The organism is Hymenobacter sp. 5317J-9, assembly GCF_022921075.1.
In the GTDB taxonomy this organism is placed as follows: domain Bacteria; phylum Bacteroidota; class Bacteroidia; order Cytophagales; family Hymenobacteraceae; genus Hymenobacter.
Map to the genome: position 1 here is coordinate 1,091,000 of NZ_CP095050.1, position 226,860 is coordinate 1,317,859.

The following is a 226,860-nucleotide window of genomic DNA, read 5'->3' on the forward strand; positions in this document are numbered from 1 at the left end:
CCACGCTACAGGTGCCCGGCACCTCTACCCATAATATCCACACAGCCAGAAGAATATGTTTAGTAAATTCATTCGCAGGCCCGTATTTGCCATTGTTATTTCGGTGTCCATTCTGCTCATGGGCGGGCTGGCCATCATGCAGCTGCCCACGTCGCAGTTTCCGGAGATTTCGCCGCCCCTTGTGATGGTGAGCGCCTCCTACCCTGGCGCTAGCGCTAAGGTGCTGACCGAGTCGGTGCTGATTCCGCTGGAGCAGGCGGTGAACGGGGTGCCGGGCATGAAGTATATGACTTCCGACGCCGTATCGGCCGGTGAGGCCAACATTCAGATTGTCTTCAACCTGGGTACCAACCCCGACCAGGCGGTGGTGAACGTGAACACCCGTATTGCGCAGGTGCTCAACCGCCTGCCGCTGATTGTGCAGCGCGAGGGCGTGATTGTGAACCGCGTGGTGCCTAACATGCTGATGTACGTGAACTTGTATTCGAAAGACAAGAACACGGACATGAAGTACCTGTTCAACTTCGCCGGCGTGAACATGATACCCGAGCTGCAGCGCCTCGGCGGCATTGGCCGGGCCAGCATCCTGGGTAGCCGGCAGTACGCCATGCGCGTGTGGCTGAAGCCCGACCGCATGCGGGCCTACAACATCTCGGTAGACGACGTGATGAAGGCGCTGGACGAGCAGAGCGTGATTGGCTCGCCGGGCCGTATCGGGCGCGCCGATGGCAAGAACGCGCAGTCGCTGGAATACGTGCTGAGCTACCAGGGCCGCTTCAACGACGTGGAGCAATATAAGAACGTGATTCTGCGGGCCAACGCCAACGGGGAAAGCCTGCACCTGAAGGACGTGGCCAACGTGGAGCTGGGCTCGGAATACTACGACATCTACTCCAACCTGAACCAGTACCCGTCGGCGGCCATCGTGCTGAAGCAGACCTACGGCTCGAACGCTTCGGACGTGATTAAAGAGGTGAAGGCTAAGCTGGAAGAGCTGAAGAAGACCAGCTTCCCGCCCGGCATGGACTACAAAATCACCTACGACGTGTCGAACTTCCTCGACGCCTCGATTGAGAACGTGATTCACACCCTGCGCGACGCCTTTATCCTGGTGGCGCTGGTGGTCTTCATCTTCCTCGGCGACTGGCGCTCGACGCTGATTCCGGCGCTGGCCGTGCCGGTGTCGCTGGTGGGCTCGTTCATTGCGATGCAGGCCTTTGGCCTCACCATCAACATGATTACGCTGTTTGCGCTAGTGCTTTCGATTGGTATTGTGGTCGATAACGCCATTGTGGTGATTGAGGCGGTGCACGCCAAGATGGACGAGCAGCATCTATCGCCCTATAATGCAGTCCGACAAGTCGTTGGCGAAATCAGCGGCGCCATTATCGGCATCACCATCATGATGACGGCCGTGTTCATTCCCGTGTCGTTCATGAGCGGCCCGGTGGGCATTTTCTACCGCCAGTTCTCCATTACCATGGCCACGGCCATCGTGATTTCGGGCCTCGTGGCTCTGACCCTGACGCCGGTGCTTTGCGCCATGATTCTGAAAAACCACCACGGCGAGCCCAAGAAGAAAACGCCCTTGCAGCGCTTCTTCGACTGGTTCAACCGCGGGTTTGAGAAGCTGACGAATGCTTACGTGGGCCTGCTGCAACGCATTGTAGCCAACCGTATTGTGACGTTCGTGATGCTGGTGGCCTTCGGGCTGGGCATCTGGGCCATCTCCGCAGGTCTGCCGGCTGGCTTCATTCCGAGCGAGGACCAGGGCCTGATTTACGCCATCGTGCAGACGCCGCCCGGCACCACGCTGGAACAAACCAACGCCGTATCGCACCGCCTGCGCGACCTGGCCAAGGACGTGCCCGGCATCGCCAACATCTCGACCCTGGCTGGCTACGAGGTACTGACTGAGGGCCGCGGCTCGAACGCCGGCACTTGCTTGATTGACTTGAAGCCGTGGTCGGAGCGTAAGGAATCCATTGCCGAGATTGTGGAGCAGCTGGAGAAAAAGGCCAAGGAAATTCCCGGCGCGACCATCGAATTCTTCGAGCCGCCGGCAGTACCGGGCTACGGCGCGGCAGGTGGTTTCCAACTGCAGCTGCTTGATAAGACCAACTCCGGCGACTACAAGGCGCTGGAAAAAGTGAACAACGAATTCATCGCCAAGCTGAAAAAGCGCAAGGAGCTGACCGGTGTGTTCACCTTCTTCTCGGCCAACTACCCGCAGTACGAGCTCAAGATTGACAACGAGCTGGCCATGCAAAAAGGCGTGAGCATCGGCAATGCCATGAACACGCTGAGCATCCTGGTGGGCTCGACCTATGAACTGGGCTTCATCAAGTACCAGCGCTTTTTCAAGGTGTTCGTGCAGGCCTCGCCGGAGTACCGCAAGCTGCCCGAGGACATCCTGAACATGTGGGCCAAGAACGACAAGGGCGAAATGGTACCCTTCTCGGCCTTCATGAAAATCGTGAAGACGCAGGGCGCCAACGAAATCAACCGCTACAACATGTACACCACCGGCTCCATCCGGGGTGGCGCCGCGCCGGGCTTCAGCTCGGGCGAGGCTATCAAGGCGGTGCAGGAAGTGGCCGAGAGCTTGCCCCACGGCTACGGCATCGACTGGGGCGGCCTGTCGAAAGACGAAGTGGGCCGCGGCAACGAGTCGACCGTGATTTTCCTCATCGTGCTCGTGTTCGTGTACCTGGTGCTGGCCGCGCAGTACGAAAGCTTCCTGTTGCCGCTGGCCGTTATCCTTTCGCTGGTGGCGGGTGTGTTTGGCTCGTTCCTCTTCATCAAGATGTTTGGCCTGGCCAACGACATTTACGCCCAGGTTGGTCTGGTAATGCTTGTCGGTCTGCTGGGTAAAAACGCGGTACTGATTGTCGAATTCGCGGCCCTGAAACACGAGGAAGGCATGAGCGTGCGCGACGCGGCCATCGAAGGTGCCAAGACCCGTTTCCGCCCGATTCTCATGACCTCGTTCGCCTTCATCGCCGGCCTGATTCCGCTGGTGGTGGCCACCGGCGCCGGCGCCATCGGCAACCGCACCATCGGTAGCTCGGCGCTGGGCGGCATGCTGTTCGGTACGGTGTTCGGGGTAATCATCATCCCCGGCCTGTACTACTTCTTCGGCACCCTGGCCGGCAACAGCAAACTAATTAAGGATGAGAATGAATCGCCCATCCTCGAAGGCGTAGAGCCCCGCGTTATACTTGAAGAAATGGAGCCTTATGCTTAAGAAACGAATTTATCAAGCCCTCGGCGCGGCCGGCCTGGCCCTCGCCGTGGGGGCCTGCAAGACCCCGGAGCTGGTGGTGAAGAACGAAACCCGCAACACGCCGGCCAGCTACCCCACGGCCTCGGCCGCTGCCACCGCCACCGCCGACAGCGCCAACCTGGCCCGCGTGCAGTGGAAACAGTTTTTCACCGACCCCAACCTGAAATCCCTGATTGAGACGGCCCTGCAAAACAACCAGGAGCTGAACATCACGCTGCAGGAAATCGAGATTGCCAAGAACGAAGTGCGTGCCCGCAGCGGCGAGTACCTGCCCTTCGTGGGCCTGGGGGCTCGCGCCGACGTGGAGAAAGTGGGCCGCTACACGTTGCAAGGCGCTACCGAGGAGCAGGTCGACATCAAGGAAGACCGCCGCACGCCTGACCCGCTCACTAACTTCCAGCTGGGCGCGTTTGCCACCTGGGAGGTCGACATCTGGCACAAACTGCGCAACGCCAAGAAGGCGGCCGCCCTGCGCTACCTGGCTTCGGTGGAAGGCAAAAACTTCATGGTGACCAACCTGATTTCGGAGATTGCCAACTCGTATTACGAGCTGCTGGCGCTGGACAATCAGCTGGCCATTGTGAAGCAGAACATCGGCATTCAGAGCAACGCGCTGGAGCTGGTGCGCCTGCAGAAGGAATCGGCCCGCACCACCGAGTTGGCCGTCAAGCGCTTCGAGGCCCAGGTGCAGCATACGCGCAGCCTGCAGTTCAAGCTGCAGCAAAGCATCACCGAAACCGAGAACAAGCTGAACTACCTGGCCGGCCGCTACCCGCAGCCGGTGACGCGCGACGACGCCACGTTCAACGACTTGCAGCCGTCCGTCATCACGGCTGGCCTGCCCACCCAGCTGCTCAGCAACCGCCCCGACATCCGGCAGGCCGAGCAGCAGCTGGCAGCCGCCAAGCTGGACGTGCAGGTGGCCCGGGCCAACTTCTATCCCTCGCTGAGCCTGGCCGGCGGCGTGGGCCTGGCGGCCTTCACGCCCGGCCTGCTGGTGAGCACGCCGCAGTCCATGCTCTATTCGCTGGGCGCCGATTTGGCCGGGCCGCTGTTCAACCGTAACGGCATCAAGGCCACCTACTACAGCGCCAACGCCACCCAAACCCAGGCCGTGTACCGCTACGAAAAGACGGTGCTGAATGCCTACGTGGAGGTAAGCAACCAGCTTTCCAACATCAGCAACCTGGAGAAAAGCTACGACGCTAAGGCCAAGGAAGTAGCGGCCCTGAACCAGTCGGTCGATATCTCGAACAGCCTCTTCCGCTACGCCCGCGCCGACTACACGGAAGTTCTCTTCACCCAGCGCGACGCGTTGGAGTCGAAGTTCGACCTCATCGAAACCAAGATGCAGCAGCTCAATGCGACGGTGAACGTGTACCGCGCGCTGGGTGGCGGCTGGCAATAGCTGGGCGCCGCAAAGCCCCGTAGCCGTTAGAGCAGCACAAGAAGCGCCCCGCACGAGTTCGTAGCGGGGCGTTTTGTGTTCAGCCCGGTGGTGTTGCCCGTACGCGGCAAGGGAGGGCTGGGCCGTTGGTAGGACCGGAGCGGCACGCGTATCTTGGACGAGCCTATTGACTTTTGTGCCCAGCTATGCCTTCCGGCAACTCCGACCCGATGCCCGCTGAACGTGCCACCGACCGCCGGCCCAGCCACTACCCCGAACCGACGGAAACGCCCGTCCCCCTTGCGGAGGCCAGCCACCGGCACCGTCTGAGCGACGCTGTGCTGCTCACCGCCACCCGGTGGCGGCCGCTGGTGGCCGTGCTCGAAGCCGTGCAGTCGCACACGGCCAGCGACTCCGTGTTTCACACCCGCCGCCTCCGGATTAATGCCCAGATTGCCCGGGTCTATGACGAGCTGAAAGCCGAAAAACCCAGCCGCAAAACGCTGCTGCACGCATTCCAGACCATGGGCGAGCTGGTGAAAGAAGAAGCGCGCGACATCAGCAAAGACGAGTTGAAGCAGGCCGCGAAGGAAGTGGTGCTGGCCACCCTCAAAAATGCCCCAGGCCTGATAAGCGCCGCTCACCAGGCCCGGCTGCTTTCCTGAGCGGGACAGCATACGAGGCCCTGGCAGCCGGGCAGGCGTTTTGCGTAGAGCAAGGACTTCTTGTTTGCTATGTGCTATGAAAACGCTGTACCTGCTGGCCGTGCTGCCGCCGGAGCCCGTCTTTTCCGAAACCTGGGCCCTGAAGCAGGAGGTGCATCGCCTCACGGGCAGTCGCAACGCCGTGCGGCTGCCACCCCACATCACGCTGCTGCCGCCCCTGCGCCAGCCCGATGCGTTTGAGGCCCGCTGCACGGCGGCGCTAACGGCTTTTGCGGCCACGCAGGGCCCGGCCAGCGTGGCCCTGCGTGGCTTTGCGTGGTTTGGTAACCGCACCCTGTTTGTGCGCGTAAGCGAGCCCGGCCCCATCCGGGCGCTGCACGCGGCCCTCATGGACTGGTGCGCCATTCACCTGCCCGAAGTGCCACCCGAGAGCCGGCCCTTCACGCCGCACCTCACGCTGGCCACCCGCGACCTGCCGCCCGTGCAGGTGCCCGCGCTGCAGGAACAGTTTGCGGCCCGTTCCTACGCCGCAGGGTTTGTGGTGAGCCACCTCACGCTGTTTCGTCACGACGGGCAACGCTGGGAGCCACGCGTCACCTTTGGCCTGGCCGATACCGGGACGGCCAAGCCGCTGACGGGCTGAAAGGGCGCTTAGGTGGTGCCTCAGGCGGCTCAGTCCCACTTCAGTAAGCTGTGCCGCAGGCCAGGCCAACACTTTTGCGTCGATTGCGTTAAAAGCTCTCGATTTCGCGTTTTGCGACGCGGGATATGGTTTCACTAACTTCTTAGCCGCTATGAAAAAGCAATTGTTTCTGCTCGCGCTGTTGGTTACATCGGCCGGCTATTCGGCCAGTGCCCAAACCAGCACCACCACCACTACTCGCCAAACCACGGTAACGCCGGCTACGCCCGCCTCGCCGTCGTACCCGACTGCCATACCGGCTCCCGCCCCGGCTATCAGCACCGAGTCGACTACCACCACGGTAGAAACGGCGCCTGCTAGTTCCACCACCACAGTTGTGACGCCCGCTCCGGCCATGCAAACCGATGCCAAGGTGAAGGACAAGCGCAATAAGACCAAGATTAAGCCCAAGAAATAGGCAACTGCCTGTTTTGTCCAGCTACCAGTGGCCGGCCGCAAGCAATTGCGGCCGGCCATTATTGCTTATGGCGCATTGATTTGCAGTGTGAGGTAGCTAAGTAGTTGCTAGGCGGTATGAAGTTTCCAACTTTGGCAATGGTACGGCTATTAAATGATAAATATCATTTTTCTACGTAGGTCACAGATTGTTTGTAATTTTAGTCAAATAAAATATTTTTTTTGTACATTTATTTCGGCTTGAGATGACGCAGTATGATTCCACCATTTCCCTTCTATTCCAACTTGCCGGGTAAAGTGGAGGCCACCATCTACCACACGCACCCGCGGTGCAAAGTGGCGTTGAAGATTGCCGAAACGGCGCGCGTGCTGGGAATGGGGGAGGAGAGGCATGAGTGCCCATTTTGCTACTTGTTGGGACAATTCGAAACCAGCCGCTTGGCTACGGGCAGCCCCGGCCGCGGGCTGGCACGCGAACCGGCCGGAGGCTACGCCAACAGCAGCGCCGCCCGCGAAAACGCCTGTGCAAACCCGCCGCGCTAAGGCTGGCTGCCGGGCCGAGCAGCCGCCAGCCCGTTTCTTTGCGGCAGTGCCGGCCCCAGGCAGCTAGGGAAGCTGCCGCGCCCGCGCACCGCCTTTGCCTATGCCGCTAATTGAAGTTGTTGACGACCGCCTGGCGCGATTGTTTATTGAATTGCCGGCCCGTCTGCACGCCGGCGTGCCCAACTACATCGGCCCGCTCGAAAACGAGGTGGAAGCCGTGTTTGACCCCGCCAAAAACCCTAAATTCAAAAACGGCGAGTGCGCCCGCTGGGTGCTCACCGACGCCAGCGGCCAGACCATGGGCCGGGTGGCCGCCTTCCTCAACCGCGACGCGGTGGACGTGCAAAACGCCGAGTTGCCCACCGGCGGCATGGGCTTCTTTGAGTGCATCGACGACCAAGCGGCCGCCAATCAGCTCTTCGAGGCGGCCCGGCTCTGGCTGGCGGCCCGCGGCATGCAGGCCATGGACGGCCCCATCAACTTCGGCGAGCGGGACCGGTTCTGGGGCCTGCTCATCGATGGCTACGACCTGGAGCCGAACTACGGTATGTTCTGGCACCCGGCTTATTACCGGCCGCTGTTTGAGCAGTATGGGTTCGAACTCTATTTCAAGCAGTACACCTGCTACCGCACCACGGCGGCCGAGCTGCACCCCAGTTTCGCGAAGCGGGCCGAGGAGCACGCCGGCACCTACCGCTTTGCCCACGCCCGCAAACAGGAGGCCGAAAAGCTGGCCCAGGACTTCCACCACGTGTACAACCTGGCCTGGGCCCGGCACTCGGGCGTGAAGCCCATGACCCTGGACGAAGCCCGCAAGATTGTGCAGCAGATGAAGCCCGTGCTGGACGAGCGCCTGCTCTGGTTTGCCTACCACGGCGAGGAGCCGGTGGCCTTTTTCATCAGCCTGCCCGAGCTGAATCAGATTTTCAAGCACGTGGGCCGGCGCCTCAACTTGCTGGGCAAGCTGCGCTTTTTGTGGGAGCAGCGCCGCTACATGCAGCGCCGCGACAAGAAGCTGTTCGGCATCATCTACGGCGTGGTGCCCGAGCACCAAGGCAAGGGCGTGGACGCGGCCATGCTGGTGTATGCCCGCCAGGCCTTCATCGACGCGGGCTACGCCGACATTGAGATGAACTGGATTGGCGACTTCAACCCGCGCATGCTGGTGACCACCCGCTCTATCGGCGCCAAGATTCTGAAAACCCACGCCACCTACCGCTACCTCTTCGACCGCGAAAGGCCGTTTGAGCGGATGCCGATAATTCGGTAAAATGGTGGATGAGTAAATGCGTAAAGTGGATGTTCTGGCGCTATTAATAGAGCTATCAGAACATCTACTTTACGCATTTACTCAATCTACCATTTTACCCCTTAGAAGGGATAACCAATGGCTAAGTTGAACCGGCCCGCGGGATTATCGGGCGTGCCGTAAGGGGCTTTAAACGGCAGGGCGTAGTCGAAGCGGATGACGAAAAACTGCACGTCGATGCGCAGGCCCGCGCCGTAGCCCACGGCCAGCTGGTTAAGGAAGCTATTGGCTTTGAACTCGCCGCCGGGCCGCTCGGGGTCGGCGTTGGCCAGCCAGATGTTGCCGGCATCTACGAACAGGGCGCCTTTGACGTAGGGCACCAGGTCCTGGCGGTATTCCACGTTGCCTTCGAGGCGGATGTCGCCCACCTGGTCGTAGAACTGGTTGAGGCTCTGCTCGGTGGTTTGGGGGCGGTAGGTGCCGGGCCCAATGCCGCGCGCTGCGAAGGCCCGCACGCTGTTGGGGCCGCCAATGCCGTACTGCTTGGGATAGGGCAGCACCACGGAGTTGCCGTAGGGCATGCCGATGCCGGCCTGCAGGCGCGCCACGATGCGGTTGCCGGAGGTGGGATTCTGGCTGATGCGGTAGTACTCGCGCAGCTCCAAATCAAACTTCAGGTACTGGCTGAACTGCTGGCCCAGCACGGTGTAGCCCTGGTCGGGCAGGTTGCGGCTCTGGCCCGTGGCCTGGGCAATGAGGCTGGCCACGTTGCCGCTGCCCTCTACCTGGCCGCTGAAATAAATCTGCTGGCGGCGCTGCTCCAGCACCTGCTGGTTGTAGGTGTAGCGGTAGGAACTGGCCAGAATGAACTGCTGCTCGAAAGCGCTGCGCAGGTAGCGCCGCGTGTCCAGCAGGGTGTTGAATGCCTCGGTGGTGTTGCTCAGGCGCACGTAGGTGACGTCGATGGGCCGGATTTCCTGCTCGTTGGTAATCTTCGTTTTGAAGGTGTAGCCGTAGTTCAGGTTGAAGAAGTCCTCGCGGAAATAGTCGGCCCGCGTCACGGTGCGGTAGCCGGCCCCGAGGGTGGTGCGCGGCTGGAAATCGGAATTGGGCAGGTGCATGTCGAGCAGCGGCAAGTCGGGCACCACCAGCCGCGGAAACACCAGCTGCGCGTTCAGCCCAAACTCGTAGCTGGTGAGGCCGAGGGCGCCGTTGCCGTTGCCGCTTTGGGTTTCGGTACTGGCCACGGCGTTCACCAGCAGCTGCTCGCCGCCGCGCAGGGCCGAGCGGTTGCGAAACGACAACGTGAGGCCGGGGCCGGTGAAGCCGTTGCTCTTGCTCACCAGCTGCAGGTCGGCCCGCAGGCTTTTGCGCTTGAGCTGGGTCATCAGCACGTCGGCGTCGAGGCGGGCGCGGCCAGCCGAATCGCCGGCCGCCGAAGGCCGCAGCCGGATTTCCACGAACTTGAACGTATTCAAACTCATCAGGCGGCTGATGGTCTGGTCGCGGCGGCGGCGGCGGTACAGGCTGTCCGGGTACAGGAAAGTGGCGTTGGTAATGGCTTTGGCCTTGAATATTTCCTCGTCGGGGTAGTATTCGTACTTCTTGTACATAATGGGCTGCCGGGTGGTCGTATCCGTCAGCACATAGTTGGTGTTCAGGCGAATGCGTTCGAGCCAGTAGGGCTTGGTGGCTTTGTCCGGCGCCTTGGCCTTCACCCGCAGGTACACGTTGATTTTGTTGTTCAGCGTGCTGTCGACCTGAAACAGGATGTAGTCGGGGTTGAAGTAGAAGTAGCCCGAGTTTTTCAGCGCGTTGTCGATGCGCACCCGCTCGGCCGTGAAGGTGTTCAGGTTGTAGGCATCGCCCACTTTGAGCAGGCTGCCCGCCTGCGTGGCCCGAATGTCCTTATCCACCAGCGTGTCGCGGTCGGGAAAATGAATTTCCTGAATGGTATATACCCGGCCGGTATTGGCCGTGTAGTTCACCTGCGCGGTTTTTTCCTGGGTTTTCACCTCGTTGGTCACCGTGCCTTTGAAGAAGCCGTTATTATAGAGCCGGTTGGTGATGAGGCCGCTGGTGGCGGCAATCTTCACATCCTTCAGCAGCACCGGTGCTTCCCCAAACTTGTCGGCCAGGAAATGGCCCAGGCCCTTGGTTTTGCCTTGGCCCAGGCCCCAGAAATACAGCTTCGGCCGCAGCCCCAGAAACGAGGCATTGGGCTTGGGCCGGATAACCGATTCCAGCTCCGTCTGCAACGCGGACTCATTGGTGATTTTCTCGGGCGAGTTGATGGTGACCTTGCTGCCGGTATACAGCTTTTGGCCCTCAGGCACGTATTTCAGCCCCGAGCAGGCCGACAGGCACAGCAGCGCCAGCGTCGTGATTGCCCAGGCCCCAAGCCGGCTGCCCGAGGTGCCCGCGTGGCCGCCCCGGGGAGCTGCGCCAGGCCCGGCATCAGAACGGCGGTAGTAAGTAAGCATACGCAAATTCGGTATTAGCGTCCGGTGGTGGACTTGTCACGCGTGGAGTCAGCCCGCGCCGCGGGCTGGTTTTGCTGCACGGAGTCTTTTTCGGCTTTTTTCTCGGCTTTCACTTCCTTGCGCTCGGCGCGGCGCTCAGCTTTCACGTCTTTGGGCACCTTCGAGAACAGCTCCTTCAGGTCGCGGTAGTCGCGCTGGAACACCAGGGCCGCGCCCGTCCGAATAATCTGCCCGTCGATGTCTTCATAGCCGTTTTGGCGGAACACGCGCACCCGCAGGCGGCCGTCGGCCAGCACCCGGTACTCAATGCTCACGTCGCCGGCCAGGTTGCTGGCGCTGTTCTGGCCTTGCGTGGCCTGCGTGCCCGAGCCGCCGCTCAGGTTGATGTCGGTGCCCACGCGCACGGTCAGGCGGTTGTTGAGCAGCTGGCGACGCACAGCCACGTTCAGGTCGGTGCGGCTTCGGGCTTCGCCGGTGCTGTAGTCGGCTTGGTTGGTCACGCCCAGGTCCAGGCCCAGGCCGGAGAGGTATTTATCGGTCAGGTTGTTGAGCTGGTCGGTGAGCACGGCGCTGGCGCTGCCCCGCAGCTGCGTGGCCACAATGCCCTCGCCGCTGCTGGTCTGGAAGGGGTTTTGGGCCACAAAGCGACCCAGAATCAGCAGCGAAAACACCTGCTTGCTGAGCTCCGACGTCTGGCTGGGCTGGCGCAGCTGGGCCAGCTTAGTATCCACCTGCCCGCCCAGGGCTCCGCGCTGATTTTCGGGCAGCGTGATGTCGAAGCCGATGGTGGGCTTGCTGAGCTGGTCGGTCACCTTCAGCAGCACGTTGAAGGGTAGGCGGTTGCGGGCAATGGTGTTGGCCGTCTGGTCGTCGAGGCCCTGGCCGGCCAGCAGCTCGGCCGGAGCGGCCTGCACTTTATAGATGGCCGTGAGGTCGAGGGTGGCGTTGTAGGGGTCGCCGTCCCAGGTGATGGACGAGCCGCGGGCCAGGATGAAATCGCGCTGGGCCAGGTCGTAGAGCGACATGTGATACTGGCCACGGGCCACGTCGAGCCGGCCGCTCAGCGTGATGGTGCCGTCGGGGGCAATGTTGGTGTTGAGCGTGCCGGCGGCTCGCACCTTCAGGTTGTCGCCACTAACCGGGTCGATGACGATGGTGAACGGCGTGCGGTTGGTGATGGTCACCACGGCCGTGATGTCGTAGCCCGTGGCGTTCACCTTGGTGGTATCGAGGGCCACCTTGCGGGCCAGCATGGTGTCGATGGGCGCACTCACGTCAATGAACTCCACAATGCCGGTGCGCTCCTGCGTGGTAGGCGTGGCCGCCGGCGACTCCACCGTCAGGTTCGAGCCTTCCACCACGGTCACGCGGGTGTCAATCTTGATAAGCTCCACGGGCCCCGTCAGGCGCGTTTCCGAGTCGAGCACCAGCCGGCCGTAGAACAGTTCGTTGTTTTCGCGGGTGCTGCGCACGGCCAGGAAATTGTTGGTCGTGGCCGTCATGTCGAAGGAATAGTTGATGAAGTCCTTCGTGAGCAGGTAGCCATTTGCCACGGCCTTGTTCGAGGCCGAATCGAGCACCGTGAAGTTGTTGAAGGCAATGCCGCGGCCATCGAACGTGAGCGACTGATTGGGCAGCCGGAACGGCGAGCCCAGCTGCGGCACAATGAAGCCGGCATCGGCCGAGGTGTTGAGCGTGCCGCGCACCACCGGCGCCGAGGGCGCGCCCGTCACCGTGAGCTGCCCGCTGATGTAGCCGTTGGCATTGCGCACCTGGCCCACCGAGAAAGGCTCCACCAGTTTCAGGTTGAGGCGGTTGGCGTCCACGGTTAGGTTCAGCGGAGCGGGGCTGTTGGCGAGGTAGGTGCCGCGCACCTGCACGTCGTTGCCGCTGCCGCCCACGCTGCCCACGGCGCCGCCGGTCAGGCGGGCATCCACGTCGTAGCGGCCCGCGCTGGGGTTGGTGGCGTTGAAGGCGATGTCGCCGATAAGCGCCTTCTGGAACACCAGGTTCTTGACGGTGGCATCGGCCGTGAAGGCCTGATTGGGCTTGCCTAGGTTGTCGATGCGGGCCGTGCCATTCAGCTGCCCGGCCACCAGCGAATCCTGCTGCTGCACAATCTTGGCCAGCTCGGCCAGCTCGAAATTGGTAAACGTGACGCCCAGCGGCGAGCTAGGCACCGCGGGGTTCTGGCTTTGCAGGGCCAGCGTGCTGCGGCCATTGGTCAGGTTGAGGCCGCTGGCCACCACGGCGCCGGTGGGGTAGTAGCGCACGTAGTTGTTGGCGCCCGCCGTCCAGTTTTCATAGTTGATAATCTGCTCGGGCGCGGCCTCGAACTGGTAGGCCACTTCGCCGCGCGGCTGGGCCAGCGCTTGCGCGGTGCCGGCCAGCGCCAGCCGCTCACGGTTGGCCGAGTCGCCCAGAATGGCGGCGCGGGCAAATACCTTGTTGTTGGCCACGTTGCCAATCACGCTGGGACGGCGCAGCTTCAGGGTTGTGTCCTGGGCGGCTTGGGCCAGACGCAGGCCATAATCCAGCTTGCCGGGGTCCGAGTCCACGTTCAGCCGCAGCGAATCGAGCCGGTAGTTGTTGTACTGAATGAGGGGAATGCTGGTGTTGGCCGTGAGGCGGGCCGCCTGCCGCGAGTATTCGCCGGCCAGCGTGAAGGGCGAAATCTTCTTCAGGCCCGGCACCAGCTTGGTGGCCAGCTTGGGGTCTTTCAGCTTGAGCGAGTAGGTGAAATGGCGGTCGGCGGCGCTGGGCACATACTTCACGCCAGGCACGTCGAAGTAGCGGTCAAGGTGCTGTTGCAGCTCGGTGGCAATGTCGCCGAGGTGCACGTTGCCGTCGAGGTTCACGTTAGCAATGTCGGAGGTGATGACGGCGGTGGTGCGCGTGGCCATCTGCACGATGCGGCCGTTGAGCGAATCGAGCGCGAAAGGCTGGTTGTCGCGCACTATCACAATCTTCTGGCCGCTGAAGGTGCCGTTCAGCGAGTTCAAATCCGAGCCGCGCAGGTTGGCTTTAAGGTTGCCCTGCACCCGCAGGTCGCCGCCGGTGTAGAAGCCCAGCGCTGTGAGGTTAGCGCCGCGCAGGTTCAGACTGGTTACTTCGTAAGTAGGATTGCGGGCATCTCGCAGATTTACCACGGCCTGCAGGTCTAGGTTCAGGTTGGGGTCGTTCTTGCTGTTGGCGTTGATGACGTAGCGGTTGCGGTCGAGGTCGACCGTCGCCACCACACCGCGGTAGGTGTAGCCATTGTAGCGGGCGCTCTGCACGGTGCTTTGCACCCGGCCCACCAGCGTGCCGGGGTCCTTCAAGTTACCCGTGGCATTGATGCGCCCTGTGGCCGTGACGCGCCCGATTTGCGGGTTTTTGAGCAGCTTGCCAAAGTCAAACCCACCCACCGCGAAGGTGCCCACCAGCGGCTGCCGCCCGTTGGCCTGCGGCGCGCCCACGTTGCCGCTGAAAGCCAGGTCGCCGTAGGTGCTGCGCAGCTTCAGGTTGGTGTCGAACGCCAGCGTGGTGGGCCGGCCGCGGAAGGTGCCGCTAAGTGCCAGCGAGGGCGGAATGCTGATGTTGCTGGGAATGCTGCCCTTCGGCGCCAAGCTGCGAATGTCGGCCTCGGTGGTATGAAAATCCTGAATGTCGAGGTCGGCATACAGCCGCGCATCGGTATTGGGCAGGCCCTGAATGCGGCCGCGGCGGGCCTTCAGCACTGTGTTGCGCAGGCCCACAAACTCCAGGTTGCGCACGGTGAAGTCGCCCACGCGCCCGGCAATCTGCCCATTCAGCAGCACCGACTGGTTGGGGCCCGTGTTGAAAGGCGGCGTGCCGGCTAAATCCGGCGCCAGGTACAGAATGTCGCGGAAGCCCAGCCGCACATCGCGCAGGTCGCCTTCAATCTTCAGGTTCGGCAGGTTCTTGGTGTCGCCCAGCGCGGCCAGGCTTTCGTAGCCAATGGCCAGCGTGCGCCGGATGCGGGTGTGCGGCGTCACCAAGTCGAGGCTGTCGAGGCGAATCTGCACCGAGTCGTACACCACGTTGGCCCGCCACTTATCAATCTGAAAGCCGCTTTGCTCTTTGCCGGCCAGGTTTTCCACGCGGCCGGTGGTGCTGTTTTCGGAGTAGCGCAGGTCGCGCGTGTTCAGCACCAGGTCCGTAAAGTGCAGGTGGTTGTAGTCCATGGCCGGCACGCGGGTGCGCTGCTTCGGCTCGTTGAAGTTGTCGAAATTGACGGCCAGGCCGCTGATGTCGGACTGGTCGAGGTTCACGCGCCAGCCGGGCGAGGCGGCGGCCTGGCCGGTAGCGGCTTTGGCTTTGTCGGTGGCTTCGTCGAGCTTGCGCACGGCTTCGGCGGGGTTCACCACTCGCTCTTCCACCGGCACCTGCTCATTTTGGGCGTAGGCGAAAGTGGTGTTTTTAAGCGTGAGCTTGCCCAGGTTAACGCGCTGCCGCTGCAGGTCGATGTCCTTGGCGGTGACGTCGGCCAGGCCGATGGTGGTGCTGATGTACTGCGCGGCCGGGTCGTTTTTATACACAAACCGCACGCTGTCGAGCGTGGCCCGGTTCAGGCCGAACTGCAGGGTGAGCGGCTCGGTGGGGCCGGGGCTTTCCACCTCCGGGGCCGTTTTGGTCTGCACAATGCTGATGGCCGAGCGGCGCAGGGCCGCATTATCCACCTTGTAGATGGAGTTGTCCACATCTACCTCGTCCATGTTGGCCGTGAATTCCCCGATGCGGGCCCGAATGTCGGAACCGGTCACCTGGTCATTCTGCGTGAAGTAGATGTTGGTGAGCCGGGCCTTGCCGATGTCGTACTTCAGGCCCGAAGCCGTGGTGTCCACCGGCGCCGTGGGGTCGGTGAAGGCCGCAATGATGAAGTCGTAGTTGTTCACCGAGTCGGGCTCGGTGCGGGTGAGGCGCACCCGGCCGTCGTTCAGCTCCACGTTCGACACGTTGACTTGGCTGTGCAGCAGGGCCCAGATGTCGACGTCGACACCCAGGTGGCCCACCGAAAGCAGCGTATCGCGCTTTTGGTCTTCCACGTACACCCCGTCGAGGTTGATGACGTGACGAAAGTCCGTGCGAAACTTACCAATGCGCACCTCCGTGCCCAGCTTGCCGCGCAGGTAGCTCTCGGCGCGCTTGGCTACAAAGTCTTGCCCCGCAGAGAATTGCAAAAACACCACCACCGCTATGACGAGCAGCAGCACCAAGGCAATTAACCCCAGCAATCCGTAAAGGGCACGACGCAGAAAAGTGGACAAGGCAGGAAGGAATTAGCGGCAACACGTAGCAAGGCAGCCCTTCCAAACGCAAAACCCCGGGCCGGGGTTGGAAACCGGGTCCGTATTGACCGAAGGTGAAATGACACGTAATAAATCGGGGCGCCGAAATCTTTCTATTTGAAGTCTACCAAAACGGCCGCCGGGCACTAGAATTCAGCAACTGAGTACAATCGATTGCACAAATGGTGTCTGGATATTCCTATTCCGTCTTGCACAACGGGTTGCACAAGGCCATTCCTCCGTCGCGGTTCCTCCTTCTTCACTCCGCAAGGCGTTATCTTTCGCCCCCAAATCCCACCAAGCTTCCCGCATGACAATACGTTTTTCCCTTCCCTACCGCACCGTGTTCGGCCAGCGTTTGGCCGTGTGTGGCTCGCGGCCCGAGCTGGGCGGCTGGCAGCTGGCCAGTGCCGCACCCCTGCACTACGACGAAGCCACGACCTGCTGGAGCCTCGACCTGGAAGTGCCCGATGCCGCCGGCAGCCTCTCCTATAAGTACGTACTGCTCGACGCCAACACCGGCGCTCAGCACTGGGAGCACGGCCCCAATCGCGCCGTGGCCTACGACCCCGCCCGCGCCCAGCGCCTGCGCCTGGCCGACTACTGGCGCGCCCCGGCCCAGCCCGAAAACGAGCTGCTGACCGCCGCCTTCACCAAAGCCCTGTTCCGCCGCCCCGGCGCCCCGGCGCCAACCGAAGCCCTGGCAGCCAAAACCAAAAAGGCTACTAAAGCACCCAAAGCCGCGAAGGCCACTGAAGCTGCCGAACCAGCCAGCACCTCTCAGCCGGCTGGTACCCCCCCAGCGGCCGGCGAAACCGTGTTTCAGCTGGTGGCGCCCCGTGTGGACCCGCACCTCAGCCTGTGCATCCTCGGCTCCGACCCCGCCCTCGGCGCCTGGGACAACACCAAAGCCCTCGTACTGACCGATGCTGCCTACCCCACCTGGAGCGGCCGCATCAAGCTGCAAAGCCCCGGCGAGGACTGCCACTATAAATACGCCATGTGGGACCCGGCCGCCGGCCACGCCCTCGACATGGAAGGCGGCGACAACCGCGTGGTGCCCGCCAATCAGGACCGCACCGCCGCCCGCGTCTTCAACGACGAGGGCTACCGCTACCCCGACGCTTGGCGCGGGGCCGGCGTGGCGCTGCCCGTGTTTGCCATGCGCTCCGGGCAGGGCCTTGGGGTAGGGGAGTTCTCCGATTTGAAGCTGCTCACCGATTGGGCCGTGAAAACGGGACTGCAGTTGATTCAGATTCTGCCCATCAACGACACCACGGCCACCCACACCTGGGTCGATTCTTACCCGTACGCGGCCATTTCGGTGTTTGCGCTGCACCCGCAGTTCATCCACCTCGAAGGCATTGCCGCGCTCAAGGACAAGAAGGCCGCCAAAGAGCTGGCCCAACTCAAGCAGGAGCTCAACGCCAAGGATTTCGTGGACTACGAGCCGGTAATGAACGCCAAGTGGAAGTTTCTCAAGCTGCTCTACAAGCAGGAGAAGCAGAACTTCCTGGCCGATGCCGGCTACCGCGCGTTCTACGCCAGCCAGGCCGAATGGCTGGTGCCCTACGCGGCTTTCTCAGCCCTGCGCGACCGGTTCGGCACCGCCGACTTCCAGCAGTGGCCTGAGGAGTTCCGCACCCCGCAAAACCTGGAAGCCCTGACCGCCGAAACCGCGCCCGACTACGACGAGTACGGCCTGTTTTTCTTTGTGCAGTATCACCTCGACAAGCAGCTGTTGGCCGCCGTCGACTACGCCCGCGCCCACGGCGTGGTGCTGAAGGGCGACCTGCCCATCGGCATCTACCGCCACTCGGTGGACGCCTGGACGCAGCCCGAGCTCTACCACATGGACCGCCAGGCCGGCGCCCCGCCCGACGATTTCTCCACCACCGGCCAGAACTGGCGCTTCCCCACCTACAACTGGGAGCGCATGGCCCAGGACGACTACAAGTGGTGGAAGCAGCGCATGGGCCATCTCGCCCGCTACTTCGACACGCTGCGCATCGACCATATTCTGGGCTTCTTCCGCATCTGGGAGATGCCCATTGAGTCGGTGGAGGGCCTGCTGGGACATTTTTCGCCCGCGCTGCCGTTGCACCGCCACGAGATTGAGCGCCGCCTGGGCTGGTTCGACTACTCGCGCCTGTGCGAGCCCTACATCCGCTGGCACATGCTGCAGGACATCTTCCAGGGCGAAGCCCAGAACGTGTTCGACGAGTACATGTACGACGCCAGCTACGGCCGCATTCACCTGAAGGAGAATGTGGACGACCAGCGCAAGATTGAAGCCTACATCGCCCAAAAAATAGCCGATTACCCCGAGCACACGGAATACTTCCAGTGGCTGCAAACCGGCTTGTTCAAGCTGGTGAACGAGGTGCTGTTTGTGCCGGCCGGCAACGACTTCTACCACCCGCGCATCACGCTCAACAAGAGCTACTCTTTCCGCGAGCTCGACAGCGACGAGGACCGCCGCCGCCTCTACGACGACATCTACATCGACTTCTTCTTCCGGCGCCACGAGGAGTTCTGGCGCCAGCAGGGCCTCGTGAAACTGCCGCCCGTGCGCTACGCCACCGACATGCTCATCTGCGGCGAAGACCTGGGTATGGTGCCCGCCTCGGTGCCCGGCGTGATGAAGGAACTCGGCATCTTGGGCCTCCACATCCAGCGCATGCCTTCGGACCCGGCCACCGAATTTGGGCATCCCGACGCGGCGCCTTACCTGAACGTGGTCACGACCAGCAGCCACGACATGAGCACCGTGCGCGGCTGGTGGGAAGAAGACCGGGTGCGTACCCAGCGCTTTTTCGAAACCATGCTCGGCCACTGGCGCGAGGTGGCGCCGTTCTACTGCGAGCCCTGGGTGGCGCGCGAAATCCTGGTGCAGCACCTGCACTCGCCGGCCATGTGGGCCATTTTCCCGCTGCAGGATTTGCTGGCCATCGACGGCCACCTGCGCCGGGCCAACCCGCACGACGAGCAAATCAACGTGCCCAGCAATCCGACCCATTTCTGGAAATACCGCCTCCACCTACCGCTCGAAGAGTTGGTGGATGCCGTTGGTTTCAACGAGCCGCTCCGGGCGCTGGTAGCCACCAGCGGCCGAAAAAAATAGTGCCTTTGCAAATCCGGAAGCCACTTCCGGTTCGTAAAAAAAAGCCCGCAATTGCGGGCTTTTTTTGTGTTCAGACAGTTGAAGCGGTAGGTGTTAAAATAGAATATTTTTTATAAAAAAATTTCATGAGAGATTTTAAGTAAGTATAATATATGGGTTTTGTGATAATGAATGGATGGCCGAAAGAGGGATTTATGGTCAGTAGAATAATGGTTAAAAGCTGAAGTTGGTCGGGTGTAAGCCGTTGTTCATCGAATATTAACTAGCGACAATAAAAAAAGAATGGTACTTTTGGGGGCTAGAAAAGGTTACGTTTTGGCAGAAATTTTAATTAAAGCAGTCGATTACCCGGCGTTGGCCCCTAGCCTGATGCCCTTCTGATTTTTCATTGGCAGCTTTTGGCCGCCCACATCATAAGCACAACTGAATTCACTACATTTTTACCCTTTCCCATTATGAGGATTTCCTTACCATCTAGGTTGGCTACTTCGGTGGCCGAGCCGTTGCGGCGCACCGTTAATCGAGCCGGTTCGTCGTTCCGGTGGGGCGCCGGTTTGTTAGGGCTATTGTTGGCAGGCAGTGCTTCGGACGCCTCCGCACAGACCTGCAACCAGGTAGTTACTTTCAACTACACCAACGCAACGCCGGACGGCAGCCGCACCACGGGGTCGGACAAGGTGAGCAGCGGCTCGCCGGGCACTTCCGTTACCTACAGCAACTACACCGGCAGTGCCGGCGCCGCCATCAACACGTTTGCCGTGGGCGCCAACGCCGTGCTCGGCACGGGCAAGTTCCTGGTGTGGCAGCGCAACGTGACCGGCGGCGGCCCCACCTCCGACGTGGCCACCGTGGTGTACACCTTCAGCCGGCCGGTGAATAACCTCACCATGACGTTTACGGACGTTGACAAAGACCTGGTAAACGGCAGCTTTATCGACCGGCTTACCCTGGATGCCTACCCCACGGCTACCGGCGGCACGCTGATTGACCTGGCGCCCAGCAATTTTTCGGGCCCGGGCATCAACAACAACATCCAGAAGTTTGTGGGCAACGGCAGCACGGCTACCGCGACCTCCGACCCCGTTTACAAGCGAAACGCCATCACGGGCATCGCCGTGAGCAATGGCATCACGACCGGCGACATCACGGTGAGCTTCCCCGGCACGGTGCAGCGCATCGAGTTCACCTACGAGAACATCGCGCCCTTCGCCACCAATACCACCGACCGCACCCACACCATCGGCTTCGAGTTCCTGACCTTCTGCGCCCAGGCCGATGTGTACGCCAACTTCACTGCTGGCCCCACCACGGGCCTGCCCAGCGGCACCAATACCTTCACGGTGAACTTTGGCAACAGCGGCCCCGAGTCGTCGACCACCACCACCCGTTCGGTGACCATCCCGGCCGGCGCCACGGTGACGAGCACCGGCGGCGGCACGCTGGTAGGCAACACGCTGAGCTTCCCCACCATCGCCTCTACTTCGGGCACGAACACCTCGTTCACGTACTCGTACACGCTGCCGGCTGTGCCGGGCATTTATTATGCCCCCAACACGGCCACCACCACCACCAGTGCCAGCCAGAACGGCACCACGGCCAACGATACCGACTCCCGCACGACGCTGGTGGCGCCGGTCACGGACGTGGCCACTACCATCAGCGGCCCGGCTTCCATCACGCAGGGCAACCTGATTACGCTGAACGTAACGACTTCCAACCTGGGCGCCCTGCCCACGGCCGAAGTCGTGCAAACCGTGGCACTACCCGCCAACCTGACCAATGTGTTCGTCTCGAACAACGGCACGTATGATGCAGCCAGCGGCACCGTGACGTTCCCCACCTTGGCTACGCTCGGCGCCGGCCAGACGGTGGCCAACACCATCAGCTTCAAGGCCACGGGCTCGGATTTTGGCCCCATTGCTCGGGTTAGCCTCGCTGCCGGCAACAGCAGCGACTCCAATACCGCCAACAATACGGCTTACTACAACGGCTCGGCAGGCATCACCAACGTGCAGTTCAACTACCCGCCCACGAACCCGCTGGTGGCCAACCTGAACACCACCATTTCGGCCTCGGCCCAGACGGTAAACGCCGGTAACCAGGTAACACTGACTGTTGTGGCCGCCAACGCCGGCCCTTCGCCCGCTACCAACGTGGTGGAACTCGTGCAACTGCTGCCCGGCCTCACGGGGCTGCAGCTAGACGGCGCCAGCGGCACCCCCAGCGGCAATACCGTGAACTTCGCCAGCGGTGCTCAGTACAACACCACCACGGGCCTGCTGACCCTGCCGGCCATTACGACCCTGGCCAGCGCCAGCTCGCAGAGCTATAGCATTAAGTTTAACGCACCGACCAACGTGGGCGACGGCGGCATGCTGCTGACGGCTTCGGTGGGCGCAACGACGACTTCCTCGGCGACCATAACCGTGGACCCGATAGTGGCCGACAACGCGGCTTCGACCAAAGTGAACGTGGTGCCGAACGCCGACGTGGCCGCTTCCATCGCCGGCCTGGGTTCGGTGCTGCTGGGCCAGGAAGTTCGTTACACGGCTTTCTTCACGAACAACGGCCCCTCGACTGCTGTCAACCTGATTCCGACGGTGCAACTGCCCGCCGGCCTGACGGGCGTGAGCACGGACGGCACTTACAACAGCGGCACGGGCGTGGTAACGTTCCCCGCCATTGAAACCAGCCCGGTTGGCATCACGCAGGTATACACGGTGAGCTTCACGCCCACCACGGTGGGCAGCTACCCGGCCACGGCCAGCGTAACGACCAGTTCGGTTGACGGTACCTACGCCAACAACTCGGCCAGCGCCACCACCACGGTAGCAGCTTCGGCCGACCTGACGGTGCGCCTGAATGGCCCCTCGACGGTGGCCGTGAACGGCCCGGTGACGTACGTGGCCGAAACCACCAACAACGGCCCCTCGACTTCCGGCACGGTGACCACCACCATTCAGCTGCCGGCAAACCTTGCCGCTGCGCCCACGCTGAGCCCCAACGGGGTGTACACCGCTTCGACGGGTATTGTGACCTTTACCAACGCTGCGTTGGTAAGCGGCGCCACGGTGGCAAACGCCGCCACCTTTGTGAACCCGCAGGCACTCAACAGCCAGTTGACCAGCACGGCGCAGGTTACCGGCGCTACCGTGACGGACCCGGTTTCTACCAACAATTCTGCCACCACCGCTTCGGTAAACGTGACGGCCTCGGCCAACACGGGCATTAGCATGTTTACCACGCTTACGCCCAACGTTACCACGGTGGCCCCGGGTGGGTCGGTGACTTACACCGTCGTGTTTGATAACAACAACGGCACCAACACCGCCAACAACGTGGTGCAGCGTCTGTACCTGCCCCCTGGCACGGTGGTAACCGGTACCAGCACCGGCGCTGGCACCTATAACCAGACCACGGGCGTCTACACGTTCAGCGGCACCAGCCTGAGCTCCAACGGCGGGAACGCCCGCGATACCTACACGGTGACGGTGACGGCCCCCACGGTGGGTACGCTGTACGCTGTGTCGGCAGTAGCTGGTCCTTACAACGAGGGCACAACGGCCGCCGCTGCGGCCGATAACTACGCTTACCGCACGGTGACCCTCACGCCTACGGTTGCTCCCACGGCTTACGACGTGACCACTTCCATCAGCGGCCCCGATGCAGCTCTGCCCAACACGACGCTGACCTATACGGTGCAAACGCTGAACAACGGCCCGGCTACCGCTCCTTCGGTGGTGCAGACCGTGACGCTGCTCAACGGCGTGACGGCCAGCAACATCACCGGCGGTGGTGTGCAGACCGGCAACACCATTACCTTCCCCGCCATCACGAACCAAGTGCCCGGCCCGGCCGGTGAGGTTATCAACACCTTCACCATTTCGATGAATGCCCCCGGCACGGGCGGTACCTTCGTCTCGGCCAACGTGACCGCCACCGGCGAAAGCAACACCGGTAACAACCAGGCCAGCGTGACCACCCAGCCGCTGAACCAGCCCCCGTACGCCGCCAATGTGGTGAACGCACTGCAGTCGCCCCAGGGCAACACGGCCGGCGCCCTGAACATCTCGCCGCTGGTGGGCACCGACGACAATACGGTTACCAGCTACGTGCTGACGAGCCTCCCGAACGCCACCACGCAGGGCACGCTTTACTACAACAATGGCGGCACCTACACGGCCATCACGAGCACCTCGGTGTCGCTGACCCCCACCCAAGCTGCCTCGCTGCGCTTCGACCCCGTGTCGACGTTCACCGGCAACGTGTTCTTCACCTACGCGGCCATCGACAACGGCAACTTGCAGAGCCTCGACGCCCTCTACACCATCCGCGTGGGCCAGGACAACGCCGCTCTTTACACCGTGCTGCCGGCCAAAGGCGGTTCGGCTGCCAACGGCTTCACCAAGTACCTGAACGGCGACGTGATTGCCTACGTGTACGACCTCAACGGGGCTCGGTACAACTCGTCGGGCCAGCTCTATAACACCACCACCGGCGTGCTGGCTACCGGCGCCGCCAATGGCCTGGCCACCACCGGCACCAACGCCACCACCACTCCCGCCGCCACCACGCAGCTGAGCAACATCGGCGTCTCCCTGAATGCCGCCACCGGCCTCTTCACCGTGACGGACCGCACCAAGCTGGTGGCCGGCACCTATACCATTCCGGTGACCACCACCGACCTGTTCGGCGGCGTGACCGTGAACAACGTGAGCTTCACCATCGGCGCGGCTCCGCTGCCCGTCGAGCTGAAAGAGTTTGCCGTGACGGCCGTGAAAAACATCGACGCCGCCCTGACCTGGACCACGGCTTCGGAGAAGAACAACGACCACTTCGACGTGGAGCGTAGCTTCAACGGTTCCGACTTCGTGAAAATCGCGCAGGTGAAAGGCCAGGGCACGACCTCGGCCGGCTCTACCTACGCCCTGACCGATGCCGGCGCCGGTGCCAAAGCCACGGGCCGGGTGTACTACCGCCTGCTGCAGGTAGACACCGACGGCACGAGCACCTACTCGCCGGTGCGCACGGTGGCCTTCACCAAGAGCGCCGTTGAGCTGGGCATCGCCCTCTCGCCGAACCCCGCCTCGGGCAACACGCAACTCGACCTGACCTCGCTGCCCGCCGGCACCTACCAGGTGAGCGTGCTCGACGCCATGGGCCGCACTGTGCTGGGCAAAGTGCTGCCCGCCGGCCTAGCGCACGCCCTCGACCTGAACACCATCGCCAGCGGCACCTACGTGGTGCTGGTGCGTGGCCAGAACGGCGGCCAGGTAGTGAACCTGACCAAGCGCCTCGTGAAAGAATAACGCACGAGCGACAGCCGGCTTGCTGGCAAATGAAAAAGCCCTCCCCATGTCGGGGAGGGCTTTTTTTATGGCTGCCAGGACCGCCAACGTAACCCCGGGGCCATCCGGCGGGTTAGACCAACCCGGACAGGGCTTGATTTTGACTTTGATGCAATACGACGTGTTGATAATTGGCGCGGGCAGCGCCGGGCTGGCGGCGGCCCTCACGCTGGGGCGCTGCCTGCGCCGGGTGCTGCTGGCCGACGGCGGCCGCCCGCGCAACGAATGCTCGCCCGGCGTGCACGGCTTCCTCACCCGCGACGGCGTGACGCCGGCCGAGCTGCTACGCCTGGGCCACGAGCAGCTGCGCCCCTACGAAACCGTGGAGGTGCAGTGCGTGCGCATCGAGCGCGTGGTGCCGGAGGCGGGCGGCTTCCGGGCCACCGGCTGCGGCACAGCCGACGACGCGCCGCTCAGCATCACGGCCCGGCGGGTGCTGCTGGCCACCGGCGTGGCCGACGTGTTGCCGCCGCTGCCGGGCTTTCGGGAGCTGTGGGGGCGGGGCGTGCTGCACTGCCCGTACTGCCACGGCTGGGAGGTGCGGGGCCAGCCCCTGGCCGTGTACGGGCAGGGCCGCACCGTGACGGGCCTGGCCCTGCTGGTGAGCCGCTGGAGCCCGGACGTGGTGGTGGTGACCGACGGCCCCGGGCACCTCACGCCCAACGCCCGGCGCCGCCTGCGTCGCCACCACATTCGCGTCAACGAGGAGCCCATTGCCCGGCTCATTGGTACCAAGGAGCGCGACTTGCACTGCATCGAGTTTGCGGATGGCAGCCGGCTGGAACGGGCTGCCGTGTTCCTGCACGCGCCGCAGCTGCAGCGCAGCGCCCTAGCCGAGGAAATGGGCGCCCGCATCACCAGCAAAGGTGCCGTGTGGGTCGACTCGGGCCTGCAAACATCGGTGCCCTACGTGTATGCCGCCGGCGACACCACGCCCGGCGCCCAGCAGGCCCTGATAGCCGCCGCCGAGGGCAACCGGGCCGCCATTCTCATCAACGAAAGCCTGACGCGCGAGGAGTGCCCGCGCTGAGCCGCGCTACCGCACGAGCTGCGACAGCACCTGCAAGGCGGCGCGGGCGCGCGTCTTGACGGTGGCCACCGGGATGCCGAGCTGCTCGGCGGCTTCGGCCTGGGTGCAGCCGCCGAAGTACAGCAGGTCGATGACTTCGCGCTGGCGGGGCTTGAGGCGCAGCACAAATTCGCGCAGGCCGATGTGCTCGGGGTTGAACGAGGCAGGCGCCTGGGCCCGTTGGGCCCCGCCCACTTCTAGGGAGCGGGTGCCGCTATGGAAACGGTGGCGCGGGCTGCGCAGGGCATCGATGGCCTGGTTGCAGCACACCCGCACCATCCAGGTGAAGAGGCGTCCGCGGTCGGCATCGTAGCGGTCAATGCTCAGCCACACCTTCAGCAGACCTTCCTGCAGCACGTCCTGGGCGAGGTTTTCATCGCGCACCAGGCGGAAAATAACAGCGAACAGATTGCGGGAATAACGGTCATGAAGGAGTTGGAGAGCTTGTTCGTCGCGGGCCAGGAGGCGCTGCACCAGCAATTCCTCCTCGGCCGCCGCCAGCAGCGCCAGGGTTGATTTCATACGGGACAACAGCCGAAGCCAGCCCAAGCCCGGGCGGCATCGGTGTTAGGGATAGAAAATGTGGACTTGAATAGTAGGAGTTTAGAACGGATAAAGGCGAGGTAAGGCGATGACCGCAGCTATATAATTTTGGCCTGACGCCAAAGCTGGATAAGAATAGTAAGAGGTGGTGCAGCAGACCTACGGCAGGATGCGGGCAAGTGGATTGGCACGAAGAAGAAAACCCAGGGGCGCGGGGGGCACGCAGGCAGCCCGGGGCATCACATTTTTGCCCTTTAGCAAACAAGTAGGGGCCGGTGCGGCTTACGCTGTGCCCCGCGCCAACTCAACCGTAGCGCGGGGCCAGCTATTCTGCTTATGACACCTACCATCGTTGCGCTGCATTGCTGGGCCAGCTCCGGCCGCGAGTACGACCTGCTCAAGGCGCTGCTGCCCGCCGGCGTGCGCCTGCTCGCGCCCAGTTTGCCAGGTTTTGGCGGCCAGCCCGTGCCCGCCGGTTTTGATTATTCGGTGCGGGCTTATGCCGATTGGATTGCCGACTTCCTGGCGCAGCATGAGGTGGCCGAGTTCACGCTGATTGGCCACAGCATGAGCGGAAAAATGGCGCTGGCGCTGGCGGCGCGGCGCCCGTCCGGCCTGCGCCGCCTGGTGCTGCTGTCGCCCTCGCCGCCCCCGGGCGAGCCCATGTCCGACGAAGACCGGGCCGCCTCCGTGGCTGCGCACGGCAAGCCCGAGGAAGCGGCCAAAACATTCGAAAAGATAACCCGGCGCCCCATTGCGCCCGAACTCCGGGCCCACGTCATTGCCGACAACCTGCGCACCTCGAAAGCCGCCTGGACCCGCTGGCTGCTGGAAGGCGCCCGCGAAGACATTTCGGCCCTGCTGCCGCGCATCAACGTGCCCTGCCAACTGCTGGTGGGCGAGGGCGACACCGCCATTACGCCCGACACGCAACGCCGCCTCACCCTGCCGTTGCTGCCGGCGGGCACGCAGTTTCAGGAAGTGCCGGGGGCTGGCCATCTGCTGCCGTTGGAGGCTCCGGCCGAGGTGCAGGCGGCGGTAGAAGGGTAGGGGCGTCCTGCCCCGTGGTTTACTCCAGCGCGCGGCTTCGGAAAAGCAGGAAGCCCAGGTGGCCGTAGATGCCGAAACGTTCGGCGGGGTCGTCGTAGAAGCGGGCGTGCAAGGCCAGCGGGCCCACCGGCGTCTGGAAAATCAGGCCCGTGCTGGCCGTCACGCGCGGGCGGTCGAAGCCGGAGCGGCGCACAGCCGTTTGCAACTCCCCTTGCTTCAGGGGCTGGGCGTTGACGTGCGCGTACACTTCGGTGCGCCACTCCAGCTTTTTCAAAAAAGGCTGGGTGTAGCGCAAGCCCACGGCGCCGTAGCGCGACGAGCGGTAAGCATCCAGAAACAGCGTGCGCGAGTCGGGCAGCGGCGCAAACACCGGCGCAATGGTCTGCGTCGAGCGAAATGTGGTGAACAGCGGCTGCGAGCTCACCATCAGCTCGCCGAAATAGCCCCAGGCGTGGCGTTCTTTTTTCAGGGAGAAATACCGCTCCACCGTGGCCCGGAACTGCAGCCACTCGCGGTGCTGGGTGTTGGCCAGCTGCTCGGCCGTGGAGCCGGGCGTGTAGGTCGACGAGCCCGTGACGCCGCGCAGCGTGTATACGTAGCGGTGGCCGCTGGAAGCGTACTGCTTGCGGTTGAGGGTATTGCGGGCCAGGCGCAGGGCGGCCGTGGCGCCCCTGAACACGGTGGCGTCCAGCACGTCGGCCGACTTGATTTCCGTGGAGTTGGTGTACTCGTCCTTGGTCACGAAGGTGGCCACGTCGAACAGCAGGCGGCTGCGGTAAGTGGGGCTGATGCCAAACTGCCCGCCCAGTTTGGTGTCCTGCTGCCGCACCTGCGTGTTGATTACATCGCGACCCAGCACGCCGCCCGTGTTCTGGTAATCCCACTGGTTGTAGGTCACTTCGGGCTCGAAGAAATAGGCAAACTTGGCCGGGATGTTGACACGGAACGAGCCGTGCGCGCCGTTGTAGAAGCGGCCCAGGCTCACGTCGGCCGAGGCCGTGTAGAGCAGCCGGCGCAGGTAGCGGTACTCCACCCCAAAATACAGGTTGTCGATGGGCCGGTTCGAGAGCACGAAGCCGACCTCGGTGCTCACGTTGTTGTTGCGCTGGGCGTCCACGCTGAACACGTAGCCCTGACGGGCCGCGTCGTAGCGAATGCGCGGGTAAATGTTCTTGAAATAGTCGTCCGACGCCAGCCGGTAGTAGCCCTCTTCAATGTCGTCGAGCGAGTATTCCCGGCCCGACTTGCGGAAAAACCGCGCCGCGTACTCGTTCTGGTCGGGCCGCAGGCCATTCACCTTCACCTGAATGAAGCGCGGCTTGGGCGCCAGCCCCTGGAAGGCCAGCCGCCGCCGCTGCAGGTCGGCCGCGTCAACGCGGCGCCCGATGCGGGCTTTTATCTTTTCCATGCTGCGCAGGGCGGCCGTGTCGCCTTCGGCAATGAAGTCCTTCACCCGGTCAAAATCGCCCACGCCCATGCCCTCGAGGTCGGGCTGGATGTAGATGCCGTTGCGGCCCACGCTGCCCGTGTCGGCCACGCTCGTGCCCAGAAAAGCCACGGTGCTGGCCAGCAGCGCGTCGTCGTTTTTGGGGTATTTCTTGAACGCCACGTCGCCCACGTTCACCCCGATGATGATGTCCGGGGCGAACGTCTTCTTCATGGCGGTGGTGGGGAAGTTGTCGTACACCGCGCCGTCGTAATAGTACTTCCCGTCGAGGTTGCGGATGGGCCGAAACGCCAGCGGAAACGACATAGAATTGCGAATGGCGTCCGAAAGCGAACCCTTGCTCTGCTCCACCACCTGCCGCGTAAACACCTCCGAGGCCATGCAGCGGAAGGGCACGAAGAGCTTGTTGAAGTCGTAGCCGCTGGCGGCCGAGGCCGGTGCCAGCTTCTCGGCCAGCGCCAGGTTCAGGTTCAGGTCGTTCACCAGGTTGGTGCTCACTCGGGCCTTGAACGTGGAATCGATGGCAATGCCAAGCCGCAGGGCCGACGGCGACGGCTCGGCCGTGAGAAAGTTGAAGGTCTTGCTCTCCAACGGCTTGCCCGAGGTCCAGTTTTGGAATTCGGGGTTGAGCACAATTTGCTCAATTTCCTCCGGAGAATAGCCGGCCGCGTACATGCCGCCCACCACCGCGCCCATGCTCGTCCCCACAATGTAGTCGATGGGTATGTGGTTCTTTTCCAGCTGTTTGAGCACCCCAATGTGCGCTAGGCCCTTGGCCCCGCCGCCGCTGAGCACCAGCCCCACTTTTTGGGCTTGGGCCGAAAGGAGAGAAAGAGCCGCCAGCACCAGGGCCGGCAGCAATCGGGAGGAGAAATAAGCCATAAAATGCAGAAAAAAACGTAGCTCAGGGGCTCGTTACTGCCGCTGGTACGCCGCGTCGGGCTCCCGGGTTTTTATCGACAGTAGGCTGCGCAATATTGCATGATTATCAACTGAATAATATCGGATGCAAGGGCTCCGGGTCTTCTGCTCGCACGCGCCACACCCGCCCTACCGCGTCAGATTGTCGGCCCTACCCCCAAAGCCTACCGTAACGCGCAGCCGCCCATGTGCTTCGGCCAGCGCCAGCTGCAACCCCAGCCCCTGCGCCAGCCGGCCGGCTATCCACAGGCCCAGGCCGGTGCCGGGGGCCAGCGGGTCGGCCTGGTACCAGGCGGTGGTGAGCTGGGCCAAGTGGTTGCCCAGCGGGGCCGCCAACTCATTTTCGATGCTGATAACGGGGCCGGCTTGCAGGCGCAGCACCACGCCGGTGCCGGGGCGGGCGTGCTTGCGGGCGTTGTCGAGCAGGTTCAGCAGGAGCGTGGTGAGCTGGTCGGCGTCGGTTTCCACTGTGGCCTGCACGGCAGAGTCCTCCTCGGGCAGCTCGATGGTGAGCGTGCGGCCCGCGGCCCGAAAGCGCGGCAGCTCCCGGTCGGCCAAGGCCAGTAGCAGTTCGGCCAGCGCCACGGGCCGCCGGCGCAGCGGCAGCGCGGCCCCGTTGCCCAGCCGGCCCACCAGCAGAAAGTCGTCCACGAGGCGGCTCAGGCGGGCCAGCTCGGCATCGTGGCCGGCCAGTGCGGCGCGGGTGGCGGGCGGCAGGGCGGGGTCGCGCCCGCTCACGTCGAGGCCGGTTTGCAGGGTGGCCAGCGGCGTGCGCAGCTCGTGGGCGGCCGCGGCCAGAAAGTTGGCCTGGGACGTAGCCTGTCCGCGCAGCCGGGTCAGCAGCTGGTTCAGCGTTTCGGCCAGTTCCTGCACCTCATCGCCGGTGTCGGGCACGGGCAGGGGCGCAATGTCCTGCGCCTGCTGAATGCGGCGGGCCTGCGCGGCCATGCGCCGCAGGGGCCGCAGCGCTACGCCGGCCACCAGCAGCGCCAGTGCCCCGGCCAGCCCGGCGCTGCCCAGCAGCCCCAGCCACAGCGTGCGCCGCACCCGGGCCAGGGCTTTTTCGAGGGGCGCGGCGGGATGGGCCAGCCAGAGCGTGAGGCGTCCGGTGGGCTCGGCGTAGTCGGCGCCCGGGCCGGGCGGGGCGGCTAGCCGGGCCACGGCCACCACGCGGCCGTGGCGCAGCTCGTGGCCGGGCGCGGCGGGTCGGGGCAGGCCGCCGGTGTCGCGGGCCGGCCAGCCGTCCGAGCGAAACAGCTCGCGGGCGGGCCGCCCGGCTTCCTCAAATACCAGGCGCATGGTTTCGCCGGTTTGGTCGGGTAAGGGCAGCGTGGGTTGTGGGTCGAGGCTGACGCGACTCAGTAGCTGCTCGGCGCGCAGGCGCAGGCGCTCATCGTCGGCGCGGGCCAGCTGGCGGCCCAGGCTGCGATATTGGTAGCTGCCCGCGGCCAGCGTGGCCAGCCCAAACACCATCCCAAACACCAGCAGCAGCTGCCCGCGCAGGCCCAGCCGGAAGCGTTTTTGGGTGGGTGGGGCGGGGGCGAAAGTCATTAGGTAAGGAGGAATGAAAAGAGAACGTCATGCAGAGCACAGCGAAGCATCTTTACCGCGCAACGAAATTCAATCGATTACAATTGAGGTAAAGATGCTTCGCTGTGCTCTGCATGACATCCTTTTCTGCATGACGTTCTTCTAAACAACGCTACCCCGCCGTCACCGGCTCGCGCAGCCGGTAGCCCTGCCCAATCACCGTTTCCAGCAACGCGGGCGCGGGGGCAAAGTCCCGGTCGAGCTTGCGGCGCAGCTGCGAGATGTGCACCTCAATCACGTTCGAACCCATGTCGTAGTCCACGTCCCACACTTTTTCGGCCAGCCGCGTTTTGCTCACCACGCGGCCGGCATTACGCAGCAGCAGCTCCAGCACCGCAAACTCACGGTTGGTGAGGCTGAGGGTTCGGCCGGCGCGCGTCACCACCCGGCCCAGCGGGTCGAGCACGAGGTCGGCCAGGCGCAGGGCCTCGGCGCCGGCCGGAGCGGCCGTTTTGCGGCCGATGATGTGCAGGCGGGCCAGCAGCTCATCAAAAGCGAAAGGCTTGCGCAGGTAATCCACGGCGCCGGCTTCGAGTCCTCTCACCACGTGCTGCGTGTCGGTGAGGGCGCTCAGGATGAGGACGGGCGTTTGAATGCCGAACTCGCGCAGGTTGCGCAGCACGTCGAGGCCGCTCTGGCCGGGCAGCATCAGGTCGAGCAGCACGGCGTCGTAGGGCGTGGTGGCGGCTTGCTCCAGGCCCTCGGGGCCGGTGGCGGCCACATCGGCCACGTGCCCGGCCTGCGTGAGGCCCTGCTGAATGAACCTCGCCAGCCGGGCCTCGTCTTCGACAATGAGAATGCGCATGAAGAAATAGTATGAAAAGAACAGCAAAAAAGAACGTCATGCTGAGCGTAGTCGAAGCATCTCTCCCGCAATAGTAATCCTGTCAATTGGATTGCGTTGAGCAGTAGAGATGCTTCGGCTTCGCTCAGCATGACGTGCTGGTTTAGGTCATGAAGTTCAGGCGTCAGCTCGGGTTACAGCTGGGCTACCGTACCAAGTACTTCACGCCGCCCACGGCCAGCGTCTGGGCGTGCACCACGCGCGGGGCGGTGGTGCCGGCCACGCGGGCCTCGCCGGGCTGGGCGGTGCGCAGGTCGCCGGTGGCTTCCAAAGCGGTACCCACCGTCAGCTTATTGCCCAGCTGCTCCAGCGCGTGAGGCGGCAGCTGCACCACCGTCTGGTCGCTGAGCACCACGCCGCGGATGCGGCCTTTGGGGTCGCGCCGCAGCTCCTTGATGTTGCCCTTGGCCGTAGCCGTTTCCGGCGTGGGCGGGGTGCTGGGGCGCGCGGGCGGCGCGTCGTTGATGGTCTGGCTGCCGCTGGTCAGGCTCACGAAGCGGAAGTGGCTGCGGCCATCGGGGCCGGTGTGACGCACGCCGCTCACCGTCACGGCGCTGCCGGCTTTGGCGGTGGCCTGCAGCTGCTTGCCCAAGTGGCGGGGGAAGCGCACGGTATCCACGGCGCCGGATTCAGGCTTCAGGATGAAGGCATCGTACACCTGGTCGTCGTTGTTGGCCAGGTAGCTGCTTAGCGTGCCGCGCACGTCGGTGATGGGTTGCAGGCCGCCCCGCTCGCCGCGCCGGCCGGGGCCGTCATGGGGACCGCCGCGCTCGCCGCGGGGGCCGCGGGGCGGGCGAGGTCCGCCGGGACCTTCGGGGCCTTCGCCATCGGCGGGCGGTGGGGGTGGGGTGGCCAGGTTGCCGGCAGTGGCTTTGGTGGCTTTCGAGGTTTTGGTTTTGACCTTGGTCACGGTTTGGGCCTCGGCCTGTGGGTGGCCGGCGAGCAGGGCGGCGGCCAGCAGGGCCACCGAGTAAAAGGGCTTATTCATTGGGAAGTGGGAAAAATGCGGTTGATGAAGAAGGAGTAGTAAGCGTCGGCGAACTCCGGTTGCTCTTCCGACGATACAAAATTTCTACCGCGCCCTGAGGCCCGCCTGAAGGCCAGATTAATTTTTCTTCAGGTCAATAAGTCGGGCGCCGGCTCCTGCTGTTCGGAGGGCATAGGGGCTGCGCTGGACGGTGGGTTTCTGTTTTTATATTGCTGTCGCTCTGCTGCCTGTGCCGAGCTGGTGCCGCTGTGAAACCCTCGGAGCTTATGAGAAACGCTTACCGATTATTCGTCCTGCTTTTTGCGCTCTCGGCTAAAGGGCAAAATTTCATGCCCTTTCACCCAGGCGCGCTGCTGCAATACAGTGCCGCTGCTGGCGACTCCGTGCGCCTGTTGCAACTGGAACGCCGCGGGGCGACCGGGCTTCCCGGCCAAGACTCCCTATACCTGTTTGCCGACCGGGCCGCAGTACCCCGGAATACCAACCCGACGGCCATGTTTTTTGGCTGCTGGGCCCGCTGGGGGCGCGGTGGCCCCTTCGGGCAGGCGCTGCTGGTTACCCGGGCCGGCACCATGCGGGCCGAGTATACCTTATTGGGCGGCTACGACGCCGCGCGGCTGGGCTACGCCCTGGCGCTGCTGCTCAAGCCGCGGGCGCCGCTCAACCAGACGTGGACCGCCGACGACTGGGGCACTACGGCCCGGGTAACGAACCGCACCGTGGCCCCCGTGCTCGGCGTGCCCGATTCGGTGGTGACCATTACGTTTTCCAACGGCCAGCAACTGCTGCTCAGCAAGCTGCACGGACTCGTAGAAGGCCCTGCGCTGGACTATTTTGCCACCGGAGGGGCGCCCCGGCGCCAGGTCCTGACCGCGGTGCCGAGTGCCCGACTGGGCCAGGCCAAACTGGGCGCGCTGGCCATTTATGACTTTCAGCCCGGCGACCGGTTCGTATATCGGTACGAGCAAAGCGCGGCGTTTGGCAATCCTACGTTGCCACCCGCCCTTAGCTACCTGTTCGCCGATAGCATCATCAGCCGAACTACCAGCCGCACCGGCGACACCCTGACGTACCGCGTGCTTACCTGTTCGCAGCAGGGAAGCCGCGCCAGCACCCTGGCCACGGTGCGCTACACGTCGGCCTCGGGCCCGGGCACTCGCAGCAGCCAGCAGTACCTGCGCCGAAGCCACACGATGCTGTACGACGCGGCTCAAGGAGCCTTTCCGACCAATCGGGCCGTGCAGCGCGTGTTCTACCTTGGCACCTGCCAAGACACCTCCGCCTACGCGGGGCCTAACATCGACCTGTACTCGGGCGCGAGCTACGCGACCGGCTTGGGCGTGGTAAACAACTTCGTGTACGACTTTTTCGGGAGTAGCACGAGCACCACCCTGGTCGGCTATCGGAAGGGCGCCGAAACCTGGGGCCAGCTGCCCCGCCTGCTGTGCAGCCCGCTGGTCACCGTCGGCGGCCGCCCGGCCGTCACCACGGCGGCCTTTCCCAATCCTTTCGGCGCCGAGCTATCCGTGGCCTTCAGCTCGGCGCACGCGCAGGCCGTGGCTCTCACGCTGCACGACGGCCTGGGCCGGGTGGTGCTGGCCCGGCCAGCTGCGCCGCGGCCCGGCGGCCCTCAGCAGCTGGTGCTGCCCACCGCCGGCCTGCCGGCGGGGATATATACCCTGCGCCTGCAGTTCGTTGGCGAGGGCCGGACAGAGGTGCTGCGGGTGTCAAAAACGCAGTAAGCGCGCTGGGCTCACCACTTCTTGAAAATCACATACACGGCCGCCACCAGCAGCCCGAAGCCCACAATGTGGTTCCAGCCCAGCTTGTCGGTTTTGAACACAAACACAGCGCAGAGGGTGAACACCGTGAGCGTGATGACTTCCTGAATGACCTTGAGCTGAAACAGGCTGAACGGCCCGCCGTTTTCCTCGAACCCCAGCCGGTTGGCCGGCACCTGGAAGATGTATTCGAACAAGGCCAGCCCCCAGCTCACCAGAATAACGCCAAACAGCCCCAGCTTGGCAAACCAGGCCATTTTTTTGAACAAGTGCAGGTGCCCGTACCAGGCAAACGTCATGAACAGGTTGGAAATGGTGAGCAGCAACAGGGAATAAACGCCTTTCATGGGTGAAAACAGGAGGTAAGATGGGGATGATACGCACACTACGTGTGGTTGAGCTTTCTGAACCATGCCCTTCTTTTGCTTTCTCAACTTGGCCTCTTCTGCATGCGCACCCTCGACCCCGGTATTGGTGAAAAGTTCTCGCGCCGCACCAAGCGCGCCATCAACCACGACGGCTCGTTCAACGTGCGCCGCCGCGGCGGCCCGCACCGCCACGACCCCTACCAGTGGCTTACGCGCATGGACTGGTGGCCGTTCATCGGCTTGCTGGTGCTGTTTTTCAGCGTCCTGAACGTGGTGTTTGCCCTCATCTACCTCGCCCTGGGCCTCGAAAGCCTGCCGGGCGTGATGGCTCCGCGCGGCTGGTGGCAGGATTTTTTGAGCGCACTGTTCTTCTCTATCCAGACGTTTACCTCGGTGGGCTACGGGCACGTGTACCCGGCCACCAACGGCTCAGGCTTCGTGTCGAGCATGGAGGCGTTGGTGGGCGTGCTCACGTTTGCGTTGGCCACGGGCTTGCTCTACGGGCGGTTTTCGCGGCCCACGGCCCGCATCTATTTCAGCCGCACGGCCATCATCAGCCGGCGGGCCGATGGCACGCCCTGCCTGCAGTTCCGCATCGCCAACCAGCGCTCCAACGTGCTGATTGACCTGCAGGCCCGCGTGCTGCTCAAAACCGTGCACGAAACCACCAACGACCAAACCTACGCCCTGCTGCCGCTGGAGCGCAACGCCGTCAGCTTCTTTCCCCTGAGCTGGACGCTGGTGCACGACATCACGCCCGAGAGCCCGCTCCACGGCCTCCAGCCCGCCGATTATGAGCGCCTCGGCGTCGAAATCATCATTCAGCTGAAAGGCTACGACGACACCTTTGCGCAGGACGTGCACGCCCGAAACTCCTACACCCACGACGAGATAGAGTGGCACCGCCGCTACATCCGCGCCTACGAAGTCAACGACGACGGCATTGCCGTGCTCGACCTCGACCTGCTGCACAGCACCCAGCCGCTCGGCAATGAGTAAATGAATAAAATGGCAAACGCGAAAGTGCCTCAATTCAGGCATTTTCGCGTTTGCCGGTTTACTCATCGTGCCCCGGCGCCGACACCACCGGCTTGGCCGCGGCTTCCTTGGCTTCGCGCTCCAGGCGCTGCTTCTCGGTTTCGGAAGGCGTGCGCGGCAGCTGGCTCAAATCGGGCGAGCCGCCGTCGACCCAGCAGGTAAACCAGAAGTCGCCAATCAGGGCCGCGGCGTAGCGCATCTGGCGCTCTACCTGGCCATTCAGGCGGGCGTGGTAAGCCTTGCTGAACTCCCGCGAATACGTTCGCACGGTGTTGTTGCCGCGCTGCTCGTAGCCGAACTTTTGGTCGCCGGCTGACTGGGCCGTCAGTTGCCGCTCAAACAGCAGCACCGAATCGACGGCCGCGTGCGAACGAATGACGGCCGCCCAGATGGCGTCCGTGGGATTGTCGAGGTATTCGGCCTTGCCCGAAAACAGGTCGTAGTCGGCGCTCAGCAGCTCGGGCAGCCGCGACTCCCACAGCCCGTGAATGCCGCGCTGGCCGGTGAGCTGGCCGTTGTAGTTGCGGGTGGTGTGCAGCGGCACGCAGGCGTCGGCCACGTAGTGCCCCATGTCGGCCGAGAGGCGCAGAATCCGGTCCGTGTCCTTGGCCTTGAAGGCGGCGGTGAGCTGGTTTTTCATGGCCACCACGTTCCAGGGCACAATGCCGTGGCGCTGCAGCGAGTCTTCGCCGTAGCGGGCCACGGCATCGGCGTATTTGCGCGGCAGCTTGTACTCGGCGCTGTCGCCGTAGCGGTCCACGTCCAGGAAGTGCTTGGGAGCCTCGTCGGGCACCACGGTGCGGCGCGAGTCGGGCCGGGTGGCGTTCACCGTGAGGTACTCAATATTGGCTTTGTAGAAGCCTATCATGCCGGGCGGCAGCGTGTACACCGCCAGCCGGTTCAGCAAGCGGTGACCGAAAAAGCCCCAAGCCTGCGCCCGGTAGGCCACGAGCAGCAGCGGCAAACAAATCAGCAGGAAATAACCGGATTTTTTCACGGCTAACAAGGTACGAAGCCGGGTGCTACAAATTCGTGAAATCAGTACAAAATAGTCATGCCGAGCGCAGCCGAGGCATCTCGCGGGCAACAGTAATCCAATGGTCAGGATTAACTACCGTCCACGAGATGCCTCGGCTGCGCTCGGCATGACGTTCAATTTTCGCCCCGCTTAGCGCCGCCGGCCGTCGCCGGCGAACTTCATGCGGTAGTCGTGCTTCACGTCGCCCTTGCTGATGCGCGCCAGCTTGCCCTTCAGCAGCTGCTTCTTGAAGCCCGACAGCTTATCGGTGAAGAGAATGCCCTCCAGGTGGTCGTACTCGTGCTGAATGACGCGCGCGGCCATGCCCGAAAAGGCCTCCTCGTGCACCTGGCGGTTTTCGTCCTCGTAGCGCAGCACGATGTCGGCGTGGCGCGTCACTAGTTCGCGCACGCCGGGAATGCTCAGGCAGCCTTCCTCGAAGCCCCATTCCTCGCCGGTTTCGCTCACCATCTGCGGGTTGAGGAAGGCGCGCTTGATGCCCTCTTCGGGCACTTCGCCTTCTTCCAGTTCGGCTAGGTCTTCCTCGTCCAGCTCCACCATGGGCGTGGTATCAATCACAAACAGGCGCACGGCTTTGCCTATTTGAGGCGCCGCCAGGCCCACGCCATTGGCCGAGTACATGGTTTCGTACATGTCGTCAACCAGCCGCTTGAGCTCGTCAGCGGGCAGGTCGGCGGGCAGGTTTTTGGCTTTGGTTTTCAGCACGGGGTCGCCGATGGCGACAATGGAGTAAATCATGGTATTAGGGACTATATGGCCGTCATGCAGGGCACAGCATCTTGCCCGCCGCCACTACTCTATTAGGATGCTTCGCTTCGCTCCGCATGACGTTTTTTCAAACAACTAAACAGGTTACACTTCCCGCATCAGCGGCGATTCGAGAAAGGACTGCAAAATTAAGGTGGCACTGATGCGGTCCACGGTGGCTTTGTCGCGGCGCGCCTTCTGGCCCAGGCCGCCGGCCAGCATGGTGGCGTGGGCCATGCGCGAGGTAAACCGCTCGTCGAGCTCGTGCACGGGCACATCGGGCAGCTCGCGGCGCAGCGTGCGCAGCAGGCCCACCACGGCACTGGTCACGTCGGTGGGTTCGTTGAGCAGCGTGCGCGGCATGCCCACCACCACGGCGCGCAACGGCTCGCGCTGGTGGTAGGCCTTCACGTACGTCACCAGGTCTTTGCTATGAATGGTATCGAGCGGCGAGGCAATCAGGCACAGCGGGTCGGTGGCGGCGAGGCCGACGCGCTTGTTTCCATAGTCGATAGCGAGAATACGGCCCATGTGCCCGGGGTGCTGATGCGGAAAGGAGACGGCCGCCGCGGCCGCGGTGCAAAGATACGGCAGGGGGGAGGGCTCAATCCGAAACCTGGCCGTGGTCGTACCTGCTGACCCGCCCGACGCTGGCCCCGGAAAACTTCATATTCAGCGTGATTTCACCCGGGCTCATCGAATGCTTTTCAATGACGACTATGTAAAGTACCAAATTGCATTGTCAAATAAGATGCACTTAAGCACGATTTATAATTGCAATATCCCGTAGATGTTAACCGTTTATTTGCTTTTTGAACTTAATTTACTGTATTTATTAAAGAAAATAGCTTTTCCCTATGCCTTTTGCATGGTGGCTAAGAAAGTTTCAATAGTTTTGATTTCAACTTACGATTTATTCTATACGCTAACTTCTATACTCTATTAATGTCTGCTACCTCTCCCGACGTTCCGGAACGTGCTCGGCTGGCTGCCCCTCGGCGGCTGCGCGGGTGGCTGCGGCAGGGCGCGTTGCTCACGCTGGCCATGGCCTGCGGCGTGCTGGTGGCCAACAACCCTTTCCGGCCCTCGTCGGAAAATCCCGACGCCACGGCCCGCGGCTACCTGCGCTTCAAGGAGATTCTGAGCTACGTGGACCGCGACTACGCCGACTCCGTCGACACCGAAGGGCTGGCCGATTACGCCGTGGTGCAGATGCTGGAAAAGCTCGACCCGCACTCGGTGTACATTCCGGCCCGGGAGCGCGACAAAACCGACGCCTTCCTGCAGAGCGACTACGACGGCGTGGGCCTCGAATTCAACCTCTTTCGCGATACCGTGACGGTGGTGGCCCCGCTCAGCGGCGGCCCGGCCGAGCAGGCCGGCGTGCAGCCCGGCGACCAGATTCTGAGCATCGCCGGCAAGCGCGTGTCGGGCGCACACCTGACCACGGCCCGCCTCACCGAGCTGCTGCGCGGCCCCCGCGGCAGCAGCGTGGCCGTGGAGCTGCGCCGCCGGCACCTGGGCCAGTCGCTGCGGCTGAGCATTGCCCGCAGCCGCATCACCAACTCCTCCATCGACGCGGCCTACTTGGTGGATGACCAGACCGGCTACATCAAGGTGAGCCGCTTTGCCTCGAATACTTACGACGAGTTCAAGGCCGCGCTGGTAGACCTGCGTCGGCAGGGCCTCACGCGCCTCGTGCTTGACCTGCGCGGCAACCCCGGCGGCTACCTCGACCGTGCCACTCGCCTGGCCGATGAGTTCATCGCCGGCTCGCGCAAAATCGTGTACACCGACGGCAAAGGCGAGCAATACGACTCGCAGACCTACGCCAAAGTGGCCGGCGAATTTGAGGAAGGCGCCTTGGTGGTGCTCGTGGACGAAGGCAGCGCCTCGGCCGCCGAAGTGGTGGCCGGCGCCCTGCAGGACCACGACCGCGCCATTCTGGTGGGCCGCCGCACCTTTGGCAAGGGCCTCGTGCAGCAGCCCATTGCCCTGAGCGACGGCGGCGAGCTGCGCCTCACCATTGCCCGCTACTACACGCCGGCGGGCCGTTCCATTCAGAAGCCCTACGGCGCCAATTACGCCGAATACAGCGCCGACGTGGCCAACCGCGCCGCCCGCGGCGAGCTGCAGTCGGCCGACAGCGTGAAGTTTGCCAAAGGCCTGCGCTTCCGCACCGACCACGGCCGCACGGTGTACGGCGGCGGCGGCATCATGCCCGACGTGTTTGTGGCCCGCGACTCGGTAGCCCACTCTGCCTACTTCACGCAGCTGATGAGCCACGGCGTGGCCCGCGCTTTTGCTCTGAACTTCTACCAGGCCCACAAAGCCGAGCTGGAAGGCCTGCGCTTCGAGCAGTTCAACGCCACCTTCCGCATCTCAGACACGCAGCTGGTGAGCTTGGCTGCCCAGGCCGCGCAGGACGGCGTGAAGGCCGATGCCGGCACCGTGCGCCGCTGCGCTGCGCTGCTTCGCAACCAGCTGAAAGCCTATATTGCCCGCAGCGCCTACGGCACGGTGGCCTACTACACGGTGCTGCGCGAGCAGGACCAGGAGCTGCAAAGTGCCCTGCACGCTGTGAGCGACAGCTCGGCACAACTGGCGCTACTAGGGAAGTAGCGTACCCCCAAGCTGTGCTTGGGTTGAAATCGTTGGCCCTCGCTCTGTCCGCGCCCAGGCTCGGCTGGGGGTACAATGCGCGGGTACGTGTTTTTCGTAACTTCACGGGCCCAACCGCAGGTCAGCGCAAGCTAATCCCACCCCTGAATTATGTCGTATTACCACCGCCTCGGCCAGATTCCGCGCAAGCGCCACACCCAGTTTCGCCAGCCCGACGGCTCCCTGTATTCGGAGCAGCTGGTGGGCACGCTGGGGTTTCACGGCGTGTCGTCGCTGCTCTACCACGTGCACCCGCCCACGCAGATTAAGCACGTGGGCGAGCCCAAGCCCTACTCGCCCAAGCTGCTGAAAGACCGGCCGCTGCAGCCCGAGCACCTGCGCACGCTGGCCCAAACCACCACCGGCGGCGACTACCTGGCCGCCCGCCAAACGCTGCTCGGCAACGCCGACGTGACCATGAGCATCTGCAACCCCACGGAAAAGCAGATGGGCTACTACTACAAAAATGCCCAGGCCGACGAAGTGATTTTCGTGCACGAAGGCCGCGGCGAGCTGTGGAGCCAGATGGGCAAAGTGGCCTTCGAGCCCGGCGACTATGTGGTGGTGCCGCGCACCATCATTCACCAGCTGCACTTTGAGGAAGGCCCCGTGCGACTGATGCTTGTGGAGTCGTTCAGCCCCGTCGAAACGGTGCGGCGCTACCGCAACCACTTCGGCCAGCTGCTGGAACACTCGCCCTACTGCGAGCGCGACATGCGCCCGCCCTCCGAGCTACTGCCCCACGACCAGCCCGAGGGCGACTACTTGGTGCAGGTGAAGAAAGAAGGCATGCTGCACCAGCTCACCTACGCCCACTCGCCCTTCGATGTGGTGGGCTGGGACGGCTATTTCTATCCCTACGCCTTCAGCATCCACGATTTTGAGCCCATCACCGGGCGCCTGCATCAGCCGCCGCCCGTGCACCAGACGTTTGAAGGGCACAACTTCGTCATCTGTTCCTTCGTGCCGCGCCTGTTCGACTACCACCCGCTCAGCATTCCGGCGCCCTACAACCACGCCAACGTGGATTCGGACGAGGTGCTGTACTACGTGGCCGGCAACTTCATGTCGCGCAAGGGCGTCGATTTGGCGTCGTTCACCTGGCACCCCACGGGGCTACCGCACGGCCCGCACCCCGGCACCGTGGAAGCCAGCCTCGGCAAAAAGGAAACCCACGAGCTGGCCGTGATGGTCGACACCTTCCGCCCGCTTTACCTCACCGAGGCGGCGCTGCCCTACGTAGACGCCCGATACCCCATGAGTTGGAACCCCGGCTTCGTGCCCGACCCGCCCCGCTCGGCCGACATGATGGACTAGGTCCGGTGGCTCGTCCGGAACTTCCGTCCTAACGTTTTTCGTATACCTTGTTCAATATTCACACATGACCATGAAAAGAGTCTTCCTCCTGGCGCCGCTGGTGCTGTTTCTGGCCCTGGTGGGCTGCAAGAAGATTGACCAACTGCTGACGTTCACCGTCGACACCTCGCAGAGCGTGGTTATTCCCGGACTGCCAGGCTCCACGCAGCTGCCCGCGCCCGTGACCGTGACCACCAACTCGGCGGCTTCTTTCCAAAACAACAAGACCACCAAAGACAAGGTGAAGGACGTGTACCTCGAACAGATGGTGCTCACCATCACCGACCCGTCGGGGGCCAACTTTGACTTTCTCGACAAGCTGGACGTGTACATCAACACGCCCAACGTGAATAACAAAATCCTGCTGGCCAGCATCAGCAGCGTGCCTCAGGGCACCAACATTATCAAGCTGACGCCCACCACCGCCCGCCTCGACGAATACCTGAAAGCCGAGACGTATGAATTGACCGTAGATTCGCGCTCAAACCGATTCAGTGCCAGTAACTTTACGGTGAAGGCTGATTCGCGCTTCAAGGTGACGGCCAACCCGCTCTAGCGCGTTTTGCCCCAAGCACGCCCAACAAAAAAGCCGGCCCCGCAGTGGGGTCGGCTTTTTTTGTTAGGCGTCAAGACATTCGGTTCTTATTTCACCACGGCAATGCGGTTGTAATGGTCCATCATCTTGGCGATGTCGGCCGGGCGGGTGTAATCGAGGTGCTGGGCCGTGGCGAAGGTGCGCATGGCATCGGCGCGGGCGCCAAAGAGGCGCATCACGGAGCCCTCGGAGGGCTCCAGAGGGCGCAGCGGTTCGGTGCCCACGGTGCCGGGACCGGCCAGCAGGGTGCCCACCAGCGGGTGCTTGCCGTTGGGCGTGGCGTCAGACGCCGGAGCGTAGAACCAGGCCAGCAGCTGCGGGCCGGCGTCGATGGCGGTGAGCACCTCCACAAATTCGCGGCGGGTGCCGGCGCTGCCTTCCTTCACGAGGCGCGAGCGGAAGCGGCGCAGGGGCTGGTCGGGGTTGCCGGCTTCGCCGAGGTCGAAGCCGCGCAGGCTATTGGCGGGCCAGAAGTGGGTCGAGTCCAGTTCCACGGAGTCTTGGGCTTCGAGCAGGTGCAGGCCGGCGTGGTAGCGCAGGCCCGGCACCAGCAGGTTGTGGCCGTCGAAGGTGCGCAGCGAGCCGGGCTGAAACGCATTGCCCCCCAGAAAGCCGGTGGGCTGCTGCCCAATGGCGGCGCGGTAGGTGTGCATTGCAGCGCCGGTGTTGGCCTGCTGGTAGGCCACCCGGGCTTCGGCGGCATCGCGCGAGGTTTGGGCCACCGCCGGCCGAACCAAGGCACTCAACAAAATTGCAAAAAAGTAAGGCGTAAAGTTCTTCACTAATGGATAGGGGTAAATGAATTCACGTAAAGGGAAACAAATTTACAACAACTCGCTCAGCCATAAACTAGGTGTTTAGGCCTATAGGCTCTTTGTTAATTAATTTTCCTCTAAAGGCGGTGCCGATGTGGCTATTTTCCCTGTAAATTGTAGTATTCCACCATTCGTAAGACCTGGCCCAGGTCGGTGTAGCTGAGATGCTCTTTGGCGGCGTAGGCTTCTACCTGGGCAGCGCGGGTGCCGAAGAGGCGCGGAATCTCGCGCTGGTTGAGCGACACGGCGCGTAGCGGCTCCTGCGGCTTTACGCCTGAGCCGGCCACCACCACCTGCCCGATTTCGGTGCGGGCCGGGCGGCTTACGGTGTTCAGCACGGGGTCGTACTGAGCGTCTTCGTGCACGTAGTGATGCAGCACGGCCAGTATCAGAAAGGCGTCGTCGTCGCGGGTCAGCACTTCCACAAAGTCGCGCTGCGTGTTGCCGTTGCGCACCACGAACGTGCGGAAATGCCGCACATCAGCCCCCTGGCCCAGGTAAAAGCCGTCGAGGCTGCCCGGCGGCCACACGTGGCTGCCGGTCGAGTCGCGGGCTTCGAGCAGGTGCAGGGCCACGTTGTAGCGCATGGCCGGCACCCGGATGCGGCGCTTGTTGGGCAGCACCAGCACGCCGGGCTGCTCCACGCTCACGAGGTAGGCTTCGGGGGCGTTGATGAGGTCTTTGCGCATGCGCTCCAGCGCGCCGGGCGAGTTGGCCCGTTGGTAAATCTGCAGGCCGATGTCGCCGAGGTCGGGCTGAGACTGGGCCCGTACGGGCGCCGTCACGGCCCCCGCCGCTAGTACCAGCCCGGCCAGCAGCGCGATTACCGAAAGTTTCATGAGGAACTGAAGGAAGAAGAAATTAGCGGTTGCGACCGTACTGTTCGTGGCTGCTCACCCAGTCGGAGCTGCTGATGGCGGCGCCCAAGCTGAGCTCACCGGCCAGCACCACACCAGCCACAATCTCGGCAAACTTGCGCACCGTGCCGCGGCCCACGCAGCTCAGCATCTGCAGGCACTCGTTCTGGGTAGCCAGGCCGGTGCCGCCGCCGTGCGTGGCCACGATGAGCGACGGGATGGTGATGCTGATGTATAAATCGCCCTCCGGCGTCACTTCCGAATACAGAATGCCGGCGCTCGACTCGCTCACGTTGGCCACGTCCTGCCCCGTGGCAATGAACATGGCCGTGATGCCGTTGGCCGAGTGCGCGCCGTTGTTGTTGGCCCCCGAGATGAAGGCGCCCACGTTGCTCACCTGGCCGTGGTAGGCCAGCTGCTCGGGCGTCACGCGCATGCGCTGCTGCAGCACCTCGCGCTTCACCACGGCCTCGGCCACTACGCGCTTGCCGCGGGTGCGCATCACGTTGATTTGCGAGGCCTTTTTGTCGGTGGCAAAGTTCGATTCGAGGTAGAAATGCTCGATTTTGACGTCTTTGTAATTCTCCAGAATCCAGGAGCAGGCCGCAAAGGTGGCGCGGCCCACCATGTTCTGGCCCGCCGCGTCGCCGGTGCTGAAATTGAAGCGCAGGTAGGCGAACTTGTTGCTCAAGTACGTGTCGATGTACTGCAGCTTGGCCACGCTGGACGTGCTTTCGGCCTGCGGCCGAATCAGGTCAATGTTGTCTTCCACCCACTTGCCGAAGTCGCGGGCGCCGCGGGCATCGGCAAACACAAATACGGGCGCCCGCTGCATGGCGTCGCCGATGACCGTGCACTTCACGCCGCCGCACAGGTTCAGCACCTGCATGCCGCGGTTGTAGCTGGCCACCAGCGTGCCCTCGGTGGTCGCCATCGGGATGAGGAAGTCGCCTTGGGCGTGCTCCCCGTTCACGGTGAGGGGCCCGGCCAGGCCCACCGGAATCTGGGCCACGCCCATGAAATGCTCGCAGTTGCCCTGCAACTGGTGGGCGTCGAAGGAGTAGTGCTTGAGGTGCTTGAACTCCTTGCCCGAAAACTGCTCGGCGAAGCGCTGGCGGGCGGCCACGGCGGCTTCGGAATAGTCGTCGTCGGCGGCGCGCGGAATGCGCGGCTTGTGGTTGGCGGCGCTCACGATGGCGTCTTCCACTTCCACGTGCAGGTCGCCGAAGGCATCGGTCGAAAACCAAGCCTGCACCGGGTGCATGCCCTCGGGCAGGGCCGGCGTGTCGAGCACTATCATCAGGGAGCGGCCCACGGGCAGGTCGATGGCTTGGCCGTCGGCATTTATCTGGCTGGCGGGGCGGCGCTCGCCGTCGCCCAGGTCCACCAGTATTTTTTCGGCCGGCACCACCATGTCCCCAATCTGCACCTGCCGGAAGCCGGTCACTTTCACGGTGTCGAGCCGGTTTTTGATGCTGAAGGCCACGCCCGCGTTTTCGGGCAGGTTGTGCAGGCTGCCGCGCGTGTAGAGCAGCTTCAGGAGCATAGGGCTGGGGGTGAAAACCATTGTAGCGAAAGACTGGGTGAAGGTGTGGGAATTGGGGCACCGCAAAGCGCCGCAGTGAAGGTGGGGAATTTTGGGCGAAATCGCCAATTAATTGACCTGACCCGTCCGTGGAAATTAATGCCGGCTGCGCCCGCACCAATGGCCCGGTTTCCGAAGGCCGCCGCCGTGAGCTGCGTGCGGTGGCGCGGCAGAAATATTTTTGGGCGTTTGGTGGAGCGCTTCATCAGATAAAAGCAAGAACCGCTCGCGGAGCTAAATCAACATCCGTAAAGTATTTAGGCCGGAAGACCGTCGGCAAGGGCCGGCAGTGGGCCCAAGTTCACCCGGAATTCACCCAACCGGCGCGAGCTTCAACCACTAAAACCCCCGCGCGGCAGACCGGTTGTTAGCCGCCGCGCGCCGCGCGAAGGGCCCGCCGCACGGCCGGGCGCTTCGCCGGGCGTATTACCTTTGTGCCCCGCCGGAAGCCCTCCAGTGGCTGCCCTTTTTCTGCTATGGCCTTATCTCCCGACTACCCCCGCTTCACCCTTGGCCATGCCCTCACGGCCGAGCAACGAGCCTTTTTTGCTAAATACGGATTCCTTCATTTTCGCCCGTTCGCTTCGCCCGAATACGTGCAGCAGCTCCTCCAAGCCACCCAGGAGGTGCAGGCCCGCTGGCTGGCCGAGGGCGTGGAAAAAGTGAACGGCGTCCCCATTAAATACGGCCACGACGTGGACGGCTCGCGCATTGTGCAGCGCTTTGCCTTTGCCTCGCAGCACCACCCCGTGCTGCATGAGCTGTTGCAGGACGAGCGTTTCAAAGCCCTGTTTCCCCTGCTGGAAGCCGAAGGCGGTCGCGTGGGCGAAAACGAGAAAGACGGCCTCGTGGTGAACCACTACGTGAACGTGGAGGGCTCCGAGTTCAGCCAGATGGGCTGGCACACCGACTCGCTGCGCGACGTGTTCTACGGCAAGCGCATCGGGCCCATGCTCAACGTGGGCCTGCACCTCGACGGCACCAAGGCCACCAACGGCGGGCTGCGCGTCATTCCCGGCACGCACCGCCAAGGCCTGCACAAGATGCTGTTTCGGAAAAAATACTACAAAGACGTGTTCTACGACCCCAACGAGGTGGCCGTGGAAACCGAGCCCGGCGACCTCACCGTGCACGACGGGCGCATGTGGCACCGGGTCGCGCAGTCGCCGCTGGTGGGCGACGCCAGCCGCCGCCGCGTGATGTACGTGCCCATCCTCGCGGGCAAGTACCAGCCCAAAAGCCAGGACAGCCCCACGCCCTTCTACCTGCGCTTTTTGCACTTGGTGAAGTAATTCAGTGAACAGTTAACAGTGAGCAGTGAACAGCGTTGTTCGGTGAACTCCTGGCAACTGTTCATTGCTCACTGCTAACTGTTCACTGATAAAATGTACGCTCTCGTTACCGGCGCTTCGCGCGGCATTGGCCGGGCCATTTCCCTCCTGCTGGCCCAGCGCGGCTACGACCTGTTGCTGGTGGCCCGTTCCGAAGACCAGCTTACCGCCTTGGCCCAGGAGGTAGCCCAAAAGCATAAGCGCCAAGCCCGTGTGCTGGTCCTCGACCTGGCCGCGCCCGGCGCCGCCGACACCGTGGCCAACTGGGCCACGCAGCAAACCGACCAGCTGGCCATTTTGGTGAATAACGCCGGCTATGGCCTCTGGGGGCGCTTCGAACAGCTCAGCCTGGCCGAGCAGCAGAACATGCTGCAGCTGAACATGAACCTGCCTGTGGCCCTCACGCACGCCCTGCTGCCCGCGTTGCACAAAGCGCCCAAAGCATACATTCTGAACGTGGCCAGCACCGCCGCCTACCAGGCGGTGCCGTCGCTGTCGCTCTACGCGGCCAGCAAGGCGTTTTTGCTCAGCTTCAGCCGCGGCCTGCGCTACGAGCTGAAGGCCAGCAATGTCTCCGTAACCTGCCTGTGCCCCGGCGCCACCACCACCAGCTTCGCCGACCGCGCCGGCATGGGCGCCGAGCTACAGGCCACCGCCAACAAAGTCTCGATGACGCCCGAAGCCGTAGCCGAAGCCGCCGTGGCAGGCCTGCTGGCCGGCGAGGCCGAAATCATTCCCGGCGTGCTCAACAAGGTATCGGCCGGCCTCACCAGCGTAGTACCCAAGGGCATCGTGGAGAAAATAGCGGCCGGCATTTACGAGAAGTATTTGTAAGGCTTGGCTGGTATTTCGAGCCCGCCCTCGGAAAGCAACAAGCCCTGAATGCACTCAGGGCTTGTTGCTTTCCGAGGGCGGGCATTTTTCGGAGGCCACCGAGTTCACGAAACTCATCTACTTGGCGCGGTTCGTAAACAGTGATTCGTAGACGAGTTTCGTAAACCCGCCAAGTGCCGCAGCCGCTTGCAGGCACTCGGTGGCATGCTACGATTAGTAGTTTGCCGAAAGGAGCGTTTGTGTTTAGTCGATTTTCGGCAAGTAGCGCGCAAACGACGCGTCCGACACTTTTAAAACCAGTTGCGGTCGGGCTTTATAGCCGTAAAACTTTCCCCACACCTTCCGATTAACACCAACCGTGGCGGCGGTGTCCAAGGCCCACCCCTGTGGAGTTATTTCGTAAAATAAAAGCGGGTTGTAAGTGCCTTTGTCTGGGTCCGCCAAGCCTTCCGCGTAGTCAAGAATGCCCCCATATTCCACCTGCCCATCCCCGTCCACGTCCCGTACCGTCGCTAACACGGGCAGCGCCTGCTTCCGAACGACGCGGCCATCGGCCACGGTCAGGAGCAGCAAGTCGTTCTTGGCAGGCCGGTTGTTGCGTTCAAGGAGCACTTGGTAACCGGCAAGTGCCGGGAGCACCAGCCGGCGGGGCCAGGGGCGTTTGCTGAACTCAAACTCCTGCCCGGCCGGCGCCCGGAAGAAGGCGCGGCCGTGGTCCGCGCACACCACGTGGGAGACGTACTCGGGCAGGCAATCGCTGCCGGCGTCGGCCACGCCGGTAATGACCAGGGTTGGGGCGAAGACCGTGCGAAAGGGCTGGGGCGAGCAAGGGGAATGAAACCCCAACAATGCACACAACACGAAGACAAGGCTACCCAAGCGCATTTTTGAATACATGGTGTGAGTATAAGAAAACGGTGGTTACCTTGAAAGATAAGAACGTTCAAACCTCTACCTAAAAAAAAGGCCCCGAAAACCTGCGTTTTCGGGGCTTTCGGGTGTGTCGCAAAAACGGTCAAAAAAGAATGGGTTCGTGAACGGAGGGCTTCCGCTTGGTAATCCGGCCCGCCAGCCAGTAGGCCAGCCAGGCAAAGAGCGGCGCCGCCAGCACATCGTAGGTGTAGTGCACGCGCTGAATGAGCACCAGCAGGCCCACGGCCACGGTCATCAGCACCAGGACCCGGCGCCAGGCGCGGCCGCGCACCGCCAGCACCAGCAGTACCATGGTGGCGGTGTGGCCCGAGAAAAACAGGTCGCGCACAATCGGCTGGGTGGTCACTTCAAAAATGCGGTCCATCACCGGGTCGTGTAGCACCACCAGCGCGGTGGGCGGCTCCAGGGGCAGCAGCCACAGCGTGGCCATGCGCAGCACCTGCAGGAAATAGTAGCCCCACAGCGCCCGCAGCAGCAGATTGGGCCGCGGCAGGAGGTAAGCAAAGGTGCCCGCAATGGCCCCGTAGATGATGGCAAACGTGGGCACCGACACGTCGTGCACCGGCAGCAGCGCCAGCAGCGGGTCGGCCAGCAGGTGGCCCGGCCGCGCCTGAATGAAATGGTAAAAGCCCGGCACCACCGGCAGCAGGCCCACCAGTAATGCAAGTACCAGTGCCAGCCGCAGCCGGAACGCCGGGCGGCTCCAGGCCGCGGCCCAACCCGTGCGGCGGGCTACCGCCGGGGCCGTTTCGAGGGGAGAGGCGGTAGTAGAAGAAAGAAGATTGGCCACAATCAGACAGGAGAAAGCACGTCAGCCAATTAGCTGCGGATAACTCAACGGGCAAAAATACGGCGGCGGCCCCACAGCCACGCCGATGTTTGGCAACCGGGGCGTAACATTACGCGCCGGGTCTGCGTGCCCGGAAACCTTGTTTTTCATCCCACTTTTTCGCTCATGATGCGCTGCTCCGCTATTCTTCTTCGTTCTCTTTTGGCTGGCGTAGCACTGGCGGCGCTGAGCCGCCCGGTGCAGGCGCAAAACGCGGCCCTCAACGCCCGCATTGCCCAGCTGGCTACTCAGGAAGAAGCAAAGGTGATTGCCTGGCGGCGCGACTTCCACGAGCATCCCGAACTGGGCAACGAGGAAACCCGCACGGCCGGCATCGTGGCCGCCCACCTCAAAAAGCTGGGCCTGGAAGTGCAAACCGGCGTGGGGCGCACCGGCGTGGTGGGCGTGCTGCGCGGGGGCAAGCCCGGCCCCGTGGTGGCCCTGCGCGCCGACATGGACGGCCTGCCCCTCACCGAAAGCAACGACCTGCCCTTCGCCTCCAAAGTGAAATCGACCTACCTGGGCCAGCCCGTGGGCGTGATGCACGCCTGCGGCCACGACACCCACGTGGCCATGCTCATGGGCGCGGCCGAGGTGCTGAGCCAGGTGAAAAAAGACGTGCCCGGCACCGTGAAGTTCATCTTTCAGCCCGCCGAAGAAGGCTCGCTGCCGGGCGTGGAAGGCGGCGCCAAGCTCATGGTGAAGGAGGGCGTGCTCGACAAGCCCAAGGTCGATGCCGTGTTTGGCGTGCACATTCAGGCCCAGACCGAGGTGGGCAACCTCACCTACCGCCCCGGCGGCGAGATGGCCAGCTCCGATAGATTCACCATCAAGGTGCGGGGCAAGGGTGCGCACGGCGCTTACCCCTGGAACAGCGTGGACCCCGTGGTGACCAGCGCCCAGATTATCATGGGCCTGCAAACCATCGTGAGCCGCGAAATCAAGCTGATTGACGACGCGGCCGTGGTGACGGTGGGCACCGTGCACGGCGGCGTGCGCTACAACGTCATTCCGGCCGACGTGGAGCTCAGCGGCACCATCCGGGCGCTCGACCCGGCGGTGCAGCAGCGCATCTGGGCCTCCATTCGCCGCATTGCCACCCACATTGCCGAAAGTGCCGGCGCCACCGCGGAAGTCAGCATCGAGCCCTACGTGCCAGTCACCAGCAACGACCCCGCCCTCACCGCCCGCATGCTGCCCACGCTGCAAGCCGCCGCCGGCCCCGGCCACGTGCGCGAAATCAAGGCCGTGACCGGCGCCGAAGATTTTTCCTTTTACCAGGAGAAGGTGCCGGGGCTGTTTTTGTTTGTGGGCGGCATGGCCAAGGGACAGGACCCCGCCACCGCGGCCGACCACCACACGGCTGGTTTCCGCATCGACGAGAGCGGCCTCACGCTGGGGGTGAAAACGCTCGCCACGCTGGCCGTGGACTACCTCGGTAGTGGCCCGCGCAAGCAAAAATAGGCCCATTTTGGTCAATTCGGGAGAAAGGAATAATTCTATTTGTTAGAGTACAAAAACGTCTTCATCAAACGTTCATGATTTGTACAAGATTTTGTCATACGTACTAGAATTTTTAATCGGCAACGATTGTGGAATGTAAAAATGATTAGGTTGCGGCCGATTCACTGCAAAAAATTCAAAATTTGTAGCGACTCACTTTTCCCACCATCAACCTATTTTACATGAGAAAACAATACTCGGCTGTAGCAGTAGCTCTGCTCGGCGCACTTGCCGTTCCCGCGGCACAAGCACAGGATGCGGCCCGCATTCAAACCAAAGTATTGGGCACCGACAACCAGCCCGTGCTGGTGCAGTTTAGCCCCGAAGGAAAAATGGCCTACCGCGGCCTGAGCGGCGACCAGGTGTTGCGCCAACAGCTCGGCCTCACCAACGCTGACCAAATGGTGCAGCGCACGGTCGAAACCGACCAAATTGGTTATACCCACCAGAAGTTTGCCCAGTTTTACCAAGGCATCCGCGTAGAGCACGCCGACTACACCGTGCACAGCAAAGGCGGCACCGTGGAAAGCATCAGCGGCGATTTTGAGAAGATTTCGGGCCTGAGCACCACGCCTTCGCTGGGCGAAAGCGCGGCCCTGACCAAGGCCCTGGCCCACGTGGGCGCCCGCAAGTACATGTGGCAAACCACCGAAGCCAACGCCGCCGAATTTGCCCCGCAGGGCGAGTTGGTGATAGTGCGCGACGGCCGCCAGAACGCCGAAACCGGCCCCCTGGTGCTGGCCTGGAAATTCAACGTGTATGCCGCCCAGCCCATCAGCCGCTCCTACGTGTACGTGGACGCGCGCAGCGGCCAGGTGGTGTTGCAAGACAACATCATCAAGCACGCGGCGGCCACGGGCACTTTTGCTACAGCTTACAGCGGCAGCCGCACCATTGCCGACGGCACCACCACGGGCGGCTACTTCCTGCGCGAAACCACCCGCGGCCTCGGCATCCAAACGTTCAACTGCAAGAAGAGCAACAGCTACACCTCGGCCACCGATTTCATCGACGCCGACAACAACTGGACTTCGGCCGAATACAACAACGCCAACTTCGATAACGTGGCCGGCGATGCCCACGTGGGCGCCCAGGCCACCTACGACTACTGGAAAAACGTGCACGGCCGCAACTCCTACGACAACGCCGGGGCCGTTATCAAAAGCTACGTGCACTTCGACGACGTGCCAGGCGGCGCTGGCTACGAAAATGCCTACTGGGACGGCGTGCGCATGACCTACGGCGACGGCGCTACCCGTTTCCGCCCGCTGACGGCGCTGGACGTGTGCGGCCACGAAATCGGCCACGCCGTGTGCGAAAAAACTGCCAACCTGACCTACGCCAACGAGTCGGGGGCCATGAACGAAGGCCTGTCCGACATCTGGGGCGCTTCGATTGAAGCCTACGCGGTGGCCAACCTCGGCTTCACCTCGGGCGGTGTGAAAGCGAAGTCGACCTGGCTGATTGGCGAGGAAATCGACAAGCAGCAGGCCGCTTTGCGCTCGATGAGCGACCCGAAGTCGCTGGGCCAGCCGGCTTACTACAAGGGGCAGTACTGGGTGGCCACCACCTCGTCGCCGTCGAACGCCAACGACCAGGGCGGCGTGCACACCAACTCGGGCGTGCTCAACCACTGGTACTACATCCTGGCCGTGGGCAAGTCGGGCACCAACGAAGGCGGCAACACCTACAGCGTGACCGGCGTGGGCATTGACGCCGCCGCCAAAATCACCTACCGCATGGAAAGCGTGTACATGACGGCCTCGTCGACCTACGCCCAGGCCCGTACCTACGCCATCCAAGCTGCCACCGACCTGTACGGCGCCGGTTCGGCCCAGGTCATTGCCGTGACCAACGCCTGGTACGCCGTGGGCGTGGGCGCATCGTACACCGGCGGGGGCACTACGCCTCCCCCCACCACCACGTATTGCACCATCAAGGGCACCAGCCAGTCCTACGAGTGGATTGACCTCGTGCAGCTGGGCAGCATCAACCGCACCTCGGGCAAAGACGCCGGCTACTACAACGGTACGGCCCTGAGCACCACCGTTACTGCCGGCTCGGCCCAGACCGTCTACTTCTCGGCCGGCTTCACCAGCACCGCCTACACCGAGTACTGGAAAATCTACATCGACTACAACAAGAACGGCGTGTTCACCGACGCCGGCGAACTGGTGGTGAGCGGCAGCAGCGCCAGCGCGGGCACCCTCAGCAGCACCTTCACCGTGCCCACCACCGCCCGCAACGGCACCACGGTGATGCGTGTGATTATGAGCGACAACTCGGCCACCACCAGCTGCGGCACCTTCAGCTACGGCGAGGCCGAGGACTACACCCTCAACATCACTGGTGGCGCCGCCCTCACGGCTCCGGCCACCCTGGCCGGCAATTCTACGCCGCTGGGCAATGAGGCCGCCAGCACCTTCGAGGTGTATCCCAACCCGGCCACCGACGCCCTGCGCCTGGCCCTGCCCGGAAACGCCGAAGCTCAGGACGTGACCGTGACCGACGTTCGCGGCGCCCGCGTGGCCGGCGCCACCCTGCACAACGGCACGCTGGACATCAGCGGCCTGGCTAAGGGCATGTACACCGTGAGCGCCAGCGACGGCCAGAAAGTGTTCCACCAGCGCTTCGTGAAAGAGTAGCCCGTTTGGTGCTCCTCTGAGTCATAAAAAAGCCCTTTCGCTACAGCGGAAGGGCTTTTTTATTCGCAAAATACCGGCTGGGCTATTTCAGCTCGTAGTCCAGCTTGAGCATCACGGTGGCAAAGCCGTCGTTGTTGCGCGAGGCGCCGTTCAGGCGCTTGCTGATGTCGTCAAGCTGGTCGCCGGCCGAGAAATAGTAGTTGCCTTCCAGCCCGCCGCGCAGGCGGTCGGTAAGGCGCACGGCAAAGCCGCCGCCCACCGGAAACACGCCCGTCAGGGCCGGGTAATCGTTGCGCTCGGGCGCCAGAAACGCCGTTTGGCCGTCGGCGCGCGTGGTGCCCAGGTAGGACTTGGGGTTGTAGAGCACCAGTCCGGCCCCGCCCTGCAGGTAGGCCTGGAACACCGGCGCCTCGGCCAGCGAAGCCGCAAAAATGGACTCGTCGGGCAGCAGGTCGAACCGCAGAAGCACGGCGCCCAGGCCGTTGGTGCTGGTGAAGGCCAGGCCGCGCTCCTTAGCCTTGTCGCGGGCGCCCATCTCGAAGTACGAGAACTCGCCGGCGATGTGCATGTGCGCCGTGAGGCGGTAGCGCACGCCCGCGCTCACGGCCGGGCCCAGGAAGTTGTCGCCAAGGGCGTTGCCCAGGTCGCCGTCGTAAAACGTGGTGCCGCCGGCCAGCGTCACGTGCAGCGGGCCGCGGTAGTAGGGGCGGCCCTGCCGGTTGTAGTGCCGCACCTCTCGGTGAAACTGGGCCTGCGCCGGCAGGGCGCCGGCCACGCCGACGCCCGCTACTAGGGCCTTAAATATCCAGGAATGAAACCGCATAGGTAGTCTAAGTAAAAATGGAGAAATCCGCCCGGGTGGCCCCTAACGACCACGCAGCGGAAATCGGTGTCTACGCGGCGGGCTTATTTAAAGGTGCCCTGCGGGTCGGGCAGCTTGGCCAGCAGGTCGGTCACGAGGTCGAGGTCGAGGCTGCTCACGCTGGCGTTCTGGCCTTTGTGCACGGCGGCCCAGGCCTCGGCGTATTTCTCCTGATAGTACAGGCCCCGAGCGAGCTGCTGCCAGGCAATGGCGTTGGTGGGGTCGGTGGTGGTGGCGCGCTGCAGCAGGTCGAGGCCGGTGGCGAGGTCCTTTTTCTTTTTGGTCTGGCTGTAGCGAATGAGGTAGCTCGTGCCCAGGTCGCTCATGATAAGCGAGCTGTTGGGTGCCAAGGCAAAGCCTTTATGGAGCAGGCCGATGGCGGCATCGGGGGTGGCGTCGGCGCTGGCCACAATGCCTAGGCCGCGGTAGGCGTCGGGGTTTTGGGGGTTGAGCAGCCAGGCCAGGTTGAAGCGGTAGGCGGCGGTGTCGGGGTTGTTTTCGCGCAGGTATTCGAAGCCTTTGTTGGCGAAGAAAGTGCTGGCTTCGGTGGTGGAGGCAAAGCTGGCCGCAATGGCCTTAAGCTGCGCCTCGCCGATAATCTGGGTGGCTTGGGCGGGGCTGAGGCCGCCAAACAGCGGCAGCAGGCGGGCGGGCTTGCCGGGGGCCGCCGTGGTGGCGGCCAGGCTGCCGTCGGGGTTGGTGGCCTGGCCTTTGCTTTTGCGTTGGGCGTGGGCCGGAGTGGCCAGCAGCAGGCCCAGCAGCCCAACGGCGGCCACCGCCTGCGAAACGGTTTTGAAAGAAGCGGAGAGAAACACGTGGATGAGGTAATGAATAAAAAGAAAGCGTAACCCCATCAAAATGGGCCCGCTACGGATGCTGACAAAGATAAAGCCAACCGCGGCAAGGCCGGGCCGCACCGCCGCCGTAGCCCGTGGGCAAACTGCGGCGGCCGCGGGGGCGTAGGTGAGCCACGCGGCGGGCAGCTGCCCGCGGCTTTCCCCTGCTTTTTCGCTCATGCGTCGTTTCCTTCTGCTGACTCCCGTGGCCTTGCTGCTAGCCGCCACGGTGGTCATCCTGGCCACCGAATACGTGGTGGCCCGCCCCAGCCGCCGGGCCAAAGACGTGGCCTACGTGCCCGCCAGTGCCCCCGATTTTGACAAAGAGCGCCACGTGCTCGACGTGTATTCGCCTAAAAAGGCGGCGCCCACTGCGGCAGGCTACCCGGTGGTATTATTCATTCACGGCGGCAGCTGGACCAGCGGCAACAAAAACCTCTACACCTTCATCGGCCGCCGCCTGGCCAAGCAGGGCGTGGTGGCCGTGGTCATCAACTACCGCTTGGCGCCGCCCGCGCACGTGCCCGAGCAGGCCGCCGACTGCGCCCGCGCCCTGGCCTGGACGGTGCAGAACATCAGCCAGTATGGCGGCGACCCCGCCCGCGTGTTCGTGATGGGCCACTCGGCCGGCGGCGGGCTGGCCGCCCTGCTCGCCACCGACGACGAGCTGCTGGCCGCCAATGGCCTACCCCAAAACCCCGTGCGCGGCGCCATCATGGACGACCCTGCGGGGCTCGACATGTACAGCTACCTCAAGGAAATGCGCTACGAGGGCGACGAGAAATACAAAGTGCCCTTCGGCAACGACCCCGCCGTGTGGAAGCAGATGTCGCCCATCTATAAAATCAGGCCGGGCCTGCCGCCGTTCATTTTCTACCTGGGCGGCGAGACGTACCCCAGCATCAGCGGCAGCTCGGGGCGCTTTCGCGACAAGCTGAAGGCCACCGGGCAGGCACCGCTTTACACCATCATTCCCGGCCGGCACCACATTCCCATGGTGCTTCAGCTGTACTGGCAGCACAACATCATCTACCAAGGAATATTGAAAATGGTGGGAGCGTAAGAGGGCTTTTTTTACCCAAACAGCCCGCCCTGCCGCACGGGTTGCTCAAATTCCAGCAGCCACTTTTTGCGGTGCATGCCGCCGGCGTAGCCCGTCAGGCTACCGTCGGCCCCGATGACGCGGTGGCAGGGCCACACAATGGCCAGCGGGTTCTGGCCATTGGCCGCGCCCACGGCCCGCACCGATTTGGGATTGTTCAGCAGCTTGGCCACGTCGAGGTAGGACGCCGTGCGGCCGTAGCCGATGCCCGCCAGCGTCTGCCACACCTGCCGCTGAAAGTCGGTGCCGAAACTGGGGGCGTAGGTCAGGTTGAAGTCGCGCAGCTCGCGGCCGAAATATGCCCGCAGCTGCTCGTGAGCTGGGCGCAGGCAGGTGGCCAGGGCAGCGGGCTCCGTAGCTTCGGCCGCTTCGTTGAGGAACGTAACGGCGCTCAGGCCCGCATCGGTGCCGGTGAGGGCAAGCGGGCCGAGGGGCGTGAGCAGCGTGGCGGTGGCGGCGTTCATGTGGGCAAAAATATAGACGCATACTTGCGTCTCGTCGTTTGACGTACTGGCATTGAACGACACCTGTGCGGCGCGGACGACGAGACGCAAGTATGCGTCTCTACAGCAGCTCGGGCAGGCGCACGCGGCTGCGGGGCGGGCGTGCGGCACTCACCACGGCCTGGGCCTGCAGCAAGGCCTCGGCGCTGGGCTGGTGCAGCACGCGGGCCGGGCCGGGCTGCGAGAGGTCGGCATCGAACAGGCCGGAGCGGTGCCACTGGTCGAGGTGGTCCCAATCGGGCCGGTCCACGAAGGGGTAGATGCACACGCCCTGCAGCGGCAGGCCCTTGCGCAGCACGTGGGCGCACTCTTCGGCTACCATGCGCCACCAAATGGGCCGGTCCACGCCGGGGTGGCTGGTTTCGGTGATGGCGAAGGGGCGGCCGTAGCGCTTGTAGGCATTTTGCAGCAGCTTGTGCAGCGGCACCCAGCGCGGGTCCATCACCACGTCGTTCCAGCCCATTTTCTGGTGCGGGTGGAGCTGCCACTGGTTGTCGTAGTAGTAATTAAAGCCCACGATGTCGAGCAGCTCGGGGCTGCCGCCCAGCTCGGGGCACAGGCGGCCGCACAGGATGTCGGTGGCCTGAAATTGGTTGTGGTGGGCATCGCGGGCTTCGCGGATTTCGCGGCTGTTGGCCCGCAGCGGTGGCACAATGCTGATAAGCGGCTCGGTGGTGAGCAAGCGGATGCCGGGGTCGGCTTCGCGCAGGGCGTAGCTGCCTTCGATGTAGGCCCGCATCAGGCCGTATTTCACGCGCCAGCCCTGGCCGTGGCAGTAGGGCGAAGTACCGTTGGCATCGCCGCCCAGCCACGAAATGAAACTCACCTCGTTGATGGGCGTGACGATGAGCGTGCCCTCCGGCCGCACGGAGCGATAGAAATCGACAAACGCGCGGCACAGCGCGGCAAAGCGCCGGGCAAACATGGGGTGCAGCGGCGTGAGGTCGTCGGGGTAGCCGAAGTGGCACAGGTCCCAGATTTGCTGAATGCCGTGGCGCTCGCCGGCCTCCAGCATGGTTTTCACGGTGCTGAAATCGTACTGGTAAGGCGTTTTCTCGATGTGCGCCCAGCGGATGCCCTCGCGCACGGTGCCCACGTTGAAGGGCTTCTGGGCGGCGTAGTCTTCGTCAATCAGCTGCAAGTGGCCGGTGAGGGGCAGGAAGTCGACCCGGTTGCCGAAGGCATTGAGCTGGTCGGTGCATTCGTAGCCGCCCCACCAAAAAGACTGAAACGGGCTGGATTCTGGAGTAAGTATTGCCATAGCTGGAAAAGGGGGAATATGCCAGCGCCCGCGCCAGCTGTCGAGCTGGCGCGGGCACCGCTTTGTAATACCGCAAAAGAGGGGTTGAGGTTAAGGCCGAGCTTAACAGCACGCCCTTACTTTCCAGCCACCGTCTGCACCAGATTCTTCGCCTCGATGAAAATGCGCTGCACTTCGGGGTGCTCTCTCCGAATGGCGTCCTGCAACTCTTCCACGGCCGCCGCCACCTGGGTCGAACTCATGTTGTCGGCAAAGTCTACGTCGAGGGCCATAATCACGTCGTTCGGGCCGAGGTACATGGTGAGGGGCGAGCGAATCTCGCGCACCTGCGGTTGGTCGCGGGCAATGCGCTCGAGGTTGGCGAGTGTGGGGGCGTCCACGCCGGTGCCCACCAGCAGGCCTTTGGTGCGGCCCACCAGAAACACGGCCACCAGCATTAGCAGCAGCCCGATGGCGATGGAGGCGCCGCCGTCGAAATACGGATTATTGAGCCAATGCCCCAGAAACACGCCGATGCCCGCCAGCGCCAGGCCAATGAGGGCCGCCAGGTTTTCCATCACCGACGCAAACACGGCCGGGTCGCGGCTGGTGCGCAGCATTTTCACAAAGCCCACGTTGGCGTCCGACTGCGCCAGCAGCGCCTTCACCGACAAGTAAAACGCGATGCCCTCGAACAGAAAGGACAAGCCCAGCACCACGTAGTTCCAGCCGGCGTCTTCGAGCGGCTCGGGGTGTTGAATGTGCTTGATGCCCTCGTAGAACGACATGCCGCCGCCGATGGCGAAAATCAGCACGGCCACAATCAGGCCCCAGAAATACAGCTCCTTGCTGTGCCCAAACGGGTGCTCGGCGTCGGGCGGGCGCTGGCTTTGGGCCGTGCCGTAGAGCAACAGCCCGCTGTTGCCGGTGTCGACGAGCGAGTGAATGCCCTCCGAGAGCATGGCCGAAGAGCCGGTGAAATACGCCGCCACAAACTTGCTGATGGCAATGGCGACGTTGGCGGCGATGCCGCCGTAGAGAGAAAGTTTGGAAGCGTTAGCGTCGGCCATGCGGCGGGGAGTCTGTTTGAATAGGGGGCAAAGAACGTCAGATGCGCATGACGAGCTGTTTGGGTTGAATGGAATTAGGCAGTCTGCTCGCGGCTCGACAGCGACTTGGCCTCCACAAAAATGCGTTTCATCTCCGGGTACTTCGCCCGAATGGCGTCCTGCAGCGCATCGATGGCGTGTTCGATTTCCTCGGCCGTGAGGTGGTGGGCAAACTCCACATCAAGAGCCAGAATGACATCGGCCGGGCCGAGGTAGGAGGTGAGGGGCGGGCCCACCTGGTCGACGTTGGGCTGGGCGCGCACCAGAGCCTCGATGGCATCCAAGGTTTCGTCGTCGACGCCGGTGCCCACCAGCAGGCGCTTGGTTTTGTAAATGAGGAACAAGGCCACGCACACCAGCAGCAGGCCAATGGCAATGGAAGCCGCGCCGTCGAGGTAAGGATTGTTGAGCGAATGCCCGAGGAAGACGCCCACCAGCGCAAACACCAGCCCCAGCAGGGCGGCCAGGTCTTCGAGCAAAATGGCAAACACCGACGGGTCTTTGCTGCGCCGCAGCGTGTCCCAGAAGCCAGCATCGCCGCGGTCGGCATTGAAGGCCTTGAACGCCAAGTAGCAGGAAATGCCCTCAAACACCAAGGACAAGCCCAGCACCCAGTAGTTCCAGGTGGGGTCGGAGAGGGGGGCGGGGTTCTTGAGGTGCTCAATGCCTTCGTAGAACGACATGCCGCCGCCCACCGAAAACACCAGAATGGCCACAATCAGGGCCCAGAAATACAGCTCCTTGCTGCGGCCGAAGGGATGCCGTTTGTCGGCGGGCTTCTCGGCCTGGCGCACGCCGTGCAGAATGAGTCCGCCGTTGCCACTGTCCACGAGCGAGTGAATGCCCTCCGAGAGCATGGCCGAAGAGCCGGTGAAATACGCCGCCACAAACTTGCTGATGGCAATGGCGACGTTGGCGGCGATGGCCCCGTAAATGGCCAGCTTGGAAGAAGAACCCGGTGAACTCATGCCCGGGCTTACGCGGGGGCTGCGGCCGGGGTTGGTGAAACGTAGCGCGGACTTTTAGCCCGCGAGTTGTTACGGTTCCTCTCGCGGACTAAAAGTCCGCGCTACTTTCGCCTCTATGTCGCAACCCTCTTTGCAGCGCCGCCTGGGCCTGGTGCAGGCCACCGCCCTCAATATGATTGACATGGTGGGCATCGGCCCATTCGTCACCCTGCCGCTCGTGATGGGCTTCATGGGGCCCAATTTTCTGCTGGCCTGGCTGGTGGGCGCGGCACTGGCCTCGGTCGACGGCCTCATTTGGAGCGAACTGGGCGCCGCTTACCCGGAAGCCGGCGGCAGCTACCGCTTCCTCAAGCTGGCCTACGGCGAGCAGAAGTGGGGGCGCTACATGTCGTTTCTCTACGTGTGGCAAACGCTCATTCAGTCGCCGCTGGTGCTGGCATCGGGCGCCATCGGCTTTGCCCAATACTTTGGCTACCTCGTGCCCATGCCGGAGTGGTGGCAGCCCAAGGCCGTGGCCGGTGGCGTGGTGCTGCTGCTCATCGTGCTGCTCTACCGCCGCATCGAAGACATCGGCAAGCTGGGCGTGGCGCTGTGGGTGGGCGTGCTCGGGCTGATGGGCTGGCTGATTTTCGGCGGTGTCACGCACCCCAACCACCACGTGGCCATCTTCCCCGCCGGCGGCTTTCCGGCCTTGCCGGGGCTGGTCATTTCGGTGGCCATGGGCCAGGCGGCCGTCAAAACCATCTACTCCTACCTCGGCTACTACAACGTGTGCCACCTCGGCGCCGAAATCAAAGGTCCGGAAAAGGTCATCCCACGCAGTATTTTCCTGAGCATTCTGGGCATTGCGGCGCTGTATCTGCTGCTGAACTGGAGTGTGGGTACCGTTATTCCGTGGCAGGAAGTGCAGGGCTGGCAGGCCAGCGCCGGCGACAAGTCGCAGTTCATCGTGAGCGTGTTTGTGGAGCGGCTCTACGGGCCGGCGGCCGCCACCTTTGCCACGGCGCTGGTGCTGCTGGTGGCATTTGCCTCGCTGTTTGCGGTGCTGCTGGGCTATTCGCGCATCCCCTACGCCGCGGCGGCCGATGGGGAGTTTCTGCCCGTATTCGGCAAGCTGCACCCCACCAAAAACTTCCCCTATGTCTCGCTGCTGCTGCTGGGCGGCGTGGGCTTTGTGTTCAGCCTGCTGTTCCGGCTGGGCGAGGTGATTTCGGCCATTCTGGCCATGCGCATTCTGGTGCAGTTTGTGGGGCAGGCCGTGGGGCTGGTGCTGTTGCGGCGCCGGCGCGGCACGGCCGCGCTGCCGTTCAAGATGCCGCTGTATCCGTTGCCGGTTATTCTGGCCATCATCGTGTGGCTGTTTGTGTTCGTCGGCATCGCGCCGGCCGAGGTGACGTGGGGCGGCATGCATTTCAAGCTCTATTTCCAGTTTGCCGCGCTAGGAATGATGGCGCTGGGCACGGTAGCGTTCCTATTGTGGAGCCGGAGTTTGAAACGGTGGCCGTTTGCGCAGGCATAAAAAAGTCTGTCATCCTGAGCGCAGCGAAGGACCTTCTCACGTTAGAACATTAGCTGTTCAACAGTGAAAAGGTCCTTCGCTGCGCTCAGGATGACAGACCGAAAATTTTAGAAACTACGCCGTCAGCTCGCGGAACAGCTGCAGGTAGTGCCCGCGCTCCGAAATCACCGAGTACTGGTCCACTACGGTCTGGCGGCCGGCGCGGCCCATTTCCAGGCGCAGGGCCTCGTTGTCGATGAGGCGGCTGATTTTGTCCACCCACTCGTCGGGCTGGTCGGCCAGGTAGCCGTTCACGCCGTCCTGAATGATGGTTGAGTTCACGCCCACCGGCGACATCAGCGTGGCAATTTCCAGGGCCATGTACTGCAGCCCTTTCAGGCCGCATTTGCCCTTGGCCCACTCCGTGTCGGGAAGCGGCATGATGCCCACGTCGATTTCGGACAGGTCCTCAATCTCGGTGTTTTTGCGCCAGGGCAGGCCCACAATGCCGAGCTCCTCGTTGCGGTAGCTGCCGTCGCCGATGACTTTGAAGTACACCTTGTCGCCGTACTTGGCCTTGAGCTTGCGCAGCGCCGGAATGGCCGTTTCGAAGTGCTCGATGGTGGTGAAGCTGCCGCTCCAGCCCACGCACACGCGGCCGGGGTGCGGCGGCAGCTTGGCGCGTTGGTACTCGTCGGTGTCGATGGTGGTGGGCACAATCACCACGTTCTTGTTGAACTGCCGCGAGTAGTTGGCCAGGTACTCGTTGCCCGCAAAAATCAGGTCCGACGCGGCAATGATATCCTTCGTCTTGTCCGGGTTTTTGAGGAACAGCAGCTTGGTATTCGCACCCACGGCCTCCCCCTGGTTGCGCCAGATGGAATCATCAAAGTCGAACACCACCTTGGCTTTCGACTTCGCAAACAGCTTCTCAAACAGCGTAGTGCCAATCATAAACGCCTCGCGCTGGATAAACACGATGTCGTATTTGCCCAGGTCCAGCACGTTGCCCAGGCGCTTGGCCGCGCTCTTGAGAAAGATTTTTAGCTTGCCGAAGTAGTTGCCGGGGCTGTAGAGCACCTTGTCGTCTTCGGCCGAAATCAGGTAGGAGTAGTCGCTGTCGAAGCCGTTTTCGCGCAGGTAGTCGATGTATTGCTCAAAGCGAAACCGCTGCGAGGGCGAGCGGTCGGGCCGGTGCATGGCCACCCAGAGGATGCGTTTCATTCGGATGCTAAAAAGGCAGGTAGTTAAAAATCTAAACGTCAGGCAAAAATAGAACGTCATGCTGAGCGCAGCCGAAGCATCTCTACCGCGTAACTAATCCGGTCGATTGGATTACTTCAGCACGCGAGATGCTTCGGCTGCGCTCAGCATGACGTTCTTTCAGAATAACGTTCTAAAAAACGTTGGCGAAGATTAGTCCTCCAGCCACACCGGGGGCAGCTTCTCCAGCACTTCGATGTTCTCGAACTTGCTGCTTTTCTTGATGCCGGTGCGCTTAGCCCAGTCCACCATCTGGTCGAGGCCTTCGCGCAGGGTGGTGGCGCGGCCCTGGCCGAAGAGGCGGTGGGCTTTGGAGTGGTCGGCCCAGGCAATCTGCACTTCGTTGCGGGCATCGACGTGGCGAATCATGCCTTCGAGGCCCATGCTTTCCATCACGGTGGTGGCCAGCTCGTTCACGGTGTACTCCTGGTCGGCGCCGATGTTAATCACCTCGCCGTAGCTCTCCGGGATGTTCACGCAGTTGGCAATGTGGGGGGCGATGTCGCCCACGTAGGAGAAGGCGCGCTTCTGCTCGCCGTCGCCGAAAATGGTGAGCGGCTTGCCCTGCATGAGCTGGTTCATGAAGATGCCCACCACGTTACGGTACCGGTCTCCCAGGTTCTGGTACTCGCCGTACACGTTGTGCGGGCGAAAAATCACGTAGTTCAGGCCGAACATTTCGTGGGCGCACTTCAGGTCGAGCTCCACGGCGTACTTGGCCACGCCGTAGGGGTCTTCGGGCTCGGGCGTCATGTCCTCGCGCATGGGCGGGGTGAGGGCGCCGTAGGTGGCAATGCTGGACGTGAACACAAAGCACTTGATTTTGTGCTTGATGCTCTCGTTAATCAGGTTCACACTGCCTACCAGGTTGTTCTGGTAGTTGAAGCGGCGGATAAAGTGGCTCAGGCCCTCGGCGGCGTAGGCCGCGAGGTGATACACGTAGTCGAACTTGTGCTCGTCAAACAGGCGGGCCAGCAGCTCGTGGTCGAGGATGGAGCCGTGCACGAACGTCGATTCCGCTGCGTGGGGCAGGTTTTCCTCAAAGCCGCCGCTCAAATCGTCCAGCACCACCACCTTGTGGCCCAGTTTGAGAAGTTCGCGGGCCACGTGGGCTCCTACGAAGCCGGCCCCGCCGGTAACGAGAGATGTAATCATATCAATGAAATGGCGCCCGGCCGCAACGCTGGCCCGGCACTAACGTGGTAAAGTGAGGTAATGCAGGGGGCAAAGTTCGGGGATTTTAGTTGCCCGGCCAACCGGGCCTCCGGCCGGCACTGGTCGGAGGCGTATACTGCCCGGGTGCCGCCGGGGTTAGGCCAGCCGTTTTTCGTAGCAAAAAAACCGCAGCCCCGGCCGGAATGCCAGCGAAATCTCGCCCGCAAAGCGGTAGCCCAGCTTCGGGAAAAGCCGCTGCGTGGCCGCGTTTTCGGAGTTGGTGTCCACGCGCAGCACCCTCAGGCCTTGCGCGGCCGCTTGCTTTTCGGCTTCTGCCATCAGGGCCAGGGCCACGCCTTTGCCCTGGGCGGCCGGGGCCACAGCCAGCCGGTGCGTCACCAGGGCCGGCTCGGTCACGTCCCAGTCGGCTTGGGCATATTCCGCGTCCTGGTCCTGCGTGAGGGCGGCCATGCCCATCACCACGCCATCCAGCTCGGCCACCCAGAGGTGGTTTTGCTGGATGTCTTTGGTAAAAACGGCTTCGTTCGGGTAGTCAGCCGACCACTGGAAGTTGCCGCTGGCATTCATCAAGGGCACCACCCGCCGCACCAGGGCGAGGATGGCGGGCACGTCGGCCAGAGTAGCGCGGCGGGTAGCAACCATTGCAAAAAAAGCTTTAGCTGCGGCGCAGCACAGCGGCGGCTTCCTTGGCGAAATAGGTCAGAATGGCGTCGGCGCCGGCGCGCTTGATGCTGGTGAGCACCTCCATCATGGTGCGCTCGCCGTCGAGCCAGCCGTTTTGGGCAGCGGCCTTCACCATGGCGTACTCGCCGCTCACGTTGTAGGCCGTCACGGGCAGGTGGGTGTGGGCCTTCACTTCGTGAATTACGTCCAGGTAGCTCAGCGCGGGCTTAATCATCACCATGTCGGCTCCTTCGGCTTCGTCGAGGGCCAGCTCGCGCAGGGCCTCGCGCTTGTTGGCGGGGTTCATCTGGTAGCTTTTCTTGTCGCCTTTTTTGGGGGCCGAAGCCAGGGCGTCGCGGAACGGGCCGTAGAAAGCCGAGGCATACTTGGCCGTGTAGCTCATGATGCTCACGTGCGAGAAAGCATTCTCGTCGAGCACGCGCCGAATCCAGGCCACGCGGCCGTCCATCATGTCGGAGGGCCCGATGATGTCTGCACCGGCGCGGGCCTGGGCCAGGGCCATCTGGCCCAGCACTTCGAGGCTGGCGTCGTTGAGAATTTCGCCCGAATCCGGGTCCACCACGCCGTCGTGGCCGTCGGAGCTGTAGGGGTCCATGGCCACGTCGGTCATCAGCACCACTTCCGGAAACTGGCGCTTGATGTCGGCAACCGTTTTCAGGTAGAGGCCTTCCATGTTGGTGCTTTCGCGGGCCATGGGGTCCTTCAGCACTTCGTTGATGTTGGGGAAGGGTGCGAAGGCTTTCACGCCCAATTCCACGCAGGCCCCGATTTCGTCAATCACCCGGTCGGCCGTGAAGCGGTGGATGCCGGGCATCGACTTGATTTCTTCGGCCTGGTTCTGGCCTTCGGTGATGAAAATGGGGTAGATGAAATCGTGGGCGGTGAGGCGGGTTTCCTGCACCATGTCGCGGATGACGGCGGATTTGCGGTTGCGGCGGGGGCGGTGAGTGGGGAGCATCAGGAATGAAGGTGTTTGCGTTTTTTTGAGTCGTTGATGGCTAAAATGATGAACCCTATTAGCAGGGTCACAACACCCAGCACCAGAAGAATGCTGACGAAGTAGCCTTTCACGATGCCTTCGGCGATTGGTGCGCCGGCTCGGCCACCTGCGATGGCCGACTGTCTCAGCAGAAAGGCTCCCAGGAGTTGCAGTCCACCAAGCACAAGCATCGTAATTCCGGTCGTCGTACCAGGGGGCGAGTACTCGCCGCGCACGGTCCTACGGCCCCGAAGCTTGGTAGAATCGACGGGCAGGGTGCGGCCGGCAGGGTGCGTTTCTTTTTCTGGCTCGTTGACCAGTGAAGCGGTGGTGTGTGAGAAGTGGGGAACCTGCTTCGGCCGCCGAGAAATCCGATGGGTATTGGGGAGGGCAACGGCTGGCTGCAACTGTATTTCTTGGACTTGCGCTGCCGCTGCCCTCGTTAGGGCCGGTAGCTCGTTGGAAGGAGCTTGTGCCACCTGCCGCTGCGCGACATCGTGGAACTGATAGCTAGTGCGTGCGCTCCGGCACGCACTGCCACACAACGTCCACGTCACGAGTACAAATAGCCAGCATCGCAATGTATACATGGAAAGACAAGGCGTGAATTGTGTGGGACACCAGGCAGTATGATAACCCCAGCCGCAAAGTTCGGCCGAATCCCCCAGACTATTGCCCGAACGGGTCGATGTACGCCACCAGCACGGCCAGCGCCGCTAGTCCGCCCACAATTATCCAGCCCAGCGCGCCACCGCTCAAAATCAACCCCAGGGCGGCAACGGGAAGCATTATCAGCCCCAGCACGCCCAACACGGTGGTGCCCAGGCCAGCCTCGGCCGTGGCATGCGGCCGCGCCAGCCAGACGTTCCGGCGCAGGCTGGCCGTACGGAGTTTTTCGACCGGAGCAACGGTTACTTTCGTGACTTTTGCCACGGCCGCTACTCGCGCTGGCCGCCGCGTCGGCCGCGGTGTCTCGGCGACGACACCCGCGTGCGCTGCACCGCCAGGCATGATGCCCACCGCTGGCTTTACCGCCGCAGCAGAGTCCGCCAATTGCATGGGCCTAGAGGGCGCCTGAACCTGTGACGCCGAGAGGTGCACCGGCTGAAACGAAAAGCTGGCCCGACTGCTTTGGCAGCTGCTCCCCCCGGCAGCCAGGGCTGCAACTGCCAGAAGGTGAAAGCGGAACGTGCGAAGTCGCGTAGCAAAAAGCATAAGGCAAAGCTGAAAGAAGGGGTTGCTGGGAGGCTGTACGAATTTCTGCGGCTTTCCGCTATTCGCCGGCCAGCAGTTGGGCCACTCGCCAGCCCGTGCCGGCGCCCATGGCCACGCCCATGCCGTTGCAGCGCACGGCCGCCAGCAGCCCCGGCCGCGCCCATTCCACAAGGGGCGCCAGCGCCGGCCCAAAACCCATCACCCCGCTCCACCGAAAGTCGATGCGCGGCCGCCGGCCCGGCACGATGACTTCGTGCAGCAGGTTTTCCAGATAGGCCTGTACCGGTTCGGTGAGTCCCGGCGCCGTGGTGGCTTCGGCCGCAAAATCAAGGTTGCGGCCCCCACCCAGTAGGATGCGGTGGTCGGGCAGCTGGCGGAAATAGGCGTAGCCGTGGTCGTAGTGAAACGTGCCCGGCAATGCGACCGTGGGCAGCGGCTCCGTCACCAGCACCTGGCCCCGGCCGGGTGCCACGGCCACGCCGGGCAGTAGTTCGCTGGCAAAAGCGTTGGTGGCCAGCAGTACCTTCCCGGCTACCACAGTCGCGCCGTTGCTCAGCTGCAACAGCTGCCCGGTTGTTGCAGCTTCAATAGACTCCACTGCGCAGTTGGTAAGCACCGGCACATCGGCGGCCCAAGCGCGAGCCAGCAGGGCGCGCATCATACGGCCGGCATCGAGGCTGCCTTCGTGCTCGTTTTTGAGGAGCGTGCCCACGCCCCCGAAACCGAAGCGGCCCGCTTCGGCACTGGCATCGCGAAAGGTGCGAGCGTGGCCCACCACCGGCGCCAGCAGTGCATTGAAGTAGTCGATTTTGTCGCGGCATTCCGCTGCCAGTTCAGCTTCTTCGTGCCGGAATAGCTCGTAGCCGCCTACCGGCTGGTAATCGAGTGCGGCATCGCTCAGCAGCTCGCGCAGCCGAGCCAGTCCTTCGCAGCGGGCGGCCACCGCGGCCTGCAAATCGCCGCGCTTTTCCTGCTCTATCAACTCCGAAATTGACCCGAAGCAGGCAAAGCCGGCATTTTTAGTCGAAGCGCCGCTGGGCAAAGCTCCGCGCTCTAGCACCACCACGTGCCAGTGGGGGCGCCGCTGCTTCAGATACAGGGCCGCCGTGAGCCCCACCAGTCCCGCGCCGATGATGGCCATGTCGGCCGGGCCGAAAAAGGATTGATGCTCCCAGTAGGAAAATCGGTGCTTGGTCGTTGGTGCTTGGTGCATGGCTCGATTATCTCACAAAAGACTTGCTGCAAGTCGACATTCCAGCAGAAGCCAAGCACCAAGCACCGCCAACCAAGCACTAAAAAGCCAATATCACTTCCTCAATCACGTCGCAGGCCTCGTGCAATTGCGCTTCGGTAATCACCAGCGGCGGAGCGAAGCGAATGATGTCGCCGTGCGTGGGCTTGGCCAGCACGCCGCGCTCCATCAGGGTCACGCACACGTCCCAGGCCGTGCGGCCGTCGTCGGTGGGGTTGATGACCACGGCATTGAGCAGGCCTTTGCCGCGCACCAGGTCCACCAGTTCCGGCCGCTGGGCCTGCACCCGGCGCATGCGCTCGCGGAAGATTTCGCCCAGTCGAGCCGCGTTGTCAATCAGCTTTTCGTCGAGCAACACGTCCAGCGCCGCGCGCATCACGGCGCATGCCAGCGGGTTGCCACCAAAGGTGGACCCGTGCTGCCCGGGCTGAATGGTAAGCATAATCTGGTCATCGGCCAGCACTGCCGATACCGGCAGCACACCGCCGCTCAGGGCCTTGCCCAGGATGAGGATGTCGGCGTGCACGTCCTCGTAGTCGCAGGCCAATAACCTGCCGGTGCGGCCCAGTCCGGTCTGAATTTCATCGGCAATGAACAGCACATGGTGGGCCTTGCAAATTGCTGCGGCCTTGGCTAGGTAGCCCGCCGAAGGCACCATCACGCCTGCTTCGCCCTGAATGGGCTCCACCATGAAGGCGCACACGTGCGGTTCCTTCACGGCTTCTTCCAGAGCCTCCAGGTCGTCGTAGGGCACTACCTGGTAGCCGGGCATGTAGGGCCCGAAGCCGCCCGTGCTGTCGCCGTCGGTGCTGAAGGAGATAATGCCCGTGGTGCGGCCATGGAAGTTGTGCTCGGCCACAATGATACGGGCCTGGTTGGGCGCAATGCCTTTTTCCTGGTAGCCCCATTTGCGGGCCAGCTTCAGGGCAGTTTCCACGGCTTCGGCGCCGGAGTTCATCAGCAGCGCCTTGTCGTAGCCAAACAGCTCGCAGAGCTGCTTTTCAGCCTCGCCTAACTGGTCGTTAAAAAAAGCCCGCGACGTGAGCGTGAGCTGCTGCGCCTGCTTGGTAAGGGCCCCGATGATGCGTGGGTGGCAGTGCCCTTGGTTCACAGCCGAGTAGGCCGAGAGAAAATCGTAGTAGTGCTTGCCGTCGACGTCCCACAAATGCACCCCTTCGCCCCGGGCCAGCACCACGGGCAGCGGGTGGTAGTTGTGGGCGCCGTACTGGTCTTCAAGCTGCATAAGCTGCTCGGCGCGGCTGGACGTGGCAGTGGGGGAGTCGGGGCTGTGCATACGGTGTGGGCGGGAATATTGGTGAACCCACGAAAGTACGTTTTTCTGCCCTGTCTGGCCGACTTTAGCGCAGCGGCAGGCTCTCCAGCTGCCGCGAGGTATCGATGTAGCGGCCCACGTAGTTGCCTTCCTCGCGGCCGCTGGCGCGCAACAGCGTCCAGTCCACCACGGCGGTTTCGGGGAAGCTGATGGGCACGGGCTCGGCCGGGCTGGCGGCGTCGGGCAGCAGCAGGGCCTGCACGGTGTTGCCATGCCATCCCAGCACCCGCGCCGACGCCTGCCGGAAGCTGGTGTCCGTCGCAATCACGCGCACCGAGAGCAGGAACTGGTCGCCGGTGGGCAGGCCAGCCAGAAACTTCTTCTTTGCCTGGGGCAGCGTGCGCAGGGCCTCCCGCATGGGGTCGGCCAGGGCGGTTTCGTCGCGGGTCAGGGCGGGGCGCACCCCGGCCGGGGCGGTGGCGGCCGTCAGCACTACCGGCGGGGTGGTTTGGGCCTGCAGCAGGCCGCTGTGGGCCATGCCGGCTGCCAAGATGAAGAGCAGCGTCCGGCAAAAAGGTGTTTTCATAGGAAATAATAGCAAGTTTACCACACCAAGATACCGCCTATTATTCTACCAACGCAGCCGGGCCTAACTTTGATTCACGCAATGCCCGCTCCGCAACCCCAGCCACTTCAGCCCGGCGATTTCTACTACACGCCTGAGGGCTACCTTGTGTTCACCGAGCAGTATCACCTACGCCGGGGCAGCTGTTGCGGCAGCGGCTGCCGCCATTGTCCCTGGAAATTTCGGCCCAAAGCAGGCACTCAGGGCGCATCCGAACAGAAATAAGGGCCGGGGGCTTGGTGAATGCCAGACTTTTGCCGATATTTGCGGCCCGTTTCCCTGCTTAGTAACTAATTAACCCTCCGATATCATGGCCCGTGTTTGTGATTTGACCGGCAAGCGTACCCGCGTTGGTAACAACGTTTCGCACGCTAACAACAAGACCAAGCGCAAGTTCTACCCGAACCTGCAGAAAAAGCGCTTCTACGTGCCCGAGCAAGACGCCTGGGTTACCCTGAAAGTAGCTACCTCCACCATCCGCACCATCAACAAGAACGGCATCATGGCCACCTTGAAGAAGGCCAAGGAGCAGGGCTTCATCGTTTACTAGATTGTAGTAAGCAGTAATTAGAGTTTGGGAAGAAGTAACGGTTGCCCCGGCGTCCGGCCCTTTTTCCTGGGACTCTTTACACATTACTCAACTAAAGCCAGCGCCGATACATTGCCTCTGAGGCAACGTATCGGCGCTGGCTTTGTCTGTTGGCGGCTACCTTGCACTACGGCTTGGTTTTCCTTTAACGGTTGATGAATATGTGGCCCTACCTCGACGCTACCTTCCTTTCGCCGCTGCGATTGCGGCGCGCTACTTCGCTGCTGGCCCTGGGTAGCCTGGGGCTGGCCAGCTTGCCGGCGGCGGCCCAGCAGCCCGCCTCGGTGCCCGAGCCCCTCACGGCCAGCGAGGCACCCGCCCGGCCCAGCGATTTTTTGTCGCCTGCGTTCCATAAGCAGCGCCGCGAGCTGCTGCGGGCGCAGCTGCCGGCCGGTAGCGTGGCCGTGGTGTTTGCCGCCCCCGTGCGCAACCGCGCCAACGACGTCGACTACGTTTATCATCAAAACCCCGATTTCCATTACCTCACCGGCTACGAAGAGCCCGACGCCGTGCTGCTGCTCTTCAAGGAGCCGCGCACCGTGGGTGGCCAGCCGGGTGTGACCGAAGCGCTGTTTACGCAGCCCCGCAACCCCGCCCGCGAGCAATGGACCGGCCGCCGCCTGGGTGCGGCCGGGGCCAAAGGCCAGCTCCAACTGCAATTCGCCGCCGACAACAAAGATTTCGGCGCTGCCGGCATCAAGTGGGGCGATTTCGACAGGGTTCTGTTTGATAACCTGCCCACCGACACCCGCGACGATGCCCGCAACCCGGCCGACCTGCACAACTTGGTGGCCACGTTTCGTCAGCAGGCCGGCCTGCCCGCCGACTACAACCCGGCCATCAGCGAATGGGAGACCACCGTGCGGCGCTACGGGCTGACGCGCTCTAAAGGCTTTGCCGAATTCCTGGCCGGCCAGGTAAAGGAAAACCCCGGACTGGCAAAATCGGCGCTGCTGCGCGATTACATCGCCGCCCCCACCGATGCTGCCCGCAAAACTGCCATTGAGGCCCACCCGCCCGGCCGCCTCGACGACGCCACGCTGGGCGAGAAGCTCGACGAACTGCGCGCCGTCAAAACCCCCGAAGAGCTGGCCTTGCTGCGCCGCGCCATCCGCATCAGTGCCCAGGGCCAGCGCGAGGTGATGAAATTACTGCGCCCCGAGATGGGTGAGATGGAAGTGCAGGGCCTGCACGAATACGTGTATCGCCGCTACGGCGCCGAGTTTCAGGGCTACCCCAGCATCGTGGGCGGCGGTGCCAACGGCTGCATCCTGCATTACGAAACCAACGACCGCCAGCGCCTCGACAACGACCTTGTGCTGATGGACTGCGGCGCCGAATACCACGGCTACTCTGCCGACGTGACGCGCACCGCGCCGCCTTCGGGCAAGTTCAGCCCCGCCCAGCGCCAGATTTACGAGCTGGTGCTGGCCGCTCAAGAAGCAGGGTTTGCCGCCTGCAAGCCAGGCGCTGCCTTCGACGCGCCCAACAAAGCCACGCAGGACGTGGTGGCCGCCGGCCTGCAAAAGCTTGGCATCATCAAGAAAAAGGAGGATTTCCGTCAGTACTACCCGCACGGCGCCAGCCACTACCTGGGCCTCGACGTGCACGACCGCGGCGGCTACGGCCCGCTTGCGCCCGGCAACGTCATCACCGTGGAGCCCGGCATCTACATCCCCGCTGGCTCGCCCTGCGACCCCAAGTGGTGGAACATCGGCGTGCGCATCGAAGACGACGCCCTGATTACGGCCACCGGCTACGAGAATCTGTCGGCCGAAGCGCCCCGTACCGTGGCCGACATCGAGAAATTGATGGCTGAGCCCAGCGCTCTGGAAGGGTTTAAGCTGCCGGACTTGCGGTAGGAACGCGGCACGGCGCGTGCTGTCCGAGCGACAACTGCCAGGAGCCGGTTGGATGCGGCCGCTAAGCGCCATGGCACGTTCCTACCAGTTTTATGCTTAACCCATTGCGTTTTCCAAAAAGACCCGTACCTTTGCAGTCCTAAAATTAAAAACATACACCCCCGTCGAGATGGCCAAGAAAGGAAACCGGGTGCAGGTTATCATGGAATGCACCGAGCATAAAAACTCGGGGATGCCGGGCACCTCGCGCTACATCACCACCAAGAACCGCAAGAACACCCCTGAGCGCATCGAGTTGAAGAAATTCAACCCCATCCTCAAGAAAATGACCGTTCACAAGGAAATTAAATAACCTGAACAATGGCTAAGAAAGTAGTAGCAACTCTGAAAACCACAGAGAACGCCAAGAACTGGGCTAAGGTGATTCGTGCCGTGAAATCGGAGAAAACCGGTGCTTACACCTTCAAGGAAGAAATGGTGCTCCTCGACAAAGTGCAGGAATACCTCGCCACCGGCAACAAGTAATTGTTTGCCAGCTTCGGCTTCGCAAGAATTTAAAAAGTCCCACCTTCGTGGGACTTTTTGCGTGTAGGGGTAGTATTCCCCACTTTCATTTCCCTATGGGTCTCTTCGATTTTTTCAAAAAGGACAAGGAAACGCCAGCTCAACAAGCGTCGTTGGACGCGGGCCTGGAGAAAACCAAAACCAATTTCTTCGAGCAGCTGAGCAAAGCCGTGGTGGGCAAAAGCAGCGTGGACGAGGCCGTGCTCGACGACCTGGAAAACCTGCTGGTGCACGCCGACGTGGGCATTGAAACCACGGTGAAAGTCATCGACCGCATCGAGGCCCGCGTGGCCCGCGACAAGTACGTGAGCACCGGCGAGCTCGACCGCATCCTGCGCGAAGAAATCGCGGCCCTGCTGGAAGACAATAAGTCCGGCTCGATGGCCGTGCTCGACAGCGCGGGCAGCACTGGTCAGCCCTACGTCATCATGGTAGTGGGCGTGAACGGCGTGGGCAAAACCACAACCATCGGCAAGCTGGCCCACCGCTTTCACTCGGCGGGCAAAAAGGTGGTGCTGGGCGCCGCCGATACCTTCCGGGCCGCGGCCGTAGACCAGCTCATCATCTGGGGCCAGCGCGTGGGCGTGCCCGTGGTGAGCCACGGCATGAACACCGACCCGGCCTCCGTGGCCTTCGACGCCGTGAAAAAAGGCGTGGAAATGAACGCCGACGTGGTCATCATCGACACGGCCGGCCGCCTGCACAACAAGGTGAACCTGATGAACGAGCTGAGCAAAATCAAGCGCGTGATGCAGAAGATGATTCCCGACGCGCCGCATGAGGTGCTACTGGTGCTGGACGGCAGCACCGGCCAGAATGCCTTCCTGCAAGCCAAGGAGTTCACCAAAGCCACCGAAGTCACGGCCCTGGCCATCACCAAGCTCGACGGGACGGCCCGCGGCGGCGTGGTCATCGGCATTTCGGACCAGTTCAGCATTCCGGTTCGTTACATCGGGGTGGGGGAGAAGATGACCGATTTGCAGCTGTTTGACCGGCACACGTTCGTGAATTCGCTGTTCAAGAAATAAGCACGGCCGTGATGCGTTGGGCAACCGGCGAACCAACAATGCCGGTGTTTGCATTAGGAGAACACCGGCAGCGCCGTGACGCTGTCGCCGTTGCGGGTTGTTCTCCGTCTTCATCAATGTTTTAACTGTTGTCTCACTATGCGCACTTTATTGCTTCCCTTGGCCCTTGGCTTCGGACTGTTGGTGGCCGCGTGCGGCAGCAAAAACGACGAGCAGCCGCTCATCCCCAATGCCCCGGTCAACCTCAGCCTGACGCTTACCAACCAGGAGTACGTGCGGCTGCGCTTCGATAATGGTGCCGTGATGCTGCCGGTGAAAGGCCCGGCCGGCGTCGGTGGCGTGAAGGGCGTGATTGTGGTGCGGCAAAGCGCCAGCAATTACCTGGCCTTCGAGCGCAACTGCCCTTACCGGCCCTACGACGCCTGCGCCACGGTGAGCCTCGACCGTAATTCGGGCTTGTTTATGCGGGATTCGTGCTGCAGTTCGCAATTTGATTTGCGCGGCCAGCCCACCGGCGGACCCAACACCCGACCACTTAAACAATACAGTGTCAGCCTGCAAGGCAATATTCTCAACGTGACCAACTAACATTGTCGCGCATTTTCTTGAATTTTTTTTGCGACAGACTTGCGCCAATTTAGAGAAAGTCGTAGGTTTGCAGTCCGAAACAACAACAACCGGGTTTCGGGCATGAAAATGCTTCCTTAGCTCAGCCGGTTAGAGCATCTGACTGTTAATCAGAGGGTCCCTGGTTCGAGCCCAGGAGGGAGCGCTACAAGGCCACTTACGATACCGTGAGTGGCCTTTTTCTTTTTGGTTCTTGGCGTGGTGGATTGCGGCCAAAGCCTTTACCAGGTTTGGGCTGATGGTGCGAACGGCAGGGTGCCTTCGAAAACAATTCGGTGGGTTGGCTTCTTAAATTAGAGTGCAGTTCGTGCACGGGCGGCCAATGTGCCTGCTGCGTGAAAAACCATGATAAGGGCCAGACCGGTGGGTTTCTGAGGAGAGTGCGCTTACGTCGGCGGCATGCTTCGATGAAGGTTTTGCCCATCACTTTCTTCGGGGGCTACGTATTCATGAAGGGGCCGGGCTCTTACATAGACCGTTTGAGCCGCGTACAAGCCGCCCGAACCCGGTGCCGGTGCGAGCCGGGGCATTGGGTTTCCCGCGGGCAGCGGCCCTGCCGATTTTTACTTTTTTACTCCTTCGGGACTTTCTGCGCGCGTGGCTTCGCAAGCCAATCTGCTTATGTCGAAAACGATTATTATCTCCAACCGCTTACCCACCAAAGTGCTCCGCACCGACGATGGCCTCAGCTTTCAGCCCAGCGAGGGCGGGCTGGCCACGGGGCTCGGCTCCATCTACCGCGAGGGCGACAACCTGTGGCTGGGCTGGCCCGGTCTGTTTGTGCATGACGAGGCCGAGGAGGCCCACATCAGCGGGCAGCTATGGGCCGATAACATGGCGCCGGTGTTTCTGACCGAAGACGAAATCCGGGATTTCTACGAGGGATTCAGCAATTCCACCCTCTGGCCCACGTTTCACTACTTCACTGAGTTTGCCACTTACCTCGACGAGCACTGGGCCGCTTACGTGGCCGTGAACGAGAAATTTTGCGCGGCCGTGCTGGAACACGCCGGTCCCGACGACATCATCTGGGTGCACGACTACCAGTTGCTGCTGCTGCCCGAACTGCTGCGCCGGGCGCGGCCCCGCGCCACCATCGGCTTTTTCCTGCACATCCCGTTTCCGAGCTACGAGCTGATTCGGGTGCTGCCTTGGCGCACCGAACTGCTGCGGGGCATGCTGGGGGCCGATTTGCTGGGCTTCCACACGTTTGGCTACATGCGGCACTTCCTCAGCGCGGTGTCGCAGCAATTGGGCCTGCCCAACCAGAACGGGCAGATTGAAACCTCTAGCCACACGGTGCGCGTCGACGCGTTTCCGATGGGCATCGACTACGAGCGTTACGCCACCACGGCCGCTTCGGAAGAGGCGAAGGGCCACGTAGCAGCTTATCGTGAAGCCCTGCAGGATACCCGTATCATCCTCAGCATCGACCGGCTCGACTACACCAAGGGCATTCCGCAGCGCCTGCGGGCCTTCAACCAGCTCCTGGAGCGCTACCCCGAGTGGCGCGGGCAGGTGAGTCTGATTATGGTGGTGGTTCCCTCGCGCGACCAGGTGGCGCAATACGCGTCGCTGAAGGAAGAAGTGGACGAGCTGGTGGGCCGCATCAACGCCCAGTACCGCACCATCAGCTGGAGCCCGGTGCATTACTTCTACCGCTCGTTTCCGCTGCCCGAACTGGCGGCGCTCTACTCGATGGCCGACGTGGGCCTGGTGACGCCCCTGCGCGACGGCATGAACTTGGTGGCGAAGGAATACGTGGCCTGCCGCCTCAACCACCGCGGCGTGCTCATTCTTAGCGAGCGGGCCGGCGCGGCGCGCGAGCTGTCCGACGCCCTCATTATCAATCCTACCGATACGCGCCAGCTCACCGAGGCCCTGCACGACGCCTTGGTGATGCCCGACGACGAGCAGGAGCGCCGCATGCGGGCCATGCAGGTGCTGGTACGGCGCTACAACGTGTTTTCGTGGACGCGCTTATTCATGAACCAGCTGGCCTATACCAAAATGAAACAGGAAACCCTGGCTACGGCCACCCTCGACGAGCCCGCCACGGCCACTCTGCTGGCCGACTACCAGGCGGCTGAGCAGCGCCTGCTGCTGCTCGACTACGACGGCACGCTCGTGCCCTTCCACTCCGACCCCACCCGCGCCGCCCCCGATGCCGAGCTGCTGCACCTGCTGCGGGCCCTCACCGGCAACCCCAAAAACCACGTGGTGGTGATTTCGGGCCGCGACCGCAACACGCTGCAGCAGTGGCTGGGCCACTTGCCGCTGCACTTCATTGCCGAGCACGGCGTGTGGCTGCGCGCCGCCGATACCGAAGACTGGCAGCTGTTCCAGCCGCTGCGCAACGACTGGAAGCGTGAGCTGCGCCCGGTGCTGGATGTGTACGTGGCTCGTACGGCCGGCTCCTTTATTGAGGAGAAGGACTACTCGCTGGTGTGGCACTTCCGCCGCGCCGACGCCGAGCTGGGCCCGGTGCGCGCCCGCGAACTGCTCAGCCACCTCAGCTTCATCACGGCCAACACCGATTTGCAGGTGCTGGAAGGCAACAAGGTGCTTGAAATCAAAAACGCCGGCATCAACAAGGGCACGGCGGCGGTGCGCTGGCTGAGCCAGTACACGCCCGGTTTCACGCTGGCCTTGGGCGACGACCGCACCGATGAGGACACCTTCCGGGCGCTGCCGCCCGAGGCCTACACCGTGCGCGTGGGCCCGGCCCAGCACTCGGCTGCCCGCTTCCACCTGCAGTCGCCCACCGAAGTGCGCCAACTGCTGCGCCAACTGCTGGAGTAGGCACCGCGGGGCGGCTCCCTACCGTCGGCGGGCGGGCCTGGAGCGCGCCGGCTGGGCGGCTGGCAAGGCCTGGGTTTCGACCACTAGGCGCACGGGCTGGCGGCTGCCGGCCCGCAGGCTTAGCCAGGCAGCCAGCCGCTGTTGCTCGGCGATGGGCAGCGGCCGGCGGGCGCGCACGGCCACCAGCACGGTGGTGTCGGCGGGTAGCGAGTCGGCGGCGGGGCGCACCAGACGGCTCAGGCCCAACTGACGCACGTCCGGGTGTTCCACCTGCACCTCGCGCAGGAGGGCAGTGGCCGTGGGCAGGCCGCCGCCGGCGGTGTTGTTGCGCTCCAGCACTTGCTGGAGCTGCACCAGCCGCGTTTCGTAGCCCACCAGCGTTTGCTCCTGGCGGCTGCGTACGTCTTCGAGCAAGCTGCTGCGCAAAGCTTGCGCGTCGGCCGAATCGAGGCGGGCCAGGCCCTGGCGCACGGTGAGCTGGGCGTTGGCCAGGTGGTAGCGCGGGAGTTGGACCTGGGCTTTTTTCAGCTGTGCAGGGCTGAGGCGCTGGCCGGCCAGCAGCACGTTGAGCGCCTGTTGGCGAGGCAGGATGCGGCTCGTGACGACGTAGGTACCCGGCAGGTTGAGCTGCTCGTCGACAAAGCGCTGGGCGTTATGGGTGAAGGTGCCGTCGCGCACGATGCCGATGGCCAGGTACACGCTGGGTGCGGCCGTGAGCAGCGCCACCGTCCAGATGCTAAACTGCACCCGCTGCGCCCGTTGCCGGCTCACAAACGTGTGGCTGGGCAGCGGCAGCACCCGGCACACCAGAAACGTGGCCAGGGCGATGAACACGCAGTTGATGGCAAACAGATACAGCGCCCCGAACAGAAACGACCAGTGCGCCGTGGCCAGGCCATAGCCGGCGGTGCACAGCGGCGGCATCAGGGCCGTGGCGATGGCCACGCCGGGAACGGCATTGCTGTGGCCCCGCCGGGTGAGGGCCACGGCCCCGGCGGCGCCGCCAAACAGGGCAATCAGCACGTCCCAGGTGGTGGGCGTGGTGCGGGCCAGCAACTCGGAGCCGGCGTCGGACAGGGGCGTGAGGCGGAAGTACAGCGCCGACACCAGCAGGCTGAGCACCGAAGCCGTGAGCAGGCTCTTAAGCCCCCGCCGAATGAGGTCGAGCGTCAGCGTGGCCGCGCCGTAGCCAACGCCCACAATGGGCCCCATGAGCGGCGAAATAAGCATGGCGCCGATGATGACGGCCGTCGAATTGACGTTCAGTCCCACCGATGCCACGAGGATGGCGAAAATCAGAACCCACAGATTGGTGCCCCGGAAAGCAATACCTGCTTCCACATCGGCCTGAATCTCGGCCGGGTCCGCCATGTCGTCGGTGAGCAGGAAGCGGGTGTGCAGAAAGCGGCGCAGGACATCAAACATGCGGCAAGCTACACGAGAATGCGTGGGAATGAACCGCCACAGTAGCGCCGGCTAGCTCGGGACCTCTTCTTCCCGCAGCCAGGCCGCGGCGGGGGGCACTTCTTCAAAGAAAGCCGTTTTCACCAGGCGGCGCAGCTGTTTGGCTACGTCGGGCGTGTGCAGGCGGTGTTCGGGCGAAAGGGTGGGCACCACGGCGTAGCGCTCAAAGTTTGTGTCTTCGATGACGGACGGCAGCCAGGTGTTGAGCAGCCAGTCACGGTCGGCGGGGTCGGGCGCGGCGGGCATGGCACTATGGTCGGCCAGAATGCCGCGCAGCTGAAAGCGCCGCAAGAGGTTGTGGGCGTGTACGTACAGGGCCCGGAACTCGGGGCTGGTCATGGGCGCGCCCGACCAATGCAGGTGCAGGTAGCCGTCTTCGGGCGAGAAATCAACCGAGCCGACGGCGTTGAAGAAATAGTTTTGGGTGGGAAGCATAAAGGGAAGTGGTGGCACTGCCAGGGCAGGCACTCGGTCGGATAGGGCGCGGAACAGTCCAGCTCAAAGCCTCTTTAACGTGAGGCCCCGCACGACGGATGAAAAAAGGACAACGGCAGCTGTCGTGGGTGCAAATATGGCCAACGGCCGCGGGAGGCTCACCAGCGTGGTGGCCGGCTAGGGCTGAGCAGCGGGCCGCGGTTCGGGTTCCTGGGCCAGTGTTTCGCGGATGAAGCTTTGGCGCAGGTGCTCGTAGAGCGAGTGGGGGTCGACGAGCGCCGCCACGGCCTGGGCCAGCATGGCCCCAATCAGCAGCTGGAAGATGGCCGAGTGCCGGTCCGTCATTTCCAGCACCAGAATGGCGGCCGTGAACGGCGAGCGCACCACCCCCGTGAGGAACCCCACCATGCTCACCAGAATGAGCAGGTTGCGGTCGGCCACGGCCACGTGGGCCAGCTGCGCAATGCCGTCGCCGAGCAGGGCGCCCGCGCTCAGGGAAGTGGCAAACACGCCACCGGCCCCGCCGCTGCTGTAGCTCAGGGCCATGCCCGCAAAGCGCACCGGAAACAGGTAGGCGGCCGTGTGCCCGTCGTTCTGAAACAGCAGCCGGTTGATGATGGGCTTGCCCGTGCCCACGCCGTCGGGGCCCACCAGGTAGGCCAGGCCGCCCAGCAGCAGGCCGCAGCCCAGCACCCAGCCGGCCTGCGCCAGCGGCGTGGCAAAGCGCTTGCGGTAGTCGTTGAGCCAGAGCAGCGTTTTGGCGAAATAGGCGCCCGCCAGCCCGCAGGCCACGGCCGCCAACATGACAAGGGCCTGGTACCAGCCGGCGGGCGAGGTGATTTTGGGAAAGCCCAGGTAGAGGTAGGAGCCCAGAAACTGCTGGGCCGTGAGCCCGGCAATGATGACGGCGCTGAACACGGCCAGCCGGAAGCGCGACAAGTGAATCTGGGTGAGCTCTTCCACCACGAACACGATGCCGCCCAGCGGCGTGTTGAACGCCGCCGCCAGGCCAGCCGCGCCGCCGGTCACCAGCGCAATCTGGCGCGAAAGCTGTGGCCAGCCCGTGGGCTGCAGCCGGTTGATGGCCCGGAAGATGGCCGCCGACACCTGAATGGTGGGCCCTTCGCGCCCAATCACGCCGCCGCCGAGCAGCAGCAGCACGCTGCTGAGCACCTTCACGCCGGCCACCCGCAGGCTGAGCAGGTAAGCCGTGTGCCGGTGCTGGGCCGGGTTCGACAGCTCGATGCCGGCCATGACCTGCGGAATGCCGCTGCCCCGCGCCGCCGGCGCAAAGCGCTTCACCAGCCCCCACGACACCAGAAACGCCAGCGGCGTGAGCCCGAAGGCCAGCAGCGGCTCGCGGCGCAGCCAGCTAAAGCTGATTTCCTCGGCCCAGGCAAATAGCTTTTCGTAGCCCACGGCCCCGAGTCCCGTGAGCAGGGAGGCAATCCAGAAGGGGACGCTCTGTAAAATGCGGCGCCGCACCCGCGCCGTGTACAATGGCTGCACCAAAACGCGGTCGAACCAGGCCAGCGTGCGGGCGTAGCGGGAAGAAGAATCAGGCATAAGAAAAGGCAAAGGTGCAACCAAGCCGGGCCACCGGGCCAGCGCGGGTTTGCCCTATTAACTGGTTTGGGCGCCGAATGGTGACACAACGCTCGTGCCTGTAGGTCCGTTGCACTCCTATAGGCCGCCTTTCCAGGGTTGGAAACAGGCTGGCCCGGTTCATTTATTTTTCTTGCCATGATGCAGCCCCAGGCCCCCGCACCCACTTCACCCCACAGCCACTACCCCAAGTTTCTGCTCACGCTGGCCGTTTCCTTCGTCGTGATGTACGTGGTGATGTACCTGAACACTTACGAGCTGGACCACGTGTATTTCAGTCTCACCCGCTTCTACATGACGGTGCTGATGGTGACGGCTATGGCGGTGGTGATGCTGCTGATGATGCCCATGATGTACCCCAACAAAACCCGCAACGGCCTCATCATGGGCGTGAGCCTCACGCTGTTTGTGGGCGCGCTGGTGCTGGTGCGCAGCCAGACCTTCGTGAACGACACGCGCTGGCTGAAGGCCATGATTCCGCACCACTCCATTGCCATTCTCACCAGCGAGCGGGCCACCATCACCGACCCCGAGGTGCGCAAGCTGGCCGACGACATCACGGCCACCCAAAAACGCGAGATTGCGGAAATGAAGGGCATGATTAAGCGGCTGGAGCAGCAGTAGCCGCTTGCGCCGCAATGCGGCAAGTGCCGGAATTTTGCTGCAACTTCAGGCCACCCAACTTCCAACCTGTTTTGCGTTATGGTCAACCGCTTGTTTGCTGGCGCCGCGGTGCTGGCGCTGTGGCTGCTGAGTGCCTTTGCGCCGGCGCCCGGCAAGATTACCGTCTACCTCATCGGCGATTCCACCATGTCGGTGAAGGAGGTGAAGAATTACCCCGAAACCGGCTGGGGCATGCCCTTCGCCACGTTTTTTGACGAAACCGTGACCGTGGACAACCGCGCCCAGAACGGCCGCAGCACCAAGAGCTTCCTAGCCGAAAACCGCTGGCAGCCGGTGGCGGGTGCGTTGAAGCAAGGCGACTACGTCTTCATTCAGTTTGGGCACAACGACGAGGTGCCCACCAAGAAATCATACACTACCGAAGCTGACTTCAAGACCAACCTGGTGCGTTTTGTGGCCGAAACGCGGGCCCGCAAAGCCCAGCCCGTGCTCATCACGCCGGTGGCGCGGCGCAAGTTCGACGCTGCGGGCAAGGTAGAGGGCACGCACACCGTATACTCCGAGATAGTGCGCGCCACGGCCCGCGAGCAGCAGGTGCCCCTCATCGACCTGGACCGCGAGAGCCAGGCGCTGCTGCAGCAGTTCGGAGTCGAAAATTCCCGTCTGCTCTTCAACCAGCTGCTGCCCGGCGAGCACCCCAACTACCCCGACGGCAAAGAAGACAACACCCACTTCAACGAACTGGGGGCCCGCAAAATGGCCCAGCTTGTGCTGGCCGACATCCGGGCCCTGCGGCTGGAGCTGGCCGGGCGCATTGTGCAGCGCACGGCGGCCAAAACCGTAGACCCGCAGGCCCGCTAGCCGTATAGCATCCGAGAATAGCCATTTGTATTGCAGACGCGGGGCCCGTCTTCCGGTGTTCGGGGGCGGCCTCTGCCCAACGCTCTCTGTGCCATGTTGCCTGCGCCCGATTACCTGCAGCACCAGTTCCGGCCCGATTTGCAGGTGCTGGTGGGGCGCTGGCTGCGCCAGCCCACCGAGGCCGAGCTGCACACCGGCTACTTCCGCCTGCTGGACGTGGCCGAAACCGTGGGGGCCCGCCTGTGGCTGGTAGATGCCCGCCGCCGCGACCACGCCAGCCAGCAGGGCACCCCCTGGATGATGGAGCATTTTCTGCCCTTGCTGCCGCCGCGCCTGGGCGGCCCCGTGTACTTGGCTTACCTGTTCATGCCCGCGCACCTGCACGAGCTCGAACACGACGCCGCGGTGCCGCCGCTCACGTACTTCGACGGCCGCACCTACCACGTAGAGCGGTTCACGGAAGAACAGGCAGCCATGCGGTGGCTGGCGGCGTGCCAGGCGCAACAGGCCATGCCGGAATAAACGCGGAGCTTACTTCAGGTTGGTGCTGCGGTGGTTCAGGCGCATTACCTGGCCCGTTTTTTTGCCGTGCTTGCGGAAGCGGGCGTCGGGGGCTGGGGCCAGCACCAGGCGCGGCAGGGTGCAGTCGTCGAGGGCCACGTGCTGCAGGGTGTAACCAGCCGCTTCCACGTCCAGTATCTGCCCTTCGTACACGGGGTCGGAGAGCTGAAAGCGGCCCAGCGCGTCGGTGACGTAGGTTTGGTGGGTGCCTTTCACGAGCAGAGTGGCGCCCACCAGGGGCTGGCCGTTGGGGTCGAACACCTGGCCGGTGATGGGCGCGCACATCAGGCGGGCCGGGCGGGCGGCGCTGCGGTCGGGCCGGTTCGAGAGCGCAATGCGCTCGGGGGTATTGCCAGTGGCCGAGGGCCGGGAATCGGCGCTTTGCGCGTGGGCCGAGTGCACGCCGCATACCGTAGCAGTTGCCAAAGCGAGGAGAAAAAGGCGCATAGAAAACGGAATGGGTGGAAGGAAAGGAATCAAAGCGCCGCGGCGGGTGGGGCAACGCATGGCTCTAACACGCAACACGCTACGCCGGGGTTGCCCCTTGCCGGGCCGAAACCGGCACCGGGCCCACGGGCGGGCGTATGAAGCCGCAACAGGTCGGGTTCACGGTGCGTTCACCGCGACGGTATTAAGTTGCTGATTCATCGGGAAGCCATGCTAAAGTTCGTCAACCTGTTTTTTGCTCGCTCGCGGTCGCGGCGGGCGGTAGTGTTAGTAAGCGGTGCCCTGCTGGCCGCCGGTCCCGGGCGGGCCCAGGGGCTGGTGGCTTTTCCGGGCGCCGAGGGGCGGGCCGCTTCACCACGGGCGGGCGGGGCACAGCCGCCGTGCCCACTACCGTACTGGAAGTTACGAATCTTTTGGACGACGGCCAACCCGGCAGCCTGCGTTACGCCTTGCAATTGAGCACGGCCAAGGCCCCGGCACGCACCATCGTGTTTCGGGTGTCGGGCACCATTCACCTGGTTTCGCCGCTCACCATCAGCAAACCCAACACCACCCTGGCGGGCCAGACGGCGCCCGGCGACGGCATTTGCTTGGCCGACTACCCCGTGTCGGTGAAAGCCAACAACGTCATCGTGCGGTTCCTGCGCTTTCGGATGGGCGATAAAAACCAGAACCAGGGCTTCAAAGACGGGGCCGGCGGCGACGATGCCTTCGGCGGCACCCGCAACAGCCGGCTGATAGTGGACCATTGCTCGATGAGCTGGAGCACCGACGAGGCCCTGAGCGTGTATGAAGGCGACAGCACCACCCTGCAGTGGAACCTCATTGCCGAGCCGCTGAATTACTCTTACCACTACGAGAAGGGCGACACCGATTTTGAGCGCCACGGCTTCGGCGGCATCTGGGGCGGGCAGCATTCGTCGTTTCACCACAACCTGTTTGCCCACTGCAAAAACCGCACGCCGCGCTTCAACGGCAGTCGCTACACCCATCCGGCGGGCTTCGAGAACTGCGATTTCAGCAACAACGTCATCTACAACTGGGGCGAAAACAACGTGTATGCCGGCGAGGGCGGCGACTACAACATCGTGGGCAACTACTACAAGCCCGGCCCCAACACCAGCCCCCGTACCAAAGCCCAGGTGCTGAACCCCTACAAAATCGACAAGGAACAGGGCCGTCTGCCCTACGGCAAATTTTACCTGACCGGCAACTACGTGGACGGTTCCCCTGCCGTGACGGCCCACAACTGGCGCGGCGTGGCCATGAACGGCGGCACTCCCGCCGACACCGTGCAGTCGAAAGTCACCACGCCCTTTCGCCTGGGCCCCACCACCCTGCAGCCCGCTCCCGTAGCCTATGAGGCCGTGCTGCGCGGCGCCGGCGCCATCCGGCCCACCCGCGACACCCTCGACCAGCGCATTGTGCGCGAGGTGCGCACCCGCACCGGCACCATCATCGACGTGCAGGGGCACTACCCGCACGGCACGCCCTACAGCGTGAGCCAGCGCGCCTGGCCCGTGCTGAAAGCCGCGCCCGCACCCGCCGACACCGACCACGACGGCATGCCCGATGCCTGGGAAAAAGCCCACGGCCTCAACCCCAGCAACCCCGCCGACCGTGCCCAGCGCGCATCCAACGGCTACCCGCAGCTCGAAAACTACCTCAACAGCCTTGCGCTGGCCGCACCCGCGCCCGCCGCAAAACCAGCGCTGCCCAAACCCGCTGCGCCCAAGCCGATAAAAATCGCCCCGAAGGCAAAGCTGCCGGTTAAGCGTAGTTAAATAGCGCGCAGACCGGGGGCTTCGCAGAACACTATGCGGTTGCCGAAAGGGTCGAGGACTTCCATTTCCATTACCCGCTCGCTCCAGGTGGCGGGATTGAGGGTGGGCGGGGTGTAGGCCTGGTTCCGGTCGAGCAGCTGGTTGTGGTAGGCCAGCAGGCCCCAGGTGAGGGCCCGCACCCGGGCGCCGGGGCAGCTGTCGTCGGGGTTGGTGCTGAGGTGAATGACCACGTCGCCGCGCGACACCTGCGCGTAGTCGTAGGGCTTCACGGGCTGTTGTTCCCAGTCGACGCGGAAGCCCAACCATCCGACATAAAATTCGAGGGCTGCGGCGTAGTCCAAAATCCGAAAAACGGGCGTGAGCATGCCGCAGGGTAAAGAAGGCGAAGGAAGCGGGTTGGGTATAAAAACGAAATATAACCTATTATAAGTTAAACCCTATTTTCGGGCTGGCTGTTTTGGGCCTGACGCTGGGCGGCGTTGCATGGCTGGCGGCCGGCTACATTTAGCGCATGATATCTCCTGCCGAATACGACCGCCTCGACGGCCTGGCCATGGCTGCCCTGGTGCGCAGCGGCCAGCTCACGGCCGCCGAGCTGTGCGCCGCCGCCATTGCCCGCGCCGAGGCCGTGAATCCGCGCCTCAACGCCGTGGTGCATCCGCTCTACGAAGCTGCCCGGCAGCGGGCCCAGGTCGGGCTGCCGGCCGGCCCGTTTGGCGGCGTGCCGTTTCTGCTGAAGGATTTTGGGGCGCAGTACGCTGGGGCGCCGCACACTTCGGGCAGCCGGGCCCTGCGCGATTTTACCCCGGCCGAAGACGCCGAGCTGGTGCGCCGCTGGCAAGCCGCCGGGCTCAACATACTGGGCAAAACCAACACGCCCGAGTTTGCCCTGATGGGCGTGACCGAACCTCTGCTGCACGGCCCCACCCGCAACCCCTGGCACCTGGGCCACACGCCCGGCGGCAGCAGCGGCGGGGCGGCCGCGGCGGTAGCGGCCGGCATCGTGCCCGTGGCCGGGGCCGGCGACGGGGGCGGGTCTATTCGGATTCCGGCGGCGTGCTGCGGGCTGTTTGGCCTGAAGCCCAGCCGGAGCCGCGTGCCCACCGGGCCCGAGCAGGGCGAAAAGTGGCAGGGCGCCGCCGTGGAGCACGTGCTCAGCCGCTCGGTGCGCGACAGCGCGGCCCTGCTCGATGCCACGCAGGGGCCCGATGCCGGCGCGCCCTACTTCCTTCCCGCGCCCGCCCGGCCGTATCTGGAGGAAGCTACCTGCGAGCCCGGCCGCCTGCGCATCGCCTTCAGCCTGGGCCACCCGCTGGGCCGCGCCCTACACCCAGAGTGCGCTACCGCCGTGCGCGATGCCGCCGCGCTGCTCGCAAGCCTGGGCCATGAGGTAGAAGAGGTACCGCTGCCCTTCGACGGCCGGGCCGTGGCTGCGGCATTTCTGATGCTGTATTTCGGCGAAACCGGGGCCAGCATTGCCGCCCTAAGTAAGCACCTGGGCCGCCCCGCCCGGCCCGCCGACGTGGAGCCGACCACCTGGCTGCTGGGCCTGCTGGGCCGCACCTACACCGCCGCCGACTTTGCCGCCGCCCGCCACACCTGGAACGACAGCGCCCGCCGCATGGGCCGCTTCCATCAGACCTACGACCTGCTGCTGACGCCCACGCTGGCCACGCCGCCCGTCCGCATCGGCGAGCTGCAGCCCAAGCCCGCGGAGCAGAAGCTCCTGAAGCTGGTGAACACCTTCGGGCTGGGCGGCCTCATCCGTCGCTCGGGCCTAGTGGAGAAGCTGGCCGAGCAAAGCCTCGAAAAGACGCCCTACACCCAGGTGGCCAACCTCACGGGCCAGCCTGCCATGTCGGTGCCCCTGCACTGGACGGCCGAGGGGCTGCCCTGCGGCGTGCAGTTCATTGCGAAGCTGGGCGCCGAGGACGTGCTGTTCCAGTTGGCTGGGCAGTTGGAACAGGCCCGGCCGTGGTTCGACAAGCGGCCTACGCTGGTAGGATGACCGGCGGTTTCGCTTTTCTATTTCCCAAACACCTCGTTCAGCATGCCCGCCAGCCGGATGCCGGCTTTTAGAATCTGGTCTTCGACGGTGGGGCCGAAGGTGGGGTAGAAGTGCCAGTCGAACTTGGGGTTGGTGATGGCGGCGGCGTACACCGGCGTGCACAGCTGGTACGACTCAAATAGCCAAGCCGTGGGGTCGTCCTGCTGCCACTGATTCACCTGGGCGGAGGTGGCGTGGTCGTAAGCCGCGGCCATTTCCGTGAACGTGAAGCCCGGGTATTCCACCAGGTCGCCGTCCCAGATGCTGTGCAGGTTGGTGTCGCGCCCGCGCCAGCTCACCGGAATGCCGTTGCCGCCCTTGTCTTCGAGGTGGCCCAGGTGCAGGGGCTGGTGCACGTCGCCCACCAGGTGAATGAGGAACTTGAGGGCGATGCGCTTTTCCTCGGTCGTCTTTTTGGGGTCTTTCAGGTCCTGGCGAACTTGTAGCAGAGCGGCGTAGGCGTTGGTGGGCAGGGCCGGGGCGGGCTGCACCGTGCCCTTGAGCTGGGCAGTGAAGGCGGTGTAGTCGAGGCCGGTGGGCACGTTTACGTAGTGCCACGGGGCCGTGTCCTTGAACTGCGGGTCGTTGCGCAGCTCATCGGCCCAGGTGCTCACCAAGGGCATGGTTTCGCGGCCCAGAATGCGGGCAATTTCGCGCTTGGCCGTGGATGATAAGTGGTTTTCGGCAATGCGCGCCACGGCCCGATGGCCCATTGCGCCCCAGGCCAGCAGGCTAAAAGGAGCACAGCACAAGGCCAGCAGCACAACACATTTTTTGAACATGAGAAGAGGGGAGGGAATAAGTGAAACAAGCCAGTAAAAAATGCCGACGGCAGCAAATAGCCTGCAAAGCTAGCGCCCCGCTGGCGCCGTGGACGCGTTTCCGCGGCGGCGCCCGCCAAGCCCGTGCCTTGCCGCAACCCAAATCCTGCGCGGCAGTAAATTTGATGCCCCAATTTGTCGTGCTTTCTCTCGCCCCATGCCACTGCAATCCATCGTCGACTTGCCGAAGCTCGCCATCGGCTACGATGCGGACAACGAATGGCTGTACGTGGACTGGAAGGGCGAGCACGACCCCGACACCTCGCAGGCCTGCTGCCTGCTCATGCTCGAAACCCTGCGGTCCTGGCCCTGCTCCAAAATTCTCAACGACAACTCCAACATCATCCGCACTACCATGCAGCTGCGCGAATGGAGCATGTGGTGGCTGGAGCAGATGCGGGAGGCGGGCCTGCAGCACCTGGCCTGGGTGCTGCCGCGCCACCTGGTTTCGCGCGAGGGAACCGAAGCCGCGGTGCGCGTCATTGCCCGCCCGCACGTGGCCACGTTCGACGACGTGGCCTCGGCCTACGTATGGCTGCAGCAGCGGCCTCCCGTGCAGCCCTGCCCCCTCGGCAGCTGAGCAAAGGGGGCGCGGCCCCGTATTCTCGCCGCCCGGCCTATGTACACCAACCCCATCCTCGACGACAACTTCCCCGACCCCACCATCATTCGCGCCACCGATGGCTGGTACTACGCCTACGGCACCCAAACCAAGCGGGCCGGCGTCATCATCAACCTGCAGGTGGCGCGCTCGTCGGACTTGGTGAACTGGGACTACCTCGGCGAAGGATTGCCCGAAAAACCCGTGTGGGCCCGCCACAGCCAGAAAATATGGGCGCCCCACGTGAGCGAGCACGGCGGCCGCTACTACCTCTACTACTCGGCCCGGCCCGACGGCGCCGACTCCCTCAGCCTGGCCGTGGCCGTGGCCGATGACCCGGCCGGCCCATTTCGTGACAGCGGCCAGCCTTTCTTGCCCGGCCCCGGCTTCACCTGCATCGACCCCATGGCCTTCGACGACCCCGCCACCGGGCAGCGGCTGCTGTACTGGGGCTCGGGGTTCGGCCCCATCTGGGTGCGCGAGCTGGCCGAAGACCGGCTCAGCTTCCTGCCCGGCAGCGAGGCCCGCGCCGTGGTGTACCCCAGCGCGAGCGACGACCCCGCCGACTACCACCGCCTGGTAGAGGCGGCCTGGGTGCACTACCGCGACGGCTGGTACTACCTCTTCTTCTCGGGCGACAACTGCTGCGGGGCCGATGCCCACTACGCCGTGCTGGTGGCCCGCGCCCGCCACGCCACCGGCCCCTTCGAAACCTACGCCGCGGCCAGCGCCAACCCCCTCACCGCCCTGCTGGCCGCCAATGCCCACTGGCACGCCCCCGGCCACAACTGCGTGGTGACCGACGCCGCCGGCCACGACTGGCTGGCCTACCACGCCATCGACCCGCGCCAGCCCACCTTCGACGCCATCGACGACTCGGAGGGCTACTCGCGCCGCGTGCTGCTGCTTGACCGCCTCACCTATGCCGATGGCTGGCCCGTGGTGGCCGGGGGCTCGCCCTCGTGGCAGCCGCAGCCGGCGCCCGTGGGGCAGTAGTTGGCATCGTTCCGGGAGGGGCCTAAGTCGCTGGCGGCCGCTTTCTCGTATCTTGGGCTGCCCGATAATTCTTCGCTTATGCTGGTTTCGTTACCGTTTTTTCGTGGAGCCAGCTTGTGCCTGGCCTTGTTGCTGAGTCTGGAGTGGATGGGAGTCGGTGCGGCCCGCGCCCAGGCGCCCACCCCGGACCTGCACTGCCTCATGCTGCCCCTGGCGCCGGAGCAGCGCGCCCGGCAGTCGGAGCTGGTGGTGGAGGCGCAGGTACTCGACGCCCAGGGCTTTTGGAATGCTGAGCACACGCGGCTGTTTACGCGCCACCGGCTGCGGGTGTTTTCGCTGCTCAAAGGCCAGGCGGCCGACACCGCCGGGCTGGTGCTCATCACCGAAGGCGGCCGCTTGGGGCTCGACCAGCAGGTGCTCACCAACACCCTGCGCCTGACGCCCGGCCAGCAGGGCATTCTGTTTTTGCAGCGCGCCCCGTGGGCCGGGCTGACAGTGGCCGGCCAAGCCTTCACGCCCTACGGCAGCGAACAGGGCTTTATTGCCTTCAATGCCGAGGAGCAAACCGCGGCCGAGCCCTTCCGCACCTATCCGGCGCTGGACGCGGCTTTCTTCGCCGAAATAACGCGCTACACCGGTCAGAAGCGCTTGGTGCTACAGGCCCGTCCTACGGCCGCGCCCGCACCGGCTCGGCGTACCACGGCGGCCACCATTGCCAGCTTCTCGCCCCTGAGCCTGCCGGCCGGTGCGGGCGCGGTACTCAGCATTGTGGGCGACGGTTTCGGCAACAGCCGCGGCACGGGCTTCGTGGAGTTTCGCAATGCCGACGACGGCGGCGCCACCCGCGTGAAAGCCCGCGACGCCGACTACGTGAGCTGGAGCAATACCCTTATTCAAGTAAAAGTGCCTTCGGCCGCCAATGGGGGCTCGCCCGTGAGCAACGGCCACCCGGCGGGTTCCGGCACCATCCGCGTCACCACTGCCGACCAGTCGAGCGTGGAAAGCACGCGCACGCTTACCGTCATCTACGCCCTTAGCAACGTGGAAAGCACCGACGGCACCCTGCTGCAGCGCCCCAACCATGTGGTTCTGAACGCCCGCGGCGGCATCAGCTTTCGTTTCGGGCCCAATTTTGTGGCCAATGCCGCCGCCTCGGCCGCCTGGCAGCGGGCGCTGGCCACCTGGCGCTGCCAGACCGGCATGAACTGGGACGTAGACGCGCCCGCCACCACCAACACCGTGGCCGAAGATGGCCAGAACGTAGTCTCCTTCGATGCTGGCGCCGAACTGCCCACTTCGGTGCTGGGCCGCACCTCCAGCTACTACCGCGGCTGCTACGCCCCCAACGGCGAGGTGGTGTTTTGGGTGAAGGAAATTGACATGCAGTTCGACGACGGCGCCAACTTCCAGTTTGGGCCGGCCCCGCCCATCGGCACCTTGCGCCAAATCGACTTTGAGTCGGTGGCCGTGCACGAGCTGGGCCACGCCCACCAGCTCAACCACCTCAACCTGCCCGGCGCCATCATGCACTACGCCGTGTCGTTCGGGCAATTGTCGCGCAGCCTTAACCCGGCGAGCGACGTGGCCGGCGGGCGCCAGGTGCTGCGCGTGCGCAGCTTCCGGCCCCTGGGCTGTGGCGGGCCGGCGCTGCTGCCTGCGCCCCTCACCAGTCTGGGGGCGCAATACGCGGTGGGTACAGGCGTCACCCTCAGCTGGGCCACCCGCGACGAATGCTTCCTCAGCGGCTTTGTGGTGGAGCGCAGCACTTCCGGCGATACCACCGCCTGGGAACGGCTGGGCACGGTGGCCAACCGCGCGCCCGGCGGCCCCTACCAGTTTGTGGACGCCAGCGTGCCCGGCGGCCTGCTCTACTACCGCCTGCGCCTGCAGCGGCCCGATGGCACGCTCGACAACGCGCCCCCCATCTTACTCAGCACCGATGGCGCCAACGCCACTTTTTCGGTTTTTCCCAACCCCGTGACCGGCGAGCAGCTGCGCGTGCAATACCCCGCTGCCGCCGATGGCATCGTGACGTTCCGCGTGTTCGACCGCGTGGGCCGGCGCGTGCGCACGTCGGTGCTCAATTTGTCGGCGGGCCTCAACGTGGTGCCCATCACCGTTTCGGGCCTGGCGCCGGGGCTCTACGTGCTGCTCTGGCAGGACGCACAGGGCAAATCCGGCACCAGCAAATTTGTGCGCTACTGAGCGGGGCCCGTAAGCTAGAAGCGGCGCCCGGTAGGCTGCGCGGCAGCCGCTGCGGCGGGCGCCACGGCGTAGCTGGCCAGTTGGCTTTCGTCGAGGTTGCCGTTGAACCAGTCCTGCTCGATGGTGGCGCCCAGCTTCTGGTAAAAGCCGATGGCGGGCTCGTTCCAGTTCAGCACTTGCCACTTTAGGCGCACGGCGCCGGTGGCGCGGGCCTCGGCCACCACGGCGTCGAACAGCAGCCGGCCCAGCCCGCCGCGCCGCGCCGATTCCGTCACCACCAGGTCTTCCAGGTACAGCATCCGGCCTTTCCAGGTCGAGTACGCGGTGTAGAACAAGGCCAGCCCGATGATTTCGGCCGCGTCGTTTTCGAGCACGAAAAACCCGAAGATGGGCGCCGGCCCGAAGCCATCGCGCTGCATGGCCGCCAGCGTGTTGGTCACGGCCTCCGGCGCGCGCTCGTACAGGGCCAATTCGTGAATCAGGCCCAGCACCTGGGGCAAATCGGCTTCGACGCCGCGACGGATGGTGTAGTTATCAGTGGCCAAAGCAGGAAGAGTGAAAGGGTAAGAAAAAGCCGCGAACAAAAAATGAGCAATGAAAAACGCCGCAGGCGGCATCATTCATTGCTCACTGTTTCAGCAGCAAAAAGCCGGATTACATCTGGGGCTGCATCTTTTTGATGTCTTCGGTGGCATTCACCGAGTTCAGCTCGCGGTACTGCTCGGGCTGCTTGGCACCTTTGGTGGTGTCGGGCGCGGCGGGCAGGGGCGGCAGCTCGGTGGTGGCAATGTCATCGTCGCCCTCGGTGGCCGAAGGACCGCAGGACGGCAGCGTGAACGACAGCAGGGCAGCGGCCAGCAGGCCGGGGAGGAGCGTTTTTTTCATGTGTGGGGAAACGAATGCGGGCGCAAGTTACGCACGGAGTGCGGCTTGCCATACGGAAATATCACGGGCAAAGCGGTGGCATTGGCTAACAAAAACGGCGGATATTTGCCTGCCCATGCCTGTCCCGCTCTCCGTCGTCATCATCACATTCAATGAAGAAGCCAACATTGCCCGCTGCCTGCAGGCGCTGGGCAACGTGGCCGACGACGTGCTGGTAGTCGATTCCTTCTCGACCGATGCCACCGTCGAAATCTGCCGGCAGCACGGCGCCCGCGTCATTCAGCACGCCTTCGCCGGCTACGTGGAGCAGAAAAACTACGCCACCAGCCAAGCGCGGTTCGACCACGTGCTGCAGCTCGACGCCGACGAAGTGTTGACAGAGGAGCTGCGCCAGTCCATTCGCGCCGCCAAGGCCGACTGGCAGCACGCGGCCTACTCGCTGGCCCGCCTCACCAACTACTGCGGCCACTGGGTGCGCCACGGCGGCTGGTACCCCGACCGCAAGCTGCGCCTCTACGACCGCCGCCTGGGCCGCTGGACCGGCCTGCTCCTGCACGAGCGGTACGAAGTGGACGCCGGCCAAACCACCGGCCACCTCGCCGGCGACGCCCTGCACTACAGCTACCACAGCGTCGCGCAGCACATCAGCCAGCTCAACAAGTTCACCAGCATCACGGCCCAGGAGCTGGCCCTGCGCGGCAAAACCAACGTGAACCTGTTCCACCTGCTGCTCAAGCCGCTCTGGAAATTCGTGCACGGCTACTTTTTCCGGCTGGGTCTGCTTGACGGGTTCGCAGGCCTGTGCATTGCCGGCATTTCGGCCTGGGGCGTGTTTTTGAAATTCGCCAAGCTGAAAACCCGTACCGAAAGCGCCGAAGCATGAGCCAGACCTTCCTCGTGTCTCGCACCGATGCCATTGGCGACGTAGTGCTGACCCTGCCGGTAGCCGGGCAGCTCAAGCAGCTGTTTCCGGGTTGCCGGGTGGTGCTCATCGGGCGCACCTACACGGCGCCCGTGGCGGCGGCCTGCCCCTGGGTCGATGATTTTCTCAACCTCGACGAGCTGGTGAAGCTGTCCGAGCCGGAGCAGGTAGTTGCATTGCAGCGCCAGGCCGCCGCGGCCATCATCCACGTTTTCCCCAACAAGCTGCTGGCTCGTCTGGCCCAAAAAGCTAATATCCCGGTCCGCATTGGTACGCGCAACCGCTGGCGCCACTGGCTCACCTGCAACCGGCTGGTGGCCCTCAGCCGCCGCCACTCACCCCTGCACGAAGCCCAACTCAACCTGCAGCTGCTCCAGCCCCTGGGCTTCATAGGCCCGTCGCCGCTGCCCGAAGTAGCCAAGCTGGTGCGCCTGCAGGCCACCGAGCCCCTGGCGCCCGCGTTGCAGCAGTTGCTGCAGCAGCGCCATCCCGGCCAGCTCAACGTCATCCTGCACCCGCGCAGCCGGGGCAGTGCCCGAGAGTGGGGCCTCGATAATTTTGGGCAGTTGGCCCAGCTCCTGCATCGGGCCGGCCACCGCGTTTTCATCACGGGCACGGCCGCCGAAGGGCAGGAGCTGGCCGACTGGCTTCAGCAAAACGCCGCCTTTCTTGCCGCCGACCTCACTGGTCAGCTTGGCCTGTCGCAGTTTCTGGCCTTCATTGCCGCCGCCGATGGGCTGGTGGCCGGCAGCACCGGGCCGCTGCACCTGGCCGCAGCGCTCGGCCGCCACGCGCTGGGGCTCTACCCGCCCATTAGGCCCATGCACCCCGGCCGCTGGGGGCCGTTGGGCCCGCACGCCGGATTTATGGTCTTCGACAAGCCCAATTGCCAGGACTGCCGCGCACAGCCGGCCGCCTGCACCTGCATCCGGGCCATCGAGCCGGCGGCCGTGGCCGCGCAGGTAGCCGCGTGGGCACTTCTGCCCGCGCCGTGACAGAAGAAATACTGCTCTTTGTCGATATTCTGAGGCTGATTCGTCCACTTAGTTTGGCAGTTCCGGGCCGGAGTGCAACCTAGCGCAAGCTGCTATCCGTACATCGGGCAGGCCTGGGCTGCCCGTTGGGCGTTTTCCCGCCGGTGCCAAGCAACCCGGCCGCCCACATTTTCCGAGTTGCTGATTCAGCCTCTTTTGTCCTAATCCCCTATTCTTTCGTAGGTTTCGGCCTACAATTTCCCCCGCCCACCTGTATGAGCGATTCTCCCGAACGGGTCAAACTGAGCAAAGAGGAAAAAGACCGGCGCTTTCAGGCCGAGTTGATGCCCGTGCTCGACCCGCTCTACAACTTTGCCTACCGGCTCACCCTCGACGAGGACGATGCCAACGACCTCGTGCAGGAAACCTACCTCAAGGCGTACCGCTTTTTCGAGTACTTCGAGCCCGGCACCAACGCCAAGGCCTGGCTTTTCCGCATTCTCAAGAATTCGTTCATCAACGACTTCCGCAAGAAGAGCAAGCAGCCCGCCAAAGTCGACTACAGCGAGATTGAGGGCTATTACAACCCCGACGACGTCGAGGCCGAAGGCGAAGTGGGCGCTTCGTCGTCCGACATGCGCCAGCAGTCGGCCCGCGACCTGATTGGCGACGAAGTGGCCAGCGCCCTAAATTCTTTGCCCGTCGATTTTCGCACCGTCATCATCCTCTGCGACCTCGAAGGCTTTACCTATGAGGAAATGGCCAAAGTGCTTGATATTCCGATTGGTACCGTGCGTTCGCGCCTGCACCGGGCCCGCAACTTTCTCAAGGATAAGCTGGAGAAATACGCCCAATCAATGGGATATGGCAATGACGCAATTGACGACGAAACGGAACTAACCGACTCCGAAAATAATTAACCCTCCCAGCAAGAGCACACACACAGTAGCTCGACTGCATTTCGTTGTCTTTCACCTCCTTTCGCGTATTCTCGTTATGAACCCATCTGCTACTACACAAACCAAAATGTCGGCCCCCGTTGCAGCTACTCCTGACAATGGCCCCGACTGCGAACGCGTGAATACTGTACTCGACCAACTCATCGAAGGCCAGCCCGTGACCGCGGAAGACGAGGACTACCTCTACGACCACGCCACCGATTGCTCGCCCTGCTTCGACGACATCGAGAAGCAACGCACCTTCATTTCCTTTCTGAAGCAGCGCGTGCCTTCTCCCGCCACTCCCTCCACCCTGCACGAGTCCATTTTGGCGCGCGTGGGGGCTGTGGTGGCCTAATACCGGCGCCAACGGCTTAGCTTTGCGTGATGCAAGGCAAAATCATTGTGTTTTCGGCGCCCTCGGGCGCGGGCAAAACCACCATTGTGCACCGGCTCATGGAGCGCGTGCCGGAGCTGAGTTTTTCCATTTCGGCCTGCACCCGCGACCGCCGCGGCCGAGCCGAGGAAAACGGCAAGGACTACTACTTCATCACTGCCGAAGAATTCCAGGACAAGATTCGTCACGACGAGTTTGTGGAATGGGAGGAAGTCTACGAGGGTGCCTTTTACGGCACCCTCAAGTCGGAAATCGAACGCATCTGGGAGAGCGGCAAGCACGCTATTCTGGACGTGGACGTGAAGGGCGGGCTCAGCATCAAGGACTTTTATAAGGACCGCGCGCTGGCCATTTTTGTCCGCCCGCCGTCCATCGAAGTGCTGGAGCAGCGCCTGCAGGCCCGCGCCACCGATTCGCAATCCAGCATTTCCTCGCGGGTATACAAGGCCAAGTTCGAGTTGGCGTTTGAAGACCGGTTCGACGTGACCGTGGTCAACGACGACCTCGACGCCGCCACCGACCACGCCGAAAAGCTCGTTCGCCAGTTCATCAGCGCCGAGCCGGCCGTCGTCTAACCGCGGGCAGGATGACGGATTCGCCTCGCATCGGCCTGCTGTTCGGCTCCTTCAACCCCGTGCACGTCGGCCACCTCATCTTGGCCGAGCACTTCGCCACGCGCACCGACCTGGCCGAAGTGTGGCTCGTCGTTACGCCCCACAACCCCTTCAAGGAAGCCAAAGACCTGCTGCCCGACACCGAGCGCCTGCGCTTGGTGGAACTGGCTTTGGCCGGCAATCCCCGCCTGCGGGCCGAATCCATCGAGTTCGGCCTGCCGCGCCCCAGCTACACCATCGCCACGCTCGATGCCCTGCGCCTGCGCCATCCGGGCCACGATTTTGTGCTCCTCATGGGTTCCGACAACGTGCCCGGCTTGCCGCGCTGGCAAGAGTCGGCCCGCCTGCTGGCCGAAGTCGATATCTACGTTTACCCGCGCCCCGGCTACGAATTACCTGAATCGGCCGCTTTCCCGCGCCTCCGGGTGCTGGCCGCGCCCCTGCTCGACATCTCGGCCACCTACATTCGCGAAAGCCTGCGCACCGGCCAATCCATTCGCTACCTGGTGCCCGCCGCGGTAGAAGCCGAACTCCTCAAGTAAAAGAATCTGCAGTCCTCCGCGGTTGATTCCCGCGCTGCCATAAAAAAAGCCCGACGATTTTCGCCGGGCTTTTTTGTCTAAAGCAAGCAATCAGATGGTCATAATCTCCGATTCCTTCTTGCTAAGGGCTTTTTCAACCTCGGCAATGTACGTATCGGTCGTTTTCTGCACTTTCTCTTCGGCCACTTTGATGGCGTCTTCCGAAGCGCCTTCTTTCAACAGCTTGCGCAGGGCTTCGTTCACGTCCTTGCGGATGCCGCGGACGCGGACCTTGCCGGCTTCCGATTCGTTTTTGGCTTGTTTCACGAGGTCGCGGCGCCGCTCCTCGGTCATGGCCGGGATGTTGAGGCGCACGCCTTCCGCGTCCGACACCGGGCTCAGGCCCAGGTCGCTGTTGCGAATGGCCTTGGTCACCTCGGCAATCATGTTTTTCTCCCAGGGCTTGATGAACAGCGAGCGGGCGTCGGGCGTCGAGATGTTCGCAATCTGGCCAATGGGCGTGGGGGTACCGTAGTAGTCTACCCGGATGCCGTCGAGCATAGCCGGCGAGGCTTTGCCAGCCCGAATACGGCTCATTTCCACGTTGACGTGGGCCAGGGCTTTGCCCATCGATTCAACCAGGTCGTCCAGGTAAAACTGAATTTCTTCGTCCATTTTGTTTAGTTGTCAGTTATTGGGTGTCAGTTGTCAGGCCGGCCACCAGTTTGTCAGTACAAACTAACAACCGACAGCAAGCAACTGACAACTAAAAATTAGGCTTGCTCCGGCTGGTTGCCCACCAGCGGCTGCAGCAGGCTATTGATGGGGTCCAGGGCGGCCTTGCGGCCGGCGTGGGTGTTGGCGTTGCCGTCGCTCACCAGCGTGCCCATGGCTTCGCCGTCCAGCAGGCGCTGCAGGTTGCCCTGCGTGTTCATGTCGAACACAATGATGGGCAGGTTATTCTCCTTGCACAGCGTGAAGGCAGTCATGTCCATCACGTTAAGCTTCTTGCTCAGTACCTCGTCGAAGGTAATTTCGGTGAAGCGCGTGGCCGAAGGGTCTTTTTCCGGGTCGGCCGTGTAGATGCCGTCTACGCGGGTGCCCTTCAGCACCACGTCGGCCTCAATCTCAATGGCCCGCAGCGAAGCCGCCGAGTCGGTGGTGAAATAAGGAGAACCGATGCCGGCCCCAAAAATCACCACGCGGCCCTTTTCCAGGTGCCGCACAGCGCGGCGGCGGATGTACGGCTCGCACACCCGCTGAATGGTGAGGCCCGACAGCAGGCGCGTGCTCACTTCCAGCTTCTCCAGGGCACTTTGCAGGGCCATGGAGTTGATAACCGTGGCCAGCATGCCCATGTAGTCGCCCTGCACGCGGTCGAGGCCGAAGGCCTCGGCTTCCACGCCGCGGTAAATGTTGCCGCCGCCAATCACGACGGCCACTTGCACGCCCGTGGCGGCCACGGCCTTAATTTCGGAAGCATATTGCATCAGCCGCTCGGCGTCGATGCCGTACTGCTGCTGGCCCATCAGCGCTTCGCCGCTGAGCTTGAGGAGGATGCGGTTGTATTTCAAGTCAGAATGAATGAGGATGTCGAAATAATAACGAAGGCTACGAAAACTGCACCAGCACCTGGCCTTTCTGCACGTTGTCGCGCAGGGTCACCTTGATGGTGCCCACGGTGCCATCGGCCGGGGCCTTGAGGATGTTTTCCATCTTCATGGCTTCCAGCACCAGCAGCGGGTCGCCCTTCTGCACGGCCTGGCCGGGCGCCACCCGAATGTCTACGATAAGCCCGGGCATGGGGGCTTTCAGTTCGTTGACTTTCGCGGCAGCAGCGTTGCTCATGCCCAGGCGCTCAAGCAGCAGGTCGAACCGGTCTTTGGCGTTGAGCTCCACGCGCTGGCCGTTGAGCTTCAGTACGATGTTTTTGGCGGCGAAGTCGACCGATACCACTTCCGCGTTGTAGGAACGACCTTCGTGCAGCACGTGAAAGCGGCCTTCGCCCAAATCCGCCAGGTCCCAGGCAAAAGGGTGGCCGTTGAGCGTGACGGTGTCGGCGGTGGGGTAGTCAACTTCCCAAAGTTGACCGGAGCCGGTGCTGATTTGAAGCATCTGAAGCGAATAGGGTGGGAGGAAAGCTGGGGTTAAAGGTAGCCCAAATCTCAAATTAATTCAGAAATTGAGGCGTTTTTCGCCCGTTCTTGTTGGCATGAAGTATCTGGTTCCGGGCCTTACCAGCCTGATGTTGTTCGTGCACCTGCTGGCCGCGGCCCAAGGGGCTAAGCCCGGCACGGGAAAGCCCGCGTCCAAGGCGCCGGTGCACAAAAAAGCGGCACCGAGCCCCGCGCCGGCCCCCGCGCCGGCCGGGCTGGTGGTGCCCTCGTGGCTGCCCGCTGAGGCGCCGTTGCAGCCCGCGGCTACCATCCTGACGGATGTACTCGACACCAAGCTCGACGTTCGGTTCGATTACAAGAAGCAGTACCTGCTCGGCACGGCTATCCTCACGCTGCGCTCGCATTTCTACCCGCAGTCGGAGCTGGTGCTGGACGCTAAGGGGTTCGACGTACAGAAAATCGAGCTGGTGGGGGAGAAGAAGAATAAAAGCCTCAACTACAATTACAACCGGCGCAAGCTCGTCATTGCCCTCGACCACCCGTACCCGCGCAGCACGCCCTACCAGGTGCGCATTGTGTACGTGGCCAAGCCAAACGAACTGCCGCAAGGCGGCTCCGCGGCCATTACCTCCGACAAAGGGCTCTATTTCATCAACCCGCTGGGCACCGACAAGAATAAGCCCCGTCAAATCTGGACGCAAGGCGAGACGGAAGCCAGTTCCTGCTGGTTTCCCACCATCGACAAGCCCAACCAGCGGATGACCCAGGAAATTAGTATGACCGTAGAGAAGCAGTTCAAAACGCTTTCCAACGGCAGCCTGATTTCCTCGCACGCCAACGCCGACGGCACCCGCACCGACACCTGGAAGCTGAGCCAGCCCCACGCGCCCTACCTCGCCACCATGGTGGTTGGCGATTTTGCGGTGGTAAACGATTCCTGGCACGGCAAGCCCGTCGATTATTACGTGGAGCCCCAGTACGCCGGCACCGCCCGCGCCATCTTTGGCCACACCCCCGAAATGCTGGATTTCTTCTCCAAAAAGCTGGGTGTGGAATACCCGTGGGAGAAATACGCCCAAGTGGCCGTGCGCGACTACGTGAGCGGCGCCATGGAAAACACCACCGCCACCACCCACGGCAGCAGTATGCAAGCCACCAAGCGCGAATTGCTCGACGCCAACTACCAGACCGGCGAAACCGTCATCGCCCACGAGCTATTCCATCACTGGTTCGGCGACTACGTCACCTGCGAAAGCTGGGCCAACCTGCCCCTGAACGAGTCTTTCGCCGACTATTCCGAATACCTCTGGGCCGAGTACAAGTACGGCGCCGATGAGGCCAGCCTCGTTCAGGAAATCAAGCTCAACAACTACCTCGAAGAAGCCACCGCCAAGCGCGAGCCCCTCATCCGCTACCGCTATGTAAACCGGGAGGACATGTTCGACCGCCATTCCTACGACAAGGGCGGCCGCGTGCTGCACATGCTGCGCAAGTACGTGGGCGACGAAGCCTTCTTCGCTTCGCTCAACCGCTACCTGACCCAGAACAAGCAAAGCGCCGTCGAAATCTCGAAGCTGCGAACTGCGTTCGAGGAAACCACCGGCGAGGACCTGACCTGGTTTTTCAACCAGTGGTTTATGCAACGCGGCCATCCAGAGTTGCGCATCACGCACAGCTACGCCAACGGCCAGGTGGCCCTGCGCGTGCAGCAGGTGCAGGACACGCTGTTCCAGCCCATCTACCGCCTGCCGGTATCGGTGGCTGTTTGGACCAATGGCAACCAGCCCACCGAGCACCGCATCACCGTCGCCAAGGCCGACCAGACCTTCACGCTGCCCAGCGGCCAGAAGCCTACGCTGGTCAAATTCGACAGCGAAAACCAACTCTTGGCCCAAATTGACGAGGAGCGCAGCCAGGACGAATTGGTCTTCCAGTTCTACCACGCCCGCACCTACCAGCAGAAAGCCGAAGTGCTGGAGTTGCTCCAGAACAAAACCTCGGAAATGTCGGTGAGCAGCCTGCTTCGCAACGCCCTCAACGACAAGTTCTGGAACGTACGCCGCTTGGCCCTCGACCACCTCCGCCGCTACCGCGGCCCCGAGCCCGAAGGCATGCGCAAAGACATCCAGCGCGTCGCCACCACCGACCTCAACTCCCGTGTCCGGGCCCAGGCCATCACCACCTTGGCCACTTTTCCCGATGGTAACTACGCCAACATCTACAACGCGGCCCTCAACGACAGCTCGGCTTTGGTGGCAGCCGCGGCCCTGCGGGTGCTGGCCAAAAAGCCCGAGCCCACCACCCGCCAGCAGGTTGCCGCCATCGAGTACAGCAGCGGAACGTCGCTCATTCCCGCCATTGCCGATTATTATGCCCTGAATGGTGGCCTCGACCAGTACCAGTGGTTTCTGCGCCGCCTGCCCGATGTGGGGGAAAGTGACCTCTACGCCTATTTCCAATCTTTCGGCACGCTCATGACACACATCCCGCCCGTAGAGCGCGACAAAGGCATCAAGATTCTGGAAGAATACGCTCGCAACGGCTCCCGTTACGACGTCCGGCTCGGCGCTTATAAAGGCCTTGCCTTGCTCATGCCCACCAACCCAAACCTGAAATCCGTGCTGCAAAACATCCGGGAGAAGGAAACTGACGACCGGCTCAAAGCATTCTATAACCTTATGTAGGAGCACGTAAGCGAATTTTTGCGAAAAAAGTGACGCCTTTTTTTTCGCAATCCCTTGCCCGGTGTCAGAAAAGCCTTAATTTTGCGACTCCTTACGAAACACTACTACTTCGGTGCTAGTCAAAACGGAAGGGTCACGCCTCTCAGCAATCGGCCGGGAAGCACCAAATTGGGGGTATCGCATAGCGGCAATTGCGGGTGACTGTAACTCACCTCCTTCGGGTTCATAGGTTCGAGTCCTGTTACCCCCACTTTATTAAACAATACCATCTGCGGGAGTAGCTCAGTTGGTAGAGCGGCAGCCTTCCAAGCTGCAGGTCGCGGGTTCGAACCTCGTCTCCCGCTCACGTTTTCAAAATAAGCCGTTTTAGCTCAGTGGTAGAGCACTTCCTTGGTAAGGAAGAGGTCATGGGTTCAAATCCCATAAATGGCTCAGATTATTACCCAAAGTCCAGCGGTCGGAATTATTCCGGCCGCCGGCACGGTTCTCTCAGGCAAGCGACGCACAGTTTTCTATTACAGTAGGGGCTGAGTCTCGCTTTCTTCGTGTAGGGTCCGTTTTTACCTCAAATTCACTTCACCACCTCTTTTTTTACTCTTTACAATGGCTAAAGAAAATTTCGACCGGTCCAAGCCGCACGTAAACATCGGTACCATCGGCCACGTCGACCACGGCAAGACCACCCTGACCGCTGCTATCACCATGGTGCTGGCTAACCAGGGCTTGGCCGAAAAGCGTGACTTCTCTTCGATTGACAATGCTCCCGAAGAAAAAGAGCGTGGTATCACCATCAACACCGCTCACGTAGAGTACTCCACCGCCAACCGTCACTACGCTCACGTTGACTGCCCCGGTCACGCTGACTATGTGAAGAACATGGTAACGGGTGCTGCCCAGATGGACGGCGCTATCCTCGTGGTAGCTGCTACCGACGGCCCGATGCCCCAGACCCGTGAGCACATCCTGCTCGCCCGTCAGGTAGGTGTTCCCCAGCTGGTGGTGTTCATGAACAAAGTGGACATGGTGGATGACCCCGAGCTCCTCGAGCTGGTGGAAATGGAAATCCGCGAACTCCTCTCGTTCTACGACTTCGACGGCGACAACATTCCGGTTATCCAGGGTTCGGCCCTCGGCGGCCTGAACGGCGATGCCAACTGGGTTCCCAAAATCAACGAGCTGATGGACGCGGTTGACTCGTTCATTCCGATTCCTGCTCGTCTGACCGACCTGCCCTTCCTGATGCCGGTAGAAGACGTGTTCTCGATTACCGGCCGCGGCACCGTGGCTACCGGTCGTATCGAGCGCGGCGTTATCAACTCGGGCGACCAAGTTGACATCCTCGGCATGGGCGCTGCTGCTGGCCTGAAGTCGACGGTTACGGGTGTGGAAATGTTCCGCAAAATCCTTGACCGTGGCGAAGCTGGTGACAACGTAGGTCTGCTGCTCCGTGGTATTGAAAAAGAAGCCATCCGTCGCGGCATGGTTATCTGCAAGCCCGGCTCGGTAACCCCCCACCAGAAGTTCAAGGCTGAGGTGTACGTTCTCTCGAAAGAGGAAGGTGGCCGTCACACGCCGTTCTTCAACAACTACCGTCCGCAGTTCTACCTGCGTACCACCGACGTTACTGGCATCATCACCCTCCCCGAGGGCGTTGAAATGGTAATGCCCGGCGATAACATCACCATCACCGTTGAGCTCATCAACAAGGTGGCAATGGAGAAAGGCCTCCGTTTCGCTATCCGTGAGGGTGGCCGTACGGTAGGTGCCGGTCAGGTAACCGAAGTTCTCGACTAAGCTCCGGCTTAATCAGTAAAAAAAAGCCGCTTCCGGAACATCGGGAGCGGCTTTTTTACGCTGAAACAGAAGGGCGTATTTGTTTTGTCCGCTGTTTCTCTTACCTTTGCACTCCCTTTGGCGAAATGCGCTAAGTGGGAATGTGAATAAACGAGTGTAGTTCAAGGGTAGAATAGAGGTCTCCAAAACCTTTGATGGGAGTTCGAATCTCTCCACTCGTGCAATCTGGGCCAGTTGGCCCGCTCCATGTCGTTATCAGCAGCAACGCTGTTTTTTCCTCAACCAATGGACAAACTGAGCAATTATTTCCGCGCCACCATCGAGGAAATGCGCTACAACGTAACGTGGCCTTCCACGACCGAGCTGCAGAAAAGCGCCGGCCTCGTGCTGATTGGTTCGCTTGTGTTTGCCATCGTGGTAGGCGTCATGGATGTCAGCTTTGAGTCGGTACTTAAAGCATTTTACAACTCGTTTCGCTAGTCAGCAGTCAAGATGGGCGAATTGAAATGGTACGTGGTGCGCTCCGTGAGCGGCCAGGAAAAGAAAGCCAAGAATTACCTCGAAACGGAGCTCGGTCGGCACAACCTGACCGAGCTTGTTCCGCAGGTACTGATTCCGGTAGAGAAGGTGTTTGAGATGCGCAACGGCAAGAAGCGCGTGCGCGAGCGGAACCTCTACCCCGGGTACATCATCATTCACGCCGACCTCGGTCACGGTGAGGTGGACCACATCATCACCAGCACGCCCGGCGTGATTGGTTTCCTCGGCGACAAAGACAAGAAGGACGCAACGAACAACAAACCCGTTCCGCTGCACATCTCCGAAGTCAACCGCATCCTCGGCATCGTGGATGAGGCCGAGCAGCAAGCCGACGCTACTCTCGACAAGCCCTACGTAGTGGGCGAACTCGTGAAAGTGGTGGACGGCCCCTTCAACGGCTTCTCCGGCAACGTGGACGAAGTATTTGAAGAGCGTAAGAAGCTGAACGTAGTGGTGAAAATCTTCGGCCGCTCGCAGCCGGTAGAACTCAGCTACACCCAAGTAGAAAAAGAGGTCTAACCTCATCGACTATACCACGCCGGCTAATTGCTCCGGGTCGGCGGGGCTTCCAAACAGGAGTTTACTATACTGAGGCAAGCGCGAGTTACGACGCAGGAGCCGCAGCCAAACCAATCAAATGGCCAAAGAAATCAGAGGTTATCTGCGTCTGCAGATAAAGGGAGGCGCCGCGAACCCTTCGCCGCCGGTAGGACCTGCACTTGGTAGCAAAGGCTTGAACATCATGGAGTTTTGCAAGCAGTTCAATGCTCGCACCCAAGATAAAGCCGGCCAAGTTTGTCCTGTACTCATCACCATGTACACCGACAAGTCGTTCGACTTCGTGGTGAAGACGGCACCGGCTCCGGTGCTGCTCATGGAAGCTGCCAAGTTGACGAGCGGTTCGAAAGAGCCGAACCGTAACAAAGTGGGCTCCGTGACGTGGGACCAGGTGCGTACCATTGCCGAAACCAAAATGCCTGACTTGAACGCTTTCCAGGTGGAAGCTGCCATGAAGCAGGTGGCCGGCACGGCTCGCAGCATGGGCATTACCATCAAGGGCGATTCTCCTTTTGCTGAATAATTAAACGGAGAAAAGACAGATGGCACAAGTAAGCAAAAAGCGCAAGGAAGCCCTTGCCAAACACGACCTGACGCAAGTGCGCAGCCTCGTGGAAGCCGCCAAAGTGGTGAAGGACATTACCTACACCAAGTTTGACGCATCCGTAGATATCGACGTTCGCCTCGGTGTGGACCCCCGCAAAGCGGACCAGATGGTTCGTGGCGTGGCCACCCTGCCCCACGGCACCGGCAAAACCGTTCGCGTTCTGGCCCTGGTTACTCCCGACAAGGAGGCCGAAGCCACTGCCGCTGGCGCCGACTTCGTGGGTCTGGACGACTATATCTCGAAAATCGAGAAAGGCTGGACCGACATCGACGTCATCATCACCATGCCGGCCGTAATGGCCAAAGTGGGTCGCCTGGGCCGTGTGCTCGGTCCCCGTGGTTTGATGCCGAACCCGAAGTCGGGCACCGTAACGACCGACGTAGCCAAGGCTGTGCAGGAAGTGAAAGCTGGTAAAATCGACTTCAAAGTTGACAAAACCGGTATCATTCACTGCTCGGTGGGTAAAGTATCGTTCGACCCGAAAATGCTGGCCGAAAACGCTTTGGAGGTAATCCAGACGTTGGGTCGCCTGAAGCCTTCGTCTTCGAAAGGTACCTACATCAAGAGCATCACGCTCTCGAGCACGATGTCGCCCGCCGTTCCGGTTGACAGCCAAGTAAATTCCGCTAGCTAATTAAACCAACCAAACATGACTCGGGAAGAAAAACAAGCCCTCGTGGATGAGTTGAGCGGAAAAATGCAATCGCACAACTCGTTCTACATCGTCGATGCTTCGGTGATGTCGGTAGCGAAAATCAACGACTTCCGTCGTCTGGCATTCAACCGCGGCCTGGAATACAAGGTGTACAAAAACACCTTCATCCGCAAGGCGCTGGATACGCTCGGCCACGACACGTCGGAAATGGATGCCGCGCTGAAAGGCCAGTCGGGCGTGTTGTTCTCCACGGAGAGCGGCTCGGCTCCTGCCAAGATGCTGCGTGACTTCTACAAAGCGCAAGCTTACCCCCGCGGTGTTGAGCCTAAGCCTGTGCTGAAAGGTGCCTACGTAGATGCCAGCATCTACATCGGTGCCAACCAGCTCGAAGGCCTGACCACCATCAAAGGCAAGCAGGAACTGCTCGGTGAACTCATCGGTCTGCTCCAGTCGCCTGCCAAAAATGTTATCTCTGCTCTGTCGAGCGGCGGCAACAAACTGGCCGGCATCCTCAAAACCCTCAGCGAAAAAGAGGCCGCTTAATCAGCAGCTTTTTCGCCCCTCTTTACATTTTCAACAACACATTTTTTTAACAATCTACAGAAATGGCAGATTTGAAAGCATTCGCTGAGCAGCTTGTAAACCTGACGGTGAAAGAAGTAAACGAATTGGCAGGCATCCTGAAGGACGAGTACGGCATCGAGCCTGCTGCTGCTGCAGTAGTTGCTGGTCCTGCTGGCCCCGCTGCAACTGAAGAAGCTCCTGAGGAGAAGACGTCGTTCGACGTTATCCTGAAGGCTGCCGGTGGCCAGAAACTGGCTGTGGTGAAACTGGTGAAAGACCTGACCGGTCTGGGCCTGAAAGAAGCCAAAGAACTGGTTGACGGTGCTCCTAAGCCCCTGAAAGAAGGCGTAACCAAAGACGAGGCTGAGTCGCTGAAGAAGCAGCTTGAGGAAGCCGGTGCTGAAGTAGAAGTTAAGTAGTTTCTGCTCCTGAAGCATCTCCGGACCCGCTTCAAATAAGGATTAGACCTGGCAACTTAGCCAGGTCTTTTCCTGTTTGTAGCGTGTCAACCGCGCGAGCTACCCGGTTCGCGCTTTTGCTATGTCAGCTAACCATCTTGTTGCACAGGTGGTTAGGGAGCGCATCGCGCCGCTGATGAGCCGCCACCCCGGCTTCCCAATTTACGCTTCTGTGTCCATCTTATAATCCCCATCGCATTGGCTACACCGAAAGCACAGACGGCCGCCCTCAAGAAAACGGCCGCCGAGCGAATCAATTTCGCCAAGATTAAGAAGGTTATTGAGTACCCGGACTTCCTGGACGTGCAGGTGCGCTCGTTCCAAGAATTCTTTCAGTTGGAAACCGCTGCTGAGCGTCGTTCTAACGAAGGATTGTTCAAAGTGTTCGCCGAAAACTTTCCGATTTCGGACTCGCGCGAAAACTTCGTGCTCAACTTTATCGATTACCACGTCGACCCGCCGAAATATTCGGTTGACGAGTGCATCGACCGTGGTTTGACTTATTCGGTTCCGCTGAAAGCCAAGCTGCGTCTGATTTGCAATGATAAGGACAACGAGGACTTCGAAACGATTGAGCAGGAGGTGTTCCTCGGGAACATCCCATACATGACCGTGAAGGGCTCGTTCGTTATTAACGGCGCCGAGCGCGTTATCGTATCGCAGCTGCACCGCTCGCCGGGTGTGTTCTTCGCCCAGAGCAAGCACACTAACGGCACCAAGCTGTATTCGGCCCGCATTATTCCGTTCAAAGGCTCGTGGATTGAGTTTGCCACGGACGTGAACAACGTGATGTACGCGTACATCGACCGGAAGAAGAAATTCCCGGTGACGACGCTGCTTCGCGCCATCGGCTACGGCACCGACAAAGACATTCTCGACTTGTTCGGGCTGTCGGAAGAGGTGAAAGCCGATAAGAAAAACCTCAAGAAAGTGGTGGGCCGCAAGCTGGCCGCCCGGGTGCTGCGCACCTGGACGGAAGACTTCGTGGACGAGGACACCGGCGAAGTGGTATCCATCGACCGCAACGAAGTGTTGCTGGAGCGCGATGCTACGATTGAGGACGCTGACATCGACGTGATTCTGGAGGCCGGCGCTAAGTCGGTTATTCTGCATCGCGAAAACGTGAACATCGCGGACTTCGCCATCATCTACAACACGCTGCAGAAGGACAACTCCAACTCGGAGAAAGAAGCTGTTGAGCAGATTTACCGCCAGCTCCGCAACACGGAGGCTCCGGACGAAGAAACCGCTCGCGACATCATCCAGAAGCTGTTTTTCTCGGACAAGCGCTACGACCTCGGGGAAGTAGGCCGCTACCGGATTAACAAGAAGCTGCAGATTGATATGGCGCAGGAGTCGCGGGTGCTGACCAATGAGGACATTGTGCTCATCGTGAAGTACCTGATTGGCTTGATTAACTCGAAGGCCATTGTCGATGACATTGACCACTTGAGCAACCGTCGCGTGCGCACCGTGGGCGAGCAGCTTTACGCTCAGTTCGGCGTGGGCCTAGCCCGTATGGCGCGTACCATCAAGGAGCGCATGAACGTGCGCGACAACGAAGACTTCAAGCCGGTTGACCTGATTAACGCCCGTACTCTGTCGAGCGTGATTAACTCGTTCTTCGGTACGAACCAGCTGTCGCAGTTCATGGACCAAACCAACCCGCTGGCCGAGGTGACGCACAAGCGTCGCGTATCGGCACTCGGGCCGGGAGGTCTGTCGCGTGAGCGCGCTGGTTTCGAAGTACGTGACGTGCACTACACGCACTACGGCCGTCTGTGTACCATCGAGACGCCGGAAGGCCCGAACATCGGTCTGATTTCGTCGCTGTGCGTGCATGCCCGCGTGAACTCGATGGGCTTCATCGAGACGCCTTACCGCGACGTGAAAGCCGGCAAGGTGGACATGAGCGAGAATGTGAAGTTCCTGACCGCTGAGGAAGAGGACACGCACCACATCGCCCAAGCCAACTCGCTGTTGGACGACAACGGCAAGCTGACCCAGGAGCTGGTGAAAGGTCGTTTCGAAGGTGACTTCCCCGTGGTAAGCCCCGAGGAGTACTCCTACATGGACGTGGCCCCGAACCAGATTGTATCGGTCGCTGCCTCGCTGATTCCGTTCCTGGAGCACGATGACGCCAACCGTGCGCTCATGGGCTCGAACATGCAACGTCAGGCTGTGCCGCTGCTCCGTCCCGAGGCTCCGATTGTGGGCACGGGTCTGGAAGGCCGTATTGCCACCGACTCGCGCACGCTGATTATGGCCGAAGGCGAGGGCGTAATTGACTTCGTAGACGCTAACAAGATTATCGTGAAGTACGACCTCTCGGAGGACGACATCATGGTGAGCTTCGACGCCGAGCGTATTACTTACGACCTCATCAAGTTCCGTCGCACCAACCAGGACACCTGCCTTAACCTGACGCCGCTCGTGAAGCGTGGCGAGCGGGTGAGCAAAGGCCAGCCCCTGTGCGAAGGCTACGGCACCAACCAGGGCGAACTCGCTCTGGGCCGCAACATGCAGGTGGCATTCATGCCGTGGCAGGGCTACAACTTCGAGGATGCCATCGTCATCTCGGAGCGTGTAGTGCGCGACGACATCTTTACCTCGATTCACATTGAGGAGTTTGAGCTGGAAGTGCGCGAAACCAAGCGCGGCGAAGAAGAGCTGACCTCGGAAATTCCGAACGTGAGCGAAGAAGCCGTGCGCAACCTCGACGACAACGGCATCATCCGCCTCGGTGCGGAGGTGAAGGAAGGCGACATCCTGATTGGCAAAATCACGCCGAAAGGCGAGACGGACCCGACTCCGGAAGAGAAGCTGCTCCGTGCCATCTTCGGCGATAAGGCCGGCGATGTGAAGGATGCTTCGCTTAAGGCGCCGCCCTCCTTAAACGGGGTAGTGATTGGCACCAAGCTCTTCTCGCGTCCGAAGAAAGACAAAAACCTGCGGGCCAAGTCGAAGAAGGAAGTAGAAGACCTGAAGTCGACTTACGCGCAGGAACTGCGGGGCGTAAAGGCGGTCATGATTGACAAGCTGGTGCAATTGCTGGAAGGCAAAACGTCGCAGGGCATCAAGCATCGCTTCGGCGAGGAAATGATTGCCAAGGGCGTGAAGTTCAACCGCAAGAACATCACCGAGGGTATGTTCCCGGAGAAGAACCCCTATAAGGACGAGAGCAACTACGCCGTTCCGGAAGAGGTGAACCTGTTTAAGGACCTGATTCTGGAAGGCTGGACGGCTGATGCCCGCGTGAATGGCTTGGTGCTGGAACTGGTGCGTAACTACGCCAAGCGCCGCAACACCATCACCGCGAAATTCAAGCGTCAGCGCTTCACCCTGGAAGTGGGCGACGAACTGCCTGCCGGCATCGTGCAGCTGGCCAAAGTATACATCGCTAAGAAGCGCAAGCTGAAGGTGGGTGATAAAATGGCCGGCCGCCACGGTAACAAGGGTGTGGTAGCCCGCATCGTGCGCGATGAGGACATGCCTTTCCTGCCCGACGGCACGCCGATGGACATCGTGCTGAACCCGCTGGGTGTACCAAGCCGCATGAACATCGGTCAGATTTACGAGACGGTGCTTGGCTGGGCTGGTCTGAAAATGGGTCGTACCTACTCGACTCCGATTTTCGACGGCGCTACCGAGGATGAAGTAGCTCGTGAACTGACCGAAGCTGGCCTGCCCGACTGGGGTCGTGCTTACCTGCACGATGGTTTAACGGGCGACCGTTTCGACCAGCCGGTAACCGTGGGCGTGATTTACATGCTCAAGCTGGGTCACTTGGTGGACGACAAGATGCACGCTCGTTCCATCGGGCCGTACTCGCTCATCACGCAGCAGCCGCTGGGTGGTAAGGCGCAGTTCGGTGGCCAGCGCTTCGGCGAGATGGAAGTGTGGGCACTGGAGGCCTTCGGTGCTTCCAACGTGCTCCAGGAAATCCTGACCGTGAAATCGGATGACGTGGTGGGCCGCGCGAAGGCGTACGAAGCCATTGTAAAAGGCGACGTCCTGCCCAAGCCGAATATCCCCGAGTCGTTCAACGTGTTGCTCCACGAACTGCGTGGTCTGGCACTCGAAATCACGATGGAATAGGTTTCTAATGGTTAGTGGTTAGTTTTTGATTGAGCACTAACCGTTAATCACTAACCATTAACCACTGATTGGCAGGCAACAGGAGGCGCTGATTGAGCGACTCTGGTAACGAAAGGTGAGAAAACGCTTCGGTGAAAGAGGAGCGGGGGCTGTTCCGAGATATGGTCAGTGCAGCATCAAAGACCCCAGTGAATCTTAATCGAAGGCCTTCTCATCATTCTGCCCTGCCGTCAGTTTTAATTTTTCGACCTTTTCAGAGTGCCTTTGCCCGACATACCTATCTGTTAAGCAAAGGCACTTTTTGAAGCGTCAAACTGTTTGAAATCCTTGCGCCCTTCTGGCGAACGGCGCAGACTCAAGCAGCTCAAAGCCAAACAGCTACTAGCTTAACCCCAATCAAATGGCTTTCGCAAAAAACAAGAAAGTAGTTCAGGACTTCTCCAAAGTCACTATCTCGCTGGCCTCGCCCGAAGCAATTCTGGAGCGCAGCACCGGCGAAGTAGTGAAGCCTGAAACCATCAACTACCGCACGTACAAGCCCGAAATGGGTGGCCTGTTCTGCGAGCGGATTTTCGGTCCGGTGAAGGACTGGGAATGCCACTGCGGTAAGTACAAGCGCATTCGCTACAAAGGCATTATCTGCGACCGTTGCGGCGTGGAGGTGACCGAGAAGAAGGTGCGTCGTGAGCGCATGGGCCACATCGAACTGGTGGTACCCGTTGCCCACATCTGGTACTTCAAATCGCTCCCCAACAAAATCGGCTACCTGCTGGGCCTGCCCACCAAGAAGCTCGACCAGATTATTTATTACGAGCGGTATGTCGTTGTTCAGCCCGGTTCGCTGGCTGAAGAAGGCGTGCAAGTACTCGACTTCCTCACCGAGGATGAATACCTGGACATCATCGACAAGCTCCCCCGGGAGAACCAGATGCTGCCCAACGAGGACCCCAACAAGTTCATCGCCCGCATGGGTGCCGATGCCCTGCACATGCTGCTGGAGCGCATCAACCTGGACGAGTTGAGCTACTCGCTGCGTGACTCGGCTGCCCACGAAACCTCGCAGCAGCGTAAGGCTGAGGCATTGAAGCGCCTGCGCGTGGTGGAAGCTTTCCGCGACGCTGCTACCCGCATCGAGAACAAGCCCGAGTGGATGGTTATCCGCATGGTGCCGGTGATTCCGCCGGAACTGCGCCCCCTCGTGCCGTTGGACGGTGGCCGTTTCGCCACTTCCGACTTGAACGACCTGTACCGTCGCGTTATCATCCGCAACAACCGCCTCAAGCGCCTAATTGAAATCAAAGCGCCCGAGGTGATTCTGCGGAACGAGAAGCGCATGCTGCAAGAGGCTGTTGACTCCTTGTTCGACAACTCGCGTAAGGTGAACGCCGTGCGCGCCGAGGGCAACCGCGCTCTGAAGTCGCTGTCCGATATGCTGAAAGGCAAGCAGGGCCGCTTCCGTCAGAACCTGCTCGGTAAGCGTGTCGATTACTCGGGTCGTTCGGTAATCGTGGTAGGTCCTGAACTGAAGCTCCACGAGTGCGGCCTGCCCAAGAACATGGCAGCCGAGCTGTTCAAGCCGTTCATCATCCGTAAGCTCATCGAGCGCGGCATTGTGAAGACGGTGAAGTCGGCCAAGAAAATTGTGGACCGCAAGGACGCCGTGGTGTGGGACATCCTGGAGAACGTGCTGAAAGGCCACCCGGTGCTCCTCAACCGTGCTCCTACGCTGCACCGTCTGGGTATCCAAGCGTTCCAACCGCGCCTCATCGAGGGCAAGGCTATCCAGCTGCACCCGCTCGTGTGTACGGCCTTCAACGCTGACTTTGACGGTGACCAGATGGCTGTGCACGTGCCCCTCGGCCCGGCCGCTATTCTGGAAGCCTCCATGCTCATGCTGGCCTCGCACAACATCCTGAACCCCGCCAACGGCGCGCCCATCGCAGTACCGTCGCAGGACATGGTTCTGGGCCTGTACTACGTAACCAAGGGTAAGCGCTCGACCGAGAACGAAATCATCAAAGGTGAAGACCGGATGTTCTACTCGGACGAAGAAGTTGTTATCGCCATCAACGAAGGCCAGCTCTCGAAGCACGCCTTCATTAAGGTGCGTACGAAAGTGCGCGACGAAAACGACGACCTCGTGACCAAGGTGGTTGACACCGTGGCTGGCCGCGTGCTGTTCAACCAGCTCGTGCCCGAGGAAGTAGGTTTCGTAGATGAGCTGCTGACCAAGAAGAAGCTCCAGCAAATCATTTCGCTGGTGTTCAAGCGCACGGGCATGGCCCGCACCGCGCAGTTCCTCGATGACATCAAGACCCTCGGTTTCCAGTCGGCCTACAAAGGCGGTCTGAGCATGGGGCTGGGCGACATCAACATCCCGAAAGAGAAAGATGAGCTGGTGAAGCAGGCGCAAGCCGACGTAGCGGCCGTAACCCAGAACTACCAGATGGGTCTGATTACGGACAACGAGCGTTACAACCAGGTTATCGACATCTGGACGCGCATCAACAACCAGATTACGGAAACATTGATGGGCCGTCTGGAGAAGGAAAACCAGGGCTTCAACTCCATCTACATGATGATGCACTCGGGGGCCCGCGGCTCGCGCGAGCAGATTCGTCAGCTGGGCGGGATGCGTGGTCTGATGGCCAAGCCCCAGAAGTCGCTGCAAGGCTCGATTGGCGAGATTATCGAAAACCCGATTCTGTCGAACTTCAAAGAAGGCCTCGACGTAATCGAGTACTTCATCTCGACGCACGGTGCCCGTAAAGGTCTGGCTGACACGGCTCTGAAGACGGCTGACGCCGGCTACCTGACCCGTCGTCTGGTAGACGTGTCGCAGGACGTGATTGTGAACGAGCAGGACTGCGGTACCCTCCGTGGCATCGAGACCTTCGCGTTGAAAGACAACGAAGACATCGTGGAGCCGCTGTCGGAGCGCATCCTCGGCCGTGTGACCGTTCACGACATCGTGGACCCGAACACCAACGAGGTTATCCTGGCTTCCGGCTCGGAAATCAAGGAAGACACGACGCGCCGTATCGACATCGCCGGTATTGAGTCGGTGGAAATCCGTTCGGTGCTGACCTGCGAAAGCAAGCGCGGCATCTGCGCCAAGTGCTACGGCCGCAACCTGGCCTCGGGTCGCATGGTGCAGCGTGGCGAGGCAGTAGGTGTTATCGCCGCCCAGTCGATTGGTGAGCCGGGCACGCAGCTGACCCTGCGTACTTTCCACGTAGGTGGTACGGCTTCCAACATCGCCGTTGAATCGAGCATCAAAGCCAAGTTCGCCGGTGTGGTAGAATTCGAGGACGTGCGCACCGTGACGACGACCGACGGCGAAGGCCGCAAGGCCGACGTGGTGATGGGTCGCTCGGGTGAAATCCGCATCGTGGAGAAAGGCACCGGCCGCGTCTTCACCACTAACCACGTGCCGTACGGCTCGTTCATGCTGGTGAAGGAAGGCCAGGAGGTGGAGAAAGGCGCCGAGCTGAACACCTGGGACCCCTACAACGCCGTTATTCTGGCCGAGTTCGATGGTACCGTGGTGTTCGACGCCATCACCGAAGGCATTACTTACCGCGAAGAATCGGACGAACAGACCGGCCACCGCGAGAAGGTAATCATCGAATCGAAGGCGAAGGACCAGAACCCGTCTATCATTGTGCGCCCCGGTAAAAAAGGCGATGTGGAAGGCCAGAAAGGCTACAGCATCCCCGTGGGCTCGCACTTGAACGTGGAAAACGGTGACAAAATCACCGCCGGCCACATTCTGGCTAAGATTCCGCGCTCGGTGGGCAAAACCCGCGACATCACCGGTGGTCTGCCGCGTGTGACCGAACTCTTCGAAGCCCGCAACCCGTCGAACCCGGCCGTGGTGTCGGAAATCGATGGTGTGGTAACCTATGGCTCGGTGAAGCGTGGCAACCGCGAAATCTTCGTGGAGTCGAAAGACGGCGTGAAGAAGAAGTACATGGTGCCGCTGTCGAAGCACATTCTGGTGCAGGACAACGACTTCGTACGCGCTGGTGCGCCGCTGTCGGATGGTGCCATCACGCCGACCGATATCCTGAACATTCAGGGCCCCGGCGCCGTGCAGGAATACCTCGTGAACGAGATTCAGGAAGTGTACCGCTTGCAGGGTGTGAAAATCAACGATAAGCACATCGAAGTGGTAGTCCGCCAGATGATGCAGAAAGTCGTGATTCTAGATGCCGGTGACACGTCGTTCCTCGAAAACCAAGTGATTGACAAAATCATCTTCATGGCCGAGAACGACATGATTATCGACATGAAAGTCGTGACCGAAGCCGGTGACTCGACCAACCTGAAGCCCGGTCAGATTGTGACGGCCCGTCGCCTCCGCGACGAGAATAGCAGCCTGAAGCGCCGCGACCTTGCCCTGGTGCAAGTGCGCGATGCCCAGCCCGCCGTGTCGCGCCCCACGCTGCAAGGCATCACGCAGGCGTCGTTGGGTACGGCCTCGTTCATCTCGGCCGCTTCCTTCCAGGAGACGACCAAGGTGTTGAGCGAAGCCGCCATCCGCGGCAAGGCCGACCAGCTGTTGGGCTTGAAAGAGAACGTAATCGTCGGTCACCTCATCCCGGCCGGTACTGGCTTGCGCGAGTACACGCGTCAGGTAGTAGGCTCGAAAGAGGAGATGGAAGCTGCCCAAGCCGCCCAGGCGGCCGAAGCGGCCGTTCCCGCCAAGCGCCCCAGCCGTGCTGGCAAGCGCGAAGTGTCGGCTGAGTAATCTGCCGTAGGTTTGTAATGGAAAAGCCGACTGGGGTGACCCGGTCGGCTTTTTCTGTTTACTTTTCGCTTATGGCAGCACTTTTTGAAATCATAGTAGACTTCTGGTTCATATCAACATGTATAGCAGTTGCTATGTGCGTTGGGCTATTATACTTAGTCTTAAACCGTGAATCATTATTAGTTCGCTCGGCGGGTACACTATTAAGCTTTGTCGTAGCTACGCTTATTAAATGCAAGTTTGGTAAAATATTAAGTGAACTAGGGATAAGCCCTATGGGCAGAATAGTCTTGTTCATCCCTTTCATGGTAGGACTATGCACTGTGTTGTTCTTTCCAAAAGAGCACAGAAGGACATCACAACTGTAATCAAACGTTTTAATCACACCTGCAAAACATGCAACCCACCGACCAAAACCCGGACCCTAACGCCATCAACATCGAGCTTTCCGAAGCCATGGCCGAGGGCGAATACGCCAACCTCGCCATGATTGCGCATAGCAACAGCGAGTTTGTGATTGACTTCATCCGCATGATGCCCGGCCTGCCCAAGGCCAAGGTGAAGGCGCGCATCGTCGTCACGCCCGAGCACGCCAAGCGCCTGCTGCAAGCCCTCACCGAGAATATCGAGCGGTTTGAAGCCGCATTCGGCACCATCAAGATGCAGAGCGAAGCCCCTAGCTATCCGATGAACTTCGGCGGCGCAGTAGGGGAGGCGTAAGCGGAACCAGATGCTTTGGCTGCGAAAGCGCCTCCATTTTCCAGTGGAGGCGCTTTACTTTTTGGGCCAAACCCGATACTCCTAAAATTAACATCCTCACTCTGTTTGCTATTGCGGCGGAATACTCTTACCTTTGCAAGCCAAATTTTAGGGGCAAACGGCTCCAAACCAACCATTCTCTAAATGCCAACCATTAACCAACTCGTACGGAAAGGCCGTGAGGCTTTGACTACCAAGTCGAAGTCGCCCGCCCTTGATTCGTGCCCGCAGCGTCGGGGCGTGTGCACCCGTGTGTACACCACCACGCCTAAGAAGCCGAACTCGGCTATGCGCAAAGTGGCCCGTGTGCGCCTTACCAACGGTAAGGAAGTAAACGCATACATTCCCGGTGAAGGCCACAACCTCCAGGAACACAGCATCGTGCTGATTCGTGGCGGCCGGGTTAAAGACTTGCCAGGCGTGCGTTACCACATCATCCGTGGCGCCCTGGACACCGCCGGTGTAAACGGCCGCACGCAGCGCCGCTCGAAGTACGGTGCCAAGCGTCCGAAGCCCGGTCAGCCCGCGGCAACTGGCAAAGGTGGCAAACCAGCACCCGGTAAAAAGAAATAAATAGAATTAGTAGCGAGTAATAAGTATTGAGTAGCAGGCTAGTCCTGCTGCTCGCTACTCAATACTTACTACTACATACTTACTACTATCATGAGAAAGTCAAAACCGAAGAAGCGCATCTTGCTGCCGGACCCTAAGTACAAGGAGACGCTGGTAACCCGTTTCGTGAACTACATGATGTACGACGGCAAGAAAAACCTGGCGTACACCATCTTCTATGACGCCTGCGACCTCGTGGAGCAGCGCACCAAGGAGAGCGGCCTCGAAATGTGGCGCAAAGCGTTGAACAACGTGATGCCCACTGTGGAAGTGAAAAGCCGCCGCGTAGGTGGTGCCACCTTCCAGGTTCCGATTGAAGTGCGCGCCGACCGCCGCATTTCGGTGGGTGCCAAGTGGATGATTCAGTACGCCCGTCGCCGTGGTGAGAAGACCATGAAGGACAAGCTAGCTGGCGAAATCATCGCCGCTGCCAAAGGCGAAGGTGCTGCCGTTAAGAAAAAAGACGACACCCACCGCATGGCCGAGGCCAACAAGGCCTTCTCGCACTTCCGTTTCTAATACAAGTGCGAATGACTGAATGGGTGAATGAGTGAATGATTCTAAGCGGAACCATTTACCTCATTCACCCATTCAGCCATTCACTCATTCACTTATTGTAACAATGGCCGTTAACAAAGACCTTTATTACCTCCGCAACATCGGGATTATGGCGCACATCGACGCCGGTAAGACCACGACGTCGGAGCGTATTCTGTACTACACGGGTAAAACCCACAAAATCGGGGAAGTGCACGATGGTGCCGCCACGATGGACTGGATGGAGCAGGAGCAGGAGCGCGGCATCACGATTACCTCGGCTGCCACCACTACCTTCTGGAACTACCCCACCGATATCAAGGGTGACCCGACTGCTGACACCAAGCAGTACAAAATCAACCTGATTGACACCCCCGGCCACGTTGACTTCACGGTAGAAGTAGAACGTTCGCTGCGCGTGCTCGACGGTGCCGTGGCCCTGTTCTGCGCCGTTTCGGGTGTGGAGCCGCAGTCGGAAACCGTATGGCGTCAGGCTGACAAATACAAAGTGCCCCGCATTTGCTTCGTCAACAAGATGGACCGTGCCGGCGCTGACTTCTTCAAAGCCGTGAACGAAATCAAGGAGAAACTGGGCGCAAACCCCATTCCCCTCCAGATTCCGATTGGTGCCGAAGAAACCTTCAAAGGAGTAGTTGACCTGCTGACTGGCAAAGCCATCGTGTGGGACGACAAAACCGAAGGCAAATCGTACGACGAAATCCCCGTTCCCGAGGACCTCGTTGACACGGTGCGCGAGTGGCGCGAGAAGCTCGTGGAAAGCGTTGCTGAATACGATGATACGTTGATGGAGAAATTCTTCGACGACCCGGACTCCATTACCCGCGAGGAAATGATGGTGGTAATCCGCAAAGCGGTTATCGACATGAAGTTCTCGCCCGTGCTTTGCGGTTCGGCCTTCAAAAACAAGGGTGTGCAGACCATGCTGGATGCCGTAATGGCGTACCTGCCGTCGCCCCTCGACATGCCCGCCATTATCGGTACCAACCCCGAGAGCGGCGAGGAAATGGAGCGTCACCCCGACAACTCGGAGCCCTTCACCGCCCTGGCGTTCAAAATTGCGACCGACCCGTTCGTAGGCCGTCTGTGCTTCTTCCGCTGCTACAGCGGCGTGCTGGACTCGGGCTCATACGTGCTCAACAACCGCACCGGCAAAAAGGAGCGTATCTCGCGTCTCATGCAGATGCACTCCAACAAGCAGAACCCCATCGACAAGATTCAGGCCGGTGACATTGCTGCAGGTGTTGGTTTCAAAGACATCAAAACCGGTGACACGCTGACCGACGAGAAGAACCCGATGGTTCTGGAGTCGATGAGCTTCCCCGAGCCGGTAATCGGTTACGCCATCGAGCCGAAAACGCAGGCTGACGTCGACAAAATGGGCATGGCCATTGCCAAGCTCATCGAGGAAGACCCCACGCTGCGCGTGAACACGGACGAGGAAACCGGCCAGACCATCCTCCGCGGCATGGGCGAATTGCACCTTGAAATCATTATCGACCGCATGCGTCGTGAATTCAAAGTGGAAATCAACCAGGGTGCCCCGCAGGTGGCCTACAAGGAGATTCTCACCAAGGTGGTTGACCACCGCGAAACCTACAAGAAGCAGACCGGTGGCCGCGGTAAATTCGGCGACATCGTGTTTGAGCTGGGCCCGAAAGAAACCGAGCCGGAGAAACCCGGTCTGGAGTTCGACAACGCCATCGTAGGCGGTGTTATTCCCCGCGAATTCATCCAGCCCATCCAGAAAGGTTTCGAAGAAGCCATGAAGCGTGGTCCGCTGGCCGGCTTCCCGCTCGAAGCCATGAAGGTGCGTCTGTACCACGGTTCGTTCCACGACGTTGACTCGGACGCCCTGTCGTTCGAACTCGCCGCCCGTGACGGTTTCCGTGAAGCCGCTCGCAAGGCTGGTCCGAAGCTGCTCGAGCCCATCATGGCCGTTGAAGTAGTATGCCCCGACGAGTACACGGGGCCCGTAACCGGTGACTTGAACCGTCGTCGTGGTCTGATGAAAGGCATGGACACCAAAGCTGGTGCTCAAGTTATCAAGGCTGACGTTCCGCTGTCGGAACTGTTCGGTTACGTAACTGCCCTGCGTACGATTTCGTCGGGTCGTGCTTCGGCATCGCTCACGTTCTCGCACTACGAGCAAGTGCCCACCAACCTGGCCGAAGGCATCATCGCCAAAACTAAAGGAGGTAAATAAGCTTTTCTAACTGGGGCAATCGGCCCCTATCCAACACAATGAACCAGAAAATTCGCATCAAGCTGAAAAGCTACGACCACAACTTGGTCGACAAATCCTCCGAGAAAATCGTGAAGGCCGTGAAGGCCACCGGTGCCATCGTGAGCGGCCCCATTCCGTTGCCCACGCAAAAGGAGAAGTTCACCGTGCTGCGCTCGCCCCACGTGAACAAGAAGAGCCGGGAGCAATTCCAGCTCTGCACCTACAAGCGCCTCGTGGACATCTTCTCGACTTCGTCGAAAACTGTTGACGCACTGATGAAGCTGGAGTTGCCCAGCGGCGTTGACGTGGAAATCAAAGTCTGAGGATTCGATTTCAGCGTGAATTGAAAGAAAGCCCCACCGTACTTTGTTGCGGTGGGGCTTTTTCTTTGGAACTTGCGGCGTACACTCTTGCCTACATGCAATCTGTTTTCACACTTGCTCGCTTGCATCTGGCCGCATTGTTCTTTTGTGGCTGTGTCATTGTCGGCATTTTCGTTGCCGACTGGTTTCGGGTGTTGCCAAGCATTGGGATAGCAGGGGTGGCGGCCACAGGCTTGATGTATGCGGTTTCCCACCGTCGAATAGCTCACAAACAGCTTTGGCCGGTGTTTGGCAGCTTGTTCCTGCTTTTTCTGGTACACGCATCTGCGGGCTTCCATACCACTGCAACAAACATCACGGCCTACTGCCAAGACTTGGTGCTGCAATTGCCTATTCTGGGGTTGGGATTGGGGTTCTGGTTGTTGCCGGCGCTCCCAAGCCGCTATTTGCGCTGGCTCTGGTTGCTCTTGATAGGTGTGACTGCACTTGCAGCCATGGGGGCTACTGTCAACTACCTGCTCCACGCCACCGAAATCAACGAAAGTTATTACCACTCCAAGGTGATGCCCACCGAGCCTGACCACATCCGGTTCAGCCTCATCATCACCTTGGCCATTGCCGCCGGCGTGCTACTACTGGAGCACCGGGCAGTGAAACATTCCTGGCGCATCTGGCTAGGCAGCGCCGTAGTTGCGCTTGCGCTCTTCCTCCACATGTTGGCGGTGCGCAGTGGAGAAATGACGTTTTATGCGTTGGGGGGGCTAGCCATTCTGTGGCTGGTGCTGTGCAGGCAGCAATGGAAACGGGCAGCTGCACTTGCAGGGTGTTTACTGCTGTTGCCGGTGATAAGCTATATTGCTTTCCCCACGTTTCGAAATAAGATTACCAATACGAAGGAAGACGTTAGCAAAGCCAAGCAGAAGAGCAGCTCTGAAGGCAAGAAGTTTTCGATTTCCGGGCGCCTGTATTCATACAAAGCGGCGTTGGAGGTATGGCGTGATAACCCTCTGTTAGGCGTGGGCAAGCCCGACCTGGAAGATGAGATGGCTATTCGGTATGCGGAGGAATACCCAGAGATGACCAGTGAGTATTACATTTTGCCACACAACCAGTTTCTGTACAATCTGGCTGCTTTCGGCGCTTTAGGTTTGGTTGTAGGCATAGTCGGCCTATTCTACCCCGCGTGGTGGGCCCGTCGGAAGAAGGCCCCACTGCTTGTTGCCCAGTATGTGAGCATTGCCCTTTCATTTTTGGTAGAGTACACGCTGGAAACGCAGATAGGGCTGGCGTTTGTGGTGTTTTTTCTGTTGCTGGCCCTGCAGGGTCTATTGCCCTGCGACGACCAGGACCCCAACTGGCGTCCGGCCTAAAAAAAACTCCTTCCGGAAGCTAACAGCCTCACCTAGAAAATATTTCTAGGTGTCATTGTGATACCCGGGCCTTTTTTCCTATCTTTGCACTCCCTTAGCGAAAACGGCACTCGGTCGTTTTCTTTTTGTGTCATTTAATCATTAACAGAATGCCTGGCATCATCGGTAAAAAAATCGGTATGACAAGCCTCTTCACTCCGGATGGGAAAAACATTCCCTGCACGCTCATTGAAGCGGGTCCGTGCGTAGTGACGCAGGTTAAGACTATCGCGAATGACGGTTACACCGCCATTCAAATTGGGTACGGCGAGAAAAAAGAGAAGAACACCACCAAAGCCTTGGTTGGTCACTTCAAAAAAGCCGGTACGACCCCCAAGAAAAAATTGGTTGAATTCCGCCTCGACGCCGAATCGACCTACGCCGCTGGCGCCACCATCGACGCTACTCTTTTCGAAGAGGGCGAGTTCGTGGACGTAGTAGGCACTTCTAAAGGCAAGGGTTTCCAGGGTGTTGTAAAGCGTTACAACTTCCAGGGTGTTGGTGGCCAGACCCACGGTCAGCATAACCGCCTGCGTCACCCCGGTTCTATCGGTGCTTGCTCCTGGCCTTCGCGCGTATTCAAAGGAATGCGCATGGGTGGCCGCATGGGCAACGACCGCGTGAAAGTACAGAACCTGAAGGTGATGCGCGTAGTAGGCGACAAGAACCTGATTCTGGTGAGCGGCTCGATTCCCGGCGCGAAGAATTCTTACGTGGTAATCGAGAAATAGACTAGTACGATGGAACTCGCAGTATATAACCTCAAAGGCGAAGACACCGGCCGCAAAGTGACCCTGTCTGACGCCATCTTCGGTCTCGAAGTAAACGAGCACGTGATGTACCTGGACGTGAAGCAGTACTTGGCCAACCAGCGCCAGGGCACGCACAAGTCCAAGCAGCGGAACGAGGTGCACGGCACCACGAAGAAGCTGAAGAAACAAAAAGGTACGGGCGGTGCCCGCGCCGGCAGCATGAAGTCGGGTGTGTTCGTAGGTGGTGGCCGGATGTTCGGTCCGCAGCCCCGCGACTACAGCTTCAAGCTGAACAAGAAGACCAAGCGCGTAGCTCGTTTGTCGGCTCTGTCGAGCCTAGCGAAGGATGGCAAAATCTCCGTTGTGGAGAACATTGCCATGTCGGCTCCCCGCACCAAGGACTTCGTTGCCATCCTGGACGGCCTCAAGCTGACCAACGGCAAAAAGACCATGCTTGTAACCGGCGAGGTGAACAAGAACGTCATCCTCAGCGCCCGCAACCTGCAGAAAGTGAAAGTGTCAACGCCCATCGGCCTCAACACCCACGACCTGCTGAACACGGACACGCTCCTGATTTCGGAAGACGGCATGGCTTCATTGGTTGAACTCTATAGCACCGCCGAATAATGAGCACGCTGAAACGCCCCATCGTTACCGAAAAGGCCACCGGCCTCAACGAGAAAGGTCGCTACACTTTCGAAGTGGAGCGCACCGCCAACAAAGTGCAAATCAAGAAGGACATCGAAACGCTGTACGGCGTGACGATTACCGACATCAACACGATGCGCACCATTGGCAAAATGAAGTCGAAAGGCACCAAAGGCGGCCAGGTTTCCGGTCGTCGCGCCCACGGCAAGAAAGCCATTGTGACCGTGAAAGAAGGCGATGTAATCGACTTCTACGGCAACCTCTAGGCCGCAAGCTTCGCCTCAAATTTTTCGCCGCAAAAGCACAACTAGCTAGTAATGGCACTTAAAAAACTCAGACCAACAACCCCAGGGCAGCGCTTCCGCGTTGCGCCGGCGTTCGACGAGATTACGACGTCGACCCCGGAGAAGTCGCTGATGACTTCCCTCTCCAAATCGGGTGGCCGGAACTCTTCCGGTAAAATGTCCAACCGCTACATCGGCGGTGGTCATAAAACCCAGTACCGCATCGTGGACTTCAAGCGCGACAAAGCCGGTGTTCCGGCCGTCGTGAAGTCCATCGAGTACGACCCCAACCGCACTGCGCGTATCGCCTTGGTAAACTATGCCGATGGTGAGAAGCGTTACATCATCGCTCCCGCCGGCATGACGGTAGGCGCGAAGATTGTGTCGGGCCCCGGCGTCGCTCCCGAAGTAGGCAATACCTTGCCGCTGCGCGAGATTCCCCTCGGTACCATCCTCCACAACATCGAATTGCAGCCCGGCCAGGGCGCGGCCATGGCCCGCTCGGCCGGTACCTACGCCCAAATCGTAGCCCGCGAAGAGAAGTACGCCACGCTGAAATTGCCTTCGGGCGAGATGCGCATGGTGCTCGTTACCTGCATGGCCACCGTTGGTACCGTATCGAACGGTGACCACATGAACACCGTGATGGGCAAAGCTGGCCGGAACCGGTGGGCTGGTCGTCGTCCCCGCGTTCGTGGTGTGGTAATGAACCCTGTCGACCACCCCATGGGTGGTGGCGAAGGCAAATCGTCGGGTGGTCACCCGCGGAGCCGCAACGGCATTTTGGCTAAGGGCCAGAAGACCCGTAACAAGAACAAGTATTCGGAGAACCTGATTGTGAGCCGCAAAGGCAAGAAGTAATATATGGCACGTTCACTCAAAAAAGGGCCGTACATTGACTTCCGGCTGGAAAAGAAAGTCACGGCACTCGAAACGGCTGGTAAGAAATCGGTGGTGAAGACTTGGTCGCGCCGCTCGATGATTTCCCCGGATTTCGTTGGCCACACGTTCGCTGTTCACAACGGCAATAAGTTCATCCCGGTGTATGTGACCGAGAACATGGTAGGACACAAGTTGGGCGAATTTGCCCCGACGCGTAACTTCCGTGGTCACGTCGCCAAAAAAGATAAAGGCAAGCGCTAAGATGGAAGCAGTAGCAAAACTCCGCAATGTGCCGACCTCGCCTCGTAAGATGCGACTGGTGGCCGACCTCGTGCGCGGCAAGAAAGTAACGCAGGCCCTCGGCCTGTTGCGCTTCGAAGCCAACATCGGCGCCGAGAAGATTGAGAAACTGCTCCTTTCGGCCTTGGCCAACTGGCAGCAGCACAACGAAGAAGAGCGGATTGAGGACGCAAACCTCTACATCAGCGAAATCTTCGTGGACGAAGGACGCCAGCTGAAGCGCCTGCGCCCCGCCCCTCAGGGTCGTGGTCACCGCATCCGCAAGCGCAGCAACCACGTGACGCTGAAAATCGACACGAAGGTTGAAAAGCTTGGTTCCAAGCACGCCAAGCAAGTTGGCACTACCGAAAACCCTAAGGCCGACGCCAAATCCTAATTTAGTATGGGACAGAAAGTAAATCCGGTTGGCTTCCGCTTGGGAGTTATCAAAGGCTGGGACTCCAACTGGTACGGCGGCAAGGACTTCGCCGAGAAACTGGTGGAGGACGAGAAAATCCGCAAGTACATCAACGCGCGCATTCAGAAAGGTGGCATCAGCCGCATTGTGATTGAGCGCACCCTGAAGCGCATCACCATCACCATCAACACGGCTCGTCCGGGTGTGGTAATCGGTAAGGGCGGCCAGGAAGTTGACAAGATTAAGGACGAGCTGAAGCAAATCACCAGCAAAGACGTTCAAATCAACATCTTCGAAATTAAGCGTCCGGAGTTGGATGCCAAGCTGGTTGGCGAGAGCATCGCCCAGCAGCTGGCCGCTCGTATCTCCTTCCGTCGCGCCATGAAGATGTCGATTCAGGCTGCGATGCGTGTTGGTGCTGAAGGCATCAAGATTCAGTGCGGTGGCCGTCTCGGCGGTGCAGAAATTGCCCGTTCGGAGCAGTACAAAGAAGGTCGTACGCCGCTGCACACGCTGCGCGCCGACATCGATTACGCTCTGTCGGAAGCTCAGACCGTGTATGGCAAAATCGGCATCAAGGTGTGGGTAATGCGTGGTGAGGTGTTCGGCAAGCCCGACCTCTCGCCGAACCAGCAGCTCACCAACCCCGGTGGCGGCGAAGGTGGCGGTGGTCGTCGTGACGACCGTGGCCCCCGCGGCGAGCGTCGCGAAGGCGACCGTGGCCCGCGTCGTGACGGTGGTGCCGGTCGTGGCAACGCTGGCGGTGGCGACCGCGCCCCCCGTGGCGCCGGCGACAACGCTGGTCCCCGTCGCAATGGCCCCGCCCAAGGCGGTGGTGCTGCTGGCGGTGCCGCTCGCGGCCCGCGTCGCTAGAACAAAGTCAAGTCATTTCGCTTCGTTTGCCGCTTTCAGGTGAACGAAGCGAAATGTTCGGCTGTTCGCCCCTCTCTCTTACAGAACACTCTCTTTTATTAAAATCAAATGTTACAACCGAAAAGGACCAAGTATCGCAAGATGCAAAAGGGTCGCGTAACAGGCTTGGCCTACCGCGGCAGCTCCATAGACTTCGGTTCGTTCGCTATCAAGTCGCTGGAAGTGTCTTGGATTACGGCTCGCCAAATTGAGGCTGCCCGTATCGCCATGACCCGCGCCATGAAACGCGAAGGGCAAGTATGGATTCGCATTTTCCCCGACAAGCCGATTACCAAGAAGCCCGCTGAGGTGCGCATGGGTAAAGGCAAAGGCTCGCCTGAGTATTGGGTGGCCTGCGTGAAGCCCGGCCAAATCATGTTCGAGTCGGACGGTGTGTCGCTGGAAGTAGCTAAAGAATCGCTGCGTCTGGCGGCTCAGAAGCTCCCCGTAAAAACTTCATTCGTGGTTCGCCGCGACTATACGGACGCTGCTTAAGTCATGAAGAACAAGACCGACCTCAAAGGCCTTTCCGCTGAAGCGCTGAAAGAGCAAATCAAAACCGAGCAGGCTCAGGGCCAGCAGCTGCGTTTCGCCCACGCGATTTCGCCCCTGGAAAACCCCGCCCGCCTCAAGGCCAACCGTAAAAACGTCGCCCGCTTGCTCACCGAGCAGACTCGTCGGAACAACGAGCAGGCCTCTAACCCCGCTTAATTCCGATGGCAACCGACGTAACAACCCAAGACCAAGCCGTAGCTGAAGACTCGCGCAACATGCGCAAGGAAATCACCGGCACGGTAACGAGCTCGAAGATGGACAAGTCCATCACCGTGGCTGTGGTGCAGAAACAAAAGCACCCCAAGTACGGCAAGTTCGTGACCAAAACCACGAAATTCCACGCCCACGACGAGAAAAACGAGTGCGGCGAAGGCGACACGGTGCGCATCATGAGCACCCGTCCGCTGAGCAAGACCAAGCGGTGGCGCCTGGTTGAAATTGTTGAACGCGCTAAATAATCTGAACCGATGATACAGCAAGAATCCCGCCTGACGGTGGCCGACAACAGCGGCGCCAAGGAAGTCCTCTGCATCCGCGTTTTGGGTGGCACGGGCAAGAAATACGCCAGCGTTGGCGACAAGATTGTGGTGGCCATCAAGTCGGCTATCCCTTCGGGCAACGCCAAGAAAGGCACCGTGAGCAAGGCCGTGGTGGTACGTGTGAAGAAGGAAGTGCGCCGCAAAGACGGTTCGTACATCCGCTTCGACGACAACGCCGCCGTGTTGCTCAACAACAACGACGAGCCCCGCGGCACGCGCATCTTCGGCCCAGTGGCCCGCGAGCTGCGTGAGCGTCAGTTCATGAAAATCGTATCCCTAGCCCCCGAAGTACTCTAAGCCATGGCTATCAGAAAAGCAGACCCCGTGCAGCTGCACGTAAAGTCGGGCGATACCGTGAAGGTGATTGCTGGCGACGAAAAGGGCAAAACCGGCGTTATCAAGTCGGTGAACCGGGTGACTCAGCGCGTAACCGTTGAGGGCCTGAACCTGGTGACGAAACACAACAAGCCGAGCGCCAAATCGCCCCAGGGCGGCATCACCAAGATGGAGGCGCCCATGCACGTGAGCAACGTGCAGGCTATCAACCCCACCACCGGTGAGCGGGTACGTAAAGGTGCCGCCGCGGCCGCAGCTCCGGCTGCTGCTCCGGCCAAAGCCAAGCGTGCCTCTGCCAAAACGGCTTAAGCAGCCCCCACCATCATGGCCCGTCTCAAAGACATTTATAAAAAAGACGTCGTACCCGCGCTCCAGGAGAAATTCCAGTTCAAGAGCATCATGCAGGTACCCCGTATCACCAAAATCTGCATCAACCGCGGCATTGGCGCGGCGGTAGCCGACAAGAAATTGGTCGACAACGGCGTGGAAGAGCTGACGGTTATCACCGGCCAGAAAGCCATTGCCACCATCGCCAAGAAATCGGTGTCGAACTTTAAGCTCCGCGAAGGCATGCCCATCGGCGCGAAAGTGACGCTGCGCGGCGAGAAAATGTACGAGTTCATGGACCGTCTGCTGACGGTAGCCCTGCCCCGCGTACGTGACTTCAAAGGCATCAACGACAAAGGGTTCGATGGTCGTGGCAACTACACGCTCGGCGTGAAGGAGCAAATCATCTTCCCCGAAATCTCGATTGACAAAATCAAAGGCATCTCGGGCATGGACATCACGTTCGTGACCACGGCTGAGAACGATGAGCAGAGCTACGAGCTGCTGAAAGCGTTCGGGATGCCTTTCGCCAACGCTAAAAAAGACGCTTAATCTTCCGAACTCATGGCTAAAGAATCCATCAAAGCACGGGAGCGCAAGCGCATTGCCACCGTGGCCCGCTACGCTGAGAAGCGCAAGGCTCTGAAAGCTGCCGGCGACTACGAAGGTCTCGACAAGCTGCCCAAAAACGCTTCGCCCGTGCGCCTGCACAACCGCGACATGATTGACGGCCGCCCCCGCGGCTACATGCGCAAGTTTGGCATTAGCCGCGTGCGTTTCCGCGAAATGGCACTGGCCGGGAAAATCCCCGGTGTGACCAAGTCGAGCTGGTAGTATCCGGTTTAGGCTTTTCGCTAAGCAATTCGATAGACGCTTCAGCTTCGGCTGGGGCGTCTATTTTTGTTTATGGGACCATCACCAAAAAATGCTTTCAAAACGGTTGCTTTCGTCTTTATAAGCCTCCTTTATGCTTGTCAGACCAAACTCGATTTGAAACATACTCTGGTTTCAAAAAAATCAAGATTCTGGGATATATACGATACGAAGCACAAAATCATAAGAAGTGGTTACCGCTTTTATGACGATGGAAGATGCTTTCTGTATATCTACGACAAAAGAGACAGGTCAATGGGTTTGTATAGCAGCGATAATATGTTGTCAAACACATGGTCTATAAGGGACAGTGTTTTGACAATTAATGACAGACATGCGTCGGTACTGAAGTTTTCATCTGATTCAATTTATCTGCAGTTCATGCCGAGTCTGTATAATGTGATTTTAGTTAAATCCCATGCAAGACCCATTCATAAATAGAGCCACAGAATCTTATTTCTGACCCGTCCCAGCCAATCCTGCTTCCTCGGCTGCTGGGCCGGCGGGTAGTGTGGAACGGTTATAAATCTCCAGAGTCCTGCGCCCCTCTAAGTTTCTTCAGATGCGCGCCGGGCGGATGGGGGAGGAGTAGCAATATAGTCAAGCCGTACTATTTGGTCTGCTAGTGCGTTAAAGCAACCCCTGTTGCTACGGCGCTGCCGTGGCTATTTTCTCATCCTCTCTTCAGCCGGAACCCATGCGGATACCTTTCTTCCAGACCAAACGCGCCACCCCCAACACCGCACCCAAGCCGCCCAAAACCAAAACCCGGGAGTGGGCCGACTCGCTCATTTTTGCGATTGTAGCTGCTACGCTGCTCCGTTGGTCGGCGGTGGAAGCCTACACTATTCCTTCCGAAAGCATGGAGGGCACGCTGCTGGTTGGCGATTACCTCATGGTGAGCAAGCTGCACTACGGCCCTATCACGCCCCAAACACCCCTGCAGGTACCCCTCACGCACCAAACCCTGTGGGAGCACGGCCCGCAGAGCTATTCTGACCTCATTCAGATGCCCACCTACCGCTTCCCGGGTTTCAGCTCGGTGAAGCGCAACGACGTGGTGGTATTTCACGTGCCGCATGAGCAGCGCCCCGCTGATGTGCGCACCAACCTCATCAAGCGCTGCATCGCGGTGGCGGGCGACACGCTGAGCATCCGTAGTGGCCAGGTGTTCCTCAACGGCCAGCCTGGCCCGGTGGCCGGTCGTCCGCAAACCACCTACTTCCTGGAAGTGCCTGCGCCTAACGATGAAATTGTGGCGGCGCTGCGCGCTCAGGGCGTGGTCGACTACCGCGAGCCCGATGGCGTGCCCCGCGCCATCATCAACCCTGAAACGAGCAAGCCCGGCTTCGTAATCAGCTGCCCGGCCGAGGTGGCCGCCTACTTCCGCCGGCAGCCCTACACGAAGTCGCTGGAGGTGGTGCAGTATCCCGTGCAACTGTTCCCCGACGTGGCCGACTTCGATGTATCGCAAGCCGCCAGTGCCACTCCCCGCCGCTGGCAGCTCGACGACTATGGCCCGCTGCCCGTGCCAAAGAAAGGCCAGACCATCACACTCACGCCCGCCAACGCGGCGGTCTACTACAAAATCTTGTCGCAGTACGAGCACAACTCCGGCATCACCTGGCAGGATGGCATGATACAGCAAAACGGCCAGCCCCTCACCCGCTACACCATCAAGCAGAACTACTACTTCATGATGGGCGACAACCGCCACAACTCCGAAGACTCCCGCTTCTGGGGCTTCGTGCCGGAGGACCATATCGTGGGCAAAGCTGTGTTCACGTGGCTGTCGCTCGACCCTAATGCGGATGTGCTGCACAAGGTCCGGTGGAGCCGGCTGTTCCGACCCATTGAGTAACCACGCCTCGCCTCGCAGGCCACCAGAAAATTGGGATAATTGAAACAAATGGGGTTGTTCCGGTATTCGGAGCAACCCCATTTGCCGTTATAGCCTACGCCAGCCTCCGCGCCGGTTCACGTTATTTACTCCTCACCACCTATCATGGAATTACCCATCACCACCGGCTGGATTGGCCTGGGCAACATGGGCACGCCCATGGCCCGCCGCCTGCTCGCCGCCGGCCTCCCCGTTATCGCCTACAACCGCAGCCCCGCCAAAGCCGACGCCCTGCGCGCCGAGAGCGCCACCGTCGCGCCCACGCCGGGCGCCGTACTCGATGCCGCGCAAGTCGTCTTCCTCATGGTGTCCGACGACCAAGCCACCCGGGAGCTATTCACCGGGGAGGACGGCCTGCTGCAGTCGTCTACAACCGGCAAGCTCATCATCAACATGAGTACCGTGTCGCCCGGTGTTAGCCAAGAGATGGCCGAGCTGAGCCGCGTCCACGGCCATGAGTACCTCGATGCCCCCGTATCCGGCAGCGTGAAGCAGGCTGAAACCGGCCTGCTCGCCATCATGGTCGGCGGCGATGAAGCCGTGTTCAAGCAAGCGCAGCCCTTATTCGCGCATCTCGGCAAGCTGGCCCTGCGCGTGGGCCCCACCGGCGCGGGCAACAATGCCAAACTGGCCATGAACACCCTGCTCGGCTTCCAGGCTCAAGGTTTGGCCGAAGCCGTCCTGTTTGCCCAGCAGCACGGGCTGCAAACGGCCGACTTGCTCGAACTCATCAAGAGCAGCGCCCTCGCCAGCGTCTTCATCAACCTCAAGGGCGACGCCATTCTCAACGAGAACTACCAGGCCGCCTTCGCCCTCAAGCTGCTCGCCAAAGACCTGCGCCTGGCCAAAGCCGAAGGCTCGGACACCCCGCTAGCCAAGGTGGTTCACCAAACCTTTCAGGAGGCGGAAGCTACGCATGGCGACGAGGACGTGATTGCCATTCTCAAGCACCTGAAGCAGCAATAGTGCTTCCCCCGATTCGGTATTTTTGGGGTCGCGGCTGTCCATTAGTCAAGAATATTTCTGTCAGGCACTTGCAAAAGCTCCTGAAAGCCTGCTACCTTTGCACTCCCAAAACCTGAGGCTTGCCTCGAAACCATTTGGCAGGTTGCCAAAAGAAACCATTGGCCGGACCGTCGCCGGGCGTGCCAAGTAGTCTTAACCCGAAATTTCGTTGGTCCCGTTGGGCACCCGGCGAAATTTTCTTATCTTTGCGCTCCGAAAAAAGCGGACGTATTTAACACATAATGAACACTGACCCTATTGCCGACTACCTGACCCGGGTACGCAACGCCATCAAGGCGAACCACCGGGTGGTAGAAATCCCGGCCAGCAACATCAAAAAGGAAATCACGAAAGTGCTGTACCACAAAGGGTACATCCAGTCGTACCGTTTTGATGATTCGTCGGTTCAGGGCACCATCAAAATCGCCCTGAAGTACAACCCCACCACGAAGGCCCCTGCCATCACCAAGCTGCAGCGCGTTTCGACGCCCGGCTTGCGTCAGTACGTGGCCGCCGACAACCTGCCCCGCGTCCTCAGCGGCCTGGGTGTGGCCATCATCTCGACCTCGAAAGGCGTGATGACGGAGAAAGAGTGCAAAACCGAGAACGTGGGCGGCGAGGTGCTGTGCTACGTGTACTAGTCCGGAACCGCTTTAGCAAATTCAATTATGTCACGTATTGGTAAACTGCCGATTTCCGTCCCCGCCGGGGTCGCTATTTCGGTCGACAAAGACAACGCGGTGACGGTGAAAGGCCCCAAAGGCTCGCTCACTACGCAAGTAGACCGCGACATCACCGTAGCCATCGAAGACGGTACCCTCACCGTAACCCGTCCTACCGAGCAGAAGCGCCACAAGGCCATGCACGGCCTCTACCGCTCGCTCATCAACAACATGGTGACCGGTGTTAGCGCTGGTTTCGAGAAGAAACTGGAGCTCGTAGGCGTAGGTTACAAAGCCTCGCTCGTGGGCAGCACGCTGGAACTGGCCCTCGGATACTCGCACAACGTGTACATCGCCCTCCCCGGCGAAGTATCCGCTACCGCAGTAACCGAAAAGGGTAAGAACCCGATTGTGACGCTCAACAGCATCGACAATCAGCTGCTGGGCCAGGTGGCCGCCAAAATTCGTTCGCTGCGCAAAGTGGAGCCCTACAAAGGCAAAGGTGTGCGCTTCGTGGGCGAGATTATCCGTCGCAAAGCTGGTAAAACGGCCTCTAAATAAATTCGCATCATGGCATTTGATAAAGCAACTCGCCGCAAGCGGATTCAGCGCATCATCCGCACGAAAGTGTCCGGCACCTCGGAGCGTCCGCGCCTGTCGGTGTTCCGCAGCAACACGGGCATTTATGCTCAGATTATCGACGACACGACCGGCCGCACCCTGGCTGCCGCTACGTCGAAAAAAGTAACCGCCGAAGGTGGCAATGGCGTGGCCCTGGCCGCTGCCGTAGGCCGTCAGGTAGCCGCGGTTGCCCTGGAGAAAGGCATCACGAAAGTGGTGTTCGACCGCTCGGGTTACCTCTACCACGGTCGCGTAAAATCATTGGCTGAAGGTGCTCGCGAAGGCGGCCTCAATTTCTAAACTATCATGGCGCAAGAACGCGACAACAATCGTCCTGGCGGAGACCGTCAGCGCAGCAACGACCGCGACCGGAACAAGGACAACTCCCGCATGGGTGCTGACTCCGACTTCAAAGAAAAAGTAGTAGCCATCAACCGCGTAGCGAAGGTGGTGAAAGGCGGTCGCCGCTTTAGCTTCTCTGCCATCGTGGTAGTAGGCGACGGCAACGGCAACGTAGGCTACGGCCTCGGCAAAGCCAACGAAGTAACCGACGCCATTGCCAAAGGCATTGACGACGCCAAGAAGAACGTGGTGAAAGTGCCGATGTACAAGCACACCGTTCCTCACCTCATGGAAGGCCGCTACGGCGGTGGTTTCGTGCTCATCCAGCCCGCAGCGGCTGGTACGGGTGTAATCGCCGGCGGTGCTATGCGCGCCGTGTTCGAGAGCGCCGGTATCAAGGATGTGCTGGCGAAGTCGAAAGGCTCGTCGAACCCTCACAACGTGGTGAAAGCGACGTTTGCAGCCCTCGCCAAAATGCGTGACCCGTTGCAAATCGCTCAAGCCCGTGGTATTTCTTTGGCCCGCGTTTTTAACGGTTAATTGACATGGCACAAATTCAAGTAAAGCTCGTGCGCAGCGCCATTGACCGCCCCGAGCGTCAGAAGCGCACCGTTCAGTCCCTCGGCCTGAACAAACTCAACAGCACCGCTACCCACGAATCGAACCCGTCCATCCTGGGCATGGTGAAGAGCGTGCAGCACCTGCTCCAAGTAACCGAACTGTAAGACTATTATCGTCATGCTTAATCTCAGCAATCTATCGCCCGCCTACGGCTCGACTAAAAACGAGAAGCGGATTGGCCGGGGCGAAGGCTCCACGCGCGGTGGCACGTCGACCCGTGGTCACAAAGGCGCCAAGTCGCGTTCGGGCTACAAGCGCAAGTCCGGCTTCGAAGGTGGCCAAATGCCCCTCCAGCGCCGTGTGCCCAAGTTCGGCTTCACGAACATCAACCGCGTCGAGTACAAAGCCATCAACCTCGATGTGCTCGCTGGCCTCCTCGAGAAGAACAGCGCCACCACCCTGGATGCCGCTTACTTCGTGGCCGCCGGTCTGGTTTCGAAAAACGCCAAAATCAAAGTTCTCGGCCGTGGCGAAATCGCCACTGCTGTAGAAGTTCATGCTCACGCCTTCTCGAAATCGGCTGTTGAAGCCATCGAGAAAGCTGGCGGCAAAGCGGTAACGCTCTAATAGCTACCTTCGGCAATGAATAAGTTTATCGAGTCGATAAAAAACATTTTTGCGATTGAGGATTTGCGTACGCGAATCCTCAACACGCTTTTCTTCATTGCCATCTATCGCCTAGGCGTTTACGTGGTGTTGCCGGGCGTTGACCCCACGCAACTCAAGACCGGCGCCCAAGGCTTGTTTGGCATTCTGGATACGCTGCTTGGCGGCGCGTTCAGCCACGCGTCCATCTTCGCGCTGGGCATCATGCCGTACATCTCGGCGTCGATTGTGTTGCAGCTGCTCACCATCGCCGTGCCCTACTTCCAGAAGCTCCAGAAGGAAGGCGAGTCGGGACGTAAGAAAATCAACCAGTACACCCGGATTCTCACGATTCCGATTGTATTGGCCCAATCGGTTGGCTTCATCGCCACGATTAACGCCGAAGCCATCATCAATCCCGGCACGTTCTTCACCGTCTCGACCATGATTATCATCACGGCCGGCACGTTGTTCTGCATGTGGCTGGGCGAGAAAATCACGGACAAAGGCATCGGCAACGGTATCTCCATGATTATCATGATTGGTATCGTGTCGCGTCTCCCCGGTGCCATCATCGGTGAGGCCGCTGCCAAAGGCGTAAACAAATCCCTCATCTTCCTGCTGGAAATGGTAGTGCTGTTCCTCGTCGTAATGGCGGTTATCGTGCTCACGCAAGCGGTTCGCCGCATCGCGGTGCAGTACGCTAAGCAAGTTGGCGGCACCACGCAGTTGGATGCGCAGCGTCAGTTCATTCCCCTCAAGGTGAATGCGGCCGGCGTAATGCCCATCATCTTCGCCCAGTCGTTGATGTTCGTGCCCGCCATCGTGGCTTCGGTATGGCAGAACCAGAGCGATACCGCCAGCTACATCGGCGTGAAGTTTTCGGACTACACCTCGTGGCAGTACAACCTGACCTTCGGCCTGCTGATTATCATCTTCACCTACTTCTACACGGCCATCAGCGTTAACCCTAACCAGATTGCCGATGACCTGAAGCGGAGCGGTGGTTTCGTACCCGGCGTGAAGCCTGGCCGCGATACCTCGGAATTTATTGATGAAATCCTGACCCGTGTAACGCTGCCTGGTGCAGTTGCCCTTGCGCTGATTGCCATTTTCCCGGCCATTGCTCTGCTCTTAGGCGTGACTCGTCCGTTTTCGGCTTTCTATGGCGGTACATCGCTCATCATTATGGTGGGTGTGGTGCTCGACACGGTGAACCAAGTACAGAGCTACCTGCTTATGCAACACTACGATGGCATGATGAAGTCGGGCAAGCTGCGCGGTCGCACGGCACAACCGATTTCCATAGCTTCGTAAACAGCTATGAGCGGCAGCATTCAATATAAAACCGAAGAAGAAATTGACCTTATTCGTGCCAGTGCTCAACTGCTGGCCAAGGCCCACGGCGAAGTCGCGGGCATGGTAAAAGAAGGAGTGACAACGCGGCAGCTCGATAAGCGCGCGGAGGAATTCATCCGGGACCATGGTGGGTTGCCGTCCTTCAAAGGATACAATAAGTTTCCCTTCAGCCTGTGCCTCTCACCGAATTCGGTAGTAGTGCACGGGTTTGCCACCGATGAGCCGCTGAAGAGCGGCGATATTTTGACGGTGGACTGCGGGGTTTTTCTGAATGGCTTTCATTCAGATAGTGCTTACACTTACCCAATCGGGGAGGTGGCGCCGGAAGTATTGGCTTTGCTACGAGAAACCAAAGCAGCCCTGTACAAAGGCATTGAGCAAGCCGTGAGCGGCAACCGAGTCGGCGACATCAGCTACGCCATCCAGAACCATGTGGCCCCGATGGGTTACGGGGTGGTGCGCGAGTTGGTTGGCCACGGAGTTGGCGCTAAGCTGCACGAGAAGCCTGAGGTGCCGAACTACGGCAAGCGGGGTTCTGGGCCGCTCTTGCAAACGGGTTTGGTGTTGGCCATTGAGCCGATGGTGAACTTGGGCAAGAAGGATGTGGTGCAGGAAGCGGATGGTTGGACCATTCGCACCAAGGACCGCAAACCCTCGGCGCACTTTGAGCACACCGTTGTTGTTAGAAAAGAGAAGGCAGAAATTCTGACCTCCTTTGAATTCATAGAAAAAGCATTGCAGTAGCCCTTATGGCAAAACAAGCCTCGATTGAGCAGGACGGTACCATCCTCGAAGCCCTCTCTAACGCCATGTTCCGCGTGGAGTTGGAGAACGGCCACCAGCTGATTGCCCACATTTCGGGTAAGATGCGGATGCACTACATCAAGATTCTGCCCGGCGACAAGGTGAAACTGGAAATGTCTCCCTACGACTTGTCGAAGGGCCGCATCAAGTATCGTTATAAATAAACTCGTTTCTCTTCACAGGTCATGAAAGTAAAAACCTCGGTGAAAAAGCGTAGCGTGGACTGCAAACTGGTCCGCCGTAATGGCAAGCTCTACGTCATCAACAAAAAAAACCCCCGCTTCAAGCAGCGTCAGGGCTAATCCAATTTTAGAATCCCGGAGCCTTGGGTACTGGTAAGGTTACTTACCGCCTTCCAAGCCGCTGCCGGGGTTCTGTCCGCAAACACATAACCACACACAATGGCTCGTATCGCAGGGGTTGATATCCCGGACAACAAGCGCGGCGAAATCGCCCTGACTTACATTTTCGGCATTGGCCGGAGCAACTCCAGCAAAATCCTCACGCAGGCTGGTGTTGATTTGAACAAGAAGGTGAAGGACTGGACCGATGAGGAGTCGGGTGCCGTCCGCGCCATCATTGCCGCCGAGCACAAGACTGAGGGCGTGCTGCGCTCGGAAGTAACGACGAACATCAAGCGTTTGATGGACATCGGCTGCTACCGCGGTCTGCGTCACCGCAAAGGCCTGCCGGTTCGTGGTCAGCGTACCAAGAATAACTCGCGTACCCGCAAGGGCAAGCGCAAAACGGTGGCCGGCAAGAAGAAGGCAACGAAATAAACTTAACCGGGAATCGGCGCTGGCTCTGGCGGGTAGCATACTCGCGCAGCCAGCGCCAACACCTCCCGCATTTTTTGCGATAACCAAATGGCACAAAAAAGAAAAGACAAAGCCAAGAAGCGCGTTGTCGTGGTGGAGCAGGTGGGCCAGGTACACATCCGTGCCTCGTTCAACAACATCATCATCTCCATCACCAACAACAACGGTCAAGTTATTTCGTGGGCTTCGGCCGGCAAGATGGGCTTCCGTGGTTCGAAGAAAAACACGCCCTACGCCGCTCAAATGGCGATGAGCGACTGCGGCAAAGTGGCCCACGACCTGGGCATGCGCAAAGCCGAAGTATTCGTGAAAGGCCCGGGTTCGGGCCGTGAGTCGGCCATCCGCGCCCTCGGCAACGTGGGCATTGAGGTGACCACCATCCGCGACGTAACGCCGCTGCCCCACAACGGCTGCCGCCCCCCCAAGCGTCGTCGCGTTTAGTTTTTCACTTCAGTTAGGATAATAAGATGGCACGTTATACCGGCCCTACCTCAAAAATTGCCCGTCGCTTCAACGAGCCGATTTTCGGCCCCGACAAAGCGCTCAACAAGAAAGCCTATCCTCCGGGTCAGCACGGCCGCGGCCGCCGCAAGAAGCAGTCGGAATACGCCGTGCAGCTGATGGAGAAGCAGAAGGTGAAGTACATGTACGGCATGTTGGAGAAGCAATTCGAAAACCTGTTCCACAAGGCTGCCACCATGCCCGGCATCACCGGCGACAACCTGCTCGCTTTGCTGGAAGCCCGTCTCGACAACACAGTGTACCGTTTGGGTATTGCCTCGACGCGTCGCGCTGCTCGTCAGCTGGTGGGCCACAAGCACATCACCGTGAACGGTGAAGTGGTGAACATTCCTTCGTACCACCTGCGTCCCGGCGACATTGTGGCCGTGCGTGAGAAGTCGAAGTCGCTCGAAGCCATCACCACGAGCCTGTCGGTTCGCAACTCGCGCCAGTTCTCCTGGTTGGAGTGGGACGGCAAGGAGCTGGCTGGCAAATTCACTACTGCCCCCGCCCGTGAACTGATTCCAGAGAAAATCACGGAACAGCTCATCGTCGAATTGTATTCGAAGTAATTAGCGCTACTGGTAGCGGCCCGGCAATTTGCCGGGCCGCACTTGTGCTTACTCGTCTATATAGCGCATGCGTTGAGCTTGCGCTTACTGCGTTTAAGCTGTCAGCGTGCAAGATTTTAATTAACTGGCGCAAGCACCCGCGTGCGCTACAACTTTTTTAACGCCCCACATATGTCAATCTTAGCTTTTCAGATGCCGGAGAAAGTGGTGATGGAGAAATCCGACGACTTCACCGGGACGTTTGAATTTAAGCCGCTCGAGAAGGGCTACGGCGTCACCATCGGCAATGCGCTGCGTCGCATTCTGTTGTCGTCGCTGGAGGGTTTCGCTATCACGTCGGTGCGCACCAGCAGCGTGCTGCACGAGTTTTCGACCATCGAAGGCGTGATTGAGGACATGTCCGAAATCATCCTGAACCTGAAGATGGTCCGCTTTAAGAAAGTGAGCGATGCCATCTCGGATAAAATTACGGTGCGCGTGAAAGGCCAGGATACCTTCTCGGGTGCCGACATTGCCAAGTTCGCCAGCGGTTTCGAGGTGCTGAACCCCGACCACGTGATTGCCCACCTCGACCCCAGCGTGGAGCTGGAGCTGGAGCTGACGATTGCCCGTGGCCGCGGCTATGTGCCCGCCGACGAGAACAAGCCGGCTGACCAAGTATTCGGCCAAATTGCCATCGATGCCATCTACACGCCCATCAAAAACGTGAAGTACAGCATCGAGAACACCCGTGTGGAGCAGAAGACCGACTACGAGAAGCTCATCATTGAGATTCAGACCGACGGTTCGATTCACCCGGAGGAGGCGCTGAAGGGCGCCGCCAACATCCTCATCCAGCACTTCATGCTGTTCTCGGACAACACGATGACCCTCGAGGGCCCGCGCGTGACCGAAGACGAGCCGATTGATGAGGAAACCATGCAGATGCGCAAGATGCTCAAGACTCCCCTGGAGGACATGGAGCTCAGCGTACGCGCCAAGAACTGCCTCAAGGCCGCCGACATCAAGACGATGGGCGAACTGGTGCAGCTCGAAATTGCCGACATGATGAAGTTCCGCAACTTCGGCAAGAAGAGCCTGACCGAACTCGAAAACCTCGTGGAAGAGCGTGGCCTGGAGTTCGGCATGGACCTGAGCAAGTATCGTCTCGACGAAGAATAGCAGCGATGGCTGAACCGTTGGAGAGTTGACTGCGTTGCAGTCGGCCGACAAAGGTTCAGCCATTCGTTTTTCCCCTTTTTTATTTTTAACCAGTGTGCCCAAGGGGCAGCGGTTCTAATGAGGCCTTGGAGGCCCGCCGTGGTCGCCGCCCGCAAGCACACACATTTTTTAACGTCCAATGCGACACGGAAGAAAAGTTAACCAACTGGGCCGTACCACCGCCCACCGCCACGCGATGCTGTCGAACATGGCTTCGTCGCTCATCCTGCACAAGCGTCTGACGACGACGGTGGCCAAAGCCAAAGCCCTGCGTAAGTACGTGGAGCCGATGCTGACCAAGTCGAAGGAAGACACGACGCACTCGCGTCGTATGGTGTTTGCTGCGCTGCAGGACAAAGAGTCCATCAAGGAGCTGTTTGGCAACATTTCGGGCAAGATTGCCAACCGTCCCGGTGGCTATACCCGCATCCTGAAGCTGAGCGATACCCGTCTGGGCGACAACGCCGAGATGTGCATCATCGAGCTGGTGGACTTCAATGAAACCCTGATTGAGTCGAAGCAGGCTGCCGCTGACAAGGCTGCTGCTGGCACTACCCGTCGTTCGCGTCGTGGTGGCAAGAAAGCTGCGGGCGATGCCGCTACTTCGGCTACCGAAGTAAAAGGCGAAGCTGTGGCTCCCGCTGCCGTAGTTGAGCAGTCGGCTCCGGCTGACACGGCTACCGAAACCGTGAAAGACGGCGAGAGCCGCGAAGAAGCTAAGGCTGACGAAGCCGGTGCTTAATTCGTAGCAATTGCTGCAAAGTTGAAAGGGGCGCTCCGCAAGGGGCGTCCCTTTTTTGTTGGAGCAGGCCGCTCTATTGCTTCTATCTAGCCCGTTTGAAAACATGGGCTGTGGCGGTTTTACCCGGCCAGAGGTGCATATGCCGGCCGATTCCCGTACGTTTGCAGCATATTTAACTGTTTACCAAACGCCCTGCTATGAGCTTCATTTCGCAAATTCATGCCCGCCAAATTTTTGATTCCCGTGGTAATCCGACGGTAGAAGTGGACGTCACGCTCGATTCGGGCGTGGTGGGCCGCGCCGCGGTGCCCTCGGGCGCCAGCACCGGCAAACACGAAGCCGTAGAGCTGCGCGACGACGACAAGTCGATGTACATGGGCAAAGGCGTGCTCAAGGCCGTGGACAACGTCAATTCCCGCATTGCCGAGGAATTGGTAGGCTTCTCGGTGTATGAGCAGGCCCTGCTCGACAAGATTATGCTGGAGATGGACGGCACGCCCAACAAGGCCAATTTGGGCGCCAACGCCATTCTGGGCGTGAGCCTGGCGGCGGCCCGCGCGGCCGCGCAGGACGCCGGCATGCCGCTGTACCGCTACGTGGGCGGTGTAGGTGCTACCACGCTGCCCGTGCCGATGATGAACATCCTGAACGGCGGCTCGCACGCCGACAACTCCATCGACTTCCAGGAGTTCATGATTATGCCCACGGGCGCGTCGTCGTTCTCGGAGGCTCTGCGTTGGGGCACCGAGATATTTCATCACCTGAAAAACGTGCTCAAGAAGCAAGGCTTCAGCACCAACGTGGGCGATGAGGGCGGTTTTGCGCCGAACATCAAGTCGAACGAGGACGCCATCAAAATTGTGTTGCAGGCCATCGAAACGGCCGGCTACCGCCCGGGTGAGGACGTGTTCATTGCCATGGACGCGGCCGTGTCGGAGTTTTACGAGGACGGCGTGTACCACTTCAAAAAGAGCACCGGCGACAAGCTGACTTCCTCGCAAATGGTGGACTACTGGGCCGACTGGATGAAGAAGTATCCCATCATCAGCCTCGAAGACGGCATGGACGAGGACGACTGGACCGGCTGGAAAGCCTTGACTGAGCGCGTGGGCAAGCAAACCCAGCTGGTGGGCGACGACCTGTTCGTGACCAACGTGAACCGCCTGCAGCGCGGCATCGACGAAGGCATTGCCAACGCCATTCTCATCAAGGTGAACCAGATTGGCACGCTCACCGAAACGATTGACGCCATCAACCTGGGCCGCCGCAACGGCTACAAGAGCATCATGAGCCACCGCTCGGGCGAGACGGAGGACAACACCATCGCCGACCTGGCCGTGGCCCTGAACACCGGCCAGATTAAGACCGGCTCGGCCTCGCGCTCCGACCGCATGGCCAAGTACAACCAACTGCTCCGCATCGAGGAGGAACTAGGCGAAGTGGCCTACTTCCCCGGCAAGAAAATGTAGGGAATCCTCTTGGGCACCAACAGAACGGCCGGTTTTGCGTGAGCGAAGCCGGCCGTTCTGTTATCTTTACCCTGATGCAACTACCCTCGGTTATCGGTCCGGTGCTGCGCGTGTTCCGCAGCTTTTATTTCCTCACTGGGATGGGCTTTCTGGTGTGGATGTTGGTGTTTGACGCCAACGACCTGGGCAAGCAGTTCGACATCTACCGCAAGTGGCAGGAGCTGCGCAACGAGAAGCAATACTATCTCGACAACATTGAAGTGGTGAAGAAGGAGCGGGCCGAGCTGATGAGCTCGCCGGCGCTGCTGGAGAAGTTTGCACGGGAGAAATACCTCATGAAGCGGCCGGGCGAGGACGTGTTTGTGCTGGTGCCCGCCACCGAGGAGTAGGCGGCGGGCTGGCGCGCTACGGGTCGCCTGCGCCGAAACGGCCGTACTTTGGGCCATGCAAGCACACAAAAAGGCGCTGCTGATAGCTGGGCTGCTGATGGCGTCCTGCGGCTGGGTGAGCGCCCAGGGCAGCCCAACACCAGCGCCGCGACTGAGCCAGGCTCAGGCGGCCCACCAATTTCTGCGGGCGGTGCTGCGGGCCGACTATGCGGCGGCTTACCGGCGCATGGCGCCGGAAGTGCGGCACACCATCAGCCTGGTCCAATTTGAGACGTCGGCCAGGCCGCTGTGGCGCAGCGGGCAAAAGCACCGGCAAGCCATTGAACTCTACAAGCTGGGGGTGCGGCTGGGCGATGGCGGCGCCTCGCGGCTGTTCTACGCGTTTTCCTTCGCCGCTGATTCTGCGCGCAAGCCGCCGCCGGTGCTGCTGGAGGTCACGTTCCGAGACACCGCGGCGCGGGCAGTGCTGGGGTTTGGGCTGCGCGCTAACACCCCACCATTGCCCGCCAAGCCGTCAGTAGCACCGCGAAAGCGCTAAATACGGAACGTTGGCACCTGTTCAAGGATGGGCCTTATAGAACTACAGCGCTGGCACAAAACTTTTTTTGTGCTCGTTTATGCCGAATCCGTAAGCTAAACGGATGGAGTGTGAGATGGTACCGGTGCGGTTGCGGGTTTCGTACTGGCCAGCATGGCCGCCCGGCCATAATAGCGCTGCAGGCCCACCGCCAGCCAGAACAGCACAATCACGCGGGGCTCCTGCCAAAAATCCTGCGTGAAGGAATGCAGCAGAAAAAACACGGTGTACACCGTGAAGCCCACTTGGGCCGGCGTTTGCTGCCAGCGAAACACCCACCGCAGCTGTCGCAGTATGAGGTAGCCCAGCAGCAGCACGCCGCTGAGAAAGCCCAGCGCGCCCGACTCGGCCAGCCAGTCGAGGTAGAGGTTGTGCGCGTTCATGCGGCGCAGGGTGGGGGTGTAGTTGGGGTGGGCGGGGTCGTGGCGCACGAAGTCGAGGTAGCGGTCGGGAAACGTGCCTGGGCCAACGCCCACCACGGGCTCCTGCTGAAACAGCGTGAGGCTGTAAACCCAGCGGCTCATGCGCTCGGCGTTCGACTCGTTGGTCGAGGAGAAGTCGCTTACTGAACCCAACTCGTGCAGCAAATCGGTTTTGGTGCGCGTGGGCGGGTGCGGGTGCACAATGTTGATAACCTGCCACGCGCCAAGCACCAGCCCGCCCGCCACGGCCCAGGGCAGCAACAGCCGGATGCCCGCCTCGCGCCCCGAAAAGGCCAGCAGCAGCAGCGCCTGCGCCAGCAGGGAGATGTAAGAAGCCCGCGAATACGAAAACGCCACCACCATGAGCACGCAGGCCAGTGCGGCGGTGAGGGAAAAGCGCCCCCGCTGGCTTTGGGCCCGCGGGTGAAACAGCAGCACCATGTTCAGGAGCAGCACCAGGGGCTCGAGCAGCACTGTGAGGTTGGTGTGGCCGTGCTCTAGGAACGGCTGGGCGATGAAATACGACACCGTGTAGGAAATGCCGATGGTGGCGTGGTGCGCCAACGTGTAGGCGGCCAACGCGGCCGTGCCCAGCGCCAGCGCCCCCAGCGCCCGAAACCACTCCGTGCGTTCCAGCCGCAGCACGCGCTGTACGCCATAGCCAAACATGGCGTAGAGCAGCACGGCCGCAAAATACTTGGCCGACACCAGCGGCGAACTGGAAAAGACGCTGGACAAAAACAGCGCGCCGAAGTGCAGGCCGATAAGCTTATCGAGGCGGCGCGTCGTGCGCGGCCACGCCACCCAGCCCGCCAGCAGCCCCAGCCCCAGCACGCCCACCGTGAGGGCCATGAGGGGTTCCGAAGCCACCATCAGCCCGAAGTGCCAGCGCGCCGAAAACCAGTCGACCGAAAGCGGCAGGCTGGCCAGCGAAACGTAGAACAGCCCCAGCAGCAGCGAGCGAAAACGCGAAGAATCCATGCGGAAAAAGGTAGTGCACCACCGGGGCGCAACGAGGCGCCGGGGCTAGCCGATTTTCTTGCCCGCCATGGCCTGCTGAATGGAAATGTTCATCACGCGCTCGGCGTAAGGGCGCGTCAGCTCGTCGAGCTCGTCCATGGCCTTCAGGATGGGGTCGCGCTCAGTGCCGGCCAGGGCCGTGCGCACGGTGGCTACCTGCGCGGCGGTGGCCGTCAGTTCTTCTTCGGTGAGGTGCTGGCGGTTTTTGCGGGTGAAGTTGTCGACCTGGTACAGCAGCTGCTCGGCGGCCGTGCGGGCTTCAATGAGCAGGCGGGTGGCCACGTCCTCCTTGGCGTTCATCAGCGAGTCCATCAGCATTTGTTCCACCTGCTCGTCGGTGAGGCCGTATTGGGGCTTGATTTCAACCTGCTGGCGCGTGTTCGAGCGCAGCTCGATGGCTTCTACTTTCAGGATGCCGTCGGCGTTGAGCAGAAAGTTCACGTCGACTTTGGGCAGGCCCGCCGGCATGGCCGGAATACCCGTCAGCACGAACTCGCCCAGCTTGCGGTTCTGGCTCACGAGGTCGCGCTCGCCTTGGTACACGGCAATTTTCAGATTCACCTGGCCGTCGACGCTGGTGGTGTATTGGCGACCGGCTTTGGTCGGAATCTTGGAGTTGCGCGGGATGATGGGGTCGAGCAGGCCGCCCAGCGTTTCGATGCCCAGCGTGAGCGGGGTCACGTCAAGCAGCAGCACGTCGCGCCGGTTGCCCGCCAGAATGTCGGCCTGAATGGCGGCGCCGAGGGCCACCACTTCATCGGGGTTCAGCGAGTTGTTGGCGGGCTGGCCGAAGAACTCCGACACCGCCTCGTACACCAGCGGCACGCGGGTGGAGCCGCCCACCAGCAGCACGGCGTCGAGCTTGGTTTCGAGCTTGGCATCGGCCAGAGCTTGGCGGCAGGCCGCAATGGTGCGGTCCACCAGCGGACGAATGAGGTCGTTGAACTGCGCGCGGGTGAGCGTGACGGTGGTATTCTGGCCGGCCTCGTCGGTGAGGTGGGTGGTGAAGTCATCGTGCTGGCTGAGGTATTTCTTGGCCATTTCGGCCGCCAGGCGCAATTGCTGCTGCAGGTGCGGATTGGTGTGGAAAGACGTGGGCAGGCCGAAGGTGCGGGTCCAGTGGTCCACCACGGCGCGGTCGAGGTCGTCGCCGCCCAGGTAGGTGTCGCCGTTGGTGCTCAGCACCTCAAAAATGCCCTGCTGAATGCGCAGGATGCTGATGTCGAAAGTGCCACCGCCGAGGTCGTACACGGCCACCGTCTTCTCTTCGTCGGGGTCGAGGCCGATGCCGTAGGCCAAGGCGGCGGCCGTGGGCTCGTTCACGATGCGCAGCACTTCGAGGCCCGCCAGGCGGCCGGCGTCGCGCGTGGCCTGGCGCTGCGAGTCGTTGAAGTAGGCCGGCACGGTGATGACGGCCCGGTTCACGGGCGTTTTGAGGGCGTGCTCGGCGCGGGCGCGCAGCTCGCGCAGGATGTCGGCTGACAACTCGATGGGCGAGTAGAACCGGTCGTCGACCCGAATTTTCACCAAGCCCTCGGAATTGTCGTCGATGACCTTGTAGCCCAGCTGCTGGGCGTGCTCGCCGAGGTCGCGGTAGCTTTTGCCCAGCAGGCGCTTCACCGAGTAAATGGTGCGCTGCGGGTCGGTGAGCAGGAACTCGCGAGCTTCGGTGCCCACCACGGGCTCGGCGCCGTCGGTGGGGAAGTGCACCACCGAGGGCACGATGCTGCCGCGGCCGAGGTCGTTGATGGCCACGGGCTGGCGGGTTTCGGGGTGCACGTAGGCCACCAGGCTGTTGGTGGTGCCCAGGTCGATGCCCACGATGATTTCTTCTTGCTGGAGGCTGCCGGTGGCAAGGTTGATAGCGACTGTAGCCATATAAAGGAGGGGCCCGCGGTGGCGCGGGCCCGGAGGAAATAAAAAAATAACGCCGGCTGGCGCCAATACAAAAGTAGCCCCTAAACAGGCCCGGGCTGGAAATGATGCAACCGGGAGCGGCCGGCTATTTACAATGCCTGAATTTTATTCGAAGATTTTGATATTATTTCAAACCAAAACCATTGTAGGGCTCGTAAGGAAAGGACAAATGCTGTAAACATTTGGGAATCCGAAATATCCGGCCGTTACGGTGGCAGGTGTTCAGGCTCCGCATTGCCTATTTTTTCACCTTTTCCTTTCAAGCTTTTTACATGAAAAACCTGCTTACTCGTCCCCTGTTCCACGTTGCTCTGCTCGCAACTTCGGTGGGAGGGATGTTGGCCTGGAGTGGCCAACACAACACGCTGGAGGCCTCGAGCCACCGCGAAGCCCCGCTCATCGCCGACGACCCGCTGGCCGATAACACCGACCTCTACGCCTTCCGTAGCCCCGAATTTCCGGGCAACGATGCGAATGCCGCTGTTACCATCATCGCCAACTATATTCCGCTGGAACTGCCCCAGGGCGGTCCCAACTACAACACGTTTGGCGAAAACGTGCGCTACGAAATCCACATCAAGAACGGCACGGCCGGCAATGCCGGCGACGACATTACGTACCGTTTCACCTTCACCCGCACCAACCAGGACCCGACCACGTTCTTTAACATCCGGTTGGGACAGCAGAACCTGAAAACCACCTACATCTGCGAAAAAAGCACGGGTGGTGGGGCATTCAGCACCATCGTAAGCAATGGCATTGTGCCGCCGCCCAATGTAGGGCCGCGTTCCATTACCAGCGCGGCCGGTTTGAACACCACCTACGCCACGCTGATGACTAACGCCATCCAGACGCTCGCCGATGGTACCAAAATATTCTGCGGTCCCACCGATGACCCGTTCTTCGCCGACTTGGGCGGCATTTTCGACCTGGGCGGTATCCGTGCTCCCGGCTCAGCCCGCGACGGCCTGGCCCGCAAAAACACCCACGCCATCGCCATGCAGATTCCGGTGTCGTTGCTGAAGAAGGCCAGCGCCCCGGCTCTGACCGGCACCACCAACATTCTCGATTCTAACTACATCATTGGCGTGTGGGCCTCGGCCAGCCGTCCTTCCACTCGCGTGCTGTCGGCCACGGGGGCCGCGCCCACTACTTCGGGCAATTACGTGCAGGTGTCGCGCATCGGCATGCCGCTGCTGAACGAAGTTATTAACCCCATTGGGGCCAAAGATGCCTGGAACGCGGGCTCGCCCTACGCCGAGGTGGCCGCCACCGACGATTACCTGTCGAACCCCGAACTGGGTTTGTACATGGCCGACAACGTGCCCGTGGCTCCGGCCGCTCCTAAGCCCGCTGGCCAGACCTATTACGGCGAAGCCGTGCCCGGCCTGGGCCCGCTGCGCATCCAATCGAAGTCGCTGGCTGGCCAGGCCCTGCTGGGCGGTTCGTCTTTCGCTGGTTTTGACTTCCGCAACGGCGCGGCCGGTGTGAGCGCCCTGGCCGGCACGCCTCTGGTGGCCGGCACGGCCCTGGCCCCATTGGCCAGCGGCGGCTACGGCGAGTACCTGCTGCGCCCTGGCAAGCCCCGCTCGGTTGATATCCTGCCCATCTTCCACACTGGTGTGCCGAACGCCATTCCCTACCAATTGGCAACTGGCAAAGCCGGCAACCCGCTGGCTGCTGGCAAGCCTTTCATCAACAACTTCCTGCTGGTGGGGGCCTCGGCCAACAACCCCGGCGGCGACATGTTGCGCTTGAACATGGCCGTGCAGCCTACCGCTCGTAACTCGGCTGATTTCAGTTCCGACGGCCTGTTGGCCGCCGCTGTACTTGGGCTCACCGATAGCCGGTACAATGCCAGCAATGCGCTGCAAGCCATCCCGAACATGGACGGCTTCCCCAATGGCCGCCGTCTGGAGGATGACGTGACCCGTATTGAGTTGAAAGCCGTTGGTGGCGTGGTACTGGCCGCCATTGGCCTGTGGTACGACGACTACACGCCTTCGTCGACGAACCCCGTGACCGCCCAGCTGGGCCGCGTGCTTGGCTTCAACGCCGGCGTCAGCGCCAACGACACCACGTTCCGCATCTCCTTCCCCTACGTTCAGACGCCGTGGAGCGGCACCACCGCGCAGCGAGTGGCCTTGGCCCAGCGCTCGGCCAGCCTCGGCCTTTCGCCTAACTTGACCGTGGCCCAAGCTTTCCCGAACCCCTTCGTGGACCGCACTACGCTGCACTTCGAGCTGCCCACCCGCGGCACCTTGAGCCTCGTGATTAGCGACGCTACCGGCCGCCGCGTGGCCACCGTAGCCAAGGACAAAGCATTTGCCCAAGGCGTGAACGAACTGACCTGGACGCCGGGCCGCGACGTGGCCCCCGGCCAGTACATTGCCACTCTCTATAACGGCAGCACGGTAGTGCAGTCGGTGCGCATCGAGCGCCAATAATCGGAGTTCTTTGACCGCTGAATAAAGAGCCGCCGTTAGGCCCCGTAATGGGCTGGCGGCGGCTCTTTTTCGGTTAGGGTTTTTGCGGCCTTACCTTGTTGCCAATTGATTTTCTGCGCTTGTGAAAAAGTATCTATACCCAAGTTTGCTGGTGGTGTTTGGGCTTTTGGCCCTCGCCATCTTCGTGTTTAAGAAACCTGCTGTGCGTACGCCCGAGCTGAAAGAGCGGCACGGCGACCTGGCCGCCGGTGGCGAGTGGCTGAACACCAAAGCCGCCATCGAGGGCCTGCTGGCCAAGCTGCGCCAAAACCCCAACGACCACAAAAGCCGCCTACTGCTCGCCCAGGCCTACATGCAGGAAGCCCGCGTGACCGGCGACCACCCATACTACGACGGCGCGGCCATGGCGCTGCTCGAAGAAGTGCTGCAGGCCGAGCCCGACAACTTTGAGGCACTGTGCTGCAAAGCCTCGCTCAGCCTCACGCAGCACCACTTTGCCCAGGGCCTGGGCATTGCCGAGCAAGCCCGACAGCTGAACCCCAACAGCGGCTTCGTGTACGGCCTGCTGACCGACGCCAATGTGGAGATGGGCCACTACGACGAAGCCATCAAAATGGCCGACAAGATGAACGAGCTGCGGCCCGACCTGCCGGCGTATGCCCGCGTGAGCTACCTGCGCGAGATTTACGGCGACGTGCCCGGCGCCATTCAAGCCATGGACATGGCCGTGAAAGCCGGCTACATCGGCCTGGAGCAAACCGAATGGACCCGCGTGGCCCTGGGCCACCTCCACGAGATAAGCGGCGACACGGCCCGGGCCCGCGGCTACTACCTCATGGCACTGGCGGCGCGCCCGGGCTATGCCTACGCCCTGGCGGGCATGGGCCGCATTGCGGCGGCGCGGCACGACTATCCGGCGGCCATCAAGTACTACCAGCAGGCGCGGGGCTTGGTGAAAGACTACGCTTTTGCCGACGAGCTGACGGACCTGTACCGCCTGAACGGCCAGCCTGATGAGGCAAAGAAAATGGCCGAAGAATCGATTGCGATGCTGGCCAGCGCCGCTCAGGAGGCCGACGACAACGAGCAGATGGGCCACTACGCCGACCGCGAGCTGGCCTACGCCTACCTCAAAACCAACGAGTTGGACAAGGCCCTGGAGCACGCCAAGATTGAGTACGCCCGCCGGCCAGATAACATCGATGTGAACGAAACCATGGCCTGGGTGCTCTACAAGCGCGGGCAGTACGCCGAGGCGCAGAAATACATGCAGGTGGCCCGCCGCACGGGCTCCAAGAACCCCGTGCTGCTGGGCCGCGCCGGACTCATCCTCACCAAGCTGGGCAAAACCGCCGAAGGCCAGGCCCTGCTCGAAAGCTCCCTGAAAACCGCGCCTTACCTCAACCCCGAAATTGCGGCCGAGGGCAAAAAGCTGCTGGCTGCCCGCTGATATGAGCCTAACCGCCGGACCGTTTTGGGGCAGAAAGTGGGCGCGCCGCGCCGCGCTGCTGCTGCCTGCGCTGGTGCTGCTGGCGCTGCCGGCCGCCGCGCACGTGCTCAACACGGACCTGAGCAAGCTCTCGCGCACCGAGATTTTCTGGACCTATCTGCAGCTGGGCTTCACGCACATCATTCCGCTGGGGTTCGACCACATTCTGTTCATCATTAGCCTCTACATCTTGGAGCCGCGGCTCAAGCCGGTGCTGCTGCAAGCCACGGCCTTCACGGTGGCGCACTCCATCACGCTGGGCTTGGCCATGTACGGGCTCATTCAGCCGCTACCCGCCGTCATCGAGCCCATTATCGCGCTGTCCATCCTGTTCGTGGCCATCGAAAACATCATCACCGACCGCCTCAACCCCTGGCGTGTGGCGGTGGTGTTTGGTTTTGGGCTGGTGCACGGCATGGGCTTCGCCAGCGCCCTCACCGGCCTGGGGTTGCCGCCGAAGGACTATTTCGGCTCACTGATTTCCTTCAACGTGGGCGTGGAGGCCGGGCAGGTGGCCGTTATTCTGCTGTGCTGGGCGCTGGTGGGCCGCTGGGCGGCTCACAAAACCTGGTACAAGCAGCGGGTGGTGGTGCCGGTGTCGGTGGTCATCGGCCTGGTGGCGGCCTACTGGACTGTAGAGCGCGTGTTCTTTTCCTGAAAAAAATATCGACGGCTAACCCTTCAGCCGTCTTGTTTCCGTAACTGCCTATATGCTTCGCCAATACCTCACGCTGCTGTTGCTGCTCAATTACCTGCTGGTAGTTGGGGCCGGCCTCGTGGAGCGTCCGGCGCGGCCCATTACCCGGCCGTTTGCCTACGTGCACAGCCGGGATTGCCAGCTAAAGCACACCTTGCGCGTAGGCTGTTTCGACGATTGCAACGGCGTGCAATACAACGTGAAGAAGGCCGGTGAGCGGCCGCCCCTACAACAGCTGCTCAGTTCTTTTAAGGGGCTCGATACGCACTGCCTGTCGGCGGTGCGGGTAGCGTTTGCCCGGCCGGTTGCGGCGTTTGCCCGGCCGCGGTGTGCCACCCGCGAGGCGGCCGTGTTGGTGGGGTTTCGGGGAGAAATTGAATTGCCGCCCCGTCGGGGATAAGGTGGGCTTCTACCTATTTGGTATTCGGTTCGAAGCCAAACGGGGCCACCGCGCACGCTGCCAACGGGCAGCCGTGCTGCGCCATCTTATCCAATAACCGACGCGGCTTGCCGGGCCACCGCGCCCCGCTGCGTTCAATTCTTCACTACCATGATTTTCCGGGCCAATTCCCTCCAACCCGTGGCGGCTGCCACGGGCAATGCTTCCTGTGTGCAACTGCCGGCCGCAGGCCGACTTGCCGCCAACCCCTTGGGCCTTAGCGCCCGACAGGCGCTGCCAGGCGAAGCCGGCGGCATGCGCCATCAGTCGCGCGGCCACCTGGGCCGGCAGCGCACCCAGCACCAGGTGCAGTGCCGCGCCAATTGCATGAGCAAGGCCAATTTCTAGTCTGAGCGGGCGGCTTCGCTGCGGCGAGGCCGCTTTTTCGGCTTCCTCCATCCCTTGCTTCTTCACTTGATGAAACGACTTATTACGATTCTATTCGCTTTGCTCAGCGGGATATGCCTGTGGGCGCCAGCCGCGGCCCAGGGCCCTGCTACGCTGCGCGGCACCGTGGCCGATTCTCTTTCCGGCCTGCCGTTGGCGGGCGTGAGCGTGGGGCTGCAGGGCCAGCCCGGCGGCACGGCCACCGATGCCCTCGGCAATTTTCGGCTGGGCGGGCTGCCCGTCGGCAGCTACGTGCTGCGTGTGGGCGCCCTGGGCTACCGCGCCCAGGCCCTGCCCGTGACGCTGGCCGCCGGCGAAACCCAGCGCCTTAGCCTGCGCGTGGCCGCCACCACGCTCAACCTCGCGGAGGTGACCGTGAGCCAGCCCCGCGACCCCAACCAGAGCCTGGCCGCCATCTCGCACATCGACCAGGTGCTGCGGCCGCTTAACTCGGCCCAGGACCTGCTGCGGCTGGTGCCGGGCTTGTTCATTGCCCAGCACGCGGGCGGGGGCAAAGCCGAGCAGATTTTCCTGCGCGGCTTCGACTGCGACCACGGCACCGATTTCGCCGTGAGCATCGACGGGCTGCCCGTGAACATGGTGAGCCACGCCCACGGCCAGGGCTACGCCGATTTCCACTTCGTGATACCCGAAACGGTGGAGCAGCTGAAAGTGTACAAAGGGCCCTATACGGCCCGCTTCGGTGATTTTGCCACGGCGGGGGCGGGCGAGTTCAGCACCAAAACCCGGCTGGAGCGCAGCCAGGCGAAGCTGGAAGTGGGCCAGTTTGCCACGCGCCGCGCTCTGGTGATGCTGGACCTGCTGGGCACCGGCCACCACCTGTTCAGCAAGCGGACCGAAAGTGCCTACGTGGCGGCCGAATACAACTTCACCAATTCGTATTTCGACGCCCCGCAGCACTTCAAGCGCTTTAACGGCCTGGCCAAGTATACCGGTCAGCTATCGGAGCGCACTTCGCTCACGCTGCTGGGCTCGCATTTTACGTCCAATTGGGACGCCAGTGGGCAGATTCCGGAGCGCGCCGTGAACGACGGCCGCATTTCGCGCTACGGCAGCATCGACCCCAGCGAGGGCGGCCGCACCAGCCGCACCAACGCCTCGGTGGTGCTGACCACGGCCCTGCCGCACGACGCCGTGCTGCGCCAGCAGGCGTATTACTCGAAGTACGATTTCAGCCTGTTTTCCAACTTCACCTTCTTCCTGAACGACCCGATGAACGGCGACGAAATCGAGCAGACCGACGACCGGCACCTGCTCGGCTACACCGCTACCTACGACCGCGACGACCAGCTGGGTGCCCGCCCGCTGCACAGCACGCTGGGCGTGGGCACCCGCAACGACTTCTCCACCCTGGGCCTGTTTCGGGCCACCCAGCGCCAGATTACCGCCACCACCACGGCTGGCCGCCTCTTCGAGCAAAACCTCAACGTCTACCTCGACGAAACCCTCGCCCTCACCGACCGCCTCACGGTGAACGCCGCTCTGCGGGCCGACTTCTTCACCTTCGACTTCCGCGGGCAGTTGGCCAACGATGCCACCGGGGAGCTGGAGCCGCTGCGGGGCCGCGTGAGCCACGCCCGCGTGTCGCCCAAGCTGAACCTGTACTACCAGCTCACGCCGGCGGTGCAGCTGTTTGCCCGCTCGGGTCTGGGCTTTCATTCCAATGACGCCCGCGGCGTCATTCGCGACGCCACGGCCAACGTGCTGCCCCGCGCCCTGGGCTACGAACTGGGCAGCACCTTCAAGCCCCTGCCCAGTCTGGTGGTGAATGCGGCCCTCTGGAGCCTGCACCTGCAGGACGAGCTGGTGTACGTGGGCGACGAAGGCATTACCGAAAGCACCGGCCCCACCCAGCGCTACGGCTTCGACCTGGCCCTGCGCTACCAGCTCAGCCGCCGGCTGTTCCTGGACGGCGACTTCAACTACAACCATGGCCGCCAGCTGGAGGCCGAAGCCGGCGCCAACTACATTCCGCTGGCGCCCACGTTCACCAGCACCGGCGGGCTCACCTACAAAGCGCCCCGTGGCCTGAGCGGCAGCCTGCGCTACCGCCACATCGACTCGCGCCCGGCCAACGACGACGGCAGCATTCGGGCGCGCGGCTATTTTCTCTTCGATGCTGTGCTGAGCTACACCACCGCCCGCTTCCAATTCGGTGCCACCGCCGAAAACCTGCTCAACGTGCGGTGGAACCAGGCCCAGTTTGCCACCCAAAGCCGCCTGCCCGGTGAGCCGGCCGAGGGAGTGGACGAACTCCATTTCACTCCCGGCACGCATTTCTACGCCAAGCTGAATGCCAGCGTATTCTTCTAGCCAGGTAGGGACGAGCCTCATCCCGCCGTCGAGCAAAATTTGTCGGAAAAGCATCCTGGCGTTGCCGCAAGGGTTTCGAGGCTGTACTTTCAAGGCATAATTTAGCTTGGCTGTGTTGCGAATGGTGGCGAAAAAGAAGTTGAGAAGTGCCTTAGCGGTGGGCACCATGGCGCTGTGGGCGCTGGCTGGCTGCCAGGTGCGCGCCGACGAAGCCCGCAGCGCGATGCCCAGCGCATCCAAGGCCGTGCCCTCCGCCGCACCAGCCGCCGGCACCCGGGCAACTGGCGACACCGTTGCTGCAACCGCCACCAAACCCGTGCCCGATTCTCTGGTCCTAACGCCCCCGGCGGCTCTGCCCAACGTGCCCGATACCCTGCGCCAGGCTATTCGGCAGTTGCACGCCGCCCTCGGCCCCCGCGCCGCCGAGCTTCGCCCGGAGGTGCTGGAGCAGGCCTGCGTGGGCTACCTCACGCTGCACCCCACCGGCCGCATCGAGCGCGCCGGCCTGTTGGCCGTGGCCGACATGGACCTGCCCAATACCGTGGAGCGTCTCTGGGTCATCGACCTTAAAAATGCCCAGGTGCTGCACCGCAGCCTCGTGGCCCACGGCGAAGGCTCGGGCCACCTGCGCGCCCGTCGCTTTTCCAACGAAGAAAAGTCAGCTTGTACCTCGCTGGGCTTCTACCGCACGGCCGACACCTACGACGGCATCCACGGCTACTCGCGCCGCATCGAAGGCCTTGACAAAGGCCAGAACGCCAATGCCTACGACCGGTACGTGGTGCTGCACGCCGCCGACTACGCCAGCCCGAAATATGTGCAGCAGCACGGCCACCTGGGCTACAGCCGAGGGTGCCCGGCCCTGCCGCCCGAGCAGTTCAAAGACATCATTGCCACGCTGCGGGTGGGCAGCCTGCTGCTGGTGAGCGGCCCCGGGCTGGCTTCGCGCTGGCTCGACGGGCCGGCCGCCGGCCGACGCTTTCTGCGGCGCGGCTGGCTGTAGAGAACCCCGGAAAATAGCGGTTTGGAATTATTTGGCGGTTATTGTCGTTGATAACTCGTCCTCAGCGGACAAAGCTCTCGTATAAGGTTATGGCTCAGCCGTCTTTCGGGCGGTAGGGCCGCCTTTCCATCAGCTATTCTTTCCCTATCATGCACCAGACCAGCATAGTTCAGCGCAAACGGAAGGTATTGCGACGCCAGCGCATTGCGCGGCGGGTACTGCCGTTCCTGGCTTCTTTGTTTTTGGCCACGCCCATGGCTGGGCCCGTCACGAAGTCGATGGCCGGGGGTGCGCGCAGCGAGTTGCGCCTGCCCACAGTGGCTTTCTCGCCCCAGGCGGTATTCGACCAGAAGCTGCACGCCACCTACACGGCCCTGGGCGCCGAGCAGGAAGGCCTGCGCTTTGAGACGTTTGCCAAGGCGATGACCGGCTACCTCAACCTGCGCCAGGCTGGCAAGCTCGACGAAAGCAAGCAACTGCTGACGGTGGTCGACTTCGACCTGCCCAGCACCGAGAAGCGCCTCTGGGTGCTCGACCTGGCCAAGAATGAAATCCTGTTTCACACGCTCGTGGCCCACGGCCACAACTCGGGCGAGAACGAAGCCACCAACTTCTCCAACACCGACCAGAGCAACATGAGCAGCCTCGGTTTCTACGCCACCAGCGGCGAGTACGTGGGCAAGCACGGCCGCTCCCTGAAGCTGGAAGGCCTGGACGAAGGCTTTAACACCAACGCCGAAGCGCGCTCCGTGGTGATGCACGGCGCCGACTACGTGAGCGAGGAGTTCATCAAGCAAAACGGCCGCTTGGGCCGCAGCCTCGGCTGCCCCGCGCTGCCCATGGAGCTGAAAGACCAAATCATCGAAACCGTGACGGGCGGTACCTGCCTTTTCGTCAACCGCTCCGACGCCGGCTATGAGTCGCGTTACCTGAACGAGCAAGTGGCCATTGCTGCCTTGGTGCCGCAGGCCACTGCCACCCACGGCCTGTCGTAGCAAAGCCAACCACGTAAAAAAAACCCGGCGAAGCAGCTTGCTTCGCCGGGTTTTTTTTGGGGCCATAAGCTCAACCATGGCTTGCGCATTGGAGTATGTGGTGAGTTGATTGCTCGCTGAATGATAGGGGGCAACACCGCTTTTACGCCCACCCACTCTGCATGGCCGCAACGGTTTCCACCACGTCTACCAAACGGCGCAGCATCTGTGCGCTGGCTCCGCTAAACTTGTTTCTGGCCGATGTGCGCGACGGCGTGGGGCCGTACCTGGCCATCTACCTGCTGTCGGTGCGGCACTGGCAGCCGGGTGCCATTGGGCTGGCCATGTCGCTGCCCGGGCTGGTGGCGGTGCTGCTCCAAACGCCCGCCGGCTCGCTGGTCGATACTTCCGTGCACAAGCGGCGGCTGTTGGTGGTGGCCTCGGCGGTGGTGGCGCTGAGCTGCGTGGCGGCCGTCACGTTTGTGTCGCCGCCCGTCATTTATGCCACCCAGATGCTGACGGGGGCGGCCACCACCATTTACGCGCCGGTGGTGGCGGCCATCACGCTGGGGCTGGTGGGGCACCGCCGCTTTGCCCAGCAAACCGGCCGCAACGAAGCCTGGAACCACGGCGGCAACGTGCTGGCGGCGGTCCTGGCCGGCCTCATCGGCTACTACTGGCGCTACGAAGGCATCTTCTACCTCGTAGCCCTGATGTGCGCGCTAGGCAGCTGGTCGGCCCTGCGCATCAAACCCGGCGATATCGACAACGACCTTGCCCGGGGCCAAGGCGCCGACAAGCCCGAATCTGACGACACGGAAACAGCGAAAGCGGCGTCCGCTGCCAATGAGTCAACGGCTGACGCTCCGTCAGAAACCGGGGGTGCCGCAGAGGACGGCGAGCAAACGGCCGGTTTCCGGCAGGTGCTGGGCAACCCGCGCATTTTGCGCTTTGCCATTGCGGTGGTGCTGTTTCACTTTGCCAACGCGGCCATGCTGCCGCTGGTGGGCCAGAAGCTGGCCTTGGGCAATCAGAAAGCCTCGGCGCTGTTCATGTCGGCCTGCATCATCGTAGCGCAGCTGGTAATGATTCCGGTGGCGGCCTGGGTGAGCCGCCGCGCGCCGGAGGCGGGCCGCAAGCCGGTTTTTCTGCTAGCGTTTGCGGTGCTGCCGGTGCGCGGCGTGCTCTACACCCTCAGCAACAACGCCTATTTTCTGGTGGGCGTGCAGGTGCTCGACGGGCTGGCGGGCGGCATTTTCGGCGTCATCAGCGTGATTATGATTGCCGACCTCACGCGGGGCACCGGGAGGTTCAATTTTGTGCAGGGCGCCATTGCCACCGCGCTTGGCATTGGGGCCTCGCTGAGCACGGTGGGGGCGGGGTATCTGGTGCAGCACTTCGGCTACCGCGCGGGTTTTCTGGCGCTGGCCGCCGTGGCAGCGGTAGCGTTGGCTTTTTTCTGGTTTTGCGTCGACGAATCGAACCCGGCCAGAGTAGGGGCGAAGCTTACCCCCGTCCGCTGTTAGCTTCGCGGACCTTAAGTGGAGCGGTATCGTGGTTTAGGTGCTGACGCCCGGGCGGGGGCAAGCCCCGCCCCTACAGCTTCACCCCAAACTTCGCGCCCACGCCTTCCAGGTCCTTCACCACCGCATCGAGCAACGGAATGCCATCCAGCAAACGATGGGCGGCCGTTTCGCGCTCCGGGTCGCCAGGGATGAGTACTTTTTTGCCTTCCACGGCCTGCGCGCTGCGGAAGGTGGAAATCCAGTTATCCATGTGGGCTTTAAACTCCTCGGCGGGCCGAAAGGCATCGACGCGCATGGCCCCGAAAAAGTGGCCCAGACCCTGCCCCACGGGGTTGGCCGAGGGCTGCAGGAAGGCCACGAACGGCGGTACCCACGGCCCGTAGTTGGCGCCCGACAGCACGGCCGAAAAGATGTCGACGATGCTGCCCAGTGCGTAGCCTTTGTGCGAGCCGGTGGCGCCGCCGAGCGGTAGCAGCGCGCCGCCGTTTTTCACAGCGTTGGCGTCGGTGCTGGGCTGGCCATCGGCGGTTTGGGCCCAGCCTTCGGGCAGGGGCGTGCCTTTGCGCTGGGCAATTTCGAGCTTGCCGTTGGCGGCGGTGGTGGTGGCCATGTCGGCCACAAAGTCGGGCTGCTCGCCGGCGGGCACGGCCACGGCAATGGGGTTGGTGCCCAGCAGCCGGTCGAGCGAGTAGGTGGGGGCCACCAAGGGCGAGGCGTTGGTCATGGCCACGCCTATCATGTCGTGGGCCAGGGCCAGCATGGCGTGGTAGCCGGCGATGCCGAAGTGGTTGGAATTTTTCACCGACACCCAGCCAGAGCCCACCTGCTGGGCCTTCTCGATGGCCACGCGCATGGCTTTGGGGCCCACCACCAGGCCCAGGCCGCCGTCGCCGTCTACCACGGCGGTGCTGGGCGTTTCGTAGGTTACGCCCACCCGCGGCGTGGCATTAATACGGCCGGCCTCCCAGAGGCGCACGTAGCCCACCAGCCGGGCCACGCCGTGCGAATCCACGCCGCGCAAATCGGCCGACAGCAGGGTTTCGGTGGCCAGCGTGGCATCGGCCTCGGGGCAGCCCATGCTGCGGAAAACGGCTTCGGTGAAGGTGAACAGATGGCTGTAAGAGAAAATGGGCATTTTGGAGGACTTAGGGGCTTGAATGAACGTCATGCTGAGCGCAGTCGAAGCATCTCTCCCGGGCAAAGCAATTCAATTACTTGTGCGGTAGAGATGCTTCGGCTGCGCTCAGCATGACGTTCTGCTTTACACGCTGTTTACACCGCCAGCATTTCGGCCAGAAGGCCTTCCTTGAGCGCAAAGGCAGAAGTCTGAAGGCGGGTGATGCCCGAAACGCCCAGCACGTAGTCAATCAGCACGGCGGCCACCACCAGCATGTCGGCCCGCATGGGCAGGATGCCGGGGATTGCCAGGCGCTGCTCGTGGTTGCCGCTCAGCAGGTGGCGGTAGCTTTCCTGGAAGCTGCCCAGGGCCAGGGTGGTGTGGGGTGGCAATTGGCTTTCGGTGCGCAGCTCGCCCAGCTGCATGTCCGCCAAGCTGTCGAAGCTGCCGGAGGCGCCCACCAGGCTCACGGGTTTGTAGCGCTGCAGGGCTTCGACGAGCGGCGCCAGCACGGTGCTGAGGTATTGCTGCTCGGCCTCTACCGCCGCCGCGGGAAACACGCCGCTGGGGTCCGGAAAAAACTTGTCGAGCAGGCGCTGGGCGCCGATTTCAAAGCTTTGCTTCCAGAAAATGGTGGTTTGGTTGGCGATGATGAACTCCACTGAGCCGCCGCCGATGTCCATAATCAGGTGCGGCTCGGTGCCCAGGTCGACCGCCTGGCGCACGCCCTGGCAGATGAGCTCGGCCTCGCGCTCGCCGGGAATCACGTCGACGCGAATGCCGGTTTGCTCGAAGATGTCGCGCACCAAATCGGGCCCGTTTTGGGTCACGCGCATGGCGCTGGTGGCCGTGGCGCGCACTTCTTCCACCTCGTGCAGCTCCATTTCTTCCTTGAAGCCGGCCAGCGTGTGCAGGGCGCGGTCGTAAGCCGCCGGGGCGATGATGCCCTGGCTGATGCCGCCTTCGCCGAGGCGCACGCCGGCTTTGGTGCGCAGAATGACCAGTGGCTTTTCGCCGGGTGTTTTGGGGATTTCCACGATGAGCAGGTGGAAGGTATTGGTGCCCAGGTCAATGAGCGCGAGGCGGCGATGGTGACTGGTGGTATGATGCATTGGGTGATGGCGAGGCGAGGAGGGCGAAACGCAAGACCGACTGGGCCGGGGTGGCTGAGCACTCGCGGGCTTCCTACGTAACTTTCGACGCAAATAAGGGCTATGGCGGACGAAAGTTTGATATCGACGAAGAAGTGCCCGGCCTGTCAGCAATGGTCGGCGTGGCAGCAGCAGGCCGCCGACCGCTGCAAGCACTGCGGAGAATTGCTCGACCCCCGCGCTCAGCAAGAGGCCCAACAGCAAGCCGCGACGGAGCACCTGCGCGGTGGCATTCAGCTGGTGGAAATCGACCCGACTGACAGCAGAACGGTACGTTTTTTCAAAACCATTGCCCGCGGCGGCCAGCTGGTTTTTATCGCCATCCTCGGATTTATCGTGTGGCTGGTAACCGTTTTGACGGGCTGATATGAGGCTGCCGGCCGTGTTGCGCCATCCCCTGTTTGTGGGCAGCGTGCTCCTCTACGGGGCCTACCAACTGAACAAGCGCGGGCTGCACTGGCCGTTGCCGGCGTGGCTCACCTCGTACCTGAGCGATGTGCTGTGCCTGCCCGTCATCCTAAGCCTGGCCCTGGCCGCCCACCAAGCCCTGTACGGCCGGCGCGCCACGCTGCCCGGCGCCTGGGTGCTGGCGGCCTGGGTCACCGTGGCGCTGTGGTTCGAGGTGTTGTTGCCCCGGTGGTCGGCCATGGCCGTGGCCGACCCTGGCGATGCGCTGGCCTACGCGGCCGGGGCGTTCATTTTCCAGCGGTGGCTCAACAAGCCGGACGTGCGTTTCAGCTAACGCTCCCCGCCTCTCAGGTCGCAAACCGGCAGAACGTGCCCAGCGGCAGCTTGCGCTGCCCGGCGTCGTGCAGGTAAATCTCGCCCAGCTCGCGCACGGCCTTCGGGCCGGGGAAAATGGCCGTAGTCAGGTTATCGAGAATCAGGGCCGAAAAGCCGAGCGAGTACAGGTTCACCACGAAGAAATGGTCCTCGGGGTCGAGCAGCTGCTGGCTGAGCTTGAGCATCTCGTTGAGCTCGTCTTCGAGCTGCCACTTCTCGCCGTTGGGGCCGCGGCCGTAGGCGGGCGGGTCGAGGATGAGGCCCTGGTACTTGCTGCCGCGCTTCACTTCGCGCCGCACGTACTTCATGGCGTCTTCCACCAGCCAGCGCACGCCGTCGAGCTGGCTGGCGTCCATGTTGTCGCGGGCCCAGAAGTTGACCTGCTTCACCGAGTCGAGGTGCGTCACGTCGGCCCCGGCGGCGCGGGCGGCCAGCGTGGCCGCGCCGGTGTAGGCAAACAGGTTGAGCACGCGCGGCAGCTTGGCGTTGCGCTTCCGCGTCTGGTTGTAGATGAACTGCCAGTTGGGGTCCTGCTCCGGAAACAGGCCCACGTGCTTGAACGACGAGAGGCCGAGGCGGAACTTCAGCTTCAGGCCATCGGGGCGCTCGTAGGCAATTACCCATTGCTCGGGCATGCTGGGCTTGAGGCGCCACTGGCCTTTCTCAGTAGAACCGGGGGCGCGGGCGAAGGCGGCATCGGCTTTTTCCCACTCTTTGAGCGGCAGGTGCGGGTCCCAGATGGCTTGCGGCTCGGGGCGGGCCAGCACGTGCTTGCCGAAGCGCTCCAGCTTCTGAAAGTTGCCGGAATCAATCAGCTCGTAGTCGGGCCAGGGCGAGGTGGTGAGGAAGTCGTACATAAGCAGGCCGCAAAGGTAGGGGCGGGGGCGGGCTGCCAAGGCGTGGCTCTCGGCACCCGGGCTCTCGTTCAAAGGGCTTTCGCCCTCATTCATCGAACCCGCCGCCCCGCCCGCTGCCCATCGCTTAGCTTTACCGGATGCGAACAGCTTTACCCTGGAAAACTTTTCTTCTGGCGCTCCTGCTGCTGCTGAATGCCTGTTCCTCGCCGGGGCAGGAGGTGGGGGCGCCGCCGCCCGTGCAGGATTCCACCTTCGGGCCACTCACGGCGCGCCGCGTCGTGTCGTCGGAGCCGCTGCTGCGCGGGCGTGTGCTCGACCGCAACGACTCCGTGCTCATCGCCACGCGGCCCGCGTACCTGCTCACGCTGCCCACGCGCCCGCCGCTCGATTCGCTCAAGCTCAGCAGCCTGCTCGGCTGGCGCGACAGCCTGCTCTGGCGCCGCATCGAAGCCGCCCTCCCTTACGAGGGTGCCCGTCCCAAAGGCGGCGTAAAGCTGCTGCTGACCAACGCGGAAGCCAAAAAAATCCAGGACAACCAGAAAGACTGGCCCATGCTGAAGCTGGAGCAGCGCACCCTGCGCAGCTACACCACCAGCACCGGGGCGCCCGTGCTGGGCTACGCCTACGCCAATGCCCAGGCGTTTCTGAGCCTGGCGCAGCGCTACCGTCGCGGCCGGTTCTACCGCCTGCGCAACGGCGGCGTCGAATCTTACTACAACGGCCTGCTCAACGGCCACCAGGGCTACTACCATCCCTTGCTCGACACCCTGGACCAGCCCCATGGCACCTGGGCCGCCGATACGGCCTTCCAGCAGGGCCAGGACATTCACCTGACCCTCGATGCCAACCTGCAGGCCTACGCCGAAAAGCTGCTGGCGGGCCGCAAGGGCTACCTCGTGGCCCTTGACCCGCGCACCGGCGAGGTGTTGGCGGCCGTGTCGGCGCCCACGTTCGCGCCCGGCGCCCTCACCGCGCCCGACCGCGCCGGCACCCGCCACAAGCTGCTCGAAAACGAAGACATGCCCCTGCTCAACCGCTCGGCCATTCTGGCCAACCCGCCCGGCTCGGTATTTAAGCTGGTGAACGCGGCCGTGGCCCTGCAGCTGGGCGCCATCAAGCCCACCACCGGGTTCCGCTGCGACCAGTCGCTCATCAACTGCGTGCATCACCACCCGCAGGCCCGCAACCTCAGCATGGCCCTGCAATACAGCTGCAATCCCTATTTCTACCAGGTGATGCGCAAGCTCATCGAGCACGTGCCCGACAGCCTGGTGAACGACACCACCACCGCCCGCCACCGCAACCTGGCTGCCTGGCAACACTACGCCAAGTCCTTCGGCCTCGACACACTGCTCGGCGTCGATTTGCCCCGCGAACAGGCCGGTTTCCTGCCCACGCCGGCCTTTTACGATAAGGCCCGCCGCACCCGTTATTGGAAGTTTCGCTCCATCTACTCGCTCAGCGTGGGCCAGGGAGAAATCAACCTCACTGGCCTGCAAATGGCCAACATGATGGCCATCATCGCCAACCGGGGCTGGTACTACACCCCGCATTTTGTGCGCAGCATCGGCGAAAACGGCCCCCTGGCGCGCTTCACCGAAAAGCACCACACCCTCATCGACAGCGCCAACTTCGAAGCCCTCGTGCCCGGCATGCTGGCTGTGATGCAGCGCGGCGGCACCGCTGCCAGCTCCAACCTGGCCGACGTAGGCATTGCCATCGCCGGCAAAACCGGCACCGTGCAAAACGACGAGGGCGACGACCACGCCACCTTCGTTGGCTTCGCCCCCGCCGACAATCCCAAAATTGCCATCGCCGTGTACCTCGAAAATGCCGGTTTCGGCGCCACCGAAGCGGCTCCTGTGGCCGCTTTGGTCATTGAGAAGCACCTACGCGGCAGCATCGCGCCCAAGCGCAAGCACTGGGAGCGCCGCATGAAGTACCGCGGGCAGGCGTATGAGCGGGAGCACCGGTAGACGAAGCCTCACCGCCTGATTCTTTCTTTTCTGGCAAGGTAGGGCAGGGGAGGAGGTTTCACTGGGCGTTATTTTTGCACCATGCAGTTCTACAAATACCAGGGCACCGGCAACGACTTCGTCATCATCGACGACCGCGCCCGCCAGTTCGACGAAACCGACCACGCCCGCATTGCCCATCTGTGCCACCGCCGCTTTGGCATCGGGGCCGACGGGCTGATGCTGCTGCGCGAAAAAGAGGGCTACGATTTCGAGATGGTGTATTTCAACGCCGACGGCCGCCCCAGCTCCATGTGCGGCAACGGCGGCCGCTGCCTGGTAGCGTTTGCCAAGTTCATCGGCGTGATTCGGGACCAGGCCCATTTCCTGGCCGTGGACGGCCCCCACGACGCCCGCGTGGAACCCGATGGCACCGTGCGCCTCCGCATGATTGACGTGGCCGCCCCGCAGGAAGCCGAGATAGGGGAAGAGGGCGATGTGTTTCTGCACACGGGTTCGCCCCACCACATCCAGTTCCTCGACCCCGCCGAGCACCCCAAGCTAGCCGATTTCAACGTTTTTGCCGCTGGCCACGACATCCGCTACGACCAAGCGTATGACCCCGCCGGCACCAACGTCAACTTCGTGGAAGTGCCCGCCGACCCCGCCCAGCCCTGGCCCGTGCGCACCTATGAGCGCGGCGTAGAAGACGAAACTTTTTCCTGTGGCACGGGCGTGACGGCCGTGGCCTTGGCGGCCTCGCAGCGCGGCGCGGTGTCGCCGGTGCGCCTGCGCACGCCGGGCGGCGAGTTGGAAGTCTCGTTTGAGCAGCGGCCCGATGGTGGCTTCTGCAACGTGTGGCTGAGCGGGCCGGCGGTGCAGGTGTTTTCGGGGCAGCTTTAAGCCGACGCCGGGAGTTACCCGGTGTTGGGGCCCTGCAGCCGGTTGGCGTCATCGTTCAGTGGCAGGGCGCCGGACAGGCGGCCCTGCATCTTGCGCAGCCAGCGCTGGCCGAGCGCGGGGCAGGCGGCCAGCTCGGCTACCAGGGCGCGGTCGTGGCGCTGCTCGTACTTGGCGGAGTTGGCCCGCGCCACGGTCCATTCGGGGCAGGGGCGCTCCAGCAGGTCCAGGCTACTGCCGGGCTGGATGTAGCCGGGCCGGAGCACCCGCATGTACCAGCCGGTGAAGCCGGTTTCCTGCAGCCACTGCGACAGCCGCGGTTCCTGCCAGCGGCGGGCAATTTTCCAGCAGGGCGAGCGGGGCTGCGAAATCTGCACCGTGGCGTCGCCAAATTGGAAGACGTCGCCGAGGCAAACGTCCTTTTCGGTCCACGGGCCCGTCAGGGTCAGGTTTTCGCCAAAGCTGCCCGCGGCCATGGGCCGGCCCAGCTGCGCACTCCAGTGGGCGTAGTGCACGCCCGGGTACACGCAAAGAGCTTGGTCGGGGCCGCCGTGGTTCTGCAGGTCGGCTTGCTCATCGCCGTCGATGTTCAACTCCGACAGCCAGTGTGGTTCGGTTACGGGGGCTTTCAGCAGGGCCGTGGTCCAGGCGCGTTGCAGCGGGTTCGCGGCGCTTGGTTCGCCCAGGGTGCGGGGGCGGCCTACTAGCAGCGAATCCAGAGGAAGGGAAAGCGAGGGAATGGACATGCGGCGATGCGAGCGTTGGGTAGATGTGCCAACGCAAAAACACGCTCCCAAAGTACGGCCGCAAAGCCCTGCTGCCGAATGCCAGGGGAAGGGCGCCCGGCTGAGTGGTTTCAGCGTTCTATGGTTAATTCGTGCCGCCGGGCGCGCCGCCCGCTACCGGCGCCATTGTCACCGGGCTTGCTTACGCCATTCCATTTCCCACACATGCCGGCCCCCAGCGCCATTCGCCTCCGCGCCCTTGAACCCGACGACCTCGACTTTCTCTACGAGTTGGAGAATGACCGCGACGTCTGGGGCGTGTCGGATACGCTGGCGCCGCTCTCGCGCCACGCGTTGCGGGAGTACCTTGCCCATGCGACTACGGATATATACGTAGTGCGGCAGTTACGGCAGGTGGTTACTACTGAAATTAGCGGTGCGGCGGTGGGCGTGGTCGACCTTTTTGAGTACGACCCGCTGCACCAGCGGGCCGGCGTGGGCATCACCATTCGGGCCAGCGAGCGGCGCCACGGCTACGCCCGGCAAGCCCTCGAACTGCTCAAGGAGTACGCCCGCGAGGTGCTGCGGCTGCACCAGATTTATGCCACCGTCGGGGCTGGTAACGCGGCCAGTATGAGGCTGTTTCGCGCGGCGGGGTTTCGGCGGGTGGGCACGCGCCGGGGGTGGCTGCGCACCGCCCGCGGCTGGGAAGATGCCGTGGAGTGGCAGTGCCTGCTGGCCGCAGAAACGAATGCCTAACAACCTGTCTGCTTTTATATATAGCAGATTATATGCTTGGCTAAGCAATATTTGGCCCGGTAAGCTGAGCCATATCCTTCCGTCGGGCGGTCCCGTATACAGTGGCAAGCGCCCCGGCCGTTCTATCCTGTTGCTATTCCGGAGCGGCGCGAAACCCATCTTCCTGCCTTCTTCATGCCCCCTTCATCGACGGTGGAAGCGCCCCTGCGTGCCTCCACTACCGCTGCCCGGCCCAGCGCATCAGCCGCCGAAACGACTGCCCCCTACACCCTGCCCGACCTGGTTTGCTTTGCGCATTTGCATTGGGACTTTGTGTGGCAGCGGCCCCAGCATTTGCTTTCCCGCTTTGCGGAGCACGGCCGGGTGTTTTACGTGGAGGATGCCTTTTATCATGCCGATGACCTCATCGAGCCGCACATCGAAATAAAAGAGCGGCAAAACGGATTGAAGGTGGTGGTGGCGCACTTGCCCCAGCGCCTCCGCCAGGACGAAGCAGCGGCCGACCAGGCCCAATTTGAAATTCTAAGTCAGTTTTTTAACGAGCAAGGCCTTACTAATTACGTTTTCTGGTACTACACGCCCATGGCGTTGGGCAAGTCGCGCCACTTCCAGCCCGTGCTCACCGTGTACGATTGCATGGACGAATTGGCGGCGTTCAAGTTCGCGCCGCCGGAGTTGAAAAAGCGCGAGCTGGAGCTGTTCCAGAAGGCCGACCTCGTGTTTACGGGCGGCCAGACGCTTTACGAAGCCAAGCGCGAGCAGCACGCCGACGCCCACGCCTTCCCCAGCAGCATCGACAAGGCCCACTTCGGCCAGGCCCGCGGCCCGCTGGCCGAGCCCGCCGACCAGGCCGGCATTGCGCACCCGCGCATCGGCTTCTTCGGCGTGGTGGATGAGCGCCTCGACATTGAACTGCTGCGCGCTCTGTCGCAGCAGCACCCGGAGTGGCAATTTGTCATCATCGGGCCAGTGGTAAAGATTGACCCCGCCACGTTGCCCCGCACGCCCAACGTGCATTACCTCGGCGGTAAAGATTATAAGGAACTGCCTTCCTATTTGAAGGGTTGGGATGTAGCAACGCTTTTGTTTGCCGATAACGAAAGCACCAAGTTCATCTCGCCGACCAAAACCCCAGAATACCTGGCCGCCGGCAACCCCGTGGTAAGCACGCCTATTCGCGACGTGGTGCGGCCCTACGGTGACCTAAACTTGGTGCAGATTGCCGACAACGCCACCGATTTCGGCAAGGCCATCGAGAAAGCCCTCACCCAGCGCACCGACGCCGACTGGCGCCAGCGCACCGACGCGTACCTCGCCACCATCTCGTGGGACCAGACCTGGCAGGCCATGGTGGACCTCATGCAGCAGCGCTTGGCGGCCAAAACGCCCGATGCCGCCACCACCACCGCGGCCAGCGCGCCGCGGGTCGAAACCAAAGTGTCGGACGTGACGCTGCCGTCGGCTAGCTAATCCCCTGACTTCTATTCAATCAGTCCCTTCTAAACAAACTTCCATACCCTACGCACCATGTTCGATTACCTCATCGTTGGGGCCGGTTTTGCCGGCAGCGTGCTCGCCGAACGGCTGGCCACCCGCAGCAATAAGAAGGTCCTCATCATCGACAAGCGTTGCCACATTGCGGGCAATGCCTACGACCATTACAACGAGGACGGCATTCTGGTGCACAAATACGGTCCGCACATTTTCCACACCAACTCGAAGGACGTGTTCGACTACCTCGGCAATTTCACCGAGTGGCGCCCCTACGAGCACCGTGTGCTGGCTTCGGTAGATGGCCAGATGGTGCCCATGCCCATCAACCTCGATACCATCAACAAGCTCTACGGCCTGAACTTGACCAGCTTCGAAGTGGAGCAGTTCTTCGAGTCGATGGCCGAGAAGGTCGACGTCATCAAAACGAGCGAAGACGTGGTGGTGAGCAAGGTTGGCCGCGAGCTGTACAACAAATTCTTTAAGAACTACACCAACAAGCAATGGGGCCTCGACCCCTCGCAGCTCGACAAGTCGGTGACCTCGCGCGTGCCCACCCGCACCAACCGCGACGACCGCTACTTCACCGACACCTACCAGGCCATGCCCCTGCACGGCTACACCCGGATGTTCGAGAAAATGCTCGACCACCCCAACATCAAGGTGATGCTGAACACCGACTACCACGAGGTAATCGATTTCATTCCCTACAAGGAAATCATCTTCACCGGCCCGGTAGACGAGTATTTCGATTACAAATTCGGCAAGCTGCCCTACCGCTCGTTGGAGTTCAAGCACGAGACGCTAAACAAGGAAAAGCACCTGGCCGCACCCGTGGTGAACTACCCCAACGAGCACCCCTACACCCGCATTACGGAGTTCAAAGCCCTCACCGGCCAGGACCACCCCAAAACGGCCATCGTGTATGAGTACCCGCAGGCCGAGGGCGACCCCTACTACCCCATTCCGATGCCGGAAAACGCCGAGCTGTACAACAAGTACAAGAAGCTGGCCGATGAAACGCCCAACGTGCATTTTGTGGGCCGCCTCGCCACCTATAAGTACTACAACATGGACCAAGTGGTGGCCCAGGCCCTGACGCTTTACAAGAAGCTGACGGAAAAGGAAAAAGCCGGCCAGCCGGTATTGCCCACCATTTCGGGTAGCACCGCGCTGGTCGAAAAACTCATCAGCCGTTCGCCGCAGCCGGAGTAGCATGACGTTCTGCGTCGTTCGGTACGTGAAAAGCCCCGCCAAATTGGCGGGGCTTTTGGTTTTGGGACGGTTTTAGCGGAGCGTTCCGTAAATTTGGGGGGCGCGCCCGCGCCATTCGCTATAAAGACTACCTGATGTTTGAATTCCTAGGCAAGACCGTCGCCAAAATATTTGGCTCCAAGTCGGAGCGCGATTTAAAGGAAATCGTGCCCTACGTGGCGCTGATTAATGCCGAATATGCCAAACTGGCCGGCTTGACCGATGACCAGCTGCGCGAGCAGACCGACCAGGTGCGCGCCCGCATTGCCGAGCGCCTCGCCGGGCTGGACAGCCAGATTGCCGGCCTGCACCAGCAAATCGACACCCAGCCGCAGCTGGACGTGGCCCAGAAGGAAGTGCTGTTCGAGCAGATTGACGCGCTGGAAAAGCAGCGCAACAAGGACCTCGAAGCCGTGCTGCTGGAAGTGCTGCCGCAGGCTTTCGCCATTGTGAAGGATACCGCCCGCCGCTACAAGGAAAACGGCCAGCTGGTGGTGACCGCCAACGCCCGCGACCGCGAATACGCCGCCACGCACCCCAACTGCGTGATTGACGGCGACAAAGCCATTTGGTACAACAAATGGCTGGCCGCCGGCGCCGAAATCGTGTGGGACATGGTGCACTACGACGTGCAGCTCATCGGCGGCGTGGTGCTGCACCAAGGCAAAATTGCCGAGATGGCCACGGGCGAAGGCAAGACGCTGGTGTCGACGTTGCCGTCGTTCCTGAATGCGCTGTCGAAGCGCGGCGTGCACTTGGTAACCGTCAACGACTACCTGGCCAAGCGCGACTCCGAATGGAACGCGCCGCTGTTCGAGTTCCACGGCATCACGGTGGACTGCATCGACAAGCACCAGCCCAACACGCCGGAGCGCCGCGCCGCCTACCAGGCCGACATCACCTACGGCACCAACAACGAATTTGGCTTCGACTACCTGCGCGACAACATGGCGCGCGACCCCGAGGAGCTGGTGCAGCGCAAGCACCACTACGCCATGGTCGACGAAGTGGACTCCGTGCTGATTGACGATGCGCGGACGCCGCTCATCATCTCGGGCCCGGTGCCGCGCGGCGACGTGCACGAGTTCTACCAGCTCAAGCCGCGCATTCAGCGCCTGGTGGATGAGCAGAAAAAGCTCGTGCAGTCCTACCTGGTGGAGGCCCGCAAGCAGATTGCCGCCGGCAAAACCGGCGTGGAGGAAGGCGACAAAAACGGCGAGGGCGGCCTGCTGCTGTTCCGCGCCTACCGCGGCCTGCCCAAGAGCAAGCCGCTCATCAAGTTCTTGTCGGAAACCGGCATCCGGCAGGTGCTGCAAGCCACCGAAAACCACTACCTGGCCGACAACTCGCGCCAGATGCCCAAGGCCGATGAGCCGCTGTTCTTCACCATCGACGAGAAGAACAATCAGATTGAGTTGACCGAAAAAGGCATCGACCTCATCACGGCCCAGGGCGAAGACCCCAAGCTGTTCATCATGCCCGACATCGGCGCCGCCATTGCCGACATCGAGAAAAACACCGCTCTTTCGGCTGAAGAAAAGCTGACGCAGAAAGAGAAGCTGATGAGCGACTACCAGGAAAAGAGCGAGCGGGTGCACACCGTGAACCAGCTCCTGAAAGCCTACACGCTCTTCGAAAAAGACGACCAGTACATCCTGACCGAGGACGGCAAGGTAAAAATCGTGGACGAGCAGACCGGCCGCGTAATGGAAGGTCGCCGCTACTCCGACGGCCTGCACCAGGCCATTGAGGCTAAGGAAAACGTGCGCGTGGAAGACGCCACGCAGACCTACGCCACCGTGACGCTGCAGAACTACTTCCGCATGTACCACAAGCTGGGCGGCATGACCGGCACGGCCGAAACCGAAGCCGGCGAGTTCTGGGAAATCTACAAGCTCGACGTGGTGGTGATTCCCACCAACCGCGTCATCAGCCGCAAGGACAGCGACGACCAAGTGTACAAGACGGTGCGTGAGAAATACAACGCCGTGGCCCTGGAAATCCAGAAGCTGGTGGAAGCCGGCCGTCCCGTGCTGGTGGGCACCACGTCAGTAGAAATCTCGGAGCTGGTGTCGCGCATGCTGAAGCTGCGCGGCATCCAGCACCAGGTGCTCAACGCCAAGCAAAACCAGCGCGAGGCCGAGATTGTGGCCGCCGCTGGCTACCCCGGCACCGTGACCATCGCCACCAACATGGCCGGCCGTGGTACCGACATCAAGCTGCGCGAAACCTCGCGCGAGGCGGGTGGTCTGGCCATCATCGGCACGGAGCGCCACGAAAGCCGCCGCGTCGACCGCCAGCTGCGCGGCCGTGCCGGCCGCCAGGGCGACCCCGGCACCTCGCAGTTCTTCGTGAGTCTGGAAGACAACCTGATGCGTCTGTTCGGCTCGGACCGGATTGCGAAGCTGATGGACCGCATGGGCATGGAAGAGGGCGAAGTGATTCAGCACTCGATGATTACCAACTCCATCGAGCGCGCCCAGAAGAAGGTGGAGGAAAACAACTTCGGCACGCGCAAGCGCCTGCTGGAGTACGACGACGTGATGAACGCCCAGCGCGAGGTGGTGTACAAGCGCCGCCGCAACGCCCTGTTCGGCGACCGCATGGAGGTCGACATCCTCAACATGATTTATGACGTGAGCGAAGACATCGCCGCGGGCCACAAAATCACGGGGGATTTCGAGGACTTCAAGCTGGCCATCATCAAAGTGTTTGGTTACGACACCTTCCTGACCCAGCAGGACCTCACCGGCCTGCAACTGCCGGCCCTCACCCAAAAGCTCTACGAAGAAGCCCTGGGCTACTTCCAGAGCAAGAACGAGCACATTGCGACCAACGCCCTACCGCTCATCAACGACCTGCTGAGCCAGAACGCGCCTTACGAGAACATTGCCGTGCCCTTCACCGACGGCAAGAAGCAGGTGCAGGCCATTGCCAACCTGAAGCGCGCCCAGGCCACCGGCGGCCACGACATTCTGCGTCAGATGGAGAAAGTGGTGGTGCTGAGCGTGATTGACACGGCCTGGACCCAGCACCTGCGCCAGATGGACGACCTGAAGCAAGTGGTGCAAAACGCCGTGTACGAGCAGAAGGACCCGTTGCTGGTGTACAAGTTTGAGAGCTTCGAGCTCTTCAAGCGCATGATTGGCAAGGTGAACGAGGAAACGACCAGCTTCCTCTTCCACGCCGACGTGCCGGTGCAGCAAAGCATGGTGGGCACCAACGAGGAGCCCGACTACTACCTCGAAGACGAAGAGCAGCAAACCAACTTCACCGTGGAGCACGAGTCCAGCCTCGACACCCTCGGCGCCGGCCCCGAAGACATGGGCCCCGCCGACCAGCCCGCCGCTGTGAAGCAGGTGCCCGTGCGCGCCCAGCACGTTGCTAACCGCAACGACAAGGTGAACGTGCAGTACATGGACGGCACCGTGAAGCGCGACGTGAAATACAAAACCGTAGAGCAAGACGTAGAAAGCGGCCGCGCCGTGCTGGTGGATTAAGCTTCGGCTTTAATGAAAAGGAGGACGCCCCGGCTGGATGGTCGGGGCGTTTTTTGGTCCAGCTCGGAAGCATTAGGCGGAAGACGTTTGCTAAAATTCCGAGAATTGCCCTATTTGTTTGCCTAATTTCCTTTCTATGACATACTTTCTACTCTTCTGGCGTCACGGGAAGTTGAGCTTATTCATTGCTCTGGCACTGCTGGCGGGGCAGCAATCCTGGGCTCAGGTGCCGGCCTGGCAGTTGGCCATGGCAGCCACCCAGACAGCCATCAGCAGCTCCAAAGTATTCGAAAGTGCCACTGATGCCAACGGCAACCTCTTTCTGACCGGTCCTTTTCGTGGAACGGTCACTTTTGGCAACACCACCTTGGTGAGTGCGGGCAACAACGAAGACATCTTCGTAGCCAAGTGGAGCCCCGTCACGCGTGGATTCGTGTGGGCTCAGCGCGCCGGGGGAGTCGACATTGATGAAGTCTATTCAGTGGCAGTGAGTGGCACCAATGTTTACATTGTGGGCAGTTTTTATACTGGCAGCGCCAGTTTTGGCAGCACCGTTATTCCCAGCAACGGTATTTATGGCACTGGCTTTGTTGCGAAACTTAACGACAATGGCACGACCGGCCGCTTTGAGTGGGCTCAAGCGCTTGGCGGCCCGGCCGCGTGGGTGGCGGCCAATGGTGCCAACGTATACGTGACCGGAATCTTCGTCGGCACTGCCAGCTTTGGCAGTACGGCCCTGACCAGCGCGGGCAAAAGGGACCTTTACCTTGCGAAGCTGACGGATGCTGGTACCAACAGCAGTATTGATTGGACCTTGCGGGCTGGCGGCAGCGAAGACGATTCGGGTATTTGCGTAGCGGTCAGCGGCAGCAGCGTGTACATTGCCGGCGGTTTCCAAAGCCCCAGTATCAACTTTGGCAGCACGGTGCTTGCGCAGGCTGGCAGTGGCGACGCGTTTGTAGCCAAGGCCATTGATGCGGGCAGCACCGCCAGTTTTGCCTGGGCCCTTAAAGCCGGCGGCAGCGGCGCGGACGAAGCCCACGTGCTGGACGTGAGTGGCAACAACTTGTACGTGGCCGGTCATGTTGGGGACGGCGTCGCCACGTTTGGGAATGCCGTGCTGCCCGGCGCTGCGGCTGTGACTACCTCAGGCACCAAGTGCACCTCCTTTGTGGCTCGGCTAAACGATGCGGGCGCTTCGGCCAGCTTCGTCTGGGCCCAGCAAGTTGGTGGAGCGGGATACAATACCTGCTGGGGAGTGAAGGCCCGCGGCACTAATGTGTACCTGGTAGGAGAATTTGTCAATACGTCTATTTTTGGCAGCACCAGCATCAGCACTGCTGCGGGCTCTCCCGCACTGGCACTGGATATGTTTGTGACCCGGCTTTCCGACGCTGGAAATTCGGCCAGCTTCGACTGGGCGCTGCAGGGGGGCGGACCCAGTACCGAAAACGGGTACGCGTTGAGCGTCAGCGGAACTCAGGTGTACGTCAGCGGCGCGACATCGGCGCCATCCACCTTCGGCAGCCATGCCATTTCCAGCACAAGCTGGCTGGCAGTCGCTGCCATTGCCTCGCTCACCGATGTCTCCATTACGGCCACGGCCACGGGACTGAACAAAAACGTCGGCCTCTTCCCCGACCCCGCCCACGGCCGCGCCACCGTGCAGCTACCGGCCGCAACAGGCACGGCCACGCTCACCATCCTCGACGCGCTGGGCCGCACGCTACGAACCCAAACAGTCCCCGCCAACTCAAAAGCCGACCTGGACCTGACCGGGCTGGCCCCCGGCCTCTACGCCCTGCGCATTGCGGCGGGCGCCGATACCGCAACCCGACGCCTCATGGTGGAGTAGGGGAGGGGCGGCCTTACCCGCTACCTTTGCCCCATGAACCTCGCCGCCCGCATCGACCACACCCTGCTGCGCCCCGACTGCACCGAAGCGCAAATCCTTCAGCTGTGCGAAGAGGCCGTTGCGCACGGCTTCGCCAGCGTGTGCGTGCCGCCCTGCTACGTAGCGCTGGCCGCCGTCCGGCTGGAAGGCACCACCGTGCCGGTGTGCACGGTGATTGGCTTTCCATTGGGCTATGCCTCGTCCAGCGTCAAGTTTAAGGAAGCCGAAGTGGCTTTGTATGACGGCGCCCACGAGCTGGACATGGTCATCAACATTTCGGCGCTGAAGTCGGGCAAAACAGCCGCTATTCAGGCCGAAATTCTGGACTTGGCCGACCTCTGCCACGTGCACCAGGCCCTGCTCAAGGTCATTATCGAAACCGCCCTGCTCACGGAGGAAGAAATCGAACTGGCCTGCCAACTGTGCGTGGCCGGCGAAGCCGATTTTGTGAAAACGTCCACCGGCTTTGCCAGCCGCGGCGCCAGCATGGCCGACATCGAACTGATGCGCCGCGTGCTGCCCGAAAACGTGCGCATTAAAGCTTCCGGCGGCATCCGTACCCGCGCGGCCGCTGAGGCGCTGGTAGCAGCCGGCGCCGACCGTATCGGCTCGTCCAATAGCGTGGCCCTGATTGCTGAAACTGATGATTCGACCGTTGCTTAAGGCCCTGTTGCTGCCCTCGCTGCTTTCGCTGGTGGCCTGCGCCAGCACGGCCCAGCAGGCGCCCCAAACCAGCGCCTCGCCCGATACCACCCGCAAGCCCACTGCCCCAACGGCCTCGGCTTCCATGCCCGCCGAGGACGTGAGCAAGTACCGGCCGGTGTTCGCGGTGCCCAAGCCGGCCCCCGTGGCCGCCACGCCCGCGCCCAAAACCGTGGTGCCGCCCACCGGCCACGTGAACCCCCAGGTGGAGCAGCGCCTGCGCGACCAGGCCTACACCAACCAGAACGTGAAGTATGCCCAGGGCTACCGCATTCTGGTATACCTCGGCCTGGAGCGCGACCAAGTGATGGCCATTCGGCGCAGCATCATCAGCCGCTACCCCGACGAAACCGATTACATCGTGTTCAAGTCGCCGGTCTATCGGCTTTACATCGGCGACTACCTCACCAAGCTTGATGCGGCGCGGGGGGTGGCCCGGCTGCGCGGCCTTGCGCCCAAGCTGGAGCTGGAACCCACGCAAGTGCTGCTGAACAAGAACCCGTAGGGTAGGCAAGTAGAAGGGAGAAGGGCCTGGCATCCTGCGCGCAGCGAAGGACCTTCTCGCCCTTGAACTACCTGCATTTGTCTACTTGGGTCAAGTATGAAGAGGTCCTTCGCTGCGCGCAGGATGACAGCTTTTAACTATCGACTACCCATGTCCGCCCAACTCATCCCCCGCATCCAAGAGCTCGCCGCCCAGCATGCCGCCGATACCGTGGCCATCCGCCGCCACCTGCACGCCCATCCGGAGCTGTCGTTTGAAGAAACTAACACCGCCGCCTACGTCACGCAGGAACTCCGGAAGTTGGGCCTCACGCCGCAGCCCATCGCCAATACCGGTGTGGTGGCCCTGATTGAAGGCCAGCCCGGCGGCCCCACCATTGCCCTGCGCGCCGACATGGACGCGCTGCCCATCACGGAGGCCAACGACGTGCCTTACCGTTCCACCAACCCCGGCGTGATGCACGCCTGCGGCCACGACGTGCACACGGCGTCGCTGCTGGGCGCGGCCCGCATCCTCAACGAGCTGAAAGGCGAGTTCCAGGGCACCGTGAAGCTGATGTTTCAGCCGGGCGAGGAGCGGTTGCCGGGCGGCGCTTCGCTGATGATTAAGGAAGGCGTGCTGGAAAACCCGGCCGTGTCCAATGTGCTGGGGCAGCACGTGTTTCCGCACCTGCCGGCTGGCAAAATCGGCCTGCGCTCCGGCCGCTACATGGCCAGCACCGACGAGCTCTACCTCACCATCAAGGGCAAGGGCGGCCACGGCGCCATGCCCGAAATGAACCTCGACCCCGTGCTGGTGGCCGCCCACATCATCGTGGCCGCCCAGCAGATTGTGAGCCGCCGGGCCAGCCCCAAAATTCCCTCGGTGCTCAGCTTCGGCAAAGTCATCGCCAACGGCGCCACCAATGTCATCCCCAACGAGGTGTACATTGAGGGCACCTTCCGCACCCTCAATGAGGAGTGGCGCGCCGAAGCCCACCAGCACCTGCGCCGCCTCTGCGAGGGCCTGGCCGAAAGCATGGGCGCGGTGTGCGAGCTCGAAATCCGCCACGGCTATCCCTACCTCGAAAACGAGCCCCAGCTCACGGCCCGCGTGCGCGCCGCGGCCGAAGAATATCTGGGCCCCGAAAACGTGGTAGAGCTGGACCAGTGGATGGCCGCCGAAGATTTTGCCTACTTCTCGCAGGCCGCGCCGGCGTGCTTCTACCGCCTCGGCACGCGACACGAAGACGGCCGCTTTGCGTCGTCGGTGCACACGCCTACTTTCGACATCGACGAGAAGGCCCTGGCCACCGGTCCTGGCCTGATGGCCTGGCTGGCCGTGCAGGAGCTGGCTGGTCGGGCCTAAGCTTTTCGGGTCGTTCACATCTTTGCTCCATGAAGAAACCGTTTTTGCTCGCCGCCCTGCTGGGCCTGCTGCTGTCCTGGCCCGTGGCCGCCCAAACCCGGCGCACCGTCTTCGGCTGGCAGATTTGGCCCGAAGCGCAGGCCGAAGTAGCGCTACCTACCGGCAACGACTATTTTCTGGTGGCCCTGCGCGGCCAGAGCCTCACCGACAACAACGGCTACAACGACCCCAACCGCGTGCTGGGGTTCGATGAGCGGCGCCTCACCGTGGGCTACGAGCATTTCTGGAACGAGCACTGGAGCATCGGCGCCACGGCCGCCTACATTTCGGCCTACAATACGTACGTGCTGCTGCCCGAGGTGCTGCTGCGCCACCGCAGCTCGGTGGGGCCGCTCACGTTTGGCCAGCGCCTGAGCCTGGAGCGCGTCATTCCCGGCGCCAACGGCGCCACGGCCCGCACCAATGCCCGCCTGCGCCTGGACCTGGAGAAAATAGTGCCGCTGGGAAGCCTGAGCATTCGTCCGCGCCTGAGCTACGAGGCCGCCACGCACGTGCGCCTGTTGCGCTCGAACACCGACGCCGACGAGCGCACCATCGACTTCACCAGCCTGCGCGGCGAGGTGGGTGTGCGTTTGTCCCCGTTGCTCGACGTCACGCCTTGGGTGGCCTACCAAACGCAGTACAGTTTTGGACTGGCGCGGTATGATGTGAACGGTAGTGTGATAGAGCCCGCGGGCCGTGCCAACGCCGTGTCGCCGGTGGTGGGGCTTGAGGTGCGTTTCACCTTCCTCAACGGGCAGGATGCCGCCACGCGCCAGCAGTTGCCAACGCAGCACTAAGCCGCGAACAAGACAGGTTGTGCCAAAGTTGCAGACCGATAATTTTCCTGATTGTGCCGTTTGAGAAGCGTGGGCTGACTATTTGTTTGTCTGCAACTGCAGGGATAAAATGGCTTTTTTATAAAACAGGACAATTTGTCTTAGAAATGTGACGCAAATAGGTTTGGTATGAATTTGAATGAAAGCCAAGCGTGCCGCAAGAAGGCACTTGTTCTTTCACTTCCACATTCAACTTCTATATCACCCATGACCACGTTGCTGTATAACACCCGTCCTTCCCTGCGTCCGAGCCGTGCGTTGAGCACCATGCTCGCCGACATGCTGCGCGACCCGCAAACTACCCCCACCACGCAGCCCACTCCCACGTTCATCCCGGCCGCCGACATCCTCGAAACGGCCGAAGGTTTTGAGCTGCACCTGGCCCTGCCCGGTCTCAAGAAAGAAGCCGTGCACATCGAATTCCACGACGGCCAGCTGGTGATTTCGGGCGAGCGCGCCAATCCTGCCGCCGCCGCCAAAGAAGCCGCCGCTACGGCCACCGAGGCCAACGCCACCGACGAGGCCAAGCCCGACGACAACAAGCCCGCCGTGGTGGCCCCCGAGGCCCCGGCTAACCCCAAGTTCCGCCGCCTCGAAACCAACTACGGCACCTTCAGCCGCAGCTTCCGCCTTCCCGACACGGTGAACGTGAAGGCCATTGGCGCCGAACTGACCGACGGAATCCTGCGCGTCACGCTGCCCTTCGACACCGAAAAAGTGACCAAGCAGCACATCGAAATCCGCTAAGCGCGGGCCACTGATTGCAAAAAAGGCACCCCGCGGGGTGCCTTTTTTGCAGGCTCGTGTGTTATGTCCGTATACAACCTGATTTGGCCTGTTTTCTGCTAAAAGCAACCCCGAGGCGCTAAACTGAATCCTTCCCGCGTTGATGGTAATATCACCGGGCCGGCTCATCCGGTTTTCATACCCGGAACGTTAAATTAGGCTCTTCATTCACTGGTTTCACCCTTTTCAATTTTTCCCTTACCCATGCAAGCAAAACAAATGATGCTCGGCCTGCTCGGTTCCGCCATTTTGGGCGGCGGCGTGGCCGTGGGGGGGTACAAGCTGCTGGAGCCCGCCCCCGTGGCGCCCCAGGCTGTAGCCGCCAACCCCCAGGTGCGTTACACGTCCGAGATGCGGAGCACGCCCTACGTCGTGCCCGAAGGCTTGAACTTCGTAGCCGCCGCCGCCGCCGTGACCCCGGCCGTGGTGCACGTAATGACCGAATATGCTGCCGAGCCCGCCCAGCGCCAGCAGCAGATGGACCCCTTCCTGCGCCAGTTCTTTGGCGACCAGTTTGACCAGTTTCAGCAGCAGCCGCGCGGCGGCGGCCAGGGCTCCGGCTCGGGCGTCATCATCGCCGCCAATGGCTACATCGTGACCAACAACCACGTCATCGACAAAGCCTCCAAGATTGAGGTGGTGCTCGACGACAAGCGCAAGTTCGACGCCGAGCTGGTGGGCGCCGACCCCAACACCGACCTGGCCGTGCTGAAGGTGAAAGCCGACAACCTGCCCTTCGTGAAGTACGGCAACTCCGACGACGTGAAAGTGGGCCAGTGGGTGCTCGCGGTGGGTAACCCCTTCAACCTGAACTCGACCGTGACGGCCGGCATTATCTCCGCCAAGGGCCGCAACATTGGCATCCTGAACCGCAAGGATAACATGGGCCTCGAGTCGTTCATCCAGACCGATGCCGTGGTGAACCCCGGCAACTCGGGCGGCGCCCTTGTCAACCTCAACGGCGACCTCATCGGCATCAACTCGGCCATTGCCTCGCACACCGGCAGCTACGAAGGCTACTCTTTTGCCATTCCCAGCTCGCTGGCCAGCAAAGTGGTCGACGACCTGCTGAAGTATAAGGTAGTGCAGCGGGCCCTGCTGGGCGTGCAAATCCAGGAAGTGGATGCCAAGCTGGCTTCGGAGAAAAAACTGAACACTCTGAACGGCGTGTACGTGCAGGGCCTGAGCGAGAACAGCGCCGCCGCCGCCGCCGGCTTGAAAACGGGCGACATCATCACCCAAATCAATGGCGTGAACGTGAACACCTCTTCGCAGTTGCAGGAGCAAGTGGCCCGCTTCCGTCCTGGCGATAAGATTAAGGTGAGCTACCTGCGTGGCAGCAGTACCGGCACCACCGAGGCCATTCTGCGCAATTCGACCGGCACCACCGGCGTGGTGCGCGAAGACGCCGTAGCGTCCATCAAGTACGAGGGTGCCACTATCTCGGCGGTGCCCGCCCGCGACCTGGCCAAGCTCGGTTTGGAAGGCGGCGCCAAAATCAGCGGCATCAAGGGCAGCAACCTGCGCGAGACGGGCATGGCCGACGGCTTCATCATCACCCGCATTGATAAGAGCCAGGTGACCAAGCCGTCGGATGTGAAAAACATTCTCGACCAGGCCCGCAACGGTGGCGGCGTGCTGGTGGAGGGCGTGTATCCGGACGGCCGCAAGGCCTACTACCCCATCGGAGCCGAATAACATCTTTCTGCGTTAAAAAAGCCCCTGTCGCATTGGCAGGGGCTTTTTTTTGTACTGAGGCAGGACGAATTTTTGGGTTGCAGCAAAGGCGATACCAAGTCGAAAAATTTATTTGGTAAACCTGGTAGAAAAGATTGAATTATGGGCATAACTTCGACCAAAATAGTCCCGAGAAACTGATAATTAGACTTTCGCAACAAGTCCATTTGTCTGGCTCGCACGTAAGTAGAAAGTCCCAGTGTGGGAATTCCGGCTTAGGGTTTTGAACGGTAAACAGTCCGGCTTGTTTGCCACTACATGTGCATGGAAAACGTCATTAACACCCTCTATATCCAGAATTTCAAGTCGATTCGGAGCGCCGTGTTGCACCCGCGGCGCGTCAACCTTATCATTGGCCAGCCCAATGTGGGAAAATCGACGGTGCTGGAAGCCATGAGTTTGTTGGGTGGTTTTCCGTACGGGAAGAAGAAAAAATTCATGGGCAGTTTTGTGCGCTACGAAAAGTCCGCGCACCTGTTCCACGACGGCGTGCTGACGCAGCCGCTGCGCGTGGAAACCGACCGTGACATCTGCCTGCTGGGCCACGACGCTCAAAGCAAACGATTCCGGTACGGCGTGTTCAGCCAGGCGGCCTACCGCTTGCTGCGCGCCCAGATGGGCCTGCCCTTGCTGGAAGGCCGCAACAAAGCTCGCTCCAGCGACGACGCTTTGCTGCTGGAGCGCCTTTACCCGCACCTGACCACGGCGTCGCCCCTGCCCGAGCCGGGCTTTCTCTACACCGAGTTTGACCGCCACGGCGCCATGGACCGGCCCGGCGAAGACGGCCATTACGTGGCCTCGACGCCGGCCTGGCAGCCCCGCGCCGTGAAGGCGTACCGCTACAAGTCCGGCGGCCGCATCGACCGGCGGCATGTGGAAGCTTCGCTGCGCCCGCCCTACGGCAACAACTTGGTGCAGGTGCTGGAGCAGCACGCCGACCTGCGCCAGGAGTTTGCCGGATTGTTTGCGGAACGTGGCCTGCGCCTGCGGGTGCGCCCCGACGCCGGCCGCTTCGAGGTGATGAAAGAAATTGACGGGCTGAGCTTTGCCTACCCGTATTCGAGCAGTGGCGATACGCTGCAGCGCTTCGGCTTCTACCTCGCGGCCATGGAGTCGAACCGCAACACGGTGATTCTGCTGGAAGAGCCGGAGGCCCATTCTTATCCGCAGTACGTGTCGCAACTGGCCGAGCGCATTGCCACGCAGCAGGAAAACCAGTTTTTTGTGACCACCCATAACCCTCACTTCTTCAGCGAAGTGCTGGAAAACATGGTACCTTACGAAAACCGCGTGCCCGAGCTAGCCGTGTTTGTGGCCTACTACAAAGACTTTCAAACCAAGGTGCGGCAGCTGTCCGATGAGGAAGTACGTGGCCTGCGCCGCGACAGCCTGGAGGTTTTCAACAACCTAGGCGACTTGGAGCAGGAGCGCGTGGCCCTGCGCAAAGTGGGGTAGCCGCCGCGAAATAGAGCAGACCGAAAAGCCCCTTGCCGCCCATGGCAAAGGGCTTTTTTGTTTCTGTTCGGACCCTCAGGAAGATAGAAAAAATGCGCGGCGCGTTTACCTGAGCTTTATGGCTGACGTATAAGCGGATTGTTCGATTTATTCTTCTGCCTATGGCCTCATTCCCCACCGATGCTTTCTCGCTGGAATACCGCTCCGATTTGGGCGTGCTCATTGGCCGCTGGCTTCAGGCCCTGCCTCCGCCCGAGGTGCAGGGCACTTACCAGGCCATGCTGACGGCCGCAAAGGAGCACGGCAACTGCCGGTTCTGGCTGCTGGACCTGCGCCGGCGCCCACTCGATGGGCCTACCCTCACCGAGTGGTTTCGGGACCAGTTTTCGCCGCAGGTAGCGGCAGCGTTGGGCGGGCCGCTGTTCACGGCCTACCTCTCGGGCCCGCACCAGCGCCAGGCCGCTGAAAGCACCGAAATGGAAGCCCACCTCCGCCAGGCCGCCACCATCGATTCGTATCCGCTCTTTTACGACAACGAAGCCGATGCCATGGAGTGGCTGCGCGACCAGCAGGAGCGGGCTGGCATGTTGCCCGAGCCGGAGTAATAAGCCCGACCCAGGGATGCCGCCGCGGGCTGGGTGCCCGCGTGTCGCCCATCAGGAGGTTGGTAGCCGGCAAGTAAGCGCTTCGTTGGGTGGCACGCCGTAGCTTTGCCGGCGCAACATCCCACCCCAATTTCCCCATGAAGCAAGCCCTCGAAGAAGCCACCGCGCCCGACGTAACCGTGGCCCACCCGCACGAAGACCCCCACGGCATTCAGGACGTGCTGCGCCAGCTGGGCGTGGCTTCCGAAAACGCCGCCTACAGCACCGGCCGCCAGTGGGGTGGCAGTGCCAATGCCGAGCGCCGCACCGTCACGGCGCCGGCCGACGGCCGCCGCATTGCCAGCGTGGCCTTCGCCACCCTCGAAGACTACGATACCGTCATCAAAACCGCGCAGGAAGCCTTCCAGACCTGGCGCCTGGTGCCCGCCCCCAAGCGCGGCGAAATCGTGCGCCAGATTGGCAACAAGCTGCGCGAATACAAGGAGCCCCTGGGCAAGCTGGTGAGCGCCGAGATGGGTAAAATCCTGCAGGAAGGCTTGGGCGAAGTGCAGGAGATGATTGACATCTGCGACTTTGCGGTGGGCCTTTCGCGCCAGCTGCACGGCTTCACCATGCACTCGGAGCGCCCGGCGCACCGCATGTACGAGCAGTACCACCCGCTGGGCCTGATGGGCATCATTTCGGCCTTCAACTTCCCGGTGGCCGTGTGGAGCTGGAACGCCATGCTAGCCGCCGTGTGCGGCGACGTGAGCATCTGGAAGCCCTCGGAGAAAACGCCCCTCACGGCCGTGGCCGTGCAGCACATCATCCGCGAGGTGCTGGAAGAAAACGACATTCCCGAAGGCGTGTTCAACCTGATTGTGGGCGGGGCCGACATCGGCGCCGCCATGGCCGCCGATAAGCGCGTGCCGCTGGTGTCGGCCACGGGCAGCACCCGCATGGGGCGCAAAGTAGGGGAGGTAGTGGGCGCCCGCCTGGGCCGCGCCCTGCTGGAGTTGGGCGGCAATAACGCCATCATCGTGACCAAAAACGCCGACCTCGACATTGCCATTCGCGCCATCGTGTTTGGGGCGGTGGGCACGGCCGGGCAGCGCTGCACCAGCACCCGCCGCGTCATCATCGAAGACAGCGTGTTTGAGGAAGTGAAAAGCCGTCTGCTGGCCACCTACCCCAAGCTGCCCATCGGCCACCCGCTGCAGGAGGGCACCCTGGTGGGCCCGCTCATCGACGCCGATGCCGTGAAGATGTTCAGCGAAGCCCTGGAGAAGGTGCAGGCCGAAGGCGGCAAATTGCTCACCGGCGGCCAGGTGCTGAGCGGCGCCGAGCTGCACGGCGGCCACTACGTGCAGCCCGCGCTGGTGGAAGTCGAAAACCACTACCACACGGTGCAGGAAGAAACCTTCGCGCCCATTCTCTACCTCATCAAGTACAGCGGTGGCGTAGAGAAGGCCATTGAGCTGCAAAACGACGTGCGACAGGGCCTGTCCAGCAGCATCTTCACCCTGAATATGCGCGAGGCCGAAGCCTTCCTGGCTGCCGCTGGTTCCGACTGCGGCATTGCCAACGTGAACATCGGCACGAGCGGGGCCGAAATCGGCGGCGCGTTCGGCGGCGAGAAGGAAACCGGCGGTGGCCGCGAGTCCGGCTCCGACGCCTGGAAAGTGTACATGCGCCGCCAGACCAACACCATCAACTACAGCACCGAGCTGCCGCTGGCCCAAGGCATCAAGTTCGATATCTAATTCCGTTTCAGTAAAGCACAAAAAAGCCGCTCAGAATCCTGAGCGGCTTTTTTGTGCTTTACTGAAGCTGTTGTATCAGGCTTCTTTCTTCCGGAAATCACCCCTTGAGAAATATTTCTCGATGAGGCAGTACATCATGATGAAGAAATAGCGCGAGCCCATCTCCTTGATTTTGAGCTTGCTCTCGCCGTACTTGCGGTTGGTCCAGGAGTTGGGCACCACGGCGTAGGAGTAGCCCCGCACGATGGCCTTCAGCGGCAGCTCGAGCGTGAGGTTGAAGTGGGGCGAGAGGAAGGGCTTGAGCCCGTCCATGGTGTGGCGGCGGTAGAGCTTGAAGGCGTTGGTGCAGTCGTTGTACTTGAGCCGGAACAGGGTCTTGACGATGGCATTCGCCACGCGGTTGAGCGTCTTTTTGTGGGCCGGGTAGTCCACCACCCGGCCCCCCTTTATCCAGCGCGAGCCGAAGACGCAGTCGTAATTGCCCGCCACCATCGTGCGGTAGTAGCGCACCAAATCGGCCGGGTCGTCCGAGAGGTCGGCCATCATCACGGCCACGCACTCGCCCGTGTAGCGCTCGAGGCCGTAGCGCACGGCGTAGCCGAAGCCGTTGGGGCCGGCGTTGGTGTAATACGTCAGCGTGGGGATTTCCCGCGCCAGGGCTTCGAGCGCGCCCAGGGTGTTGTCCTTGCTGTTGTCGTTGGTGACGACGATTTCGTGCTCGATGCCTTCGGCCGCCAGCGCCGCGTGCAGCGTGCGCAGCGTTTCGCCGAGGCTCTCCTCCTCGTTGTAGGCCGGAATGACGACGCTTAGCTTCATGCCGGCTGGCGCTCCCGCAACTCGTTGAAAATCTGCGTCAGCGTGGCCGTCAGCCCGTACTCAAACCGCCAGGTGGGGTAGTGCTGCTCGAAGCGGCGCACGTCGGAGACGTACCAGATGTGGTCGCCCACGCGGTTCTGCTCCGAGTACGAGTAGCTCATTGTGTTGCCCGTGATGGTTTCGCACAGGGCGATGGCCTCCTGCATCGAGCAGTTGGCGAAGCGGCCCCCGCCGGCGTTGTAGACCTGGCCGCCCGGGCGCGGGGCCTGGTAGAAGTGCCAGAACATGTTCACCAGGTCGTGGGAGTGGATGTTGTCGCGCACCTGCTTGCCCTTGTAGCCGAAGACGGTGTAGTGCTGCCCGGTGAGGGCGCACTTCATCAAATACGACAAAAAGCCGTGCAGCTGCGCCCCGGAGTGGCGCGGCCCCGTGAGGCAGCCCCCGCGGAAGACGGCCGTCTTCATGCCGAAGTAGCGGCCGTACTCCTGCACCAGCACGTCGGCCGCCACCTTGCTGGCCCCGAACAAGGAGTGCGTGGTGTGGTCGATGCTCATCTGCTCGTCGATGCCGTGCTGGAAATACGGGTGCGCTTCGTCAATCTCCCAGCGGGTTTCGAGCTCCACCAGCGGCAGGAAGTTCGGGTTGTCGCCGTACACCTTGTTGGTGGAGGTGAAGATGAAGACGGCCTCCGGGCAGTGCTGCCGGGTCATTTCCAGCAGGTTGAGCGTGCCGTTGGCGTTGACGGTGAAGTCGGTGAAGGGCTCGCGCGCGGCCCAGTCGTGGCTGGGCTGGGCGGCCGTGTGCACCACCAGGGCAATGTCGGCGCCGTACTCGCGGAAGAGGTCGCCGAGGGCTTCCACGTCGCGGATGTCGGCCGCGTGGTGGCGGTAGTTGGCGAACGTGTTCTGCAACCGGGCCCGGTTCCAGTCGGTGCTGGCCTGCTCGCCGAAGAAGTAGCTTCGCAGGTTGTTGTCGATGCCGACCACCAGGTCGAACTTGTCGGCGAAGAACTCCACCGCTTCCGACCCTATCAGGCCCCCGGCCCCCGTGATGAGTGCGATTTTCATATTAGATAAAATGCAGGCCTTTTAGCCCAGGATGGGTTTCAGCTGCGCTTCGTTTTCGCGCAGCCAGTTGTACACGTCGGTTACAATTTGCTCGGCCGAGCGTTTGGGCGTCCAGCCGGTTAGCTCGGTCACGCGGGCGTTGTCGGTGAGGTAGAGCTGGATGTCGGCCTGCCGGTTTTCGACCTGCGAGCTGATGGGTACGGTATTGCCGGTCACGCGTTGGCAAATGGCCGTCAATTCCTGCAAACTCACGCTGATGTCGCGGCCGCCGCCCACGTTCAGAGTTTTGCCATTCACCTGCTCCAGGTTCTCAATTTGGTATTTCACCAGGTCGAACAAGTCGTCGACGTGCAGGATGTCGCGCACCTGCTTGCCGGTGCCGCCGAAGCCGAAATAGCCCAGCGGCTGCTTCCAGAAGTGGCGGGCCACCCACAGCACAATCACGCCCTGGTCGACCTTGCCCATCTGCCAAGGGCCGGTGAGCACGCCGCAGCGGTTTATCACCGTGCGCATGTTGTAGAAGTGGTGGTATTCCTGAATCAGGTACTCCGAGCACAGCTTGGTGGCGCCGTAGAGCGAGCGGTAGCCCTCCAAGGGAAAATCTTCGGCCAGGCCCGCGGGCGAGATGCCGGCAATGGGCTGCTCGGGGCTCACCTCGAAGCGGGTTTCGGCTTCCACGGTCTGGATTTTGTCGATTTGGTTAATCGGGTAAATCCGGCTCGTGGACAGGAACACGAACGCCGCGTTGTGCTGGCGGGCGTAGTTCAGGCAGTTCACCGTGCCCGTCAGGTTGGTGTTAATCAGGTAATCCGGGGCCGAGGTGAGGCCGGCCAGCACCGAGGGCTCGGCCGAGGCTTCAATGACGGCTTCGACGGCGGGGAGGGCGTCGAAATCCTCTTTGTTGCGGATGTCGCCGTGCACGAACTCGATGCCGGCTTCGCGCAGGCGGGGCAAGTTCAGCTCCGAGCCGCGGCGTTTGAGGTTGTCGAGGGCGAAGATGCGGCACTCGGGATAGGCTTCGCGGAAGCGCAGGGCCAGGGCCGAGCCCACAAAGCCAGCGCCACCGGTGATAAGGAGGGATTTTACAGACATACGGAGGGATTATGCTGTAAAATTAAGGGTAAAGGGCGCAAAGCATCGGGATTGTTTTGCTATGCGCTGACAATCAACTGCTTGTACTTGATGCCGTGGCTCAGTGGTTCTCTTCGACCTTGATATCGCCGTGGCCTTTGTGGTAGAGCGTGGTGCCGTTGTACATCACATAATACACCCGGTAGAGCTGGCCGCGCTTAAACGAGCTGCTGCTGATGTCAAACTGAAATTCTTGGTTGGGCGAAAGGCCCGGCGACGTAGCCTCGATGAGAGGCTGATACACCTGGTTCACGACCACCACTTTGCAGCGCACCGCGGGCGCGTTTTGCGCCGAGGAATACGAAAACCGGAATTGCCCAACGGCGGGGTTGGGGTAGCCGGCCGTGTAAATCTTGTTGGGGTTCTGCACGGGGCCGTTCAGGTCGAGCCCCAGCGACTGAAAAAGCTTTTGCTCCGTGGTGTTCCACTTGCCGTCGAGCTTCCAGTCGGTGGGGTCCGTTGGGCCCATGGGCAGGTTGGTGCCGGTGCGCAGGTCGTGGCCTGCGCCCGGCCCAAAGTTGATGAATAGGCTGGACGACGCGTCCGAGTCGCTTTTGGAGCAGCTGCCGAGGGCCAGGCTGGCGCCAAGGGTGAGCAGCGAAAGGCCGAAGGACCGCAACGGGATAGGCAGAGGCATGGTGGAAAAGGGTTAATTTGCGAACAAGTTACGGCCCGTCGCCCGGGCTGCAACCCCGGCCCTGCTATTGGGGTCCTTCGCTCGCTTAAGCTCTTCAACCCTTCGTCTTTCTCTGCGCATGGAAGCCGCCGTTGCCTACGTTGACATCAATGCTCCGCTGGTGGAGCGCTGCCGCCTGAACGACCGCCAGGCCCAGGCCGAAATTTACCGGCGCTACGCCAAGGCCATGTTCAACGCGGCCCTGCGCATCACCGGCGACTACGCCGAGGCTGAAGACGTGCTGCAGGAGTCGTTCCTGAGCGCCTTCCGGGAGCTGAGCAGCTACAAGGGCGACTCATCGTTCGGAGCGTGGCTGAAGCGCATTGTGGTCAACAAAAGCATCAACTGCCTGCGGCAGCGGCGCCTGGCCCTGGTGCCCCTGGGCGAGCAGCACCACGACGAGCCCGCCGAAAGCGCCGGCCCCTCGCACGAGGAAGAAGCCGACGTGAGCTACCGCGCCGACGTGCTGCGCCGCTGCATTCAGGAGCTGCCCGACGGCTACCGCGTGGTGCTGAGCCTGTACCTGCTCGAAGGCTACGACCACCTCGAAATTGCTGGCATTCTGGGCATTTCCGAGTCTACTTCCAAGTCGCAGTATAGCCGGGCCCGGGTGCGACTGCGCGAGCTGGCCGCCCAGCGCGGCTTGAGCTAAGCCACATCCATTCGTGTTACCATCCGTTATCCTTATTCCCTCACTACTCTTCATCCTTTTTCGCTCGGCCGCGGCAGCCACCCCATTATCCCCGCGGCCCCTTTGGAACCTGGACGAACCGTGCGTTTGCAACCATCCATGAACCCGAACAAGCCCAATTCTTTAGAAAACTTCGTCGACCGGCACCGCGCCGACTTCGACGCGCACGAGCCGCGCCCCGACCTGTGGGCCGCGCTGGAGCAGCAGCTTGGCCAGCCCCTGGCCCCGCCGGCCCTGCACCTGGCCGAAGAACCCCTGGCCCCGCAAGCGTCTGCGGCGCCGGCCAGCTGGTTGCAGCGCTACGGCGTGGCGGCCTCGCTCGCTCTGCTGGTATTTGCCGCCGGCGCCAGCGAAGCCTGGAAATCGAACCCCCCCTCGCCCGCCGTGGCGGCCGTTGCTACCCCTCAAACCAGCACCAGCGCCTCGGCCGAGTCCGATGCGGCTCTGTACCAGGGCGGCAACCCCACGGCCCTGGCCGCCGCCGAGCGCACCACCGGCGCCGACAGCCAGCTCGTGCGGGCCGTGCGCGGCATGGAAGCCTACTACACCAACCAGTTGGCCCGCCGCCAAAGCGAACTAACCGAAATGCGCGGCCCCGGCACCGCCGGCATGACCGCCGACTGGCAGCGCGAATTGGTGTCGCTCGATTCGAGCTACCGCCAGCTGAAAGCCGAACTGCTGCACCACCCGCAGCCCGACGCCGTGCTCACGGCCATGAACCGCAACCTGCAGGTGCGGCTCGACATTCTGGACCAGCAGCTGCACCTGGGCACCAGCGCCGCCGAAGACCGCAGCGCGGGCTCGTATGTGCTGGCCGACAGCCGCCACGATTCAGAATGAAAAGCCTGATTTATTCCTGGCGGCTGGCCCTGGCCACGGCGCTACTCGTGGCGCTGGGGCCGTTGGGAGGCCGCGCGCAAGCCGTGCAGAAAGCCGGCTTCGGCTCGCAGGGCTTGACCATTGAGGCCTTTGTGGCGGTGGAGGTTGTTTCGGGTGGGCCCCAAAACCCTTTGCAGGACCAACCCACCGAGCAGCAGGAAACCATGCTGCAGGTCGAGCAGCGCCGCCGTCTCAGCCGCAGCTACGCAGTGCCCAAGACGGGCCGGCCGTTTTCGCTGGATACACGCTACGGCCGGGTGCAGATTAACCCCTGGAACAAGCGCGAAATCAAGGTAGAAGCCGAACTGGTGGCGCGCTCCGAAACCGACCAGGGCGCCCGCCAGGTGCTCGACGCGTTGGGCGTGCAGTGGCTGGACTACGACGCCAAAACCGGCGGCGTGGCCGTGAGCACGCAGTTTGGCCCCATTCTGCGCGGGCGGCCCGGCGGCTGCCGCTACGAGGTGAACTACACCGTGTGGCTGCCCCGCACCACGGCGCTGCGCGTGCACAACAACTTCGGCGAAGTGAGCATTGCCGGCGACCTCAGCGGCCCCACCGAGCTGGCCGTGGACTACGGCGCCCTGCGCACCGGCCGCCTCGACGGCCCGCGCAACTTGTTGCGCATCGGTAACGGCGACTGCACCGTGGCTTTCGCCGGCCGCGCCAGCATCGACGCCAGTTACGCCCGCCTGCGCCTCGACCAGGGCACCACGGTGGACCTGCGCAACAACTACTCAGACATCGACATTGGCACCGTGCAGGACCTCACCGTGCACAGCAAGTATGGCGACGTGGCCCTGGGCAGCGTGCGGAACCTGCGCGGCTCGTCGGGCTACTCGCGCTTCACCATTGACAAAATCGGCGAGGCCCTCGACATGGCCGTGCGTTACTGCCCCGATTTTGTGGTGCGCGACATGGGTGCTAATTTCCGCCAGGTGAACCTGGACGGGGGCTTCAGCACCATTCGGCTGGGCTTTGCCGAAGCGCCGGTGTTCCGGTTCGACGTGAGCACCGAGCAGGGCCAGCTGCTGGTAGACAAAAGCGCTGTGCGCGTGCTGTCGCAGGAAAACGGCCCGCAAACCAGCGACGTGCTGGGCGTGTTCGGCGGCCCGGTGCCGGCCCCCAATTGTGGCAATGTGAACATTAAGGTGCGCTACGGCACGGTGCGGTTTAGCCGGTAGGGGAGGCGTTTCGCGGCCGCGTGCCGTTCTTTGAAACGATGCATTTCTTTCGTTTCATCTTTCTGTGCCTGCTGGCCAGCCCCGCCGCGGCCCAAGTTGCTCCTGCCGTGCCCCACGCCGCTCACACTTCCACGCCCAAAGCCCACGCGCTGCGCCTGCGGCCCGGCGACGACCTGCGCCAGTCCCTGACGGCGTATGCGCAGGCGCACCACATCCGGGCGGGTGCCATGGTGACGTGCGTGGGCAGCCTCACGGTGGCCACGCTGCGGCTGGCCAACCAGGAGGGCCCCACCGTGTACCGCGGCCATATCGAGATTGTGTCGTTGGTGGGCACGCTTTCTACCAACGGCTCGCACTTGCACCTGGCCGTTTCCGACAGTACGGGGCGCACCATCGGCGGGCATTTGCTGGACGGGTGCCGCGTGTACACCACCGCCGAAATTGTGCTGAACGAGTTGCCCGAGCTGGAATTTCGGCGTGAAACCGACCCTACGTTTGGCTACCAGGAACTGGTGGTGCGGCCTACGGTCGAGCTTAAAAAGGAGCCGATTTTGGAGCCCGCGAAAAAAAGCCGGGCCCAGCCAAAAAAATGATGAACTGAAGATGAAGGCATAGCGGCACATGCTTATACTTGTGGTACTGTAGGCGCCGCTGCTACGGCCGGAGGCCGAGAAGTTGCCTTCTCTGTTTTCCTTCATCGTCGTTATGTCTACTGTTACCCGCGGGGCCTCGTTGGCACTGCTCGTGGCGGCCCCCCTGCTCGGGATGGGTCAGCAAACCCCCGCCACCCTGCCCAAGCCGGGCCAATTGGTGAACGAAGGCGTGGCCTTGCACGACAAGGAGGACTTCGCCGGTGCCATTGCCAAGTACCAGGCCGTGACGCCCGGCGACTCTTCCTACGCCATCGCCCAAAGCGAGCTGGCGCTGAGCTGCTACGCCTCGGGCAAAAACGAAGAAGCCGTGGCCGCCGCCAAGCGCGCTATTGCCCTCAATCCCTTCGAGCCCGTCACTTACAACACCCTGGCCAACGCCCAAGAGGAGCTGAAGCAGATTGACGCCGCACTGGCCACTTTCAAGCAGGGCCTGCAGCTGTTTCCCTACAATCAGAACCTGTATTACAACCAAGGCGTCACCTACCTGCAGCAGGGCCGCACGGCCGAGGCCCTGGCCAGCCTGCAGCACAGCGCCGAACTCAACCCGACGCACCCCAACTCGCACCGCATGCTGGCCGTGGCCGCCGCCCGCCAGGGCCAGACCGCGCACGCCCTCATCAGCTGGCTGACTTACCTGGCCCTCACCGACGCTAGCCCGGCCGGACACAACGTGCTGGTGCAGGCCGAGCGCCTGTCGCAGGGCGTGGCCGTGGTGGAAGACAACGAAAAAGTGAAGCCGGTGGCACCCAACGCCGCGTTTGCGGAGTTGGACCAGCTGCTGGAAAGCAAGGTGGCCCTGCAAAAGGAGTACGTGTCGAAGGTGAAATTCCAGGCCGCGGTGGTGAAGCAAACCCAGCTGCTGGTGGAGAAATTTCCGACGGAAGGGGCCGCCGATGACTTCTGGGTGCGGGCCTACGGGCCCATGGTGGCCACGCTTCGCAAAGACGACAACCTGACGCCCTTCACCTACCTCATCCTCCAATCGGCCGACGAGGCCAAGGGCGCGCCGTGGGTGAAAAGCAACAAGGCCAAGGTGCAAGCCATGCTAAACGCGGCCGTGCCCGCCCTGATGAACCTGCGCCTGCGCCAGCAGGTGGTGGGCGGCCCGGCCGGGCAACGCCTGGATGCCTGGTTCAACGGCGACGGCAAGCCCGACGGCCTCGGGGCCGGTGTGAACGAGAAAGGCAAGTTCAAATCGACCGGCGACTGGATTTCGCTCACCAGCCAAGGCGCCGTCGATGCCATGGGGCGCTTCAACGCGGCCGGCCAGCGGGTGGGCCCCTGGAAAGTGCTGCGCCCCGACGGCACGGTGGAAAAAACGTTCATCTACAACGACCAGGGCCAGCGCGAAGGCCTGGCCCGCGAGTTCCACCTCAACGGCCAGCCGTCGTACGACATCAATTACAAGAGCGACAAAATTGATGGCCTGCTGACCACCTATAACGAGTGCGGCGCCCGCACCGGCAGCCGCACCTTCAAGGCCGGCAACCTGGAGGGGCCCTACGCTACTTACTACGACAACGGCCAGCTGCGCCTGCGCGCTACCCTGCACAACGACAAAGTAGACGGCCTGGAAGAAGGCTTCTTTCAGGACGGCACCCTGCAGTACACCACCACCTACGCCAACGGCGTGAAGCAGGGTACGTTCACCACCTTCTACGCCGACAAAACGCCGCTCAACAAAGGCGCTAACGACAAGGACGAGCACGACGGCCCGTACACCGAATACCACCCCACGGGCGCGGTGAGCGAGGAGGGCCGCTACGCCCACGGCAAGCGCGTGGGCACCTGGCGCAGCTTCTACCTCAACGGCAAGCCGAACGCGGAAAAGAATTACGACGAAGCCGGCGAGTTTCACGGCGTGTACCACGACTACGACGAAACCGGCCACCTCTACGCCGACACCGAGTATGTCCACGGCCGCGTGGTGCGCATTCGCTACTTCGACCAGGCCGGCAAAGCCGTGGTGGACCAGCCCGTAAAGAAAGGCCGCGTGCCCATGCAGGGCCTTGACGCCAAGGGCCGCAAAGCTTCGGAGGGCGCGTTTGTGGACGGGCAGATGGCCGGCGAGTGGAAATGGTTCTACCCCGACGGCGGCGTGCGCGAAATCGCGCACTATGACGACAAAGGCACCAAAATTGGCACTTCCGAATTCTACTACCGCGGTGGGCAGCTGCAGCGCCGCACCCGCTTCGGGGCCGATGGCCAAGAAGACGGCTATTACGAGCAGTATACCCTCGACGGGCAGCCCGCCAGCACCGGCTACTACCTGGCTGGTGAGCGCCACGGCCCTTGGAAAGACTACTACGCCGACGGCCGCGTGAGCGAGGAATACGAGTACTTCAAAGGCGAGCTAAATGGCCCGTCGCGCAGCTTCGAGCCCGGCGGCAAGCTCACCCAGGAACGCCTGAACGAGTTTGGCACCCTGCGCCGCATCGTCACCTTCGACTCGGTGGGCAAGGAGTTGAGCCGCGTGGAGCTCAAGCCCGACAGCAAGGAAATCAACCTGCGCTACCCCAGCGGCAAGCCCCTGTACCGCGCGGCCCTGACCTGCTACAGCAGCAACGGCCCCTCCGCATGGTTCCGGCCCGATGGCAGCACCGAGTCGTCGTTTGGGCAGGTGAGCGGCCGCCGCCACGGGACCTACCGGGCCACCTTCGCCAACGGCAAGCCCGACCGCGTGGGCGAGTACCGCGACGGCCGGCCCGAAGGCGAGTGGCTCAGCTACTACGCCAACGGCCAGCTGCGGCGCAAGGGCAGCTACCGCGCCGGCGAGGAAGAAGGGGAGTGGACGTATTACTTCCCCAACGGCCAGGTGGCCATTGTGGAGCATTACGACGGCGGCAACCTGCACGGCAGCAGCAAGCGCTACAACCCCGCCGGCGAGCTGCTGGAAGAGAAAACCTACGACTATGGCTCCCTGGTGAGCTTCCGCGGGCCGGGCGAGGGCGCGGCCTTCCAGCCGCTGGCCAATCAGACCGGCACCATTGCCGTGGTCTTTGCCAATGGCAAGCCCGCCGCTTCGGAAAGCTTCGACCACAACCAGGCCACCGGCCCGGCCATCTACTACTACGCTTCGGGCGAGGTGTTCCGGCGCACCGCGTTTGCCAAAGGGCTGCGCACGGGCCTGCTGGAAAGCTTCTACCCCGGCGGCAAGCGCATGGAGGAGGAAAACTACCTGCACGGCGAACTGCACGGCCGCTGCCGCTACTACCGCCCCGACGGCACCCTGGAGCGTGAAGAAACCTACCGCAGCGGCGAGCGCCGCGGCCCCACTATCTACTTTGACGCCGCCGGCAAGCCCCAGCGCACCGAGAACTACTGGAACCTCATGGTGTACGATACCAAATAGGGCCGACCGGCGTTCCGTTTGTACCTTGTAGGAGCTTGATACCCAATTATTCAATCGTTATTCTCTTTTCATGTATTCCTCTACTGTATTCCTGCCGCTACTGCTGCTCGCGGGCCTGGCTGCCCAGGCACAGGCCCCTGCGCAAGTGGCCGAGATGAAAAAGCAGTACCCCGGCGAAAAAGCCGTGTACCTGGAGATGCGCCAGGATTTGACCGTCGAAATCCGCAACGATTCGGTGCAAGTGCTGGCCAAGCACCACGCCGACATGCTGCACCTCGACGAGCAGTCGGGCGCCTACGCCAACGACCGGGTGTTCAGCTCGCACTTCAACCGCCTGCAGAAGCTGGAAGCCCGCACCATGGTGCCCAACGGCGACAAGTTCAAAGCTGTGAAGGTGACGGATTTTAAGGACAAGTTTGAGATTCAATCGGGGGTGTTTTTTGATGACACCCGGTCGACTTCGTTCTCGTTTCCGGCCGTGGCGCCGGGTGCCCGCACCATCACCGACTACACGGTGAAGCACGTGGACGCCCGCTTCGTGATGCCGTTTTTCGTGGGCTCCTACGTGCCCGTGAAGCACGCCGAACTGACCATCACGGCGCCCAAGGGCGTGGTCATTGGCTACAAGACATTTCATGCCGAGAATACGCCAATCAAGTACACCAAGGAAGAAAAAGGCAGCCAGGTAATCTACCGCTGGACGGCCGACAACCTCACCAGTCCGCCGCGCGAAGACGACGGCCCCGAGGCCAGTTACTACCTGCCGCACATCGTGTTTTTTGTGCAGGAAGCTACCGTGAACGGGCAGACGCGCAAGCTGCTGGCCGGCGTACCGGAGCTGTATACCATGTACGCCGATTTCGTGCGGCGCATCGACCGACAGCCCAGTCCGGCCCTGCAGCACCGCGTCGACTCGCTGGTGGTGGGCGCCAAAACGGAAGAGGAAAAGGTGCGCCGCATCTACTACTGGGTGCAGGACAACGTGAAGTACATCGCCTTCGAGCAGGGCTTGCGCGGCTTCATTCCGCACGATGCCGGCCTGGTGTACGCCCGCCGCTACGGCGACTGCAAGGACATGGCCAACCTCACCAACGAGATGTTGCACCTGGCCGGCGTGAAAACCGCCTACCTGACCTGGGTGGGCACCCGCGACCTGCCCTATAAGTACGCCGAGCTGGCCACGCCCGGCGTGGACAACCACATGATTGCCACGTATGAGCCCAAGCCGGGCCAGTACGTGTTTCTGGATGCCACCAGCAAGCACACGCCCTACGGCATGCCCTCGGCCATGATTCAAGGCAAGGAGGGCCTGCTGGGCCTCGACCCCAAGAACAGCCTCGTGGTGCCCATCCCGGCCATGGACAAAACCCGCAGCGGCTTCGACGACGCCTCCGTGCTGACCCTGGACGGCACCACGCTGCGCGGCACCGGCAAGCTGAACCTGGCCGGCTACACCAAAGTCAACCACAGCTACGGCCTCGACGGGCTGGACCGCACCGCCGAGCCTAAGTACGTGAAGGCGCTGCTGGAGCGCGGCAACAACAAGTTCTTCGTCGACAAATACAGCATCGCCAACCTGGAGGCCCGCGACCAGCCCCTGAGCATCAGCTACGACTACCGCCTGCAGGACTACGTGCAGCAGGTAGACGACGAAGTGTACGTGAACCTGAGCCTGGAGCGCCCCTACGCCACCGACCGCATCGACTCGACCACGCGCAAGCTGCCGCGCTACAACGAGTTTGCCCACACCGACCACACCCGCACCGAGCTGGTGGTGCCCGCCGGCTACGAGGTGAGCTACCTGCCGCCCACGGTGCAGGCCCAGGGCGACGCCCTCGGCTTCAAGGTGAGCTACGAGCGCAAGGGCGACAAAATCATCCAGGACCGCGAGGTGTACGTGAACTACCTGCTGCTCCAGCCCAAGCAGTTTGGCAGCTGGAACTCGGTGGTGAACAAGCTGGGCAGCGCCTACCGCGAAGTGGTGATTTTAAAGAAGAAAAAGACTTAGTCGTTTTGACGTGGGGCCTCACCCCCTGACCCCCTCTCCTCAGGGAGAGGGGGCACCGGTTTTGCTCTTGCGACTGGCACCCCTCTCCCTGAGGAGAGGGGCCGGGGGTGAGGCGCTACACCAGAACGACAAAAAAACTGACAACCATCCTACCTAATGCGCCCCTTCCTCCTCGCTCTCTTTCTGCTGATTTTCGCCGCTTCGGTCCCGGCCCAAACCCTGCCGCCCGACCTCGTGCACGCCGGCTACAACTGGGACGTGTCGCGCAAAACCCGCTTGCCTGTTTCGAAGGAAGAGGCGGACTTGCCGGCCATTATCCTGCGCGATTTCACCAGCCTGGAGTACTACTACGACAAGGCGCAAAAAGGCCTGCGCCTGTTCACCACCGAGCACCGCATTGTGCGCGTCAATTCCTCCGACGGCATCGAGCGGTTTAATAAAATTGTGGTGCCGGTGCTGGAATCGGGCGCGCCGGTCGACATCAAGGCGCGCACCATCAGCCCGCGCGGCGAGGTGCACGAGGTGAAAGCCGCCGACATGAAGGAGCTAAAGGACCAGGAAGGCGGCCGCGGCTTCCGCGTGTTTGCGGTGGACGGCGTGGAAAAGGGCAGCGAGGTGGAATACTTTTACACCAGAGAGCGCAACTTCAACCATTTTGGCTACGAGGTGCTGCAAACCGAAACCGACGCCCGCGACGTGGTGTTTGAGCTGATTTCGCCCGAGGCGCTGACCTTTGAAGCCCGCGTGTACCACGGCCCGGCGGTGACCGTCGACACCACCATGGCCGGCCATCGTGCCCTACGATTGGTGTTGAAATCGGTGCCCGCCCTGCGCGAAGAAGCCTTTGCCAACGTGCAGGCCCAGCGCATGCGCGTGCACTACAAGCTGGCCTACATGGCCAACAAGGGCCAGGTGCGCCAGTTTACCTGGGCCGATGCCAGCCAGTTTGTATATCGCAACATGACCTCGCTGAGCAAAGACGACGTGAAGGCCGTGGCCAAGGTGCTGGCCGTGGCTAAGCTGCCCACCGCCGGCCCGCTGCCCGAGCGCATTGCCGCGGCCGAAAACTACGTGAAGCTGAATTTCAACCTCGACGAAAACGCCAGCCCGGCCCTGGCCCAGGTGGTGGCCACCCACAACGCGCCGGAAGGCGGCTTTGTGCACTTGCTGGCGGCCATCTACCGCACGCTGGGCATCGACTACGAACTGGTGGTGACCAGCAGCCGTGCCACCAACCCCTTCGACGGCACCTTTGATACCTGGGATTACCTCGACAATTTCGCGCTCTACTTCCCCGGCACCGGGCAGTATCTGGCGCCCGGCCGGCCCGATTACCGCTACGGCATGCTACCCGCGGAGTGGACGGCTAATTCCGGCTTGTTCATCAAGGGCGTGACCCTGGGCACCATCGAATCGGCAGTGGGCAAGGTGAAGGAAATTCCGGCTCTGGATGCCGACAAAAGCCCGCAGAATATTGACATAACCGTAGCTTTCTCGCCCGACCTGAGCAACAGCACCCTGCAACTGCGCCAGACGTTGGGCGGCTACCCAGCCCTGCAAATTCAGCCTTTCTGGGCCATGATTCCGGAAGCCAAGCGCGCCGAACTCATGCAGCAGCTGCAAAAGGGCGTGGTGGCCGATGCCACCAATTTCCAGAAAACAACTGTGCGCAACGTGGAGCGCGGCATCAGCCCGCTCGATAAGCCTTTTATCATCGAAGGCCAGCTCGATTCGCCGTCGTTGCTTGACAAGGCTGGCCCGCGCTACCTCTTCAAAATCGGCACGCTGCTGGGCCCGCAAACCGAACTGTACCAGAAGGAAGAGCGGCAATTCGACGTGGAAAATGATAACAACCGCCGCTACCTGCGCACCATCCGCTTCGACGTGCCGGCCGGCTACACCGTGCGCAACCTCAACGACCTGAACGTGGACGTGAAAGCCGGCGGCGACGCGGCCAAGCCGGATTATGACTTCAAGTCCTCCTACGTGCAGCAGGGCCAGACCGTGACCGTGACTGTGGACGAAAACTACCGCCAAATCCGCTGGCCCAAAGCCGACTTTGAGTCCTTCCGCGCCGTGGTGAACGCCTCCGCCAACTGGAACAAAGTGGTGCTGGTGCTGGACAAGAAGAGTTAGCTTCCCGCTTACTTACAGAAAACGAACGTCATGCTGAGCTTGTCGAAGCATCTCGCGTGCAGCAGTAATCAGTTACCACAACACGCGAGATGCTTCGACAAGCTCAGCATGACGTTCTTTAGGCATTCATCAACGTGCTAGCCATGCCCACCGCCGACACCCCCAAAGCTGCCGACTTCCGCCGCCAGGTCCTGAACCCGATGAAGCTGCGGCTCTTCCTGATGCGGAAGCTGCCCATGGCGTGGCTGGCCGGCCTGCGCCTCACGCAGCTCACGCCGGAGTCGGCCACGGTCACCATTCGCTACAAATACCTCACGCAAAACCCGTTTCGCAGCCTCTATTTCGCCTGTTTGGCCATGGCGGCGGAGTTTGCCAGCGGCATTCAGGCCATGATGCACGTGCAGGCCGGCGGGCCGGTTTCGATGCTGGTGGTGAGCCTGCAGGGCGATTTCACCAAGAAGGCCGTCGGCCTCATCACTTTCACCTGTCCCGACGGGCCGCGCATCGCCGAAGCCGTTGCCGAAAGCCGCGCCACCGGCGAAGGCCGTGTGGTAGAATGCGTGAGCACCGGCGTGGACGAGGCCGGCGACGTGGTGGCCGTGTTCCGGCTCACGTGGTCGTTTCGGGCCAAAAAATAATGGATGAGTCGCCCTTTAATAAGCGGCGTCGAGCACTTCGGCCAGCACCTCGGCTTCCGTGGGGGCCTCCACCGTCTCAATGAGGTAGAAGCTGTTGCGGGTCATAAAAAGCCAAGGGTTCAGCCGTTCACGAACCGAAGACGTGCTGATTACCCGCCGGCCCTTGTGTTCGTCTTCGAACAACTCGAACCGCCGGCCGATTGCCGGGGCGAGCGGTGCCAGCCCGTAGCAGGAAAACCCGTTGCGAATTTTGTCCGGATGTTGCGCATCAGCGCAGGCTTGCAGCTTGACAAGGCGCACCCATGCAGGAAATGTAAGCGTATCGGTCATGACAGCAGCGGCTTGTGAACTACGCAGGATGAGTAAGGGCCGGGCGGTATCGGCTATTCGCGAAGCTACAACTCCTTCTCCGACGTAATGACATCCACCAATCCGTCTTCGCTCACCACCACGGCCAGGCAGGGGTAGTCCGAGCTTTCCACGTAGCGCAGGGCCGAGTTGTAGCGGGCGCCGCGGGTGCTGTCGCCGCGGCCCGAAGCGCGGCCATCGAGAATGACGCCGATGGAGTAGCAGTAGCCTTCCGGGTCGAGCAGCACGGCGCCGTCGATGCTGGTGACGAGGCGCGTGATGAGCGGCGTGAGGGGCACCGGCTCAATCAGCGTGCATTGCAGCTTGAGGCGGTCGGCTTCGGCCAGGGCTTCTGTGGTGATGACCAATAGGGTGCCGTGCTTCTGGCGGCTGGCTTCGAGTACTACGTCCCAAAGGCGCTCCACTTTGGTGTGGTCGACGAGGGCGAAGGTGCGCTTGAGGGCCTTGCGGAAGCTGGTGCGGTTGAGGCGGGTGCGGGGCAGGCCGGGCAGGCCGTAGTGCGAGCGCAGCAGCACGTGGCCGTCGTGCTGCAGCTCCCAGGCGTAGTGCGTCACGAAGCTGATGGTGAACAAATCTTCGCGCTCGGCGTCGTACTTGCCGGTGAGGCGGCCCAGGGCGTACACGTTTTCGCCGTCGGCGAGCAGGTGCACGTCGGGCGTGGTCATCTCCAGCAGCTTGCGCACGGCCCGGTAGTCGGTGAGGTCGGTGGGGCAGGTGAGGGCAAAGATTTCCTCGATGTTGGGGTGGCCGCGGCGGGCCAGCAGCAGCTTGCCCACGCCCTCGGCGCCCTCGTAGCGCAGGCTGCTGATGGTGTTGCAGGTGGCAAAGAGCGTGGCGGCGGCGGGGTCCAGCCCCAGGGCCTGGGCAGGCGTGTCGAGCAGGGCCTTGCCGGCGCTGCGCAGCAATTCCTCGCTTTCGCGGGGGCGGGTGAAGATGCTGGCCCCGGGCTCGGCCTCGGTCAGGGCCTTCACGCTTTCTTCGTTGAAGCGGTACATGGCCGCCACCAGCAGCGAGGGCGCTAGCGGCCGGCCGTCGGTATAGAAGCGGTGCGGGCGCAGCGACGGGTAAGCCCGCAGCGGTTTGCGCTGCAGGCGCAGCACCGTGGCCACAAAATACCCGTTGATTTCGACCGGCCAGCCGGCAAAGTGCTGGTAAACGGCGTGCTCGTCCAGCGCGTCCAGCACTTCCTGCACGGCATCGCGCACGCCCATGCCTTCGTGCTTGCGCCGAATCATGGCCGGGGTCACGTCGTTGCGCTCGGAGTAGGGGCGCGGAGTGGTGAGCTGAATGACGCGGCCGCGCGCCACGGTGCCCACGAAGGCGTCGGCGGGCAGGTCGCAGTCGGTGGGTTCGAGGCAGCGGGCGGGCAGGTCGGGGTTGGTGGGCAGGGCCAGCAGCACCACGTGGGGCTGCAGGTCTTCGTCGAGGGCCGAAAACAGGTCGTGCGCCAGGGTTTGGGCGGCGCGGTGGTAGCGCGTTTGGTAGGGCCAGAGGAGGGTGGGAGCAGGGGCGAGGGTGGGCGTCATGACTACACAACAAGCGGTGAGCGAAAAGCTCCCCTCCGCGGCGCCGGGAAGAAGGCCTTACAATTGAAACAAGACGGGCAGCAGCATCTTTTGTTTGATGGGCTTGCCCTGAAACATGGCCGGCTCCCACTTGGGCGCGGTCTTGATGAGCCGCAGGGCCTCTTCGTCGAGCCCGGAACCCATCTTTTTCACCACCCGCATGTCGGTCAGGCTGCCGTCGGGCTGCACCATGAATTCGACCATTACCTTGCCCTGAATCTTGCGCTGCTTGGCCAGCAGGGGGTATTTCTGGTTTTTCTCAATCCAGTCGAAGAAAGCCTGGGTGCCGCCCACGGGCTGGGTGGGGCGGTCGGGGGCCACCACGGCCCGCACATTGGGGTTGGCCGAGGCGGCGATGTCGGCCGCGGGCGCGGCAATGGACGTGGTTTTGCCCTTGGTGGTAATGGTGGTGGTGCTGCCCGGCGACATCACAAACGACACCGGTACCACCACGCGCTGGCGCACCACTTCGTTGCGATGGTGCCGCGCCGGCGTCCATTTCGGGCCGCTTTTGATGAGGCGGATGGCCTCGGCGTCGAGCTCCGGCGAGAGCGGGTTTTCCACCTTCACTTCGTTCACGGTGCCGGTTTTTTCCACTATAAAACTCACTTTTACGGTGCCCTGAATGCCCTTCTGCATGGCGGCGGCCGGGTATTTCTGGTGGTCGGCCAGGAACTGGGCGTATTTCTCGGTGCCGCCAAGGGGCACGGCCGGCTGGGCCACTGAGTCATACACGGTGGTGGCCGAAGGCTTGGGCGGCATCTTGAGCTTTTGGGCGTGGGCACCGAAGCCCACCAGGCAGCTGAGCAGTAGAGGAAGAAAGCGTTTCATACCGATGAACGTGAGGACAAGCTGATGGATAAATTCAGGAATAATGTGTGCAAATAACGATACTCAGAACGCAGCCATCTGAAAAAACCTTGCCATTTGCGTCATTTATCATGGCTTGCGCTGCGCGCAACGGTTACTTTCGCCCTTGTTCCCACCCGTTTCCTCCCCCGCCATGACCGAGCCCCAGCCCTCCCGCGCCCCCGAACCCGTGGGTGCCTATCCCTACACCCGCCGCGTGGGCAACCTGCTGTTTCTCTCCGGCGTGGGCCCGCGCCAGCGCGGCCAGAAAGCCATTCCCGGCGTCGAGGTCGACGAGGACGGCAACATCCTGCAATACGACTTCGAGAGCCAGTGCCACGCCGTGTTTCAGAACGTGCGCTACATCCTGGAAGAAGCCGGCGCGCAGTGGGACGACCTGGTAGACGTGACCGTGTTCCTGACCAACATGAAGGACGACTTTCCAGTCTACAACCGCCTCTACGCCGAGTACTTTGCCACCGCCCAGCCCTGCCGCACCACCCTCGAAATCAACTGCCTGCCCACGCCCATTGCCATCGAGCTGAAGTGCATCGCGGCCCTGGGCAGCCCGGGGTAAAGACGCTGGCCGGCCCCGATAAGCTCGACATAACGGGCCGGCTTCCGTATGCATAGCCAAATCACTATTGACTTTGCATGTACGTTCGGAAAAACATACGCTTCGGTGTGGTATGGCGCCTGGTGTGGCGCAGCCTGCTGCTGTTCACCATCTACGACTCGGTTATCTGCCTGCTCTACGAGTTTGGCGGGGCGCACTGGATTGATATTCCGTGGGCGCCAGTGGCCACGCTGGGGGCGGCCGTGGCCTTCTACATCGGCTTCAAAAACAACGGCAGCTACGACCGTTTCTGGGAAGGCCGGCAGCTGTGGGGCTCCATTGTGAACCTGAGCCGAACCTGGAGCATTCGAGCGTTCGACTTTGTGGAAGCGTCCGGCGGCGACGACCCGCTGGCGCCCGACGTCGACCTGCGCCGCCTGCACCGGCGCCTGGTGTACCGCCACCTGGCCTGGACCAACGCCCTGCGCCTGCACCTGCGCCGCCAAACCGCCGAGTTCTGGGACACCGACGTAGCGCCCTTCCTCGACCCTGCCGAGGACGCCGACGTGCGCCGTCTCAGCAACCCGCCCACGCACCTGCTGCGCCAGCAAAGCAACGAGCTGCGCCAGCTGCACCAGCGCGGCCTGCTCACCGAATTCCGCCACGTGGCCCTGATGGACACCATTCAGGACCTGTTCAACGCCCAGGGCGGCTGCGAGCGCATCAAGAACACGCCGTTTCCGCGGCAATATGCTTTCTATAGCTTCGTGTTCGTGTGGGTGTTTGCGGTGGTGCTGCCGCTGGGGCTGGTGGCCGAGTTCGCCAAAATGGGCCCGGGCCACATCTGGCTCATGGTGCCGTTTGCGGTGGTCGTGTCGGGGGTGTTCAACACCATCGAACTGGTGGGCCACACCAGCGAAAATCCTTTCGAAAACGAGATGAACGACGTGCCCATGACGTCCATCTGCCGCAGCATCGAAATCGACCTGCGCGAGTTGCTGGGCGAAACCGAGCTTCCCGCCAAGATTGAGGCCGTTAATGACGTGCTGTACTAGCGGCTGGCGGCCGTAAGAGCCGACAAAACAGAACGTCATGCTGAGCGCAGTCGAAGCATCTCTACCACGGCAGTATAATTACTCTCGCGGTAGAGATGCTTCGGCTGCGCTCAGCATGACGTTCTGCTTTTGCGGCGATGTTGTGCTCTCGTGAAAGCGTTTACTTCACCACTTCCACCCAGCTTTTGTATTCCTGCAGGCGGCCGGCGCAGTCGGTGTAGCTCACCTGGTAGTAATACATGCCGGCGCTGTTGTCGGCGGCGTTCCAGCCCTGGGCGGCGTCGTAGCCCTCATACACCTTGCGGCCCCAGCGGCTGTACACGCGGATGTGGTAGCCGGTCACGTCGGCTATTTTGAGGCGCAGCACGTCGTTCTTGTCGTCGTTGTTGGGCGTGAGCACGGTGGGAAATACCGGCAGCGCGTCGCTCTTCACCACCACTTGTACCGTAGCCGCGGCCGGACACGGGCTTGCGCTGGTATAGGTCACGAGATAAGTGCCCGCTGTTGAATTGACCAAATCAATCACGCCCGTGGTGGGGTTGATGGCCAGGCCCGGGGTGCTGCTAAACGTGCCGCCCGCCGGCGTGGCCGTAATAGTGGTGCTGCCCGTACGGCAAAAAGTGGTAGCCAAATAGGCCAGGGTGGGCGTGTTGCGCACCAGCGTAACCGTGGTGGTGCCCACGGCCTGGCAGGCGTTCAGCAGATTATACGTCACGGTGTAGGTGCCCGGTGCCGACGCGCCCAGGTCGATGTCGCCCGTGCTGGCATTGAGCACCAGGCCCGTAGTGCTGCTGAACGTGCCCCCGGCGGGCGTGGCGGCCAGCGGCGTGGCCGTGCCCGCGGTGCCGGGCGCAGGCAGGCAGATAGGGCCGGGCGCGTAGGCCACGGTGGCCGTGGTGGGCAGCACCGCCACGGCCACGGCGGCCGAGTTGCCCGACTGCGGGCCGCACGTCACCACGGCACGGTAGCGGGTCGAAACGGTGGGGCGGGCCGTGAAGGGCACGGTGGTGGCGCCCGCGATGTTGCTAAAGGTCAGGCCGCCGTCCGTCGAGGCCTGCCACTGATAGGTGATGCTGCCCGATACGGTGGCGCCGGTCAGATTCAGCACCACGGGCAGGCCGGGGCACACGCTGGGCGTGCTGGCGGTGGCCGTGCCGCCGGTGGGCGCCCCCAGGCAGTTGGAGCCTAGGCTGATGCCCATCACGTTCAGCACGGGGTCGGAGGAGCCTTTCGAGATGGTCACGCGTTGCACCGACTTGCCGTAGTTGCTCGGCTGCACCGGCACCCGCACTTCGTAAATGCGCGGATTGGTGACTTGAATGTCCACGCTGTTGTCGACATAGCCCACCCGGCTGCCCACCAGAATGGCCGGCGAGGTGCCACCAAACCAGTCCCGGGAAGCGGTGAGGAAAAGGCCGCCTGGCTGGTGCCGTCGGTGAAAGTCAGGGTGTAGGTTTTGGTGGCGCTGCTGCCGTTGCCCTCGGTGGCCAGCACCATCACCTCGGTACAGGGCTGCGGGTTGGCAAGCGTGAGCGTGCCCGTGCCTATGCCGTCGATGCGCAGGGAGTTGTTGCCCGTGGCTGGAGCCAATTGAAAGGTCAGGTTGGGCGTGCTGACGCTGGTGATAAGCCCGTTAACCGGCAAGGCGGGCCCGTTTGCAAGGGCGATGCCCGAAGGGCTGACGAAGCTGGTATTGGCAAAGCACCACTTCACGGTGGCGTTGCCACGGTCGACGGAGGCAGTGGTGGAGTTGGCTACCGCCCCACTACCGTTGGCAATTACGTCGGCGTTGAAGCCCGTAACGGTGGCCGGAACGTAAGTGGTTTGGGCTCGAGCCGACTGCAATGCCCACGGGCCTGCCAGGGCCAGCGCAAGGGCTAAACGCGTAAATGTTATTCTCATCGGGTGAAGAGGGGGGTAAAATGAAGGGGTGATGAAGCAAAATGCCTGGGTGAGCGGCTACTAAGGGGTGAATTAAACACAAGTAGGCGCTGAAGTATCATAATACCTAATGCCTGCGATGCTGCCGGCCTGAAAGTTTGTAAGCACCGGCACTGTGTAGGCAGGCGTAAGCACGACTGCCGCGGCGTAGCACCCCGCTGCCCTCGGGATGACAGGCGTGGGGGTATCCTCCACGTCTTTGGCTGAAACGGTTCCGGAGCTGCATGAAGTCGGGCGCGGCCATTCCCCTTCGCCACCTGCCCGTGTAGTAAGACCTGCACCGGTAGGCCGGCCCCAGCCTTCGTGCGTATTTTTGGGCCGATGAGAACCCTCTTTCCTGCATTTCTCCGCCCGCGCTGCGGGCTTGGCGGGCTGCTAATGGCCGCGGCTCTGGCCCTACCGGCCTGCCAGGACCCGCGCCTGGCCCGGCTCGAAGCCGTGCAGCAGCAGCAGGCCCACGAGCTGGCCCGCCTGCGGCAGCAGCTGGCCGAGCGCGAGGAAGAGGTGCAGCAACTCGAAACCTGCGTGGACGACCTGGAAAGCACCGTGTACGCCGACGAGGACTCGGCCGCTTACGACGAAGAGCCCGACCGGCCCAGCACGACGCTGCTCTAAAAGTGGCGGCGGGACGCCGACGGCCTAACCAAAATGGCCGGGCTTCCCGTTTATTCGCAGCCAGTCCGCGCTTTCTTCGAATGAACACCCACTCCCGCCGCCTCCGCTACTTCCTGTCCGGGCAAAACTTCTCCGACGGCGTGCGCACCACGGTGGCCATTTTGCTGCCGGCGCTGCTGCTGGCCCAGTGGGGGCATTTCGACCTGGGCCTCACCGTCTCGACCGGGGCCGTGTGCGTGAGCGTGACCGACACCCCCGGCCCGGCCGCCCACCGCCGCAACGGCATGCTGGCCGCCCTGGCCGTGGTGGTGCTCACGGCCCTGCTCACCAGCCTGGCGGCCACCAGCGTGTGGCTGCTGGGGCTCGAAATCGGGGTGCTGAGTTTTCTGTGCACCATGTTTCTGGTGTGGGGCGCGCGGGCCGGGGCCGTGGGCACGGCCGGCCTGCTGAACGTGGTGCTGCTGCTGGCCCACCCCCCGGCCCTCAGCGAGGTGCTGCCGCATGCGGGCTTGCTGCTGCTGGGCGGGCTGTGGTACGCCGGCCTGGCCATGGTGGCCTACCAGGTGCTGCCCTACCGCCCGGCCCAGCAGGCGCTGGGCGAGTGCATCCACGCGCTGGCCCGCTTTCTGGAGCTAAAAGCCAAGTTCTATTTGCCCGAAACGGCCCTCGACGAGGACTACCGCGAACTGGTGGCCCAGCAGGTGGTGGTGAATGAAAAGCAGGAGGCCGCCCGCGACTTCCTGTTCCGCACCCGCCAGATAGTGAACGAAACCACCAGCACCGGCCGCCGCCTGGTGCTCACCTTCGTCGAAACCGTGGACCTGTACGAGCGCATCACGGCCGGGTATTACGACTACGGCACGGTGCGCGCCACCTTTGGTAGTAGTGGCGTGCTGCCCGACATTGCCGCCCTCATCCGCCACATTGCCACCGAGCTCGACCACCTCGGCGTGGCCATCCAGACCAGCCGCCGCTACGCCGGCCCGGGCCCCGACCTGAGCGAGGAATGGGGGCGCCTGCAAGTCCGCATCAGCGCCCTCGACGCCGACGGCGAAGGCCACACGCGGGTGCTGAAGAAAATTCTGGTCAACCTGCGCGACATCATCCGGCGCGTGGGCAACATCCGCCGCTACTTCGACGAAAGCCTGGCCGTTGCCTCGCCCGTGCCCAGCCGCGCCGCCGAGCACGCCCGGTTTGTGGCCCACCAGGAAATCGAGCGGCAGGCCTTCGGCCAAAACCTCACCCTGAAGTCGAGCGTGTTCCGCCACTCGGTGCGCATGACGCTGGCCTGCCTTGTGGCCTTCGTGTTGGCCGAAAGCCTCTGGCATGGCCAGCACAACTACTGGATTTTGATGACCGTGACCATCATGCTCAAGCCCGGCTTCAGCCTCACGCGCCAGCGCAACACCGAGCGCATCATCGGCACGCTGGCGGGCGGGGCGCTGGGCGGAGTCATTCTCTGGGCCCTGCCCTGGACGGAGGCGCGGTTTGGCGTGCTGGTGGTGTTCATGGTGCTGGCCTACAGCTTCCAGCGCACCGTGTACCTGGCCACGGTCGTCTTTCTCACGGCCTATTTGCTCATCATGTTCAGCTTTCTGGGATTCAGCTACGTTGGGGTGGCCGAGGAGCGCATCACCGACACGCTCATTGGCTGCGCAATTGCGTTTTCGGCCGGGTATTTCCTGTTTCCCAGCTGGGAATCGGAACAGCTGACCGACTACATGGCCGCCGCCCTGCGCGCCAATCTGGCCTACCTGCGCCAGCTGGCCAACCGCCTGGCCGGCCGCCCGTTGCCGCCCAACGAGTACCGCCTGCTGCGCAAGGACGTGTACGTGAGCGGCGCCAACCTGGCGGCCGCCTTCCAGCGCATGCTCACCGAGCCCAAAAGCAAGCAGCACCGCCCCACCGAAACCCACGAGTTTGTGGTGCTGAACCACATTCTCTCCTCCAACATCGCCGCCCTCACCGCCACCCTGCGCGAGGCCGCGCCCGCCGTGCCGCCCTTCGCCGCCGAAAGCCGCCGCGCCCTCACCAGTGCCCTAGCCGCCCTGCAAAAAAGCCTGGTGCGCATAGCACCCGCTGCCGCCCCCGCCGCCGAACTGGGCCTCGGCACGGCTGAAACCGACGCGTCCGACGACAAAACCCTGCTCGAGCAGCTCGCTTTCCTGCAGAAGGTGAGCACCGATATCAGCAAGATTTCGGAGATTCTGGTGGAGCACCAGCCGCCTGCTTTGTCGGGCGCCGCTTAGCCCCAATAGGTTTTTGCATCAGAAAGGCAGCTGCACCACCACGCGCGTCCCGGTTGCGTTCGGCGTTTCGATGCGCACGCTGCCGCCCAGGTAGGCGGCGCGGGTGCGCACGCCGCGCAGGCCAATGCCCACGGGCGGCGTGTCCTCCCCGCGGGCAAAGCCGCGGCCGTCGTCTTCCACGCACAGCTCGAGGTGGGCGGCGTGGCAGCGCAGCTGCACCTGCACGTGGCGGGCCTGGGCGTGGCGCACGGCGTTGTTCACCAGTTCGGCCACGATGCGGAAAGCGGCCGACTGCACCGCCTGGGGCAGGGCGTCGAGGCCGGGGTCGAGGCGGGTGTCGACGTGGGGCGGGCCGTTGAGGTTGAAGGCGTCGCACAGCGCTACAATGGAATTATGGAGGCGGTTGGTGCCGGGCTCCATGGGCAGCAGCGAGTGGCTGAGCTGGCGCACCTGGCTGTAGAGCTGGCCCAGAATTTCTTCGGTGAGCAGGCCGATGGTGGCCGCATTGGGGGCGGCGGCCAGGGCGTCGCGCACGGCGTTGCTTTGCCAGGCCATGTGCAGGGCGGCCAGGTTGGGGCCCAGGGCGTCGTGCAGCTCGCGGGCCAATTGCTCGCGCTCGGCATCCTGCGCCGCGATGAGGCGGCCGCCTTCCTCGTTGCGCTGCTGCAGCCGCCGGATGCGCAGCTGCGCATTCTGCCGCAGCGTGTAGCGAAAGCGGCCCGTGAGCAGGGCGCTCAGCACCAGCAACTCGGCAAACAGGCCCCAGGCCAACGTGTTGGGGTAAATGGGGTTGAAGCTGCTCAGCCCCAAGTGGTTCAGCCAAAATACCGCGTACCCGACAAAAAAGCAGAGGTACGTAAGTGAATAATACGCCGCCAGGCGCCGCCGGTGCCGCGAGAGCAAGGCCGCCACCAGCGTCACCCAGCCGTAGCCGAACACCAGCAGCATCAGCACCTCGCGGCCGTAGTTGAGGCCTTCCACCAGCGGCAGGCTGTGGCGCACCGCCCACGGAAACACCGCCGCGTAGGCCGCCACCAGCACCGCCGCCGCGCCCGCCAGCCAAGAGCCGGTGCGGTACAGCTTGCCCGCCATCGGCAGCCGCAAAAACAGCTGCATGATGCGAATGCCCGCTGCGCCGGCCAGTATCAGGAAATTGTATTGGCCCACCGACCACAGCAGGCGGTACAGTGGCCCCGGCAGCAGCAGGGCGTCGAGGCCGTCCTCCATCATCAGAAACAGCGCCACGGCCGCAACGTAGGCCACGTACCAGAGGTAGATGCGGTCGCGCAGAAACGCAAACAGCACCAGGCTGAACACCGCGCTGCTCAGGTAAAAACCCAACAGCCACACCCAGTGCCGCTCAAACGGAAAGCCCATTTCCCAGGCCAGAAAATGCTCGGCGGTTTCGATGTAGGTGGGCAGGTACACGCCGCCGGTGTGCACGTCGGCGCGCAGGTACAGCACGGCCGCCTCGCCGGGGCTCAGCTCAAACGGAAAGCTCAGCGAACGAGCCGGGAACTGCCGCTCGGCCGCTGGCGCCCACGAGCTGGCGTCGCCCAGGCGCGTGAAGCGGGTTTCGCCCTGCCGCCGCATGTAGAGCGCCGCGCTGTCGGTGAAGTTGAAGATGCTCCACAGGAAGCGCAGGCGCCTGGCTTCGGTGTTGCGCACCGGCAGGCGCAGCCACACGCGGCGGTGCAGCAGGCCCAGGTTCAGGGTTTTGTGCCAGGGGCCGGGGCGGAAGCGGCCGGCGCGGTACTGGGCTTCGGCCCGTTCGGGGTCGGGCGCGGGGCCAAAGGGCTCGGTGTAGTAGCGGTAGGCTTCGGAAAGGTGCGCGCCTTTGGGGTCCTTCAGCAGCAGGGTGTCGCGCAGGCGGTGCGGCGGGTTGTCGGCCGCCCGGGCGGACACGGCCGTTCCGGCCCACAAGCCCAGCATCAGCACCGCGAAGTAGCAAAACCGCATAGGCAAGAAATGAAAACCGCTGGCAACAGAGCCGACAAATAACTATACGTTTATCTGAATTTCATCTGGTTTTGCCATAAAATTCTCCAAAAAACAAACCGGGATGCTGCGGCCACCACTGGCAACCACAACACCCCAGCATAGAACATAAAGCCTGTCAACTACTTCGCCGCCGCGCCGTTGGGCTTGAGCGTGCGGCCCAGCCAGTCGAAAAACACGCGCTGCCAGAGCACGGCGTTCTGCGGCTTCAGCACCCAGTGGCCCTCGTTGGGCAGGTACAGAAAGCGGCTGGGGATGCCCCGCATCTGGGCCGAGCCGAAGGCTTCCATGCCCTGGCTTTCGGGCACGCGGAAGTCCTTGCCGCCGTGGATGACGAGGATGGGCGCGTCCCACTTGCCCACGAAGTTGATGGGGTTGAACTCGGTGTAGGAGCGGTGCTGGGGCACGTTCCAGGGCGCGCCGCCGAGGTCGTGGTTCACGAAAAACATCTCCTCGGTGGTGGTGTAGAAGCTGTTCAAATCGAACATGCCATCGTGCGAGATGAAGGTTTTGAAGCGCCCCTTGTGGTGGCCGGCCAGGAAATACACCGAGTAGCCGCCGTAGCTGGCGCCCACGCAGCCGCGCCGGTCCTTGTCCACGTAGGGCTCCTCCGAAATCTTGTCGATGGCCGAGAGGTAGTCCCGAATGGGCTGGCCGCCGAAGTCGCCCGAAATGGCGTCGTTCCACTCGCGCCCGAAGCCGGGCAGGCCGCGCCGGTTGGGCGCCACCACAATGTAGCCGTTGGCCGCCATCAGCTGGAAATTCCAGCGGTAGCTCTGGCTCTGGGTGATGGGGCTTTGCGGGCCGCCCTGGCAGTAGAGCAGGGTGGGGTACTTCTTGGCGGGGTCGAAATCGGGCGGGTAAATCACGAACACCTGCATCTGCTTGTTGTCGGTGGTGGTCACGCGGCGGTCTTCCACCTTGCCCAGCCGGATGCCGGCCAACTTTTCTTTGTTGATGGCAGTGAGCGGGGTTTCCTTGCCGGTTTTCAGGTCGAGCCGCACGATGTCGGCAAAAGCCGACAAGGTGGTGCGGTTGGCCACCGCCTGGTCTTTGCCCACCAGCTCAAACGAGTTGTAGTTATGCGCGCCGGTGGTGAGCTGCTTGATTTTGCCGCCCTTGCTCGGCAGCGAGTACAGCTGCTCGGTGCCGGCCACCACGGCCATGAAGTAGATGGTTTTGCCGTCGGCGCTCCAGCGGGCGTTGTTGGCGCTCAGCTCCGAGCCTTTGGTGATGTCGACGCGCTTTTTGCTGGCAAAATCATACACCACGATGCCGTTGCGGTCACTCTCGAAACCCGGCGTGGCCATGCTGAGCCAAGCCACCTGCTTGCCATCGGGCGAGAAGGCGGGCTCGGTGTCGTAGCCGGGCAGACCCTCGCTCAGGTTCACGGTCTGGGCGTTGTGGATGTCGTAGAGGTAGATGTCGGAATTGGTACTCACGGCCTCGGCCTTGCCGGTCAGCTTGCGGCTGGTGTAGGCAATGCGGTAGCCGTCGGGCGAGAAAGCCAGCTGCTCGGCGCCGCCGTCGGGCATCAGCGGCGAGTCGAACTTCTCGCCGGGCATCAGGTCCTTGCCGTAGCCTTCGGGCCGTCCGTCGGCATTCAGCGGCTGGAAGAACACGTGGCTGGCCATGTGGTCGTCCCACACGTTCCAGTGGCGGTAGTTGAGGTCGTCGATGATTTTGGCGTCGGCCTTGGGCAGGTCCGGAAACAGGTCCAGCGTGGTGGGCGTCACCTTCACGTCCTGCGTGTAGAGGATGAAATTGGCCTTGGGCGCGTATTTGAGGTTGCTCAGGCCCTGGTCGGGAAAGTCGCTGAGCTTGGTTTTGCCGCTGCCGTCGGCGTTCATGGCATACAACTGGTCGGTGCCGCCTTCGCCCGAGACGAACGTGAGCTTGCCGTCGGGCCGCCAGTTCAGGGTGTTTTCCGAGCCGGGCGTGTCGGTCAGCTTGCGGGCCGCGCCGCCGGCCACGGGCACGGTCCAGATGTCGGCGTTGCCCTTGTTTTCGGCCAGGCTGTACTTGGTGACGGTGTAGGCCACGGTTTTGCCATCGGGCGATACCTGCATTTCGCCCAGGCGGCCCAACTGCCAGAGCTTTTCGGGGGTGAGGACGGTGGAGGTTGGGGTTTGAGCGGCCGCCGCGAGCGGAAGCACCGCCAGCGCGCCAAGAAAGAGCTTGTTCATGTCCGAAAATTACAGCCGGCAGCCGCATGGCCGCGGGGCAGCATTCCCGAAAAGCATAGTGGTTTTTCTATTTTTAAGCTACATTTATAGTCAACCCGCTTTTGATGAGCCTGCTATGAAACCAATCGTTCCCCGTGTGCTGCTCCTGACAGCCGGATTGCTGTTGTGCGCGCTGGCCGCCTGCGCCCAGCAGCCCACCGGCCCCGCGCCGGCCAAGCGCAGCCTGCCGCCCATTCCCGGCCTCGGCCCCGAGCCGGTGCTGCCCGCCAACCCCACGGCGGCGCAGCAGGCCGAACACAAACGCCAGATGGCCGAGCGCACCCGCATCCGGTGGAACTACCTCCTCACCGACTCCCTTGCCCGGGCCCGCACCCTCAACGAGAAGCCCAACGCCTTGCTGGTCGAAACCGCGAAGGGCCTCCCGCCCGGCACCGCCCTCGACGCCGACATGGGCGAGGGCCGCAACGCCATTTACCTGGCCCAGCAGGGCTGGCGCGTGACGGGCGTCGACATTGCCGAAAAGGCCCTGGCCTACGCCCAGGCCCGCGCCCGCAAGCTGGGTGTGCCTCTCACCACCGAAGTGGCCGACATGGCCACCTACGACTGGGGCACCAACAAGTGGGACCTCATTGTGCTGAGCTACGCGGGCGGCCGCGACTACGCCGCGCGGGTGATGCGCGCCCTGAAGCCCGGCGGCCTGGTGGTGCTCGAAGCGTTTCACATGGACGCCACCAAGCGCGTGCAGGTGGTGGGCGGCGACTACCGCGTGTTTTTCAACACCGACGAATTGCCCAAATTATACGCCGCCGCCGGCCTCACCATCGTGCGCTACGAAGAGCCCATCGGTACCGCCGATTTCACCAAAGAGCAGCTGCGCCTGGTGAAAATGGTGGCCCGGAAACCATAGGCAGACCAAAAAAAGCCCCTCCAACCGAGTTGGAGGGGCTTTTTTCTGTGGGTGACAGCCACTTGCCAGCGCATAAGCGCAAGTAAGATTCATTTACCGTCCTTTTTACGGCCCGAGCCGCCGGGTTGTTTCCCGCCGCCGTCGTTTTTGTTCACTGTAGCCCAGGCGCGGGCTTCGGCTTCGTCTTTGGGCACGCCGCGCTTCTCGTAGCCTTCTTCAATGTGCTCGGCCTGGCGCTTCTGCTTGTCGGTGTATTTCGACTTATCTCCCTGAGGCATGGCAGTAGGTGGTTAGAGGTGGAAAGGAACGGGTGCGGGGCGTCGCACCACGCATTTTTTTACGCGCGGGGCGGGGGAGGAGTTAGGTTGAGCTTACTATCTTCGTGCCCGGCTCCCGGCCTTTTTTCGTTGTTTATGCGCCACGTTGCCGACATTCCGCACCCCGCCGTCAAAATCACCTTGCTGGCCTGGAACGGCAAGTTTCTGCTGAAACTGGAACAGGGCAACCTGGAGCAAACCTACAAAGTGGCCGAGCTCGACCTGCTGACCGGCACCGACGCCGAAGCCCGCGAGCTGCTCGACGACGAATTTCTGGCCGCCGCCATTGCCCGCTTTCAGGCCATGCGCGCCGACCTGCAGGCCGCCTTCGACCGCCACGAGCTGCGCTAACTCCGACGCCACACACGCCCTTTTCTCATGCAAAAAGTCTATTTCCTCCTGCTGTTGCTGGCCGGCTGGCTGGCCCCGGTCTTGGCCTCGGCCCAGCTCTACGACGTGCGCCCCGGCGAAGTGAACTACAACAAAAAGCCCCGCCCGGCCCTCAAGGTGCAGGTGGACGGCAAAGCCACCGACGTGCGCGAATTCTTCCAGGACTGGATGAAGAGCAGCTACAACGTGAAGTTCAAAACCGGCGGCTTGCTGGGCATGGGCAAGAGCGACGTGCTAACGGCCAAGCAAACGCCGGCCAGCACCATTTCGGGCAAGCTCGTGGACCTCTACGCCACCATCATCGCGCCGTCCGACTCGGTGTCGGAAGTGTCGCTGTTTGGCGGGTTCGATGACAATACCTTTTTCGACCCCGACAAAACCGCCACCGAATACAACGCCCTGCGCGCCATTGCCCAGAATTTCGCCGGCGCCGCCCGCCTCAAGGCCTACCGCGACATGATAGCCGAAGCCGAGAAAAAGCTCAAGGCCGTGGAAAAAGAAAAGGAGCGCCTCGAAAAAGAGCAGGCCTACCTGAAAACCAACACCGAGGCAAACCTAGCCCGCATTGAAGAGCTGAAGAAAAAGAACGCCGAAAACCTGCTGCAGTCGCGCGCCGACTCGGCGGCGCAAACCAAAAACAAGGTGCTGCTCGACGAGAGCCGCCTGCGCCTGCAGCGTCGCCGCGACCGCCTCTCCGCCCTCGACCGCAAAAACTAGCCTCGCCGCCGGCCGTATTCAGGTTCATGGACAACCCTTCTTCGCCCCTCGACACGCTGCGCCAGCTCAAGGAAATGCTCGACGCGGGGGCTCTCACGCCCACCGAGTTCGAAGCGCTGAAGCAGCGGCTGGTGTTTCAGGAGCCGGCCACTCCGCCCGTGCCCCCGGTGCCGCCCGTAGCTGCCGCTCCGACGCTACCCCAGGAGCCCCCGCTGCCCGCACCATCTACGCTACCCACTGCCACCAACTTTTCGCCACCTGCTGAAGTGCCAACTACGGCGCCAGTGGAGCCACCCACGGCGCCGCCGTTTTACACGTCTGTTTCCGGCGCTGCACCAGTCGAGCCCGAACCTGCTTTTGTGCCGCCTGTAGTGCGCCGTGCCTTCGAAGCCGAAACGTCGCTGCCTCCGCCTTCGCCGCCCGCGTCTTTCCCCGTGGAGGTGCCCGCCGCAGAGCCGGCTCCCGAATACAATTTGGTCAATGCCGCGTATGTGGCCGACGAATTCCCGGAAACGCAGGCGCCGGCCGCCAAAAGCCCGCTGGCCCTCATCCTGTCCATTGGCGGCTTGCTGGCGCTACTGTCGCTGGTGCTGTACCTGTCGCTGAACCGCCGGCCGTCGGAGCGCATTTCCAGCACCAGCCTCACGCCCGCCGACACCCTGGCCGCGCCCATCGAAACCGGACCGCAGGCTGCGGAGCTGCCCGCTACTGCCGCGCCCGAAACCATTCGGGTGGCCCCGGCCAACCCGGCGCCGGTTATTCAGCCCCGCCCGGCGCCGCCTGCGCACGATTCGGTGGCGGCCCCCGTCACGGCGCCCACCGATTCGGCAGGTGGCATCTAGCGTCGCTGTCTGATTTTTAGTGGCCTGCCTCAACGCACGGGCTGAAAGGGCGTATGTGAAAATCCCGGTCCTCACGGCCGGGATTTTCTATTTCCTTTCCATCCCACTGTTTTCCTTGATGACGTCTCTCCGCTTTCATCCGCTGAGCTTGTCGGTGGCGCTGGCGGCTGCCTTACTCGGCGGCTGCTCGTCGCCCGACAGCAACTCTGGTACCGCTGCCACCTCGGCCGCATACGACACCACCGCCACTACCGGCAGTGCCACCCCGGCCAACTCGCCCTTGCAGGTGGTGGCCGAGTTCAACGACCCGCAGATGGTGGGCGTGGCCGTGGCGCCCGGCGGCCAGGTGTTTGCCTGCTTTCCGCGCTGGGACTGGAACCCGTCTTATCCCATTGCCAAAGTCGGCCCCAACAGCACCCTCACGCCGTACCCCAACGCCAGCTGGTGCGTGTGGAACGACTCGGTGAAGTCCGAGCCGCTCAAGCATTGGATTTGCCCGCAAAGCGTGTTTGCCGATAAGTCGGGCATGGTGTGGGTGCTCGACCCGGCTTCGCCCGGCCTGAAATTCACGGTGCCCGGCGGCCCCAAGCTCGTCAAAACCGACCCCAAAACCGGCCAAGTGCTGCTCACCATCCCCTTTCCCGAAGCGGTGGCCCCGCGCAAGTCCTACCTCAACGACGTGCGCATCGACTTGCAAAACAACTACGCCTACATCACCGAGTCGGGCCTCGGCGCCTTGGTGGTAGTCGACCTGAAAACGCTGAAATCGCGCCGCCTGCTCGACAAGCATTCTTCTACCAAAGCCGTGAAAGGACTGGTCATCAAAGCCGAAGGCCACCCCATGCTTGACCTGCAGGGCAAGCCCGCCCAGTTCAACGCCGACGGCATTGCCCTGAGCACCGACAATGCTTACCTCTATTACTGTCCCCTCACCGGCCACACGCTCTACCGCATCAAAACCGCCGCCCTGCGCGACCCGGCCCTGTCCGAAGCCCAACTGGGCCAGCAGGTCGAAACCGTGGGCGAAATCCCCGGTACCGACGGCTTGGAAATCGACGCCGCCAACAACGTCTACCTCACCTCGTTCGAGCAAAGCGCGCTGCTGCGCCGCACCCCCGCCGGCAAAATCGAAACCTTGGCCAAGGACCCGCGTCTGCAATGGCCCGATACCTATAGCTTCGGCGCCGATGGCAACCTCTACGTCACCAACTCGGCCATTCACAAAACGCCCAACTGGAACAAGGGCGTGGGCCAGCCCCGCCAGCCGTTCCGCATCTTCAAAATGGCCCTTCCCAAATAGGCAGCACCCGCAGCCTGGGCCCTAAAAAACAAAGCCCCGCCAGTGCTGGCGGGGCTTTGTTGCATATCATATCGAATGATTGGGTCTATAGAAGTTATAAATCAGCGCATGGCCACTTTCTGAATCTTGACGCCTTTGGTGTAGATGTCGAGCTTTTCGCTCGGGTGCGCCAGAATGTCCATGCAGTGGTGATGGCGGCGGTTCATGGTGTCGTGGATGGTGTAAATGCCATCGAGCTTGGGCGAGATGCCGCGTACGCGCACCTTGTCGCCGAAGTCAAACTTGCCGCCCCAGGGCTTGAGCAAGTCCCGCGAAAGCGCCATCCAGCGCTTTTTGGTCCCGTAATGACGCTTGATGCGAGAATTGTCGGCGGTGATAAACGGCTCGCTGTCCGTCTGGCTCGGCACGGCCTCGTAGATGGTGGCCGTCACGGTATAAGTGAGGCTACGGGCCACCAGAGAATCGGCCTTTCTGGTCTTTTTGGCCACCATGCGGCGGGTCACCCCGCGCGATGACAAAAACGCCTTCATGCCCGTGGTGGTGGTGTTGTGGGCCGAAGTAGTTGAATTAAAAAGCGGCGCTGCCAACGTCGCGACTGCTAGAAATACATCTATAAATAGCCGTGCATTATACATTTATCTAGGGTTCGTTCGACCGCCTGTTAAGCCCGGCGGAATGGGCAAAACCCCGGCTTTTTGGGCCGAGGCGAAAAAGGTTAACGATGAACACGTTGGATAAGTTTGCTAAAAATAAATTATCCAATTGCTAACGGCCTTGGAGGTGGCTGTCGCGCCATACATAGCAGAAAGTTTATAGAAGAAGCCGGGCTCAACACCCATCAGACTCCTGCCTGCGGAGCTGAGCCCTTGGGCGTTCTCAAACGCACCCGGGTGTTGCCCGTATCTACTTGTCGCGGCAAGCCCGCGAAATTCCATAAATTGCCCTCCACCCATCCCACAGGCACGGCATAGGCAAAGCACAAATGTGCTTGCTTAACAGGTTTATTTGTAAAACCGAATTCAGGTTTTTGGCTCTGTATTAGGCTTGTTACTTTTGCTAAGCCTTACTTAAGCTCCTTCCCTCATGGACGCATACTCGTATATCGCCAACGCCGACGCGGCGGCCATTGAAACCCTATACCAGGCCTACCAGCAGAACCCGGAATCGGTGGATTACGGCTGGCGCAAGTTTTTTGAAGGGTTTGACTTTTCGCAGCAATTTCCTGAAGGTGCCCCCGTGGTGCCCGGCGATGGCAGCGCCACCACCAGCAACGGCGCCCCGGCTTCCAAGGCTGCTGCCCCGCAGCCAGCCGACTACGGCGTGCTCCAAACGGCGGCTTCCACCAACAATGCCCCCGGCATCAGTAGCGGCGAAACTGTGGCCTCCGACAAGGAAACGGCCGTGCGCAACCTCATTCACGCCTACCGCAGCCGAGGCCACCTGCGCGCCAAAACCAACCCGGTGCGCGAGCGCAAAGACCGCAAGCCCCGCCTTGACCTGAGCGATTTCGGCTTGGGCGAAGCCGACATGGACACGGTGTTCAAGAACGGCGAAGGCCTGGGCCTGGGCCCGCAGGCCAAGCTGCGTGATATCGTGGCAGCGCTGGAGAAGATTTACACCGGCGCCATTGGCTTCGAGTACATGTACATCCGCGACCCGCAGGTGCTCGACTGGTTCCGCGAGAAGGTGGAGAAGGACTCGCTGGCCTTCAACCCCGGCGTGGAATACAAGAAGCGCATTCTGAAGAAGCTGAACGAGGCCGTCGTTTTTGAGAACTTTCTGCACACTAAATTCCTGGGACAGAAGCGTTTCTCGCTCGAAGGCGGCGAAACGACCATTCCCGCGCTGGATGCCATCATTGGCAAGGGCGCCGAGCTGGGCGTGAAGGAAGTGATGATTGGCATGGCCCACCGCGGCCGTCTCAACGTGCTGGCCAACATCATGGGCAAGACCTATGAGCAGATTTTCAGCGAGTTCGAAGGCACCGCGGTGCCCGACCTGACCATGGGCGACGGCGACGTGAAGTACCACATGGGCTACTCGTCGGAAGTGGAAGCCAGCGGCGGCCAGAAGGTAAACCTGAAGCTGGCGCCCAACCCCTCGCACTTGGAGGCGGTGAACCCGGTGGTGGAAGGCTTCGTGCGCGCCAAAATCGAGCACCAGTACGGCGGCGACTACCACCAGATTCTGCCCATCCTCATTCACGGCGACGCCGCGCTGGCCGGCCAGGGCATTGGTTACGAGGTGACGCAGATGTCGCAGCTGGAAGGCTATAAGACGGGCGGCACCATCCACTTCGTGATTAACAACCAGGTGGGTTTTACCACCGACTTTGAAGATGCTCGCTCGTCGATTTACTCGACGGATTTGGCCAAAATCATCGACGCGCCGGTGGTGCACGTGAACGGCGACAATCCCGAAGCGGTGGTGTTTGCCGTGCAGCTGGCTACTGAGTACCGCCAGCAGTTCCACGCCGATATCTTCATTGACATGGTGTGCTACCGCCGCCACGGCCACAACGAATCGGACGAGCCCAAATTCACGCAGCCCACGCTCTACAACCTCATTTCGAAGCACCAGAACCCGCGCGAGGTGTACAACGCCATGCTGGTGCAGCGCGGCGACGTGGACGCCGAGCTAGCCAACCAAATGGACCGCGAGTTCCGCGACACCCTGCAGGCCCGCCTCGACATGGTGAAGCAGCAGCCGCTGCCGTATAAGTACCAGGCCCTGGAAAACGAGTGGCGCAGCCTACGCCGCTCCAAGCCGGAGGACTTCGACCAATCGCCCGAAACCGGCATCAGCGAAGACGTGGTGCAGAAAGTGGCCAAGGCCCTGACCACGATTCCGGAGGGCTTCAAGCCGATTAAGCAGATTGACAACCTGCTGAAGGAGCGCCGCAAGATGTTCTACGAGACCCGCGTGCTGAACTGGGCCGCCGGCGAACTGCTGGCCTATGGCTCGCTGATGAGCGAGAAGCACATTGTGCGCGTGAGCGGCCAGGACGTGCAGCGCGGCACGTTCTCTCACCGCCACGCGGTGCTGCACGATGCCGAAACCTCGGCGCCCTACAACTCGCTCAACTTCATGGAAGGCGAGCACGAGCAACTGAGCATCTATAACTCGCTGCTGAGCGAGTACGCGGTGCTGGGTTTTGAATTCGGCTACGCCATGGCCAACCCCACGGCACTGGTGATTTGGGAAGCCCAGTTTGGCGACTTCGCCAACGGCGCCCAGACCATGATTGACCAGTTTGTGGTGAGCTCCGAGAGCAAGTGGCAGCGCATGAACGGCGTGGTGATGCAGCTGCCCCACGGCTACGAAGGCCAAGGCCCGGAGCACTCCAACGCCCGCCCCGAGCGGTTCCTGCAGCTGGCGGCCGAGTACAACATTGTGGTGGCCAACATGACCACGCCGGCCAACTTCTTCCACGCCCTGCGCCGCCAGCTCGCCTGGAGCTTCCGCAAGCCGCTGGTGGTGATGTCGCCGAAGTCGATGCTGCGCCACCCGCTGTGCGTGTCGCCGGTGGAGGAGTTCACCAGCGGCGGCTTCCGCGAGGTGCTGGGCGACACTTTTGCCGAAGCCAAAAAGGTAAAGCGCGTGCTGCTGTGCTCGGGCAAGGTGTACTTCGACCTGCTGGAAGAGCAACGCAACTCTAACCGGACTGACGTGGCCATTGTGCGTCTGGAGCAGCTGCACCCCTTCCCCAAAAAGCAGCTCGATGCCGAACTGGCCAAGTACCCGAAAGCCAAGCTGTACTGGGTGCAGGAAGAGCCCGAAAATATGGGCTACTGGAACTACATGCTGCGTTTCCTGCGCCGCGAGCTGGAAGACGTGATTGCGCGCAAGCCCTCGGCTTCGCCGGCTACCGGCTACAACAAAATCCACGTAAAGGAGCAGAAAGAGCTGGTGGCCCGCGCTTTCGACAAGCCCAAAGAAGCCGTGGCCGACGCCAACATCAAGGAAACGGCAGAAAAGGCCAAAGCCACCGACTGATAACCCCGTTCGATTTCCTTCTTCTCACAACGAAACTATCCAAAACGCCTGCACATGGCCCTTGAAATCAAAATTCCCGCCGTTGGCGAATCCATCACCGAAGTCACGATAGCCAAGTGGCTCAAACAAGACGGCGACGCCGTGAAGCGCGACGAAGTAATTGCCGAGCTGGAGTCTGACAAAGCCACTTTTGAGCTGCCCGCCGAAGCCGACGGCGTGCTGAAAATCCGGGTGGCCGAGGGGGAAACCATCGGCATCGGCACCGTCATTGCTGATTTGGATGGGGCCGCTACTGGCGGAGCTGCTCCGGCGGCGCCCGCGGCTTCCGCGGCCGACCCCGTTTCGAAAGGAGAGGAGAACCCGAAAGCCAGCGACCAGTCCGGCTACGGCGGGGCGCCCGCGGGCAAGGAAAGCAACGACCCCGGTACGCCCGGCGCTCCGGTCGCGGGTGCGGCGGCTCCGGCTGGCGGCGGTTCCATCGAGATGAAAATCCCAACGGTAGGGGAGTCCATCACGGAAGTGACCGTTGCTAAGTGGTTGAAAGGAGACGGCGCCCAGGTGAGCCGCGACGAGGTGATTGCCGAGCTGGAATCGGATAAGGCCACCTTTGAACTGCCCGCCGAAGGGAACGGCACCCTGCGCCACGCCGTGAAAGAGGGCGAAACCATTGCCATCGGTACCGTCATTGCCCGCATCGAAGGCGGCAGCGGCGCCGCTGCCGCGCCCGCCCCGGCTGCTGCGCCGGCGGCTCAAGCAGCACCAGTTGCGGCCATGGCTTCGCAGTCGGCCAGCGCTGGCGCAGCTACTTACGCTACGGGCGTGCCCTCGCCGGCCGCCGGCAAGATTCTCGACGAGAAAGGCATTGCCGCCAGCAGCGTAAGCGGCACGGGCCGCGACGGCCGCATCACCAAGGAAGATGCGCAGAACGCGCAGGCTCGTCCGGCTGCTCCGGCCCCGGCTGCACCTGCTGCCGCACCGGCCACCGCCCAAGCACCAGGCACCAACAACCAGGCACCGACTGGCGGCAGCCGCAACGTGCGCCGTGAGAAAATGTCGAACCTGCGCAAGACCGTGGCCCGCCGCCTGGTGTCGGTGAAGAACGAAACGGCTATGCTCACCACCTTCAACGAGGTGAACATGCAGCCCATCATGGACCTGCGCAACAAGTTCAAGGACAAGTTCAAGGAGAAAAACGGCGTGGGCCTCGGCTTCATGTCCTTCTTCACCAAGGCGGTATGCATCGCTCTGAAAGAATGGCCGGCCGTGAACGCGCAGATTGACAACGGCGAAATCGTGTACTCCGATTTCTGCGACATCAGCATTGCCGTGTCGGCTCCCAAAGGCCTGGTGGTGCCCGTCATTCGCAACGCCGAGCAACTGTCGTTCGACGGCATTGAGAAAGAGGTGGTACGCCTCGCCGGCCTGGCCCGCGACAACAAGCTCACCATTGAGCAAATGAGCGGCGGCACCTTCACCATCACCAACGGTGGGGTGTTCGGCTCCATGCTCAGCACGCCCATCATCAACGCGCCGCAATCGGCCATCCTGGGCATGCACAACATCATCCAGCGCCCCATCGCCGAAAATGGTCAGGTGGTCATCCGCCCCATGATGTACCTGGCCCTGAGCTACGACCACCGCATTATCGACGGCCGCGAGTCGGTGAGCTTCCTGGTGCGGGTGAAGGAACTGCTTGAAGACCCGACGCGCATGATGTTTGGAGTGTAGTCTAATAATAGGATTTTTAAAAGGCCTGTTCCCGCGTTGGGAACAGGCCTTTTTCATTTTTGGAATTGGGAATGGCTTTATAAAGCATATTTTAGGTGGATTTGCAAGGTCGAACATTTGGCATGAATTGAATTATTGAAAGAAGTCCTATCTTTGGGGTTGTTAAGCTTGGTGAACTTATAGCCCATGGGAAAATTCATTACTCCAAACTGCCAGGAATGTCCTAACCGGAAAGGCCCGCTGATGGGGTGCTGCCAGTTGGAAGAACTGGACTTTATCTCGGGCAGCAAAGTGTCGCAGAGCTACCAGAAAGGGCAGCGCATCTTTCAGGAGGGCAGCCCATCGCTGGGCCTGCACTGCGTGAACCAGGGCAAAATCAAAGTGACCAAAACGAGCGGCGACGGCAAGGAGCAAATTGTGCGCCTCTCCAAGGGCGGCGACGTAATGGGCTTCCAGTCGGTACTCACCGAAACCACCTATTCCACCTCGGCGGTGGCGCTCGAAGACTGCGTGGTGTGCTTTATTCCGCGCGCCGATTTTTTCCGGGTGTGGCAGTCCAACGTGCAGTTTTCCACTTCGCTCATGCAGATGATGGCCAAAGCCCTGGGCGCCGCCGAGGTCCAGATGCTACACTTGGCCTACAAGCCCGTGCGCGAGCGCCTAGCCGAGGCCCTGCTGCTGCTTTACCACACCTTCCGGGAAGAAGACCAGGCTCTGCCGTTTACCATAGCAATTTCGCGCGAGGACTTGGCCTCGATGGTGGGCACCGCCAAAGAAACCGCCACCCGCCTGCTATCTGATTTCAAAGAAGAAGGCATCATTGCCACGCGGGGCAGCCAGGTAACCATTCTGCTGCCGAATGGCCTCAGCCGGATTGCCTCCCTCTACGATTAGATGGTGCCGGGGCCAGCAGCCCGGCCGACACTATTTCTTTCCCAATCAGGCAATTGTCCACCCCCGGGCAAGGGAGGGCTCCTCGTGCTATTTCAATTTCTAATTGAAATAGATGGATATTAAATAAATTATAAAAATTTGTTATCGATGGAATACGTTGGATGTCACTCGTTGGATTGCTTTTTGACTTAAATCATCGCAGAAAATGACATAGGTCATTTTTATTAGGTTGCTGTCCGGCGGAGATTTGTAATAGAAAATAGGCTTTGTAAATGGCTGTTATTTGCTGAAAAATGTGGATAATTGCTTGTTTTATTCTTGAGCTTATTTCAGCCAATATCTTCAGTTAATACCATCGCGCTAATCCAGTAATGCGGCGGCAGTACCCCGGCGGGGTAGTCATCACATGAGGTGTTTGAGGCGAGATTCGATATTTGAAAAGCACAAAAAAATATTTTGCCTTAAATAAGCAAGCCGTTCGTCTTACCGTCCTGGGTTTGATGAAACCGGCTACCCGCAACTGCCTGGCGTACCTCACATTCCTGCGGGCCGCGGCGCCACAACGCGACTCAAGCTGTGCGCTAACCATAACAGGTAGGCATTGACTGGGCTGTCCGCAGCAAGAATACTTACTACATCCTCACTTCGCTAAGAAAACGGCTGCATCTGATTCGGTTGGCCAGACACGAGCAGTGCGTTGCACGCCTTACGGTGCAGGTACTGGGCTGGCATTGGCTGCCGAAGTGTTGGAATAAATAACTCCTTAATAACTAACCATAACCCTTCATTTTTACCCATCCTCTTCAATGGCTTACTCGACAAATTCCCCCGCTGGCAAAGTAGTACAAGACGTGTTGAACGATTTGCCGGGCCTGGTGGCCGTGGCGGTGGTCGACATCACCTCGGGCATGGCCCTGGCCTCGCACTCGAACTCGCCGGCCCTGAACCCCGAAACCGCCGCCGCCTACAACACGGAAGTGGTGAAGCAGAAGCAAAAAGCCATGTCGGCCCTGAAGCTGAGCGGCGAGAACATCGAGGACATCCTCATCACCCTCACCAATCAGTTTCACCTCATCAAGCTGGCCGGCAATAAGTTCATTTACCTGGTGGTGAACTCGCGCGAAACCAACCTCGCCATTGCCCGCGAAGTGCTGCGCTCGACGGCCGACAACCTGAACTAATACTGCCTGCTCCAACGGCGCGGCCGTTGGACTACCACCCCCGGCCGGGCGCGCCTGCTACCCCACGGCGCGCCCGGCCACCAGCCGGGACCACCCACCCCGTGCCTCATGAAAATTCCTTTTCTCAAGCAACTGCAGCGGCTCACGGGGCCCGTGGCCCACGAGGTGATGCTGGCCGTGCCGGGGCCGGAGGGCGCCCGCATCGAAAGCGCCATTAGGCACCTGCTGGGCGAACTGCCCGACCTGCTGATGGCGGCCGTGGTGGATGTGGCCACCGGCAAGGCCCTGGCCACCTACACCTCCGACCGTGACCTGCGGCCGGGCGCCTTGTCGGGTTTCAACGCCGAGGCGGTGCGACAGGTGCAGGCCGCGCTGCGCACCCAGGGCCTGGCGCTGGAAAAGGTGGAAGAAATGCTGTTCACGCTGCGCTCGCAGCTGCATTTGCTGCGGCTGGTGCCTTCGGAGAAGCAGTTTGTGTACCTGGCCGTGGACTCGCGCGACACCAACTTGGCCATTGCCCGCGAAGTGGTGCGCGGCGGCATTGCCCTGCTGGAGCCGTAGGGCACGTTTTTGCTGAAGGTTGAAACAAGTAGCGCCGACCGAGAACACACCGGCCTTTCCAGCCGCTTCCGGCACCGGGTGCACGGCCCGTTCTTCATTGCTGCTGCCTGCTGGATAAGGCCCGTGGCTGGCCGGTAAAGCCACAAAACCCATTTTTCACCCTTTTTTTCTGTCCCCAAATGAAGCTTACCGCTACCCCATTTGACCCGCAGACCGGCGCGCTGCTGCCGGTGTACCGCGACGCCTACCTGCGCGGCGACCTGGCGCGCTCTTCGGCCCGCGCCGTGGAGGAATACCTCCGCAACGACGCCACACAGGCCCACACCACCGTCACGCGCTGGCACGAAATGTCGACCCAGGAGGCCGAAGCCGCCGCGCCCACCACGTGGGTGCAGAAGCAACTGCTCTTCATTCGGGAGCAGCCGCAGCGCTTCCGCCGCCGGGCGTTCTCGATGGTGGGCGCGGCCGCGCTGGTGGCTGGTGTGTCGATGGCCGGCACCCGCCTGCCGTCGCACAACGCCCCGGCCGTGCCGGTGTCGCTGCCCGAAATGACGTCGCTGGCCGCCGCGAGCACCGCCGCGGCCGAGGCGGCGGCCGAAGCCAGCGCCACCCGCCTCGTGACCGTGAGCGGCCGCATACTGAACGAAGCCGGCCAGCCGCTGGTGGGCGCCACCGTGCTGCGCAAAGGCACCAGCGTGGGCGCCAGCACCGACGCCAATGGCCGCTACACCCTGCGCCTGCCCGCTGCGGTGGCCGCCACCGCCACGCTGCAATACGGCTACGCCGGCTACCACGACCAGGAGCTGAAAGCCGCCGACGCCTCGGCCCAGGGCGTGACCCTGCAGCCCCGCGCCAAGCGCAAGCACTGGCTGTTTTTCTAATTCCAGGCCCCGGTTGCCTGCCCGAGTTATTCTATCTCAGTGAAAGCAAGGACCTACCGTAAGCACGTTGCGAATAAGCTCAAAGAATCTTCTCATACCCAATCCCCCTCCTCAATAGCCGATATGGCCTACTCTACCAACAGTCCTGCCGGGAAGGCAGTCGATGGAATCATCACCGATTTGCCGAGCCTGGTGGCCGTGGCGGTGGTCGACATCACCTCGGGCATGGCCCTGGCCTCGCACTCGAACTCGCCGGCCCTGAACCCCGAAACCGCCGCCGCCTACAACACGGAAGTGGTGAAGCAGAAGCAAAAAGCCATGTCGGCCCTGAAGCTGGCGGGCGAGAAAATTGAAGACATTCTGATTACGTTGACCAATCAGTTTCACTTGATTAAGCTGAATTCGGCCGGCAATAAGTTCATTTACCTGGTGGTGAACTCGCGCGAAAC

205 protein-coding genes and 5 tRNA genes (1 of these 210 running past the window's edge) are annotated in these 226,860 nt (G+C 61.9%); 149 read left to right on the top strand and 61 right to left on the bottom strand.

The genetic code is table 11. The features are described from left to right. Positions 1 to 55 precede the first annotated feature (55 nt). From MUN81_RS04330 to MUN81_RS04355, 6 genes are all read left to right on the top strand, one after another. Positions 56 to 3,247, top strand: a complete 3,192-nt coding sequence (locus MUN81_RS04330; RefSeq protein WP_245115403.1) for an efflux RND transporter permease subunit — start codon at positions 56 to 58, stop codon at positions 3,245 to 3,247. Continuing rightward, positions 3,240 to 4,694, top strand: a complete 1,455-nt coding sequence (locus tag MUN81_RS04335; RefSeq protein WP_245115405.1) for a TolC family protein — start codon at positions 3,240 to 3,242, stop codon at positions 4,692 to 4,694. Before MUN81_RS04330 ends, MUN81_RS04335 begins: the two co-directional genes overlap by 8 nt. 209 nt (positions 4,695 to 4,903) lie before the next feature. After that, entirely contained in the window at positions 4,904 to 5,338 is a 435-nt protein-coding gene (locus MUN81_RS04340) for a hypothetical protein (RefSeq protein ID WP_245115407.1), read from the top strand. A 76-nt stretch (positions 5,339 to 5,414) separates the two neighbouring features. Beyond that, a complete protein-coding gene (locus MUN81_RS04345) occupies positions 5,415 to 5,981 on the top strand; it encodes a 2'-5' RNA ligase family protein (RefSeq protein ID WP_245115409.1) in 567 nt (188 codons plus the stop codon). A gap of 151 nt (positions 5,982 to 6,132) precedes the next feature. After that, entirely contained in the window at positions 6,133 to 6,438 is a 306-nt protein-coding gene (locus MUN81_RS04350; RefSeq protein WP_245115411.1) for a hypothetical protein, read from the top strand. A 642-nt stretch (positions 6,439 to 7,080) separates the two neighbouring features. Next, entirely contained in the window at positions 7,081 to 8,250 is a 1,170-nt protein-coding gene (locus MUN81_RS04355) for a hypothetical protein (RefSeq protein WP_245115413.1), read from the top strand. A 101-nt stretch (positions 8,251 to 8,351) separates the two neighbouring features. Here the strand turns inward: MUN81_RS04355 and MUN81_RS04360 are convergent, their stop codons facing one another. Next, positions 8,352 to 10,712 (bottom strand): BamA/TamA family outer membrane protein, encoded by a 2,361-nt coding sequence (locus MUN81_RS04360; protein WP_245115415.1) that lies wholly within the window; start codon positions 10,710 to 10,712, stop codon positions 8,352 to 8,354. 14 nt (positions 10,713 to 10,726) lie between these two features. Then, complete coding sequence (locus tag MUN81_RS04365; protein WP_245115417.1) at positions 10,727 to 15,982, bottom strand: translocation/assembly module TamB domain-containing protein; 5,256 nt, start codon at positions 15,980 to 15,982, stop codon at positions 10,727 to 10,729. 331 nt (positions 15,983 to 16,313) lie between these two features. Here MUN81_RS04365 and MUN81_RS04370 point away from each other — a divergent pair, with 331 nt between their 5' ends. From MUN81_RS04370 to MUN81_RS04380, 3 genes are all read left to right on the top strand, one after another. Next, positions 16,314 to 19,127, top strand: a complete 2,814-nt coding sequence (locus tag MUN81_RS04370) for a 4-alpha-glucanotransferase (protein WP_245115419.1) — start codon at positions 16,314 to 16,316, stop codon at positions 19,125 to 19,127. Positions 19,128 to 19,582: 455 nt separating this feature from the next. Next, positions 19,583 to 24,436 (top strand): hypothetical protein, encoded by a 4,854-nt coding sequence (locus tag MUN81_RS04375; RefSeq protein WP_245115420.1) that lies wholly within the window; start codon positions 19,583 to 19,585, stop codon positions 24,434 to 24,436. A gap of 133 nt (positions 24,437 to 24,569) precedes the next feature. Then, entirely contained in the window at positions 24,570 to 25,505 is a 936-nt protein-coding gene (locus tag MUN81_RS04380; RefSeq protein WP_245115422.1) for an NAD(P)/FAD-dependent oxidoreductase, read from the top strand. Between the two features lie 6 nt (positions 25,506 to 25,511). Here MUN81_RS04380 and MUN81_RS04385 read toward each other — a convergent pair whose 3' ends face one another. Next, positions 25,512 to 26,066 carry a sigma-70 family RNA polymerase sigma factor gene (locus tag MUN81_RS04385; protein ID WP_245115423.1) on the bottom strand — a complete coding sequence of 185 codons (555 nt, stop codon included), beginning with the start codon at positions 26,064 to 26,066 and terminating at the stop codon, positions 25,512 to 25,514. Between the two features lie 357 nt (positions 26,067 to 26,423). Here MUN81_RS04385 and MUN81_RS04390 point away from each other — a divergent pair, with 357 nt between their 5' ends. Further along, positions 26,424 to 27,137 (top strand): alpha/beta hydrolase, encoded by a 714-nt coding sequence (locus tag MUN81_RS04390; RefSeq protein WP_245115425.1) that lies wholly within the window; start codon positions 26,424 to 26,426, stop codon positions 27,135 to 27,137. A gap of 19 nt (positions 27,138 to 27,156) precedes the next feature. Here the strand turns inward: MUN81_RS04390 and MUN81_RS04395 are convergent, their stop codons facing one another. The 4 genes from MUN81_RS04395 to MUN81_RS04410 all read right to left on the bottom strand — a co-directional run bounded on the left by MUN81_RS04395 (position 27,157) and on the right by MUN81_RS04410 (position 32,927). After that, entirely contained in the window at positions 27,157 to 29,466 is a 2,310-nt protein-coding gene (locus MUN81_RS04395; RefSeq protein ID WP_245115426.1) for a patatin-like phospholipase family protein, read from the bottom strand. A gap of 168 nt (positions 29,467 to 29,634) precedes the next feature. Continuing rightward, positions 29,635 to 31,056 carry a histidine kinase dimerization/phospho-acceptor domain-containing protein gene (locus tag MUN81_RS04400; protein ID WP_245115427.1) on the bottom strand — a complete coding sequence of 474 codons (1,422 nt, stop codon included), beginning with the start codon at positions 31,054 to 31,056 and terminating at the stop codon, positions 29,635 to 29,637. Between the two features lie 151 nt (positions 31,057 to 31,207). Then, on the bottom strand, positions 31,208 to 31,900 hold the full coding sequence (locus MUN81_RS04405; RefSeq protein WP_245115428.1) for a response regulator transcription factor: 693 nt from the start codon (positions 31,898 to 31,900) through the stop codon (positions 31,208 to 31,210). A 184-nt stretch (positions 31,901 to 32,084) separates the two neighbouring features. Further along, positions 32,085 to 32,927 (bottom strand): hypothetical protein, encoded by an 843-nt coding sequence (locus MUN81_RS04410; protein WP_245115429.1) that lies wholly within the window; start codon positions 32,925 to 32,927, stop codon positions 32,085 to 32,087. A gap of 329 nt (positions 32,928 to 33,256) precedes the next feature. Between MUN81_RS04410 and MUN81_RS04415 the strand changes: the two genes are divergently transcribed. Beyond that, positions 33,257 to 34,669 (top strand): T9SS type A sorting domain-containing protein, encoded by a 1,413-nt coding sequence (locus MUN81_RS04415; RefSeq protein ID WP_245115431.1) that lies wholly within the window; start codon positions 33,257 to 33,259, stop codon positions 34,667 to 34,669. 11 nt (positions 34,670 to 34,680) lie between these two features. Here MUN81_RS04415 and MUN81_RS04420 read toward each other — a convergent pair whose 3' ends face one another. Beyond that, positions 34,681 to 35,055 carry a DMT family protein gene (locus MUN81_RS04420; protein ID WP_245115432.1) on the bottom strand — a complete coding sequence of 125 codons (375 nt, stop codon included), beginning with the start codon at positions 35,053 to 35,055 and terminating at the stop codon, positions 34,681 to 34,683. Positions 35,056 to 35,157: 102 nt separating this feature from the next. Here MUN81_RS04420 and MUN81_RS04425 point away from each other — a divergent pair, with 102 nt between their 5' ends. Further along, the gene (locus MUN81_RS04425) at positions 35,158 to 36,075 is read left to right on the top strand and encodes an ion channel (RefSeq protein ID WP_245115434.1); all 918 of its coding nucleotides are present in this window, start codon (positions 35,158 to 35,160) and stop codon (positions 36,073 to 36,075) included. Between the two features lie 58 nt (positions 36,076 to 36,133). Here MUN81_RS04425 and MUN81_RS04430 read toward each other — a convergent pair whose 3' ends face one another. The 3 genes from MUN81_RS04430 to ruvX all read right to left on the bottom strand — a co-directional run bounded on the left by MUN81_RS04430 (position 36,134) and on the right by ruvX (position 38,431). Then, on the bottom strand, positions 36,134 to 37,111 hold the full coding sequence (locus MUN81_RS04430; protein ID WP_245115435.1) for a zinc dependent phospholipase C family protein: 978 nt from the start codon (positions 37,109 to 37,111) through the stop codon (positions 36,134 to 36,136). A gap of 171 nt (positions 37,112 to 37,282) precedes the next feature. Next, positions 37,283 to 37,891, bottom strand: coding sequence for a peptide deformylase (gene def / locus MUN81_RS04435; RefSeq protein WP_245115437.1), 609 nt, complete (start codon positions 37,889 to 37,891; stop codon positions 37,283 to 37,285). Positions 37,892 to 38,005: 114 nt separating this feature from the next. After that, entirely contained in the window at positions 38,006 to 38,431 is a 426-nt protein-coding gene (gene ruvX / locus MUN81_RS04440; protein WP_245115438.1) for a Holliday junction resolvase RuvX, read from the bottom strand. Between the two features lie 414 nt (positions 38,432 to 38,845). On the opposite strand from ruvX, the gene MUN81_RS04445 reads away from it, so the two are divergent. The 3 genes from MUN81_RS04445 to MUN81_RS04455 all read left to right on the top strand — a co-directional run bounded on the left by MUN81_RS04445 (position 38,846) and on the right by MUN81_RS04455 (position 42,473). Further along, positions 38,846 to 40,522, top strand: coding sequence for a S41 family peptidase (locus MUN81_RS04445; protein ID WP_245115440.1), 1,677 nt, complete (start codon positions 38,846 to 38,848; stop codon positions 40,520 to 40,522). A gap of 150 nt (positions 40,523 to 40,672) precedes the next feature. Beyond that, entirely contained in the window at positions 40,673 to 41,878 is a 1,206-nt protein-coding gene (locus MUN81_RS04450) for a homogentisate 1,2-dioxygenase (RefSeq protein ID WP_245115441.1), read from the top strand. Between the two features lie 70 nt (positions 41,879 to 41,948). Next, complete coding sequence (locus MUN81_RS04455; RefSeq protein WP_245115442.1) at positions 41,949 to 42,473, top strand: hypothetical protein; 525 nt, start codon at positions 41,949 to 41,951, stop codon at positions 42,471 to 42,473. A gap of 86 nt (positions 42,474 to 42,559) precedes the next feature. Here MUN81_RS04455 and MUN81_RS04460 read toward each other — a convergent pair whose 3' ends face one another. From MUN81_RS04460 to MUN81_RS04470, 3 genes are all read right to left on the bottom strand, one after another. Next, positions 42,560 to 43,258: a hypothetical protein gene (locus tag MUN81_RS04460; RefSeq protein WP_245115444.1), complete on the bottom strand. Its 699-nt coding sequence runs from the start codon at positions 43,256 to 43,258 to the stop codon at positions 42,560 to 42,562. Positions 43,259 to 43,425: 167 nt separating this feature from the next. After that, positions 43,426 to 44,166 (bottom strand): hypothetical protein, encoded by a 741-nt coding sequence (locus tag MUN81_RS04465; RefSeq protein ID WP_245115445.1) that lies wholly within the window; start codon positions 44,164 to 44,166, stop codon positions 43,426 to 43,428. A gap of 22 nt (positions 44,167 to 44,188) precedes the next feature. Next, the gene (locus MUN81_RS04470; protein WP_348533165.1) at positions 44,189 to 45,730 is read right to left on the bottom strand and encodes a hydroxymethylglutaryl-CoA reductase; all 1,542 of its coding nucleotides are present in this window, start codon (positions 45,728 to 45,730) and stop codon (positions 44,189 to 44,191) included. A 515-nt stretch (positions 45,731 to 46,245) separates the two neighbouring features. Here MUN81_RS04470 and MUN81_RS04475 point away from each other — a divergent pair. Beyond that, positions 46,246 to 47,061: a phytanoyl-CoA dioxygenase family protein gene (locus MUN81_RS04475; protein ID WP_245115447.1), complete on the top strand. Its 816-nt coding sequence runs from the start codon at positions 46,246 to 46,248 to the stop codon at positions 47,059 to 47,061. 93 nt (positions 47,062 to 47,154) lie between these two features. Continuing rightward, positions 47,155 to 47,934, top strand: coding sequence for an SDR family oxidoreductase (locus MUN81_RS04480; RefSeq protein ID WP_245115449.1), 780 nt, complete (start codon positions 47,155 to 47,157; stop codon positions 47,932 to 47,934). A 243-nt stretch (positions 47,935 to 48,177) separates the two neighbouring features. Here MUN81_RS04480 and MUN81_RS04485 read toward each other — a convergent pair whose 3' ends face one another. Together MUN81_RS04485 and MUN81_RS04490 are read right to left on the bottom strand one after the other, a co-directional pair. Beyond that, a complete protein-coding gene (locus MUN81_RS04485) occupies positions 48,178 to 48,831 on the bottom strand; it encodes a hypothetical protein (RefSeq protein ID WP_245115451.1) in 654 nt (217 codons plus the stop codon). A 118-nt stretch (positions 48,832 to 48,949) separates the two neighbouring features. After that, positions 48,950 to 49,657 (bottom strand): sphingomyelin synthase family protein, encoded by a 708-nt coding sequence (locus MUN81_RS04490; protein ID WP_245115452.1) that lies wholly within the window; start codon positions 49,655 to 49,657, stop codon positions 48,950 to 48,952. A 168-nt stretch (positions 49,658 to 49,825) separates the two neighbouring features. On the opposite strand from MUN81_RS04490, the gene MUN81_RS04495 reads away from it, so the two are divergent. Together MUN81_RS04495 and MUN81_RS04500 are read left to right on the top strand one after the other, a co-directional pair. After that, complete coding sequence (locus MUN81_RS04495) at positions 49,826 to 51,160, top strand: amidohydrolase (RefSeq protein WP_245117363.1); 1,335 nt, start codon at positions 49,826 to 49,828, stop codon at positions 51,158 to 51,160. A gap of 221 nt (positions 51,161 to 51,381) precedes the next feature. Beyond that, the gene (locus MUN81_RS04500) at positions 51,382 to 53,844 is read left to right on the top strand and encodes a M4 family metallopeptidase (protein WP_245115453.1); all 2,463 of its coding nucleotides are present in this window, start codon (positions 51,382 to 51,384) and stop codon (positions 53,842 to 53,844) included. A gap of 82 nt (positions 53,845 to 53,926) precedes the next feature. Here the strand turns inward: MUN81_RS04500 and MUN81_RS04505 are convergent, their stop codons facing one another. Both MUN81_RS04505 and MUN81_RS04510 read right to left on the bottom strand, forming a co-directional pair. Then, a complete protein-coding gene (locus MUN81_RS04505; RefSeq protein ID WP_245115454.1) occupies positions 53,927 to 54,667 on the bottom strand; it encodes a hypothetical protein in 741 nt (246 codons plus the stop codon). An 83-nt stretch (positions 54,668 to 54,750) separates the two neighbouring features. Further along, positions 54,751 to 55,521 (bottom strand): hypothetical protein, encoded by a 771-nt coding sequence (locus MUN81_RS04510; protein WP_245115455.1) that lies wholly within the window; start codon positions 55,519 to 55,521, stop codon positions 54,751 to 54,753. 199 nt (positions 55,522 to 55,720) lie between these two features. On the opposite strand from MUN81_RS04510, the gene MUN81_RS04515 reads away from it, so the two are divergent. Further along, on the top strand, positions 55,721 to 56,605 hold the full coding sequence (locus MUN81_RS04515) for an alpha/beta hydrolase (protein ID WP_245115457.1): 885 nt from the start codon (positions 55,721 to 55,723) through the stop codon (positions 56,603 to 56,605). Between the two features lie 11 nt (positions 56,606 to 56,616). Here MUN81_RS04515 and MUN81_RS04520 read toward each other — a convergent pair whose 3' ends face one another. From MUN81_RS04520 to MUN81_RS04535, 4 genes are all read right to left on the bottom strand, one after another. Continuing rightward, entirely contained in the window at positions 56,617 to 57,108 is a 492-nt protein-coding gene (locus MUN81_RS04520; protein WP_245115458.1) for a methylated-DNA--[protein]-cysteine S-methyltransferase, read from the bottom strand. Positions 57,109 to 57,208: 100 nt separating this feature from the next. Next, complete coding sequence (locus MUN81_RS04525) at positions 57,209 to 58,408, bottom strand: amine oxidase (protein WP_245115459.1); 1,200 nt, start codon at positions 58,406 to 58,408, stop codon at positions 57,209 to 57,211. 116 nt (positions 58,409 to 58,524) lie between these two features. Next, positions 58,525 to 59,457 (bottom strand): cation diffusion facilitator family transporter, encoded by a 933-nt coding sequence (locus MUN81_RS04530; protein WP_245115461.1) that lies wholly within the window; start codon positions 59,455 to 59,457, stop codon positions 58,525 to 58,527. Positions 59,458 to 59,531: 74 nt separating this feature from the next. Further along, positions 59,532 to 60,464: a cation diffusion facilitator family transporter gene (locus MUN81_RS04535; protein WP_245115462.1), complete on the bottom strand. Its 933-nt coding sequence runs from the start codon at positions 60,462 to 60,464 to the stop codon at positions 59,532 to 59,534. A gap of 115 nt (positions 60,465 to 60,579) precedes the next feature. On the opposite strand from MUN81_RS04535, the gene MUN81_RS04540 reads away from it, so the two are divergent. Continuing rightward, positions 60,580 to 61,983: an APC family permease gene (locus tag MUN81_RS04540; protein ID WP_245115463.1), complete on the top strand. Its 1,404-nt coding sequence runs from the start codon at positions 60,580 to 60,582 to the stop codon at positions 61,981 to 61,983. Between the two features lie 114 nt (positions 61,984 to 62,097). On the opposite strand, the gene MUN81_RS04545 is transcribed toward MUN81_RS04540, so the two are convergent. The 9 genes from MUN81_RS04545 to MUN81_RS04585 all read right to left on the bottom strand — a co-directional run bounded on the left by MUN81_RS04545 (position 62,098) and on the right by MUN81_RS04585 (position 70,390). Then, a complete protein-coding gene (locus MUN81_RS04545; protein ID WP_245115464.1) occupies positions 62,098 to 63,186 on the bottom strand; it encodes a glycosyltransferase family 4 protein in 1,089 nt (362 codons plus the stop codon). A 192-nt stretch (positions 63,187 to 63,378) separates the two neighbouring features. Further along, a complete protein-coding gene (locus MUN81_RS04550) occupies positions 63,379 to 64,380 on the bottom strand; it encodes an NAD-dependent epimerase/dehydratase family protein (RefSeq protein ID WP_245115465.1) in 1,002 nt (333 codons plus the stop codon). 156 nt (positions 64,381 to 64,536) lie between these two features. Further along, positions 64,537 to 65,043, bottom strand: coding sequence for a GNAT family N-acetyltransferase (locus MUN81_RS04555; protein WP_245115467.1), 507 nt, complete (start codon positions 65,041 to 65,043; stop codon positions 64,537 to 64,539). Positions 65,044 to 65,056: 13 nt separating this feature from the next. Continuing rightward, complete coding sequence (gene hemB, locus MUN81_RS04560) at positions 65,057 to 66,043, bottom strand: porphobilinogen synthase (RefSeq protein ID WP_245115468.1); 987 nt, start codon at positions 66,041 to 66,043, stop codon at positions 65,057 to 65,059. Then, on the bottom strand, positions 66,043 to 66,654 hold the full coding sequence (locus MUN81_RS04565) for a hypothetical protein (protein ID WP_245115469.1): 612 nt from the start codon (positions 66,652 to 66,654) through the stop codon (positions 66,043 to 66,045). Before MUN81_RS04565 ends, hemB begins: the two co-directional genes overlap by 1 nt. 79 nt (positions 66,655 to 66,733) lie before the next feature. Further along, positions 66,734 to 66,997 (bottom strand): solute carrier organic anion transporter, encoded by a 264-nt coding sequence (locus MUN81_RS04570; protein ID WP_245115471.1) that lies wholly within the window; start codon positions 66,995 to 66,997, stop codon positions 66,734 to 66,736. A gap of 340 nt (positions 66,998 to 67,337) precedes the next feature. Then, the gene (locus MUN81_RS04575; protein ID WP_245115473.1) at positions 67,338 to 68,492 is read right to left on the bottom strand and encodes an FAD-binding oxidoreductase; all 1,155 of its coding nucleotides are present in this window, start codon (positions 68,490 to 68,492) and stop codon (positions 67,338 to 67,340) included. Positions 68,493 to 68,571: 79 nt separating this feature from the next. After that, positions 68,572 to 69,825, bottom strand: a complete 1,254-nt coding sequence (gene rocD / locus MUN81_RS04580) for an ornithine--oxo-acid transaminase (protein ID WP_245115474.1) — start codon at positions 69,823 to 69,825, stop codon at positions 68,572 to 68,574. A gap of 64 nt (positions 69,826 to 69,889) precedes the next feature. Next, positions 69,890 to 70,390: a hypothetical protein gene (locus tag MUN81_RS04585; protein WP_245115475.1), complete on the bottom strand. Its 501-nt coding sequence runs from the start codon at positions 70,388 to 70,390 to the stop codon at positions 69,890 to 69,892. Between the two features lie 81 nt (positions 70,391 to 70,471). Between MUN81_RS04585 and MUN81_RS04590 the strand changes: the two genes are divergently transcribed. From MUN81_RS04590 to MUN81_RS04630, 9 genes are all read left to right on the top strand, one after another. Then, entirely contained in the window at positions 70,472 to 70,654 is a 183-nt protein-coding gene (locus MUN81_RS04590) for a DUF5522 domain-containing protein (RefSeq protein ID WP_245115479.1), read from the top strand. Positions 70,655 to 70,739: 85 nt separating this feature from the next. Further along, positions 70,740 to 70,979: a 50S ribosomal protein L28 gene (gene rpmB / locus MUN81_RS04595; RefSeq protein WP_196285946.1), complete on the top strand. Its 240-nt coding sequence runs from the start codon at positions 70,740 to 70,742 to the stop codon at positions 70,977 to 70,979. A gap of 200 nt (positions 70,980 to 71,179) precedes the next feature. After that, positions 71,180 to 72,880, top strand: a complete 1,701-nt coding sequence (locus tag MUN81_RS04600; RefSeq protein ID WP_245115481.1) for an aminopeptidase P family protein — start codon at positions 71,180 to 71,182, stop codon at positions 72,878 to 72,880. Positions 72,881 to 73,049: 169 nt separating this feature from the next. Then, the gene (gene rpmG, locus MUN81_RS04605) at positions 73,050 to 73,232 is read left to right on the top strand and encodes a 50S ribosomal protein L33 (protein WP_046245291.1); all 183 of its coding nucleotides are present in this window, start codon (positions 73,050 to 73,052) and stop codon (positions 73,230 to 73,232) included. An 8-nt stretch (positions 73,233 to 73,240) separates the two neighbouring features. Next, positions 73,241 to 73,405, top strand: a complete 165-nt coding sequence (locus MUN81_RS04610) for a DUF4295 domain-containing protein (RefSeq protein WP_196295226.1) — start codon at positions 73,241 to 73,243, stop codon at positions 73,403 to 73,405. Between the two features lie 95 nt (positions 73,406 to 73,500). Continuing rightward, a complete protein-coding gene (gene ftsY / locus MUN81_RS04615) occupies positions 73,501 to 74,472 on the top strand; it encodes a signal recognition particle-docking protein FtsY (protein WP_245115482.1) in 972 nt (323 codons plus the stop codon). Between the two features lie 138 nt (positions 74,473 to 74,610). Continuing rightward, positions 74,611 to 75,060: a hypothetical protein gene (locus MUN81_RS04620; protein WP_245115483.1), complete on the top strand. Its 450-nt coding sequence runs from the start codon at positions 74,611 to 74,613 to the stop codon at positions 75,058 to 75,060. 110 nt (positions 75,061 to 75,170) lie between these two features. After that, positions 75,171 to 75,244 (top strand) — tRNA-Asn (locus MUN81_RS04625). A gap of 476 nt (positions 75,245 to 75,720) precedes the next feature. Next, positions 75,721 to 77,901: a bifunctional alpha,alpha-trehalose-phosphate synthase (UDP-forming)/trehalose-phosphatase gene (locus MUN81_RS04630; protein WP_245115485.1), complete on the top strand. Its 2,181-nt coding sequence runs from the start codon at positions 75,721 to 75,723 to the stop codon at positions 77,899 to 77,901. Positions 77,902 to 77,919: 18 nt separating this feature from the next. Here MUN81_RS04630 and MUN81_RS04635 read toward each other — a convergent pair whose 3' ends face one another. The 3 genes from MUN81_RS04635 to MUN81_RS04645 all read right to left on the bottom strand — a co-directional run bounded on the left by MUN81_RS04635 (position 77,920) and on the right by MUN81_RS04645 (position 81,366). Further along, on the bottom strand, positions 77,920 to 79,326 hold the full coding sequence (locus tag MUN81_RS04635; protein ID WP_245115486.1) for a DUF389 domain-containing protein: 1,407 nt from the start codon (positions 79,324 to 79,326) through the stop codon (positions 77,920 to 77,922). A 51-nt stretch (positions 79,327 to 79,377) separates the two neighbouring features. Further along, on the bottom strand, positions 79,378 to 79,800 hold the full coding sequence (locus MUN81_RS04640) for a hypothetical protein (RefSeq protein ID WP_245115488.1): 423 nt from the start codon (positions 79,798 to 79,800) through the stop codon (positions 79,378 to 79,380). A gap of 177 nt (positions 79,801 to 79,977) precedes the next feature. Then, positions 79,978 to 81,366, bottom strand: a complete 1,389-nt coding sequence (locus tag MUN81_RS04645; RefSeq protein ID WP_245115489.1) for a chloride channel protein — start codon at positions 81,364 to 81,366, stop codon at positions 79,978 to 79,980. 177 nt (positions 81,367 to 81,543) lie between these two features. Here MUN81_RS04645 and MUN81_RS04650 point away from each other — a divergent pair, with 177 nt between their 5' ends. The 3 genes from MUN81_RS04650 (at position 81,544) to MUN81_RS04660 (ending at position 83,412) form a co-directional block, all read left to right on the top strand. Beyond that, positions 81,544 to 82,029, top strand: coding sequence for a DUF305 domain-containing protein (locus MUN81_RS04650; protein WP_245115491.1), 486 nt, complete (start codon positions 81,544 to 81,546; stop codon positions 82,027 to 82,029). A gap of 78 nt (positions 82,030 to 82,107) precedes the next feature. Further along, positions 82,108 to 82,890, top strand: a complete 783-nt coding sequence (locus tag MUN81_RS04655; RefSeq protein ID WP_245115492.1) for a rhamnogalacturonan acetylesterase — start codon at positions 82,108 to 82,110, stop codon at positions 82,888 to 82,890. 93 nt (positions 82,891 to 82,983) lie between these two features. Continuing rightward, positions 82,984 to 83,412 carry a hypothetical protein gene (locus MUN81_RS04660; RefSeq protein WP_245115494.1) on the top strand — a complete coding sequence of 143 codons (429 nt, stop codon included), beginning with the start codon at positions 82,984 to 82,986 and terminating at the stop codon, positions 83,410 to 83,412. Between the two features lie 9 nt (positions 83,413 to 83,421). Here MUN81_RS04660 and MUN81_RS04665 read toward each other — a convergent pair whose 3' ends face one another. Then, entirely contained in the window at positions 83,422 to 83,898 is a 477-nt protein-coding gene (locus MUN81_RS04665; protein WP_245115495.1) for a carboxypeptidase-like regulatory domain-containing protein, read from the bottom strand. Between the two features lie 380 nt (positions 83,899 to 84,278). Between MUN81_RS04665 and MUN81_RS04670 the strand changes: the two genes are divergently transcribed. After that, positions 84,279 to 85,682 carry a pectate lyase gene (locus MUN81_RS04670; RefSeq protein WP_245115496.1) on the top strand — a complete coding sequence of 468 codons (1,404 nt, stop codon included), beginning with the start codon at positions 84,279 to 84,281 and terminating at the stop codon, positions 85,680 to 85,682. Here the strand turns inward: MUN81_RS04670 and MUN81_RS04675 are convergent. Next, entirely contained in the window at positions 85,679 to 86,047 is a 369-nt protein-coding gene (locus MUN81_RS04675; protein WP_245115497.1) for a glyoxalase superfamily protein, read from the bottom strand. The two genes, MUN81_RS04670 and MUN81_RS04675, sit on opposite strands and share 4 nt — an antisense overlap. 146 nt (positions 86,048 to 86,193) lie before the next feature. Here MUN81_RS04675 and MUN81_RS04680 point away from each other — a divergent pair, with 146 nt between their 5' ends. Continuing rightward, the gene (locus MUN81_RS04680; protein ID WP_245115498.1) at positions 86,194 to 87,690 is read left to right on the top strand and encodes an amidase family protein; all 1,497 of its coding nucleotides are present in this window, start codon (positions 86,194 to 86,196) and stop codon (positions 87,688 to 87,690) included. A 17-nt stretch (positions 87,691 to 87,707) separates the two neighbouring features. Here the strand turns inward: MUN81_RS04680 and MUN81_RS04685 are convergent, their stop codons facing one another. Beyond that, positions 87,708 to 88,511 (bottom strand): S1/P1 nuclease, encoded by an 804-nt coding sequence (locus MUN81_RS04685; RefSeq protein WP_245115500.1) that lies wholly within the window; start codon positions 88,509 to 88,511, stop codon positions 87,708 to 87,710. A 196-nt stretch (positions 88,512 to 88,707) separates the two neighbouring features. On the opposite strand from MUN81_RS04685, the gene MUN81_RS04690 reads away from it, so the two are divergent. The 3 genes from MUN81_RS04690 to MUN81_RS04700 all read left to right on the top strand — a co-directional run bounded on the left by MUN81_RS04690 (position 88,708) and on the right by MUN81_RS04700 (position 92,352). Next, entirely contained in the window at positions 88,708 to 89,130 is a 423-nt protein-coding gene (locus MUN81_RS04690; RefSeq protein ID WP_245115501.1) for a hypothetical protein, read from the top strand. 39 nt (positions 89,131 to 89,169) lie between these two features. Continuing rightward, positions 89,170 to 90,147 (top strand): glycoside hydrolase family 43 protein, encoded by a 978-nt coding sequence (locus MUN81_RS04695; RefSeq protein WP_245115502.1) that lies wholly within the window; start codon positions 89,170 to 89,172, stop codon positions 90,145 to 90,147. Between the two features lie 78 nt (positions 90,148 to 90,225). After that, a complete protein-coding gene (locus MUN81_RS04700; protein ID WP_245115503.1) occupies positions 90,226 to 92,352 on the top strand; it encodes a matrixin family metalloprotease in 2,127 nt (708 codons plus the stop codon). Positions 92,353 to 92,366: 14 nt separating this feature from the next. On the opposite strand, the gene MUN81_RS04705 is transcribed toward MUN81_RS04700, so the two are convergent. Further along, on the bottom strand, positions 92,367 to 92,897 hold the full coding sequence (locus MUN81_RS04705; protein WP_245115505.1) for a GNAT family N-acetyltransferase: 531 nt from the start codon (positions 92,895 to 92,897) through the stop codon (positions 92,367 to 92,369). Positions 92,898 to 93,006: 109 nt separating this feature from the next. Continuing rightward, a complete protein-coding gene (locus MUN81_RS22670) occupies positions 93,007 to 93,237 on the bottom strand; it encodes a hypothetical protein (protein ID WP_190925624.1) in 231 nt (76 codons plus the stop codon). Positions 93,238 to 93,352: 115 nt separating this feature from the next. Here MUN81_RS22670 and MUN81_RS04715 point away from each other — a divergent pair, with 115 nt between their 5' ends. The 6 genes from MUN81_RS04715 to nadD all read left to right on the top strand — a co-directional run bounded on the left by MUN81_RS04715 (position 93,353) and on the right by nadD (position 97,624). After that, the gene (locus tag MUN81_RS04715; RefSeq protein WP_245115506.1) at positions 93,353 to 94,120 is read left to right on the top strand and encodes a glycosyltransferase family 2 protein; all 768 of its coding nucleotides are present in this window, start codon (positions 93,353 to 93,355) and stop codon (positions 94,118 to 94,120) included. 14 nt (positions 94,121 to 94,134) lie between these two features. Next, a complete protein-coding gene (locus MUN81_RS04720; RefSeq protein ID WP_245115508.1) occupies positions 94,135 to 95,154 on the top strand; it encodes a glycosyltransferase family 9 protein in 1,020 nt (339 codons plus the stop codon). 254 nt (positions 95,155 to 95,408) lie between these two features. After that, positions 95,409 to 96,053: a sigma-70 family RNA polymerase sigma factor gene (locus MUN81_RS04725; RefSeq protein WP_196290985.1), complete on the top strand. Its 645-nt coding sequence runs from the start codon at positions 95,409 to 95,411 to the stop codon at positions 96,051 to 96,053. Between the two features lie 76 nt (positions 96,054 to 96,129). Further along, complete coding sequence (locus MUN81_RS04730; protein ID WP_245115509.1) at positions 96,130 to 96,429, top strand: hypothetical protein; 300 nt, start codon at positions 96,130 to 96,132, stop codon at positions 96,427 to 96,429. 29 nt (positions 96,430 to 96,458) lie between these two features. Further along, complete coding sequence (gmk, locus tag MUN81_RS04735) at positions 96,459 to 97,043, top strand: guanylate kinase (RefSeq protein WP_245115511.1); 585 nt, start codon at positions 96,459 to 96,461, stop codon at positions 97,041 to 97,043. Between the two features lie 11 nt (positions 97,044 to 97,054). Further along, the gene (gene nadD, locus MUN81_RS04740; protein ID WP_245115512.1) at positions 97,055 to 97,624 is read left to right on the top strand and encodes a nicotinate (nicotinamide) nucleotide adenylyltransferase; all 570 of its coding nucleotides are present in this window, start codon (positions 97,055 to 97,057) and stop codon (positions 97,622 to 97,624) included. Positions 97,625 to 97,714: 90 nt separating this feature from the next. Here nadD and frr read toward each other — a convergent pair whose 3' ends face one another. From frr to MUN81_RS04755, 3 genes are all read right to left on the bottom strand, one after another. Beyond that, positions 97,715 to 98,278: a ribosome recycling factor gene (gene frr / locus MUN81_RS04745; RefSeq protein ID WP_190925638.1), complete on the bottom strand. Its 564-nt coding sequence runs from the start codon at positions 98,276 to 98,278 to the stop codon at positions 97,715 to 97,717. A 98-nt stretch (positions 98,279 to 98,376) separates the two neighbouring features. Next, entirely contained in the window at positions 98,377 to 99,177 is an 801-nt protein-coding gene (pyrH, locus tag MUN81_RS04750) for a UMP kinase (RefSeq protein ID WP_190925640.1), read from the bottom strand. A gap of 37 nt (positions 99,178 to 99,214) precedes the next feature. After that, positions 99,215 to 99,718 carry a biotin/lipoyl-containing protein gene (locus tag MUN81_RS04755; RefSeq protein WP_245115514.1) on the bottom strand — a complete coding sequence of 168 codons (504 nt, stop codon included), beginning with the start codon at positions 99,716 to 99,718 and terminating at the stop codon, positions 99,215 to 99,217. Between the two features lie 97 nt (positions 99,719 to 99,815). Here MUN81_RS04755 and MUN81_RS04760 point away from each other — a divergent pair, with 97 nt between their 5' ends. The 54 genes from MUN81_RS04760 to MUN81_RS05025 all read left to right on the top strand — a co-directional run bounded on the left by MUN81_RS04760 (position 99,816) and on the right by MUN81_RS05025 (position 143,249). After that, positions 99,816 to 102,404, top strand: coding sequence for a M1 family aminopeptidase (locus MUN81_RS04760; protein ID WP_245115515.1), 2,589 nt, complete (start codon positions 99,816 to 99,818; stop codon positions 102,402 to 102,404). Positions 102,405 to 102,574: 170 nt separating this feature from the next. Continuing rightward, positions 102,575 to 102,654, top strand: a tRNA-Tyr gene (locus tag MUN81_RS04765). A 21-nt stretch (positions 102,655 to 102,675) separates the two neighbouring features. Further along, a tRNA-Gly gene (locus MUN81_RS04770) sits at positions 102,676 to 102,748 on the top strand. A gap of 16 nt (positions 102,749 to 102,764) precedes the next feature. Beyond that, positions 102,765 to 102,836, top strand: a tRNA-Thr gene (locus MUN81_RS04775). Between the two features lie 171 nt (positions 102,837 to 103,007). Beyond that, on the top strand, positions 103,008 to 104,198 hold the full coding sequence (gene tuf / locus MUN81_RS04780) for an elongation factor Tu (protein ID WP_198067442.1): 1,191 nt from the start codon (positions 103,008 to 103,010) through the stop codon (positions 104,196 to 104,198). Between the two features lie 150 nt (positions 104,199 to 104,348). Then, positions 104,349 to 104,419 (top strand) — tRNA-Trp (locus MUN81_RS04785). Between the two features lie 64 nt (positions 104,420 to 104,483). Continuing rightward, entirely contained in the window at positions 104,484 to 104,678 is a 195-nt protein-coding gene (secE, locus tag MUN81_RS04790) for a preprotein translocase subunit SecE (protein WP_245115516.1), read from the top strand. A gap of 12 nt (positions 104,679 to 104,690) precedes the next feature. Beyond that, complete coding sequence (gene nusG / locus MUN81_RS04795; protein ID WP_196290995.1) at positions 104,691 to 105,257, top strand: transcription termination/antitermination protein NusG; 567 nt, start codon at positions 104,691 to 104,693, stop codon at positions 105,255 to 105,257. A 118-nt stretch (positions 105,258 to 105,375) separates the two neighbouring features. Further along, positions 105,376 to 105,819 (top strand): 50S ribosomal protein L11, encoded by a 444-nt coding sequence (gene rplK / locus MUN81_RS04800; protein WP_245115518.1) that lies wholly within the window; start codon positions 105,376 to 105,378, stop codon positions 105,817 to 105,819. Between the two features lie 19 nt (positions 105,820 to 105,838). Further along, entirely contained in the window at positions 105,839 to 106,537 is a 699-nt protein-coding gene (gene rplA, locus MUN81_RS04805) for a 50S ribosomal protein L1 (protein ID WP_245115519.1), read from the top strand. 15 nt (positions 106,538 to 106,552) lie between these two features. Then, positions 106,553 to 107,101: a 50S ribosomal protein L10 gene (gene rplJ / locus MUN81_RS04810; protein ID WP_245115520.1), complete on the top strand. Its 549-nt coding sequence runs from the start codon at positions 106,553 to 106,555 to the stop codon at positions 107,099 to 107,101. Between the two features lie 62 nt (positions 107,102 to 107,163). Then, positions 107,164 to 107,541, top strand: coding sequence for a 50S ribosomal protein L7/L12 (rplL, locus tag MUN81_RS04815; protein ID WP_201985334.1), 378 nt, complete (start codon positions 107,164 to 107,166; stop codon positions 107,539 to 107,541). Positions 107,542 to 107,778: 237 nt separating this feature from the next. Then, positions 107,779 to 111,678 carry a DNA-directed RNA polymerase subunit beta gene (gene rpoB / locus MUN81_RS04820; protein WP_245115522.1) on the top strand — a complete coding sequence of 1,300 codons (3,900 nt, stop codon included), beginning with the start codon at positions 107,779 to 107,781 and terminating at the stop codon, positions 111,676 to 111,678. Between the two features lie 400 nt (positions 111,679 to 112,078). Next, positions 112,079 to 116,431 carry a DNA-directed RNA polymerase subunit beta' gene (rpoC, locus tag MUN81_RS04825; protein WP_245115523.1) on the top strand — a complete coding sequence of 1,451 codons (4,353 nt, stop codon included), beginning with the start codon at positions 112,079 to 112,081 and terminating at the stop codon, positions 116,429 to 116,431. Between the two features lie 396 nt (positions 116,432 to 116,827). Beyond that, positions 116,828 to 117,151, top strand: a complete 324-nt coding sequence (locus tag MUN81_RS04830) for a DUF3467 domain-containing protein (RefSeq protein ID WP_046245258.1) — start codon at positions 116,828 to 116,830, stop codon at positions 117,149 to 117,151. A gap of 183 nt (positions 117,152 to 117,334) precedes the next feature. Further along, positions 117,335 to 117,763: a 30S ribosomal protein S12 gene (gene rpsL, locus MUN81_RS04835; protein WP_190925666.1), complete on the top strand. Its 429-nt coding sequence runs from the start codon at positions 117,335 to 117,337 to the stop codon at positions 117,761 to 117,763. A 90-nt stretch (positions 117,764 to 117,853) separates the two neighbouring features. Then, positions 117,854 to 118,321 (top strand): 30S ribosomal protein S7, encoded by a 468-nt coding sequence (gene rpsG, locus MUN81_RS04840; RefSeq protein ID WP_035567919.1) that lies wholly within the window; start codon positions 117,854 to 117,856, stop codon positions 118,319 to 118,321. A 103-nt stretch (positions 118,322 to 118,424) separates the two neighbouring features. Then, positions 118,425 to 120,563 carry an elongation factor G gene (fusA, locus tag MUN81_RS04845; RefSeq protein WP_245115525.1) on the top strand — a complete coding sequence of 713 codons (2,139 nt, stop codon included), beginning with the start codon at positions 118,425 to 118,427 and terminating at the stop codon, positions 120,561 to 120,563. A 38-nt stretch (positions 120,564 to 120,601) separates the two neighbouring features. Then, the gene (gene rpsJ, locus MUN81_RS04850) at positions 120,602 to 120,907 is read left to right on the top strand and encodes a 30S ribosomal protein S10 (protein WP_190925673.1); all 306 of its coding nucleotides are present in this window, start codon (positions 120,602 to 120,604) and stop codon (positions 120,905 to 120,907) included. Between the two features lie 95 nt (positions 120,908 to 121,002). Beyond that, positions 121,003 to 122,277, top strand: coding sequence for an O-antigen ligase family protein (locus MUN81_RS04855; protein ID WP_245115526.1), 1,275 nt, complete (start codon positions 121,003 to 121,005; stop codon positions 122,275 to 122,277). Between the two features lie 149 nt (positions 122,278 to 122,426). Beyond that, entirely contained in the window at positions 122,427 to 123,047 is a 621-nt protein-coding gene (gene rplC, locus MUN81_RS04860; protein WP_196291005.1) for a 50S ribosomal protein L3, read from the top strand. Between the two features lie 9 nt (positions 123,048 to 123,056). Next, on the top strand, positions 123,057 to 123,695 hold the full coding sequence (gene rplD, locus MUN81_RS04865) for a 50S ribosomal protein L4 (RefSeq protein ID WP_245115527.1): 639 nt from the start codon (positions 123,057 to 123,059) through the stop codon (positions 123,693 to 123,695). Continuing rightward, positions 123,695 to 123,982, top strand: a complete 288-nt coding sequence (gene rplW, locus MUN81_RS04870; protein ID WP_035567908.1) for a 50S ribosomal protein L23 — start codon at positions 123,695 to 123,697, stop codon at positions 123,980 to 123,982. Before rplD ends, rplW begins: the two co-directional genes overlap by 1 nt. A 51-nt stretch (positions 123,983 to 124,033) precedes the next feature. Next, complete coding sequence (gene rplB / locus MUN81_RS04875; protein ID WP_196291007.1) at positions 124,034 to 124,861, top strand: 50S ribosomal protein L2; 828 nt, start codon at positions 124,034 to 124,036, stop codon at positions 124,859 to 124,861. A gap of 3 nt (positions 124,862 to 124,864) precedes the next feature. Then, positions 124,865 to 125,143, top strand: coding sequence for a 30S ribosomal protein S19 (rpsS, locus tag MUN81_RS04880; protein ID WP_068191730.1), 279 nt, complete (start codon positions 124,865 to 124,867; stop codon positions 125,141 to 125,143). A 1-nt stretch (position 125,144) separates the two neighbouring features. After that, positions 125,145 to 125,558, top strand: coding sequence for a 50S ribosomal protein L22 (rplV, locus tag MUN81_RS04885; protein ID WP_241937056.1), 414 nt, complete (start codon positions 125,145 to 125,147; stop codon positions 125,556 to 125,558). A gap of 6 nt (positions 125,559 to 125,564) precedes the next feature. Next, positions 125,565 to 126,452, top strand: coding sequence for a 30S ribosomal protein S3 (rpsC, locus tag MUN81_RS04890; RefSeq protein ID WP_196291009.1), 888 nt, complete (start codon positions 125,565 to 125,567; stop codon positions 126,450 to 126,452). Positions 126,453 to 126,560: 108 nt separating this feature from the next. Further along, positions 126,561 to 126,986, top strand: a complete 426-nt coding sequence (gene rplP, locus MUN81_RS04895; protein WP_046246580.1) for a 50S ribosomal protein L16 — start codon at positions 126,561 to 126,563, stop codon at positions 126,984 to 126,986. A gap of 3 nt (positions 126,987 to 126,989) precedes the next feature. Next, positions 126,990 to 127,202: a 50S ribosomal protein L29 gene (gene rpmC / locus MUN81_RS04900; RefSeq protein ID WP_196291010.1), complete on the top strand. Its 213-nt coding sequence runs from the start codon at positions 126,990 to 126,992 to the stop codon at positions 127,200 to 127,202. A gap of 5 nt (positions 127,203 to 127,207) precedes the next feature. Continuing rightward, entirely contained in the window at positions 127,208 to 127,504 is a 297-nt protein-coding gene (gene rpsQ, locus MUN81_RS04905) for a 30S ribosomal protein S17 (protein ID WP_196286022.1), read from the top strand. A gap of 9 nt (positions 127,505 to 127,513) precedes the next feature. Continuing rightward, positions 127,514 to 127,882, top strand: a complete 369-nt coding sequence (gene rplN / locus MUN81_RS04910; RefSeq protein WP_035567895.1) for a 50S ribosomal protein L14 — start codon at positions 127,514 to 127,516, stop codon at positions 127,880 to 127,882. Between the two features lie 3 nt (positions 127,883 to 127,885). Beyond that, positions 127,886 to 128,230, top strand: a complete 345-nt coding sequence (gene rplX, locus MUN81_RS04915) for a 50S ribosomal protein L24 (protein ID WP_196291011.1) — start codon at positions 127,886 to 127,888, stop codon at positions 128,228 to 128,230. A gap of 15 nt (positions 128,231 to 128,245) precedes the next feature. Beyond that, the gene (rplE, locus tag MUN81_RS04920) at positions 128,246 to 128,800 is read left to right on the top strand and encodes a 50S ribosomal protein L5 (protein WP_201985298.1); all 555 of its coding nucleotides are present in this window, start codon (positions 128,246 to 128,248) and stop codon (positions 128,798 to 128,800) included. Between the two features lie 12 nt (positions 128,801 to 128,812). Next, entirely contained in the window at positions 128,813 to 129,082 is a 270-nt protein-coding gene (rpsN, locus tag MUN81_RS04925) for a 30S ribosomal protein S14 (RefSeq protein WP_035567891.1), read from the top strand. Positions 129,083 to 129,818: 736 nt separating this feature from the next. Continuing rightward, on the top strand, positions 129,819 to 130,982 hold the full coding sequence (gene lepB, locus MUN81_RS04930) for a signal peptidase I (protein ID WP_245115528.1): 1,164 nt from the start codon (positions 129,819 to 129,821) through the stop codon (positions 130,980 to 130,982). Positions 130,983 to 131,126: 144 nt separating this feature from the next. Then, positions 131,127 to 131,987: an NAD(P)-dependent oxidoreductase gene (locus tag MUN81_RS04935; RefSeq protein ID WP_245115529.1), complete on the top strand. Its 861-nt coding sequence runs from the start codon at positions 131,127 to 131,129 to the stop codon at positions 131,985 to 131,987. Positions 131,988 to 132,268: 281 nt separating this feature from the next. Then, positions 132,269 to 132,667 carry a 30S ribosomal protein S8 gene (gene rpsH / locus MUN81_RS04940; RefSeq protein WP_068191741.1) on the top strand — a complete coding sequence of 133 codons (399 nt, stop codon included), beginning with the start codon at positions 132,269 to 132,271 and terminating at the stop codon, positions 132,665 to 132,667. A 27-nt stretch (positions 132,668 to 132,694) separates the two neighbouring features. Continuing rightward, the gene (gene rplF / locus MUN81_RS04945; RefSeq protein ID WP_245115530.1) at positions 132,695 to 133,249 is read left to right on the top strand and encodes a 50S ribosomal protein L6; all 555 of its coding nucleotides are present in this window, start codon (positions 132,695 to 132,697) and stop codon (positions 133,247 to 133,249) included. A gap of 9 nt (positions 133,250 to 133,258) precedes the next feature. Continuing rightward, complete coding sequence (gene rplR / locus MUN81_RS04950) at positions 133,259 to 133,609, top strand: 50S ribosomal protein L18 (RefSeq protein WP_245115532.1); 351 nt, start codon at positions 133,259 to 133,261, stop codon at positions 133,607 to 133,609. 90 nt (positions 133,610 to 133,699) lie between these two features. Then, entirely contained in the window at positions 133,700 to 134,191 is a 492-nt protein-coding gene (gene rpsE, locus MUN81_RS04955) for a 30S ribosomal protein S5 (RefSeq protein ID WP_035567955.1), read from the top strand. Positions 134,192 to 134,196: 5 nt separating this feature from the next. After that, positions 134,197 to 134,376, top strand: coding sequence for a 50S ribosomal protein L30 (rpmD, locus tag MUN81_RS04960; protein WP_190925707.1), 180 nt, complete (start codon positions 134,197 to 134,199; stop codon positions 134,374 to 134,376). Between the two features lie 13 nt (positions 134,377 to 134,389). Next, positions 134,390 to 134,839, top strand: coding sequence for a 50S ribosomal protein L15 (rplO, locus tag MUN81_RS04965; RefSeq protein WP_196291018.1), 450 nt, complete (start codon positions 134,390 to 134,392; stop codon positions 134,837 to 134,839). A gap of 15 nt (positions 134,840 to 134,854) precedes the next feature. Beyond that, entirely contained in the window at positions 134,855 to 136,174 is a 1,320-nt protein-coding gene (gene secY, locus MUN81_RS04970) for a preprotein translocase subunit SecY (protein ID WP_190925713.1), read from the top strand. 6 nt (positions 136,175 to 136,180) lie between these two features. Then, complete coding sequence (gene map / locus MUN81_RS04975; protein ID WP_245115533.1) at positions 136,181 to 136,960, top strand: type I methionyl aminopeptidase; 780 nt, start codon at positions 136,181 to 136,183, stop codon at positions 136,958 to 136,960. Between the two features lie 5 nt (positions 136,961 to 136,965). Next, positions 136,966 to 137,184 carry a translation initiation factor IF-1 gene (gene infA / locus MUN81_RS04980; protein WP_035567874.1) on the top strand — a complete coding sequence of 73 codons (219 nt, stop codon included), beginning with the start codon at positions 136,966 to 136,968 and terminating at the stop codon, positions 137,182 to 137,184. Positions 137,185 to 137,205: 21 nt separating this feature from the next. After that, positions 137,206 to 137,322, top strand: a complete 117-nt coding sequence (gene rpmJ, locus MUN81_RS04985) for a 50S ribosomal protein L36 (protein WP_046246595.1) — start codon at positions 137,206 to 137,208, stop codon at positions 137,320 to 137,322. A gap of 99 nt (positions 137,323 to 137,421) precedes the next feature. After that, positions 137,422 to 137,799, top strand: a complete 378-nt coding sequence (gene rpsM, locus MUN81_RS04990; protein ID WP_245115535.1) for a 30S ribosomal protein S13 — start codon at positions 137,422 to 137,424, stop codon at positions 137,797 to 137,799. A gap of 87 nt (positions 137,800 to 137,886) precedes the next feature. Beyond that, on the top strand, positions 137,887 to 138,279 hold the full coding sequence (gene rpsK, locus MUN81_RS04995) for a 30S ribosomal protein S11 (RefSeq protein WP_035567868.1): 393 nt from the start codon (positions 137,887 to 137,889) through the stop codon (positions 138,277 to 138,279). 26 nt (positions 138,280 to 138,305) lie between these two features. After that, a complete protein-coding gene (gene rpsD / locus MUN81_RS05000; RefSeq protein WP_245115537.1) occupies positions 138,306 to 138,911 on the top strand; it encodes a 30S ribosomal protein S4 in 606 nt (201 codons plus the stop codon). A gap of 171 nt (positions 138,912 to 139,082) precedes the next feature. Further along, positions 139,083 to 140,072, top strand: coding sequence for a DNA-directed RNA polymerase subunit alpha (locus tag MUN81_RS05005; RefSeq protein ID WP_190925743.1), 990 nt, complete (start codon positions 139,083 to 139,085; stop codon positions 140,070 to 140,072). A gap of 178 nt (positions 140,073 to 140,250) precedes the next feature. Further along, positions 140,251 to 140,853, top strand: a complete 603-nt coding sequence (rplQ, locus tag MUN81_RS05010) for a 50S ribosomal protein L17 (RefSeq protein ID WP_245115543.1) — start codon at positions 140,251 to 140,253, stop codon at positions 140,851 to 140,853. A gap of 197 nt (positions 140,854 to 141,050) precedes the next feature. Beyond that, positions 141,051 to 142,322 (top strand): phosphopyruvate hydratase, encoded by a 1,272-nt coding sequence (eno, locus tag MUN81_RS05015; RefSeq protein WP_245115544.1) that lies wholly within the window; start codon positions 141,051 to 141,053, stop codon positions 142,320 to 142,322. A gap of 74 nt (positions 142,323 to 142,396) precedes the next feature. Beyond that, positions 142,397 to 142,711, top strand: a complete 315-nt coding sequence (locus MUN81_RS05020) for a septum formation initiator family protein (protein ID WP_245115546.1) — start codon at positions 142,397 to 142,399, stop codon at positions 142,709 to 142,711. A 55-nt stretch (positions 142,712 to 142,766) separates the two neighbouring features. After that, positions 142,767 to 143,249, top strand: coding sequence for a hypothetical protein (locus MUN81_RS05025; protein WP_245115548.1), 483 nt, complete (start codon positions 142,767 to 142,769; stop codon positions 143,247 to 143,249). A 95-nt stretch (positions 143,250 to 143,344) separates the two neighbouring features. On the opposite strand, the gene MUN81_RS05030 is transcribed toward MUN81_RS05025, so the two are convergent. Both MUN81_RS05030 and hscA read right to left on the bottom strand, forming a co-directional pair. Then, positions 143,345 to 144,691 (bottom strand): O-antigen ligase family protein, encoded by a 1,347-nt coding sequence (locus MUN81_RS05030; protein ID WP_245115549.1) that lies wholly within the window; start codon positions 144,689 to 144,691, stop codon positions 143,345 to 143,347. A gap of 45 nt (positions 144,692 to 144,736) precedes the next feature. Next, positions 144,737 to 146,608, bottom strand: a complete 1,872-nt coding sequence (gene hscA / locus MUN81_RS05035; protein WP_245115551.1) for a Fe-S protein assembly chaperone HscA — start codon at positions 146,606 to 146,608, stop codon at positions 144,737 to 144,739. A gap of 311 nt (positions 146,609 to 146,919) precedes the next feature. Here hscA and MUN81_RS05040 point away from each other — a divergent pair, with 311 nt between their 5' ends. The 9 genes from MUN81_RS05040 (at position 146,920) to MUN81_RS05080 (ending at position 157,943) form a co-directional block, all read left to right on the top strand. Continuing rightward, positions 146,920 to 149,094 carry a DUF4331 domain-containing protein gene (locus MUN81_RS05040; protein ID WP_245115552.1) on the top strand — a complete coding sequence of 725 codons (2,175 nt, stop codon included), beginning with the start codon at positions 146,920 to 146,922 and terminating at the stop codon, positions 149,092 to 149,094. Positions 149,095 to 149,215: 121 nt separating this feature from the next. After that, positions 149,216 to 150,544, top strand: a complete 1,329-nt coding sequence (locus MUN81_RS05045) for a tetratricopeptide repeat protein (protein WP_245115554.1) — start codon at positions 149,216 to 149,218, stop codon at positions 150,542 to 150,544. A 1-nt stretch (position 150,545) separates the two neighbouring features. Next, a complete protein-coding gene (locus MUN81_RS05050; protein ID WP_245115556.1) occupies positions 150,546 to 151,241 on the top strand; it encodes a HupE/UreJ family protein in 696 nt (231 codons plus the stop codon). Between the two features lie 52 nt (positions 151,242 to 151,293). Next, on the top strand, positions 151,294 to 151,680 hold the full coding sequence (locus MUN81_RS05055; protein WP_245115558.1) for a hypothetical protein: 387 nt from the start codon (positions 151,294 to 151,296) through the stop codon (positions 151,678 to 151,680). Positions 151,681 to 151,830: 150 nt separating this feature from the next. Continuing rightward, on the top strand, positions 151,831 to 152,067 hold the full coding sequence (locus MUN81_RS05060) for a hypothetical protein (RefSeq protein ID WP_245115560.1): 237 nt from the start codon (positions 151,831 to 151,833) through the stop codon (positions 152,065 to 152,067). 69 nt (positions 152,068 to 152,136) lie between these two features. Continuing rightward, on the top strand, positions 152,137 to 154,440 hold the full coding sequence (locus MUN81_RS05065; protein WP_245115562.1) for a TonB-dependent receptor: 2,304 nt from the start codon (positions 152,137 to 152,139) through the stop codon (positions 154,438 to 154,440). A 139-nt stretch (positions 154,441 to 154,579) separates the two neighbouring features. Next, complete coding sequence (locus tag MUN81_RS05070) at positions 154,580 to 155,443, top strand: murein L,D-transpeptidase catalytic domain family protein (protein ID WP_245115564.1); 864 nt, start codon at positions 154,580 to 154,582, stop codon at positions 155,441 to 155,443. Positions 155,444 to 155,592: 149 nt separating this feature from the next. After that, a complete protein-coding gene (locus MUN81_RS05075; protein ID WP_245115565.1) occupies positions 155,593 to 156,438 on the top strand; it encodes a murein L,D-transpeptidase catalytic domain family protein in 846 nt (281 codons plus the stop codon). Between the two features lie 161 nt (positions 156,439 to 156,599). Further along, the gene (locus MUN81_RS05080; RefSeq protein WP_245115567.1) at positions 156,600 to 157,943 is read left to right on the top strand and encodes an MFS transporter; all 1,344 of its coding nucleotides are present in this window, start codon (positions 156,600 to 156,602) and stop codon (positions 157,941 to 157,943) included. A 70-nt stretch (positions 157,944 to 158,013) separates the two neighbouring features. Here MUN81_RS05080 and MUN81_RS05085 read toward each other — a convergent pair whose 3' ends face one another. Both MUN81_RS05085 and MUN81_RS05090 read right to left on the bottom strand, forming a co-directional pair. Further along, positions 158,014 to 159,078 carry an Ldh family oxidoreductase gene (locus MUN81_RS05085; RefSeq protein WP_245115569.1) on the bottom strand — a complete coding sequence of 355 codons (1,065 nt, stop codon included), beginning with the start codon at positions 159,076 to 159,078 and terminating at the stop codon, positions 158,014 to 158,016. 137 nt (positions 159,079 to 159,215) lie between these two features. Next, positions 159,216 to 160,172, bottom strand: coding sequence for a phosphatase (locus tag MUN81_RS05090; RefSeq protein ID WP_245115571.1), 957 nt, complete (start codon positions 160,170 to 160,172; stop codon positions 159,216 to 159,218). A 102-nt stretch (positions 160,173 to 160,274) separates the two neighbouring features. On the opposite strand from MUN81_RS05090, the gene MUN81_RS05095 reads away from it, so the two are divergent. Both MUN81_RS05095 and MUN81_RS05100 read left to right on the top strand, forming a co-directional pair. Then, positions 160,275 to 160,577 carry a hypothetical protein gene (locus tag MUN81_RS05095; RefSeq protein WP_245115573.1) on the top strand — a complete coding sequence of 101 codons (303 nt, stop codon included), beginning with the start codon at positions 160,275 to 160,277 and terminating at the stop codon, positions 160,575 to 160,577. A 1-nt stretch (position 160,578) separates the two neighbouring features. Further along, positions 160,579 to 160,953: a hypothetical protein gene (locus MUN81_RS05100; protein ID WP_245115575.1), complete on the top strand. Its 375-nt coding sequence runs from the start codon at positions 160,579 to 160,581 to the stop codon at positions 160,951 to 160,953. A 13-nt stretch (positions 160,954 to 160,966) separates the two neighbouring features. On the opposite strand, the gene MUN81_RS05105 is transcribed toward MUN81_RS05100, so the two are convergent. After that, complete coding sequence (locus MUN81_RS05105) at positions 160,967 to 161,851, bottom strand: class I SAM-dependent methyltransferase (RefSeq protein ID WP_245115577.1); 885 nt, start codon at positions 161,849 to 161,851, stop codon at positions 160,967 to 160,969. 137 nt (positions 161,852 to 161,988) lie between these two features. Here MUN81_RS05105 and MUN81_RS05110 point away from each other — a divergent pair, with 137 nt between their 5' ends. Together MUN81_RS05110 and dapF are read left to right on the top strand one after the other, a co-directional pair. Beyond that, a complete protein-coding gene (locus tag MUN81_RS05110; protein WP_245115579.1) occupies positions 161,989 to 163,827 on the top strand; it encodes a penicillin-binding transpeptidase domain-containing protein in 1,839 nt (612 codons plus the stop codon). Positions 163,828 to 163,908: 81 nt separating this feature from the next. Continuing rightward, complete coding sequence (gene dapF, locus MUN81_RS05115) at positions 163,909 to 164,709, top strand: diaminopimelate epimerase (protein WP_245115581.1); 801 nt, start codon at positions 163,909 to 163,911, stop codon at positions 164,707 to 164,709. Between the two features lie 14 nt (positions 164,710 to 164,723). Here the strand turns inward: dapF and MUN81_RS05120 are convergent, their stop codons facing one another. Next, entirely contained in the window at positions 164,724 to 165,452 is a 729-nt protein-coding gene (locus MUN81_RS05120) for an MOSC domain-containing protein (RefSeq protein WP_245115583.1), read from the bottom strand. A 204-nt stretch (positions 165,453 to 165,656) separates the two neighbouring features. On the opposite strand from MUN81_RS05120, the gene MUN81_RS05125 reads away from it, so the two are divergent. The 14 genes from MUN81_RS05125 (at position 165,657) to MUN81_RS05190 (ending at position 184,086) form a co-directional block, all read left to right on the top strand. Next, positions 165,657 to 166,190, top strand: a complete 534-nt coding sequence (locus tag MUN81_RS05125; RefSeq protein ID WP_245115585.1) for a GNAT family N-acetyltransferase — start codon at positions 165,657 to 165,659, stop codon at positions 166,188 to 166,190. 174 nt (positions 166,191 to 166,364) lie between these two features. After that, positions 166,365 to 167,660 carry a glycosyltransferase family 1 protein gene (locus MUN81_RS05130; protein WP_245115587.1) on the top strand — a complete coding sequence of 432 codons (1,296 nt, stop codon included), beginning with the start codon at positions 166,365 to 166,367 and terminating at the stop codon, positions 167,658 to 167,660. A gap of 57 nt (positions 167,661 to 167,717) precedes the next feature. After that, positions 167,718 to 168,896, top strand: a complete 1,179-nt coding sequence (glf, locus tag MUN81_RS05135) for a UDP-galactopyranose mutase (protein ID WP_280638265.1) — start codon at positions 167,718 to 167,720, stop codon at positions 168,894 to 168,896. Between the two features lie 134 nt (positions 168,897 to 169,030). Then, on the top strand, positions 169,031 to 172,435 hold the full coding sequence (gene secA, locus MUN81_RS05140) for a preprotein translocase subunit SecA (protein ID WP_245115589.1): 3,405 nt from the start codon (positions 169,031 to 169,033) through the stop codon (positions 172,433 to 172,435). 172 nt (positions 172,436 to 172,607) lie between these two features. Beyond that, positions 172,608 to 174,290, top strand: coding sequence for a T9SS type A sorting domain-containing protein (locus MUN81_RS05145; protein WP_245115591.1), 1,683 nt, complete (start codon positions 172,608 to 172,610; stop codon positions 174,288 to 174,290). A 33-nt stretch (positions 174,291 to 174,323) separates the two neighbouring features. After that, complete coding sequence (deoC, locus tag MUN81_RS05150; RefSeq protein WP_245115593.1) at positions 174,324 to 174,992, top strand: deoxyribose-phosphate aldolase; 669 nt, start codon at positions 174,324 to 174,326, stop codon at positions 174,990 to 174,992. Further along, positions 174,973 to 175,536 (top strand): sporulation protein, encoded by a 564-nt coding sequence (locus MUN81_RS05155; RefSeq protein WP_245115595.1) that lies wholly within the window; start codon positions 174,973 to 174,975, stop codon positions 175,534 to 175,536. Before deoC ends, MUN81_RS05155 begins: the two co-directional genes overlap by 20 nt. Positions 175,537 to 175,686: 150 nt before the next feature. Then, positions 175,687 to 176,883, top strand: coding sequence for a M20 family metallopeptidase (locus MUN81_RS05160; RefSeq protein ID WP_245115597.1), 1,197 nt, complete (start codon positions 175,687 to 175,689; stop codon positions 176,881 to 176,883). 29 nt (positions 176,884 to 176,912) lie between these two features. Continuing rightward, positions 176,913 to 177,722: a hypothetical protein gene (locus MUN81_RS05165; RefSeq protein ID WP_245115599.1), complete on the top strand. Its 810-nt coding sequence runs from the start codon at positions 176,913 to 176,915 to the stop codon at positions 177,720 to 177,722. A 246-nt stretch (positions 177,723 to 177,968) separates the two neighbouring features. Further along, complete coding sequence (locus tag MUN81_RS05170; protein ID WP_245115601.1) at positions 177,969 to 178,508, top strand: Hsp20/alpha crystallin family protein; 540 nt, start codon at positions 177,969 to 177,971, stop codon at positions 178,506 to 178,508. 243 nt (positions 178,509 to 178,751) lie between these two features. After that, complete coding sequence (locus MUN81_RS05175; protein ID WP_245115603.1) at positions 178,752 to 180,245, top strand: Do family serine endopeptidase; 1,494 nt, start codon at positions 178,752 to 178,754, stop codon at positions 180,243 to 180,245. 303 nt (positions 180,246 to 180,548) lie between these two features. Beyond that, positions 180,549 to 181,739 (top strand): AAA family ATPase, encoded by a 1,191-nt coding sequence (locus tag MUN81_RS05180; RefSeq protein ID WP_245115605.1) that lies wholly within the window; start codon positions 180,549 to 180,551, stop codon positions 181,737 to 181,739. A gap of 161 nt (positions 181,740 to 181,900) precedes the next feature. Then, the gene (locus MUN81_RS05185; RefSeq protein ID WP_245115607.1) at positions 181,901 to 182,344 is read left to right on the top strand and encodes a hypothetical protein; all 444 of its coding nucleotides are present in this window, start codon (positions 181,901 to 181,903) and stop codon (positions 182,342 to 182,344) included. A 137-nt stretch (positions 182,345 to 182,481) separates the two neighbouring features. Then, entirely contained in the window at positions 182,482 to 184,086 is a 1,605-nt protein-coding gene (locus tag MUN81_RS05190) for an aldehyde dehydrogenase family protein (RefSeq protein ID WP_245115609.1), read from the top strand. A gap of 75 nt (positions 184,087 to 184,161) precedes the next feature. On the opposite strand, the gene MUN81_RS05195 is transcribed toward MUN81_RS05190, so the two are convergent. The 4 genes from MUN81_RS05195 to MUN81_RS05210 form a co-directional block, all read right to left on the bottom strand. Beyond that, positions 184,162 to 184,902, bottom strand: coding sequence for a glycosyltransferase family 2 protein (locus MUN81_RS05195; RefSeq protein ID WP_245115611.1), 741 nt, complete (start codon positions 184,900 to 184,902; stop codon positions 184,162 to 184,164). Beyond that, positions 184,899 to 185,969, bottom strand: coding sequence for an NAD-dependent epimerase/dehydratase family protein (locus MUN81_RS05200; RefSeq protein WP_245115614.1), 1,071 nt, complete (start codon positions 185,967 to 185,969; stop codon positions 184,899 to 184,901). Before MUN81_RS05200 ends, MUN81_RS05195 begins: the two co-directional genes overlap by 4 nt. Before the next feature lie 21 nt (positions 185,970 to 185,990). Beyond that, the gene (locus MUN81_RS05205; RefSeq protein ID WP_245115616.1) at positions 185,991 to 187,061 is read right to left on the bottom strand and encodes an NAD-dependent epimerase/dehydratase family protein; all 1,071 of its coding nucleotides are present in this window, start codon (positions 187,059 to 187,061) and stop codon (positions 185,991 to 185,993) included. A gap of 100 nt (positions 187,062 to 187,161) precedes the next feature. After that, positions 187,162 to 187,737: a hypothetical protein gene (locus MUN81_RS05210; RefSeq protein WP_245115617.1), complete on the bottom strand. Its 576-nt coding sequence runs from the start codon at positions 187,735 to 187,737 to the stop codon at positions 187,162 to 187,164. A gap of 118 nt (positions 187,738 to 187,855) precedes the next feature. On the opposite strand from MUN81_RS05210, the gene MUN81_RS05215 reads away from it, so the two are divergent. From MUN81_RS05215 to MUN81_RS05250, 8 genes are all read left to right on the top strand, one after another. Beyond that, entirely contained in the window at positions 187,856 to 188,428 is a 573-nt protein-coding gene (locus MUN81_RS05215) for an RNA polymerase sigma factor (RefSeq protein ID WP_245115619.1), read from the top strand. Between the two features lie 138 nt (positions 188,429 to 188,566). Continuing rightward, complete coding sequence (locus MUN81_RS05220; protein ID WP_245115621.1) at positions 188,567 to 189,307, top strand: hypothetical protein; 741 nt, start codon at positions 188,567 to 188,569, stop codon at positions 189,305 to 189,307. After that, complete coding sequence (locus MUN81_RS05225) at positions 189,304 to 190,527, top strand: hypothetical protein (protein ID WP_245115623.1); 1,224 nt, start codon at positions 189,304 to 189,306, stop codon at positions 190,525 to 190,527. The genes MUN81_RS05220 and MUN81_RS05225 overlap by 4 nt, the downstream gene beginning before the upstream one ends. 38 nt (positions 190,528 to 190,565) lie before the next feature. Further along, a complete protein-coding gene (locus tag MUN81_RS05230) occupies positions 190,566 to 191,120 on the top strand; it encodes a PPC domain-containing DNA-binding protein (RefSeq protein ID WP_245115625.1) in 555 nt (184 codons plus the stop codon). A 112-nt stretch (positions 191,121 to 191,232) separates the two neighbouring features. Next, complete coding sequence (locus tag MUN81_RS05235) at positions 191,233 to 194,532, top strand: tetratricopeptide repeat protein (protein ID WP_245115627.1); 3,300 nt, start codon at positions 191,233 to 191,235, stop codon at positions 194,530 to 194,532. Positions 194,533 to 194,602: 70 nt separating this feature from the next. After that, positions 194,603 to 196,540, top strand: a complete 1,938-nt coding sequence (locus MUN81_RS05240) for a transglutaminase domain-containing protein (RefSeq protein WP_245115629.1) — start codon at positions 194,603 to 194,605, stop codon at positions 196,538 to 196,540. 156 nt (positions 196,541 to 196,696) lie between these two features. Further along, positions 196,697 to 198,676, top strand: coding sequence for a DUF3857 domain-containing protein (locus MUN81_RS05245; protein ID WP_245115631.1), 1,980 nt, complete (start codon positions 196,697 to 196,699; stop codon positions 198,674 to 198,676). 143 nt (positions 198,677 to 198,819) lie between these two features. Beyond that, positions 198,820 to 199,314, top strand: coding sequence for a DUF4442 domain-containing protein (locus MUN81_RS05250; protein WP_245115633.1), 495 nt, complete (start codon positions 198,820 to 198,822; stop codon positions 199,312 to 199,314). A 15-nt stretch (positions 199,315 to 199,329) separates the two neighbouring features. Here MUN81_RS05250 and MUN81_RS05255 read toward each other — a convergent pair whose 3' ends face one another. The 3 genes from MUN81_RS05255 to MUN81_RS05265 form a co-directional block, all read right to left on the bottom strand. After that, complete coding sequence (locus tag MUN81_RS05255; protein WP_245115634.1) at positions 199,330 to 199,644, bottom strand: hypothetical protein; 315 nt, start codon at positions 199,642 to 199,644, stop codon at positions 199,330 to 199,332. Positions 199,645 to 199,709: 65 nt separating this feature from the next. After that, on the bottom strand, positions 199,710 to 201,209 hold the full coding sequence (locus MUN81_RS05260; RefSeq protein WP_245115637.1) for a diadenylate cyclase: 1,500 nt from the start codon (positions 201,207 to 201,209) through the stop codon (positions 199,710 to 199,712). A 57-nt stretch (positions 201,210 to 201,266) separates the two neighbouring features. Further along, positions 201,267 to 202,079: an energy transducer TonB gene (locus tag MUN81_RS05265; RefSeq protein ID WP_245115640.1), complete on the bottom strand. Its 813-nt coding sequence runs from the start codon at positions 202,077 to 202,079 to the stop codon at positions 201,267 to 201,269. Positions 202,080 to 202,251: 172 nt separating this feature from the next. On the opposite strand from MUN81_RS05265, the gene MUN81_RS05270 reads away from it, so the two are divergent. Both MUN81_RS05270 and MUN81_RS05275 read left to right on the top strand, forming a co-directional pair. Beyond that, complete coding sequence (locus MUN81_RS05270; RefSeq protein WP_245115642.1) at positions 202,252 to 202,674, top strand: RidA family protein; 423 nt, start codon at positions 202,252 to 202,254, stop codon at positions 202,672 to 202,674. A gap of 77 nt (positions 202,675 to 202,751) precedes the next feature. Beyond that, a complete protein-coding gene (locus MUN81_RS05275; protein WP_245115648.1) occupies positions 202,752 to 203,708 on the top strand; it encodes a bestrophin family ion channel in 957 nt (318 codons plus the stop codon). Between the two features lie 160 nt (positions 203,709 to 203,868). Here MUN81_RS05275 and MUN81_RS05280 read toward each other — a convergent pair whose 3' ends face one another. Both MUN81_RS05280 and MUN81_RS05285 read right to left on the bottom strand, forming a co-directional pair. Then, entirely contained in the window at positions 203,869 to 205,035 is a 1,167-nt protein-coding gene (locus tag MUN81_RS05280; protein ID WP_245115650.1) for a gliding motility-associated C-terminal domain-containing protein, read from the bottom strand. Further along, positions 204,948 to 205,610 (bottom strand): hypothetical protein, encoded by a 663-nt coding sequence (locus tag MUN81_RS05285; RefSeq protein WP_245115652.1) that lies wholly within the window; start codon positions 205,608 to 205,610, stop codon positions 204,948 to 204,950. The genes MUN81_RS05280 and MUN81_RS05285 overlap by 88 nt, the downstream gene beginning before the upstream one ends. 417 nt (positions 205,611 to 206,027) lie before the next feature. On the opposite strand from MUN81_RS05285, the gene MUN81_RS05290 reads away from it, so the two are divergent. Both MUN81_RS05290 and MUN81_RS05295 read left to right on the top strand, forming a co-directional pair. After that, positions 206,028 to 206,264, top strand: a complete 237-nt coding sequence (locus MUN81_RS05290; RefSeq protein ID WP_245115654.1) for a hypothetical protein — start codon at positions 206,028 to 206,030, stop codon at positions 206,262 to 206,264. Between the two features lie 80 nt (positions 206,265 to 206,344). Then, a complete protein-coding gene (locus MUN81_RS05295; protein ID WP_245115655.1) occupies positions 206,345 to 208,513 on the top strand; it encodes an FUSC family membrane protein in 2,169 nt (722 codons plus the stop codon). Positions 208,514 to 208,531: 18 nt separating this feature from the next. Here MUN81_RS05295 and MUN81_RS05300 read toward each other — a convergent pair whose 3' ends face one another. After that, positions 208,532 to 210,472, bottom strand: a complete 1,941-nt coding sequence (locus tag MUN81_RS05300; protein WP_245115657.1) for a 7TM diverse intracellular signaling domain-containing protein — start codon at positions 210,470 to 210,472, stop codon at positions 208,532 to 208,534. A 161-nt stretch (positions 210,473 to 210,633) separates the two neighbouring features. After that, positions 210,634 to 212,697 (bottom strand): S9 family peptidase, encoded by a 2,064-nt coding sequence (locus MUN81_RS05305; protein WP_245115659.1) that lies wholly within the window; start codon positions 212,695 to 212,697, stop codon positions 210,634 to 210,636. Positions 212,698 to 212,812: 115 nt separating this feature from the next. Between MUN81_RS05305 and MUN81_RS05310 the strand changes: the two genes are divergently transcribed. After that, positions 212,813 to 213,604: a class I SAM-dependent methyltransferase gene (locus MUN81_RS05310; protein WP_245115661.1), complete on the top strand. Its 792-nt coding sequence runs from the start codon at positions 212,813 to 212,815 to the stop codon at positions 213,602 to 213,604. 89 nt (positions 213,605 to 213,693) lie between these two features. Here the strand turns inward: MUN81_RS05310 and MUN81_RS05315 are convergent, their stop codons facing one another. Continuing rightward, entirely contained in the window at positions 213,694 to 213,882 is a 189-nt protein-coding gene (locus tag MUN81_RS05315; protein WP_245115663.1) for a hypothetical protein, read from the bottom strand. Positions 213,883 to 214,017: 135 nt separating this feature from the next. Here MUN81_RS05315 and MUN81_RS05320 point away from each other — a divergent pair, with 135 nt between their 5' ends. The 4 genes from MUN81_RS05320 (at position 214,018) to MUN81_RS05335 (ending at position 217,170) form a co-directional block, all read left to right on the top strand. Further along, the gene (locus MUN81_RS05320; RefSeq protein WP_168672096.1) at positions 214,018 to 214,272 is read left to right on the top strand and encodes a hypothetical protein; all 255 of its coding nucleotides are present in this window, start codon (positions 214,018 to 214,020) and stop codon (positions 214,270 to 214,272) included. A 27-nt stretch (positions 214,273 to 214,299) separates the two neighbouring features. After that, positions 214,300 to 215,028, top strand: coding sequence for a hypothetical protein (locus MUN81_RS05325; RefSeq protein ID WP_245115665.1), 729 nt, complete (start codon positions 214,300 to 214,302; stop codon positions 215,026 to 215,028). A 26-nt stretch (positions 215,029 to 215,054) separates the two neighbouring features. Beyond that, positions 215,055 to 215,870, top strand: coding sequence for an SHOCT domain-containing protein (locus MUN81_RS05330; RefSeq protein WP_245115666.1), 816 nt, complete (start codon positions 215,055 to 215,057; stop codon positions 215,868 to 215,870). Positions 215,871 to 215,988: 118 nt separating this feature from the next. Further along, positions 215,989 to 217,170 carry a major royal jelly family protein gene (locus MUN81_RS05335; RefSeq protein ID WP_245115667.1) on the top strand — a complete coding sequence of 394 codons (1,182 nt, stop codon included), beginning with the start codon at positions 215,989 to 215,991 and terminating at the stop codon, positions 217,168 to 217,170. Between the two features lie 101 nt (positions 217,171 to 217,271). Here the strand turns inward: MUN81_RS05335 and MUN81_RS05340 are convergent, their stop codons facing one another. Beyond that, entirely contained in the window at positions 217,272 to 217,757 is a 486-nt protein-coding gene (locus tag MUN81_RS05340) for a hypothetical protein (protein ID WP_245115668.1), read from the bottom strand. A gap of 496 nt (positions 217,758 to 218,253) precedes the next feature. On the opposite strand from MUN81_RS05340, the gene MUN81_RS05345 reads away from it, so the two are divergent. The 7 genes from MUN81_RS05345 to MUN81_RS05375 all read left to right on the top strand — a co-directional run. Continuing rightward, positions 218,254 to 221,166 carry a 2-oxoglutarate dehydrogenase E1 component gene (locus MUN81_RS05345; RefSeq protein ID WP_245115669.1) on the top strand — a complete coding sequence of 971 codons (2,913 nt, stop codon included), beginning with the start codon at positions 218,254 to 218,256 and terminating at the stop codon, positions 221,164 to 221,166. A gap of 54 nt (positions 221,167 to 221,220) precedes the next feature. Beyond that, positions 221,221 to 222,894, top strand: coding sequence for a 2-oxoglutarate dehydrogenase complex dihydrolipoyllysine-residue succinyltransferase (gene odhB / locus MUN81_RS05350; RefSeq protein WP_245115670.1), 1,674 nt, complete (start codon positions 221,221 to 221,223; stop codon positions 222,892 to 222,894). 258 nt (positions 222,895 to 223,152) lie between these two features. Beyond that, positions 223,153 to 223,788 carry a Crp/Fnr family transcriptional regulator gene (locus MUN81_RS05355; RefSeq protein ID WP_245115672.1) on the top strand — a complete coding sequence of 212 codons (636 nt, stop codon included), beginning with the start codon at positions 223,153 to 223,155 and terminating at the stop codon, positions 223,786 to 223,788. A gap of 806 nt (positions 223,789 to 224,594) precedes the next feature. Continuing rightward, positions 224,595 to 224,969, top strand: coding sequence for a hypothetical protein (locus MUN81_RS05360; RefSeq protein WP_198976280.1), 375 nt, complete (start codon positions 224,595 to 224,597; stop codon positions 224,967 to 224,969). Positions 224,970 to 225,077: 108 nt separating this feature from the next. Next, positions 225,078 to 225,530: a hypothetical protein gene (locus MUN81_RS05365; protein ID WP_245115674.1), complete on the top strand. Its 453-nt coding sequence runs from the start codon at positions 225,078 to 225,080 to the stop codon at positions 225,528 to 225,530. A gap of 179 nt (positions 225,531 to 225,709) precedes the next feature. After that, a complete protein-coding gene (locus MUN81_RS05370) occupies positions 225,710 to 226,411 on the top strand; it encodes a carboxypeptidase-like regulatory domain-containing protein (RefSeq protein ID WP_245115676.1) in 702 nt (233 codons plus the stop codon). 123 nt (positions 226,412 to 226,534) lie between these two features. Beyond that, positions 226,535 to 226,860, top strand: partial view of a hypothetical protein gene (locus MUN81_RS05375; RefSeq protein ID WP_245115682.1) — the 5' portion only. It continues 55 nt past the right edge of the window; the window shows 326 of its 381 coding nt (coding positions 1-326); its start codon is at positions 226,535 to 226,537; the stop codon falls past the right edge of the window.

What these genes read in the sequence shown, in the direction of transcription:
- MUN81_RS04630 (WP_245115485.1), top strand. Translation starts at nt 75,721, where the DNA reads ATGTCGAAAACGATTATTATCTCCAACCGCTTACCCACCAAAGTGCTC.
- MUN81_RS04515 (WP_245115457.1), top strand. Translation starts at nt 55,721, where the DNA reads ATGCGTCGTTTCCTTCTGCTGACTCCCGTGGCCTTGCTGCTAGCCGCC.
- MUN81_RS04685 (WP_245115500.1), bottom strand. Translation starts at nt 88,511, where the DNA reads ATGTTCAAAAAATGTGTTGTGCTGCTGGCCTTGTGCTGTGCTCCTTTT.
- deoC (WP_245115593.1), top strand. Translation starts at nt 174,324, where the DNA reads ATGAACCTCGCCGCCCGCATCGACCACACCCTGCTGCGCCCCGACTGC.
- MUN81_RS04760 (WP_245115515.1), top strand. Translation starts at nt 99,816, where the DNA reads ATGAAGTATCTGGTTCCGGGCCTTACCAGCCTGATGTTGTTCGTGCAC.
- MUN81_RS04715 (WP_245115506.1), top strand. Translation starts at nt 93,353, where the DNA reads ATGCCTGTCCCGCTCTCCGTCGTCATCATCACATTCAATGAAGAAGCC.
- MUN81_RS05080 (WP_245115567.1), top strand. Translation starts at nt 156,600, where the DNA reads ATGGCCGCAACGGTTTCCACCACGTCTACCAAACGGCGCAGCATCTGT.
- map (WP_245115533.1), top strand. Translation starts at nt 136,181, where the DNA reads ATGAGCGGCAGCATTCAATATAAAACCGAAGAAGAAATTGACCTTATT.
- hemB (WP_245115468.1), bottom strand. Translation starts at nt 66,043, where the DNA reads ATGCTCCCCACTCACCGCCCCCGCCGCAACCGCAAATCCGCCGTCATC.
- MUN81_RS05040 (WP_245115552.1), top strand. Translation starts at nt 146,920, where the DNA reads ATGAAAAACCTGCTTACTCGTCCCCTGTTCCACGTTGCTCTGCTCGCA.
- MUN81_RS04695 (WP_245115502.1), top strand. Translation starts at nt 89,170, where the DNA reads ATGTACACCAACCCCATCCTCGACGACAACTTCCCCGACCCCACCATC.
- MUN81_RS04545 (WP_245115464.1), bottom strand. Translation starts at nt 63,186, where the DNA reads ATGAAACGCATCCTCTGGGTGGCCATGCACCGGCCCGACCGCTCGCCC.
- MUN81_RS04370 (WP_245115419.1), top strand. Translation starts at nt 16,314, where the DNA reads ATGACAATACGTTTTTCCCTTCCCTACCGCACCGTGTTCGGCCAGCGT.
- rpmG (WP_046245291.1), top strand. Translation starts at nt 73,050, where the DNA reads ATGGCCAAGAAAGGAAACCGGGTGCAGGTTATCATGGAATGCACCGAG.
- MUN81_RS04395 (WP_245115426.1), bottom strand. Translation starts at nt 29,466, where the DNA reads ATGGCTTATTTCTCCTCCCGATTGCTGCCGGCCCTGGTGCTGGCGGCT.
- MUN81_RS05250 (WP_245115633.1), top strand. Translation starts at nt 198,820, where the DNA reads ATGCCCACCGCCGACACCCCCAAAGCTGCCGACTTCCGCCGCCAGGTC.
- rpsK (WP_035567868.1), top strand. Translation starts at nt 137,887, where the DNA reads ATGGCACAAAAAAGAAAAGACAAAGCCAAGAAGCGCGTTGTCGTGGTG.
- rpsE (WP_035567955.1), top strand. Translation starts at nt 133,700, where the DNA reads ATGGGTGCTGACTCCGACTTCAAAGAAAAAGTAGTAGCCATCAACCGC.
- MUN81_RS04550 (WP_245115465.1), bottom strand. Translation starts at nt 64,380, where the DNA reads ATGATTACATCTCTCGTTACCGGCGGGGCCGGCTTCGTAGGAGCCCAC.
- MUN81_RS04330 (WP_245115403.1), top strand. Translation starts at nt 56, where the DNA reads ATGTTTAGTAAATTCATTCGCAGGCCCGTATTTGCCATTGTTATTTCG.
- MUN81_RS04500 (WP_245115453.1), top strand. Translation starts at nt 51,382, where the DNA reads ATGAGAAAACAATACTCGGCTGTAGCAGTAGCTCTGCTCGGCGCACTT.
- rpsC (WP_196291009.1), top strand. Translation starts at nt 125,565, where the DNA reads ATGGGACAGAAAGTAAATCCGGTTGGCTTCCGCTTGGGAGTTATCAAA.
- MUN81_RS04445 (WP_245115440.1), top strand. Translation starts at nt 38,846, where the DNA reads ATGTCTGCTACCTCTCCCGACGTTCCGGAACGTGCTCGGCTGGCTGCC.
- MUN81_RS04645 (WP_245115489.1), bottom strand. Translation starts at nt 81,366, where the DNA reads ATGCCTGATTCTTCTTCCCGCTACGCCCGCACGCTGGCCTGGTTCGAC.
- MUN81_RS05240 (WP_245115629.1), top strand. Translation starts at nt 194,603, where the DNA reads ATGTATTCCTCTACTGTATTCCTGCCGCTACTGCTGCTCGCGGGCCTG.
- secA (WP_245115589.1), top strand. Translation starts at nt 169,031, where the DNA reads ATGTTTGAATTCCTAGGCAAGACCGTCGCCAAAATATTTGGCTCCAAG.
- rplR (WP_245115532.1), top strand. Translation starts at nt 133,259, where the DNA reads ATGGCATTTGATAAAGCAACTCGCCGCAAGCGGATTCAGCGCATCATC.
- rplD (WP_245115527.1), top strand. Translation starts at nt 123,057, where the DNA reads ATGGAACTCGCAGTATATAACCTCAAAGGCGAAGACACCGGCCGCAAA.
- def (WP_245115437.1), bottom strand. Translation starts at nt 37,891, where the DNA reads ATGATTTACTCCATTGTCGCCATCGGCGACCCCGTGCTGAAAACCAAA.
- MUN81_RS04730 (WP_245115509.1), top strand. Translation starts at nt 96,130, where the DNA reads ATGAACCCATCTGCTACTACACAAACCAAAATGTCGGCCCCCGTTGCA.
- rplP (WP_046246580.1), top strand. Translation starts at nt 126,561, where the DNA reads ATGTTACAACCGAAAAGGACCAAGTATCGCAAGATGCAAAAGGGTCGC.
- rpsN (WP_035567891.1), top strand. Translation starts at nt 128,813, where the DNA reads ATGGCTAAAGAATCCATCAAAGCACGGGAGCGCAAGCGCATTGCCACC.
- frr (WP_190925638.1), bottom strand. Translation starts at nt 98,278, where the DNA reads ATGGACGAAGAAATTCAGTTTTACCTGGACGACCTGGTTGAATCGATG.
- MUN81_RS04635 (WP_245115486.1), bottom strand. Translation starts at nt 79,326, where the DNA reads ATGTTTGATGTCCTGCGCCGCTTTCTGCACACCCGCTTCCTGCTCACC.
- MUN81_RS04410 (WP_245115429.1), bottom strand. Translation starts at nt 32,927, where the DNA reads ATGAATAAGCCCTTTTACTCGGTGGCCCTGCTGGCCGCCGCCCTGCTC.
- MUN81_RS04690 (WP_245115501.1), top strand. Translation starts at nt 88,708, where the DNA reads ATGCCACTGCAATCCATCGTCGACTTGCCGAAGCTCGCCATCGGCTAC.
- MUN81_RS04650 (WP_245115491.1), top strand. Translation starts at nt 81,544, where the DNA reads ATGATGCAGCCCCAGGCCCCCGCACCCACTTCACCCCACAGCCACTAC.
- MUN81_RS05305 (WP_245115659.1), bottom strand. Translation starts at nt 212,697, where the DNA reads ATGAACAAGCTCTTTCTTGGCGCGCTGGCGGTGCTTCCGCTCGCGGCG.
- MUN81_RS05060 (WP_245115560.1), top strand. Translation starts at nt 151,831, where the DNA reads ATGATTTTCCGGGCCAATTCCCTCCAACCCGTGGCGGCTGCCACGGGC.
- MUN81_RS05370 (WP_245115676.1), top strand. Translation starts at nt 225,710, where the DNA reads ATGAAGCTTACCGCTACCCCATTTGACCCGCAGACCGGCGCGCTGCTG.
- rpmJ (WP_046246595.1), top strand. Translation starts at nt 137,206, where the DNA reads ATGAAAGTAAAAACCTCGGTGAAAAAGCGTAGCGTGGACTGCAAACTG.
- MUN81_RS04485 (WP_245115451.1), bottom strand. Translation starts at nt 48,831, where the DNA reads ATGTATTCAAAAATGCGCTTGGGTAGCCTTGTCTTCGTGTTGTGTGCA.
- rplC (WP_196291005.1), top strand. Translation starts at nt 122,427, where the DNA reads ATGCCTGGCATCATCGGTAAAAAAATCGGTATGACAAGCCTCTTCACT.
- rpmC (WP_196291010.1), top strand. Translation starts at nt 126,990, where the DNA reads ATGAAGAACAAGACCGACCTCAAAGGCCTTTCCGCTGAAGCGCTGAAA.
- tuf (WP_198067442.1), top strand. Translation starts at nt 103,008, where the DNA reads ATGGCTAAAGAAAATTTCGACCGGTCCAAGCCGCACGTAAACATCGGT.
- MUN81_RS04465 (WP_245115445.1), bottom strand. Translation starts at nt 44,166, where the DNA reads ATGAAACTTTCGGTAATCGCGCTGCTGGCCGGGCTGGTACTAGCGGCG.
- fusA (WP_245115525.1), top strand. Translation starts at nt 118,425, where the DNA reads ATGGCCGTTAACAAAGACCTTTATTACCTCCGCAACATCGGGATTATG.
- rpsM (WP_245115535.1), top strand. Translation starts at nt 137,422, where the DNA reads ATGGCTCGTATCGCAGGGGTTGATATCCCGGACAACAAGCGCGGCGAA.
- MUN81_RS05090 (WP_245115571.1), bottom strand. Translation starts at nt 160,172, where the DNA reads ATGCATCATACCACCAGTCACCATCGCCGCCTCGCGCTCATTGACCTG.
- rplQ (WP_245115543.1), top strand. Translation starts at nt 140,251, where the DNA reads ATGCGACACGGAAGAAAAGTTAACCAACTGGGCCGTACCACCGCCCAC.
- MUN81_RS04675 (WP_245115497.1), bottom strand. Translation starts at nt 86,047, where the DNA reads ATGCTCACGCCCGTTTTTCGGATTTTGGACTACGCCGCAGCCCTCGAA.
- rplE (WP_201985298.1), top strand. Translation starts at nt 128,246, where the DNA reads ATGGCCCGTCTCAAAGACATTTATAAAAAAGACGTCGTACCCGCGCTC.
- MUN81_RS04470 (WP_348533165.1), bottom strand. Translation starts at nt 45,730, where the DNA reads ATGCTCCTGAAGCTGCTCTACACGCGCGGCAGCCTGCACAACCTGCCC.
- MUN81_RS04830 (WP_046245258.1), top strand. Translation starts at nt 116,828, where the DNA reads ATGCAACCCACCGACCAAAACCCGGACCCTAACGCCATCAACATCGAG.
- MUN81_RS05320 (WP_168672096.1), top strand. Translation starts at nt 214,018, where the DNA reads ATGCGCCACGTTGCCGACATTCCGCACCCCGCCGTCAAAATCACCTTG.
- MUN81_RS05330 (WP_245115666.1), top strand. Translation starts at nt 215,055, where the DNA reads ATGGACAACCCTTCTTCGCCCCTCGACACGCTGCGCCAGCTCAAGGAA.
- MUN81_RS05360 (WP_198976280.1), top strand. Translation starts at nt 224,595, where the DNA reads ATGGCTTACTCGACAAATTCCCCCGCTGGCAAAGTAGTACAAGACGTG.
- MUN81_RS05160 (WP_245115597.1), top strand. Translation starts at nt 175,687, where the DNA reads ATGTCCGCCCAACTCATCCCCCGCATCCAAGAGCTCGCCGCCCAGCAT.
- rplX (WP_196291011.1), top strand. Translation starts at nt 127,886, where the DNA reads ATGGCTATCAGAAAAGCAGACCCCGTGCAGCTGCACGTAAAGTCGGGC.
- MUN81_RS04655 (WP_245115492.1), top strand. Translation starts at nt 82,108, where the DNA reads ATGGTCAACCGCTTGTTTGCTGGCGCCGCGGTGCTGGCGCTGTGGCTG.
- rplV (WP_241937056.1), top strand. Translation starts at nt 125,145, where the DNA reads ATGGAAGCAGTAGCAAAACTCCGCAATGTGCCGACCTCGCCTCGTAAG.
- MUN81_RS05235 (WP_245115627.1), top strand. Translation starts at nt 191,233, where the DNA reads ATGTCTACTGTTACCCGCGGGGCCTCGTTGGCACTGCTCGTGGCGGCC.
- MUN81_RS04495 (WP_245117363.1), top strand. Translation starts at nt 49,826, where the DNA reads ATGCGCTGCTCCGCTATTCTTCTTCGTTCTCTTTTGGCTGGCGTAGCA.
- MUN81_RS04540 (WP_245115463.1), top strand. Translation starts at nt 60,580, where the DNA reads ATGTCGCAACCCTCTTTGCAGCGCCGCCTGGGCCTGGTGCAGGCCACC.
- gmk (WP_245115511.1), top strand. Translation starts at nt 96,459, where the DNA reads ATGCAAGGCAAAATCATTGTGTTTTCGGCGCCCTCGGGCGCGGGCAAA.
- MUN81_RS04335 (WP_245115405.1), top strand. Translation starts at nt 3,240, where the DNA reads ATGCTTAAGAAACGAATTTATCAAGCCCTCGGCGCGGCCGGCCTGGCC.
- rpsH (WP_068191741.1), top strand. Translation starts at nt 132,269, where the DNA reads ATGAACACTGACCCTATTGCCGACTACCTGACCCGGGTACGCAACGCC.
- MUN81_RS04375 (WP_245115420.1), top strand. Translation starts at nt 19,583, where the DNA reads ATGAGGATTTCCTTACCATCTAGGTTGGCTACTTCGGTGGCCGAGCCG.
- MUN81_RS04855 (WP_245115526.1), top strand. Translation starts at nt 121,003, where the DNA reads ATGCAATCTGTTTTCACACTTGCTCGCTTGCATCTGGCCGCATTGTTC.
- MUN81_RS05255 (WP_245115634.1), bottom strand. Translation starts at nt 199,644, where the DNA reads ATGACCGATACGCTTACATTTCCTGCATGGGTGCGCCTTGTCAAGCTG.
- MUN81_RS04415 (WP_245115431.1), top strand. Translation starts at nt 33,257, where the DNA reads ATGCCCTTTCACCCAGGCGCGCTGCTGCAATACAGTGCCGCTGCTGGC.
- rplF (WP_245115530.1), top strand. Translation starts at nt 132,695, where the DNA reads ATGTCACGTATTGGTAAACTGCCGATTTCCGTCCCCGCCGGGGTCGCT.
- secE (WP_245115516.1), top strand. Translation starts at nt 104,484, where the DNA reads ATGGACAAACTGAGCAATTATTTCCGCGCCACCATCGAGGAAATGCGC.
- MUN81_RS04725 (WP_196290985.1), top strand. Translation starts at nt 95,409, where the DNA reads ATGAGCGATTCTCCCGAACGGGTCAAACTGAGCAAAGAGGAAAAAGAC.
- MUN81_RS04660 (WP_245115494.1), top strand. Translation starts at nt 82,984, where the DNA reads ATGTTGCCTGCGCCCGATTACCTGCAGCACCAGTTCCGGCCCGATTTG.
- MUN81_RS05220 (WP_245115621.1), top strand. Translation starts at nt 188,567, where the DNA reads ATGAACCCGAACAAGCCCAATTCTTTAGAAAACTTCGTCGACCGGCAC.
- MUN81_RS04340 (WP_245115407.1), top strand. Translation starts at nt 4,904, where the DNA reads ATGCCCGCTGAACGTGCCACCGACCGCCGGCCCAGCCACTACCCCGAA.
- MUN81_RS04600 (WP_245115481.1), top strand. Translation starts at nt 71,180, where the DNA reads ATGTGGCCCTACCTCGACGCTACCTTCCTTTCGCCGCTGCGATTGCGG.
- MUN81_RS05175 (WP_245115603.1), top strand. Translation starts at nt 178,752, where the DNA reads ATGCAAGCAAAACAAATGATGCTCGGCCTGCTCGGTTCCGCCATTTTG.
- MUN81_RS05185 (WP_245115607.1), top strand. Translation starts at nt 181,901, where the DNA reads ATGGCCTCATTCCCCACCGATGCTTTCTCGCTGGAATACCGCTCCGAT.
- nadD (WP_245115512.1), top strand. Translation starts at nt 97,055, where the DNA reads ATGACGGATTCGCCTCGCATCGGCCTGCTGTTCGGCTCCTTCAACCCC.
- rocD (WP_245115474.1), bottom strand. Translation starts at nt 69,825, where the DNA reads ATGCACAGCCCCGACTCCCCCACTGCCACGTCCAGCCGCGCCGAGCAG.
- MUN81_RS05295 (WP_245115655.1), top strand. Translation starts at nt 206,345, where the DNA reads ATGAACACCCACTCCCGCCGCCTCCGCTACTTCCTGTCCGGGCAAAAC.
- MUN81_RS05005 (WP_190925743.1), top strand. Translation starts at nt 139,083, where the DNA reads ATGTCAATCTTAGCTTTTCAGATGCCGGAGAAAGTGGTGATGGAGAAA.
- glf (WP_280638265.1), top strand. Translation starts at nt 167,718, where the DNA reads ATGTTCGATTACCTCATCGTTGGGGCCGGTTTTGCCGGCAGCGTGCTC.
- MUN81_RS22670 (WP_190925624.1), bottom strand. Translation starts at nt 93,237, where the DNA reads ATGAAAAAAACGCTCCTCCCCGGCCTGCTGGCCGCTGCCCTGCTGTCG.
- MUN81_RS04755 (WP_245115514.1), bottom strand. Translation starts at nt 99,718, where the DNA reads ATGCTTCAAATCAGCACCGGCTCCGGTCAACTTTGGGAAGTTGACTAC.
- MUN81_RS05225 (WP_245115623.1), top strand. Translation starts at nt 189,304, where the DNA reads ATGAAAAGCCTGATTTATTCCTGGCGGCTGGCCCTGGCCACGGCGCTA.
- MUN81_RS04390 (WP_245115425.1), top strand. Translation starts at nt 26,424, where the DNA reads ATGACACCTACCATCGTTGCGCTGCATTGCTGGGCCAGCTCCGGCCGC.
- MUN81_RS04405 (WP_245115428.1), bottom strand. Translation starts at nt 31,900, where the DNA reads ATGCGCATTCTCATTGTCGAAGACGAGGCCCGGCTGGCGAGGTTCATT.
- nusG (WP_196290995.1), top strand. Translation starts at nt 104,691, where the DNA reads ATGGGCGAATTGAAATGGTACGTGGTGCGCTCCGTGAGCGGCCAGGAA.
- MUN81_RS05020 (WP_245115546.1), top strand. Translation starts at nt 142,397, where the DNA reads ATGCAACTACCCTCGGTTATCGGTCCGGTGCTGCGCGTGTTCCGCAGC.
- MUN81_RS05055 (WP_245115558.1), top strand. Translation starts at nt 151,294, where the DNA reads ATGCTTCGCCAATACCTCACGCTGCTGTTGCTGCTCAATTACCTGCTG.
- MUN81_RS05110 (WP_245115579.1), top strand. Translation starts at nt 161,989, where the DNA reads ATGCGAACAGCTTTACCCTGGAAAACTTTTCTTCTGGCGCTCCTGCTG.
- MUN81_RS05205 (WP_245115616.1), bottom strand. Translation starts at nt 187,061, where the DNA reads ATGTCTGTAAAATCCCTCCTTATCACCGGTGGCGCTGGCTTTGTGGGC.
- MUN81_RS05285 (WP_245115652.1), bottom strand. Translation starts at nt 205,610, where the DNA reads ATGAGAATAACATTTACGCGTTTAGCCCTTGCGCTGGCCCTGGCAGGC.
- MUN81_RS05335 (WP_245115667.1), top strand. Translation starts at nt 215,989, where the DNA reads ATGACGTCTCTCCGCTTTCATCCGCTGAGCTTGTCGGTGGCGCTGGCG.
- rplO (WP_196291018.1), top strand. Translation starts at nt 134,390, where the DNA reads ATGCTTAATCTCAGCAATCTATCGCCCGCCTACGGCTCGACTAAAAAC.
- MUN81_RS05245 (WP_245115631.1), top strand. Translation starts at nt 196,697, where the DNA reads ATGCGCCCCTTCCTCCTCGCTCTCTTTCTGCTGATTTTCGCCGCTTCG.
- rpsQ (WP_196286022.1), top strand. Translation starts at nt 127,208, where the DNA reads ATGGCAACCGACGTAACAACCCAAGACCAAGCCGTAGCTGAAGACTCG.
- MUN81_RS04665 (WP_245115495.1), bottom strand. Translation starts at nt 83,898, where the DNA reads ATGCGCCTTTTTCTCCTCGCTTTGGCAACTGCTACGGTATGCGGCGTG.
- rplL (WP_201985334.1), top strand. Translation starts at nt 107,164, where the DNA reads ATGGCAGATTTGAAAGCATTCGCTGAGCAGCTTGTAAACCTGACGGTG.
- MUN81_RS05085 (WP_245115569.1), bottom strand. Translation starts at nt 159,078, where the DNA reads ATGCCCATTTTCTCTTACAGCCATCTGTTCACCTTCACCGAAGCCGTT.
- MUN81_RS05210 (WP_245115617.1), bottom strand. Translation starts at nt 187,737, where the DNA reads ATGCCTCTGCCTATCCCGTTGCGGTCCTTCGGCCTTTCGCTGCTCACC.
- MUN81_RS04385 (WP_245115423.1), bottom strand. Translation starts at nt 26,066, where the DNA reads ATGAAATCAACCCTGGCGCTGCTGGCGGCGGCCGAGGAGGAATTGCTG.
- ruvX (WP_245115438.1), bottom strand. Translation starts at nt 38,431, where the DNA reads ATGGGCCGTATTCTCGCTATCGACTATGGAAACAAGCGCGTCGGCCTC.
- MUN81_RS05345 (WP_245115669.1), top strand. Translation starts at nt 218,254, where the DNA reads ATGGACGCATACTCGTATATCGCCAACGCCGACGCGGCGGCCATTGAA.
- MUN81_RS05300 (WP_245115657.1), bottom strand. Translation starts at nt 210,472, where the DNA reads ATGCGGTTTTGCTACTTCGCGGTGCTGATGCTGGGCTTGTGGGCCGGA.
- rpsS (WP_068191730.1), top strand. Translation starts at nt 124,865, where the DNA reads ATGGCACGTTCACTCAAAAAAGGGCCGTACATTGACTTCCGGCTGGAA.
- MUN81_RS05270 (WP_245115642.1), top strand. Translation starts at nt 202,252, where the DNA reads ATGACCGAGCCCCAGCCCTCCCGCGCCCCCGAACCCGTGGGTGCCTAT.
- odhB (WP_245115670.1), top strand. Translation starts at nt 221,221, where the DNA reads ATGGCCCTTGAAATCAAAATTCCCGCCGTTGGCGAATCCATCACCGAA.
- MUN81_RS04400 (WP_245115427.1), bottom strand. Translation starts at nt 31,056, where the DNA reads ATGACTTTCGCCCCCGCCCCACCCACCCAAAAACGCTTCCGGCTGGGC.
- infA (WP_035567874.1), top strand. Translation starts at nt 136,966, where the DNA reads ATGGCAAAACAAGCCTCGATTGAGCAGGACGGTACCATCCTCGAAGCC.
- MUN81_RS05120 (WP_245115583.1), bottom strand. Translation starts at nt 165,452, where the DNA reads ATGTCCATTCCCTCGCTTTCCCTTCCTCTGGATTCGCTGCTAGTAGGC.
- rplB (WP_196291007.1), top strand. Translation starts at nt 124,034, where the DNA reads ATGGCACTTAAAAAACTCAGACCAACAACCCCAGGGCAGCGCTTCCGC.
- MUN81_RS04610 (WP_196295226.1), top strand. Translation starts at nt 73,241, where the DNA reads ATGGCTAAGAAAGTAGTAGCAACTCTGAAAACCACAGAGAACGCCAAG.
- MUN81_RS04555 (WP_245115467.1), bottom strand. Translation starts at nt 65,043, where the DNA reads ATGGTTGCTACCCGCCGCGCTACTCTGGCCGACGTGCCCGCCATCCTC.
- rplN (WP_035567895.1), top strand. Translation starts at nt 127,514, where the DNA reads ATGATACAGCAAGAATCCCGCCTGACGGTGGCCGACAACAGCGGCGCC.
- MUN81_RS04590 (WP_245115479.1), top strand. Translation starts at nt 70,472, where the DNA reads ATGCCCGCTCCGCAACCCCAGCCACTTCAGCCCGGCGATTTCTACTAC.
- rpsD (WP_245115537.1), top strand. Translation starts at nt 138,306, where the DNA reads ATGGCACGTTATACCGGCCCTACCTCAAAAATTGCCCGTCGCTTCAAC.
- hscA (WP_245115551.1), bottom strand. Translation starts at nt 146,608, where the DNA reads ATGGCTACAGTCGCTATCAACCTTGCCACCGGCAGCCTCCAGCAAGAA.
- MUN81_RS05290 (WP_245115654.1), top strand. Translation starts at nt 206,028, where the DNA reads ATGGCCGCGGCTCTGGCCCTACCGGCCTGCCAGGACCCGCGCCTGGCC.
- MUN81_RS04425 (WP_245115434.1), top strand. Translation starts at nt 35,158, where the DNA reads ATGCGCACCCTCGACCCCGGTATTGGTGAAAAGTTCTCGCGCCGCACC.
- MUN81_RS04700 (WP_245115503.1), top strand. Translation starts at nt 90,226, where the DNA reads ATGCTGGTTTCGTTACCGTTTTTTCGTGGAGCCAGCTTGTGCCTGGCC.
- MUN81_RS05030 (WP_245115549.1), bottom strand. Translation starts at nt 144,691, where the DNA reads ATGGATTCTTCGCGTTTTCGCTCGCTGCTGCTGGGGCTGTTCTACGTT.
- rpmD (WP_190925707.1), top strand. Translation starts at nt 134,197, where the DNA reads ATGGCACAAATTCAAGTAAAGCTCGTGCGCAGCGCCATTGACCGCCCC.
- MUN81_RS05195 (WP_245115611.1), bottom strand. Translation starts at nt 184,902, where the DNA reads ATGAAGCTAAGCGTCGTCATTCCGGCCTACAACGAGGAGGAGAGCCTC.
- rplW (WP_035567908.1), top strand. Translation starts at nt 123,695, where the DNA reads ATGAGCACGCTGAAACGCCCCATCGTTACCGAAAAGGCCACCGGCCTC.
- rplA (WP_245115519.1), top strand. Translation starts at nt 105,839, where the DNA reads ATGGCACAAGTAAGCAAAAAGCGCAAGGAAGCCCTTGCCAAACACGAC.
- MUN81_RS05190 (WP_245115609.1), top strand. Translation starts at nt 182,482, where the DNA reads ATGAAGCAAGCCCTCGAAGAAGCCACCGCGCCCGACGTAACCGTGGCC.
- MUN81_RS05325 (WP_245115665.1), top strand. Translation starts at nt 214,300, where the DNA reads ATGCAAAAAGTCTATTTCCTCCTGCTGTTGCTGGCCGGCTGGCTGGCC.
- rpsJ (WP_190925673.1), top strand. Translation starts at nt 120,602, where the DNA reads ATGAACCAGAAAATTCGCATCAAGCTGAAAAGCTACGACCACAACTTG.
- MUN81_RS05265 (WP_245115640.1), bottom strand. Translation starts at nt 202,079, where the DNA reads ATGAAACGCTTTCTTCCTCTACTGCTCAGCTGCCTGGTGGGCTTCGGT.
- MUN81_RS04535 (WP_245115462.1), bottom strand. Translation starts at nt 60,464, where the DNA reads ATGAGTTCACCGGGTTCTTCTTCCAAGCTGGCCATTTACGGGGCCATC.
- rpmB (WP_196285946.1), top strand. Translation starts at nt 70,740, where the DNA reads ATGGCCCGTGTTTGTGATTTGACCGGCAAGCGTACCCGCGTTGGTAAC.
- MUN81_RS05130 (WP_245115587.1), top strand. Translation starts at nt 166,365, where the DNA reads ATGCCCCCTTCATCGACGGTGGAAGCGCCCCTGCGTGCCTCCACTACC.
- MUN81_RS05230 (WP_245115625.1), top strand. Translation starts at nt 190,566, where the DNA reads ATGCATTTCTTTCGTTTCATCTTTCTGTGCCTGCTGGCCAGCCCCGCC.
- MUN81_RS05095 (WP_245115573.1), top strand. Translation starts at nt 160,275, where the DNA reads ATGGCGGACGAAAGTTTGATATCGACGAAGAAGTGCCCGGCCTGTCAG.
- MUN81_RS04620 (WP_245115483.1), top strand. Translation starts at nt 74,611, where the DNA reads ATGCGCACTTTATTGCTTCCCTTGGCCCTTGGCTTCGGACTGTTGGTG.
- MUN81_RS05025 (WP_245115548.1), top strand. Translation starts at nt 142,767, where the DNA reads ATGCAAGCACACAAAAAGGCGCTGCTGATAGCTGGGCTGCTGATGGCG.
- MUN81_RS05310 (WP_245115661.1), top strand. Translation starts at nt 212,813, where the DNA reads ATGAAACCAATCGTTCCCCGTGTGCTGCTCCTGACAGCCGGATTGCTG.
- MUN81_RS05200 (WP_245115614.1), bottom strand. Translation starts at nt 185,969, where the DNA reads ATGAAAATCGCACTCATCACGGGGGCCGGGGGCCTGATAGGGTCGGAA.
- MUN81_RS04450 (WP_245115441.1), top strand. Translation starts at nt 40,673, where the DNA reads ATGTCGTATTACCACCGCCTCGGCCAGATTCCGCGCAAGCGCCACACC.
- MUN81_RS04520 (WP_245115458.1), bottom strand. Translation starts at nt 57,108, where the DNA reads ATGAACGCCGCCACCGCCACGCTGCTCACGCCCCTCGGCCCGCTTGCC.
- MUN81_RS05125 (WP_245115585.1), top strand. Translation starts at nt 165,657, where the DNA reads ATGCCGGCCCCCAGCGCCATTCGCCTCCGCGCCCTTGAACCCGACGAC.
- rpoC (WP_245115523.1), top strand. Translation starts at nt 112,079, where the DNA reads ATGGCTTTCGCAAAAAACAAGAAAGTAGTTCAGGACTTCTCCAAAGTC.
- secY (WP_190925713.1), top strand. Translation starts at nt 134,855, where the DNA reads ATGAATAAGTTTATCGAGTCGATAAAAAACATTTTTGCGATTGAGGAT.
- MUN81_RS05215 (WP_245115619.1), top strand. Translation starts at nt 187,856, where the DNA reads ATGGAAGCCGCCGTTGCCTACGTTGACATCAATGCTCCGCTGGTGGAG.
- MUN81_RS05165 (WP_245115599.1), top strand. Translation starts at nt 176,913, where the DNA reads ATGAAGAAACCGTTTTTGCTCGCCGCCCTGCTGGGCCTGCTGCTGTCC.
- MUN81_RS04505 (WP_245115454.1), bottom strand. Translation starts at nt 54,667, where the DNA reads ATGCGGTTTCATTCCTGGATATTTAAGGCCCTAGTAGCGGGCGTCGGC.
- MUN81_RS04480 (WP_245115449.1), top strand. Translation starts at nt 47,155, where the DNA reads ATGTACGCTCTCGTTACCGGCGCTTCGCGCGGCATTGGCCGGGCCATT.
- MUN81_RS05315 (WP_245115663.1), bottom strand. Translation starts at nt 213,882, where the DNA reads ATGCCTCAGGGAGATAAGTCGAAATACACCGACAAGCAGAAGCGCCAG.
- MUN81_RS05065 (WP_245115562.1), top strand. Translation starts at nt 152,137, where the DNA reads ATGAAACGACTTATTACGATTCTATTCGCTTTGCTCAGCGGGATATGC.
- MUN81_RS05260 (WP_245115637.1), bottom strand. Translation starts at nt 201,209, where the DNA reads ATGACGCCCACCCTCGCCCCTGCTCCCACCCTCCTCTGGCCCTACCAA.
- MUN81_RS05050 (WP_245115556.1), top strand. Translation starts at nt 150,546, where the DNA reads ATGAGCCTAACCGCCGGACCGTTTTGGGGCAGAAAGTGGGCGCGCCGC.
- MUN81_RS05100 (WP_245115575.1), top strand. Translation starts at nt 160,579, where the DNA reads ATGAGGCTGCCGGCCGTGTTGCGCCATCCCCTGTTTGTGGGCAGCGTG.
- MUN81_RS04680 (WP_245115498.1), top strand. Translation starts at nt 86,194, where the DNA reads ATGATATCTCCTGCCGAATACGACCGCCTCGACGGCCTGGCCATGGCT.
- MUN81_RS04525 (WP_245115459.1), bottom strand. Translation starts at nt 58,408, where the DNA reads ATGGCAATACTTACTCCAGAATCCAGCCCGTTTCAGTCTTTTTGGTGG.
- ftsY (WP_245115482.1), top strand. Translation starts at nt 73,501, where the DNA reads ATGGGTCTCTTCGATTTTTTCAAAAAGGACAAGGAAACGCCAGCTCAA.
- MUN81_RS04565 (WP_245115469.1), bottom strand. Translation starts at nt 66,654, where the DNA reads ATGTATACATTGCGATGCTGGCTATTTGTACTCGTGACGTGGACGTTG.
- MUN81_RS05170 (WP_245115601.1), top strand. Translation starts at nt 177,969, where the DNA reads ATGACCACGTTGCTGTATAACACCCGTCCTTCCCTGCGTCCGAGCCGT.
- MUN81_RS05075 (WP_245115565.1), top strand. Translation starts at nt 155,593, where the DNA reads ATGCACCAGACCAGCATAGTTCAGCGCAAACGGAAGGTATTGCGACGC.
- rpsL (WP_190925666.1), top strand. Translation starts at nt 117,335, where the DNA reads ATGCCAACCATTAACCAACTCGTACGGAAAGGCCGTGAGGCTTTGACT.
- rpsG (WP_035567919.1), top strand. Translation starts at nt 117,854, where the DNA reads ATGAGAAAGTCAAAACCGAAGAAGCGCATCTTGCTGCCGGACCCTAAG.
- MUN81_RS04420 (WP_245115432.1), bottom strand. Translation starts at nt 35,055, where the DNA reads ATGAAAGGCGTTTATTCCCTGTTGCTGCTCACCATTTCCAACCTGTTC.
- MUN81_RS04360 (WP_245115415.1), bottom strand. Translation starts at nt 10,712, where the DNA reads ATGCTTACTTACTACCGCCGTTCTGATGCCGGGCCTGGCGCAGCTCCC.
- MUN81_RS04530 (WP_245115461.1), bottom strand. Translation starts at nt 59,457, where the DNA reads ATGGCCGACGCTAACGCTTCCAAACTTTCTCTCTACGGCGGCATCGCC.
- rplJ (WP_245115520.1), top strand. Translation starts at nt 106,553, where the DNA reads ATGACTCGGGAAGAAAAACAAGCCCTCGTGGATGAGTTGAGCGGAAAA.
- MUN81_RS05365 (WP_245115674.1), top strand. Translation starts at nt 225,078, where the DNA reads ATGAAAATTCCTTTTCTCAAGCAACTGCAGCGGCTCACGGGGCCCGTG.
- MUN81_RS04640 (WP_245115488.1), bottom strand. Translation starts at nt 79,800, where the DNA reads ATGCTTCCCACCCAAAACTATTTCTTCAACGCCGTCGGCTCGGTTGAT.
- MUN81_RS04585 (WP_245115475.1), bottom strand. Translation starts at nt 70,390, where the DNA reads ATGAAAACACCTTTTTGCCGGACGCTGCTCTTCATCTTGGCAGCCGGC.
- MUN81_RS04345 (WP_245115409.1), top strand. Translation starts at nt 5,415, where the DNA reads ATGAAAACGCTGTACCTGCTGGCCGTGCTGCCGCCGGAGCCCGTCTTT.
- MUN81_RS04575 (WP_245115473.1), bottom strand. Translation starts at nt 68,492, where the DNA reads ATGCACCAAGCACCAACGACCAAGCACCGATTTTCCTACTGGGAGCAT.
- MUN81_RS05180 (WP_245115605.1), top strand. Translation starts at nt 180,549, where the DNA reads ATGGAAAACGTCATTAACACCCTCTATATCCAGAATTTCAAGTCGATT.
- MUN81_RS05155 (WP_245115595.1), top strand. Translation starts at nt 174,973, where the DNA reads ATGATTCGACCGTTGCTTAAGGCCCTGTTGCTGCCCTCGCTGCTTTCG.
- MUN81_RS05105 (WP_245115577.1), bottom strand. Translation starts at nt 161,851, where the DNA reads ATGTACGACTTCCTCACCACCTCGCCCTGGCCCGACTACGAGCTGATT.
- rplK (WP_245115518.1), top strand. Translation starts at nt 105,376, where the DNA reads ATGGCCAAAGAAATCAGAGGTTATCTGCGTCTGCAGATAAAGGGAGGC.
- MUN81_RS04935 (WP_245115529.1), top strand. Translation starts at nt 131,127, where the DNA reads ATGGAATTACCCATCACCACCGGCTGGATTGGCCTGGGCAACATGGGC.
- MUN81_RS04350 (WP_245115411.1), top strand. Translation starts at nt 6,133, where the DNA reads ATGAAAAAGCAATTGTTTCTGCTCGCGCTGTTGGTTACATCGGCCGGC.
- dapF (WP_245115581.1), top strand. Translation starts at nt 163,909, where the DNA reads ATGCAGTTCTACAAATACCAGGGCACCGGCAACGACTTCGTCATCATC.
- MUN81_RS05275 (WP_245115648.1), top strand. Translation starts at nt 202,752, where the DNA reads ATGTACGTTCGGAAAAACATACGCTTCGGTGTGGTATGGCGCCTGGTG.
- lepB (WP_245115528.1), top strand. Translation starts at nt 129,819, where the DNA reads ATGCGGATACCTTTCTTCCAGACCAAACGCGCCACCCCCAACACCGCA.
- MUN81_RS04475 (WP_245115447.1), top strand. Translation starts at nt 46,246, where the DNA reads ATGGCCTTATCTCCCGACTACCCCCGCTTCACCCTTGGCCATGCCCTC.
- MUN81_RS04355 (WP_245115413.1), top strand. Translation starts at nt 7,081, where the DNA reads ATGCCGCTAATTGAAGTTGTTGACGACCGCCTGGCGCGATTGTTTATT.
- eno (WP_245115544.1), top strand. Translation starts at nt 141,051, where the DNA reads ATGAGCTTCATTTCGCAAATTCATGCCCGCCAAATTTTTGATTCCCGT.
- MUN81_RS04455 (WP_245115442.1), top strand. Translation starts at nt 41,949, where the DNA reads ATGAAAAGAGTCTTCCTCCTGGCGCCGCTGGTGCTGTTTCTGGCCCTG.